This is a genomic window from Alcaligenes sp. EGD-AK7 (genome assembly GCF_000465875.3).
Lineage (GTDB): Bacteria > Pseudomonadota > Gammaproteobacteria > Burkholderiales > Burkholderiaceae_B > Alcaligenes > Alcaligenes phenolicus.
Map to the genome: position 1 here is coordinate 168,418 of NZ_AVOG02000023.1, position 230,686 is coordinate 399,103.

Below are 230,686 nucleotides of genomic sequence, written 5' to 3' on the forward strand. Positions count from 1 at the left end.
AATAAGTCTCGGCGACGAACTTCAGAGGGTTGGGTACGAGGTGTTTTGGCAGCGGTCATGGATGTCAAAGTATCAGAAAAACCCCGACAAAGTGCCTCGTCGGGTGTCACCGCGCTATTTTAGCCAGCCTATTTATTTCTAATTGACTGACAGTCAGTCAATATTTTATAGTCGTCGATAATAATTCTCATTTATCAAATATCATGACTCGCCGACTTGCTCTAACCGTCGCTATTTACCTGGGGACTTTCATGGTCACCCTGGACATCAGCATCGTGAATCTTGCCCTGCCACGCATGCAACAAGCCTTGCAAACCGATATGGCCGGGCTGCAATGGATTGTGGACTCCTACGCGCTGTGCCTGTCCGCATTCATGTTGTCTGCCGGGCTACTGGGGGATCGCTACGGACGCAAGAAGAGCTGGTTGCTGGGCGTTCTGGCCTTCACCGTCGGTTCCATGATGTGCGCCTTGGCCGGCTCACTGAGCGCCCTGCTCTGGGGGCGTGTCGTGCAAGGCATGGCCGGGGCTTTACTTATTCCTGGAGCCTTGTCGATCCTGACCCACGCCTTTCCGGACTCCGCCCAGCGTGCCCGCGTCATTGGCGGCTGGTCTTCCTTCAGCGCCCTGGCTCTGGTACTGGGCCCGATTCTGGGCGGCGTGCTGGTCGATGTAGCCGACTGGCCTTCGATCTTCAGCCTGAATTTACCGCTGGGCTTGCTGACCCTGGGCTTGGGCATGTGGGGCATTCAGGAGTCGGCCAACCCCGAACACGCAGCTTTCGACCCTATCGGCCAACTGCTTAGTGTTATCTGGCTTGGCTCCCTGACCTATGGCCTGATCTGCGCGGGTGAGCAAGGCTGGCACGCCACCGAGACGATTCGCTCTCTGGTCGTGGCAGCGTTCACCTTCGTGGCATTTATCTATGCCCAAACCCGCGTCGCCCGCCCTTTGCTGCCTTTAAGCCTGTTTCGGGACTACCGCTTCAGCACCGCCAATATCGCCTCCTTTGTGCTGGGCTTTGCCGCCTATAGCAATGTGTTTTTCCTGTCCCTGTTCTTCCAGAACGCCCTGGGCTGGAGTGCCACCCAAACCGGCTGGGGGCTGGCTCCCCAGTTCATTGGCATGGCCGTGCTGGCCTCCCGTTTTGGAGCCTTGAGCCAGCGCTTTGGATTGAAGTTGATCCTGACTACGGGCTTTGGCCTGATGGCTACCGGTTCCTGGTTGATGATGGTGCTGCAACCTGGAGCTTCCTACTGGATGGCCGGTTTCGCATTGGCCGTACTGGGCATTGGCATGGGCTTGTCGGTACCGGCGTGCAGTACCTTGGTCATGAATCTGGTGCCGCGTGAGCGTTCCGGCATGGCATCAGCCACCACCAATGCCATCCGCCAAACCGGAATGACCTTGGGCGTTGCCCTGCTGGCTTCCTTGATGAGCCAAGGTGCCGTCAGCTCCTTGGCCAGTCGTCTTGATCCGGTCAATCCCATGCTGGAACAGGCACAACAAATTATCATCTCCGGTCAGGTGAATCTGCCTGCCTCAGCAGATTCCTTGTTCTGGATGCAAGCCATCCAGCACGCCTGGGCAGACGGCTTTCACCGCGTTATGTTCTGGGCCGGATTGCTGGCCGTCTTCAGTCTGGTTCTGCTGCTGCGTCTGCGTTTGCCTCGTGTACAGGCTGTTCCTGCCGCTGCGGTGGAACTGCATTAAGCCCAGCTTTTGCAGACTGGATTTACAATAGCGCATGGACAAATTACGACTGGATAAATGGCTCTGGGCAGCTCGCTTTTACAAGACGCGCAGCCTGGCTTCCGAGGAGATCACCAAAGGGCGGGTTTTGCTGAATCAGCAAAGCACCAAGCCTGCCCGCGAAGTCTCAATCGGTGATGTGATTACCCTGCGCAAGGAAACTCCTGCCATGGAGGTTCACGTCACCGCGTTAAGCGGTGTACGTGGCCCCGCGCCGCTTGCTCGCCAGCTGTATCAAGAGACGGAAGAAAGCAGCACACGACGCTCGCAGGCCGCCGAACAACGCCGTCTGGCACCTGAACCTGCACTGGACTTTGATGCTGGACGTCCGACCAAGAAAGATCGTCGTCAGATGCAGTTGCTGCGGGGGAAATAGACCGCTCCCTGCTCGTACTTCGCGGTATAGAAAAAGCCCTGCCAAGCTGCCCTGCCTGGCAGGGCTTTTTTTATGATTCGTTCTTTCGATGAGTCTATCGCCAGCGTTTCACGGCGATCTGCACAGGGACTAACAACCCGCTCCTGCTTGCCTCTTCCCCGCCGGTCTACCTGCTTATGCTGCAAGCCCCTGCACTGCTTTTGAGCACCCCACAAAACGTCTGCACTCCCGTCCGCTAAAGCATCTGCCGATGCAGAAAACCTTCAACTAAAAACCTTAAAAACAACGCTGCAAACCCTTTTTGATATATCAGATTGCACTTTTATATATCAATAAAATCAAGGGTTTACACCATTGATCGCGCTTGCAACAAAACGCTATAAACCTAAAACAATTACATGCAAACGCATTCAAAAAAATGCAAGGAGACAGGAAAATGAAAATCACGGCAGTACGCGCGATTCCCTTGAACGTGCCTTTTCAATTCGATAGCGCGGGCATCCAAAAACCCACCAACCTGGCCATCTGCCATGTGGAAATCGAGACCGATGAAGGCATCACCGGCTATGGACTTAGCGCCATTACCGAAGAGCACCCTGTTGCCAGCACCATCAACGATATTCTGGCCAGCGACCTGATCGGGCAAGACCCCTTGAACACCGAGCGCCTGTGGGATCGCATGTACTGGAACGTGTGCCCTCGTGGTCAGACGGGCTATGCCATGCACGCCATCTCTGCGTTGGACATTGCCTTGTGGGACATCAAGGGTAAAGCCCTGGGTCTGCCCGTATGGAAACTGCTGGGTGGTGCCCGTGAAAAAGTACCGGCCTACGCGACCTTCGGCTTTGCTTTCCTGGGCGAAGAAGAGCTGGTTAAAGTCGCGCGCGACTGCGTGGATCAAGGCTTCAAGGGCCTGAAGATGGTGGTAGGCCATCACGGCTTGCAACGTCGCGACGAACCCCGTCCCCTGGCCGACCTGATCCGCCAGGACATGCGCCGCATGAGCCTGGTACGAGAGGCCATCCCCGCCGACATTCCGCTGTACATCGACGGCAATTGCAGCCTGGACTATGTGCACGCCAAAGCCATCGCCCGCCATGCCCGTGATCTGGACGTCGGCTTTTTTGAAGAACCCATTACCCAGAACGACACGGGCCGCTTGCGCGAATTGCGTCAAAGCACTGGGATCACCATTGCCGCTGGTCAAAACGAAGGCCAGTCCTACCGCTTTCGGGATCTGTTGATGCAGCAGGCTGTCGACATTCTGCAGCCCAACGTGCTGATTTCTGGAGGTTTCACCCAGTCCCGCAAGATCTTCGCTCTGGCGGAAAGCTTTAACGCGTCCGTCGCCAATGGCGGGGCGTTCCCCTCCCACAACGGTCACCTGCACTGCGGATTGCTCAATGGCGGCGATGTGGAATGGCACCTGGCCGCCAGCGCCATGATGGCCGAGATCTACACCGGCCTGCCTCAGCCCGAACAAGGCTGGCTGCGCATGCCCGACGCCCCCGGCCTGGGGCTGACACCACGACAAGATCAAATCGACAAGCTGCGCAGCAACCCCGGCAGCCTGGGCTCCGGCAAAGGCTGAAACCGACGACTACCGAGGAGGTAAAAAACATGAAACCCTGGTCCCGTGTTGTACTTGCCCTCAGTTTTATCTTTGCTGCCGCGCCCCAAAGCTGGGCAGCTCCCCCCGCCTGGGCCGAACGCCCGGTGCGACTGATCGTCCCTTCTGCCGCGGGTGGTTCGGGCGACACCCTGGCTCGTCCTCTGGCCGAAGCTCTGGGCAATGAAATAGGTCAAACCGTTGTTGTAGAAAATAAAGGAGGTGTAGGCGGCGTGCTGGGTGCCAGCATGGTGGCCAACTCCAGCCCCGCCGACAATCAGCTCTTGTTTGGTGCCGTGCATCACATGATTGCACCTGCCGTGTTGAAGAACTTCCCCTACGACACACGCAAGGACCTGAAAGCCGTCACCCTGATTGCCGCCATGCCCAATGTGCTGGTGGTGAACGCCAATTCGCCCTATCACAGCGTGGACGACCTGCTGGCCGCCGCCAAGCAAGGCGCTGGCGTGAACTATGGCACCAGTGGCGTAGCCACCATGCTGCATCTGATGGCCGGCAAGCTGGAAAAGAAATCCGGCACCACCATGACCGCCGTGCACTACAAAGGCAGCGGCCCGGCTGTCATGGCGCTGATCAGTGGCGATCAAGTGGACTTCATGTTCGAGACCATGCCGTCGGCCGTGGCGCAGATACGCAATGGTCGCCTGCGCGCCCTGGCCGTATCCAGCCCGGAACGCGCTCCTGCCTTGCCGGATGTTCCCACGCTGAAAGAACTGGGCATGGATGAGATCAGTGCCCAGACCTGGTACGGGATTTTCATGCAAGGCGATGTACCGGATGCCACCGTGCAAAGCGTGGCAGACAGCATTCACCGTGCCTTGAATACCGACAAGATCAAGGAAATCTGGGAAGGGAACGGCGCGACCCTGGTCACCAATAGCCCGGCCGAATTCACGGTCTATGTGGATCAGCAGTTGAACTATTGGGCCGACTCGGTCAGTGATCTGGGGCTGAGCAACTTCTAACTCTAAAAACTGCAACTCACCTTCAGGGCTGCCACTGGCAGCCCTTTTTCTTGAGCCTGTCCTGCCCCTGCTGCTTCGCGTTATGCTGTGGCACCATCTACAGCAAACCATAGCCATGTCCAGCCTGTTCCACCCCTTTGAAAAGCTTGCCGCCCAACTCCTGCCCCATAGCAGCACCAGTCACAACGACGGCTCCCACGACCAATCGCACTTGCAGCGCGTCTGGAAGAACGTCTGTGCGATTCAGGAAAAAGAAGGTGGGGATCTGCGGATTTTGCTGGCAGCAACGGTGCTGCACGACTGCGTGGCGGTAGAGAAGAATTCGCCATTGCGCTCTCGTGCTTCCACCCTGTCGGCGGAGCAGGCACGACACATTCTGACCAGGCTGGGATGGTCAGAGCAGGACTGTGAAGCCGTGGGCCAAGCAATTCAAAGCCACAGCTTTTCAGCAAACATCCCGCCCGTCAGTCTGGAGGCCCGCATCTTGCAGGATGCAGACCGGCTGGATGCCATTGGCGCTTTAGGGATAGCTCGCTGCTTCTATACAGCGGGGCGAATGGGCTCCAGCTTGTATGAGCCGGAAGACCCAAAAGCAGAGACTCGTCCTCTGGATGACAAGCGCTACGCGCTGGATCACTTCCCGGCCAAATTATTCAAATTGGCCGAGGGTTTTCAGACTGAACGGGGGCAAGCAATCGCACGTGAGCGACACGCGCGGATGGAACGGTTTATAGAGGAAATGCTGGGGGAGCTGTAATCCCTAGCCCCTTTTACAACTCCGTATATTTCTTGTTCGTCCCCCGCACTTTGTCAGCGGGGTATTTCCGGGCGTTTTTTACCAGCTTGTTGGTAACAGCCTCATTCATATCCACACCCAGAACGAAGGCCAGACGGCTCAGGTAGATTTGCACGTCAGCCAGTTCATCGCGCACGGCTTCAGCAGTTTTCGGGTCTTTGCCTGCTTCGCGGGACTGGTCTTCTGTCAGCCATTGGAAGATTTCGATCAGCTCGCCCACTTCGTTGGTCAGGGCCATGGCCAGATTTTTGGGGCTATGGAACTGGTCCCACTCACGCTCGCGGGCGAACTGGGCGACGGCCTCGTTCAGGCCAGTCAAATTCATCAAGGGGCGTTTTGAGTCTGTCATTACGTACTTCACTCTAAAAATTTCAATCCAGCGACAGACTCACACAAGGGCCGGGGGGATGGCAAGTCTGTTTACGATCTCGCAGCCGTTTGCAGGCTCATCATCAGGCGGTCCAATGCGTTGGCAAACTCACGCCGGTCGGCCTGGCTAAAGGGGGCCGGGCCTCCGATATCCACTCCAGTGCTACGCAGCTCTTCCATCATGTCGCGCATGGCCAGGCGCTCGCCTATGCTGTTGGCGTCCAGGCGTTCGCCCCTGGGTGTCAGGACCAGAGCTTTACGCTCCAGCACCTGGGCAGCCAGAGGGATATCGGCAGTAATCACCAGATCTCCCACGCTGGCGTGCTGGACGATGTAGTCGTCCGCCACGTCAAAGCCCCGTGCCACCTGCACCGCCCTCAACCAGGGCGATGGCGGGGTGCGCAGCATCTGATTCGCCACCAGGATCACATGGCGACTCCAGCGCTGCCCGGCGCGGTACAGAATCTCTTTGATGACTACGGGACAAGCGTCCGCATCGACCCAAATCTGCATGGGTTACAGGCCCAGAGTTTGAGCCAGCAGCCGATCAATGACCTCATTGGTCGAGACGCCTTGCTCGGTAGCACGAGCGCGCACGGCATCAATAACTGGCTGGGTCAGCTTGACGGGGAAGGACACCAGGCCAGCAGCCTGATCCAGACGACGTTGTTCGCGCCGATCGGCCACGGCGGAGTCACCTGCAAAGCGTTGTGGCGTACCCGCTTTTTTTACATTGCTCAGCAGTTTGACGGCGCTGAGTTTTTCCATATCGGTGCGTTTCATCGGATTTCTTTATAAGAATGGGCTGGTTCGCTCACGGTAAGCGAACAATACGGCGACAAGGCCGTTAGCCGGTATGGCTGGCATACTGCGCAGCTTGCAGGAAAATGTCCAGGCTTTTTATGTATAAGCCCTGATAATCAAAGCTTTAGTTTCTGTAAGCAGCCACCGCCCGGCCCTACACCTAACCACCAGTCACCAGTCACCAGTCACCAGATCAGCATGCGCAAAAAAACCCGCCGTAGCGGGTTTTTTATTGGCCTGATCGTATCAGTCCTGACGTGCAGTCACTTCTACCAGGTGGTAGCCGAACTGAGTCTTGACGGGGCCTTGCACAACGCCAACGGGGGCGCTGAACACAACCTGATCGAACTCGGGCACCATTTGGCCACGGCCAAATGTTCCCAGCTCACCGCCCATGCGGGCCGATGGGCAGCTGGAATTTTCCTTGGCCACCTGAGCAAAGTCAGAACCACCTTCGATAGCGGCTTTCAGTTCGTTCGCTTTCTCTTCGGTGCTGACCAGAATGTGGCGTGCGGAGGCTTGTGCCATGGTGTACTCCTTTTTTTAGAAAATCGTTTGAGCTTAACCCAGAACCATGCCGGAAGCGAAGCCCCCGGCACCGGTTCTACACCTGCTGTTTCAATTTCAGGCTTGGGCAGCTTTCTTGCGCTTGGCCGCGGCAATGCCATGACCCAGGGCAACGATCAGCAAGGCACCCACCACTTCAGCAATCAGCTTGGTGCTGGTGGAGGCTTCACCAAAGAACTCGATGAACTTCACGTCGGTCACGATCATGCCACCGGCAATCCAGCCCAGCAGCGCGGCGCCTAAGGTCACCACGATAGGGAAGCGATCGATCAGCTTCAGAACCAGGGTGCTGCCCCAGATAATGATAGGCACACTTACGACCAGACCAAAGACAACCAGACCGATCTGATGATCCGGATCGGCGGTTTGCGCCGCACCGGCAATGGCGATCACGTTGTCCAAGCTCATCACAAAGTCGGCAATGATGATGGTTTTAACAGCTTTCCACAGGGTGGCACTGCCTTCCACATTACCGTGGCCTTCATCTTCAGGGATCAGCAGTTTCACACCAATCCAGACCAGCAACAAGGCACCGACCACTTTCAGGTAAGGCACGGCCAGCAAGGTCAGGGCAAAGGCAATCAGGACGACGCGCAGGCCAATGGCACCGGCCGTACCCCACAAAATACCTTTGACACGTTGTTTGGCAGGCAAGTTACGGCAAGCCAAAGCGATAACCACGGCGTTATCGCCCCCCAGCAATATATCGATCAGGATGATCTGAAATACTGCCGCCCAACTCATTGTTTGCAAAAACTCCATCATGTGTAAGACCGCCTTTTCATATTGTTTGATTAAAAGCTGACGACCATCTTGCATGACTGTACAACGAGAAAATGACGACTCGTGTACAAAACAAAAATGGCCTGATCCATTAAGGGCACAGGCCATATCGTTTTTAGAGGATACACCTTGCCCTTTAATGGCAAGGTCTTGCTTGCAACCCTAAGGTTGCCCGGGCACCGGGAACGTGTGCAAAAAACACAGATTGCCGTGATGACGATGCGCCGGAAAGTAAGCTACTCCCCCTGATAGTTCGCAAGTATAACGATCTTGTATGAAACAACAAAGCTTTTCGCCGGACATGACGATTTTTCGGTGCAAGTTCCGGATCGACGTTGCAAGCTGGCCTCACGCCCCGATAGGCCCTGAATAAAGCGCCATTGAGTTAATGAGAACTATTTGCAATAATTTGCTTTTTGTCATTCAAGCTCCTTGCCCCCATGTCCAATTCGGACCTCTCCCGCAAAAGCTGGCTGGCCTATTATGGCGAGTTCATGCAGTCCTGCCTGCGCCGCTTTGGCGGTGCCGCGGACGCGGAAGACGTCGCCCATGATGCGGTAGAGGCCCTGCTTCGAAAAGATCAGAAAACACTGACAGCGGCCCATGCCCGCAATTTTCTGTACAAGTCCGCGCGCCATCGGGCCATTGATCTGTGGCGTCGCAACAGCCGCTTCCAGCACCTGGCCTGGGACGAGCTGCATGAAGACGCTCACCCCATCACCGACGGTGCCGATGCCCACGCCAGTGCGGAGCAAGTGCGCCACGCCCTGGTTGCGGCCCTGGAAGCGTTGCCTTTGAATCACCGACGGGTTTTTGTCTTGAATCGCATCGAAGGCTGGACCCAGCCTGAAATTGCCCGTCATCTGAAACTGTCCATTGCCAGCGTGGAGCGTTATATTGCGCTGGCCAGCCAGTTTATCCGCGAGCGCCTGCGCGATGAGTTCTGAATCCCCTTTCTCCCCCAGTGATGCCACCTCCCCCGCCGAAGCCGCCGCCCAATGGTCGGCCCGCCTGCATTCGGGCCGCTTCAGCCCGGCTGACGAGCAAGCGCTGGAGGAGTGGTTGCAGGCTGACCCGGAAAACGAGCGCGAATTTATGGCGGTGGAGCAGTTAAGCTCCCTGGCCAGCACGCTGGACAAGGATTTGGTCAAGCTGCTGTATGGCGGCAAAGTGCCCCAGCGGCCCGATCTGCGCCGCCGCAAACTGATCCGTAATACCGGCGCCCTGGTCGCTGTCGCGGGCTCTGCCGGTTTGGCAGGCCTACTACTCGGCCCCCAGGCTGTGTACGCCGCTAGCCTGCAAACACGTGTGGGCGAGCGCCGCTGGGTTCCTCTGCCGGACGGCTCCAGCCTGGAGCTGAATACCGCCACCCAAGCCGAGCTGCGATTTTATGAAGACAGCCGTCATCTGGACCTGATTCAGGGCGAAGTGATGTGCGCGATAGCCTCCAGCCCGCAGCGCCCTTTCATCGTCAAAGCAGGCAATACGGTGGTACGCGTTACCGGCACCAGCTTTACGGTTCGCCGCGATGCCGAGCAAGTCAAAGTGCTGGTCGAAAGCGGTAGTGTGGAAGTGTCCAGCGGCCGCTGGTGGAACCGCCAGACCCGGTATCTGGCCGCTGGCTCTGGCGCCACCGTTTCCGTTCAGGATGGGCTCAGTATTCAACCCGAGGTCGATGTGGCCGCTGCCACCGCCTGGCGGCAAGGACGCCTGATTGTGCGGGACCTGTCCTTGTTCGAAGTCGTTGCTGAAATCAACCGCTATCGCGAGCATCCCATCCGCATTGCTGACGGCAGAATCGGCCAGCAGCGTGTCACCGCGTCCTTCCTGCTGGATGAACAAAGTGCGGTGCTTCAAGCCCTGCAACAGATCCTGCCACTGCAGGCCAAGACACAAGACGATGGCAGTGTCCTGCTGAGCAGCGTCTCGTAATTACAATTAGTTTCAAATAAATCGATTCAGGCTGAGGGGTTTAGTAAGACTGACTCGTATTTAGATTCAGCGTTCCTCAACATCGCGTTTGACGAACATCTCTGAATCCGGGCGTCGCCCTGCTCGCCCCTACCCTGAATCTGCACCGTGAACCGAACCGCTTTCCTACCCCGCCTGCGCCCCGTCCTGCTCGCTTTGATGATGGCCAGTGCCAGCACCCCTGCCCTGGCCCAAGACAATCCTGTCCCTATCCACATTCCGGCCCAGCCCTTGTCCGAAGCGCTGCTGAAACTGGCCGAGCAAACTCAGCTTCAGGTGTTTTTCTCGCCCTCACTGGTGCAAGGTCTGAGCACAACACCGATTCAAGGCCGCATGCGCCCGGAAGAGGCCCTGCGCAGCCTGCTGCAAGGTTCCGGTCTGGAGTACCGGCGCGAGAACAACACCATCACCCTGTCGCGCCCCAATACGGACGCCACCATGCTGGACCCGGTGCGCGTCGTGGGCCGTCGCCTGCCCGTGACGGAAGGCAGCCAGACCTATGCCAGCCACGGCGCGACCACCACGGCCACCAGGCTGAACATGACGCTACGCGAAACACCACAAACTGTCAGTGTCATGACGCGCCAGCGTATTGAGGACCAGTCACTGGACAATATCGGCAGCGTGCTGCAACAAGCGCCCGGTATTTCCATCCAGCACATAGGCAGCGACCGCTACACCATCTACTCGCGTGGCTATGCTATCGACAACTATCAGCTGGACGGCCTGTCCACACTGTCCGATATCGTCAGCCAGAACATCCCACAGGGGCTGGCGGATATGGCGATTTATGACCGCGTGGAAGTGCTGCGTGGTGCCTCTGGTTTGCTGGCTGGTGCAGGCGAGCCATCTGGCGTCGTCAATATGGTCCGTAAACGTCCGACAGCCGATTTTCAGGGCCATGCTGAAGTGAGCTACGGGTCATGGGATCAGATGCGCGCTCAAGTAGACCTGGGCGGCCCGATTAACGAGAACGGCAGCCTGCGCGGCCGTCTGGTTGGAGCCCATCAGGAAGGCAACAGCTATATGGACTACTTCACAACTAAAAAAGATGTGGTCTACGGCATACTTGAGGCCGACATTACGGACACCACGCTTGTCACCTTGGGGATGGATTATCAAAAAAATGATCCGCGCGGCTCCTCTGGCTCCGGCTTTCCTTTGTTCTACGACACCGGCGAACAGACCGATTTTGATATTTCCACCAATGCAGGGGCTCGTTGGAACACCAATACACTGGAGTCTCACAACACCTTTGTGAAACTGGACCAGCAACTGGGGGCAGACTGGTCACTGGCCATGTCCCTGAATTACCTGAAGGCCCGTCGAAGCGGGAAAAGCGCGGATGCTTCCTGGGGCTATCCCAACCGTGAAACGGGCGACGGCGTGCAGCTTTACGGAGGTGTTTCAAATGCCACACAGTATCAAACCAGTTTTGATATTCACGCAAAAGGCCCTTTTTTTCAACTATTTGGACAGGACCACGAACTGATCGTCGGCTTTAATTCGTCACGCTACAAGAATCGCCATGACACCATGGACGACGATATCGAAGGCACCTCCATCAATCTCCACGACTGGAACAACAACCCGGCCTTACCCCATACAACTGGAGAAAAGCTGTTTGACTATGATCTGACCGTCAAACAGTACGGTGGGTATTCGGCGCTACGCCTTAAACCCAGCGACAAGCTGGCTGTCATTTTGGGGGGCCGCCTCAGCAATTACCGCTACAGTCTTTCCCAAAGCTATCCTGACCCTGGTATGCAGCGCTTTAACAGCCTGAAAACCATGCACGAAGACAATGTCTTCACCCCATATGCCGGCATTGTGTACGACCTGAATGAAGAGCATTCGATCTATGCCAGCTACACCAGCATCTTCAAGCCACAAAGCTATCGCGACCGTAGCGGCAACTTTCTGGACCCGCGCAAAGGCGATAACTACGAAATCGGCCTGAAAAGCGAAATGCTGGACGGCCGCGTGAACAGCAGCATTGCGCTGTACGAAATCCGCCAGGACAATCTGGCCGTGGCCGACAGTGGCTTTATCGTGCCGGGTACCGAGCGCGAAGCGGCCTACACGGCGGTCAAAGGCGCCAAGACCCAGGGCCTGGATATGGAAGTGACGGGCGAGCTGCTCGATGGCTGGAACATGGCCTTTAGCTACACCTACAGCCAGACCAAAGACGCCCAGGGCGAGCGCATCAAAACCCTGGTGCCACGCCATATGGCCAAGCTGTGGACCACCTACCGCCTGCCCGGCAGCTGGAATCGCCTGACGATTGGGGGTGGTGTGAACTGGCAAAGCCAGATCCATTTCACCGCCACACCGTGGGATTTGGGCAAGACTGTCACCGGAGAACAAAGCAGCTACGCCGTCGTCAACCTGATGGGCCGCTACGACTTCAGCAAGCAATTGACGGCCACCTTGAACGTCAACAATCTATTCAACCGCGAGTACCTGAGTGCGCTGGATCAGACCTTCTACACCGGCTATTACGGTGCGCCGCGTAATGCCATGCTGAACCTGCGTTATTCCTTCTAATCACGTGAAAGCGGCTACCAGGCAAACAGCCCCCGTAACCTGGAAAATAATCCAGGCCTCGGGGGCCACTGCGGGTTTGCTGATCACTTCAGCCTTGTGCCAGCGTTGCTGAACCCTGAAGGCTTACACGCACTTCAGGGCACTCAAATCCCCCGTATACGGAAAGCGCAATTCCTCGTAGCCAAAGGGCTGAAAATGCACCGTCAAACCATCTGCGTTGGGCAAGATAAGCGCGTAACTGGCAGGCTCGAAAGTCGATGTTGCGGCCCCCTCGCGCTCCAGATCCAGTTCGTGCTGATGGTTGGTGCCATTGACCGTCACAAAATGCAGGCCGTTCCACACACCGCTGGCGCAGCGATGCACGTGACCGGAGAACAAATGCACGGGCGCGGGATGAGCCTTGAGCAAAGGCAATAAATCCGACGCATTACTCATACGCAGCCAATCCATGGACGGATACTGCAAGGCAGGTAAAGGATGGTGCGAAAACAGCATGACCGGCCCGCTATGCGCGGCCAGCTCCTGCTGCAACCATTGCAGACGCCGCGTACACAAAAAGCCGTTGGTATAGCCGTCCTCCAAGGTATCCAGGTAGATCAGGCGCCAATCGCCCAGGGTCTCGGCATGCTGTACAAAGCCGGGTAAATCGGTCGTGGCCTGCGGAAATACACTGTGAAAAGCGCTGCGGCTGTCGTGGTTGCCCATCATCAAACGTACAGGCGGAATCAAATCCTGCAAGCCTTCACACAGCCGCTCGTATGCGCGTGGATGACCGGCGTGGGTCAGGTCGCCCGTCAACACGCACAAGTCTGCATCGGCATGATGACGATTGACGTGCTGCACACAACTACGCAAACGATCCAGAGGGTCCGAGCCAAACAACAGGCCATCGGGCGGGGTAATGTGCAGGTCCGAAAACTGGATGATCTTCATCAGAATTCCTTAACGAATGCCGGCGCGTAAAAAGGCCTGCATGAACTGCTTTTGAAACAGCAAAAAGCCCAACAAAAGCGGCAAGATAGTCATTAATGTGGCGGCACTGATCAGGGAGATACTGACCCCGCTTTCCGGTGCGCCAAACAGGGATAAACCTACGGTCAAAGGACGGGTATGGTCAGAGCTGCTGATCACCAAGGGCCATAGAAAATTGTTCCAGTGCGTAGACACCGACACCAGGGCATAAGCCAGGTACACAGGCTTGACCAACGGCACGTACACTCGCCAGAGCACACCCAGGCGGCTGCATCCTTCCAGTCGCGCCGCATCCTCCAGTTCACGCGGCACTTGCTTGAAAGCCTGGCGCAACAAGAACACGCCAAAGGCACTGGCCATATAGGGCACACCCATGCCCCAGACCGTGTCCGTCCAGCCCAGCAAGGCCACCATGCGGTAGTTCTCCACAATCAGCACTTCGGGCAGGATGAACAACTGCAAAAGCAGCAGCATGAACAGAAACTGGCTGCCAAAGAAACGAAAGCGGGCAAAGGCATAAGCGGCCAGGGTGCACAGCACAAACTGTCCGAGCAGAATGGTCAGCACCAGCACGGTGGTGTTGAAGATGTAGCGCAACCAGGGCGCACGGTCCCAGGCGGCTGCAAAATTACTAAAGGTCCAGCCTGCGCTCCAGTCAAAACTCAAGGCGGCGGACGGGTCGCGAAATGCAGCCCAGCAGGCGTATAGCAAAGGGGCAATCCACAGCAGGGCCAGCGCATGTGCCCCCACCGTATCCAGAGATGGCAAACGCAAGCTGCGGCCCGGAGCAGTCAAAACAGTGTCCATGTTCATCACTGGTAGTGCACGCGTCGTTCAGCGTAGCGAAATTGAAAGATGGCGACAGCACCCAGCCCCAACAAGAGCACAACTGTCAGCACGGCGGCACTAGGCGTATCCATATAGGCAAAGGCGGTTTCCCAGATCCAGTACAGCATCAGCTTGGAGGCATTATTGGGGCCGCCCTTGGTCAAGATAAACAAGTGATCAACCAGCTTGACCGAGTTGATCAGCGCGTTGATCAAAATGAACAGGGTCGTGGGTGCCAGCAAGGGCAAGAGCACACGGCGGCCATACTGCCAGCGGGTCGCGCCTTCCAGACGAGCGGCATCGCGCAGCTCCGGCGGAATGGTTTGCAAGGCCGCCAGATAAAAGATCATGAAAAAACCGGCTTCTTTCCAGATCGTCACCACCATGACCGCGCCCAGGGCGGTTTGCGGCTGGCCCAGCCAGTTGGTGGCCCCGGCGCCAAACAGCTTGGCAATCTGATCCAGTAAACCCAGATCCGGTGTGTAGAAAAACAGCCATAGATTGGCGGCGGCAATCATGGGCAGCATGGTGGGCGTGAAGTAAGCACAACGCACCCAGGCCCGCATACTCATGGCCCGGTTGGCCCACAAGGCCATCAACAAAGCCAGGGCCATGGACACCGGAATCACAATGGCGGCATACCAAAGATTGTTCTTCAGAACCAGCCAGAACGTCGGGTCAGCCAGCATGGCATCGTAGTTGTCCATGCCCACAAACTGGGCCGGACGACGCGCCGTGCCTTTACTCAACAAGCTGGACCAGAACGTGTGCAGCGCCGGGATAAAGGCAAACACGCTTAGCAGCACAAACAGCGGCGTTAACAAGAGGTAAGCAAATACCCACTCTTTACGCAGCACACGCAATGGTTCAGCCATTCCTGCACCTGCTTAGTTGAAAGGACGCAGCAGACGGTCTGCGGCAGCCTGGGCTTCGTCCAGAGCGGCCTTGGGCGTCTTGGCATTAGTCAGCACGGCTTGCACAGCGTTGGACAACAGTTCACGTACACGTGCTGTCTCGTAAGTGGCAAACTCGGGCGAAGCTACGGCCAACTGATCGCGGGCAACCACAGCCTGCGGGAACGTTTTGGCGTACTCGACCAGAGCAGGCGTTTCGTAGGCGGCAGGGCTGACACCGACATAGCCCGTAGCCATGGACCACTTGGCGGCACGCTCAGGGGCCGTCATCCAGCGCACAAAATCCAGAGCCGCTTTCTTCTGTTCCTCGTTCGCGCCCTTGAACAGGTAGAAGTTGCCACCGCCGGTAGGCGAAGCCGCTTTTTCCTTGGCGGGCAGCATGGCAACACCAAAGTCGAACTTGGCTTCATTCTTCACCGCAGTCAGGTTGCCCGTGGTGTGCCACATCATGGCGGTCTTGCCTTGGACAAAAGCCTGGCGCAGCGTGCCCCATTCAATGGTGCCAGTGGGGCTGACTTTGTTCTTGTAGGCCAGGTCGTGGAAGAACTGCAGCGCCTCCACCGACTTGGGGTCATTGAAGTAAACCTGCGTGCCTTCTTCATTCATCAGCTGACGGCCATTTTGCAAGGCCATGGCCTGGAACATCCAGTAGGGGTAGCCCGTCGACGGAATCATCAAGCCGTGATGCTGGTCATTAGTCAGTTTCTGGGCGGTTTGCACCAGCTCGTCCCAGGTCTTGGGAGCTTGATCCGGATTCAGGCCTGCAGCGCGAAACATGTCCTTGTTGTAGAACATGACGATGGTGGAGCGCTGGAACGGAATGCCCCAGACCTTGCCTTCCAAGGTGCCGTTAGCCATCAAGGCGGGATAAAAGCTTTTCAGCCAATCCTGGCTGGTGGCGTCCTGAGCCACATCGCTAAAGGCTTCAACCAGGCCTTGTTCCACCAGATCATGCGTATCCAGTGCGCCCAGTACAGAAAGCTGCACCGGCTCGCCCGCACGCAGGGCCGACAAGGCACGTACACGGGTTTCATCGTAGTTACCGGAGTAGACAGCTTTAACGGTGACTTCCGGGTTTTGGGCCTGATAGTCCTTGATCATTCCATCGACCACATCGGTCAGCGGCCCCCCTACGGCAATGGGGTAATACATGGTCAATTCCACCGCGCTATGGGCATTGGCGCCCAGGCCCATCAACAGGGCGCTGGAGGTGGCAAGCAGACAATTCTTCAACATGGGTAGACTCGCAGTACGTTTAGGGAAGAACAGCAGGAGGAACAGCGAAAGGAGCAGCAGTCAGAGCATCCGCAGACGGCAGGCGAGCCCCGCTGTCCTGGTTAAAGTAAAAAGCGTGAACAGGGTCCCAGCTCAAGCCACAGCGAGCACCCGCCTCGACGCTGCGGCTGTGCGGCGCGCGCACGATCAGGGTGTGGCCATCGTCAAGCTGCACATACACATAGGCATCGGCCCCCTGAAACTCCTGGTGCACCACGGTGGCAGCCACATACTGCTCGCCCGCTTCGTGCAAGTTCAGGTTCTCCGGGCGCACGCCCACCAGCACACGATGCGGCTGGTCGTACTGACGGCGCGAGGGCCACAACTCCAAGGGCACGTGGTCACTGTGAATCATCATCATGGGTGGGCTGCCGATAAAGCCGGCGGTAAAGACGCTATTGGGCTGCCCGTACAGGTCCTGGGCACTGCCCTGCTGCTCGATGTGTCCAGCGTTAAGCAGCACCACGTGATCGGCCATGCCCATGGCTTCGGTCTGATCGTGGGTGACGTACACCACGGTCAAACCCAAGCGTTGCTGTAGAGCACGGATTTCATGGCGCACGGTGTGACGCAGCTTGGCATCCAGGTTCGACAGCGGCTCGTCCATCAGGCAGATACGATGGCCCGACACAATGCTGCGCGCCAGGGCTACACGCTGCCGCTGCCCGCCCGACAACTGGCCGGGCTTGCGCTCTTCCAGACCTTCCAGATTGGTCAGCGCCAAGGCTTCACGCAAACGCTCTTTTTGCTGCTGACGATCGGCACGGCGTACTTGCAGGCCGAACAAGATGTTGTCAGCCACATTCAGATGCGGGAACAGGGCGTAGGATTGGAACACCATGCTCAAGCCACGCTTGGCGGGCTCCAGATAGGTGGCATCCTGCCCATTAATAAAAAGACGCCCCTGATCGGGGGTTTCCAGCCCGGCAATAATGCGCAGCAAGGTGGACTTACCGCAGCCCGAAGGCCCCAGCAAGGCCGTAAATTTACCTTCCTGAATGGACAGGTCCATTTGCTTGAGCACGGCCTGTTCGCCCCAGGCTTTGCCTATGCCTTGCAGCTCGATAGCGGCGCGATTCATGCCTGCACCTCGTCAGCGATCACGATCTGAACACGCGCAGGAATTTGCTCGCGGTAAGGTTCGGGAATAGGCTGGTCGCTGACCAGAATATCCACATCATCCAAAGAGCCACTGCGCACAGGAGCACGACGGCCAAATTTGGTGTGATCCAGCACCAGGATCCGCACCCGACAATTGCCGCGCAGGGCTTTGTGGCAATCGGACTCGGCCATATCAAAGTCCAGCAAAGCACCGTCCGAGTCAAAGCCCCCTACCCCGGACACGCCAAAGTCCGCCTTGAAGCTGTTGAACAGGCGTTCGGCGCCGGGGCCCAGAATTTCGGGGTTGGGCTGACGCAGTTCACCACCCGTCAGTACCACGCGGTGGCTCATATTGTGGGACAGGGCCAGAGCGGCACTGATGTTGTTGGTGACCACGGTCAGATCGCGATGGTCGGCCAGCGCCAGGGCCACTTGCTCGGGGGTGGTGCCAAAACCCAGCAGCAGGCTGGCACCGGGGGGAATCAAAGTGGCAACGGCTCGCCCGATACGGGCCTTGGCTTGCAAATGGGTAATGCGGCGCGTTTGGAAAGGCACATTACGCTCGACCACATTCAGCTCGGCACCACCATGGCGGCGGCGCACCAGATCGGCTTCATACAAGTGGTTCAGGTCGCGCCGGATAGTCTGCGGCGTCACCCCGAAATGCGCGGCCAAGCCATCCACTGACACCGCCCCTTGGGCGGCCAGCAGATCCACAATAATGCTTTGCCTGACAGATAGGTTCATAACACGGCGTATGGGTTTCGTTTGAATACCCGGCAGTGTAGGAACGCGAAGTTACGTGTCGGTGACGCTCAGATGAAAGTTTTATGACGCCCAAATGTTCATATGAACATACTCTGCCTACCATCAGCCATCAAACGCATGCGCCACTCGAGCAGGCCGACTCCATCGTCCATCCTGCACATAAGGTAGCTCTGCATTACGCATAGGGTAATATCAACGCCGAACAACTAAAAAAACCAGGCGTCTACAGGCGCACTTATTCAGGAGACATGACATGAAACTTCATCGCTTTCTGCGTCCCTTGCTGGCCGCTACCTTGCTGGGGGCTACAGTCACTGCGCAAGCCCAGCTCAGCATGATGCTGCCTGCCAACCCAGGCGGAGGCTGGGACTCCACAGGCCGCCAATCCATGCAGGCCATGAATGAGGCGGGCATCTACACCGGCACGGTCAGCTTTAGCAATAAAGGCGGTGCCGGCGGCACCATCGGTCTGGCCGACTTCCAGCGCTCGCAAAAGGGCAAACCCGATGCACTGGCTGTATTCGGTGCGATCACAGTCGGCTCGATTGCCATGAACAAATCCCCCATCGATTTAAGCAAGTTTCGACCTGTTGCGCGTTTGACAGCGGAATACGTTGTGCTGGCGGTCAAAGCCGACTCCCCCTACAAAAACCTGGACGATTTTGTACAAGCGATGAAAGCCAACCCTGGGGCCATGCCCGTGGGCGGTGGCTCTGCCGGTGGAACGGATCACATTGCTCTGGCCTTGCTGGCACAGCAAGGCCAGGTGCCCGTCAAAGCCCTGAACTACATCCCGCAAGCCGGCGGGGCCGATACAGTGACAGGGATCGTCAACGGGACCCTGAAGGCCGGAATCTCGGGGGCGTCCGAGTTTCAGCAATTTGCCGACAGCGGCCGCATCCGTATTCTGGCCATCTCCTCGGACAAACGGATGAAAGGCCTGGAGCAAGTGCCTACCTTCACAGAAGCTGGCTACAAGGTGGAGATTGCCAACTGGCGGGGCATTCTGGGCTCGGTGGACATGCCTGAAGAAAACTATCAGCTGTGGATTGACCACTTCACCAAACTCAGCGAAGCACCACAATGGAAAGCAACGCAGGAACGCTTGGGCTGGGAACCGTACTTTCTGGCCGGCGACAAATTCGGTGACTTCATCAAGGCAGAAACCGAGCGCACCACGACCATCCTGCAAGACGCAGGCTTGATCCAGTAAAGCAAGTCGGGGAACACACATGAGTGTAACTTCGCGTCAGCCCTGGTGGCTGGGGCTGGCGGTCATCCTGGCGGGTGCCGTCTGTCTCTACGCCTCCATGTCCCTGACTCTCAGCGCACAATATGCCGCGATCGGCCCAGGCCTGTTCGTTGCGCTGGTCGGCGTGGGACTGGTTGTTCTGGGCATTTTGTTCCTGCTGCAAATGCATCGTGGCACCGCCTTCGACAAGGAAGAGCTGGCCCAGGATCCAGGCATGGACAAGGGGCCCTTCCTGACCGTCCTGCTGGCTGCCGTGCTGCCCAGCCTGATGATGGAGCCGTTGGGCCTGCCACTCACGGCCTCAGTGTGTTTCATGCTGGTGGCACGTGCCCTAGGTTCACGTCGCGTGCTGCTGGATCTGCTCTCCGGCTTGGTACTGGGCAGCGCCTGCTGGTTTCTGTTTGGCCGCCTGGGTTTGCAACTGGGCGGCTTTCTTCCTGTGGCGGGGCTGTAATGAATACGCTTTCTTTGCTCTTGCACGGCTTTGAGGTGGCTCTGCAGCCCATGAACCTGATGTGGGCCTTGATCGGTTCGGTGCTGGGTACGGCCATCGGCATTCTGCCCGGCATTGGCCCGGCACTGACCATTGCCCTGCTGCTGCCAGTCACGGTTTCCGTGGGGCCGGTCTCAGCCTTCATCATGTTCGCCGGTGTGCTGTACGGCGCCATGTACGGAGGTTCGACCACCGCCATTTTGATCAATACCCCCGGTGAAGCGGGCTCCATGATGACCGCGCTGGAAGGCAACAAGATGGCACGCCGTGGGCGAGGCGCGGCCGCCTTGGCCACGGCCGCCATTGGCTCTTTTATTGCTGGCACCATCGCCACGCTGGCGTTGACCTTCGCCGCCCCGGCCGTGGCCGAACTGGCCTTTATTTTCACACCGGCGGACTACTTTGCCCTGACCATCATGGCATTTACCTCGGTCGCTGTGGTGATGGGAGCTTCCCGCGTCCGTGGTTTTATTTCCTTGTTTCTGGGCCTGGCTTTGGGCGTGATCGGCATCGATGCCATGACCGGGCAGGCTCGCATGACTTTCGGGCTGCCCGACCTGCTCGATGGTGTTGAGCTGACGGTGGTGCTGGTCTCGGTCTTTGCGGTGGGAGAAATTCTGTACGTGGCCAGCCGCTTTCGTCACAACGACGAGCAGATCATCCCCATCAGTGGCAAAGCTTTCATGACACGCAATGAATGGGCACGCTCATGGAAGCCCTGGTTGCGTGGCACGGTCATTGGTTTCCCGATGGGAGCGATTCCTGGCGGAGGCTCTGAGCTGCCCACCATGCTGTCCTATTCCCTGGAAAAAAACCTGTCCAAAAACAAGGACGAGTTTGGACACGGTGCAATCGAAGGCGTTGCCGGTCCCGAAGCGGCCAATAATGCCGCCGCAGCCGGAATTCTGGTGCCCTTGCTAACGCTGGGCTTGCCCACATCCGCCACCGCCGCCATTTTGCTGGTTGCCTTTCAAAACTACGGTCTGCAGCCCGGCCCTTTTCTGTTTTCCAGCAACCCCGAACTGGTCTGGGGCCTGATTGCCTCGCTGTATGTCGGCAATGCCATGCTGCTAGTGCTGAACCTGCCGCTAGTCGGCCTGTGGGTGCGTCTGCTTTATATTCCCAAACCGCAGCTTTACGCCGGAATTCTGGTCTTTGCCATGATCGGCATCTGGGGCGTGTCCGGCTCCACCTTTGAACTGGCCATGATGGCCGGCCTGGGCGTGGTCAGCTACATCATGCGGGTCTACGGCTTTCCCATTGCCCCTTTGCTGATCGGTCTGATTCTGGTGCCCTTGGCAGAAAATCAGTTGCGAACGGCCCTGGCGGCCGGACAGGGAAGTTTTCTGGTACTGCTGGAAAGTCCAGTTGCAGTGGGTTTTTATATTGCTGCCATTCTGTTTTTGAGCGTGCCATACATGCTCAAGAGCCTGCAAAAATAAGCCAAAAAAAAGCAAGCCCCGTATCCTGCGCGGCTTGCTTTCCCCCGACCAAGCCTCAAGCCAAGCGTTTATTTTGTCCCTTGCTGCGCCGCCAGATCGCGCACGGCCTGCAAGGTTTTGCTGACATGCTCATCGGGATCCATAGCCGTGTATTCGTACACAATCTTGCCTTCGGGCGAGATCACATAAGACATGCGGGCAGCCCGTTCGGTATGCGTTCCCAGTCCTGCGTCATAAGCCTTGATAACCTGGCCTGTGGTGTCCGCCCCCACCGCGAACTTGCTACCGCAAGGCCCCGTGGAGAAATCTTTCAGGGTATCGATATTGTCCGAGGACAGCCCGATAACCGTGGCGCCAAAATAAGCGTACTCATCAATCGCCTCGGCGAAAGTATGCGCTTCAATGGTGCAACCTTTGGTGAACGCAGCGGGATAAAAGTACAGCACCACCGGCCCATTTTTCAGGGCTTCTTTCAAGGAGAAATCAAAGGTTTTACCGGCCAGAGCGGCCTGCACGGTAAAGTCCGGCGCGGGTGTGCCCACGTCCAAAGCGGCCTGTGCGCCACCTGCCCCCGCCAGCAGGGACAAACCCAAAGAGAAAGCTGCTATTGCCTGCTTCATGCCATTACCTCCGTATGTGTGCGCTGCACCAGCAAGCAGCGTAATCCGCACAGGCATGAAAGCACAAGGCCTGGTTTTCCGGCCCGATCAGGGATGAACGATGCCGCTCCACAGCAGGACAAACACATTGTGGGGTGCGTCATGGCGGGCCAGACGGCCAGCTCGAATCAGCCTGGCGGCCTTGCCCAGCAAGGCAAACAAGGACTCGCATAACCAACTGGCCGCCAGATCGCGCCGCAAGTCCCCGCTTTCCTGCCACTGTTGGAACTGCTCAATCAACGCCTGTCGTACCGCTTCAGTGCGAGCCGTGGAATACTCCTCTACCTGCAACTGGCGCTCAACGTACATGTACAGATCCACAATAGGCAGCAGTTCCTGGATTAGTCGTTGAATGACTTCTTGTGGACTTCCCTCGCACAAGCGGGCGCGCTCAATAGCCTGCTCCGCACTATTTACCCCTTCCTGGAAGATCTCCATCATCATGGCTTCACGAGACGGGAAGTAGCGGCACAGGGTTGCGCGACTCAAGCCTACCAGACCGGCCAATTGCCCCATGGACGCCCGCGGCTGGTCGGCCAAAGCGCTTACAAGGCGCAATAGCAATTCCTCGCGAGGCCGAGGCTTTGCTGCAGTCATAATTCTTCCCCTAGGTAATACAGGACTGGATCGGGCACGGGCTATTGCCAGATCGCTGCGAATCGGTCTTCTTGTTTGGCACCACTGGAGAGCAGGAAAACGAACAGGCACGCTACCTGGGTGGAGCGTGCGCTAGTGTAACGTCATTCATTGAGAAACCGTATTTCACCCATGGAATAATGACTATGCGGGTGATTTTTTAAACGCTCAGACCGGCACGCGGAGCCGGCCAGAAAGCATCTGTCAGCAAGGTATCCGGATCCAGATCCAAAGGGCCGGGCCGGGTCTCCGGCACGCAGCGGCGCAAGGCTTGCTGCATCCGGTGCAAGGCCAGTTCGCCCGTGGCCCCGGCAGTGACCCGATCCCACCAGAAGCGATGCACATGGCGTACCTGCACGGGTACGCTAGGCAGGCCCAGCCTCTGGGCCATGGCCAATCGGTGCAGACCACGATTAATTTTCAGAATACGGCCATCACGGGAGATCACCACTCCCAAGGCATCTTTGCCGCGCCTGGGATCAAAGCCATCACGAGCCATCTCATCCAGAAAACCCAGGTAAATACGCAGGTACTCAATAATCTTCTCCGGCGTATCCAGAAATACACCTTGCTGATACGACTCCCAAGGATTGCCCTGTTCAATACGCTTCATCAGCTTTTTGAAACGCGCCGTTTGTTCCAGCTGATGCCGGTTTTCATCCAGATCGCTGATCAGGGAGTAACGCGTTCCGACGCGCAAATCTTCACGTCGCTGGTCCCAGCTTCCCTCCCAGATAAAGGCCAGGGAGGACGGCCGTTTTTCCTCTTTGCGAGGCGCCTGAATGGCCATGCGGATCAGCTCGCGCGGGTTCACATGCAGGGTTAAGGCCTGCTCCCCCAAGGTTTCATGGACGATGTGACGCGGCAGGCCAAACGCCTCGATCCGACGGCTGCCAGCTTTGCTGTGCATCCAGCGCTGCAGCATGATGCGGCCCAAGGGGAAACCCAAGTACTGCTGGGTCTTGTCCCGGCTATGGGCCACCCAATGGGCCAGCAGCACGCGCTGCCGAATCTCGGGCGCCGCCAAGCTGCTAAAAGCGGCATCCGCGCCGGGGCCCAGCAAGGCTTCGCGATTCGATTGACGCAACTCACGCGGATGAGTCATGCGCTTTCCATGACGGTTCACAGTTTTCCTCCCAAGCACTCGCAGCCCTGGCCGCCCCCAACAAAGCACAGCGGCCCAGAACGACTGACAGTGGCCTTATTGAGCAATCACAATACCAAATGATACATAATAGTCTCAAATAATACATATTTTTATCGAGCCGATTCTCCACAAACCGCAAGGCTGACAAAGATCAAACCGGCCCCACACCGCATCCTTACCTGTTCAGACACACACGCCTCAACATCACTACGCTCCCGCTGTTATCCGACAGGACGAGCTTCCTGAAACGCACGCTGCAAAAAAAAAGCCCCTGCCAAGGCAGGGGCTTGTTCAAACAGAGCCAGAAAGTCAGATCACTCAGGCAGCCTTACGAGCGCCTCGTACAAAGTAAATCACGACCAATGCAAGCAGGAACGGCACACCAAACAGCAAGGTGTAGTGAAAGATATTGATGAACCAGGTAGTCACCAAAATCGCCACAATGCCAATCAAGCCCAGCAAGGTGCCGATGGGATAGGCCGGCATACGGAAACGTAGCTGCACACCGTCCTGTGCCACGCGGCGGCGGAAGAACAAATGAGTCAGGAAGATCATGCCCCATGTGAACAAAGCGCCAAACATGGACAAGGCAATCATCACCGGAAAGGCGGTTTCCGGATTGTTGGCATACACCACTGCGGCCACGGCCACACCGCTGGCCGATAAAGCCAGGGCATTCAAGGGCACACCATTGCGCGCCACCTTGCCCAGCGCAGCGGGCGCATCATCGGCACGCGACAGGCTGAACATCATGCGGGTCGAGATATAGAGCATGCTGTTCATGGCCGACAAGGCCGCAATAATCACAATGAAGTTCAGGATACTGTCTGCATAGGGAATGCCGACGGACTGCATCACCGTAATGAAAGGACTGGTTGTGCCTTCCGCTACCAGCACCTGCCAAGGCACCAGCATCACGATAAGCGACAAGGACAGCAGGTAGAAAATGATCAAGCGCCAGATGGTGGCCTTGAAGGCCTGGCGCACGGCTTGCTCGGGGTTTTCTGCCTCGCCCGCCGCCACGGCAATCATCTCGATACTCAGATAGCTGAAGATGGAAATGATCACCCCTACCCACACCCCATACCAGCCATTGGGCATGAAGCCACCCTGGCCAAACAGGTTTTCCTGTACCTGTGCGGGCTTGTAATAGCCCGTCAACATGCCAATGGCCAGCACGATGAAAGCAATAATGGCAAACACCTTGATCAGGGCAAACCAATACTCCACCGAGCCAAAAGCCTTGACGCTGTAGGCATTGACGGCAATCAGCACGGCCGAGAAAAAGGCGATCCAGATCCAGGGTGAGACGTCCGGGAACCAGAACTTCATATAGTCCGCCACCGCCGTCACCTCGGTGCCCACGGCCAGAACAATGCAGGCCCAATAGCTGTAGCGCACCAGGAACCCGGCCAGCGGATGAATATAGAACTCCGCATAGGCTCCAAAAGAGCCCGATGTGGGGTGTTCCACCGTCATCTCGGCCAGGCAGCCCATCAGGACCAGAGCAATGAAGCCGCCAATCACATAACTCAGTACAACGCCGGGACCAGCAAAGCCAATGGCAAATTTGCTGCCCAGGAACAAGCCGGTACCGATGGCGCCCCCGATCGCAATCATGCTCATTTGGCGGGCACTCAGTTTTTTATGCAGCCCGGCTTCGCGCGATTGAATTTGCTCAAATCGGCTCATGTCTCCTCCTTTATGCTTATTTTTTATATCAGCCTGATCAGGTCACCTTGGAGCGTGTTTTATAGGCGGGCTTGTCCCATTCCTTATCGGTCAGTACCGCCTTGATATGCTGCACAGCCTGCCAAATATCCACAAAAGACAGATACAAGGGCGTAACACCAAAGCGCATCACTTCAGGCTCGCGGTAGTCCCCAATCACACCACGGGCGATCAGGGCCTGCACCACGGCATAGCCTTGCTCATGGGCAAAACTGACATGGCTGCCACGGTAGTGGTGATCGCGTGGAGTCACCAGACGCAGGCCAAATTCCGCACATTCCTGTTCCACCAACGCGATGAACAAGTCCGTCAGCGCCAGGGATTTACGGCGCACCGCCTGCAGGTCGGTTTGCAGGAACACGTCCACACCGCAAGCCACCAGGCTCAAGGAAACAATGGGCTGAGTACCGCACAAGAAACGCTCGATACCGTTGGCGGCTTCATATGACGGGCTCATGGCAAAAGGGTGCTTGTGGCCCCACCAGCCGGACAAGGGCTGGCTGATCTGGCCCATCAGCTTGGGGTTCACCCACAGCAGGGCCGGAGCACCCGGACCGGCGTTCAGGTACTTGTAGGTGCAGCCAATGGCAAAGTCGGACTCGCTGTCTTTCAGCTCGATAGGCAAGGCACCCACGGAGTGGCACAAATCCCAGATCAACAGGCCATTGTGTTCATGCACCAGGCGGTTGGTCGCCTGCATATCGTGCAAGTAACCCGTGCGGTAATTCACATGGGACAGCACCACCACAGCGGTTTCATCATTAACGGCTGTTTGCAGGTCTGCCGGGTCATCAATCAATTCAAGCCTATAGTCTTTGCCAAAGAAGGCGTTAAACCCTTCAATGATGTAAAGATCCGTAGGGAAGGAATCACGCTCGGCCAGGATCACTTTCTTTTCCGGATGGCGCTCTTTTTGCAAATTGACGGCGGCAGCCAGCACCTTGAACAGATTGACCGAGGTGCTGTCGCTGACGATGGTTTCACCTTGACCGGCACCGATCAGGGGCGACATCTGGTCGCCCAGACGCACGGGCAAGGTCCACCAGCCTGCCTTGTTCCAGCTATTGATCAGGTCGGTACGCCATTCCTGAGCAATAACTTCCTGGGCGCGCTCCATGGCGTGTCGGGGCATGGCGCCCAGCGAATTCCCGTCCAGATAAATCGTGTTGGGTGGCAGGTCGAACTTGGCTTTGAAGGCAGCCAGTTCATCGGCCTGATCCCACTGCTCGCATTGCTGCAAGGTAATCATATTCATGCTCCTCGATTCTGCTTTTTAAGCTATTTAGTCTAGCACCGAGCCTCTGGTAAATTATTCCAAAGCGATGAAGATTATGATTAATACTGGAAGAAAATTCGGTTTTTAAAAACCTTTTTCATAGAAAATTCTAAAACATGAGACTAGATGAGACAGACCTGAAAATCCTGCGTCTTTTACAGGACAACGGCAGGCTCAGCAACCAGGAACTAGCTGACCTGGTAGCCCTTTCGCCCTCCTCCTGCCACCGGCGCGTAAAGATTCTGGAGCAGGAAGGCTTCATCGAAAACTACAGCGCCAACTTGAGCGCAGGCAAACTGGGCTTTGCCATTGAAGCCTTTGTGGAAGTGAATATCGGTCAGCTCAACGAGAGCGAGCATCAGTACCTGAGCAAAGCACTGGCTACCATGGATGAAGTGCTCCATGCCTACATCGTGACCGGGCAGGCAAACTACATGCTGCACATACGCACGCGCAACTTCGAGACTTTTTCCAATTTTGTCATTCACAAGCTCAACACACTGCGCGGCGTCACCAAGATCCATTCGCAGATCGTGCTGTCTTGCATCAAGGCCAAGGGGCAACGCTTGCCTGTGTAAACCGGCTACCGGCAAGGTCTGGCCAGGTGCCAGACCCCGGACTTAGTCGTAGTTCAGTTTGAAGCGTCGCTTGAAATGCTCGCTGCGCCACCAGCCCTTGCCGCTTTGCACCGGTTTGTTATCGGTATTGAACAGATCAATACGCTGCACAATCACGGCCTGGTTCTCCTTGATCCAGAGCTGCTTGGCCATGTCTGCCGACGCATTGGCCATGCTGATCTCTTCTTGCGCATGCTTGATGGGCACATTCAGCACGCCAGTCAGCATCTCCACCATGGTGTGTGTTTCCAGAGCCTGTTGCTCGATACGTTCTCCTATCGAGCGTAGCAAGTAGTTCTCAGCAAAATAAAGGGGCACCGCTGACCTGTAGCGCACCGCTTGCAGCTTATAAACCGGCTCATCGGAAGCGAAAAACTCAGCAATATCTGCCGGAGGGGTGACCAGCCCCCAACTGGCAATCTGAGTGGTGGTGTCTTTGCCCAACTGCACCAGGTCATTGATGGAACTCAGCTCCCAGGAGCCGGTGTTCTTGCGTTCCAGCACAAAGGAGCCTCGGCTGGGAAAACGCTCGATCAAGCCATTGCGCGTCAAGATCGCCAGGCCCTGACGCACGGTGATGCGGCTGACGCCGAACATCCCCCCTAGCTCGGCCTCTGTAGGCAAGCGGTCGCCGGGCTTCAAGCGACCGTCCTGGATATAGCGGGTCAGCTTGTCAGCAAGCTGCTCATACAGTGGTTTTGTACTCACTTTTTTATCTCATCCCTGTTGATGACGCTCTGCTGCTGGCTCTCCCTACGTGTTGTGTTCCACCTGCGGTATCAACAGAAAATCGTTGGTTCCCCTGCCAGTAAGCCGTCTTCTTATTCGCGTTCCAGCAGGCCCTTGATCAGAAACATCTCGGCCTCATGGACACAGGAAATCTGCTCCCATGCCGCATCGCTTTGTGTAGCCAAACGCCAGGTCAGCAAGCTCACTACACATTTGTCTGCGCCCAGCTTGAGCACCTCGCCTGGAATAACGCGCGACATATTACGAAACTGCATCGCCTCCTTGCTGGCGCCCACCTCGTAATCCACCTGAAAGCGGTCTGCGTCCACATTCAGGCGCACATAGGTTTCCTGGCCGCTAAAGACCGAGGTCCCCCTGAACAGGCCCGGTTCCACTTCGCTGCGATTCGCACTGCCCCAGGCCCACTGACCTTGCAAGATGCCATCGGACATGATTTCAAAAGCGACCTTAGCCGGGCGCTCCACCAGGATGCTACTGGAATGACAATGTGGATCTTTCACGTACTTGCTCCTGTGACCACTGCTTATTGTTATGACAATGTTTTTATTGTCATGCCAAAGGAAAACCGATACTAGACGGGAAAACACGTACAGTTCAGCGAAAGATTGTCCATAACAAAGCCGCTGCCTCTCAACCCGGAGACGCAGCGGCTTTGAAACCTGAAGCAAAGCGCTATCAGGCGATGGACTACTGTCAGTTATGTCCTAACTTGCCGTCACCCACTGCTGGATGAAAGCGCGCAGCTCGTCGGGGCTGGAGGCCACACCCCCAGGTACCCGATAAACCTTTTCCAAAGGCCCCACCATCTCCTGCAGGGCAGGCAGATTGGCAGGGTCATCGCACATCATCACAATCCCGCGGCAATAACGACCGAAGCCTTCACGATGTGCCTTTAACCACAACACCGCTTTCTTGCGCCCTTCCGGGTCGCCGGGAGTGGAAGGATCGGGCAGGCTTTCGTAGACCAGAACGAACTCTTTTTCGGCCTTGATCAGGGTTTCCATATCGTCCAGCCATTGCGTGGCCAGCTCCAGGGTCAAGGGGAACTCGCGCACCCTTGCTATCGGCAAAGCGGATGTATCCAGAAACTGGGTGGAAAAGTCAGGAGAAATGTCTTGCTCACTCATTGCTAAAGCTCCTTGAATGAGGGCTGTCATGCCCAATTGCAGTATGCCCTCCATCTCGACCTCCTCCACGACCCGTTCCACGGCTGCACGTGGCTCCCGGCCAGCCACGGCATAGACCGTATCGGCAACCGCCAGGCAATGAAAGGCCACCGTTCCCATCAAGTAACGCGAGCGCTCGAAGGACACGCCATAAGCCTGGGCAATGTGCTCTTGATGCTCCCGGATCTTGTCCAGCATGGAAGGAGTCGCCACCAGCCTGCGTATCACATAGGGCGTGATGCCCGGATTGGCTTTCACAAAAGCCTGTGTCGCCGCACTGAACAGCTGCAGATAGTCCTCCAGGCTGTCTTGAACCGGAATCGTGGCCCGAGGCACTTGCCAGCGGCTGAAAATTTCTTCGGCCACCAGTTGTTTAAGCCCTTCCAGATTGCCCACATGCTTGTACAGCGCCATCTGGCTGACACCCAAAGCGGCCGCTACCCCCACAAAGGTGATGTTGGGCAGGCCAATCTGAATGCCAGCGTCGGCAATCCGTGCTCGGGTGATGGTGGGAGGACGTCCGCGTGGCGCGGGTGCCTGAGGGGTTGGCATATCTATGTTGACCCTTTTGATGGCAGCAGCGTGCTAGTACCTGCCACTGCCTCTTATTTAATTTATGAAACTCTACTAATTAGAAGCCTAGTTTACATCCACGATAATGATTCTCAATATCATTTTTTGCAAAGCGAGTGTTCCCGCTGATGAAGTCGCAAGACATCGACCTGAACGAGCAACAGCGTAACCCGATTCCTCCCGCCCCATCCTGGCAAAAATAGTCAGGAACAGAGACTTTTCACGCCTGAAAACCGTGTGACAGCCCCTGCCCGTTCCACCTCTTATTTCTGGTTTTTGACCAAAATTGGTCTGACCAATTAATTGGATAAAAAATTGTTTATTCTTGAATCGTTAGGGTAAACACTTAGATTCAATAAAATAATCCTTTCTATACAATGCGCTCTGTTCTTGACGATCTCAAGAAATGGTCAGACCAATTTAACGACCTTCAGGCTCGCTTGCGATACAAGCGCCTCCCATTTGCTCCTGCGGAGATAGAACAACATGCAACAAGCGTGGCTGCAGCAATACGATCCCACCGGCAATATCTGGCTGTCGGCACTGATCGCCCTTATTCCGATCATCTTTTTTTTCCTGGCCCTGACCAAGTTGCGCATGAAGGGGTATATGGCAGGGACGATTACCGTCTTGCTGGCCCTGGGCGTTGCCCTGTTTTTCTATCGCATGCCGGTTTCCACTGCGCTGGCCTCGGTGGTGTATGGCTTTTTCTATGGGCTGTGGCCGATCGCCTGGATCATTGTGGCCGCCGTTTTTCTGTACAAGATTTCGGTCAAGACCGGTCAGTTCGACATCATTCGCGCCTCCATCCTGTCCGTCACGCCTGACCAGCGCCTGCAACTGATCCTGGTGGGCTTTTGCTTTGGCGCCTTCCTGGAAGGGGCAGCCGGTTTTGGTGCGCCCGTTGCCATTACTGCCGCCTTGCTGGCTGGCCTGGGTTTCCGCCCCTTGTACGCGGCCGGTCTGTGTCTGATTGCCAATACCGCCCCGGTGGCATTCGGTGCCATGGGTATTCCTATCATCGTGGCCGGTCAGGTATCGGGTATTGATCCCTTTGAAATCGGCCAGATGGCTGGTCGCCAACTGCCTTTCATGACGGTGCTCGTGCTGTTCTGGCTGATGGCCATCATGGACGGCTGGCGCGGTATCAAGGAAACCTGGCCTGCCGTGCTGGTCGGTGGCGGCTCCTTCGCGCTGGTGCAGTTCCTGACCGCCAACTACATTGGCCCCGAGCTGCCGGACATTACCTCGGCTCTGGTTTCCCTGGTTGTGCTGACCCTGTTCCTGAAAGTGTGGCAACCCAAGCGTATCTTCCGTTTTGAAACACAAGAAGGCTCGCCTGCCCAGGACAATCTGGCCGATCAGGCCCCTACCGTGCTGAGCACTGGCCGCATCATCAAAGCATGGTCGCCCTTCATCATCCTGACCGCCATGGTCACGATCTGGAGTGTGCAGCCTTTCAAAGCCTTGTTTGCTGCCAATGGCCCGCTGGCGTCGACCATCGTGAATATTCCTGTGCCCTTCCTGCACAATCTGGTCGACAAGGCCCCACCCGTCGTGGCCTCGGCCACTCCGTATGGCGCGGTCTACTCCTTTAACTGGCTCTCTGCCACCGGCACCGCCATTCTGATTGCCGCCTTGCTGACTATCCTCTTTTTGCGCATGAAACCCGCAAAAGCGGTGGAAACCTTGGGCGAAACCTTCAAGGAACTGGCTGTACCGATCTACTCGATTGGCATGGTGCTGGCCTTTGCCTTTATCGCCAACTACTCCGGCCTGTCCGCAACTTTGGCGCTGGCCCTGGCTCACACCGGCAAAGCCTTCACCTTCTTCTCGCCCTTCCTGGGCTGGATCGGTGTGTTCCTGACTGGTTCCGACACCTCTGCCAACGCCTTGTTTGGTGCCTTGCAGGCAACCACGGCACAGCAGCTGGGTCTGCCTGAAGTGCTGATGGTGGCCGCCAACACCACAGGTGGTGTGACCGGCAAGATGATCTCGCCCCAGTCGATCGCCATTGCCTGCGCGGCAGTGGGTCTGGCCGGCAAAGAATCCGATCTGTTCCGCTTTACCGTGAAACACAGCTTGATCTTTGCGGTTCTGATTGGCCTGCTGACTACCCTGCAAGCCTATGTGTTACCTTGGATGATTCCCTAAGGGCCCGCCCTCATCCTTCATCTGCAAGGCGCGTATACGCGTGCCTTGCAGATTTATTTTTCCGGTATCTCAAGAACTATGCGCCTCTCTGATCACGTTGCCCAACAATTGCTGGCGCTGATTCAATCCAGCGATTTCAAGGCCGGGCAAAGACTGCCTGCCGAGCGTACGTTGGCAGCTCAATTGAATGTGTCGCGTGCATCGCTGCGCGAGGCTATTCAGCAACTGAACAGCCAGGGCATTTTGCGCAGTCAGGTAGGTTCAGGCACTTACCTGGCCTCCCAAACGCCCCAATGGACCCAGCGCTCGGTAGACCCGCTGGCCGCCCTGATGCTGTCTGATCCCCAGTACCGTTACGACGTGCTGGAAGCGCGCATTGCTCTGGAGAGCAGTACCACCTGGCACGCAGCCCTGCGTGCCTCGCCCGAAGACAAGGACAAGATCCTGCAATGCTTCGAGCAAATGATTCGCTACCAGCAAAGCGGCGATACCGTGCAGTCCGCCCGCGCCGATGCCCAGTTTCACCTGGCCGTGGCCGAAGCCTCGCACAATCTGGTGCTGGTTCAGGTCATGCGGGGCCTGTTTGATCTGGTGCTCAGCAGCGTGACGCAAAACCGGGACATCATCATGTTCGTGCATGACTCCCCCGAGACCATTGTCAATCTGACGGCGCAACACGAAGCCCTGGTCAAAGCCATTGTCGATGGCGATCCCGCTCAAGCACGCCACGTTGTGAACGAACACCTGGGCTACGTACGCAACACCCTTCTTCAGGCTGACGAAGACCTTGCACGCCGCGAACGTGCCGCGCGCCTGCAAACCCCTCCTTCCGTCTTATCCGACCCGACTCTGCCATGATTATTTCCTCCTCGACCGACTACCGGCGTGCCGCCCAAAAACGACTGCCTCCTTTCCTGTTCCACTACATTGACGGCGGTGCCTACGCCGAGCACACGCTGCGCCGCAATGTGGACGATCTGGCCAATGTCGCCCTGCGCCAGCGTGTCCTGAAGGACATGAGCCAGCTCGATACCAGCATTGAGCTGTTTGGTGAAAAACTGTCCATTCCGGTGGCCCTGTCCCCGGTAGGTCTGACAGGCATGTACGCGCGTCGAGGTGAAGTCCAGGCTGCCCAGGCAGCCGATGCACATGGCATTCCCTTCACCATGTCGAGCGTGTCAGTCTGCCCGATCGAGGAAGTTGCCCCGCGCCTGAAGCGGCCCATGTGGTTTCAGCTGTATGTGTTGAAGGACCGTGGCTTCATGCGCAATGCACTGGAACGCGCGCAAGCTGCTGGCTGCAGCACCCTGGTCTTTACCGTGGACATGCCCGTACCCGGCGCTCGTTACCGCGATGCGCATTCGGGCATGAGCGGCCCGAACGCCGCCCTGCGTCGCTATGCACAGGCTGTCATGCACCCGCGCTGGGCCTGGGATGTTGGTCTGCTGGGTCGCCCGCACGATCTGGGCAATATCTCGCGCTACCTGGGCAAGCCTACGGGTCTGGAAGACTATATGGGTTATCTGGGCGCGAACTTTGACCCCTCGATTTCCTGGAAGGATCTGGAGTGGATACGCGAATTCTGGAAAGGCCCCATGCTGATCAAAGGCATTCTGGACCCCGATGACGCCCGCGATGCCGTGCGCTTTGGTGCCGATGGCATCATCGTCTCGAATCACGGCGGCCGTCAGCTTGACGGCGTCTTGTCCTCGGCACGCGCGCTGCCTGCCATTGCCGATGCCGTCAAAGGCCAGATCAAGATTCTGGCAGATTCGGGTATCCGCAGTGGCCTGGACGTGGTGCGCATGATTGCGCTGGGTGCCGACGCTGCCATGCTGGGCCGCGCCTACATCTATGCCTTGGCCGCCGCCGGGCAATCCGGCGTGGACCACCTGCTGGGCCTGATTGAAAAAGAAATTCGGGTCGCCATGACACTGACCAGTGTCAGCAACATTTCCCAGATCACCTCTGACCTGCTTGTACAGGAGTCTTGACCATGTCAGTTTCCACCAGCGCTGCGGATTTGTTGCAGCAACTGCGCTCTATTGTCGGCAACCCTCACGTCCTGACGGACGACCGCAGTACGCGTCGTTACCGCAAGGGCCATCGCACGGGTGAAGGCAAGGTATTGGCCGTTGTGCGGCCCGGAACGCTGCTGGAACAATGGCGCAGCCTGCAAGCCGCTGTCGCTGCCGATTGCATCGTGATCATGCAGGCGGCCAACACCGGCCTGACGGGCGGCTCCACCCCCGACGGGGACGACTACGACCGCGACATCGTGCTGATGAACACCATGCGTCTGCAAGGCATACAAGTCATCAACGATGGCCAGCAAGTTGTCTGCCTGCCCGGTGCCACGCTGGACCGTCTGGAACAGACCCTGGCCCCGCTGGAGCGTGAACCCCACTCGGTGATTGGCTCCTCGTGTATCGGCGCCTCTGTGCTGGGCGGTGTTTGCAATAACTCAGGCGGTGCGCTGGTACGACGCGGCCCGGCCTACACGGAATTGACGCTGTACGCGCAAGTGCTGGACGATGGCACCCTGCAACTGGTCAATCACCTGGGCATCAATCTGGGAGATACCCCGGAAGAAATTCTGAGCCGCCTGGAGCAAGGCAAATACAGTGTTGCGGATATCATCAACGATCCGGAACGCAAGGCCAGCGACCCACGCTACGCCGACGATGTGCGCGATGTGGATGCCCAGACCCCGGCCCGTTTCAATGCCGACCCTTCACGCCTGTACGAAGCCTCCGGCTCGGCCGGCAAGCTGTGCATTTTTGCCGTGCGTCTGGATACCTTTCCCAAAGAAGCCAGTACTGTTTTCTACATTGGCACCAATGACCCGGACGAGCTCACGGCTGTGCGCCGCCATCTGCTGACGGAACTGCCCCGCCTGCCCATTGCGGGCGAGTACATCCATCGCACCGCCTACGATATTGGCGAGCAATACGGCAAAGACACCTTCTTGCTGATCGACCGTTTTGGTACCGCCAAAGTGCCATCCGCCTTTGCCATGAAAAGCCGTGTGGATGGCTTTTTTGAGCGCTTTGGCTGGCGCGGCGTCACTGATCGCGTGATCCAGGCCATCATGAACCGCCTGCCCAGCCACCTGCCGCCGCGCATGCGTGAATGGCGCGACCGCTTCGAGCATCACCTGTTGCTGCGTGTCTCCAACGACACCGCGCAGGCCACGCGCGATTTTCTGAGCCAGCAATTTGAAGGCAGCCAGCAAGGTGCCTATTTCGAGTGCGATGCCGAAGAAGGTCGCAAAGCCTTTCTGCACCGCTTTGCCATTGCCGGTGCCGCCATCCGCTACCGCGAGGCGCACCCCGACAGCGTGGAAGATATTGTGGCGCTGGACATTGCCTTGCGCCGTAATGACAAGGAATGGGTGGAGCAACTGCCGGACGATATGGAAAAAGATATCGTCCACAAGCTCTATTACGGTCACTTCCTGTGCCACGTATTCCACCAGGACTACATCGTCAAAAAAGGCGTGGTTCCTCTGGATATGGAACACCGCATGTGGAAGTTGCTGGATGAACGCCGTGCCGAATACCCGGCCGAGCACAATGTCGGCCACCTCTACATCGCCAAACCTGCCCTGGCCGGCTTCTACCGCGAACTGGACCCGACCAACACCTTCAACCCTGGCATCGGCCACACCTCGCGCCGCAAATGGTGGAGTGTGTGCTGCGGCGGCAAACACGACTAGCCCCCTTTTTCTTGAAGGCACTCACGGGCTGCAAGCCATTCCCTTGCTTGCAGCGCGGTCCGCCCCTTCAATAAACCGTCCGTCATGCAGACCAGCAGGCCCCCAAGCTCGACTTGGTGGGCCTGTTTTTTTGTGCATTGTGACAAACAGAACACAAAAATATTCTGCCGCCTTTCCTATTTAGTTTAATAGGTTCCACTAATTAAAAATTTAGATTACATTATCGATAATGATTCTCAATACCTTATATTGAAGAGCCGAATTCTCCGGCTTTTTAGATACTTACCACCGCTCATGACCACTCGTGAAACTGCTACGGACGTGCGTAGAGAGCCTGGCCCCATCAGCCAGATCCTCAGCTCTATACGCTCACGTCTGATTGTCGCCGCCGTTCTGGCGGCCTTGGGTTCAATGCTGACCCTGGTGCCTTTGGCCGGAATCGCCCACATCGCCAAGCTGACTTTGGGCAATACCCTGTCTGGCGAGCTGCAAGGCGATATAGGCTGGACGGTGCTATTGAGCATCATCAGCATGTTTGCAGGCCTGGCCCTGATCTCGGCAGGCGAGCTGCTGGCCCACCTGGCCGACAATCAGCTGACACGCGGTCTGCGTCTGAGCGCTGCCCAACGACTGGCCAAAGTGCCACTGGGCTGGTTTACCGGCCAGGCTTCAGGCGAAGTGAAACAAGCCATGCAGGATGACATCGCCACCCTGCACAGCCTGACCGCACACTTTTACACCTCGGTCGGCCGCGCCGTCGGTGCTATTGCAATCTCGGTGCTGTACCTGTTCGTCATGGACTGGCGTATGGCCATCGTGGCTCTACTGCCCTTCCCCGGTTTCTTCCTGTTCCTGCGCCACGCCATGAAGGCCAGCAGCGCGAACATGCAGGGCTTTGTCGAAAAGCTGGGCCGCTTGAACAGTGCCACCGTGGAATTTGTCAGCGGCATTCCCGTGGTCAAGGCCTTTGGTTCCAATGGGCAGGCACATGGCGGCTATAGCAAGGCCGTGGATGGCTTTGCCGACGCCTTTCTGAACTTTGCCCGCCCTTTGGTGGCCCGCATGGCTCACGCCCATGCCATGATCGCTCCGGTCACGGTTCTAGGTGTCGTGCTGATCTTCGGTGCCCTCTTCAGCTATTTGAACTGGATTGCCCCGGTAGACATTCTGCCCTTCGCCCTGGTGGCTCCCGGCATTTGCGCCCCCCTGCTCTTGTTGCATACCCTGTTGCACGATCTGGGTGGCGCAACGGGTGCGGCACAGCGCGTACAAGCATTGATGAAAACACCCGTACTGGAACCGCTGAGCACTGATCAGCAACAAGTCCCGGCAAATCAGGAAGTGCGAGTCGAAAACGTCAGCTATGCCTACGGCGAAGGCCATCAGGCACTCAGCAATATCAGCTTCACCCTGGAACCGGGCACAGTCACCGCGATTGTGGGCTCTTCCGGCTCTGGAAAATCCACCATCGCCCGCCTGCTACTGCGCTTTTTTGACCCCAGCGAGGGCCGCATCACCCTGGGCGGAGCCGATCTACGCCAGATTGAATCCACCGAACTTTACCGCCGCGTTGGCTTTGTGCTGCAAGAGGTGCGCCTTATCAATGCCAGCGTGCGCGAGAACATTGCGCTGGGCCGCCCCTCGGCCAGTCAGCAAGAGATTGAAGATGCCGCTCGCGCCGCCAATATTCACGACCGTATCTTGACCCTGCCTCGTGGCTACGACTCTGTCATGGGTGAAGACGCCCAACTCTCGGGCGGCGAGCGTCAGCGCGTCAGCATTGCGCGCGCTGTCCTGCTGGACCCACCCATTCTGGTGCTGGACGAAGCCACCGCCGCTGCCGATGCCAGCAATGAAGTGGCTATTCAAGATGCTCTGTCACGCTTTGCCCAAGGCCGCACCTTGCTGGTCATTGCTCACCGCCTGGACACCATCATGCACGCGGATCGCATTCTGGTGCTGGAAGACGGCGCGATTGTGGAGCAAGGCAGTCACACCAGCCTGCTGGCTGAACAAGGCCGTTACGCACGGCTCTGGACCCTGGGTGGCTACGACAACCGTTCCAAGGACACATCATGCTAAAGACCCTGATTCAGTTGCTGGGTACGGATGCCCCCATTTTCCGCCGCTATGGCTGGATGGCTGTTTTATACGGCCTGCTGTGCGGCCTGACCATGACTACCTTGGTCCCCGTTTTCACTCATCTGCTCAATGGCGAACCCAAACAAGCAGGCGGCTGGTTGCTGGTCCTGCTGCTAGGCGTGGCTGTCTGCTGGGCTTGGCGCCGCCATGTGGAGCAAGCGGGTGTAAATGTTGGGGCCGCCATCCTGCAAGGTGGCCGGCATCGTCTGGGCGAACATATCGCCCAACTGCCCGTAGGCTGGTTCTCCGCTCAAAACACCGCGCGGCTGGGGCACATCGTCACCCAAGGCATGATGTCGGTGGCCCAATTGCCTGCACACGTCTTCACCCCGCTGATCGCCGGAGTTGTGACGCCGCTTGTGCTGGTCGTGGCGCTGTTCATTCTGCATTGGCCGCTGGGTTTGATTGCCCTGATCGCGTTGCCTTTGCTGGCGGGTGTTCTGGCACTGACCGCCCATTTGGGACGCAAGGCTGATGATGCCTTCCAGGCCCACTTCGCCCATGCCAGCCAGCGCGTGGTGGAGTTTGCCCAAGCCCAATCCGTGCTGCGTGCCTTCAATGGCGAAGGCGGTGGCACCCGTCTGCTGGAAGAAGCGATTGAGCGCCAGCACCAGGCGGGCAAGAAACTGATCTGGCAATCCACGGCCTCGGCGGTACTCAATGCCTGGGCCGTACAAGCAGCCTTTGCGGCCTTGCTGATTGCCGCCACGCTTTGGCTAGACAGCCATACGGGTCTGGGCCTGAGCAGTGCAGAAGTCATCGCCGTCATCGTGTCCTTGCTGCTGAGCGCACGCTATATCGACTCCTTGCTGGAAGTGGCCAGCTACGGTGAAGTGCTGCGCGGTGCACGCGGCCAACTTGATGCGATTCAAGAACTGTTTGCCGTTCAGCCCCTGCCCGAGCCCGCTTCACCCCAAACTCCAAGCGACGGCTCGACTGTGCTGAACAATGTGCATTTCCGCTATGCCGCCGACAAGCCCGATGTACTGAATGGCGTCAGCCTGAACATTGCACCTGGCAGCATGGTGGCCTTGATCGGGGAATCCGGCTCAGGCAAAACCACACTGGCTCGTCTGATTGCCCGCTTCTTTGATGTCAGCCAGGGCAGTGTCTCCATAGGAGGCGTGGATGTACGCCAGATCGGCAGCCCCGTACTGACCACGCAAATCAGCCAGATTTTTCAGGACGACTATCTGTTCGCAGGCAGCATTGCCGAGAACATACGCCTGGGAAAACCGGATGCAACCGAGGCCGAACTGATGGAAGCGGTAGAACAAGCCGGTGTCAGCGAAATCATCGCGCGCTTGCCAGAAGGTCTGAACACAACGGTGGGCGAAGGCGGGGCCCGCCTGTCCGGGGGCGAGCGTCAACGCATCGCCATTGCGCGCGCTCTGATCAAGAACGCCCCCATTTTGCTGGTGGACGAAGCCACCGCCGCACTGGATGCCGAAAACCAGACAGCCATTGCCAAGGCTTTGGCCCGTCTGCGTGGCAAGCGTACCCTGATCGTGATTGCTCATCAGCTCTCTACCGTAGCCATGGCCGATCAAATCGTGGTGCTGGAAAACGGCCAGATTATCGAGCAAGGCCCGCCGGCCCAACTGCGCGAAACCCAAGGCCGTTATGCCCACTTCCTGAACCAGCGTCATGCCGCCAAAGGATGGCGTATTGCCACCGCAGCCCAGAATAACGGTGTGTGATGCGAGCTAGATCTTTTGTGCTGTTGTTTCTGATGCTCTGCAGCCTGTCTTTGCTGATAGGTGCACGGCAAATCAGCTGGGCACAATTATGGAGTTTTTCAGGCGATGCCTGGCTGACACTGAGCGCCAGCCGCCTGCCCCGTCTGGCGGCACTGGTCTTGAGTGGCATAGGCCTGTCTGTCTGCGGGGTGATCTTGCAGCACATTGTGCGCAATAAGTTTGTGGAACCGGCCACCTCGGGCGGGCTGGATGCCGCCAAGCTGGGCATTCTGATCGCCCTGACTCTGGCCCCCACCAGCGGCACTCTGGGCAAACTGCTGTTTGCCCTCTTGTTCTGCTTTGCCTCCAGCCTGATCTTCATCGCTGTGGTACGCCGCATCCGCTTCAAGAACACCGTGCTGGTGCCGGTGATTGGCTTGATGTATGGCGGTGTGCTTAGCGCCATTGCCGAGTTCTATGCCTACCAGCACCAGATTTTGCAAAGCATGCAGGGCTGGATGCTGGGCGACTTTTCCAAGATCGTGCAGGGCAACTACGAAATCATTTATTTGATCCTGCCCATTGTGTTGCTCACCTATCTGTATGCGCATCGCTTCACAGTGCTGGGCATGGGCGAAGGCATGGCCACCAGCCTGGGCCTGAACTATTCCGCCACCGTGGCCCTGGGTTTGATACTGGTCGCGGTTACCGTCTCGGCCACTGTTATTACCGTAGGGGCCATTCCCTTTATCGGCCTGGTCATCCCCAATCTGGTGGCGCTGCGCTATGGTGACAATCTCGCTCGCACCTTGCCCATTGTGGCGCTGGGTGGTGCCAGCCTGCTGCTGGCTTGCGACATCCTGGGCCGCCTCATTATCTACCCTTTTGAAGTCCCTATTGGCCTGACCGCAGGTGGCGTGGGTGGCCTGCTGTTTCTGTTCCTGATCTTCTGGAGGAACCGATGAAACGGCAACATCTGGTCTGGATCCTTTTGCTGGTACTGGCACTGAGCTTTGTGTTCTATCGCTCCGGCCTGGACTTCGACTACATCATCCCCAAACGACTGAACCGCTTGGCAGCCATGGTCATTGGCGGCATCTGCATTGCCTGGTCCTCGATTATTTTCCAGACCATGACCGGCAACCGGATTCTGACACCCGCCATCATGGGATACGAAGCGGTTTACCTGCTGTTCCAGTCCCTGCTGATTTTGCTGCTGGGCACACAAAGTCTGGTGATGCTGGCCGCCAATGGCAATGTAGTGCTGTCCATTGTGCTGATGCTGGCCTACTCGCTGGCAATCCATCACTGGCTGTTTCGCCAGGGCAAGAACAATGTGTATTTCCTGCTGCTGATGGGGCTGGTACTGACCATGATCATCAGCACCTTCACCCAGTTTGTGCAGCTAAAGATCAGCCCCGGCGAGTTCTCCATTTTGCTGGGTTTTAGCCAGGCGTCCTTTAACCGGGCCGAGCCTTTGCAACTGCTGGTTTCCGCCCTTCTGGTGGGGAGCATTTGCCTGGGCAGCCTGCGCAGCTTGCCCACGCTGGACGTGCTGTCTTTGGGCCGCGAACAAGCCATTTCTTTAGGTGTCGACTATCGCCGTACCGTGCGCATCCAGCTGGCACTGATTGCTGCCCTGGTGGCTATTTCCACCAGCCTGCTCGGGCCCACTGCCTTCATGGGGATTTTTGTAGCCAACACCAGCTATGCGCTGGCCCGCAGCTTCCGACACCGAATCACGCTGCCGCTAGGCTGCGCCATCGCCATCGTCATGTTTTTGCTGGCACAGATAGCGGTGGAACACATTTTCAATTACCGCACGACCGTCGGGATACTCGTCAACCTGGTGTGTGGCGCGTACTTTCTGGGACTGATGGTTCGTACCCGAGGCACTGCATGATTACGATCAATCAGCTCTCCAAACACTACAAGAACAAGACCGTGCTTTCCAAGGTCAGCACACAGTTCCCCGCCGGACAGCTCAGCTCCCTGATCGGCCCCAATGGTGCCGGCAAAACCACCTTGCTGATGAGTATCGCCCGCTTGCTGGAGACCGACGAAGGCCGGATCCAGCTGGACGGCCGCAACATTGCGGATATACGTATTGCCGACTATGCGCGCCGGGTAGCCACCTTGCGCCAATCTCCTGATTTCAATTTGCGCCTGACCGTGGAAGAACTGGTCGCCTTTGGCCGCTTTCCCTATAGCCGCGGCGTGCTGACGGATGACGATCAACAAGCCATCTCCGACGCTATTCAGTTTCTATCGCTGGAACCCTTGCGCCAGTCCTATCTGGACGAGTTGAGCGGCGGTCAGCGACAGATGGCTTTTCTGGCCATGACCATTGCCCAGCAAACCGATTATTTGCTGCTGGATGAGCCGCTGAACAATCTGGACATCAAGCACGCCGTCCAGATCATGCGCGCCTTGCGTCGGCTCTGTGACGAGTACGGCCGTACCGTGATTCTGGTGGTGCATGACATCAACTTTGCCGCCAACTATTCCGATCACATTGTGGCCATGAAAAACGGTGCGCTGTACTGCGCAGGACCGGTGTCAGAGGTCATCACGCAAGCACGGCTGACCGAACTTTATGGCCTGGATTTCGAGATTACGCACAGCGAGCGTGGCCGCCTGTGCAATTACTTCACCCCATCAGGAGAACTAGCATGATCGCCAAACACAGATACGGGCTGATAGCCCTGTTTGTGGCCGCCAGCTTTGCCTTGCAAGGCTGCGAGAAAAAGACCCAGGCAGCGGCGGAAACCCCGGCACCGCAAGCCGCCGTCAGCCCGCAGGCCAGTGCCCGCTATGAACCGATTGTGGTCGAACACAAGCTGGGCTCGACACGCATCGAAAAGCTGCCACAACGCGTCGTGGCGCTGGACATGAACGAAGTGGATTTTCTGGATGCCTTGGGTGTCCCGGTGGTGGGTATGCCCAAAGACTTCATCCCGGTATTCCTGGACAAGTATAAAAACGCCCCTGAAATTCAGGACACCGGCGCAATTGTGCAACCCAATGTGGAACAGGTGTACGCCGCCAAACCGGACCTGATTCTGATCACCTCCTTGCAAGCCAATCACTACAAGGAACTGAGCCAGATCGCCCCCACCATTCACTTTGACGTGGATTACCGCGATAGTCAGGTCAACCACATTGAAGTCCTCAAGAATCACCTGCTGACTCTGGGCTCGATTTTCAAGAAAGAAGCGCTGGCCCAAAAAAAAGTGGCCGAGCTGGATGCCAAAGTCGCCCAGGCCAAAGAAATCACCCAGGATCGTCCTGAAAAAGCCCTGATTGTTCTGCATAACAACGGCTCGTTCAGCTCCTTCGGGGTGCAGTCCCGCTACGGTTTTGTATTCAATGCGCTGGGCGTACAGCCTGCCAGCCCGACGGTAGAAACCGGCCTGCACGGACAGCCTGTTTCCAGCGAGTTCATCCAGCAAGCCAATCCGGACATCATTTACATCATCGACCGTACCGCCGTAATGGAACGTCGCCCTGCCCTGAACGCCGACAGCCTGAGCAACCCGCTGCTGCGTGAAACCAAAGCCTGGCAAAACGGCCGTGTGGTATTTGCCAATGCCGAAGCTTGGTACGTAACTGCCGCCAGTGTCACCTCGCTGAAATTGATTATTGATGACGTGATCAAAGCCTACCAACAACCATGATCTAACGGTTTTTACACAGGCAAATAGACAGTAACGCGACTCAATCCAATTTCTATTTGCCTTAATCAAAGCAAAGAAACACACCCCGCCACATAAAGGAAACTGGCATGTACACACCACGCCACAATGGGACGTTTGCGCCCTCGATACGTAAAATCGGCAGTTCCAGCCGCTCCGGCTTTGCCCTGGACCGCACTTTCAGCGCCGTGCAAATAGCATTAATACTGGGTTTGGGAGCCAGCGCGCTGGCCTTGATGGCCTCGCCTGCGCAGGCACAAAACAGTACGGCTGCCCAGGCTGATGAAGTCGTCACCCTGCCATCCGTTACCGTCAAAGGCCAGCGTGACAAGACTGTAGAAAGCTATGCAGGCGGACAAGTCGCCACCGGCGGACGTGTCGGTTTGCTGGGCACCAAAGACTTCATGGAAACACCCTTCAACACCATCAGCTATACCGAGCAATACATTGCCGACCAGCAGGCGCGTGACATCAGCGAAGTGATCGCCAAAACCGACCCCAGCGTGTTCATGAGCGGCATCGCAGGCGAGAGCAACGAAAGCTATTCCATCCGCGGCTTCCGCTCCGATGTGGGTGATGTCACCGTCAACGGTCTGGCCGGGATGGGCGGCTACTACCGCAACTCGCCCGAAGCCTACGAGCGCGTCGAGGTCCTGAAAGGCCCCTCGGCCCTGCTTAACGGCATGCCGCCCAAAGGCTCGGCAGGCGGCGCCGTCAACCTGGTCACCAAACGCGCCGGCGACGATCCCCTGTTTCGCGTAACAGGCAGCTATATGTCCGACTCGCACTTTGGTGGCCACGTGGATCTGGGCCGTCGATTTGGCGAGGACAAGCAGTTTGGTGTACGCCTGAACACAGCCTACCGCGATGGTGAAATTGCCGTCAAAGACCAGGACAAGAAAATTACCCAGACCTCTTTGGGCCTGGACTGGCGCGGTGAGCGTGTCCGCTTGTCTGCCGACCTGTTTCACAGTAAAGACCGCGCCTACGGCCTGACGCGCGGCCTGACCTTGAATCCCGGCGTAGAACTGCCCAAACCACCCAAACCCGATGTGTCGTGGAACCCGCCTTGGGCTTTTTACGACACCACCGATAAAGGCGCCATGATCCGTGGCGAGTTCGATCTGAACGATCAATTCACCGCTTACGCCGCCGCCGGTATCAGCCGTACCAAATTCAGATCCAATATGGGCGCTGGTCAGGTGATCAATAACGCAGGCGACTTCAGGATCAACTTCAGCGGCGTGGCCGACGAGATGCGGCGCAAAACCGCTGAAGTGGGTCTGATGGGTAAGCTGCAAACCGGCCCGGTCAGCCATCAATTCGCGATCAACGCCACGCAGTACAACGAAGACTACGACCTGAGCGGCTTCCGCAACCTGCTGCCCACCGCATGGGAAACCAATATCTACGATCCCGTCTGGGGTCCAGAGCCTTCCTTGCCGAACAATATCCCGCTGATCAGCACCACTAAGACTCGCTTGAAGAGCATCGGTTTTGCTGACACCCTGTCCTTTGCCGAGGACCGCGTACAAGTGACACTGGGCACACGCCGTCAGCAAGTGATCAACGAGAGCTTTAATGGCACCACCGGCCAGCGTACAGGCGAGCGCTACAAGGAAAGCGCAACCACTCCCGCCGTCGCTTTCCTGGTGAAAGCCACTGATCAAGTCTCGGTCTACGCCAACTACATCGAAGGCTTGTCCCAAGGCGCGATTGCTCCCAACACCGCCGCCAATGCAGGTCAGGTTTTTGCCCCCTTCAAAACCAAGCAGAAGGAAGTGGGCCTGAAGCTGGATCTGGGTGACTTTGCCCATACCCTGGCCCTGTACGAAATCAAGCGCCCCAGCAGCTATACCGACCCATTTACCAACGTGTTCTCCTTTGGTGGCGAGCAACGCAACCGGGGCATTGAATGGGGCTTTTTCGGCTCCCCCATGGAAGGTGTGCGCTTGATGGGTGGCGTGGCTTACTCCGATCCGGAAATCACCAAAGCCGCCAACCCGGCTGAAGAGGGCCGCCAGGCCACGGGCCTGCCCAAGTGGCAAGCCAAGCTGGGCGTGGAATGGGATGTACCCAACTTGCAAGGTCTGACCGTGATGGCCAACGCCACCACCTCATCCAAGCAATACCTGAGCGCGGACAACTCCCTGTCCATCCCCGGCCATACCGTGTTTGATCTGGGCGCACGCTATCGCACCAAGATCTCCGGCCGTCCGCTGACCTTGCGGGCGACGGTGAATAACGTAGCGAACAAAGCTTACTGGGCCAAGCCGCACTTCACCAGCCTGGGTGTGGGCGCACCACGGACTTTCATGTTGTCAGCAACGATGGATTTCTAAGCTGAAGAGCTGAATTTGATGACAGGGCCTTGTTACAGCTGAGTGGTGTGACAAGGCCCTTGTTTGATGACAAGCAGATGCTGCCATCGGTATTTTCAGGTGAGATCACCAGCGGTCGACTCACCAGTCAGCTAAGTGGCGTACAACTGAGCAATTTCTTAAGCCACGAAGCACAACAGGTGAATATCTTCCGGGTCCAGCTCAAATAAACGCGGGTCTGGCTCTGGCGCGATTTCAAAGCCGTGAGCCATATAAAAATCCACCGTATTCACCGAAGGCGTGGCCGAGGCATAGACCGCCTTCGCACCCCACTTAACAGCCTGCTTCTTGGCCTGATCCAGCAACCATACGCCCATCCCCTGCCCGCGCAAGGACTGGCTGACATGCAGAAAGAACAACTGACGCCACTCCCCCTGTGGTCCCAAGGGCAGGCTGTCCAGGCCGACGGCGGCCAGCAGGCTATCACCCTTGAATACGCCCATGAACCAGGAACCGCGATGAAAGGCGTCCTCATGTTCCGGGTGATATTTCTCCGGGTCACCTTCCGGCCAACCCCGCAAATCAATATCAGCCGCTTGCTTGTGCAAGACGCCATCGCGCAGCTCGTACAAACCGTCAATCCGTTCACTACGGTCTATAGACCACAACAGATTCAGTTCGGTTTCTTTCAAAGGGCGCAGCGTCAAGCCTGGAGGTAAAGAGGGCATGGTAATCAAGGTGATGTATTTCGGGTTTGTAGAGGATTGAATCCGCCTCAACGCTCAACCAGGGAACTCGCCTGGCCAAGTCCCGCATGAAACTTGCCCCCTGGGTGAACGCGCCCGATTATAGGCGTACATCGCTCTGAATGCCTCGGCGAACAGGACGGCGCAAGACCGTAGCAGCTCGCAAATCGGGCTGTGGATCACGATCCTCTGCCTGCGCCAGCGTACTTAAAATCGAGCAGTCAGGCTGTTCATCACCCGGACAACAACCAATGGATGCTTCCAGCGCCAAGGCCATGTCCTGCATGTTTTTAATGCGGCTGCTCAGCTCAGTCAGATGCTGTTGAGCGACCCGCTTTACATCTGCACTCTGACGCGACGGGTCGTGCCACAGGCTCAACAAATCACCAATGGCTACCATGGAAAATCCCAGATCGCGAGCACGTCTTATAAAGCGCAAGCGCTCCACATCTTTTCGGCTATACGTCCGGTAACCCGCAGCAGTGCGCTCGGTTTCCGGGATAAGGCCAATCTGCTCGTAATAACGAATCATTTTGGCCGACACTTTGGATACCTTGGAGGCTTCACCAATATTCATCTTGCTCCCCTTGCTCAATGAAAGGACTCGAAAGTCGGGTGTCAGTGATGGCAAAAGGTGGCAGGCCTTGTCCAAAGCCCCATCAGTCTTTTCTGCCTGCCCAGGCCTGTGTTGCCAGCACTGACAACACACAGTGTGAAGATTCCCACGGTAGGAAGGTCAAGCGCCCGCGTGGCCCAAGCCTCCGGCTCCAGAACGCTATGGCGTAAAAAATACATCCACATGCAAATCCTGCACTTTCAAACCGCGCTTGAGCACCATGCCCATCGTGGCATCCACCATGGATGGCGAGCCCGCCACATAAACCTTCCAACCGCTTAAATCAGGCTGATCGTGGCCAACGATATCGGTGACAAGCCCCCGGCGATAGTGAGTGGCCGGTATCCCGGAGATGACAGGAGTAAAAGCCAGATTGGGGTATTGGCGCTCCAGCGCCCGGAAGTCATCAATAGCATATAAATCCCGCAGTTCGCGCGCTCCAAAATACACATGAATGGGCTGATTCATGCCACAGGCCAACGCCGTTTCAACAATCGATTTGATAGGGGCCAGGCCCGTGCCTCCCGCAATGCACAAGATAGGGCCGCCATGCCCCTCGCGCAGATAGGAGGAGCCGCGAGGCACGTCCAGGCTGAGCTTCTCGCCCAGCTGAAGCACGGTGTGCACATACGAAGACGTCACCCCACGGGGAACACGGCGTATGTGAAACTCCAGCTCGGGTGCACCAGGGCGGTTGGCCATGGAGTAACTGCGCACGGGCGCCTGTCCGAATTTGATATCCGCGTACTGACCGGCAAAAAACATCAGAGGCTCAGGCTCATCCAGACGGATACGCACAAGGCGCACATCGTGCGTCAGTTCTCGCAACTCGGACACCGTGCCGGTCACGCTACGCGAGGGTGCCAGCCCCCGTACATCATCCGTGCCAATCCAGTCTACGGTCACATCACTTAAGGGGATCGCCCTGCAGGCCAGAATCAGACCGCGGGCTTGCTGCTCCTCGGTCAGGGCAAAGCGGGAGTGCTCCAGCCGGTCAATTTGCCCATCAACCAGCCGGGTTTTACAGCCCCCACAACGTCCCAGACGACAGCCATGCGGATAGGCCAGGCCGCTTTGCAAGGCGGCCTGCAAAATGTTTTGCCCCTCCTGAGCGGCGATCTGCTGACCGGTCTGACGGATAAGAATTGTTTTGCTGCTCATTGCTGCCCCCTTCACGTATAGCCCCACGGGCCACGCATTGCTCTCAGTTCCCGCCCGGTTCTGGTTGACCAATAGGGATCTGGCTGTCTCATTCTTGTATTTGACATGGCGACTCCACACAAAGTTGTTGTTTAACGACACAAAAGGCTTATTTCTCAATGCCTTGTGAACAAGCTAAAGCTTCCAACGATTGGAGAGTCAACACCTTCAACAAGGTGTGCAGACAAACCTTGACCTTCCAATCGTTGTAATGCCTAGCCTTGGCTAACAACTTTGCACAGACGCTTCGGAAGGGCCGAAGCCCTGCTGCAAGAAAGGGATACAGCCATGCGTCGAACATTCAAATTTGCTTTAGCGGCAAGCGCCATCGCCGCCATCGGAACCGCCTACGCTGCCCGCGATGGTTCCGATCATAAAGACAAGGCAGCAGAACCGCCACCAGAAGCCGCCAGTACGCCCGCAGGCCCCAGCGTGCCTGTTGCTCAAGTTCTGGAGCGCAGCATTCTTCCCTCTACGGATTTCACCGGATTTCTTGCCGCCCCTCAATCGGTAGAACTACGTTCGCGCGTAAGCGGCGCGGTCGAAGCGGTCAGCGTCCCGGAAGGCAGTCTGGTACGTAAAGGGGAGGCTTTATTTCATATAGACCCGCGCCCCTTTCAAGTGGCTCTGGCTACAGCCACAGCGCAATTACGTCAGTCCGAGGTTCTGGCCAAACAAGCGCAAGACGATCTGAACCGGGTACAGAAACTGGTCGAGACCGGCGCCGTTTCCCGCAAGCAATACGATGATGCACTGGCCATACGCAACGCCCAGCAAGCTCAGGTCCAGGTTGCCAAAGCAGCGGTCGCCGCCGCGCAGCTGGACCTGTCCTACACCCATATCCGCTCGCCCATCTCGGGTCGGGTAGACCGGGTCCTGGTCACGGCAGGCAATCTGGTCAATGGCGGCGCCACTGATCAGGCCAGCCTGTTGACCACCATCGTCTCCACAGACCCTTTGTATGCGTACTTCGACATAGACGAAGCCACCTACCTGAAAGCCATCCGCCAGACCCGCCCCGAAAAGGATGACAACACCTCCGGGCTACCCGTTTCCGTTGGACTGGCAACAGATCAGAGCTTCCCATATCAGGGGACACTGGACTTTGTGGGAAACCAGATTGATCGCAGCACCGGAACCGTACGGGCGCGCGCAGTCATTCCCAATCCCGACGGCATGCTGGCCCCCGGTTTGTTTGCACGCGTCAGACTGGCTACAGGGGCAGAACAGGCCGCTATCTTGATTGACGATCAGGCCTTGGGCACTGATCAAGGGAAAAGATATGTACTGGTTGTAGACCAGAACAATCAAGCCCAATACCGCGTGGTCGAACCTGGACCGATGGTCGATGGTTTACGTGTCATTAAAAGCGGTCTGCAAGCCGGTGAAAAAGTCATCATCAAAGGCTTGGTACGCCCCGGCATGAGCATCACTGCCCGCCTCGTTCCCATGCAGGCGAGCAGTGAAACAGCAAGCGCTGCGGTCCACCCCGCGGAGGCCCAGCCATGAAGTTCCCTCACTTTTTCATCGCCCGGCCCATCTTTGCCATCGTGCTGTCCTTGCTGATGCTGATCGCCGGTGCCATGGCCTTCTGGCAACTGCCGCTAAGCGAATATCCGGCAGTCACGCCCCCTACCGTGCAGGTAACGGCCAAGTATCCAGGTGCCAATCCAGAAGTCATTGCCGACACGGTGGCCGCGCCGCTGGAACAAGCTATCAACGGCGTGGAGAACATGCTGTACATGAACTCCCAAATGGCGACCGACGGCCAGATGGTCCTGACCATCGCCTTCAAGCAGGGAACGGATGCCGACATGGCACAGATCCAGGTGCAGAACCGGGTTTCTCGCGCCCTGCCTCGTCTGCCCGAGGAGGTTCAACGCATCGGCGTTGTCACCCAGAAAACCTCGCCAGATGTGCTGATGGTGGTTCATCTGGTCTCCCCGGAAAAACGCTACGACTCGCTGTATCTGTCCAACTTTGCCATCCGGCAGGTACGAGACGAACTGGCCCGCCTTCCTGGGGTGGGTGATGTGCTGGTTTGGGGAGCCGGTGAATACTCCATGCGCATCTGGCTGGACCCGTCCAGCGTGGCAACACGTGGGCTGACAGCCAGCGACATCGTGGCGGCCTTGCGCGAACAGAACGTGCAGGTCGCTGCCGGTTCGGTGGGGCAACAGCCCAATACGGACTCGGCCTTTCAAGTCACCGTCAATACCTTGGGGCGCCTGTCCACGGAAGAACAGTTTGGTGAGATTGTGGTCAAGACGGGCGAGGACGGACAAGTGACCCGTCTGCGCGATGTAGCCCGAGTCTCTTTGGGGGCCGATGGCTACACACTGCGCAGTTTGCTTAATGGCGAATCCGCCCCTGCCCTGCAAATTATTCAAAGCCCAGGTGCCAATGCCATTGATGTCTCCAATGCGGTACGCACCAAGATGCAGGAACTGCAAGGCGGTTTTCCGCAAGACATTGAATATCGCATCGCCTACGACCCGACAGTGTTCGTTCGGGCCTCCTTGCAATCCGTAGCCATCACCTTGCTGGAAGCCGTCTTGCTGGTGGTGATTGTGGTTGTCCTGTTTCTGCAAACCTGGCGTGCTTCCATCATCCCACTGGTCGCCGTGCCGGTGTCCCTGGTGGGCACCTTCGCCTTGATGCATATATTTGGTTTCTCCCTGAACACGCTCTCGCTGTTCGGGCTGGTCTTGTCCATCGGCATCGTGGTTGACGATGCCATTGTGGTGGTAGAGAACGTGGAACGGCACATGGCGCTGGGCGAGCCGCCCAAGCAAGCGGCCTTCAAAGCCATGGATGAAGTAACCGGCCCGATTATTGCCATCACATCCGTTTTGGCAGCGGTCTTTATCCCCTCCGCGTTTCTATCCGGACTGCAAGGCGAGTTTTATCGACAGTTCGCCCTGACGATCGTGATTTCCACCATTTTGTCGGCCATCAACTCCTTGACCCTGTCGCCCGCGCTGGCCGCCATCCTGCTCAAACCCCATCACAGCAAGACACATCCAGACTGGCTGACACGGCTGATCGATACCCTGTTTGGCGGATTCTTCCGCCTCTTTAACCGCTTCTTTGACCGCGCTGCCAGCTCTTACGTAGGGACAGTGCACCGTGCAGTCCGTGGCAGTGCGATTGTTCTGATGTTGTATGCCGGCTTTGTGGGTCTGACCTGGTTGGGTTTTCACCAAGTACCCAACGGCTTTGTGCCCGCTCAGGACAAGTACTTTCTGGTGGGCATCGCGCAGCTTCCTAGCGGAGCCTCGCTGGACCGCACCGAAGCGGTGGTCAAGCAGATGTCGAACATTGCCCTGGCCGAGCCGGGCGTGGAAAGTGTGGTCGCGTTTCCAGGCCTGTCCGTCAACGGGCCGGTCAATGTTCCCAATTCCGCTCTGATGTTTGCCATGCTCAAGCCTTTTGACGAACGTCAGGACCCCTCGCTTTCTGCCAATGCCATCGCCGGCAAGCTGATGGGCAAGTTCAGCCAGATCCCTGACGGATTTTTAGGGATTTTCCCACCGCCACCTGTCCCCGGACTAGGCGCCATGGGCGGCTTCAAACTGCAAATTGAAGACAGAGATGGTTTGGGCTTCGAAGCTCTGGTGCAGGCACAAGGGCAAATCATGGCCAAAGCCATGCAGGCCCCGGAGCTGGCCAATATGCTGGCCAGTTTCCAAACGAATGCGCCCCAACTGGATGTGGAGATTGATCGGGTCAAAGCCAAGACCCTGGGCGTCTCCATGACAGACGTATTCGAGACCTTGCAGATCAACCTGGGATCGCTGTATGTCAACGACTTCAACCGCTTCGGGCGCACTTACCGCGTCATGGCACAGGCTGACGCGCCATTTCGCGCCCAGGCTCAGGACATCGGTCTGCTGAAAGTACGCAGCAATAAAGGCGACATGATTCCCTTGAACGCCTTTGTCACCCTGACCGAAGGCTCCGGCCCCGACCGGGTAATACGTTACAACGGCTTTCCTTCCGCCGACATCAGTGGCGGCCCTGCCCCTGGCTACTCGTCGGGACAGGCCACAGACGCGATCGAAAAAATCCTTAGGGAAACCTTGCCCGAAGGCATGGTCTACGAATGGACAGACCTGGTCTATCAGGAAAAGCAGGCCGGCAACTCCGCCCTGTACATATTCCCTCTGGCCGTCCTGCTGGCCTTCCTGATTCTGGCCGCGCAATACAACAGCTGGTCCCTGCCCTTTGCCGTCTTGCTGATCGCCCCCATGGCCCTGCTCTCGGCCATAGGCGGTGTCTGGCTATCCGGTGGCGACAACAACATTTTCACGCAGATTGGTTTTGTAGTACTGGTCGGGCTGGCCGCCAAAAACGCCATTCTGATTGTGGAGTTTGCCCGCACGCAGGAAGAGGCGGGAGCTGACCCATTGACGGCCGTCCTGGAGGCCGCCCGGCTACGGCTGCGCCCCATCTTGATGACCTCTCTGGCCTTTATCGCTGGCGTGGTTCCCCTGATGCTGGCCAGTGGAGCAGGTGCAGAAATGCGCCACGCCATGGGGGTGGCCGTGTTCGCCGGCATGTTGGGCGTCACCCTGTTCGGCCTGCTACTGACCCCTGTGTTCTACGTGCTGGTGCGCAAACTGGCACTGCGCCGCCAACAGCGCCGGGCCCCTGACCGCAACGACCAGCAACACGCATGAAGCCAAGGACAAGCATGAACATGATTTTCCCCTCTCTACCCCGCGTTCGACGCCTCAGCCCCCTTGCCCTGGCATTGATACTGACAGGCTGTACGCTGGCTCCCAAGTACGAGCGGCCGGAAGCCCCTATCGAGGCCACGTATCCCGCTTCCCCCCTTATGACCGAAGAGGCTAGCTCTGCTGCAGTCATCGCTGCAGAAATAGGCTGGCGCGACTTCTTCCGCGACCCGCTACTACAGCAACTGATAGAAATTTCACTGGCAAACAACCGCGACTTTCGTACAGCGGCCTTAAATGTCGAAGCGGCACAGGCGCTGTATCGCATTCAACGCGCCAAACTGCTACCAGAGCTGGAGGCGGCCGCCAGCGGTGCCTCCGAGCGACTTCCCGCCGACCTAAATCCAACTGGCACCAGCCAGCTTAATCGTCGCTACGAGGTGGGCGGTGTCAGCACAGCCTGGGAGCTGGATCTATGGGGCCGCATCCGCAGTCTGAACGAACAGGCACTGGCCCACTATCTGGCCCTGGATGAAACTCGCGTAGCGGCCCAAACCAGCCTGATCACCGAGCTGGCCAATACCTATCTGACGTTGCGGGCCGACCAGGAGCTGCTACGCCTGAGCAGCGACACGCTGGCAACGCAACAGCGCTCCTACGAATTAAGTCGCCAGTTAAAGGAACTGGGCCATGCCACCCAACTGGACCTGCGCCGCGCGGAAGTCGCCCTGCGACAGGCAGAATCCAGCTATGCCGCCTATAGCCGCCAGGCAGCCCTGGATCGCAACGCTCTGGTCCTGCTGTTGGGACAAGCACTCAGCGCCGATCTATCCAGACAGCTGGATGAGGCGGTTACGCTGCCCGATCAGCTCCTTGTGGCGGATCTACCTGGCGGCCTGCCCTCCGACCTGCTGGTACGCCGACCCGACATTCGGGCTGCCGAGCAAACCCTTCGAGGCGCCAACGCCCATATTGGCGCGGCACGAGCTGCTTTTCTTCCTACCATCAGCCTGACTGGGTCCATCGGAACCGCCAGCGCTTCACTGGAAGGTCTGTTCGACTCGGGTACACGGGCCTGGAGCTTTTTTCCCAGCATTAATCTGCCCATTTTCAAGGGCGGTGCCCTGCTGGCAAATCTGGATGTCGCCCATGTGCGCAAACGGATAGAAATCGCCCAGTATGAAAAAACCATTCAGGTCGCTTTCCGGGAAGTTGCGGACGGGCTGGCAAGCAAAAGCCTGCTAGACCAGCAGATCCAATCCGAGAAGCTGGCGGTCACGGCCAGCCTTGAGGCTCAAACCCTGGCCGAGCAACGCTTTCAGGAAGGTATGGACGACTACTTGAGCGTTCTGGATGCATATCGCAGCCTGTACAGCAGCCAGCAAACACTGGTCAGAACGCGCCTGGCACGACTGAGCAATCTGATTGACCTGTACAAGGCTTTGGGGGGTGGGTGGAAGGAGTACACAAACTCGGCGGATCACAACACTTGAACCTCGCTTTTGTGCCCGAGGCAGGACGGCATGTTCATGGCGTGATGGATGGACCTCCCGCTCTGGCCCTGACACTGCTCTAGCAGTGCCAGGGCACCACGGTTGATCTTAACGATTCCGACGGGCCCGCTCCTGCACGACATTACTTTCCAGCATCAATGCCGCCCGGCTAGTAACCCGATCCAGCATGCTGCTCAGGGCCGACAGTTCTGCTGCACTCAAATCCTGAAAGATCTCCTCGTTCAAGGACGCAACAACCGGCATAACCTCCTCATAACGCTGCATCCCCAATTCCGTCACCGAGACATGCACAACACGCGAGTCTTTGGTATCGCGCGTACGCTTTAGCAAACCTTTCTCGCACAAAGTACTGACCGCTCGTGAGCAACGAGCGGTATCCAATGCTGCCGCCTCGGCCAAAGCCGTGCCTGTCAAAGCAGGATGCATGTTGGCAATCGCCAGAATGCGCCATTCACGGCGAGTGATATTGAAACGCCCCTCGCACAAGCGAATAAAAATCGGATTACTGGCAGACCAGGCTCGATACAGCTGGAACATCATCATGGCCGGTAGCGTAAGGGGCGCCGCACTGCCTGCAGTGCTTGCCAAGGCAGGGGAAGGCTTGGGGGAGCTGACCATGGGATGACCTTTAACCTTGAAGATACTTGATTAGAACAACTATCAGCCCCCTTGGTAAGCTGCGGTAAAAACTGATGGAAATCAAAAAAAAGGAGACAAATCATGGCCCTGAACCGCCTTCGCGCCACGGTAACAAGCTGTCTGCTGTCAGGACTGCTGTTCACTGGTTTATCCCACGCAGCAAGCCCCGTTGAAACCCTGACTGTCGTTGTGCCCTATGCGCCCGGAGGCGCGTCTGACCGGGCCGCACGCATTGTGTCGGACGGTCTGCACAAGAAACTGGGTATTCCCATTGTGGTCGAGAACAAGACCGGCGCCGGGGGCCGAATTGCCGCCCAGTATGTCAAAAGTACGGCGGCAGACAAAAATGTGCTGATCCTGGCCAACCCCGCCGTCATGGTCGTCGCTCCCCTGGTTTTCAATGACATCCCCTACAAACCCGACACCGACTTCCAGGCCGTTTCCATGGTGACTGAATACGGTTTTGGGGTAGCGGTGTCGGCAGACAGCGACATTCAAACCATGGGCCAACTGATTGCCTGGGCCAAAGAGCATCCCGGTGCCTTCAATATTGGCGTCCCGGCCACCGGCAGCCTGCCGCACTTTTTCGGCCTGATGCTATCCCAGCAAATTGGCTCCAGGGGCGAGATCATAGGCTATCGCGGTTCGGCCCCAGTCATTACAGACTTGATCGGCGGCGTACTGCCCTTGGCTATCGATACGCTGGATGTACTGACGTCTCAGCACCAGGGCAAGCGCATCCGCATTCTGGCCACCTCGGGCAGCGAACGAGAGACCACCCTGCCAGATGTACCTACCTTGAAACAGTCCGGTGTGGACCTGGAAGCCTCAGGCTGGAACGCCTTCTTTGCCCCGGCCTCCATGCCAGCCGACAAAGTCGCTTTCCTGGGCACGGCCATTAAAGAAGTCACCCGCGACCCGGCGCTGCAAGAAACACTGCTGAAAAATGAATTGATTCCCGTATCTGCCGATGCAGAAGAAACCCGCGTCCGCATTGAACAATTCCGCCAGCAATGGGCTCCGGTCATTCAGGCCTCCGGCTTCAAAGTCACGCAATAAACCAGCAACACAGACAACATGACACAACGCAAGAACGTCCTGTTCATCATGGCCGATCAGCTGCGGGCTGATCACCTGGCCTGCTACGGCCACCCTCATATTCGTACCCCCCATCTGGATGCTTTGGCCGCCAAGGGGGTGCGCTTTGATCGCGCTTTCGTCAATTCCGGCGTCTGCGGCCCGTCCCGCATGAGCTACTACACAGGCCGCTACCCATCGACGCACGGAGCCACCTGGAATCGCGTGCCCTTGTCGGTAGGCGAAGTCACCATGGGCGAGTATTTGCGCGCCGGTGGACACAAACTGGTGCTGGCGGGCAAAACCCACATCATGGTCGACCACAAGGGGCTGGAACGGCTGGCACTGGATGGTGGCAGCGAACTGGCCCGCCTGCTTAAAACAGGGGGGTTTGAAGAGATAGACCGTTACGACGGCCACCACGAACCGGGAGAAGAAAGCGGCTACCCGGCTTACCTGCGACGTCATGGTTATGAATCCGACGACCCATGGACAGACTTTGTCATCTCTGCGCACGGGCCCGATGGGCAGCCAGTCAGTGGCTGGCACATGCGCAATGCTTGCTACCCGTCCCTGGTAGAGGAAAAGCACTCGGAAACGGCCTATATGACGGACCAGGCCCTGTCCTTCATGGAGCGCATGGGGGATGAACCTTGGGTGATGCACCTGAGCTACGTCAAACCACACTGGCCCTATATCGCTCCTGCGCCCTACCACGATATGTATAGCGCCGAGCAATGCCTGCCCGTAGTGCGCAATGAGGCCGAATTAAGCAATGCGCATCCGATCGTAGAGGCCTACCGCCAGCAAGAGGAATGCGTCAGTTTCGCCAGCGAAACCTGCATCAACACGGTCAGACCCGCCTACCAGGGTCTTATTACCCAATTGGACGACCACCTGGGCCGCTTGTTCGACTTCATGTCCCGCAATGGCCTGATGGACAACACCCTGATCATCTTCACGGCCGACCATGGGGATTTCCTGGGCGATCATTGGCTGGGCGAGAAAGAGCTGTTCTACGACACCGTGCAGCGTGTACCTTTCATCGTCTACGACCCGTCACCGGAGGCGAATGCTACGCGGGGAACAGTCGATAACAGAATGGTCGAAGCCGTGGATGTGCTACCCACCATGCTCTCGTGGCTGGGCCTGCCGCTGGCTTCCCACCGCCTTGAGGGACGAGACTTGCTGCCCCTGCTACATGGCACCCAGCCACCTTGGCGCGACTGCGTGTTTTCCGAACTGGATTACAGCTATCGCCTGGCCCGCGTGATACGCGATAAATCACCATCCAATGCCAGAGCCTGGTCCCTGCGCAGTGACCGCTGGCGCTATGTGTATTGGCTGGACGAGCCTGAGCAGCTCTACGACCTGCATGCCGATCCTGAGCAGTTCAACGACCTGGGCCAATCTCCAGACCACGAAGACGTACGGGTTGAATGTCGGGAGCGCTTGCTGCAGTGGTTCACAAGCCTGAAACGCCGAACGACCGTGACGGATGAAGAAGTAGAGCGCGGTACCAATGCGTATAAAAAAGCAGGGGTATTTTTCGGGCAGTGGTAAGCCCAGGAGCAGAAAGGGCAAGCGTGTAGCATCAAGCGCTTGCCCCCTTCCTAGTCCGGGTTCTTCGGACCGCGGCGCTTGGGCAAGATGGTGGGCGTATCGTCATGTGGCTTGAACAAATACGGACTCTTATCGGGTTCCGGATTCGGAGAACCATCAAACTGCGTGGCTTTATGGTCTACCGGCCGCCTTCGCTCCTTGTCTTTGCCGCGTTCATTTACTTCCTTCAGGTCTTCCTGCACCCGCCCGGCAATATCCACTTGGGATTCACTGCTGGGCTCCGGTGCTTTGGCTTGATTCGAGCCTTCGGTGTTGCCTTTGCGTGTGGGACTCATGCTGACTCTCCAAAGATCAGGTTGCGCAGACAGGCTCCAGCAAACAGTGTGCCTGGTAGCCTTCATGACTGCCCCCAAGCTGAAAACCTGCCAAGCAAGGCCGTCAATCAACCGCCTTGGACGGATGTGGACTAAGGCTTGGCTTGACTGTGACCTTCATTGGCACGAGCCAGAAAGATCCGTATCAACTCCGGTGAGTGCTCTTCCAGCCAACGAGCCATCGCGCGCTCTTGCTCCAGGATTTGATGGCACACCATCGCCGTCTCCGTATCGCCCACAAAATCAGCGGCCTCCTTGAGCTGGCTGTAAGCCGCAATTTCCAGGTTTTCGAAGGCAAAGCTGAACATCGTGCCTTTCACCACCTCATCAGAGGCAAAGATCCCGGAAAAGCCCTGAAACGCTGCCATAACTTTCCCGCCCAGGTCTTTGAGCAAGGACGTATCCCCACCGCGCCGCTCTATGCATTCGCGCACCAGCCCCTGCTGTGTCTGAGTTTCCTTGATATGTTGCTGAATACGCTGATGCAACTCCGGGTAGTTCTCCACCCGCGAGAGCATGCTGTTCAGCATCGTCTCAGCCTGTTCTTCCATTGCATGTGCATCTCGAAGCCAGTCCATCAAGTGTTTGTCCGCGCGTGATTTATTGGTATCCATGACATTCTCCTGTCGGTTTGCCTTGCCGCAACTGCGACAAGCAACTGATACCCAGCATATGGCGTTCCCAAGGTGCCAGCGCCCCGCGCACACCTTGAAAAACACCAAACAGCTACCTGCTTTCTCTTGAATCAGCTCCCACACATTCCGGACCGAAAAAATGAAGCCAGGCAATCACGCACGGCAAGCAAAACACTTAAATAATCGACATTAGAAAGGCGCCCAGCCCCGCCAAAAATACAACCAACGCCGGCGGCACACGCCCCACCGTCAACAAGCCAAACAAGAGCAAGGCCAAGCCGAAATCCGCCTTGTCATGAATGGCACTGGTCCATACCGGGTCATACAGCGCGGCCCCCAGGATGCCGACCACCCCTGCATTAATCCCTGCCATCGCCGTGCGCACGCCAGCCCGATGTCGCAGCCCTTCCCAAAAAGGCAGGACGCCAATCAGAATCAAGAACGCCGGGATAAAAATCAGTGCCAACAGCGCCATGCCCCCCAGCCAGCCTTGCAAAGGCCATTGAGCCATCGCCCCGATATAAGCCGCGAAGGTAAACAGTGGGCCCGGCACTGCTTGCGCTGCTCCATAACCCACCATCAAGTCCGCATTGCTGACCATTCCTGTCGGTACGACAGAGGCCTGCAAGAGCGGCAACACAACATGCCCCCCTCCAAAGACCAGTGCCCCGGATCGGTACACCCCCTCCAGTAACTGAACAATCGATGAGCCTGTTGCCGCAGCCCACACGGGCAAAACAAGCAAGAGCCCGACAAAAGCCAGCAGGGCAGCCATCCCTAGCCTGCGAGACACCGGATACGAATGAGCCTGAGCCACCCCTGCTTGAGCAAAGTCCAATTTCCACCATGCGATCAAACCTGTCACCGCAATGGCCAGAACCTGCCCAAAGGCCGAGGGCAAGGCCAGACTTAACAAAGTAGCCACTATCGCCAATGCGGCACGGGATCGATCAGGGCATAAGGATCGAGCCATTCCAAACACCGCCTGGGCCACAATTGCTACCGCCACAACCTTGAGCCCATGTACCCACGCTGACTCTGCAATCCCCTGCTGTCCCGCCAATCCCAAGGCAAACAAAATCAATGCAATGGCCGATGGCAAGGTAAAGCCGGTCCAGGCTGCCAGCAAACCCATCCACCCGGCACGCCCCAGCCCCAGCGCCATCCCGACCTGGCTGCTGGCCGGGCCCGGCAAGAACTGACACAGGGCAAGCAGATCGGAGTAGCTGCGATCATCCAGCCAGCGACGGCGCTCTACGAACTCGGTACGGAAATAACCCAGGTGCGCGATCGGGCCGCCAAACGAAGTCAGCCCGAGTTTCAGGAAGGCCCAGAAGACCTCCAGCGGGCTGCCTGGCCTACCCGACGCCTGCCTCTGCACTTCTGCCGGTACTGATGTGGGTGTCTGTGTCTGTGTCTGTGTCTGCACAGGTTCGTTCGAATTATTCATTGCTGCCTGTTCCCCCCCTTGATCAACATCCGGCACACGTCATCTGCACCACCTGTTTTTACTGCTGATTAGTTTTCTGCTTACCGCCGATAGACAAGCTACAGACACCTTAGCCTGGCAACATATGATTATTGTGATGTAGAAAGTCAGGAATTTACCCACGGCGATTTAACTCGACCCACCCAACCCCGCCTCCCGGCACTCGCCCAGATAGCTTACAAACGTGGAAATCCGCGCCTACAAAGCCGTATTGCGGTAATACACCTCATTGATAGGCTGACTCATATCCAGCGCACGCTTGGGAAACAACTGCCCCAGCATCCACCACAGCAATAAATGCCCCTGCCTGAGTCAAGACAAACAGATACCAAGGCTTCTTCCACCCAATAGGCTATGATTTACAAGCCATGCCAAACGGACAATAACTGAGCAAAACCTACCAAAAAATAGAGATCATTACTCCAGAGCCATGAGTCAGCCACATCTTGTAGAAATAAACCAATATTCGTTTTCACCGGCGGCTTTGGCGGACATAAGAAATAACGCGTATGCGGTCGGTAACTGGCCTTTGGTTTATATCCTCAGTGACGGAGCCAAACGCCGAGCCTATGTAGGTGAAACAAGCAGTGCGCTGACCCGTTTGAATACGCATCTGCAGCATGAGCATAAGAAAATGCTCACTACCGCCCATTTGATCAGCAGCTCACGCTTTAACAAGTCCGCTACGCTAGACATTGAATCGGCGTTGATCAAATACATGGCAGCCGATGGTTGCTTCGAATTGCTCAATGGCAATTTGGGCCTGTCCGATCACAACTATTACCAAAGAGATGAGGTCTACACGCAGATCTTTCGTGAGACGTGGGACAAACTCCGTGGCCAAGGCATAGCCAGGCATTCGTTAGAGTCGATTGATAACTCCGACGTTTTTAAATATTCCCCATACAAAGCGCTATCTTTCGACCAGCGTCAAAGCCTGGTGGAAATGATGCGCGCTCTGCTCAATGACAATCTGCGTCATCTGGTCGTTCAAGGCGGAGCAGGCACCGGAAAGTCGGTCCTCGCTATTTTCCTGTTCAAGCTGATCCATACTGATGAAGCGGAACTGAATCTTCAGGAGTTTTCCGAAGAGGAAAACGAGCTACGTGAACTGCTCAGCCAGCTAAAACAACGTTTCCCTACCCCCCGAATGGCCTTGGTAGTGCCTATGGCTTCATTCCGCGCCACCTTGAAACGGGCATTCAAGAACGTGGCTGGCCTGCGCCCTGACATGGTGATCGGTCCGTCACAACTGGCTCGGGAGACTTACGATATCGTACTGGTGGACGAGTCCCATCGACTCCGCAAACGAGTCAACCTGGGTTCCTACTACGGAATATTCGACAAGGTCTGCAGCGACTTGGGTTTGGATAAAGATAGCTGCAGCGAAGTGGATTGGGTGACCCAACAGGCTAAAAAGGCCATTTTTTTCTACGACCCCGATCAGTCCATCAAACCATCGGACGCCAACGCGGCAGACTTTCAAAAGATCAAGCAATCACCTGACGCTAGAGTAATGACACTGACTTCTCAGTTTCGCGTCCAAGCAGGCCAGGACTATGTCGACTTCATAGACAAGCTTTTGAATGTCCACCTTGCAAAGCAAGAGCAATACCGCTCCAAAAAATATGACTTTCTACTCTTTGAAAACATCGCAGATCTGGTTCAAGTTATTGAGCAGAAAAACCAGACTTACGGCTTGGCCCGCCTGGTAGCCGGATATGCCTGGCCATGGCATTCGAAAAAAGACTCCACGCTTTATGACATTGAAATAGACAATGTAAAACTGCGTTGGAATCGAACCAATACGGACTGGATTAACACGACGGGGGCAGAAGATGAGGTTGGTTGTATTCACACCACCCAAGGATACGACCTGAACTACACCGGCATCATTTTCGGAACAGAGATTGGCTACGACGCCGACACGAATCAGATCACGATCAACGAAAAAAACTATCTGGATCGAAACGGCAAGCAAACCATAAAAAGCACAGAAGAACTGAAGCAGTACATCCTCAACATCTACAAAACCATCATGCTTCGGGGCATCAGGGGCACTTACGTCTATGCCTGCGACCCGGCGCTGCGGGCCTATCTCAAGCAACATATCCCCAGCTACCAGGCTCCCCCAGCCCAAGAGCTCTTGCCTGCACCAACGTTGGTGCCCTGGGTCAATGCCGTTCCCTTCTATGACCTCCAAGCCGCCGCTGGCAGCTTCAGTGAATTGCAACACGTAGAAAACAAAGAATGGGTTGGCCTGCCCAAAGAGATGGAGGCGAAGCAAGATATGTTCGCCTGCCGGGTCGTAGGCGAATCCATGAACAAGATCATCCCGAGTGGCTCGCTCTGCCTTTTCCGCCAGGATCCCGGTGGAAGCCGAAATGGCAAAATTGTTCTGGTAGAGTGCTTGTCTGCTCAGGATAGCGACGATGGCTCAAGATTCACCGTCAAAGAATATGAAAGCATCAAAACCCAGACGGCAGAGGGCTGGGAGCATAAGAAGATCTTATTAAAGCCCCGCTCTACCCAACTTACGTTTGAAGCGATTGAACTCAATGAAGACGCCGAATATCGCTATCGGGTAGTGGGCGAGTTTATAAGGGTTTTGAGCTGAACAATGCCTGTGTTTTGCCGAACACAGGCATTGCGCTACGCAAGCTCAGGAAGAGGAAAGATAACCGAAGGGAAGATTAAGCAAAAAAAAGCAGACGACACGTCTACGGGCATGTCGTCTGCTTGCCTTCTACTGCAGTGAACCGTTTAGAAGCGTGTGCGTATACCCACACCAAACGTATCGCCACGCGACAAACCAGTCAGTTTGTCGCTGTAATACGCAGCATAGACATCCGTGCGCTTGGAAAGCTCGTAGTCGTAACCCAAGGCCCAGCTGTTGCGCTTGACGTCACTGGCCCCACTACTACGCGTGTGACCATACGAAGCCAGCACCTTGCCGCCGCCCATGGGGACAGACACACCAAACTGCCCGCCCTTCATCGTGATGTCACCACTAGTGATGATGTTCTTCACGTACTGAAACTGAGCAAATACCTTGGCAAAATCAAAGTCATAAGCCATGCCTAACTGGCTCGCCCGCTGATGACGAAAGCCCACAATGATATTTTCCAGATCATCCGCCTGATTATCGAACTTGATCTGCTGATAGGCTAATGTCGCCGAGAAAGCACCATTGAAATACAGCGCATTGCCACCCCATTTATTGGACCCAGACTTGTTAGGCTCGTTACTGAACCCGTAAATCAAGTTTGCGGTCAGACCATTGAAGTCAGGCGTGGTGTACTTGACCGCATTGCTCCAGCCCGAATCGCCCAGCACGCCTTGGCCTTCCATCCCCAGATACGTGTGGAACACCGACGGGGAGAACGTGTAGGAATCGCCAAACGGGTTAAACAAGATGGTGGAGACGAAATAAGGCGTAGTCAGCCGCCCCAGCGTCAAAGTGCCTGCATCATCACTTTGCAAACCCACATAAGCACTACGAGAGAACATGGGATCGCCATTGAACCGCCCCGCCTGAGCTGTCTCTGGCCGGAAGAACCCTTCCATGGCAAACACGGCGCGAACACCGTTGGACAACTCCTCCTGGCCTTTCAAGCCCCAGTAAGAGGTTGTCATCCCTCCCCCGCCTACCGTCCCTTCCCGCTTATTGCCCCCTACAGGTTTATGTATCCCTGCCCAGGCATCAACCAGACCGTACAGCTGTACATTGGTTTGCGCGTGGGCAGTTGACCCTATTCCCAGCAAAGCGGCCAGCAGCCCGCCTGCCAATATCGGCATCTTTAGAACCATTGTGTCTCCGTTATCGTTTTCAGTATTGTGGTGATCCCCCTTCCCTTTTTCTAAGGGGGAGCCCTGACTGGGTGTCATCCACTTCGGCAGTACAAATAGGCAAAGCGAACAACCCCAATTTTTCTAGGGGCTTTTAATTTTTACTGTCACTTACAAGTGGTTTGGAAAGATGCGGGTGATAACAATTATTCAGGAAGGTACGTCGCGAAGCAGGCATGCTTTTTTGGGTACTACCGTTTTTCTTAATCTAGGCATGTGTTGCCGACGGGACTTGCCAGGTGGTTAAAAGCTCAATAAGCATCGGTTTAGAGACGTAAATATTGAGAATACTTGGCTCAACTTACCAGGTATCACAAGCATAAAAATCGACTAACGCAGATGAAGCCATCAAGGAGCCACTCCCAGGCTCCTTTTAAAGTACATACCATCTCGATCTTTCAGCATTAAAAAAATTAATCCGTCAAAAGGGCTCAATAGGTTTAAAAACCCCCGTCTTGCTCATATTGCGCCGAAGGTCAAACTGAGCCAGTGCCTCCACCACATCAATCATGGGCAACATCTCAAAATTGATCTCTGACCATGCCTCCCTACTCACCTTCACGGAGTACAAATAATCATCACGCAACTGCCCTGTTGCCGGATCATGACGTTGAGAAAACCCCGATAGAGTGATGCCCTGAACGACAGGGAGAGCGGCAAAGGTTTCCCCAATAATCCGGAAACCTACACCATGCACATGGGCCATATAGCGCTTACGTACCTGCACTGCTGGCAGATCCTTCACAGACAGCTTCAAGCCCCTTGCCGGAACCGCTGCAATCTTCGAGGGCATATCCTCAATCTCCGGCAAATCGATATCCAAGTGAACATGCGCTCCCTGCTCCGCAATGTCCAACGATATCAACGTCTCCCGAGGCCAAGCGATATCCTGGAGGTTAGCTTCCAGCCATTGCTCCATCGCTGCCGTATCTTGATAGATATCCTCTTCAAGCAGCTTACGCCGCTGCTCTTGCTCATAAGCATGTTGAGTCTGATCACTTTTCCATGCAGCCAATAACCGTTGATGCTCGCTGGCTATCTGCTGATTGAGCTGATTCAATTTTCCCAAACGTTTGGGAAAAAACTTTTCCCACCATTTTGCACTTAGCAAAGCAGGCTGCAAGGGCTCAGAACGAAGAAAACGCTCTGGAACATACCTGGGTGCAATATGAGGCGCAGGAGTGTCTAAATGGATATTAGCCACCGCTTCACATTCACTATTTATTTCATCGCATTTACGCTGGATTAAGCTTTGAATAGCCTGGCGGTTCTGCTTCTTGGCGAGCTCAACAACCGACTCGGAAACAGGCTCTCCGTCCTGATCATGGAAACTCAACATTCCTTGCTCTGTGACCCCACACACCAAAGAGAAAGTCTGTGTTTGCTGGGCAGATTGGCGCGGCTTAGGGGCAGGAGCAGCCTTATATAGGGTATGACGAGCGGAAAATCCCAAAAAACTGGTATTGAGATGTGCCCCACGCTTACCAACATTCACCGTTGAGCCCCGCGGCCCCAAGGTCCAGCTAGTGCCCGAGCCACTCAAGTTCATGCGTATGCCTGGAGCCAACTTAATCGATCGTCGAAAACGTACAGCCACAACTCCCTCCATGCTTTTTAATAGTTTTAAAAGCTTATGAACTTCCACAAAAGAGGTTTTGGAATGCAGAGAAACCTGATGGGGATGTATAACACTGTGCTGAGGCTAACTCAAAACCAGAGGCGGCTAACTACCAGGCATAGTCACTGAATAAGCGGAAGCAGAGATAAGGGCACGAGACGGAGACAATCGCAGACAAAGGTAAGCATCGCTGTACCGATTCTGTATCTATTGAAGTGCTGAGTTGATTCCCTGAACAGGGACTGACACTACGGTATCTTCCAACTGTTTGAACTTCAGGAAGATTTTAGATGGTGCCCGGGGCCGGAATCGAACCGGCACGCCTTGCGGCGGGGGATTTTGAGTCGCGAAGAAACAGTGCTTTGTGAGGTAAAACCGTCCACCTTAAGTGGATATAATAACACTATAAATAACTTAAGAATCAGTGGGTTAGTCAACTTAACGCAATTTAGTGAAAACTACTCACTGTACCGATACTGTACCGAAATCAAAGGAGTAGTTCGGTACATCTACGCAACTGCTTTTTAGTCAACCACCCCGGGGAAGAGATGGAGTTTCTGAGATCGCTGCATTATGGGTTGTGTACACGGAATCGCTAATGTCGAAATGCTCCTGGTAGGATGCCGATGTACTCCATTTTTTTGTTTTTAGCGGCACTAATCGTTTTCGTCTGTGGGCCTTTTTTTGGCGTGGCTTCTTAAATAAAGAGGGGGAGATATGGGAAAAGTTGAACGACAAGCAGCTTCTGATGCTGCTCAGGCGTCAGTAAAGCTAGAAGGTTTTGTTGTGCCAGAGGATACATTAACCGAAGCTCAGAACTATATTAACGGAGCCTTTGATTTAGACGAGCTTATCCGCCGGCTATATCGGCAAGCACAGGTTGTTTTTTGATTCTACGCTTTAACTGTGCACGCTGCGCGCGCTGTTGAACTATATCGCCCCAAATATTTTTAAATAGCTTCATGATTTCATTTTTTTTCGCAGTATAGGCAGGAACTATCTGCTCAGCTTCCGTCAGTCTACCCATCAAGCTATTTAATATTCTTTTCCTGTCAATATCGTTTTCTGCTTCCATTAGCTCTTTCTCCAGGCGCCTAATCTTCTGCGCCCTTACATGAGGCAATTCTAATTTCCCTTCATTAACAATCAATCCAGTAATAGTAGCAACCCCGTTACCATAGCAAGCCACTTTATGATATTTATATCCATGAGAGTTGATTGCGATGGCAATTTTATTTAAAAATTCTGGAGTTGCCTTTTCACCAGATATTGTTATATCGTCAACATAGAGAGTCATATGACAACCTTCTTGCGACGTAATATCATGAAGTTGATCAAAAAGATTTTGATTAATCCAGTAGGACAAGAGAGGGCTAATGCAGCTCCCCGTAGGCAAATGAGTACCGTGACTTTTAGTATCAGCGGTACATAAATTTGCCAGAATCGTTGCAATATCTGACGAGCATTGCATGTTCTTCAGAAAAAAACCATACACATGATGGAAGCGAATCGATGGAAAGAACTTCTTTAGATCTATTTTTAAAGTTCTACGATTCTGCAAATGTGCCTCTGCATTTGTCTTGTACGAACGCTTTTTGATTGCTGAATGAAGATAGGCTGGAGGCTGAATTCTTTTGAATAGTTTAAGTATTTTTTTATGAACTCGAAGCAACTCACCAACCGGCTCAGTAATTAACCTCCGAGTCTTTTTATCTTTAAAAATTCTATATTGTCGATGCAATCCTGACTGCCTAATATCAGTTATTGTATGTAGGCTTACACCGAGCAATTCCGAAAGCTTTTTCTTGCTTGAAAGTTTAAAAAAAGGAGAGTTACTGATCGCGTAACTTTTTCTGTAATGCGTCATCTTGATTCGTAAGCCACTCTAAAATCCCAAGCATTTTTTTTGACAAAAAACTTTTCACACTTTTTTCAGAATGCTCTCCATCTAAAGTTTCAGAGAAAACAATTAGAGAAGAAAGAGGGATTTTAAAAAAATCCGCATATTTCTGAAGAACATCTAAGGAAGGTTCTTTTTTTCCTTTTTCAATTTCTGAAATATACGATGGGGACAATGACAGATTAGACGCCAACTCAATTTGATTGAGCCTGTGATATTGTCGAACTGTTTTTAATGCTTTATTTAGCATGATCACTCCTTCAAAAAGTGAGAAGGGGGCGGTTAGAGAAAAAAATCAGCCAGCCATGTAAAAACACTCTTAACATGGGAAACAACTGAAGAAACCAAATCAGGTAAATAAACCATCAATAGTTTCCACAGCCATTTTCTTATCAGGAAACTAAGTGCCCACCGTATAGCTTTGATGGATAGTTTCTGGATAAAACTGGATGCACCGCGAAAGATAGACCTACGTCCCTCTTTTTTCTTCTTACCGCTCTTTGGTTGCTCTATGGCGTTATATTTCATAAAAGTCTCATATGAATGAATTGAATAGACATCTGCCGGATGGCGGATGTGGAAGCAAAGCTTCCCCCTCGCTCTAATCAATTCTCAGAGAGAACAACCAAAAACCCTTCTGCCTTAATGACTGATCGCTACCCTCAGCGATCAGCTATGCACTCAGATATGTCACAGATTCACGACGGGCGCGACTCCGGGACAGGACACCGGTGCAAATTTTGGTAAAGCGCTGTTTTCCAACAGGATGCTTACCGCGAGCTAGGCTCAAAACAACATTCGAGGTATCTCTGTACACACCATGAAGAGAATAGTAGCTCGCCCTATCGCTAAAAGCAAATAAAATTCGCTGCTAGCGATAATAATTTGTTGTCAGCGAACGACAACCCTCTGGCCATCATCCTTGACACCCCACCCTCGCACAGCCATAAGCACCGTCCCTAGATGGTTTAGTCGCGGGGCTGGACACTGAGACAAACACAGGCCAAGCCTACCGTATTACACGAAAAACCTAGTCAGTTATCAACTTTCTGACGGCTGCGGCAACAACGTAACATCGCGATCTTTGCCCATGGATACGCAGTATTCACCTCAAATTAGCTTGAAGTTGAGCAAGGCAAAGAGGCGCTTACGGACATCTTAGATACTGGCCCTAAACCTGATTTAGCATTGATAAACTTCCCGCCTTTAGGCAAGTATCGACGAGCAGTGCGATCTCCCTGAAGTACACCATCGACCTTGATACTTATCTGAGGCTCCACCTTTCAATGTTTGCTCGGATGCTATCACTTGCCTTTTGAACGTGTGCGTCGATAATTCTTCTAAGTTCTGCAATACGTTCAACTGTGACAGGCTCATATTTTCCTTCATTCAAGCGTCGGGCAATCTGGTTCAAGTTTCGACCCACTGCCAATAGTTGGAAATTTGACTCTCCCAAGATCTCAATCTCTTTCATTGAAAGCTGCGGTTCATGTGTAAGGGCTGCTCGTAACGCATCAATCACAAACTGACGTCCAGAGCAGTTTTCCTCATTAGCTCTAGTTGCAAGGGCATCTCTTTCAGAGTCCGTTAGCATAATTTCGAACCGTTTTTTGGCTTTGTGCTGAACCTCCTCCACTGGCTTAAAAACCGTTTTGGGCCTGTCCCCCTGCAACTCAGCAAGTTGTTTTTCAATCGCTTCACGTAAAGCAGCACCCGGTTTTTTACCCACGGATGAACAGTACTCGATCCAAGGTTTTTTCAGTTCACCCAAGTGGATGTTCATTGCACGACTCGGCTTCTCCATACCTACTCCGATTACATTTAACTCGATTACGAAAGGTGTTCCCAATTGCGCTGTGCGCACATTGCACCGGCGGTTAGCCTATCCTGCAATAGTCCTTACCCCAGTCCGTTTCTTGGTCATGACCAAGGCTTTTTCTGTTGATGTACTGCACCTCATCTGATGGCTCACAGACGACTAAGCAGTCCGAACTAACCCACCCAACCTTAAATTCCTTGGTCATGACCAAGGAATCCCAATCCGACAAGCAAAGAGGTTTTCGACCGTGATTGGCGTCTATGAGTGTCAAGGGCAACACCGGAAGCCGCAGCGCCCACCAGGGCGACCGGGTGAGGATGTTGGGCGTAGCCTTCACCCTTGATGCACATGGATGCCTTAAAGCCTGCTGGCAAGGGGCAGGAGCAAGGCAAAGCCGCTGAACCTGCCCCCGCAGCCTGTCCGGCAAGATCGGACGCGGTATGCAACCCGAAGGGGGTTGCTCCAGGCACTACACGACTCAAATCCTGTTAGCGTTCCTGCTCCTGGCTTGGTAACGGGTATGAGCGAGCAATGATCTCCATGAAGTTTTCGTATTCACGGCGACCGAGGGTAGAAGGTTTGGCTCCAGTGCGATTTGCAGCCAGAGTTACTTCCTCAACGTCTCTAGCGCGGCTAAAGACAAGATCAGCCTGCAACGCAGTTAAGGATGCTGGATCATTCATGCGATCCCATTGCTGTAGCCAGTGAGCAATGGGTTTGCTATCAGGAACGCCTCCCATCGACACCCGCATTAGACGCAGCAGGGCGTGGTGCTCATTGATCGTAAACATCGCTAATCTCCTTTGCTCGCAGTACCACCTTGGCGGCCCCATTGTGTTTTCTGTAGCCGTTCCATAACGTGCTGACGGTAGGCGGGATTAAGCATCGAGTTCCCCGCTGCAAGATGGTTCAGACGACCAGCCGTGACCATTTGCCCACTTTGCAGATCGCGTCTTGTGCTTTGCCTGTTCAGTCCATGAGTTACAGGCGACGCAGCAGCCTGGGCAACATCTCGCAGAGTGATGCCAGCCGAAGAAATGCCACCGGCCAAGGCTGCTCCAGCCGCATATGCTCTCTGCAACAAAAAGAGCGTCACACCCGTAACGATCAGGATTTCAAGCATGGTGGCAATCGGATGATCAGTGGTCACTGCCAACACCTTGGCGGTAAGCGAACTAAAGAACTTCGTACCCATGCCAAGGACGGTAGTCACCAAGGCTATCTGCATGATGGGAGTCATCACCTGCCCAACCCAACTATCAAACCACTTGGCCGTCACCGGAAACATTAGCATTGCGATGAAAAAGGGGCCGATACCCAGCATGACGGTTAGCATGATTTTGGAAGTAATGACCATGGCACCGGCTGGGATGGCGATAAGCAGCGTAGCGATATAGATAATGATGGCGTTCAACAAGTCCCAAACCACCATGCCGATTTCATACCAGCTTCTCTTGCCCATTTTGTCGAGCATGTCGCCACCAATCTGAAAGCCATCCGACACAACCTTATCCATGACCTGATAGACGGAGGTCGCTGCCACGCCGCTACCTGATGCCGAGAAGGCATCTGCCAAGCCTGCCTCCAAACCGCGCAGGGCTTCCACCACCCATGTAAGGTAAGTCGGAGCGCTCAACGCCAAGCCGCCTATAAGCAAGAACTTGCCGCAGGTTTTGAGAAAAACAGATGCCGGAATCTCTACGTATCCCAAGATGACAGCAAAACCCATCAGCACGAAGGTCAACGTTCCACCGAAGATCAAAGTATCGGAGAACATGGAAATGACATTGCTTGACGTGACTTGCACGAACATATCCAGCGTCATGTCGATGCTTTCGCCAATCCACCCAAAGATATTCGATTCAATAGCCATGTCATTGCCCCCCTTCCAGCGCATTTATGGGAGCATGTTTCGTATAACCTCGCTTCTCGACGGCCAGATGGTTTGCCGCTGTAATGGCATTGATGCAGTTGGAGGATGTGCCTAGTTCGCCTGGATTGGCCTGGCACTTGGCAATCATCGCCGTGCGCTCGACCTCATGGATCTTGTACCAATCGACGGTTTGAACGGGAGTGTTCTCGGCGCAGCCGGTCAGGAAGGCAGCGATGGCCAGGGCGATAGAAAGCTTTTTCATTTCCCTACCTCCTGGGCTTCGTATTGTTGCAACACGTCCAGGGCGTGGGCCAACTGAGCAGCGTCGATGATGCGCAACATCGCCACGGTACGCAAGGCACTTTCCCGGGTGCCAGCCCAATGACCGGCAAAGCGTTCGACGGAATTACCCAACACGAATACGCTAGCCCCCAGGCTTGCCAAAGAGAGAAAAACAGCAACAGGGGAGGCAATTACAGTCTGCCCCAGCATGGCAAAACCAAGCCAATCCAGAACGGCAATTACGAACGGACTCGCGGCGAAGGCCACAGCCAGAACGTCACCCCGTACAAGTGCAGGAGCACGGCGGCCAAGCTCACGAACAAAGCCCATACGGCTGATGCACAGCCACCACCTCTGCATAGACAAGAGCATAAAGAAGCAAGCAATCAGAATAGGAATGTGAATATAAGAAGTCATGGTGCATTCCCTCATTCGCTCAACAAGTTGAAAGGCTGATGCTTGGTGTACTCTCGGTTGGCAAGGACCTTGGCATTGATTTCACGCTGCCGTTGTTGCTGCAAGCGATCTTCAGCCGAAGCAACCATTGAGTACATCTGCAACTTGGTCTGCTCGTTTTGGATCAGTGCTTGCTCCGCCGCGATACGTCCTTGCAGCTCTGCGATCGACTTAGGGTCTTGTGTGCGATTGATCTCTTGCATCAAGGCGTCAATCTGTCCCAGGCGCTCTTTGGCTTTGTCGTAGGCATCCAAAGCAAACGCCTTATCTTGAGCACCCTTCACTGCTTGCGCTTCGCAACTGATCCGGCTTTGCTCATTCGTATGGTTTACGCAGGCATCGTAAATTTTGTTGTCGTTATAGACTTGACCAGCCCGGCCACTTAGCCCTGCATAGCCACCACTTTTAACGCTGTCATAGACGCCCTGCCAGTCGTCCGGAAGGTAGTCTCGCAACGCAGGGTTGTTCAGAACATCGCCCAAGCCGCGAACCCCGGTGATCGACTGATACTCCTGCTTCATCTGGTCGATCTGGCTGACCATTTGATCGTATTGCAGCTTCCATTTCGCCATGGTTTCCACTTGCTGCTGAACACTCGTTTTGATGGCCGCTCCATCAGTCACAGGTATCTGGGCCAGCGCCTGCGAGGAAATTAGGACGAGAGAAACCGCTACGCCCGTGGGCATAGAAAAGATTTTCATGTTATTTGCTCCGAAGTATGGAAAGACTTGCGGACACTGGGCGGTTCTGTTCCCGTCTGTCAGACCTTGTTTAAGGGTCGTACCCGGCTCGCTACGCGTTCTTAGGGTGTGGTCTAAGCGGTCGTTCTGTTCCCGACGGTCAGGGCGGTTTTAAGGCCCGCATCCAGCACGAATGATTTCGTTCTTGGGACGGTCAGTATCCTTACTGCTGAAACTGCTAGGTGTACAACTTACTGCTTCTAAGCCTGCTTTTTTTGCCTTGAGGTTGCCAGTAGCTCCTTCAGCCTCCTAGCTTCTTTTTGGCCTCTTTGCCTGTCTACCGGACGTGCTTCTACAGGCGGCACTAAGCCTTGCTCTGAAGCCTGCTTTCGTTGACTCGCAATTTTGCTAGCTCCCACCGGATTGAATTGCCCCGCCAGAAACTTCCTTTTCACAGAAAAAAGCCAGCTGACCCGCGACAATTTAATCTTGCCCGCCTGAATGGCGTAAGCAAGTTCGTCCAGCAGTTGCTGTGCATCTTGCACCGAGAGGCCCTTCAGTCCATTAGTGATGCTTTGGTGCTCCTCGCTTGTCAGCTGAGGAGGGAAAATCAAGTCGCGATGCGCCTTAGTAGTAGTATTTATTACAGATAGTATTTCTATACTACTTGTATTACTTTGCGTTGGATTTGCCATAGGTGGTTTATCCACAGACGGGTTTTCCGTACGTGGATAAACCGATCCTGGTGACTTGGCCTGGATAAAGCGTTTAGCCCTTTGAATTGGTGTATGGCTGTCACTGCTTGGCGAACGATCGGATATCAAGGTCCAATCACTATTGCAGTACCTTCCAGCAGCATCACGAATTCGATCGATGTTGAGATAGCCCAACTCCTGTAACTCCCGAACTTTGCCCCTGATGGAGTCGCGACCATTTTTGCGCCTAACCTTGGCTAAGAAGGCAATCGACAACGTCATATTTGCATGGTAGCTATTTAACAGAGTCCACAGACCCAGAGCACACAACGAAACCTCCCCATTACGAATGAGACAATTTGGGACGATCGTAAAGCTGTCATGATTAAATTGCTTGTGAAGGGTAAAGCTATCTGCACTCATAGCTGATCCTCTGATGCTTCAAGCTGCAACACATCATGCACCTGGGCAGTACGGAACCGAATGCGTCGCCCAATCCGGACAATTGTCGGTTTTAGGCGCTGCGATGTTTCATTGTTGTTGGAAATCGAATTTCTGACACTCACGGCCGACCGCCCTAAAACCTGAGCAAGATCCTCTACGGTCATTAAAGGCCCGAACCTGTCTAACATATATTTTTTTACCGTCATTACAACTCCTAGCGCACAAGCAAGAAAGTTAATAATTTGCCCACACAAAATAAGAGCAAGCACGGCTATTGTTGTTAGACAAAACCCCTTAGTCAACCAGAAAAATTAACGTAAGCTATTGAATTAAAACCAAAATACCCAATTTTGGTTTTCCTTTACGAATAAATAGTTGAACAGTATAGCTTTCACAAACCAATGAATATATTGGCATTAAGGAAGCCCAAAAACCAATATATACAATTTTGGTTTTTACATATAAATCTGTTTTTCCACGCTAAAAATAATTTTGTTGCGTTTTGTAAATTAAGAGTTTCACTCTACTTTCAAGCTCTACAAGGTGCAGCTATATCCTAAAACAGCTTATCTAGCTTGCCGACCAAGTCTTCTGCACGAAGGTGCGTGTAGCGCTTGAGCATTTGCATGGACTTATGCCCACTAATCGCTGAGACCTCCTGGTCACTAAGACCCGCCTCAACAAACCGGCTAACAGCCTCGTGTCGCAGGTCATGAAAGCGAAAATCCACCAAGCCCACTTCTCGCTTAGCATCATTCCACGCCTTATCGAACAGGTAAGGGCGGCGCATCCCGTCCCGCCCTGGCTCACCGAAGAAAATCAGGCTGGTCTCGCCCGGACGCATTGGGTTATCTAAGGCATCGCGAAACGTGGCCGTAGCTGAGACGGTAAGCGGGACAGTTCTAGGTGAAGAGTTTTTTGTGTGTTCCAGGCGTACTATTCGACGTTCCAAGTCCACCTGATCAACACGTAGCGTTGTGATCTCTGACAAGCGCATACCGGTCTCTACGGCGATTCTGACGATCCATCCGAACATTGGGTTGGAATGTCTGTCTGCGGTCGCTAGGAGGCGTTTCTGCTCGTCTGGGGTCAATCGACGATTACGACCAGCCCCAGGCGCGGGGCGTCGAATATTGGCAACTGGGTTGGTAGGTAGGCCGATGCTCCACTCTTTGATGGCAATCGTAAACAAGTGCCCCAACAGAGCTAGTTCAAGTCGTACCGTGTTATTGCTTCTCGGCTTGCGTATCCCCTTGGCATCTTCATCACCTGCGAGACGCATATCTCGGAAGTCAGCAATGATGTCAGGCGAGAGCGCAGCAAGAGAATACTTGCCAAGATGATTGATAATGGTTTGAGCTTTCTTGTGCTCGCCAACTTGCGTAGAAGGACGCTTGGTAGGAGTTACCTCCTTCAAGTAGCGCTTGAGTGCCGCGGCTACCGTCATGCGCTCAGCAGGGGCGCGTTGAATGTACACGCCACGCACCATTTCATCTTCAGTGCGGCGAGACCAATCTTCGGCATCGCGCTTGGTGCGAAATGTTTTGGCTACTGGGGGCCAACCCGTTTTACGAATGAGTGCTTTCCAAGTGCCAGAGGGTGTCTTAACAATCGTCGCCATACATGCTCCGTCGAACGCATTGCGCTGCGTCAGTGTACCGAAACTGTACCTAAGCGAACTTTTAAGAAAATCCCCCAGTACTGGGGCTATGACTTGAATCGCGCTAAGTGCTTGTGAACACTAGGGATTTTTGAGTGGTGCCCGGGGCCGGAATCGAACCGGCACGCCTTGCGGCGGGGGATTTTGAGTCCCCTGCGTCTACCAATTTCACCACCCGGGCTAGGTATGGCAACCTGGGAATCCAGGCTTGGAAGGAAAGATTGTTATTATACGCAGATTCCTCGGGGTTTTGGCAAGTGCTACAGCAATTTTTTTAAATTTAGCCTGGCACTGAAAACATTCCCGCCTAAAGTCCGTCTGAAGCTCCGTTTTCCGCCTGCTTTGTCACAACTGCTTAAGCATTAACGGACGGTTCTCGGCGGACAAGCACCTGCACCACTTCTGGCCATACTCAAACCTGGATTCCAAATAAAAAAACAGGCCAGGTACACCGTCCTGGCCTGCTCAATTTTTTGGTTCTGAGTATGGAGCCCCTAGTCCCCTGCCACAGCCTGCCCGTTACGAATCCACTCTCTCCAGATCGCGACCAACAAAGCCATCAGGACCGGGCCGATAAACAAGCCCACGATGCCCATTGTTTGCACACCGCCAACCAAACCAAAGAACGTAGGCAGGAACGGCAGTTTCACCGGGCCACCAACCAGGCGTGGTCGCAGTGTTTTATCAACGATGAACAGTTCGATAGCGCCCCACAGGAACAAGCTCACGCCAGCCACCAGGTGACCAGAGCCTATTAAATACAAGGACACCATTGTGAATGACAGGGGAGCACCGCCGGGGATCAGTGCCATGAAGCCGGTGATAACGCCCAAGAGTACGGGCGATGGAACACCTGCAATCCAATAGGCAATACCCAAAACCACACCCTCACCCAAGGCGATCAAGCCCATCCCGGTGACAGTGGAGTTAACAGTAGCAGGCACAACCCGAGAAAAGCGCTGCCAGCGGCCTGGCAGGATGCGCTCACCAACAATATCCAATTGCACCAGCAGCCTGTCACCATCTTTAAAGATGAAGAACAGCGTGATCAGCATGAACAGCACGGTCAACAGCAAGTGGAATACGTTGCCGGTAGCGGACAAGACCATGCGGTAGATATTGCCAAGATGCTGGCCGCTGACCATCTCGACCAGCTCGCCCAACGCGTGGGGTTCGCCTAAATAGACTTGCCAGTATTCGGTCAAGCGCTCGCCCATCAGGGGCATGGCTTTGATCCATTCCGGGGTCGGTGTGCCGTAGCGGTTGGCGGCCAGCGCCCAAGTGATGAAGCTGCTGGCTTCCTGGATCGCAAAGGACAAGGCCAGGGACAAAGGCACGACCAGGACCACGATGACGACCAGCAAGGCCAATGTAGCCGCCAATGCGGTGCGGCCATTACAGCGTACAACCAGCCGTTTATATAAGGGCCAACCGGCCAGGCCTATGATCAGCGCGGCCAGAACAGGGACCAAAAATCCCTTTAAAAAGTAGACGCCTGCAGCCAGCAATAGCAGCAATAGCCAGCGAGCGATTAGAAATGCGGGTAAGACGGGTTGCATAAACGGTGGAGACCCTCTTGTCTATTGGTCTGGGCATGGGTCGGTGCCGAAAGTTTTTTGACGATAGCATGATCACAGCCCGAGGAATACCCGTTTCTTACAACAAGCTGATAACACTTTTTAAGGTGGAAGCAGGCTCTAAGCGGCACCCGCGATCTGCATAGGGTCAAGACTCATCATTGCGGGCTGGATAGCAACATCAGGACTCGGTCGGTTCGATTGGACTGACTCGAATCTGACTCTTAATGAACTGCACCTCACACCGCGTCTTGCCAAGTCTACTCCTGCTGCTGTGAAGCAGCTTAAATGCTGCACACGAAAGCTTGAAATCTACAACAGGGGTTCAAGTCTTGTGATCCTCAGTCGCCTGAGAGCTGCAACAGGCATCACGTGCGAGTGCTGGTGCTGGTGCTGGTGCTGGTGCTGGTGCTGGTGCTGGTGCTGGTGCTGGTGCCTTCAGTTTGCTCTTGCAGAGATCCCGACTTCTTTTTTTTGTGGGCAATAAAAAACGCCCTTAGGCTGGATGCCTCAGGGCGTTTCTCTATATTCAGGGGCTTCTTTAGACAAGGCCGTGCCGGCTGTGGCTGTCTTTATCCCCTCAAGTCATGCTCAGGGCGCCACCGGCAATGCACGTTTATGCGCCGAAGCACGGAAGGTTTTGATGATGATCTGCGTGGCTTCATCATCAATCACCTTGCCTTCCAGAAAATCATCAATCTGGTCATAGCTGACACCAAAGGCGTCTTCATCCGGTTTCAAGGGGCTAAGACTTTCCAGATCGGCAGTGGGGACTTTGAACACCAAGGCGTCAGCAGCGCCCATCGCACTCGCCAAGGCACGCACACGGCGTTTGTTCAAGCCAGCCAAAGGCGTAATGTCAGCAGCGCCGTCACCAAACTTGGTGAAAAAACCCATCAGGGCTTCAGCGGCGTGGTCTGTACCAACCACCAAACCACCGTTCGCACCGGCAATCGCGTACTGCGCCACCATACGTTGACGGGCTTTAATGTTGCCCATCAGAAAATCCTGTTGTGCCGCGTCGCGGAACTTCAGGCCGGAGGCCAGCAATTGCTCCAGCATGGCATCCGATGCGGGCTTCACATTCACGACCAAGGTCTGATCGGGATTGATAACCTTCAAACCACCTTGGGCGTCTTTCTCGTCAGCCTGCTCACCGTAAGGCAAACGCACGGCGATGAATTGCGCTTGATGGCCTTGCTGACGTGCCTGCTCTACGGCTCGCTGAGACAGACACCCTGCTGCCAGGGAGTCCACGCCCCCGCTGATCCCCAGGACCAGGCTGCGGCAACCGGTACGCAGCAGATAGTCACTTAGAAAGCGGACGCGACGTTCGATTTCTTCCTGAGCATCGAAATGATCCGTGATCCCCAATTCCGCACGGATACTGGCTTGCAAAGCGCGTTGATCATCTGTCATGGCGCAGGCTCTCTACACAAAGTGAACAATAGTTCGATTGTAAAGGACTGGGAGAGCTGTGCCATACCGCCTTATCAGGGGCTTTTAAAAAATTGGGATCCTTATTCATTAAAAATGGATTCTGTATATAATCTTCAGTCAAGAAAAACAAATCGCCCTTACTGAGACAAGCCCCTTAGCTACTGCTCGGGCACCATAAAACCAGCCCATGCCATCCGGTGCCTTGCGCGACATTGAGCGTGCCTACGCGCTCGGCTGGCAGCAAGCTCACCAGACGTATCCCATGAGATCCTCAACTGAAATCGCAGACGAAATCCTGAGACGTATTCAGTCCGGCCACTACCGGCCCGGCGACTCGCTAAGTCAATACGAGCTTGCGGAGGAGTTTCAGACCAGCCGCACCCCTGTTCGGGAAGCCCTGCGTTTTCTGGAGGCACGCCGCGTGACCTCGTTGACCAAGACCGGGCGCACGATTGTGGCTATTCCTTCTGCCAAATCAATCCGCGAGGCATTTCAGATTCGGGCCGAACTGGAAGGCTTGGCAGCGCAACTGGCGGTGGACTGGATCAAGGACTCGGATCTGGAGATCTTGATGCAGCATCAGTCCGACTATGCCCGCACCTTGCGAACGCGTGTGCGCAGCGAGGAGGGGTCAGAATGGTTGCAACACAACCGCGCTTTCCACGACTTGATCACGATCACCAGTCACAACGAGCGCCTGCACGAGCTGATTCAGGAGCTGCAAAACGACAGCGTCTCCAGCGCTTTAAGTTTTGCCTCGAAAATGCCGCCGCGTTTGATGGAAGAAAATATTCTGGAGCATGAGGCTATCATCGCCGCGCTGGCTGATCGCAATGGCACCGCCGCTCGAGAAGCCATGACGGAACACGTTGCCAAGACCATGAATCTGGTCCTGGACTGGTTGCCAGAGCGCTAAGCAAAAAAACAGTGCCACCCGCAAGGAGAGGTGGCACCGCACAATCAAGGTGGTTTGCGATCCCCCGGACAAACCACCCGATTGTTAAAACCGCGGCCTGCGCACTTGCAGGCAATCCTCTACCAGCTGGGCAACGTCCACCAGCCACTCATCCTGATACAGCCCCCCCACCAGTTGCAGCCCCACGGGCAAGCCAGAGGCGCTGATTCCGGCAGGCAAGGAAATGGCAGGCTGCCGCGTCAAATTGAAGGGATAGGTATAGGGATTCCAATCCAGCCAATTCTGCGAAGCGGCGTCAGACGGCGCTTCCCGGCCCGCCTCAAACGGCAATATCGGAACGGTAGGCGTCAGGACCAGATCAAACTGCGCAAAGTGTCTAAGCATGGCTTCACCCAGCTTTTGTCGGCCAATCAGGGCTTGGTAATAGTCCGGCAAGCTGTTCTTCTCGCCCTTACTGGCAACCTGGCGTAGACCTTCGTCCACTAAAGGACGCTGTGCCGCAGAGACTTGATTCACCAACCAGGCCGTACCAGCTTCCCAATGCGCTGTAATCAGCTCTTTTGCACCGGCCAGGGGTAGCTCGGTAGGCACAATATGCGCCCCCTGCTCTTGCAGCTTGTCAGCCGCCGCCTGGATGATGCCCCTGACCTCGGGGCTGCACTGCTCATCCAGATGCAAACCAATACGCAGGCCCTGCAAGGTACGAACGGGAGCTCGCACATGACGCGGCAAAGGTACCGAGTTCCAGTCGCGTGGGTCGGCTTGCATCATGACGCTCAGCAAGCCTTTCAGGTCCGCCACGGATCGGGCCATGGGGCCTACATTGGATAAAGTCAGCATCGGGCCAGCAGGCCAGGCCGGTACGCCCCCAAAGCTAGCTTTCATGCCGGTGATGCCGCAAAAACTGGCGGGAATCCGGGTGGATCCGCCGCCATCCGTACCGATTTGCAGCGTCCCCATCCCCGCTGCCAGCGCCGTGGCCGCACCTCCGCTGCTGCCTCCGCTGGTCAGACTGAAGTCCCAGATATTACGGGTGACTCCCGTTAGGGGACTGTCCGCCGTTCCCTTCCAGCCAAACTCCGAGGTCGTCGTTTTGCCGATCAGTACCGCCCCGGCCTCACGCATCCGCGCCACCGAAGGCGCGTCATCCTGGGCAGCGTCCGCCATCTTTGCTGCACTTGAACCATAGCCAGTCGGCAAGCCACGCACCAGAAGCAAGTCTTTAACTCCGTACGGAATGCCATCCAAAGGACCACGTGCCGCACCTGCCATCCAGCGAGCCTCTGATTCGGCAGCCTCTTGCAAGGTCAAGGCACGGTCCAAATAACAGTAGGCATTCACAATGGGATTCCAGCGATCTACCGCATCCAGCGTAGCCCGCGCCACATCTACAGGAGACACCACTTTGCTTTGATACAAGCGCTGCAGTTCATCCGCACTGGCATAAATCAGATCCATAGAAGTGGGAGACTTCATGTCCACGGCGCTCTCAGATTTGGCGATTGGCTCATCCTTGTGGGAACTGCGCATCATGCTGACGCCTCCATCAAACGAACCAGCACCAGGGAGATCTCAGGCACATAAGCCAGGATGAACAGAACGATGATGGCTGCAATGACAAAGGGCATGACCCCTCTCACCACCACCTCGTAAGGCTGGCCAGACACGGAGACCGTCGTGAACAGATTCAGGCCAAAGGGAGGGGTAAAGAAACCCACCACCAGATTGACGCAGAACACCACACCCAAATGGATAGGATCCACACCCAAGGCAATGCCGATAGGAACCAGAATCGGTGCCAGGATCACGATGCTGGCTGCAGCATCCATCACGCAACCCACCAGCAGCAAAAACACCACCAACAAAGCCAGGTACAGGAACTGTGTATCAAGCAAAGGCGTCAGTTCCGCCACCATCAGCATGGGGATACGCGCCGAGGCCAGAATCCAGCCAAAAATACCGGCTGCACCCAGAATAATGCCCACCATGGAAGAGGTTTCCACCGAGCTTTTCATGACCTGCCACAGAGTACCTACGGTGAACTGGCGATAGCACACGCCCAACACCAAGCTGAATACCACACCCACGGCGGCGGCTTCGGTAGGCGTGAACACACCACCATAGATGCCGCCCAGAATCACAACAGGCATCAACAAGGACGGAATCGCCTTCAAAGCCACCATGACCATCTCTTGCGAGGTATAGGAACGCGTTGCGCTTTTAGGCACTTTCAGCTTTCTGGTCAGCAGCATGTGGGTCAGCATGAAAGCCAGAGCCATCAACAAGCCGGGCAGGATATTGGCTACAAACAGCTTGGGGATAGAAACGTTGACGGTTGCGCCATACAGAATCAAGGCAATGCTGGGCGGAATGATATTGCCCAAGGCACCGGACGAAGCCGTAATCCCTGTCGCCAAAGAAGCCGGGTATTTCTGCGCGATCATCGCGGGCATCATGATGGCACCAATAGCCGCCACCGTTGCCGGAGCCGAGCCAGTCAAGGCACCAAACATGGCACAAGCAATCACCGTCACATAGCCCAGTGCGCCATGGACGCGCCCGACCAGCATGTCGATCAGATCAATCAGGCGCCTGGACAGACCCGCCTTTTCCATCAGGTTTCCCATCAGGATAAACAGCGGCACCGCCAGCAAGGGGAAGGAGTCCAGCCCCGCCATCACACGCTGCGGCACAACAATCAGTGGCCGCATGCCGGTAAACAGCAAAAACAGCGCACTGCACAGCAATAAGGAAAAAGCGATAGGAATGCCCGCGATGAACAGCGTGAACATCAAGCTAAAAAGTAAGAGAGCTTCTTGCATTTACACCCCCTGCGCCGCTGGGCTGGGCTGATCCCGATACCCGTCCAGCAAGGCATTCACACACTGCACGGCAATGATGGCGCCACCTACCGGCAAGGCCGCGTACACATAGGCCATGGAGATGCGCATGGCAGGACTAAGCTGTTGGTAAACGATGGCAATCAATTGCAAACCCTGCACCAGCAGGACCAGTGCGCAGGTCAAAATCGCAATCTGAACCAAGCCGCTATGCACTTGGCGGGCTTTGCCTTTCAGTCGCATCACCAGCAGGTCAATCACGGCATGACCATTGCTTTTAACCAGCACAGCTGTGCCCAGCATGATCATCCAGATAAAGCTGTAGCGTGTGATTTCCTCAATCCACGGCGGGGAGTAACCCATAAAATAGCGCCCGGCCACCTGTATTGATGCGGCCAGCACAATCAGCCCCAGAAATGCCGCCCCCAAGGTTCTGCATAAGCTATCCAGGCGGGTACTGACTCTATCGGCCCAATCGAGCAAAGAGTGTTTCATGATGGTTATCCGCCAGGATTATTGAGCAAGCGCCGCAGCACGGGTGACCAGATCAGGATCAATCACCGTCTTGTATTTTTCGTAAATCGGCATGACGGCTTTGCGGAACTGCGCTTTATCCACATCGGCATTAATGGACACGCCTGCCTCCATCAGTTTCTTCTCGATCTGCGCTTCGCTCTGGATCAGGAACTGACGTTGCTCCTGCACCGACTCACTAGCCGCTTTCTGGAAGATGGCTTTTTCATCAGCCGATAAGGTGTCCCAGACCCGCCCGGAAATCACCAAAGGAATCGCCACATACACGTGCTCGGTTCGGGACAGATAAGGGGCCGCTTCGTAAAAGCGACTGGTATAGAACAAGGCCGTGGGGTTCTCTGCACCATCAATGGTTTTTTGCTGCAGGCCAGTAAACAGCTCCGGATACGCCATGGAGGTGACATTCACGCCCAGCGCCTGCCAGGTATCCACATAAATAGGACTTTCCGGCGTACGCACTTTCATGCCGCTCAGATCCGACAAACTGCGGATTGCGTGCTTGGAGTTATACAGATTCCGGAAACCGCCATGCCCCCAGCCCAAAATTTTCAGGCCGGACTTTTCCAGATCAGCCTCAATCGGATCCGTGAAACTGGAGTCCAGAGTTTTGAAGGCGGTCTGGTAGTCCTTGAACAGATAAGGCAGGTCAAACACCATCGCTTTTTTCTCGAAGGTGCCCAAGGTGAAGCTGGCCAGCAGGCTCATGTCCACCGTGCCCAACTGCATGCCTTCGGCCACATCGCGCTCGCCACCCAGTTGAGCTCCGCCCAACACTTGGACCTTGATGGCCCCCTTGGTTTGATCTTCCACTCGCTTGGCAAAATTCGTTGCCAGGTGGTGGTACATGTCTTCGCTCTGCTCTACCGAAACGTGGGCAAGCTGTAGCGTTCGCGGGCCTTTGCTCTCGTTGTTGGCGGTATCGCCAGAACCGCCTTTGTCACATGCGCTCAGCGCGCCCAGCATCGCCAGAACCGCGATTCCCACTCGTGTCATTCGTTTCATGATCGTCCCCCTGCATCCTGTGGTATTGAATTTCTGTTCAGTTTTATTTGTGTTTCAAGCCAGCCCTGATCGGGCTTTTTTTGCTTGTTGATGCTGCCCATACGCAAAGGCATGGGCAGCTTTCCTGTAGCTCGCTGTTAAAGCGGGACTGCTTACACCGCTCTGGACTCTTCCTCTAGGGAACGGCGGGTTTTCATATTGAAGCGGCCTTCATAAATCGCAGGCTGGCGGGTGGTCGGCCCCATGTACTGCACGTACAGAATCTCGCCATCTTCCAGGGTCGTCAGTGCGTGCTCGTAATGCGGGTCCGGGTGAAACACCATGGTGCCCTCGCCGTAGATCACGCCATTGATCTCGAACTTGCCCGCCAGGATGTACCAGATCTGGGCAAAGTAATGGCTGTGCAAAGGGTGCCCGGAACCCTTCAGATACTTCACGACCCCGGCGTTGGGAATGGTGGGGTCGTCTTGCGTGGGGTGGAACATCATCTTGGTGAACTGCCCTTCGTAGCGCAGGTTGTCCCACTCCAGATCATCCCGATGCTTGACCGCCATTTCCCGGTGAGCTGCCGTCAGCGGGCCACCAATGCCACCCGGATTCAGAATCGGAGCCAAGGTAATTGGATCTATTTCACTCATCACTTCCTCCTTAAAAACCAAATTAACAAAATGGGATCCCGTTTTGCATGAAATGGATTCTATCAGGACGATGGCACTGGAATATTCGTATTTACCCGGTACGTTTCTACCAGGCATAAAAAAACCCCACCTGCTTCAAGGCAGGTGGGGTTTTTACAAGCAGAACTAGTGCTTAGCGGTCCAGTTGCGACACATCACGCACGGCACCACGGTCAGCCGATGTTGCCAGCGCGGCATAGGCTTTCAGTGCTTGCGACACAACGCGCTCGCGGTTCACTGGCTTCCAGGCCTTGGAGCCACGCGATTCCATTTCGGCACGGCGTGCGGCCAGTTCTTCATCGCTGATGGCCAAGTGGATACGACGGTTGGGGATGTCAATCTCGATGGTGTCGCCATCTTGCACCAGGGCGATATTGCCACCTTCGGCAGCTTCAGGTGACGCATGACCAATCACCAGACCGGACGAACCGCCGGAGAAGCGACCATCGGTGAACAAGGCCGAGCTTTTACCCAGGCCCATGGATTTCAGATAGGAGGTGGGGTACAGCATTTCCTGCATACCTGGGCCGCCTTTGGGGCCTTCGTAGCGAATAATGACCACATCACCCGCCTTGACCACGCCGTCCAGAATGGCAGCCACAGAATCGTCCTGGCTTTCGTAAACGCGAGCAGTGCCGGTGAAGGTCAGGATGCTTTCATCCACGCCAGCGGTCTTGACGATACAACCGTTGATGGCCAGGTTACCGTACAACACGGCCAAGCCGCCGTCTTGCGAATAAGCATTAGCCTTGTCGCGGATACAGCCCTTGACGCGGTCTGTGTCCAGTTCCTGGTAGTAACGGTCCTGGCTGAAGGCCACTTGCGTTGGGATACCGCCGGGGGAAGCGCGGAAGAAATCGCTAATGGCTTTGACGTTGTCGCCCTTGACGTCCCAACGCTTGATGGCTTCACGCAAGGTGCCACTGTGTACGTTGCCCACATCCAGGTTCAGCAAGTCGGCCCGGGCCAGTTCGGCCAGAATAGCCATGATGCCGCCCGCGCGGTGCACGTCTTCCATGTGGAATTCGGGGGTGGCGGGAGCCACTTTACACAGGCAAGGGACGCGACGCGAGATCTTGTCGATATCGGCCATCGTAAATTCCACACCGGCTTCCTGGGCTGCGGCCAGCAAATGCAGCACGGTGTTGGTGGAACCGCCCATGGCCACGTCCAGGGTCATGGCGTTTTCAAAAGCCTGGTAGGTGGCGATGTTGCGTGGCAGGACGGATTCGTCGTCTTGCTCGTAGTAGCGTTTGGCCAGATCCACGATCAGGCTGCCAGCGCGCTCAAACAAGCCTTGGCGGCGAGCGTGGGTGGCAACAATGGTGCCGTTACCGGGCAAGGACAGGCCCAGCGCCTCGGTCAGACAGTTCATGGAGTTGGCGGTAAACATGCCCGAACAGGAACCACAGGTCGGGCAAGCGCTACGTTCAACAGCTTCAGCCTGTTCATCAGTGACATTAGGGTCAGCGGCTTGAATCATGGCGTCCACCAGATCCAGCTTTTGCACCACGGTCTTGCCGTCTGGCGAGTAGACCTTGCCCGCTTCCATCGGTCCGCCCGACACAAACACCACAGGAATGTTCAGGCGCATGGCGGCCATCAACATACCGGGGGTGATTTTGTCGCAGTTGGAGATACACACCATGGCGTCGGCACAGTGGGCGTTGACCATGTATTCCACCGAGTCGGCGATCAGTTCGCGCGAAGGCAGGGAATACAACATGCCGCCGTGGCCCATCGCAATACCGTCGTCCACCGCAATGGTGTTGAACTCTTTTGCCACACCGCCGACCGCTTCAATTTGACGGGCAACCAGTTGGCCCATGTCTTTCAGGTGTACGTGACCCGGTACGAATTGCGTAAAGGAGTTCACCACCGCAATGATCGGTTTAGAGAAATCCTCGTCTTTCATACCGGTGGCGCGCCACAGGGCACGCGCGCCGGCCATATTCCGACCGTGGGTCGAGGTACGGGAGCGATATTGGGGCATGACTACTCTCTGAACAGGAAAATTATGTAAAGATACCTATCATAAACGTCCCAAGGCGCTTTGTGCGCGTCAAGGTCGGGAAGGCGTCTTACCGTAGGGCGGCTACCGATCTGGCACCCAGAATCCTTTGCAGCAAAACCCCTTATTTAACAGGAGATATATTATGCCGCAGGCCGTGCCTGACCTTTCCAACCTGCTTCGACAGGACATCCGCTTTCTGGGCAAGGCCCTGGGAGAGGTGATTCGTGATAGCGAAGGAAAGGCGACCTTCACGCTGATTGAAGCCCTGCGCCGGGCGGCTGTCAGTTTCAGACGTGAACACGATCCGCAGCAAGCACGGATTCTGGAAAAAGACATTCCCAAGCTGAACGATGCGCAGGCCCGTTCCGTGGCCCGTGCCTTTGCCTACTTTTTGCACCTGTCCAATATTGCCGAGGACCGCGACCAGAACCGTCGCCGCGAAGAGCAAGATCCTGCGAAACTGCTGGGCAGCCTGCAACACGCCATTCAGACCTTGATGGACCAGGGTCTGAGCGCCAAGAAAATTCGCCGCTATCTGCAAGAAGCCTGTGTGATGCCGGTGCTGACGGCTCACCCTACCGAAGTTCAGCGCCAAAGTACGCTGGCTGTGCATATGGCCATTGCCGATGAATTGAACGGACTGGATCACAAAGCCAGCGCCACACAATCAGCCCGCACCCAGGAAAAGCTGACCGGTCTGGTGTCCCTGCTGTGGCAAACCCGCATGCTGCGCGATCACAAGCTGACGGTGATGGACGAGATCGATAACGCCCTGGCCTATTACGGCTCCACCTTCCTGCCCACCATTCCGCAGCTGTACCACGACCTGGACCGTTTGCTGGAACCGGGCAAAAAAAGCCTGCTGGATCAGAAAACACGTTCTCTGCCCGCCTTTTTGCGCATGGGTAGCTGGATTGGCGGTGACCGCGATGGCAACCCCAATGTGGGCCCTGAAACCGTTGAGCAAGCGGTGCTGCGCCAGTCGACACGCGCGCTGCAACACTATCTGGAGCAGATTCGCTTACTGGGTACGGAAATCTCCGTGTCCGACGCACTGAACCGTGTCAGCAAAGACCTGGCGGCCTTGTCGGCCAGCAGCCAGGACCCGTCGCCACACCGTGTAGACGAACCTTATCGCCGCAGCTTTATTCATCTGTACGCCCGTATGGCGGCCACAGCGCAGAACTTGCTGGGCCGCGACCTGGCCGATCGCCCCACTTACGCCGCCCCACCCTATGCAAACCCGCAAGAATTCAAGGCTGATCTGCAAATCATTGCCGACTCTCTGGCTGAAAACAAAGGCGGCGCCATTGCCGGCCTGCGCTTGAACGAATTGATTCAAGCTGTGGAGGTTTTTGGCTTCCATCTGGCCACTTTGGACCTGCGCCAAAGCTCGGACGTGCACGAGCGCGTACTGGACGAACTGTTCCGCGTGGCAGGCACGCTGTACAAGGACGAACCCGTCAATTACCGCCAACTGTCCGAAGAGGACCGCGTCACTTTGCTGCGCTCGGAGTTGCGCCACCATCGCCCCCTGGTTTCGCCCTGGTATCGCTACTCGGAAGAAACCGAGAAAGAACTGTCCATTCTGCGCAAAGCCGCCGAATGCCGACGTCGCTTTGGTGCGCGTGCGCTGGAACAAACCATTGTGTCGCACACCGAAACGCTCAGCGATTTGCTGGAAGTGCTGGTGCTGCAACAGGAAACCGGCCTGATCGTGCCCAACTCCAACGAGCCCGAGCATCAAGGTCTGATGGTTGTACCGCTGTTCGAGACCATTCCTGACTTGGAGCGTGGCCCGCAAATCATGCAGGAATGGCTGGATATGCCTGAAATCCGCCAGCGCGTGCGTCACGCTCAGGACAGCGTGCAGGAAGTGATGCTGGGTTATTCGGACAGTAATAAAGACGGTGGCTACCTGACCTCCAACTGGACGCTATACCGTGCCGAGCGTGAATTTGCGCAGGTATTCTCGCGCCGCAAAGTACGTCTGCGCCTGTTCCACGGCCGTGGCGGTTCGGTAGGCCGAGGCGGTGGTTCCAGTTTCGACGCTATTTTGGCGCAGCCTCCAGGCACCGTGAACGGTCAGATTCGTCTGACCGAGCAAGGCGAAATGATTCAAGGCCGCTACAAGGATGCGGACGTGGGTCGCTGGCATCTGGAGCTGTTTGTCGCTGCCACGCTGGAAGCCAGCCTGGGTTCACGCAAAGGCTCGTCCAATGACGACGAACATCTGGCTGCGTATGGTGACGCCATGGCCTGGATGTCCGAGCAGGCTCATCAAAGCTATCGCCAACTGGTCTACGGTACGCCGAACTTTGATCAGTACTTCTTCCAGTCCACGCCTATCAAGGAAATTGCTGGCCTGAATATCGGCTCGCGTCCTTCCTCGCGCAAGGCCACGCAAAGCATTGAAGACCTGCGCGCCATCCCCTGGAGTTTCTCCTGGGCACAATGCCGTCTGCCTATTCCTGGCTGGTACGGCGTGGGCACGGCCTTGAACCGCTATCTGGAATCGGGGCTGCCCAATGATGGCCTGAACCGCAGCAAGCGCTTGGCTCAGTTGCAAGCCATGGCGCGCGACTGGGCCTTCTTCCGCACGCTACTGTCCAATATGGAGCAGGTGCTGGCCAAGACTGACCTGGATATCGGCCTGAAATACGCCGGTCTGGTCGAGGACGAGGAACTGCGCGAGACCATCTTCACGCAAATCCGTGACGAGTTCGAACTGACACACCGGCTGTTCCGTGAAATTACGGGCCACGAACTGCTGGCGCACGATCAGGCTTTGCAAGATGCCCTGGCCGAACGCTTTGCCTATATTGACCCGCTGAACCACTTGCAGGTGGAACTGCTGCGCCGCCATCGCCGTCAAGGTGAAAAGGCCAACAAGCCCACACGCAGCGGTGTGAACAAGCAACACGTCATTCACCTGACGATCAACGGTATTGCGGCTGGCCTGCGTAACTCGGGCTAACTCCAAGCCATGGAAATTGACCTATTTAATTACTTTTATAAATAAGCTAATTTCCAAAAGAAGTTAAGAGCGTACAATAAGCCATTACTACGCTTTCTGAAAAAGGCGTGATCCCTACCGGGGTCACGCCATATGGCTTATGGCGCTTGCAATCATCCTGGGAATTCTGACTGGCCTGTCGCTGGGCCTGACTGGCGCGGGTGGCGGTATTTTGGCCGTGCCCGCTTTGGTATTGGGCATGGGTTACAGCATGACGGCGGCCACGCCAGTGGCCTTGCTGGCTGTAGGCGCCGCCGCTCTGGTCGGCGCGCTGGATGGTCTGTACAAGCATATCGTGCGCTATAGAGCTGCCATGTTCATGGCTATCACGGGCGCTTTGGTCACGTCTTTGGGCGTACGCATCAGCCACGCCTTGCCGGAAAAAGTGCTGGTAACGCTGTTTGTCGCCATCATGCTGTGGATCGCCACCAAAATGCTGCGTCGTCCGGCGGCAACGGCCAATGCTCATACACCCTGTTGTCTGAACCCGGAAACCGGCCGCCTGCGCTGGACACCAGCAGGCACGGCCACCTTGGCTTCAATTGGTGCGGTAGCGGGTTTGTTTTCAGGCATGTTGGGCGTGGGCGGCGGCTTTCTGATCGTGCCTGCCCTAAAACGTTTCAGCGACCTGTCCATGCATAGCATTGTGGCTACATCCTTGATGCTGATCGCCCTGATTTCCCTGAGCGCGTCGGCCATGAGTCTGGCACACGGGGCGGAGATTCCCCTTAGCGGCTGGGTTTTTGTGGCCTCGGCCATGGGTGGCATGGTGATAGGCCGACAACTAGCCCCTCATATTCCTTCTGTGCGCTTGCAACAGGGTTTCAGCATCCTGACCGCTGTTGTGGCCCTGTCCATGCTGGCACGTACCTATCTGTTTTAAGCCGCGATTCTGTACACGCGCTCAAGCAACACCGGATACATGGTTTTGAGCCAAGCGCCGCGCTTGGCTCAAAACTGCACATGCTTTACTCGCAAATACTGCCACCACCGTCTTGCGGATTCAGACGATAATCGCTGAAAGAGCCGCCCTCACGCGGACGCACGGCGACAATGCGCTGAACAATATGGTCCGGATCGGCCCGGAAACCATGCTCATACGCCACGATATCCAGGTCCGCACACCAGCGCAGCAGCTCCCCCGGCTGCAACAGGAAGTCCGGATTACGCGGCGTGTTGTATTGCTCGTTGCCCACCCCAAAGGTTTCGTAAACCAGCACCCCACCTGGCTCCAGACTCTCCAGCAAAGTCGGCATCAAGGGGCGCCACAAGTACTTGGTCACCACCAGAGCATTGAACTTGCGCCCGGCAAAAGGCCAGGGACCGTTTTCGATATCAGCCTGGATAATTTCCCCGTAAGGCGAAGTCGCTGCCACCGCTTCCGGGTCCCGGTCTACACCGATCACGGTATTGCCGCGCTCGGCCAACCAGCGGGCATTGCGCCCCCGACCACAGGCCACATCCAGGACCGTGCCCGGATTCGGAATCAAATGGGCCCATGCCTGTAACCAGGCGCTGGCCTGTCCCCTGTCGTTCATCCTTACCCCTTTGCTAAGCAAACAAAACGCCCATGGTAACGCAGCAGTGGGCAAGCTCAAGCACAGCACTGGCCTGGGCTACAATTGGCCCCGATTCCACGCTATTTTTTTGAGGGTGTATGAAAGTTCTGCTGCAAAAACCCATATTGCTGATGGCCGTTCTGTGCCTGCCTTTATGGTTTGTCTACGGCAACTTCATCCTGGCCGCTGCCACCTCCATCCTGATCGGGATGCTGGTGGGCATGATCCGCACCCTGCACCAAGTGACCCAGGCCAAGAAAGCCAGCGCCAAGAGCGCCGCCCCGGCTTCTTCCGAGACACCTAACGACAAGCCCAACTGACGCCATGAACGTATTGTCCGCCCCTGCCCTGCCACACGGTTTGCCTCCCCTGTCCGAGGAACTGAAGAAACACGTCGCACAGGTTAACGATTACTTGCTGGACCGCATTGCCGATGAAGGCGGTTTCCTGCCATTCGACCAATGGATGCACCATGCGCTGTACGCCCCCCATCTGGGCTACTACACCGGCGGCAGCACCAAGTTTGGCAGCAATCAGCCAACGGGCGACTTTACGACGGCCCCCGAACTCTCTCCCCTGTTTGCTCAGACCTTGAGCCGTCAGGTCATGGAAGTACTGGAAGGCAGCCAATCCCTGTCCGTTCTGGAGTTCGGCGCGGGTAGCGGCGCTTTGGCCCAAGCGCTGATTACGGAGCTGCGCAAGCAAGGTATCGAGCCGCAGTATTCAATTCTGGAAGTATCGCCTGATTTGCGTGCGCGTCAGCAAGAGCGTCTGGCCCCCCTGCAAGCACAAGTGCAGTGGCTGGACAGCACGCCACACAGCTTCAAGGGTTGCGTGGTGGCTAATGAGGTTCTGGATGCCATGCCTGCCAGCCTGTTCACGTTTGATGTGGCTGGCAAGGTGCTGGAAGTGGGCGTTATTGCAGCAGACGACAGCACAGCCCAGGGCCTGCCAGCGCCTTTCTACCTGGCTACCCGCCCGGCTCCCGACCATCTGGCTTCGCTGGTGGCCGAACGCGTGGAAGCGCAGCCCTTCTACCTATCCGAGATCAACCTGCAAGCTGAAGCCTGGGTGCGCAGCATGGGTACTTGGTTAAAGCAAGGCGCGGCCATTTTGATCGACTACGGTTTTCCGCAGCGCGAGTACTACCACCCACAACGTGACAAGGGCACCTTGATGTGCCACTTCCGTCACTTTGCTCATGCCGAGCCGCTGGTGCTGGCTGGCTTGCAGGACATTACCGCCCACGTGGACTTCACCGCCATGGCGGATGCCGCCCTGGAGGCCGGTTTGGATGTGCTGGGCTATACCAGCCAGGCGCGCTTCCTGATGAATTGCGGCATCACCAATTTCCTGGCTTCTCCGCCGGAAGACCCATCGCCCGCCGTGCAACAGCAATGGGCACAGACCATGAGTGCCGCCAACAAGCTGCTGTCTGAAGCGGAAATGGGGGAACTGTTCAAAGTGCTGATTATTGGGCGCGATATTTCAGCCCCAGTGCTGGGCACAATGAGCGGAGATCGACGCGAGCGTCTGTAAAGCGGCCCTTGGGGAACTTCCTGAGGGCATTTCCCTCAAGAGTCATAAGCAGAGATCAGCAAACGGCAGGGTATATACCTTGCCGTTTTTACGTGAAGCAACCGCGCCAGAACACTCCCCCGAGACATCGCCCCCTAGACGAACACGCACTCAGCAGAAAAAAATAAGCGGCCTATTAGCCGCTTATTTTCTGAGTGTGCACTCCAGGCTGCTCACACATAGACTAAACAGACTGCTCCAAAGCTGCCAATCGAGCTGCGCGCACCGCTTCACGGATTTTGCCTGGCTCGGCCTTGTATCGAGCAGCAACTGCACCGGCATCCACACTGGCCATCACCTTTCGCAAGAAGTCCCATTCCAGCTCTGGAACGTCCTGCTGACAGGCCGCCGCACTGATCAGCTGAGTAAAGCGCTCTGGTTTGCGCAAGGCATCCAACGACTCCATGACTTGCAAGGCAGACTCCACGTCTGCACGAGGCTGCAACAAGGCAGGGCTGGCTAACAGCACTGGCAAAAGACGGGCCTGGTCGCGCCATTCAGAGGGTGCACGAATCTGTTCGGCCACCTGTCCTGGGGTGTCCGAAATATGGCACAGAACGGCAAAGCAGCTTGCCAGATCCAGACGCCTGTCTTTGGCGATCTGCACCTGCTGACCCACCTGATCGTTGTAGTTCAAGCCGGGCATGACACGCTCTAACGCGCCGACCTCCCGCAGTACCTCGAACATGCGAGCGGGCTGCTGGGCAGATAAACCTTTCGCTATTTCCAGATAGATGCGCTCAGGCACCAGCTCGTCCACTTCGCCCTGCTCGACCAGATCACGTGCCAGAGCCCAGGTATCGTCGGCCACGGTGAACTCGGAAAAGCGGGCGGCAAAACGTGCCAGACGCAGCAAGCGTACCGGGTCTTCGCTAAATGCGGTGCCCACATGCCGGAATAGACGGGCCTGCAAATCCGCCAAACCATTCAAGGGATCATGCAGATTCCCCGCCGCATCCACGGCCATGGCATTGATGGTCAGATCACGGCGACGCAAATCGTCCGCCAGGCTCACGTCTGTGCCGGTGTAAAAGGTAAAGCCCTTGTAACCACGGCCCGACTTGCGCTCAGTTCGGGCCAGGGCAAACTCTTCTTTGCTATGGGGATTCAGAAAGACAGGAAAGTCGCCACCTACGGGAACAAAGCCGCGCGCGGCCAGGTCTTCGGGCCGGGCACCGACTACGACCCAATCCTTGTCACCCGCTGGCAGCCCCAGCAAGGCATCGCGAACCGCGCCACCCACCACATAGACCTGCAAACCGTCCAGAACAGGATCTGGCGGCCCCATCAGGGCCGCCAGAGCTGCTTGCTGTCTGTTATCAAGCATGGACGGACTCATCAAGGCGAGATCGTACCTAAACGCCCTTTGAGGGACTGCGGCTGACCGCTGAACATCATGGCGTAATAGGTCGCGTTGGAGAGCACGTTTTTCACGTACAAGCGCGTTTCAGTAAAAGGAATGGTTTCTGCAAAAATGGCCCCTTCTACCGGAGTGTTCAAGCGCGAGCGCCACTGGCGGGGACGACCTGGCCCTGCGTTATAGCCTGCCGATGCCAGAACCTGCGATCCATCCAGTTGACCCAGAACCATATTCAGGTAATTGGTACCCAGCACCGTATTCACCTCGAACTCGTTCACACGGGAGGGAGAGAAGTCGCGCATATCGATCTTGTTGGCCACCCATTTGGCGGTGGCAGGCATCAGTTGCATCAAACCCGATGCCCCGACACCCGAGCGCGCATCGGTAATAAAGCGCGATTCCTGACGGATCAGGCCATACACCCAGGCCGGGTCCAGATTGATGGACTTGGCCTGCTCGGTTACGCGGCCTTCAAAGGGCGCGATAAAGCGCTGGCTGAAGTCGATCTCGTTCTTGGTCAACAGGGAGGTATTCACCACGCGATCATAGATATGCTGCTCGCGCGCAAACTCGGCTGCTGCACGCAACTGTCTGTCGTTCATGCCACGCAAGGCAAAGTTCCACTCGGGTACCGCTTCCGGACGCCAGCCCAGCTTGAACAGCTCCACCGCACGCAGCAAGCCCGCATTGGTACGGGCATCCTGCATGTCCAACGGCGTCAAAGGTTGCGGCTGTGGGGGCAAGGAAGGTGTCAGGCCCAACTCTTCCGTGGCCAACTGACCGTAGAAGTTCAGATCACCCACAATGGACTGGAACTTGGCACGAGCTTGCTCCTTATGCCCCAGCGCCTCATGAGCACGACCCGACCAGTACACCCACACCGGCTCGGCCTTTTGCGCATCGTTCATCTTGTCGATGGCGGCAGAGACATGCTTCCACTCGATGGTGCTCTGACGCAACTCGGCGCGCACTTGCCAAGCGTTGTTGTAATCCGTCATGGGGGTACGACCGGAGCGGCGATACCATTTGGCCGCATCGTCTTCCACCCGCAAGGCACTGATCAGACCAAACTGGCCCCACACCCAATTCAGGTTCTCTTGAGGGATCTTGCCCGCCCAGGTACGGTCTATATAGGCCGCTGCGGCATCGCGCTGACCACGGCCCAAACGGGACAAGGCCAAGGACACCAGCTCCGGATTGACCGAACTGTTGTTCACATTACGATCCAGCCATTTCTGTGGCGAAGCCATCAAGGCGGTGTAATCCTTCATTTGCGGCGCAGTGAAGATAATCGCGGCCAGGCGGCGGGCCTGGGATGTACGATTATTTTCCAGAGCATCACGCATCAGATCACGGACCTGATTCTTGCTGATCACTTTACGGGCGTACAACTGGTCCAGTGCCGACCAGCAGGCCTGGCTTGGAGAGAACGACGCCAGCAAGTCCTGCACATCCACAGGCTGACCGGCCATGTTCTGTGCCGACGCTACTGCACACTTCACAGCCGAGGTAGGGGCGTGAACGGGGGCCAGCTCACGCACCAAAGCATAGTTGCCGGTACGCGCGGCCGCCACAATCCAGTCGGACTTCAGGCGATTTTCCAGGTATTCGTCTTGATTGCCGCTCAGGAACAAACGAATTTGCTCATCGGGCACGGGCGTGGTCGTATCCTGCAAAATCCGGCGCAAGCGCCAGTATTCGGCGTAAGAACCCAGAACAGGATCATTCGCGGCAACCGGAGCCAGAGCATCGAGCGCCGTCCAGCGCTTGGCCTGCATGGCATCACGGGCGTCAATCAAAGCCTGGCGGGCCGTTGGCGGCACAGGCGGGACTCGATCCCAGCGACGCACGGCTTCTTTGGCAGGCTGCAACGCGACAGCTTGCTTGGCAACGGCAGGATCCGGGGAATGAGTCTGGGCTTGCGGCGACTGCGACCCCGCACAGCCGACCAAACCCAGGGCAAACACCACCAAAGCGCTCAAGGGCGGGCGAGGAAGCATGGATGCCATGCCCCAAGCTGGTGTTTTCTGGTACTTTAGCTGGTTGATACCCATAGTGACGGCCTTTAGAAAATCACCCATGATTCAGAACGTAGAGCATAACGCAGCCGCGCTGCGCACGCGACTAAAAGACCTGCGAGCCGGGCAGCCCTCCATCGACACAAACCGGGGCGCTTTGCTGATACGGGGCCGTCTATTTACCTGGCTGGCCACCAACCGCAGCCGCCTGCGTGAACAGGGCCGTACCGAACCCACTACCATTGCCGCTTTCTGGCCTATGGCCCAGGAGCCGGACTTGCGCCCACTGCTGCTTCAATGGGTGGAAGAGGAAGGCATCAATGTCTGTCTGCCCGTTGTCAAAGAGGCCGATGCCCCTTTAAGCTTTGTCGAGTGGACACCCGAGACCGAAATGGAAAAGGGTCGCTACGGCATCGAAATCCCCATTTCCACTAAAACCATGCAACCGGATATTGTCCTGGTCCCAACCCTGGGCTACACCAGACAGGGTGATCGTCTAGGGTATGGCAAGGGTTACTACGACCGGACCTTGGCGGCGCTGAAAGAACAAAACCACGCTTTTACCAGCATTGGTATTGCCTGGGCAGTGGGCGATTTATCCGGCCAGGCCTACCAGCCCGCCCCGCACGACCAACGCCTGGACAGTATTCTGACTGATAAAGGCTGGGCTGTGCCCGCTCCGGAACTATAAGTAACCCGCTACCACAAACTGTTTAATCCACAACTCTGTTTGCCAAGCAGTTGATTAAACCGGGTCAGATGCTGGCTAGTCTGTTCCCCATGAAAAAACCCGCCAAATGAATGTGGCGGGTTTTTTTTCGCGACGCGAAGTGCTTAGCGCCAGGTCAGATTCGGCAAGATAGCCATGCTTGCATCTGCCCCGTTCAGGGTGTACATGTGAATGCCAGGAGCGCCGCCATCGAGCAGGTCCTGACACAAGCGTGCCACCACATCGATACCGAAAGCACGAATCGATGCACGATCATCACCAAAATCGGCCAGTCGCAGGCGAATCCAGCGCGGCACTTCTGCACCGCACATGGTCGAGAACCGCAGCAACTGGGACGAGTTGGTAATGGGCATGATGCCCGGTGTGATCGGAATCGTGACTCCTTGCGCCTGGGCTCGCTCAACAAAGCTGAAATACGAGTCCGGGTTGAAGAAGTACTGCGTGATCGCACCGTGCGCACCAGCCTTGACCTTGTTCACAAAGTGACCCAGGTCGTCGCTAAAGCCTGTGGCCTGAGGGTGCATCTCGGGATAAGCGGCCACTTCGATATGGAAGTGTTCGCCATAGTTTTCACGAATGAATGACACCAGATCGCTGGCATAGCGCAGTTCGCCCGCGTCACCACCCATACCCGAAGGCAAGTCACCGCGCAGGGCCACGATACGTCGTATGCCCTGATCGCGGTAATTGTCCAGCATCTCGCCAAGCTGCGCGGGCGCCGTACCAATGCACGACAAGTGCGGTGCGACATCAAAGCCCAGTTTTTGCAGCAGTGCTACCGCATCGACCGTGCCAGCACGGGTGGAGCCACCGGCTCCAAACGTCATGCTGACATAGGCGGGGTTCAGGCCCATCAAGGACTTGGCGGTGCGCACCAGTTTTTCCTGCGCCGCGATATCTCGCGGCGGGAAAAACTCCAGGCTCAAGGTTTGCTTGTTGCTCATTTCATTAACAATCCCGACAGCAGCCCGGAAACCAGACTGTAGACGATCGCCCCAATCACGGCCCACCAGAAGCCTTCAACCTGGAAGCCTTTGAGGATGGAGCCCGCAAACCAGAACACCAAGGCGTTGAGCACCAGAAGGAACAAGCCCAAAGTCACAATAGTGATGGGCAAGGTCAGCACAATCAGCAAAGGTTTGACCAAGGTATTGAGCAGGCCCAGTACCAGCGCAGCGATCAGTGCCGAGCCAAACGAGGCAACCGTAATACCAGGCAGGATGTAGGCGACAACCAGCAGGGCAACAGCATTCAGGATCCAGACAAGTAGCAAAGTCATGATAGGGCTCCAAGAATAGGCGTCCGAAGACGCCGGTGCGTTTTAGTAGCGGTAGTGCTCAGCCTTAAATGGCCCTTGCACAGGTACGTTGATGTAATCCGCCTGCGCCTGAGACAAGGTCGACAAGTTCACACCCAATTTCTTCAAGTGCAAACGAGCGACTTTTTCGTCCAGATGCTTGGGCAGTACATATACTTTACCCGTTTCGTAGCTCTCGCCACGAGTGAACAGTTCAATTTGTGCAATGGTCTGGTTCGTGAACGAAGCCGACATCACAAAAGAGGGGTGGCCAGTAGCACAACCCAGGTTCACCAGACGGCCCTTGGCCAGCAGAATGATGCGCTTGCCATCAGGGAAAATGATGTGATCAACCTGAGGCTTGATCTCTTCCCACTCCAGATCTTCCACCGAGGCCACGTCAATTTCATTGTCGAAGTGACCGATATTGCACACGATGGCCTGATCTTTCATGCGTTCCATGTGCGAGCGGTCGATCACGTGGTAGTTACCGGTGGCAGTCACGAAGATGTCAGCCTTGTCAGCGGCTTCTTCCATGGTCACAACGCGGTAGCCTTCCATCGAGGCTTGCAGGGCGCAGATAGGGTCAATTTCGGTAACCCAAACCTGGGCGCGCAAGGCGGCCAGTGCTTGAGCACAACCTTTACCCACGTCACCGAAGCCGCAAACCACGGCGATCTTGCCGGCAACCATCACGTCGGTAGCACGCTTGATACCGTCTACCAGGGACTCGCGGCAGCCGTACAGGTTGTCGAACTTGGACTTGGTCACCGAGTCGTTCACGTTGATGGCAGGGAAAGCCAGTTCGCCTTTCTTGGCCATCTGGTACAGACGGTGCACGCCTGTGGTGGTCTCTTCGGTCACACCCTTGATTTGGGCCAGACGGGTGGAGTACCAGGTTTTGTCGTTTTGCAGACGGGCACGAATGGAGGCGAACATGACGCGCTCTTCTTCGCTGCCGGGTTTGTCCAGAACGGACAGGTCTTTTTCTGCACGGGCACCCAGGTGCAGCAACAAGGTTGCGTCGCCACCGTCGTCCAGAATCATGTTGGCCTGTTCGCCGGGCCAGTCGAAAATGTCGTGGGCGTATTGCCAGTACTCTTCCAGGGTTTCGCCCTTGACGGCGAACACAGGCACGCCAGATGCGGCAATGGCAGCGGCTGCGTGGTCTTGAGTCGAGAAGATATTGCATGATGCCCAGCGCACTTCAGCGCCCAGGGCGGTCAGGGTTTCAATCAGAACCCCGGTTTGGATTGTCATGTGCAAACTGCCGGCAATGCGTGCGCCCTTCAGGGGCTGGGAGGCAGCAAATTCCTCGCGGGTGGCCATCAGGCCAGGCATTTCGGTCTCGGCAATGGTCAGCTCGCGGCGGCCCCATTCAGCCAAGGAAATATCGGCAATTTTGTAATCGGTAAAAGTCACAGTCGGGCTCCGTTATACGGCACGCAGACTGCAGGGAGAGCAAATGAATTCTCACCAGCAGCCCGCCATGCAGGTCGTGGTGAGCGTCGTTCTCCAAGGTGGATACCACCTATCCATGCCCCGAGCCTGGCAAGACCGTGAGTCTTGTCGCAACGCCCCTCGAGGATGGCAAATGAATGTGGGTGATTGTACCCGTTTGGATCATCTTGGGAAGACAGCCCCACGGGTAAAAATCATAATTTCTTCTCATGAGACTGGCACTTGCCCGTCCCACCCAGCGTTGCTTGCTGACTGGTTTCCCGGCCCCGACAACGCTGTCAAACTGCAGCAAAGCGCCGCCCGCAAGCGGCCTTTGCCTATCTGCACATCGCTTAGATAGCCTGACGCAAAGCCTGGGCCTTGTCCGTAGCTTCCCAGCTGAACTCGGGTTCGCTGCGGCCAAAGTGACCGTAGGCAGCAGTCTTGGAGTAGATGGGACGCTGCAGATCCAGCATTTCGATGATGCCGCGTGGGCGCAAATCGAAATGTTGGCGAACCAGCTTGGCGATCTCGGTGTCGGGGATCACGCCTGTGCCTTCGGTGTAGATGGTGATATTGATAGGCTCGGCCACACCAATGGCGTAGCTCAGTTGCACCTGACACTGACGAGCCAAACCGGCTGCCACAATGTTCTTGGCCACATAACGGGCGGCGTAGGCAGCGGAACGGTCCACTTTGGAGGGGTCCTTGCCGGAGAAAGCACCACCGCCGTGAGGGCATGCGCCACCGTAGGTATCCACAATGATCTTGCGACCAGTCAGACCGCAATCGCCTTGAGGGCCACCGATCACGAACTTGCCGGTGGGGTTCACCAGGAAGCGGGTTTTCTCGGTCAGCAAGTCCGAAGGGAAGCATGGACGAATGATGTGTTCGATCACGGCTTCGTGAATGTCTTTCTGGGACATTTCAGGCGCGTGCTGAGTGGACAGCACCACAGTATCCACTTCGGTAGGACGGCCATCCACGTAGCGGAAGGTCACCTGGGATTTGGCGTCAGGGCGCAACCAGGGCAAACGGCCATCTTTGCGCAGCTCGCTCTGGCGCTGCACCAGACGGTGTGCGTACCAGATAGGAGCAGGCATCAGATCAGGGGTTTCGTCGCACGCGTAGCCAAACATCAGACCCTGGTCGCCAGCGCCCTGGTTCAGCAACTCTTCTGGGCTGCGATCCACACCTTGGGCGATATCGGGCGACTGCTTGTCATAGGCCACCAGAACGGCGCAGGACTTGTAATCAATGCCGTAATCGCCATTGTCATAGCCAATGCGCTTGATGGTGTCACGGGCAACCTGGATGTAATCCACGTTGGCGTGCGTGGTGATCTCGCCAGCCAGCACCACCAGACCGGTATTGCACAAGGTCTCGGCAGCAACACGTGCCTGAGGATCTTGCTCGAAAATAGCGTCCAGGATGGCGTCGGAGATCTGGTCAGCTACCTTGTCGGGGTGGCCTTCAGAAACGGATTCGGATGTAAAGAGAAAGTCGTTGTTGTTCACAGCGTAGCTTCCTTGAATAAGGGCTGATAATCAGCACGAGGTTGAACAAACTGCGTTGCACCTCGAAGCCAGCGATGTGGATACGATAGACGGGGCGCGACGCTTTAGCGGTTTATAGTGGGCAGTTTGCTGCCCGATCGCTCCGCAAGTTGTCGTTTAACTCAGCGATACAATCCATTTTAAGCGAAAATACGTATTTATTTCAGCAAAACTTCACACTAAAGGATTGCCTGGCCCATGCTCGCGGCACTTTTACGTCTGATGGCTCGTCTGCCTTTACCCGTTCTTCATGGGCTGGGCAAAGGAATCGGACGCCTGATTTACGCTTTTCCCGGACGCTACCGCCGCCGTCTGCAAAGCCACTGCCGACAAGCGGGTTACGACTCCCCCGCATTTTTCCGGCAAGCGGCCGGACAAACCGGCGCCATGATCCTGGAGACACCGCGCGTCTGGCTGCATCCGCAAGCCTGTCTGGCCCGCTGCACCGTCGATGATGTGGCCTTGCTGGAAGCCACCCATGCCGAAGGACGCGGCGTGCTGTATCTGACCCCGCACTTGGGTTGCTTTGAGATTACGGCACGTTATCTGGTGGGTTTAGGCCCACTGACCGTGATGTTTCGCCCACCACGCCAGGCCGTACTGGAACCCCTGATGGTGGAGTCACGTGAACTGCCCGGCCTGCATGCCGTCCCCGCCAATATGAAAGGCGTGCGTGAATTTGTCCGCGCGTTTCGCAAAGGTGAATCGGTAGGCATGTTGCCCGACCAGGTTCCCAGCGGTGGCGATGGCGTATGGGCACCCTTTTTTGGCCGCCCTGCCCTGACCATGACACTGGCTGGCAAATTGGCCCGTCAGTCCAATGTGCCTGTGATTGTGACCGCTGCCGAGCGCCTGCCTAAAGGGCGCGGCTGGCATATTCACACCTTGCGCCTACCCGAGCCGTTGCCCAAAGACCCGACGGAACTGGCCACCCTGATCAACGAATCCATGGAAAGCTTGATACGCCGTTTCCCCACCCAGTATCTGTGGGGCTATAACCGCTACAAGATTCCCCACGATGCGCCCCCTTTGCCTGGCGATACCACCCCATGAGTTTTAATTCTTACCCGCTGCTCAAATCCGTTTTCACCTACTTTGGCCGTGCCTCGGTACGCACGCGCCAGCGTTGGGGTGCTGTGCTGGGCGGGCTGGTGCATCGCTTTGCCTCCCGCCGCCGTCACATTGTGCGTACCAATCTGGACCTGTGCTTTCCTGACACCCCCGAAAGCACTCGACGCGAATGGGAAAAGCAGCACTTTCGCCTGCTGGCCCAATCATATCTGGACCGGGGCCTGCTCTGGTTTGGTCTGCCCAGCACTATTCTGAACACTCTGCACCTGACGGGCGAAGAACACATCACCCAGGCTCTGGAACAGGGTCGCAAGGTCATGCTGCTGGTGCCTCACTTTCTGGGTATGGATGCGGCGGGTACACGCCTGTCCATGTCCATCTCGCCGTTGGTTGCCTTTTACACTCCCCAACGCGACCCCCATGTGGATCGCCTGATGTACGAAGGCCGTAGCCGCTTCTCCTCCGTCCCGCTGATTTCTCGCAAAGACGGCATTCGCGGTCTGATGCGTGCGCTGCAAAAGGGCCAGCCGATTTATTACCTGCCTGATATGGACTTCGGCACCAAGGGCTCGGCCTTTGTGCCCTTTTTCAATGTCCCGGCGGCCACGCTCTTGTCCACAGCCCAGATCGCACGCAACCAGGACGCACTGGTGATTCCGGTTATTTCCCGCGTGGACGCCGAGACTGGTCACTACCATATTCAGGTGCTGGAACCCATGTCCGACTTTCCGGGTGAAGGCAGCCTGGAAGAAGCCACGGAACGCATGAATGCCCTGATCGAAAAATATGTGCGCGAGGACCCTCCGCAGTATTATTGGGTACATCGACGCTTCAAAACCCGTCCTGAAGGCCAACCCGGCATTTACTAGGCCCCATCATGCACAGCTCCACCACACCCCAGCCCGCTTCCTCGCTTTGGCGTTTCACCAAAATGCACGGCGCGGGCAATGACTTTGTCATGCTGGATGGAGTCAGGCAAGGCATTGAAATGACTCCCGAACGCGCCCGCGCGCTGGCGGATCGTCACTTCGGCATTGGGGCAGACCAGATCTTGCTGGTGGAAGCCGCAACCGAACCCGGTGCAGATTTCCGATACCGCATATTCAACGCTGACGGTGGCGAGGTCGAACATTGCGGCAACGGCGCTCGCTGCTTTGTCCGCTTCGTACACGAACAAGGCCTGTCCTCGGCCAACCCTTTACGAGCACAAATTCGTACCGGCATCATCAGTTTGAATGACGATCCGGAGCTTGGCGTGGATGTCATGATGGGCACCACCCGATTTGCCCCGGCCGATGTCGCTTTTGACCCTAGCGGGCTGGAACAAAAAACTCAGGGCGAAGATACGCTGTGGCTTCTGCCCGTACCCGATCAAGCCGAACCTGTCGCCCTGTCGCTGGTGTCCATCTCCAATCCGCACGCCGTGCAGGTGGTAGACGATGTGCTGAAAGCTCCGGTTGCCAGCGTCGGCCCCTTCATCGAATCTCATCCGCGTTTTGCTCAGAAGGTCAACGCCGGTTTCATGCAGATTCTGGACGCCCATCACATCAAGCTGCGCGTCTACGAGCGCGGCGCCGGTGAGACCCTGGCCTGCGGTACAGGCGCTTGTGCGGCTGTGGTGGCAGGCATACGGCGGGGATTGCTCCAAAGCCCGGTTGTCGTTGATACTCGTGGAGGCAGTCTGCGCATTGAATGGGACGGACAGGCGCTACGCATGAGCGGCCCGGCCCAAACTGTCTTTACCGGACAAGTCGATATAGATGCACTGTGTGCGTCCCTAGCCAGAAAGGAAACCTTCTAGACATGGATACCCCCAACAGCCTTAGCGCCGTGGAAGTGGCCCAGTTTTTGAAAGCCAACCCTGATTTCTTCGACGCGCATGCCGATGTTTTTTCCAAACTGATGGTGCCGCACCCCCATCAAAGCCGCGCTATTTCACTGGGCGAGCGTCAGATCATGCTGCTGCGCGAGCGCGGCAAGAAAACCGAGCGCCAACTGGCCACGCTGGTCGCCAATGCCCGTGGCAATGAAAAAATTTCGCGCCAACTACACCAATGGAACTGCCAGATGCTGGCCGAGTCCGACCCGGCAGCCCTACCCGAACTGATCTGCAGCAGCCTGGAGCGCATCTTTGAAATGCCCGTGGTCCGTCTGCACTGCTGGAATCCGGACGAAGTGCTGGCTGACGACGCCCTGGTCAGCTGGGCCTACACCTTGATCAACCCCTATTGCGGCGCTCGACGCGAACAGGAGTTTCTGGCCGATTTGCAGCAAGACGCGCAATCGGTGGCCATTGTGCCCTTGACGTTTCCGGAGTCGAACACCCTGTTTGGTCTGCTGGTTCTGGGCTCGCCTGAAGCCACGCGTTTTACGGCCGATATGGGTACGGACTTTCTGGAAGGCATTGGCGAATTGTGCAGCGCCGCCCTGCAGCGTTTGTACAAGCCCAGCAGTGTTGATCAAAGCGAATGTCCGGCCTGAAAAAACAAGATCACTCCCCTTCTGGGGACACGCCTCAAAAGCAGCCAGCCGCCCCCCAGGCCCTCAGCCCGGCCATGCAAAGCTGGCTGCATCAACTAAGCCACGAAAAACGCTATTCGGAACACACCCTTAGTGCGTACCGCAATGATTTGCGCCACTTGCTGGCGCAGTACCCAGGTACAGACCCCGACACACTGACTCAAAGCCAGTTGCGACAGGCTGCCGCCCGCTTGCATGCGCAGGGCCTGGCACCACGCAGCCTGGCCCGCATTCTGGCAGCCTGGCGTGGCTACTATCAAGCGCGCACTAAAGAACTGGGTTGGCCCTTGAACCCTGCAGCCAGCCTGAAGGCACCCAAGATAGGCCGCCCTCTGCCCAAGGCCTTGTCCGTAGACCAGACCCAGCAGCTATTGGACCGCCCCACCGCCCCCATTCAGGACGACCCGGTCAGCTGGCGCAATCAGGCCATGTTTGAATTGTTTTATTCCAGCGGACTACGTTTGTCCGAGCTGGTCAGCCTGGACACGCACTATCACCAGGACGCGCACTATCAGTCCAAGAGCTGGTTACTGCTGGATGATCGTGAGCTGGTGGTCAGTGGCAAAGGCGGCAAGACGCGCCGCCTGCCTGTCGGGGAGAAAGCGCTGCATGCCTTGCAGCAGTGGCTGGAAAAGCGCCCGGCTTTGGCATCACTGGCGACCAGCGCAGATGCCAGCGCGGCCCTGTTTCTGGGTGCCCGTGGAGCCCGCATTCACCCACGCGTGGTGCAGCAAGAACTGGAAAACTATGCCCGCGCCAGCGGCCTGCCAGTGCATGTCCACCCGCACAGCTTGCGTCACAGCTTTGCCAGCCATTTGCTGCAATCAGCACAAGACTTGCGGGCGGTGCAGGAACTATTGGGTCATACCAATATTTCCACGACTCAGATTTATACCCGTCTGGACTTCCAGCATCTGGCCCAGGCTTACGATCAGGCCCATCCTCGGGCACAACGCAAGAACCGGGCCAGTGACAAGCCGGAGGAGTGAATCAGGGCTGCAAGGCCTTGACCAACTGGTCTGTGTTCGAGCGCATCATGCCCAGGTAGGTATCCACGCCCGAGCCTGGGGCTCCCAAAGCATCGGAATACAAGGTGCCGCCGACTTTGGCGCCGGTCTCCCGTGCCACTTGCTCGACCAGTTTTGCGCTGACCGTGTTTTCCACAAAAATGGCCTGAATCTGCTCGCTACGCGCTTGCTGGATGATCTGCGCAATATCACGGGCTGAAGGCTCCGCCTGGCTGGATACCCCCACCAAGGGAATGAAACGGATGTCGTAAGCCTTGCCCATATAAGAGAAAGCATCGTGCGAGGTAATAACCTTGCGCTTTTCTACCGGCACCGCCTGCAGGCGGGTTTTGATGGAATCGTCCATCTCCTGAATGCGCTGTGCGTAATCCTTGGCGCGACGCTGGTAGTACTCGGCATTGGCCGGATCAGCCTGCTCCAGACCTTTGCTGATATTACGAACATAGATCTGTGCCAGGCCCAGGCTTTGCCAGGCGTGGGGGTCCTGGCTGCCGTGCTGATGACTATGGTCATGCCCGCCGTGGGACTGTGTATCCTCTTTGGCGTGGGTCTGCTCATGGTCGTGGGCATGCTCAGGTTCGGAGTCGTGACCGTGGTCATGGTCATGGTCATGGTCATGGTCATGGCCATGACCAGCATGATCCTCGTGTCCGCCACCTTCAAATGCCAAAGGCGTAATACCTTCTGTCGCCACGACTTGCGGCCCTTTATAGCCTGCTGCCTGCTGCAAGCGTGGCAACCAGGTCTCGAACTCCAGACCATTGATCACCAGCAGTTGCGCGTTAGCCAAGGTCTTTGCATCACTGGGACGCGGCTCAAACGAATGGGCATCCCCATTGGCGGGCACAATCGTGCTGGCCATAACCTTGTCGCCGCCTATCTCCTTGACCATATCGTTCAAAATCGAGAAGCTGCTGACCACACGCAAAGGCTCCGCCTGCACCGACAGGCTGGCCGCCAGCAAGCCCAGGGCCAGCACCGTGCGGCCTGAGTAAATGTCTCGCATTTTCATCAATCGTGCTCCAAGAGAGAGGCCATGCGCCGACGCCGTGCACGCCATTGGGAATAAGCACGCAGCAAACCGCCTTGGGGGCCAAAGGTGATAGAAAGAAAATAGAAGGCGCCGGCTGCCAAAATAATCGCGGGCGAAGCAGGCACGTTGTAGTAGTACGAGAACAGCAGGCCCAGATAGGCGCTGATCATGCCCAGCAAGGCCGCCACCAGCATCTGACGACCAACGGAATACACCCAGAATCGGGCCGAGGCAGCGGGCAGCATCATGATCCCCACCACCATCAAGGTTCCCAGCACCTGGAAGCCAGCCACCAGCGTGATGACCAGCATGAACAAGAACAACATATGGACGACGGAACCGCGCCCGCCTTGCGTGCGCAAAAAGATCGGGTCCATGCACTCCAGCACCAGAGGCCGGAATACCAAAGCCAGAATAATCAGCGTAACCGTCGTGCTGCTGGTCACCAGCAGCAAGGAGGCATCATCCAGGCCCAGCACCGTGCCAAACAGCACATGGATCAAATCCATATTGGAGCCGCGCAAGGACACCAGCAGCACCCCCAGCCCCAGGGATACCAGGTAGAAGGCCGCAAAACTGGCGTCCTCCCGTTGTGGTGTCAGGCGGGCCACCAGTCCGGCCAGCAAGGCGACAACCAGGCCGGTAATCATGCCGCCTATGGCCATCGCGCTTAAAGACAGGCCCGCCGTCAGAAATCCAACCGCCACACCGGGCAGGATGGCATGTGCCATGGCATCGCCCATCAGGCTCATGCGGCGCAACACCAGGAATACCCCCAAAGGTCCGGCCGCTGCAGCCAGGGCGAAAGAACCAGCCAGTGCGCGCTTCATGAAACCAAAGTCCATGAAGGGGCCAAACAGCACATCAATCAGCGCCATCATAGGTAGTCCCCCGCGCACAAATGGCGAGCCAGATGCAGGTTCTCCGGCGTCAGCACCGCCTCGGTCTCACCCCAGCCCACCACCTGCCCGGCAAGCAGCACGGTTTGCGGAAAACAGCTACGCACCATATCCAGATCATGCAGCACGGCCATCACGGTACGGCCCTGTTTGTGCCAGTCCAGAATCAGGTTCATCAATTCGTCCGAGGTTGCACGGTCCACCGCAGCAAAAGGCTCGTCCAGCAACAATATCTGGGCGTCCTGCATGATCATGCGGGCAAACAGGGCTCGCTGTAATTGCCCACCCGACAAAGTGCCAATGGAGCGACGCGCAAAGTCGGCCAGCCCCACCTGCTCCAGCGCATGGCCAATACGTTCATGTTCTGCCTTGGGAAATCCGCCCCAGGCACCCACGCGCTTCCAGGCTCCCATGGCCACCAGGTCATGCACTGTCACAGGGAAGCTTTTATCCAGATCGCCCATTTGCGGCAACAAGGCCAACTGATCCAGAAAACCGCTATCGACGGCAATGCGCCCTTTCAGGGGATTGATCTGCCCTGTCAGCCCTTTCAACAAGGTGGATTTGCCCGCCCCATTTGGCCCCACAATGGCCGTCAGCGAACCGCGTTTGAAACAGCCGCTGATGTCGCGCAAGGCTATCTTGTCTTTCCAGCCCAGCGCCACATGGTCAAGCTCGATCAAGGTTTGGTGTGAACTCATGCCTCTACCACGCACCCAATGCCCAGGTGGTCAGCAACCACAGGACTGCTGACACGCACAAAGCGCCCAGTACGCGCTGCCCGGCCGAAGCCAGCAGGAGCGAACGGCGGGGTGCCGCACTACGGGGAGTCGAGGAAAATTGAGAACAGGACATGAAACAGGGATAATGCGGCTAGATTGGGAATTTAATTTTTCCAAAGATGTTATAACATAACAAACACCTCATCAAGCGCCATGCCTGTACATATTCTTACGCCCAACGCCATTGAAGATCAGCTTGCTACCGCTGAACAGCTTTGTCTGGAACGCGGTAAACGGCTGACTTCAATTCGCCGCCAGGTGCTGGAAATCCTGATTCAGGCCCAGCGCAGTTTGCGCGCCTACGAACTGCTGGATCTGGTTCGCGAGTTCCAGCCCGGCGCCAAACCCCCTACCGTTTACCGCGCCCTGGACTTTCTGACTGAAGAAGGCCTGATCCACCGCCTGGATGCCGTCAATGCCTGGACGGCCTGTGTGGATGCCGGCGGCCATCCCCACGACTTGCTGATTGTCTGCACCCAGTGCGGCACCGTGGTGGAGCTGTGCGCTCCGGACCTGAGCCAAAGGCTGGCCGACTGTGTGCGCGGAGCGGGCTTTGCCCTGTCCGGCCACGAAACTGAACTGCGCGGCCTGTGCCAACGTTGCGTTGCAGCTAAAAACGAGCGAAAACCCTTATCTGCCCCCTAAAACGTGGTATTTTGCCGCCAATCGGTATATATTCCCCGATCTATTGGCAAACCTCTGTGAATTTTTACAGATCACCGTTTGCCCAACAGGCAAGGCTGTGATGTAATCGCACGTTGTTTTCGTGCGGAGCAGATGGGTGCAGGAAGCCGCGGTTGGTGCCGTGCCTTGTACCTTTCGCCCGCCACTGCGAGGCATGTTTATGAACGCGGCATCAGATCTGAACAACATGGTTCCAGTCACTGTTCTGACTGGTTTTTTGGGCGCTGGTAAAACCACGCTGCTCAAGCGCATCCTGAGCGAATATCACGGTCGACGCATTGCCGTCATCGAAAACGAATTCGGGCCCGAAGGTATCGACAACGAACTGTTGGTGCAGGACTCCGAAGAAGAAATCGTTGAGCTGAGCAATGGTTGCGTATGTTGCACCGTGCGTGGTGACCTGATGCGCACCCTGAATGATTTGCGCGTTCGCCGCCAGGCAGGCGAACTGAAGTTCGAGCGCGTCATCATCGAGACCACCGGCATGGCTAACCCCGGCCCGGTCTGCCAGACCTTCTTCATGGACGATGATATTGCCGACTACTATCGGCTGGACGCGGTCATCACGGTCGTGGATGCCAAACACGGCATGGCCACACTGGACCAGCAAGAAGAAGCTCAAAAACAAGTTGGTTTTGCGGACCGCCTGCTGATCTCCAAAAAAGATCTGGTCAACGATGTGGATTACGAGGCCCTGCGTGCCCGTCTAATCCGCATCAACCCGCGAGCCACGATTACGCCGGTTCACTTCGGTGAAACCGACATCAAGGATTTGCTGGAAGTCAGCGGTTTCAACCTGAATTCCATTTTGGACATTGATCCTCAATTCCTGGCAGAGCAACACCCCGATGCGGCGGACGGCCATGATCACCACCACGATCATGCCCACGGCGACGAAGGCGAGTGCGGTCCGGGCTGCGGACACGATCACCATCATCACCACCACGAGCACGCAGCTCACAATGACGAAATCGGGGCTTTCGTGTTCCGTTCGGACCGTCCTTTCGACCCCGAGCGTCTGGAAGATTTCCTGTCGGGCATTGTCCAGGTATTTGGACCAGATCTGATGCGCTACAAGGGCATCCTGTATCTGAAGGGCATCAATCGCCGTATGCTGTTTCAGGGCGTACACATGATGATGAGCGCCGAGCCTGGCAATGCCTGGCTGGCCAAAGATAAAAAGGGCACCAAGCTGGTCTTTATTGGCCGCAAATTGCCACAAGACATATTCACCCAGGGCCTGGAGAATTGCCTGGTTTGAATTAATAATTATTCAGTAAATGCGGAGCGATTGCGCGTGACGACAGTTACAGGCTCCCAGACGTCAACAAGAGGTAAGCATCATGGCAACTAAGTCACATGACAGTACTACAACCCTGCTGACCGAGCAGGAGCTTTTGGCGATGCCTGAGTCAGACTACATGAACGCCGCCCAGCTGGAGTTTTTCAAGCATCGCTTGCGCCAGCTGGAGCAAGACATTCTGGCCAACGCGGGTGCTACAACGGAAAACCTGCGTGAAACCCAGTTCGTTCCTGACCCGGCTGACCGTGCCACGATCGAAGAAGAACACGCTCTGGAGCTGCGTACCCGCGACCGCGAACGCAAACTGCTCAAGAAAGTGCAACAGTCCATCGCCCTGATCGATTCGGGCGAATACGGCTGGTGTGAGGAAACCGGCGAGCCCATCGGCCTGCCACGTTTGCTGGCACGCCCAACGGCTAACCTGTCTCTGGAAGCCCAGGAGCGTCGCGAGAAGCGTCAAAAGATGTTTGGGGATTGATAGGCGGCAACGCCCATCACCCTGATAAAAAGCCCGCCCGATCATTCTGGCGGGCTTTTTTGTGGGTCACCCAACTCGATCCAACCCACTTGTGTACGCTGCTGAAAATAAGCAGGCTCAAAAAAGCCGGCTGCGTCTACCGCTAGCAGGCCAACAGGCTGCTTGCACGCCAAGAAGCCAGGCGACATACGAGAACCCCTGCAACAGCCCCTGCCAAGGGAAGCCACCCTGTTTCAGCCCGGTTACCAGGCACGACCCTCAGTCGGCAAAAACTTCCTGCTGTCATGCGCTTGAAATTTCTTGCCCGGCCCCCAGATGGGAACCTTAAAGGAAGGAAATCATGGAACAATTTCACGCCACTACTATTGTCTGTGTACGCCGCGGAGATCAGGTCGCCATTGGCGGCGATGGTCAGGTCACCCTGGGCAATATCGTCATCAAGGGCACGGCCCGCAAAATTCGCCGTTTGTACAATGACAGCATCCTGGCCGGTTTTGCCGGTGCGACGGCTGACGCCTTCACCTTGCAAGAGCGCTTTGAAGCGAAGCTGGAAAAGCACCAGGGCAACCTGCTGCGCGCCGCCGTCGAACTGACGCGCGACTGGCGCACCGACCGCGTTCTGCGCCGTCTGGAAGCTATGCTGTTGGTGGCGGACAAGGAGCACACGCTGGTGCTGACCGGCAATGGCGACGTGCTCGAACCCGAACATGGCCTGGCCGCCATCGGCTCGGGCGGCTCCTATGCCCAATCTGCCGCCATGGCCTTGCTGCAAAACACCGATATGGCTCCCGCCGACATCGTCAAGAAATCGTTGGAGATCGCAGGTGATCTGTGCATCTACACCAACCAGAACCATATCGTCGAAACACTCTGACAGCCGGATACACCACCATGTCTACACCTAATATGACTCCCGGAGAGATCGTCTCCGAACTGGACAAGCATATCGTTGGCCAGGGCAAGGCCAAGCGCTCCGTGGCCGTGGCCCTGCGCAATCGCTGGCGCCGCCAGCAGGTTGCCGAGCCCCTGCGTAGCGAGATCGTCCCCAAGAACATTCTGATGATCGGACCCACCGGCGTGGGTAAAACCGAAATCGCCCGTCGTCTGGCCAAGCTGGCCAATGCGCCTTTCATCAAGGTCGAAGCCACCAAGTTCACGGAAGTGGGCTATGTAGGCCGCGACGTTGAAACCATCATTCGCGATCTGGTGGATATTTCGGTCAAGCAAACCCGCGAAATCGAAATGCGCCGTGTGCGCACCCAGGCCGAGGAAGCCGCTGAAGACCGTATTCTGGACGTGCTGGTGCCCCCTTCGCGCGATGCCCACGGTCAACCCCAACGCGAGGACAACTCTGCCCGCCAGGTGTTCCGCAAGCGCCTGCGTGAAGGCAAGCTGGACGATACCGAGATTGAAATCGAGATGGCCCAGGCCATGCCTCGTATGGAAATCATGGCCCCTCCCGGCATGGAAGAGATGACCGAGCAGCTGCGCGGCATGTTCTCCGGTCTGGGTCAGGAAAAGACCAAAGCCCGCAAGCTGACAGTCAAGGAAGCCTTCAAGCAACTGACCGAAGAAGAAGCGGCCCGTCGCGTCAATGAAGACGATTTGCGCACTGCTGCAGTGGCCAACGCCGAGCAGAACGGCATCGTGTTCCTGGACGAGATCGACAAGATCACGGCGCGAGGCGAAAGCCAGGGTAGCGGCGGCGATGTGTCCCGCCAAGGCGTGCAGCGCGACCTGCTGCCTTTGGTAGAAGGCACCACCGTCACCACCAAATACGGGGTGGTACGTACCGACCACATCCTGTTTATTGCCTCGGGTGCGTTCCACCTGTCCCGCCCATCGGATCTGATTCCTGAACTGCAAGGCCGCTTCCCCATCCGTGTGGAACTGGAATCGCTAAGCGCCCAGGATTTTGTACAGATTCTGTCCACGACCGACGCTTCGTTGACCAAGCAATACGCAGCCTTGCTGGGCACCGAAGACGTACAACTGGACTTCCGTCCCGACGGTATCCAGCGTCTGGCCGAGCTGGCCTTTGAGGTCAACGAGCGTACCGAAAACATTGGTGCCCGTCGCCTGTACACCGTCATGGAAAAACTGCTGGAAGAGCTGTCCTACAGCGCTGGCAGCCACGGTGAGCAAAACGTGGTCATTGATGCGGACTACGTGAACAGACAGCTGCAGGAAACCGCAGCCAGCCAGGATCTGGCGCGCTACGTGCTGTAAGCCTGACTTCGATCGGACATGAAAAAGGGGCAGATTTCTCTGCCCCTTTTTTTACATTTCGCTTGCAGACCACATCCAACACGGCATCAGGCTCTACCCTGTCAACGTAAACGCGATGGTCATCACATCACCCTGTCATCTCGACCACGAACCCACACCAGTGTTTCTCCTGCGTCGGAGATGAAAAAACCGGGCGAACCCGGCTTTTATCAACCCACTCAAACAGGCTTATTTGCTGATCTTGGTGACCACGTAATCACCACCGTCACGTTTGGCAGTGAACTTTACCTTGTCACCCGGTTTGATGTTGGCCAGCAAGGCGGGATCAATTTTGTACACCAATGTCATGGCGGGCAGTTCCAGGTCGCTGATCTCACCATGCTTGATGGTAATTTTGCCGGCCTCGGCATCCAGTCGGCGCACTTCACCCGACGCACTGGCTTCCTGAGCCTGGGCGACCACGACATATGCCGAGCCAGCTACCACACCCAAAGTTCCCAACGCCAAGGCTGCGCTTCGTTTCGTCCACGTCATTTTTCACTCCTGCAAATTGGGCAGAGCCAGACAATTAGCTCATAATGCCTACTTTCGGACGCCTGAGGCGTCTGTTTCCGATCAAGCATAACGCTAAACCTTTGCAAAAGCATGAGCGAATTTATTAAAGGGTATGTGCTGCGTCCAGCCACCCCCGCAGACCTTCCGGCCATTTTGGGCCTGATGCGCGATATGGCCGCCTTTGAGAAACTGGAGCATATTTTCAAGGCCAGCGTTGAGTCTCTGCGCAACAGTTTCTTCTCCGACGAGCCCAGTGCCTACTGCCTGGTGATTACTCCTGAGGATCAGCCCGACGCACCAATTTCTTACATTATGTGGTTTTACAACTACTCCAGTTTCCTGGATCGCCGCGGCATCTATCTGGAGGATTTGTATATAGACCCGGCTCACCGCAAGCACGGTCTGGGCGCTGCTGCCCTGCGCCATCTGGCTCAAATGGCCGTGTCCCAAGGCTGTGGCCGCCTGGAGTGGGTAGTACTGGACTGGAACCAGAACGCAATCGACTTCTACAAGTATCAGGGGGCCCAAGTGCTGGAAGACTGGCGCGTGGTACGCGTCACTGGCGATGCCCTGGTCAATTTGGCTCAAGGCACCCCTACTCCTGCCGAAACATAAGGCTTCTTCATGTCCACACGACTTTCCATTATCAGCACCCGCACCGGCGACGATGGCACAACGGGCCTGGGCGATGGCAGCCGCCTGCCCAAGACTGCCCCCCTGATTCATGCCCTGGGCGACGTGGATGAACTGAACAGCCATATCGGCGTCTTGCGCAGCATGGCACTGCCCGAGGATGTTGATGTCCTGCTGTCCGACATTCAGCACGACTTGTTCGATATGGGGGCCGAGCTGTGCATCCCTGGCCATCAGGTCATAGGCAGCGTCCATGTAGAACGTCTGGACCAAGCGATTCGTCACTACAACGAGCCCTTGGGCATACTCAAAGAGTTCATTTTGCCCGGTGGCAGCCCCGCAGCCGCACAAGCACATGTACTGCGTTGTGTGGCGCGTCGTGCAGAACGTAGCGTCGTGGCGGTGCCCTCAGAATCCTTGCCGCAAGAAGGCCCGCGCTTGTATCTGAACCGCCTGTCGGATTTGTTGTTTGTGCTGGCGCGTACCTTGAACCGCCATGCAGGCCGCTCTGACGTGCTGTGGGAGCCCAAGCGCAACGAGCCTGGCAAGGGCTGATCGCCCCATCGCGACTGCGACTGCGACTATAAGAATAGGACCCTGCTTTAGCAGAGCCCTATTCCTTTTCAGGCCAGATCAATGCGAGTGGTATCCGCAAACCTCAGCACAGGCTCGTCCGTGGGGTCCTCATAGACCTGCCACTTCAAGGACTGGCTGCCCACCTGAATATCCACAGTAGCCAGGGTGTTTTCCGCATCACTGTCCGCTGGGTCACAGCGCCAGATCGGAAATTCCGCATGGTGCTGATCCGCCAGGACGGTCAAAGGATCAAGCGCAGCACCGGCTTGTGCCAACAATTGATCCCCACGCTCCTGCCGCAGTTCGGACGACCGGGTAATACGCTGTTCAAAGCCTTTCATGGACGGATGTACCGCATGGTTGGCGTGCAGATGGTTTTGCTCAATGGTCTGCACAGAAACGGCCTCGGCACTGAACTCCACGCTCAGCAAGCGTGGATCGCCACGCTGCGCCAGGCTCAAATGGAAAGCGCCGGAACGTGGGTGATCCTGCAAGATCCCTACTGCCTGATCCAGATCAGGCTGATCCAGCATGGCGCGGGTCAGGACCATGCGCGGCACCCCTGGGGCCACATGCCGAGCCCGCACATTATTCACCGTCATGGCCAAACCGGCCTGGGTCACTGCAAAGCTATGGCCCGGCAAGGAAGCAGGGTAAAGAAAAGAGACAAAGGACATGCCGCTGTCGGGGATGAATTTGGCCACCCCGCAGTAACCGGCAAAACCTGGATCACCATCTTCGTTATGCACCAGACGAGGCTCGCCCTGGGCGGGCATTTGCACGGTGGTGCAACCATCGGGAGCCATGGCCCACAAGTCGCCCCGGCAATTCCACAAGAAAACATCCTCAAAGGGGAGCTCCAGACCCAATGCCAGGCCCTGGAGCTCGGTCCATATTCGGGGGAAATAACGCTCGGTGTACTGAGCCAGCTGACCGGCTACAGCCGTCCCCTTCGATTGCATGATGCCTTGCCATGCTGCTGAGTTCAGCAAGTAGGCATGCACGGCGGGGGCTCCGAAACGTCCCAAAGAATGGCCAATTTCTTTGGGACCACCACTTAACTCCAGATAGGACAACTTAGCCATTGCGTCTATTTCCAGTAAGCACCGGACTGGTGCAATTGATTTTCAACCAACTCAATACCGCTGACAGCACGACTGCCCGCCTTGGCCAGAACCTGTTCCAGCAAGACCTCCACCAGTGCCTGCGCAGCAACCAGAGAAGGAAAAAAAGACGGACTGTCGGTTCCAAACAATAATGTGGCATCTGCCTGCTGCGCAATAGGGGCAAGCAAGCTGTCGCAAATCGCCAGGATTTGTGCATCTGCCTGTCGGGCCGCTGCATGGGCCAGCACGGCTTCCTGGGAATACGGTGCAAAACCGAACAAGACCAGCACATCCCCTTTTTGCAGCGCCCGCAGATCCATATCCAGAGTACCGGACTCGCCACGCAACAAGCCAATCGAGGGCCGGAACAGACGGTACTGATAATGAAAGGAAAAAGCGGGTGCAAAAGAGGCTCTGAACCCGGCCACAAAAACCCGCTTGGCCTTGTTCAGCAATTCCACAGCCTGTGGCAAGCGTGCTTCATTCACCTCGCGCAGCAGCGCCAGAGTATCCATTTGTGCTGTCAGCGTCTGCGCCAGGCGATCTTCTTTATTTCGATTGCGTACCACCGCCCGGGCCTGATCGGCATAACGCCGTGCACCCTGGCCATGCAGCGCCTGGGTAAACACAGCCTTGAACTCTGCCCAACCGCCAAAGCCCAAAGACTGGGCAAAGCGCAGCAAGGTGGCAGGCTGCACCTGTGCCTGCGCGGCCAACTGACGCATGGACATCAAGGGCACCTGATCGGCATGATCCAGCACATAGCGCGCGCTTTGCTGGAACTGCGGCGACATGGTGGCAAACACTGCCTGAATACGCTCGGTCAGATTGCTCAAGGAGTTCATGGGCCAACACGCTTCAAAAGGGGACATCAAGTATATATCGGGCGCAAATGCAGTCTGGGCGCAACAGTGAGGCCTTTATCCACCTGTCCCGACAAATCAATGATGATTTATTTGTTGAAAGTATTATTATATATTCAACATACGTTGAAAATCCTTCCGGGCCTACTTTCTGGATCTGCGCCATGACACATGTCTTTCATCGCAACCCCAAACAAACCTTGCCCTGCGCCGTCAAAGGTGATGGTATCCGCATCGTGGACAGCAATGGCAACGCTTATATAGACGCCAGCGGTGGCGCGGCCGTATCCTGCCTGGGCCATAGCCACCCTGTTGTGATCGCTGCCATCAAGCAACAGCTGGACCAGATTGCCTACGCCCACACCTCCTTTTTCAGCAGCCAGGCCGCCGAGGACCTGGCAGATTTTTTGACCAGCCGATCCCCCGGTGATCTGGACCATGTGTACTTTCTGTCCGGAGGCTCGGAGGCCGTAGAAGCCAGCCTGAAGCTGGCACGGCAATATTTCGTGGAGATTGGCCAGCCCGAGCGTCATATTTTCATCGCACGCCGTCAGAGCTATCACGGCAATACGCTGGGGGCTTTGGCCATTGGCGGCAATGAATGGCGTCGCAAGCCGTTCCTGCCTCTACTGGCTCCGGCCCAGCATGTCTCGCCCTGCTACCCCTACCGCGACCAAGGCAGTGATGAAAGTGCCGAGCAATATGCCGACCGTCTGGCTCAGGAACTGGACGACATGATTCAAAGCCTGGGTCCCCAGAACGTCGCGGCCTTTGTCGGCGAGACTGTAGTGGGCGCGACCGCTGGTGCCTTGGCGCCAGTAGGCGATTACTGGAAAAAGATCCGTCGGGTCTGCGACAAGCACGGCGTGCTGCTGATTCTGGATGAAGTCATGTCGGGCATGGGGCGTACCGGCTATCTGTTTGCCTGCGAAGAGGACGGAGTCGTGCCGGACATCATGGCCATTGCCAAGGGTCTGGGGGCGGGCTATCAGCCTATTGGTGCGATGTTGGCCAGTGACCGGATTTACCAGGCCATCCTGAATGGCTCGGGCTTTTTTCAGCACGGCCATACTTATATGGGTCACGCCACAGCCTGCGCTGGTGCTTTAGCCGTGCAACAAGTGATTGAGCAAGACCAGTTGCTGGAAAACGTCCGTCAGCGCGGCGAGCAATTGCGCCGGGAGCTGCATCAGGCGTTGGACAGCCACCCCAATGTGGGTGATATACGTGGTCGTGGCCTGTTTGTCGGAGTCGAACTGGTGCAAGACAAGGCCAGCAAGCAAGCGCTGGACCCTGGCTTGAAAACCCACGCCAAGATCAAGCAGCATGCGTTTTCCCAAGGTTTGATGCTCTACCCTATGGGTGGCACGATAGATGGAGTTCACGGCGACCATATCTTGCTGGCACCGCCCTTTATCTGCACCGAGGCCGACATTCACGAAATCGTGACACGTCTGACCCAAACCATCGAACACATCCTGCCCCGATAAACCCGTCGAGCAGAGCGTCGAACAAACAGTCAGAACGCTCTGCTGACTGCGCTGCGGCAAGCCAGCCGCAAGAGGCACCGCTAGTTATACATAAAGGAGAACCATGGCCCGCCTACCCTATGCTGACCTGAAAGCCCCCGACGCCGCCCCATTGGTAGAACAGATCATTGCAGAGCGCGGCAGCGTCTTGCACCTGTACCAGATGCTGCTGCACAGCCCACCCATTGCCAAAGGCTGGCTGAATCACCTGACCGGCATACGCCACAACAGCAGCCTGCCAGGCGATCTGCGCGAACTGGTCATCATGCGCGTAGCCCTATTGAACCGTGCCCCTTACGAGGCCGATCAACATGCCCCTATCGCGCTGGCAGAGGGGCTGAGTCAAGCCCAACTGGATGCCCTGCCCGACTGGCAAGACTCCGATGCCTTCACGCCCATTCAGCGTGCTGTGCTGGCTTACACCGATGCCATGACTCTGAATGTGCAAGTGGAGCCCGCTGTTTTTCAGGACGTACGCCAGTATTTTGATGAAAAACTGACGGTTGAGCTGACCACCACCATCGCTACCTACAATATGGTGTCGCGCTTCCTTGAAGCCTTGCACATTCATTCCGACGACTCGCGTTAAAACGGCACCTTGAGCGCCTCCGTCCGGCCACCTCCCAGGCGCCCCGCCAGAAACTCCACAAACAAACGCAATTTGGGAGGCAAATGGCGGGTGGGCGGATACAAGGCCCACAAGGCACCACAATACTGCGTGCGGAACTCCCAATCGGCCAGCACGCGCACAATACGCCCTTCCAGCTCCGGCTCCCTGGCCACAAAGCAGGGCAAACTGCCTATCCCCAAACCACGCTCTACCGCATCCAGACGCACACCCGTATGGTTCGCCGCATAGCGCCCGCTAACCGACACATTCAGTACCCGCCCGCCTTTATTGAAACGCCAACGTGAATCGCTGGGTGCCTCGCCCAGGTAGATGCAGCTATGTTCGCGCAACTGCTGGGGATGAACGGGCAGGCTGTGTTCGGCCAGATAATCCGGACTGGCGTACAAGCCATGCCGAATATCCGTCAGATGACGCCCCATCAAACCAGGCGGCGGCTGATCCGTGATGCGTATCGCCAGATCCAGCTGATCGTCGATCAGGTCTGCATAGCGATCATCCAGATTCATCAGCACATTCACTTTGGGGTGCGCCGCCAGGAAATCAGGCATATGCGGATGAATCAGAAAATGCCCCACGGCTTTGGGAACACTCAAGCGTATCTGCCCCTCCGGCTCGGTCTGGAACTGCCCTGAGATCTCCATCGCGGCCTGGGCGCAGGACAGCATGTCACGGGCATGCTCGTAAATCGCCTGGCCACTGTCGCTTAGCCGTAATTTACGCGTCGTGCGCTGCAATACCCGCGTTCCCAAACCTTTCTCCAGACGCGCAATGGAGCGGCTGACTGCCGACGGGGTATAGCCCAGGTGGCGAGAGGCTTCGGAAAAGCTGCCGGTCTCCACCACTTTGACAAAAACCACCATATCGCTCATCAGGGAAGTGAGATTACTTGTGCTCATAGGGAATAAATTATTTCAATGAATTGCAATTATCAGGACTGCTCACTATGCCTACAATGCCTTAAAACCAACCTACAGGTAATAAAATGCAAGATAAATTATATTTGACTAGCAATAGTCTTACCTGCATAGCGGAAATCCTGGAGTGTTATCACTCCGAAAATGAGCGTTATGCTGTCAGGCTGGATAAAACCTTATTTCATCCCCAAGGCGGAGGTCAGCCTTGCGACAAAGGCACGATAAATGGGCACGAGGTCCTGCATGTGGCTCAAAACCGCGACGGCCACGTGCTGCACTACCTGCATGTGCGCCTGCCCCTGGGGCTCGTAGAACTGCATATTGATCGCGCTCACCGACTGGAGCACGCCCGCCTGCATACGGCCGGCCACCTTATCGGCCATCTGGTTGAACGCATAGGCTGGCAGGCCGTAAAGGCGCATCACTGGCGGGGCGAGTCACGGGTGGTCTTTCGCAACCCCAAGGATGCTCTGCCCCCCTTTCTGGATGATTTGTCCAATCGTTGTGCTGAACAGATTCAATTGGCTCAGCCAATTTCCATCAGTTTTCAGGAAGGGCTCCGCGAGGTTGCGATTGGTAGCCTGGGGTGCTACCCCTGCGGCGGCACACATGTTGAAAACACATCCGAATTAAATGGACTGAAAATAATCCGTATAAAAAACAAAAAAGATGAATTGAGCATTCATTATGAAATGATGAATTAATAAATAACAAAAACCATGGCAGTGTATTAGCTTTGGCTATTATCGGAAAAGAAAAACAATTCTTTTAGAACCCCCAAGGGAAGTGAGATATGTATTTAGAGACCGAACGATTGCGGACTGAGCATATGCAGTCCCTGCTAAATGGCGAACTCCTGGCTATCCGCCTCTCCGGCTTCATTGATGCGCCCACCTCACAAAAGCTGGGCGAGCAAATCATAGACAAAGGCTTTGATCGCTATGTGAACGCTCCGAGCATTGGCCGCATTGGCATGGCTTTTTACGAAGCCGAAAACCAGCCCGAACGCATGGCCTCCTATTTCGAGGGGGTTTTTGACAATATCGACGAACTGCGCCGCCGCTGCGCCCCCTACCTGTCCCCGATTGACGTGCTGCGTTGCACGCTGGATGAAGTCTGGCCTGCCGGAGCCACACTGGAGACCTTGTACGGAAAGAAAATGTATGTGGGTTTGTCGCGCGTGGTGCAACCCGATGTGCGCTTTCTGGCGCATCACGACATTTTGGCCAAGGACGCCCCCGGTAATTACCAGGCCATCAGTCTACAAGGCCAGTTGGCCGCCAATGTCTATTTGAAAATGCCCGAACAAGGAGGTGAACTGCAAATCTGGCAAACCGAACTGAGCCCGGATGAATTTGATGAAATGCGTGGCGACAGCTATGGCATCCATCCTGATTTGTTGGGCACCCCCGAAGTACAGATACGCCCCGGTCCGGGCGATCTGATTATTTTCAATTCTCGCAAAATGCATGCCGTCACCCCCGGCAAGGGCGATTTGCGCCTGAGCCTGTCTTGCTTTGTGGGATATCGCGGTCCGGCCATGCCGCTGACCTTCTGGAGTTAACGTGTTGCAAACCTATTGGCCAGAGTTCGCTACTCTGGCTTTGATTCATTTTTTGGCCGTTATTGCCCCTGGACCAGATTTTGCTGTCACCATCCGCCAAAGTGTGCGGCTAGGCCGCCAGGCCGGTATTGCCACTGCCATTGGTATTGGCGCCGGAATCTCCGTGCATGTGATCTATACCTTGATGGGCGTGGGAGCCCTGCTGCACTCCACCCCCTGGCTGATGAGTGTGGCCGAGGTATTGGGAGGTGCCTACCTTCTCTATATAGGCTGGGGATTCCTGCGCCAGGCCAGCACACCGATGGAAGTGAGCCTGGCCGAGTCCGACAATGGCAAACCCGCTGCTGTCAGCGTGCGCCAGTCCTTGACGCTGGGCTTCATGACCAATGCCACCAACCCTAAGGCTACGCTGTTCTTTCTGGCCGTGTTTACTACCGTGGTCAGCGCCAGCACGCCTTTGACGACCCAGATGCTCTACGGCGTCTGGATGTGCCTGGTTAATGCGGGCTGGTTTATTGTGGTCAGCCTGATCTTTACCAATCCTCGCGTACGTCAGCGATTCCTGCGTATGGGGACCTGGTTTGAGCGCGTGACAGGGGTTCTACTGCTGGGGTTTTCGCTGCGCCTGCTGATCCATGCCGGTCAGCGCATCCTGCTTTAAGCCCGCCAACAAGCCATGGAGCCCAAGGCTACGAGTGATAAGGTCTGCGCAGCAGAACCATCAGACGCTAAACAGCACACAGGTTTGACTTCATGCCTGTACTCACCATCTTGGCCTGAGCACCGTCTGGCACCTATGCGGCGCTTTGGTCTTGGCTTGGGCTCTGCACACCATAAAAAATCCCCGCCCTGAACACAGGGCGGGGATTTTTACTCCTTAGACCATGGACTCACCCGTCTTGCGGGCGTTGCGCCAGTCACGTACCAGGTTACCGACCAGCAGAACCAGAATGATGGCCGACATGACCGGCCAGACCAGAAAGTAAATCGTCATAAGCATAGTGTTCTCCTTTTAACGTCTTGTCTCATACTCTCAAGCACGAGCCGAGGCCGGCTCACCTTGTTTCGACTCCCGAACTTTCTGCTTGCTCGGTGCAGGTGTGTCATCGTAGTGAAACGACTGCACACGCTCGGCAAGCACAGAGAAATCAAAGCGTTCCTGACTACGCAAGCTGATGGCCACACACACCACAGCGCTAACGCCATAGGCGGTCAGGGAACCCAGCAAAACAATGTACTCACGCAAGAAGCCAATGAAGTTGGGCAAAAGAATCGCAGTGGCAATCACCCCCACCGCAATCGCAATACGGCTGCGGAAGAAGGCAAAAGCCATCAGACCGGCAACCACACCGCCACCAATCGAAGCGGTAATCTCGTAGAACACGGCGACCGCACCTTCGATAGGAATCAGCTCGAAACGCACGATCGTAAACAGCACGACGGCACACAACACCGACCAGCTAAAGGCCTTGTTGGTAACACGATCCCAGTAAAAGCTGACAATGACCGGGAACACAATCGCGCCCCACAACGCACCCACAAACACCAGCATGACCAGAATATCCAGCTTCAGGCTGGCGAAGATCACACCCACCATCGTGGCAACCACCATGGTCATACGGCCCCACCACAACATGCGGGCTGGTTTTGGACGACCACGTGCAATGTTCTTGGCGTAGATGTCGGTCATCACAATGGCCGACAGTGCAGCCAGGTCCGAGTCCGCCGTGGAAGACAAGGAGCCCACCACCAGGATGAAGAACAAGGCAATGCCAAATGGCGGCAAGTAGGTGGACGCCATCTGCGGGATGATGTTGTTCATGTTTCCATCCACAGGCTGCAAGCCGGTGAACAGAGCCAGCAAACCCAACATGCCCAGACCAATCACCACGGCACCATAGCCAATGGTGGCCGTCAGGAAAGTGGGTTTGATCAGGTCCTCGCGTACGGCGAACAGGCGCTGGGCAATAGTTTGGTTACCAATCGCGTAAGCCAGCACCGCCACAAAATACGGCGCCCCCTGCTCCAGAATTGCCTTGGTGGAATAGAAGTTGGCTTGCTCGGAATCCAGACGCCACCAGTTGGCCTGCACCATCTCCGGGCCACCGGCGTTAAAGAAAATCAGCGGGATAATGACCACGGCCGACAAAATCATGGCAACCAGCTGGGCAAAGTCCGTCATCACCGAGGCGCGGAACCCCGACCACAGGGTATAGGACAAGACGCCCAGACCCGCAATCAGCACACCTTGAATAAATGTCAGAGGGCTAAGGATCGAGACCAACGCACCTGCCGCGGTGAAGTTCACCATCAGGCTGATACCACTGCCTACCACGTTGGAAATCGCCATAATCATCTGGCTGGACGAGCCGTGCCGTGCATGCAGCACCTCGGCCAGGGTGTGCGCCTGCGGGGCCAACTGGCGAAAACGTCGCCCGAAGGGGTAGATGAACAAGATCATCAAGGCTCCCCATAGCCCGTAATGCAGAGGGCCGGATAGCCCGTACTTGAAGCCCGAGGTCGCGCTTGCATAAAACGACGCCGCCCATACCCAGGTGGCAATCATGCTGGCCGCCGACAGGCCAAACCCCACCGCACTGTTGGATACCATGTATCCGTCCACGTTTTCTTTCTTTTGACCAATCATGAGCGACATCAGGAACGTCGCGCCATAAAAGCCGACCAATAACAATATGGCCGTCGTGGTTGAAAGCGTAAAAAACTCCGCCTCTTGCATGTCTTTCCTTTTCTCTTCTGCGCGAGAGCCACTTGCACCACCTGGCTCACTCGCATGCATGCCGATTCCGCATTAACGCGCTGGGCGACACCCATCCCAGGACCAGAACCGAAACACTTGAACCGAACGCGCGCGCACACGCCCCCGCCCTTGGCACAAGCCAAAGCGAGAAAAAAGCAAGACACAGCGCAAAGTGCCTCACATTGCGGCGAGTCTGCGGGCCTTACAGCAAATAAACATGGCCAGAGACAAGCCGCTCTGTTGCAGGCCGATGTCGTGTGAGACAGTCGGCTGGTTGTTCCGCGACCCAAGGGCCGGGCAAGGTGTTTCGGGCTAAAGCCGGGTTGTTGTGCAACAACCTGTTGAAGAACGGGCCGTCATTTTTTTATGCAATTTTGTCGCACCTGAACGGCCTGCTCGAGAAGCTGATTCAATGAACCAGAGCGACCAATTATACATATTTAAAATTTAAGGGTCTATATCATGCTGTTTCAGCATCGAGAACGGGCTATCAAGCCCTTTCCGAGTCATTCATAGACCTCATCATTATTAAGGCTCACGCGTGCCAGCTCCTGACATGCTACGGGCACTTTACCCACAAAGGCGTAGCCTTCCCCGCGCACCGAACGAATGGGCAGCTCCTCTCCCATGGCGGTTAATTTACGTTTCAAGCGACTGATCAAAACGTCCACAGAACGGGCAGTTGCCTCCCGCCCGTCCTCCAGCGGAAAAAGACGATCGCGCTCTACGGTTTGGGGGCTGACAGCAAAGAGAACCTGGACAATACGTCGCTCGCCGCGAGTCAACATGACCGAGTGCCCTCTGGGCGTGATCATGGTCCAGCCATTCTCCATCAAATCCCAAAGCTGGGAATCTGGCTCCTGCTCGGATCTATAAGCGATATTGCCTGCTTTGACCGGCTCTGCAGGAGAACCACGCAAGCTTCGCTGCAGAGCATAACCACGCCGGCGCAAGGCCTGCACGCAAGCGACCACCTCCACCGGCAAAACCTCCTGATCGAAGCAGGCGTCCGCCCCGGCAAGCAACAAATGTCCACGTTCCAGGCCGGCCATTTTGTCGCGCCGCACAACGATGACGCCGGCAGCAGGAAAATCCATACGCAAACGATTGATGTGTAAAAAAACGTTGTCTGCCTGACACACCAAAGCAAACACCGTCTCCGCCCCGCAAGCATGTGCCTGAGACAGACACTGCTCCATCGTCTCTACCGTCTGGATCCTGCCCCCCCACTGCTCCGACTCCAAAGCGATCTGCTGCAAACCAGCCTTGTCGTCATACAACAGAAAAATCTGTTCTACCGTCATAGTCCTCACCCTTGCTGGCCCTATCAGGCACTTTATGTTTTTTTACCCTTGGACCTGCCTTAACAAACGCTGTGCTGCTGCGTCGTCAGGCATGGATAGATAAATAGCCCCCTGCTTCAAGGGCTCGCCAATTCGGGCGACTTGTGCCACCTGATCTTCCATGACCAAAACCAGCAAGGCTCCCACATTACCAGAGCTGATCTCGGCCAACTTACGCGCGCCCAAAGAATTCAGTTGGAATCGAACAAGATGCTGTCCCTGTTCGGTCCGCAAGGACGCCACACGCGTCAAATCGCTGCGTTGCACAACAACTTGCGGATACAACCACAGAGGGCCTTGCGGTCCCTGCACTTGCACCAGACCGGGGGAGGCTTGGCGCATTCCCACGTAGAAATCTACTTGAGGAACCTGCACCGAGCGCTGTGTCTGAGAGGCCAAAAAACTGCGTGTTCCATCTGCCCCTTCCCGCTCATAGTTGCTTGCCAGTGCAGGCGGGCTCAAATCAGCCCCGCCTCCTGCTGCTGTGGTCTGGCACCCGGCCAGTAAAAACAGCATCATGCCTATCGCCGTGCCCAGTACTGCTTGCCCTGTTTGACTATGCGTTGTCGCCATATTCACTCTCCGCTTTGACCCGCCGCTGCGGCCCCGTTCAAGACACCGGGCATAGCCCAGAAAAAAGGGCCGCGTGCCCAGGCACGCGACCCTTATCCCTCACCCCTTTACCATTGATACCCCACACCCACCGAGCCACCGTAATCACCACGGGAGGATCCCGCAACGTTGCCCTTCAGGACCCAACTGCCGCTGTCTGTCACCGTGGACAAACCCATGGCGTAGCCACTTTCACCACGCCATACACCGCCAGAAACGGAGAACATGCTCTTGCCGGGAACATAGGCTTGCGGCAAACCGGCCATTGCCATGGCGGCTGCCACGCCAGCACTCGCCCGGTTCTCCACCTTGTCGATACGACGGTCCAGATGGTTGAACTGATTGGTGATATTGGAGGTCGCCTGGTTCAACTGCCGCACGTTGACGGCATCTTGCGGTGCCTGACCATCGGCCAGATTGCTGATGGTCTTGTCGTGCATGTCGATACCCTGCTGATTCATGGTTGGGCCATCGACAATCTTCACTTCATTGGTAGTGACGGACTTGGCCACCACACTGTTCACCTTGATGTCCTGCGCCAGGGCTACTGTCACGTCCGTACCGGAGCGCGAGATTTCGATGTTGTCGCCATTAAGGAACTGCACTGTAGACTTGGGGGCCACATTGCTGGCCGTATCGCCATTGGTCTGGATGTTCCAGCCCGCACTGGCCAGCTCGGTCACGTTCTCTACCTTGGTATTCAAGCCACCCAAAGCATCGTTCACGTTGTTGTAGGTTTTATCGCCTACGTTCAGCTCCGTAACCAGCTTGCCGTTCTCGAACTTCGAACCCCCACCCATGCCGCTGGCGATGCTTTCACCCATATCGTGAATCTGGCTGCCATTGACCGCATCGGTACTGTTCGCGGAGATATCACCACGCGCCACATTAGTGATGCCCGTGCCACCCGTACGACCGCCATCAGTAGACTCGGCTCCGGCCATGGTGACCTTGCCATAGTTCACTGACTGGTCCGGATTCAGGTCGTACTTGACAGCACGATCCCCCAGATTCTGGGTTTCGCCCCGCACCAGATCCAGTTGCTCTTCAGTGGCGGCACGACCGCTCTTGCCAAAGTTGGCCCCCGTCAGGGTACGGTTGCTCAAGCCGGTAATGTCATTATCCGTTGCCGACACCATCACGTTGCCAGCGCGCAGTCCGGCAGTGCTCAAGGCAATGTTCGTCCCGATGGCAAAGCCCAGATTATTCATGACTACATCAGGAGCGCCACCCGTGCCTTTCACGGTCACACTCTTGAGGTCCAGATCGTCATTCAAGGCAATGCTCAAGGTATCGCCGCCGTCGCCACTGGTGCTCAGATTGCTATTGCTGCCCACAATCTTCAGCGTCTCTCCCAGATCACGATGCACTGCCGTGCCGGTGCTGCCCGCAAAGTTCATGCCCTTGGCGGTCAAACCATCATCACGGCCTTCCAACTGACTGACGTTCACCGCATCAGTAGGCGCCACGCCTTTGGCCACGCCGGTAATCTTCTGATTACCAGCATTGATGCCCTGGTCATTGATCACCACATTGAAGGCGGTCAGACCGGCATTGGTCAGATTGACTTGCCCGATCGTCAAGCCGGTATTGCCCAGAATGACATCAGGTTTGCCCGTGGCACCCTTGACCTTCACTCCCGCGGTCGTCATCTCGGTATCACCTGTGGTGACGCTGGTCAGTGTCAGATCATCATTCAGAGCCACTTGCACTGTATCGCCCCCCACCGTGGAGGTACTCAGATTGGCATTGCTGCCCTTGATGGTCAGTGTCTGGCCCAGATCACGATGTACGGCTGTACCGCTTTGTGCAGCAAACTCCATGCCCTTGGCCGTCAAGCCACCTTCGGCGTCCGTCAACTGGCTCAGATTCACCGCGTCGGTACCTGTGGTTCCCTTGGCCACATTGGTGATCTTCTGGCTGCCCATATCAGCACCCTTGAAGAACGGGGTCTCGGCAATCTGTACCTGCAACTGACCATTCAGGACCTGGGTGCGCAGATTGGCACCGCTGTAATTACCCGCAGTCGTCGCCCCACCCAGAATCTCCAGGCGTTGCCCCAGATTCTTGTGAATCGTCGTATTGCTGTTGCCGCTACTGAAGTTATTGCCGCTGTAGTTGGTCCCCAGGGTCGTCAGATCCTGGTCCAGCTTGATCAACTGAGCAACGTTGACCGCATCAGTCAGATCCTGACCACCGGCCAGATTGGTGATACGGCGTTTTTCTGAACCATTACCGATCGATACCACACCCTGCCTGGCTTCCTGGGTAACCGTGCCTGTATAACGCGCAGTCGAGGACGTGTAAGCCGCATTCGTTGTGGCCCCCGCCCCCAGCGCCACTGCACCGGCTGCCGACACGGTTGCACCCGCACCCAGAGCCATACCCTGAATTGCCGTCTCATTGGCAATCGCGCCCTGCCCCATCGCCAGCGACTTCTCGGCAGAAGCGCGCGTATCCTTACCCCAGACCTGGGACCCGGCCGCCAAAGCCTGGGCATTAGTCCCCAGAGCCGAGGCATCCAGGCCTTCGGAAATGGCCTTGAAGCCCAGGGCCAAGCCACCATCTTCCTTGGCGTTGGAGCCTGCGCCCACGCTCATCGCCCCTTCACCGTGCAGGATGTATTCGATCAAGCCATTGGGACCTGTTTTTTCTTCAATCCAGCCGGCTTTGGCCTTGTCACCCACAGCAATGGAACGGCGACCATCAGCCTCGACATCCGAACCGGCCCCCACAGCATTGCTGGCACGGGTCTTGCTGCCTTGACCCAAGGCCAGGGAGCCACTGCCTGCCACAAAAGCCTGATGGCCCAGCGCCACGGACTGGCTGCCCGAGGCCGAGGAGCCACTGCCCAGCGCCACGCTCTGCGATGCTCCCCGAGCAACACTGGAACTGGTACCAATCGAGATGCCATCTATCGCTTGATCGTAGGCATTGCGTCCAAAAGCAATCCCCCCTTCCTGGGTAACTCGAGCCTGCTCCCCGATTGCCACAGCTCCTTTGGCATGCGCCAGCGCATCACCCATCACCTCTGCTTTGTAGCCAATGGCCACCGCGTAATTCGACGTATCCGATACCCGCGACTCCTGACCAAGGGCAATGGAGCTCTCGGACGCTGCCGTGGCAGAGGTGCCCAAGGCGGTAGCCCCCAAGCCCGAGGCCTCGGTATGTGAACCAATAGCGGTGGTCAGATTTGCCTGCGTCAACCCACCCGCTGATGAATTCAAGCCAATCGCCGTTGCCCCTGTTCCGGAACCACGAGCCACAGCCCCAATGGCTATCGCATCAGCACCAGTGGCACCGTTATTATTTTCATTGGGGTTATTGGAGGAGTTAACACTGACATAGCGCTGGCGGCTCGCAATCAGCGTTGACTCCAGTTCTTCCAACTGTCCTTTGTTGACAGCATCACCTGCAGCTATCCCTGCGGCCAAATTGGAAATTCGCACAGGTGCTCCTGTCGAACTGTCAAGATCAATCAAGCTGCGATCGGCATTGGAGTAGGTGACAGCAGACAGTCCCGAAATCGCTCCTGCTACCCCCGTGCGCATGGCCTCAAATGCGGACCCGATAGAGGTATAGGTATGATCATTCCCGTTTTCGTCTTTAATAATAAATGCCGGGCCAGTCATCTGCCCGTTTGCGTCCCATTTCAAGTTGCCACCCACAATGGCCGTTAAATCTCCATGGAGCAGCTTGAGCTGACTGACATTGACTGCATCCGTATCCAAACGGCCAGCAGCCAAATTGCTTAAGCGACGCTCCCCTCCTACCGTGCCAATTGACACACTGGATGAAGGTAACAATGCCCCAGATGCGGAACCGTAACCCGCTCCCACTGTCTGGACGGACCTCGAATTGGCACCAATTGCAACGCTATTGGCATGCGTGACATGAGCCTGATCGCCCAACGCAATTCCACCTGCAGCCGCATTGGTTGAAGTACCCGCATAAACCAATGCCTGATTACCAATCGCAATGCCGCCAATATCGTAATCAACGACGGTAGCCATGGAACCCAATGCAATAGAGCCATCTGCACCTGAACGAGACCGCTCACCAATGGAGACTGCATGTGCCGCTTTCACGGGTGGGGCAACCGGGCTGCCTGAACCCGTTTGACCGGGCAGATTATTGGCACCGTAGCCAATGCTGACCGTACGGTCGCCAGTAAGCTTGTTGCCCGCCTCCCGTCCAATAGAAACCGTATCGTCGCCCGTGATATCACTACCTGATTTGTAGCCAAGAGCGACGTTATAACCACCATATACTCCCTGCCCTGCCAGCCCCCCTACAGCCACTTGACCGAAGCGGTTGCCAATCACCGGTGTACCCGCATTCGAGCCGGCGCCTTCTCCAATAGACACACCTGAAGTGGTGTTACTCATCGCCCCTGCGCCTACTGCCACCGAATTACTACCGAATGCCTTGGAGCCACTCCCCCCGGCAAAAGCAGCACTACCGGATGCCTCGGCCACGTTACCAATCGCTGTGGATCCTGTCCCGGAACTACTTGCACCAGTGCCCATTGCGGTACCAGCGACGCCCCAAACCCTTGCTCCTGAACCCACCGCCGTTGCCCCGGCAGCATCCTGCGCAACGGTGGAGTTGTGCCCCAATGCAATTGCATTGGTCGCCAACAAACCTACATTCGCGCTATTGCCCACCGCAATAGCTCCAGTTGCCTTGGCCTGGGCTTGATTACCAACCGCAACCGTGTTGTCGACTTCCAGAGGATCGACCAAGCTGGCCGCCGCATTACCAATTGCTACATTATTGTTACCTTCCAGCCGCTGGCCCGCCTTGTTACCCAAAGCAACCAAGCCATTGCCTTTGCTCTGTATCCCGGCATCACTGCCAATCATCACCCCATTGACAACCGTGTTGTCGACTCCAGCACGAGCACCCAGGGAAACCGATTCCTTGCCCGCAGCCTGGGACTGCAGCCCCGCCGCCAGAGCTGCCTCACCGGAGGCTAAAGCCTGCGGACCGATAGCCAGCGCATCCGCTGCACTGGCCACTGAATCGGCCTTGGTTGACTTACTATGGAAATATTTCATTCCATCGCCCGAGTTCAACGCACCATACAAAACCTTGCCAGACACTGCCTCCGTGCTGGCAGCGCTGACTGTCGCATCCGCCAAGCCAGTGATTTTGTTGTTATTTACATTCACCCCGCGCAAGCTACTGTTGCCTGCAACTGTCAAACCACCGGTGTTCACATTACCAGCCGTCACAGTATTGGTAATAGCCGCAGAGCTTGCCTGTAATCCGCCTTGCAAGACGGCTGAGCCCGCGCTTAACTGCCCAGTGAATTCCCCACTCGCCCCTTTGATTGCGCCAGTGGCCGTGACAGAGTCCACATTAAGTTCAGAGCTCAATGCAACAGAGACGGCCTGACCTGTCTGGGTCAAGACCATATTACTGCCCGAACTCAGGACGAACGCCCCACCCGGAATAACATGGAAGGGAGTGGCCCCATCCACGCTAAGCTCCCAACCGTCTGTTATCTGGGCGGTAACAGGAGAGGAAAGTCCACCCAGGAGCAGTAAAGACAGAACAACTGAGCGCAACTGCAGGACCGGTCGCAAGCCTGCAAAAGCTGGCGATGCACTGCACCCTGCGCTGCTGCGCTTACCGCAGGTTTTGGTATTTTCCGCAACAGCCACAAAGGTTGCTGTCCGCTCGTTCCAAACCGACTTATAGATTCTGTTCATGATCTGTTCGCTTACAAAAGTAATTAGTCATGTCTGCCCCCCTGAGCTCATTCCTCGCGCTGGCGTAACAAAGTTTCAAGGCACAGCACAGCCCCTCACCTCGTTATGGCGATAAATTGAAATTTATTACTCAGAAAAGTCTTACCGAACCCTTACACCTATTCGGATATTTTTTATTCTCTTACCAACTTTTAATAATTACTTTTGAATTTTTACGTTAACCGTTTGAATTATTGCAAAACATGAGCTTTCATTGAATCATCAATTTAAATTTAGCTCTAAATACTAGTTCTGTTCTGCTGCCTGTAGACTGAGGGTGACAAGCCGCTGTACTGCCTGAAGGCAGTAGCAAAATTGGCAGGGTTCACATAACCGGCCTCAACCGCCACGTTCGTGACAGCTATATCCGTGCCCCTGAGCAAATGCATGGCATATCTCATCCGGCTGGAACGCACGTAATCATGCACAGTCAAGCCGCAGCTTGTCTTGAAAAGCTCATTCAGGCGTCTACCCGTCGTCCCGAACAAGTCGGCCAGACTCTCTGTGCTCAGGGGCTCAGACAGATTGTGAAGCACGTACTGCTGCACAGCCTGCACCAAATGATGGCGCACCTGCAGCCCATGACAAGCCTCCAGGCTAGAAGGGGAATCATGAGAACCACCCGCTTGAGGCATCTCCTTCAAACTCAGATGCAAACGAATCCGTTCCAGTACCAACTGCACATTCGTTCGATAGTCGATGAAGTCACGAGCACCACTGCGCAACGCCATCAACTGGCTGTCAGCACACGACAAGGCCGACAGAAATACGACAGGGATAGCCGCCGTCTGCGGGTTGGCGCGCAACAGACGCATGAAAGAATCCCCGCGCAAGCGAGGTAGATGATATTCACTCAAGATGAAATCAGGCCGCAGAGACTGGCATCGAGCCAGACCTTGTTGCGCATCCAGCGCAAAACTGATTCGACCAAAATTAGTGCGTAATAAAACCAGCAAGTCTGCAACACCGGCCGGTTCCGGAGCAATAAATAGAATATGAGCTTCAGACGAGACGTGCATAAGCTATCCACCCAAGATCAGACAGGCCGTATTACTCCAAATTAGAACAAATTCTAATAATCAAGAAGACTTGCTTATAAATGAGCTATTTTTCTTAAACCCCCTATTTACTTAATTTCCAAAAACAAAAGTTACACTATTTCAATTTCTTTCTTTAAACACCCATTAATTGCTTAGCAAACCGCAACGAATAGAAATTAAACCTGCATTAAACATCCATATTTTATTTTTGTTTCTAAAGAGTAAATATAGATTCATAAAGCTACGGAAAATCCAAATAAAAACCCCGCTGTAGCGGGGTTCATCGTGTCCAGCTGGGTCAAACCCAAGAATCAGGCGCGGCGAGCATAGCCTGCACGAGCCAGCACACCCAGTGGGCCAATTTGGCGGACCAGATCTATTTGCTCGGGGGTACGCACATAAATGCAGCCTGCATACGACAGTGCATTGACCGAAATACCGTCAACTAACTCCACGCTGCGAGGCACCACCAGCATCCACCCCTGGCCTGCCAACATATTATGTGGCGGCAGCAAGCCATCTTCTGCCGTTTCCAATCCCAACTCATTGCAGGCATTTCGGTACGAACTCAAAAGACTGGCTGTCAAGACATCCGGCTCCTGCGCATCCTGCAACCGCACAAAACAGTGTTCAAAAGCCAGCGCGGGATGTTGATGCGCACTGCCTGCCGCAGCCTGGGCAGGGAGCTTGTCCAGATACAGGGCCAGCGAGCCGTTGCTAGCCGCCTGCGGAATCCATTGTGTATGTTTATGACGCTGACTGGCCCCAGCCGGGCCACCGCCGTTATAAAAGCCCAGACCGCCTTGCACGGCCAGGAAATCCGCCAGAATTCGGAAATCAATCTCGCGCAACGGGCTGAGCTGTTCGGAAAACACCTTGTCGGCCAGCACCAGATGCAGATCACAGACGGCAAACTTGTTCAGCACGATATTGTGCGTACTACTGGCGTCATCCACTGTCAGTGCCGGAGCAGGTGGCAAAAAGGGATTGAAGTTGGGGTCACGTGGTCCACCTGGAATCGAGACGCTGGCGGCATCCTTGGCCGCCAGAGTGGATACCCAACGCACAAAAAATGTCAGTCCCTGATCGTGCAGCAGCTCTTCCTGAGCTTGCACGGGCAACAAATCACCGCTGGCCAGCGCGGCCTGGCTCAGTTGGTCCAGGCGTTGCAAAATTTCCTTGCTCACGTCGTCTCGCTCCTCATTTGAAGTTGTATAGTGACGCCTTATTGTAGGCAAGAGACGCGAATAAACGCGCATTGCTGCCTAGTCCGAATTTTCCACCATCCCTATCAGGAGTATTCCATGTCCGGTATCCGCCGTATTGCCAGCCCACTGCCACTACCCTTCTCGCGTGCCACCATGGCTGGCGGCTTTCTGTTCTTGTCCGGCCAGATTCCTTACGACGCCCAAGGTGAAGTGGTGCGCGGTTCCATCCAGGACCAGACCCACGCCGTCTTTGATCGCCTGATCGAAGGCCTGGCTCTGGCTGACGCCACCCTGGCCGATGTAGTCAAAGCAACTGTCTGGTTATCCGACATGGCCTTGTTTGCCGACTTCAACAAAGTCTACGCCGAGCGCTTTGGCGACACCCTGCCTACCCGCTCGCTGGTTGAAGCCAAGCTGGCCAAAAACGTAGACGTAGAAATCGAAGTGCAGGCCTGGCTGGGCGATCGCGCCTAAGCAGCCTTAAGGCCGACGGGCCGTCACACAAATTAACGCTGCCTGGCCCTGGCTATGGCACACTGAATTCCCCTAGTCCAAGGAGAATCCTGATGCGTTTTTTTGCTTCGGCCCGTCACATTTTGCTGGCTTGTTCTGCCTTAGGTCTTGGCGCCAGCAACCTCGCCTATGCCGCCAACACGGGCAAAACCGCAGAACCGACTGCGATCAAACGCTATCTGGGCGACTCGGACATGCCTTTTTCCCGCGCCGTGCAGGCCGGGGACTTTCTATTCCTGTCGGGACAAATCCCGCTGAATGAAAAAGGCGAAATCATACGCGGCAGCATTGAAGATCAAACCAATGCCACGCTGGACCGGATTGAAGAGACCCTGAAGCTGGCAGGTGCCGACTTCAGCCATGTCATCAAAGCCACGGTCTATTTATCTGATATTGCCTTGTACGAGCAATTCAACAAAATCTATAAAGAACGCCTGGGCAGCAACTTCCCGGCCCGCTCTCTGGTACAAGCCAAACTGGCGGGTGGTGTGGATGTGGAAATCGAGGTTCAGGCCTGGGTGGGTGCGCAAAACAGCCCCGCCAAGCATTGATGCAGGCCACTTACTATAGGCAATTCGATATAAGCAGCACGCTTACAGCCTGGCTATCTTGTATGGCACACTAACCCCTTAGCCAGACCCCTTACCTACGCCAGGCTTGCCGCCTGGCGTTTTCGTGCCTTTACGGAAACTCTCATGATCTACGCGATTACTGCCCTTTTCGCCTTTCAGCTATTAGGCGAGATCCTGGTGCAGACCTTGTCCTTGCCATTGCCAGGCCCTTTGGCCGGCATGCTGCTTCTGACTGCCGCCTTGCTGATTCGAGGCGGCGTGCCCAGCTCTTTGGAGAGCACGGCCAGTGTCATGTTGCAGAACTTGATGCTGCTGTTCATCCCCGCTGTCACTGGCGTGATGTTGTATTTTGATCGGGTAGCCGAGGAATGGCAGCCCTTTTTGATCGCCACCCTGGGCGGCACCGTCATCACCATGGTGGTCACAGCCCTGGTGCTCAATCGTCTGCTTAAGAATCGTCAGGAAGAAGAATAATGACGGACGGACTTTTTCAAATCTGGGTCTTTTTATCCAGCTCGCCCCTGCTGTGGCTGACCTTGACCTGCTCGGTCTACGCAGGCTCGGTCTGGATGTACCGCCAGTCCGGCAGTAGCCCCTTTTTGTTGCCGATTCTGGTCTCGGTCGTTGTGATTGTGGCCCTGCTCTTGCTGACCCGCACGCCTTACCCCGTTTACTTTGAAGGGGCCAAGTTCATTCACTTCCTGATTGGACCGGCAACCGTCGCCCTGGCTGTACCGCTCTACAGTCAACTGCGTCAGCTGCGCAAGATCTGGAAGCCGCTGACCATTGCCCTGATCATTGGTTCGGTTACCGCTATTTTCAGCACGGTCCTGATTGCCTGGGCTTTGGGCGGATCAATTGAAACCATCATGTCGGTTGCCCCACGCTCGGCCACCATGCCGATTGCCATGGCCTTGGCAGAACAATTTGACGGTCAGCCTTCCTTGGCTGCTGTGGCGGTTGCCATTACCGGGATTGCGGGCACGATCATGGCGCGCCCGCTGTTGAACTTGCTGCGTATTGATCGCCCCGAGGCTCGGGGCTTTGCGGTGGGTGTAACGGCACATGCCATTGGTACGGCACGTGCCTTGCAGGTTCACGAAACGATTGGGGCATTTTCCGCCATTGGCCTGAGCCTGAACGGGATCATGACTGCCGTGCTGGTTCCTTTTGTTCCTATAGTCCTGCGCTGGTTAGGCGTGGCCTGACCCGGCAAGACAGGCTGGCTCTAGCGCCACTCGTCTCGATAGACGAAGCGGGGCATCTGCCAATTGCGGTGCAAAGCCAGCATACGAAAACTCAAGCCGATGATCATGGGGCCCAGCAGGGTCACATACGGGTGCCAGTCCAGGTGCTGGGCACCCAAATACAAAGCACCTGTCAGCATGGAAACGCTGGCATACATCTCCTTGCGTAGCAGCAAGGGGATGTCATTACACAAGATGTCGCGCAAGACGCCACCGGCACAGCCGGTAATCATGCCGCTTAGCAGCACCACCGTAATGGGCAGCTTCATTTCCAGTGCGATCTGACAGCCAATCACGGTAAAGACCACCAGTCCCATGGCATCGAGCAGCAGGAACAGGCTGTGCAAACGCCGCATGATCGGAGCGATCAAAGCTGTAAGGATGGCCGCGCCTGCCGTGATCCAGAGGTACTCAGGATGCTGCACCCAGGTCAGCGGGTAATGCCCCAAAAGCACGTCCCGCACCGAGCCACCGCCCAGAGCGGTGACACAGGCGATGGTACAGACCCCCACCCAATCCATGTCACGACGGCCCGCGGCCAGCGCTGCGGTCATGGCCTCTGCGGTGATGGCGATAATGTAGAGAACAAGTAAGAGCATGATATTTTTTACGCATCAAGCTGTTGAATAAGACCCCGATAACAACGCAGCATCAGCAAGCCAGGCACAGCAATAAAGACGGTACAAATAAAAAAACCTGGCCAACCCAGGGATTCGACCAGCACAGGCGTCAGAGGCCCGGCCAGATAGGTACGCCCCACTGCCGACAGGGCCGACAGCAGCGCAAATTGAGTGGCGGAATAGGTCCGATTACACAAAGCCATCAGCAAAGCGACAAAAGCCGCTGTGCCCAGGCCACCACACAGGTTTTCCAGACCGACCACAATCCCCATCAGCCACATGGATGGCGCGGTTTCAATCGCGATCAGCCAATAGCCCAGGTTGGAGACGGCCTGCAAGATACCAAAAATCATCAAGGCCCGGTATAGCCCCAGGCGGGCCATGATCGCCCCCCCCATCAAGGCTCCGACCACGGTAGCAGCCAAGCCAAACACCTTGTTGATGGTGCCGACCTCGGACAAGGTAAAGCCGGCTGCACGAATCAGAAAAGTGGTGGACAAGGCGCCTGCAAAAGCATCACCCAGCTTGTAGAGCACAATCAGCGCCAGAACGCTCCAGGCACCTGGACGCGAAAAAAAATCGGCCAAAGGCGCGATCACAGCTTCTGACAAACTGCGCGGCGGACGGCTTTGTTCCTTTGGTTCGGGTGAAATCAGGGTCACCAGCGCGCACAGCGCCATGAAGGCACCCATCAGAAAATACGTGTTGGACCAGCCCAGCCAGCGGTCCGCCAGAATCAGGGCCAGGCCGCCGGACACAATCATGGCAATGCGATAGCCCATGACTTTGACCGCCGCCCCCGCCGCTCGCTCATGTGCTTGCAGCACATCCGTGCAATAAGCATCGAAGGCAATGTCCTGCGTGGCCGACAAGAAGGCCACCCACACGGCCAGCAAGGCCAGTACGGTCAAATTCACCGAGGGAGAAAACAGGCCCATGGCCGCAATGGAGGCGGCCAGCAGCAGTTGAGTGACAAGAATCCAGCCGCGCCTGCGCCCCATGAACGGCGGCGCGTAGCGATCAATCAGGGGAGCCCAGAGAAACTTCAGCGTGTAGGCCGAGCCGACCAGGGTCAGAAAACCAATCTCGGTCAGTGAAACATTTTCAACTGTTGCCCAGGCCTGCAAGGTGCCTGAAACCAGGGCCAGAGGCAGGCCGCTGGCGAACCCCAGAATCAGCAAAGGCAAGACTCGGGGACTGGTATAGACACGTGACACGTCAGGCCTTATTAGCGCTAAGCAGCAAGAAAATGGGGAGACTCGAAACGATACATGGCCAAGGTACTGCGCCAGCCCGGCAAAAAACGCACCGTGTCGCGACCATTGAAGGCAGCACGATCAAGAATACGTACGCCCACCGCCTGGGCCAGATCCTGAAAGTCTTTCATGGTGCACAAATGGATGTTGGGCGTGTTGTACCACTGGTAAGGCATTTCGCCCGTGACTGGCATGCGCCCGCGCAAAATGCTCCAGCCATGCGGCCAATAACCGAAGTTAGGAAACGAGACGATACCATACCGCGCCACCCGCGCCATCTCGCGCAGGATGTGCTCGGTATGGTGCATGGATTGCAGTGTCTTGGACAGGACAACGGTATCGAACTGCTGGTCGCTGAACAGCGCCAGGCCTTTTTCCAAGTCCTGCTGAATGACATTGACGCCACGGCGTACCGAGGCAATCACAAACTGGTCGTTCAGCTCCACCCCCGTTCCGACAACCTGGCGCGTGTCACGCAGATGCGCCAACAAGGTGCCATCGTTACAGCCCAGATCCAGCACACGCGAACCTGGCTCAATCCACTGCGCAATGCGCAGCAAGTCCGGTCTTAACATGGCGGCATCCACCTGAGTTTGCGGCTTAGTCATTCGGCCAACACCCCTGTAGTACGGGTGCGCGCAGGCAAGCCCAAATTAGCGGCAATCTGGTCATAGTATCCCTGCACAACGGCATGATAACGAGGGTCCTCAAGCAGGAAAGCATCGTGTCCGTGCGGAGCATCAATTTCGGCATAAGTGACCTCGCGCTGGTTGCGCAACAAAGCCTGCACGATTTCGCGCGAGCGCTCGGGCGAGAAACGCCAATCCGTGGTGAAAGACACCAGCAGGAATTTGGCCTGCACCTTTTCAAGCGCCTTGACCAGGTCCCCCTGGTGCTGGCGCGACGGATCAAAGTAATCCAGCGCACGGGTGATGATCAGATAGGTATTGGCGTCAAAGTAACGCGAGAACTTTTCGCCTTGATAACGCAGATAGGACTCGACCTCGAATTCCACGCCGTAGTTGTAGTGATACTCGCCGCCCTGGGCTGGGGCACGCTGGTTGCGGCCAAACTTCTCGGCCATGACGGTGTCGGACAGGTAGGTGATGTGGCCCACCATGCGAGCAACACCCAGGCCAGCCTTGGGCACCACACCGTGCTCGTAATAATTACCACCGTGAAACTGCGGGTCGGACAAAATGGCGCTGCGGGCCACTTCGTTAAAAGCGATGTTCTGGGCCGACAGGCGCGGGGTACTGGCAATGACCACGCAGTTTTCCACGCGCTCCGGGCAGCTGATGGCCCAGCTCAGGGCCTGCATGCCACCCAGGGAGCCACCCATAACGGCCGCAAACTTGCGAATGCCAAAGTAGTCGGCCAGACGGGCTTGGGCACGCACCCAGTCTTCTACCGTCAAAACGGGAAACTCGGAGCCCCAGGGTTTGCCAGTGGCCGGATTGATGCTGGACGGGCCGGTAGAGCCAAAGCAGGAGCCGATATTGTTGACCCCGATGACAAAAAAACGATCCGTATCAACGGCTTTGCCGGGGCCGACCATATTGTCCCACCAGCCAATGCTTTTAGGATCGTCGTCGTAATAACCGGCAACGTGATGCGAGGCATTGAGTGCATGACACACCAACACCGCATTGTTGCGTTCTTCGTTCAGGGTGCCGTAGGTTTCGACTGCCAGCTCGTAGCTGGGCAGCACTTGCCCACTGCGCAGATGCAGGGGTTCGTCAAAGGCGATCAGTTCGGCATGTACAGGGCCCACAGAACCTTCGGGGATCAAACCGCAGGATGGGCTAAGGGCGCCAGTGTCGGCGCTAGGGACGGAATCAGTGGCCATCAGGACCTCTTTAGCTGGATTTATGGAGCGCCCGCAAGCGGATCAGGCAAATCGGCGCAAAACGTATAAGACAAAATTCTAGCATCGCTGCGGCGCGGCGTCCAAATCGACCAGCCAGGATCGATTCAGAACTCTGGGCAACGGTAACGTCAGAGAAAAGACAATGCTTTGATTTACATCATTATTTTCATGCACATTTGTCTGCCAGCTAAGCTAAATTTGAGTACATTGGCCCGACGTCTACCACGAATGCATGAGGAATGGCTTTACCGTGACGCACTTAACTTCACGCGAGCAGTCCTGCCTGAACTGGGCTGCCCATGGCAAGACCAGCTGGGAAATCAGCATCATCCTGGGCATTACTGAACGCACGATCAACTTCCACTTCCAGAACGCCTACGCCAAGCTTGGAGTCTATAGCCGCCAAGCTGCCATTACCCTGGCCTTGCAACAGCACCTGATCAGCGGCGACCCGGCTAGCGAGCTAAGCCGTCAAAGAAAACCTTTGCCTGAGCCGCGTCCGGGGCCTTCCCGGAATCCGTCATAACAAAGCCCTGCACCAGCCAGCCCGGCTCCATGCGTATCATCGCTTCCAGGCGCAAGGCCACACCGCCCACATCGCGCGTCATGAAGAAAATCTGTCCGGGTGGTGGCAACTGTATCTGGTTTTTCTCGCTGACTTGCCCATCGGGTATGAATTTCTCGCGCAGGGAATCGTGCAGTGCCTCGTACAAGCGTTGGCGAGCAGCTTGGTCCTGCTGCAGTTCCTTGGGCAAAATCACATGGCCCACGGTGTAGCTTTGCCCGCCCGCCGTGGCGGTAGTCAGGTAAAAATCCAGTTGATGCTGCTCGAAATCCAACAATCGGTGACTGGTCGTGGGCTTGCCGGGCAGCATGGCCGACAGGCCCGTTTGTTCAAGCTGAACCTTGCGCCAGTTAAACTCTGGACTGCAAGCTGCCAACATCAAGAAAGCCGCCAGTACCGCGGTAATGCGCCTGATCATCATGGTGCTAATCCCATATCCCGTTTCATGCTTTTCATCGGCTGGCTAAACAGCCGTCTTATACTCGCCCTGCCCGATACGCCTTTTGGCGCAACTTAACAAAGCAAGTCTGGTCGGACTACTATTTATAGACGGGGCCAGGCCCCCTTGAACAGTCCCGTATCTTGCACCCGATTTCGAAAGTGGGAAACACCACCATGAACACCAGCCACGAACGCCGCCTTGCCCTGCAACAGAATCCCGAGATTTTGACGGGAATCTTGCGCGGCATCGAAAAAGAAGGACTGCGCGTCGATGCGCTGGGCCAATTGGCAAACACCCCCCACCCGCAAGCCATTGGGTCGGCCCTGACCAACGGCCATATCACGACCGACTACGCCGAGGCCCTGCTGGAGCTGATTACCGAGCCGCAAGCCCGGGTCGAGGACGTGCTGCAGGAGCTGACCGACATCCACACCTTTGTGGCTGGCAAGCTGGACCAGGAGATTATCTGGAACCAGTCCATGCCCGCATTGCTGCCCGCCGAAAAAGACATTGCCATTGCCTGGTACGGCAAGTCCAACACGGGCATGCTCAAGCATGTATACCGCCGTGGCCTGGCCGAACGTTATGGCAAGCCCATGCAATGTATTGCCGGCGTGCATTACAACTTTTCCCTGCCTGATGGCATCTGGCCCTTGTTGAATGTCTGTGGCGACAATCTGCAAGATCAGCGCTCCAATGGGTATTTGGCGTTGATCCGCAACTTCACGCGCTATTCCTGGCTACTGATGTACTTGTTGGGTGCCTCGCCCGTGCTGGATGCGAACTTCCTGCAAGGTCGCCGCAACAATCTGGACAAGATCGACGAGGACACCTTGACCATGCCCTGGGCAACCAGCTTGCGCATGAGCGATCTGGGCTATCACAACAAGGAAGCCCAGGCCGAGCTTCAGCTTTGCTACAACGACCTGGACACCTTTGTGATGCGCATGTATCACGCTGCCGTAACTCCTTGGCCGGATTACGAAAAACTGGGTACCCACCGCGATGGCGAGTGGATTCAACTCAACACCCATATCCTGCAGATTGAAAACGAGTACTACTCCAGCATTCGTCCCAAGCGCACCACCCAGCGCAGCGAGCGCCCGGCTACAGCCCTGGCCCAGCGCGGTGTGGAATACATCGAAGTTCGCTGTCTGGATATAGACCCTGAATCGCCTACTGGAATTTCCGAGCAAACCTGCCACTTCCTGGATACGTTCCTGCTGTTCTGTGCCGTGCAAGACAGCCCCTTCTTCCCGGACGGCGGCTACTGTCAGGACAGCAAGAACAATTTTGCAACCGTCGTGCGCGAAGGCCGTCGCCCCGGCTTGATGCTGACCAATCAGCAAAAAGAGAGCGTCAGCCTGCAAGACTGGGGCCACGAAATTCTGGAATCGCTGCTGCCTTACGCGCAAATGCTGGATCAGGCCCTGGATACCCAAGGTCACACAGAAGCTGTGCAAGCCCAAATCCGCAAACTGGAAAACCCGGAGCTGACACCGTCGGCTCAACTGCTGAGCCGTTTGCGCGAAACCGGCTTGAGCTTTCACGACTACGCCTTGCAACGCAGCCGCGAGCATCACCAGACCTTGCTGGCCCATCCATTACCTGCCGACAAGCAAGCCGCTTTCGAGCAACAGGCCAAAGAGTCTCTGCAAGCCCAGATTGATATCGAAGCACAGGATCAGGAGTCCTTTGAGGACTACGTCCATCGCTACGAACGCAATCTGATTCCGCCTGAAGTGGAAAACAGCTAAGCGTCACACAATTACAACAAGCCGCCGCCCCAGGGCGGCTTTTTTTTGACTGTTACCTGCAGGCTCATACAGCAGGAAGTTTCTCTTTCTCCCTTTTCTCAAAATGGCTTTTCCTCTATTTCGAATAATTATTGTTATGTTATAACATCTCGAAAATTAACAAACCGGAAGATGAGATGCGTTTCCAACCCCGTCCCCTGCCACTAGCCCTGGCTCTGCTTTTGTGCGCCTCGGCCCAAGCCAATGAAATTGAAGAAGCTGTCCCTGAACTGGCCCCTATCCGAATCTCTGCCAGCCCCCTGGCCTTGCGACAAACCGAGCTGGCCACCGCCAGCACGGTCCTGCAAGGCCCCAAACTGGATTTGCGCCGCAGCAGCACCTTGGGTGAATTGCTGGACGGTGAAGTCGGCATCCATGTAGACAGCTTTGGTAGCGGTGCCAGCCGCCCCGTCATTCGCGGCCAAACTGCACCCCGCGTTAAAGTCCTGAGCGATGGCGCAGAGGTCATGGACGCGTCGGCCATCTCGCCCGACCACACCATCACGGTCGATACCTGGCAAGCGGACCGCATCGAGGTGCTGCGCGGCCCATCGGCCCTGCTTTACGGAGGCGGTGCTATTGGTGGCGTGGTCAACGTGCTGGATCGCAAAATCCCCACAGCCATCCCCGAAAAAGGTTTTGAAGGCTCGGTACGTGCCCAGGGCTCCACGGCTGATCGTGGCAGAATCGGCGCAGTCGAGATGACAGCCGGCGAAGGCAATATCGCCTTGCACGTAGAAGGTGCCTCGCACCGTAGCCGCGACTATCGCGTCCCCAACTGGACCGATGGACGCGTCAAGGACTCCGACTCCAGCACGGACACAGGCAGCGTTGGCCTCTCCTTTATTGGGGACCGTGGCTATATAGGCGCGGCCTACTCCTACCGTGAAGGCAGCTACGGTCTGCCCGGTCACAGCCACGAATACGAGGACTGCCACCCGCACGGTGCCACTCTGCATTGCGGCGGACACAGTCACGATCACGGCCATGACCACGATCATGGCCACAGCCACGAACATGATCACGAACACTCGGCCACCGCTCACCTGCGTACTCAGCGTTTCGATATCCGTGGCGAACTGCGTGACCCTCTGCCCGGCTTCAAACGGGCTCGCCTGCGCGCTGGTGCGACCAACTACCAGCACGTTGAAAAAGATGGCGATATTGATGGCACCCGCTTCACCAATCGCGGTTACGACACGCGCCTGGAGCTGGAACACAACCCTTGGGGGCCGTTTGAAGGGGTCATCGGCCTGCAAACCAGCCAGTCTGATTTTGCGTCCCGCGACGGTACTGAAAACTTCATTCCGCCCACCCGTACTCGCAGCCAGGGCCTGTTCCTTCTGGAAAGCGTGAACTGGGACGACTGGCGTCTGGAACTGGGCGCTCGTCAGGAATGGCAAACCGTCACACCCGACTCGCAAACCCTGGAGCGCCGCAAAGGCACGGCCACCTCCTTCTCCTTGGGCACCGTCTGGGACTTTGCGCCTGAATACGCCGCCAGCCTGTCCGTGTCCCGCTCTCAACGTCTGCCCACGGCTCAGGAACTGTTTGCCAAAGGCGTGCACTTTGCCACGCTGAGCTATGAGCGTGGCGACCCAAACCTGGATCGTGAGACCAGCCATGCTGTCGACCTGGGGCTACAAAAACACCTGGGTGATCTGCGCTTTGATCTGCGTACCTTCTACACCCGTAGCTCGAACTACATTTATGGCCGCAGCCTGGACCGTCACGAAGACTTTCAGCTGATCCAATACAGCCAGGACAAGGCCCAATTCTGGGGCCTGGAAGCAGAAGCCTCTTACCCCGTCACATCCTGGGCCTCGGTCAGCGTGTATGGCGATCTGGTGCGCGGTAAACTGCAAGATCCTGGCCGCAACCTGCCCCGCATGCCCGCCGCCCGCCTGGGTATTCGCACGGATCTGAACTGGCAGAACTGGTCCGGCTTTGTCGGCTACACCCACACCTTTGCCCAGGACCGACTGGCTGAACATGAAGAGCGTTCGCCGTCTTACGGTTTGCTCAGCATGGGTTTAAGCTACCGCCTGCAGATGGATCAGAACACCTACACCCTGTACCTGAGAGGAAATAACTTGCTGAACAAGTTGGCTTACCGCCATACCTCCTTTATTGCCCGTCAGGCCCCGCTGATGGGACGCAACATCCTGGCCGGGATACAGGTGGAATTTTGAGCAAGACCGCCATACACACGGGTAGCCGCCTCTACCAGATCGTGGCCGACATGCAGGGCGAGCGCCCTTGGGGCAACTTTCTGGATGCCGGCACCGGCAAGGGTTCGCTGCGCTGGTTGCTGACGCTGGACACAGAATGCTGGACGGCCATTACCGCCTCTCCCAGCATGGCCGAACAAGTCACCCGTGAGCTGGGCGATCAAAAACGCCCCGAGGACCGTCTGCTGGTGGGCAACTGGAGTGACCCTGAATTTTTGCAGGGCGAACGCTTTGATACGGTTCTGGCCGATTATCTACTGGGTGCCATAGACGGCTTTGCCCCCTACACCCAGGACCAGTTGTTCAGCCGCCTGCGGCCGCTTACCGGCCAGCGTCTCTACATTATTGGTCTGGAGCCCTACGTGCCCTATAGCAGCACGGACCCGGCGGGCAAATTGATTGTGGAAATAGGCCGTTTGCGCGATGCCTGCCTGCTGCTGGCAGGCGAGCGCCCGTATCGCGAGTACCCGATGGACTGGGTTCTGCGCCATCTGCGGCAATCCGGCTATCGCTGTGTGGATGCGCAGCGCTTTGGCATTCGTTACGGCGATAGCTTTATCCACGGTCAACTGGATATGTGTGACGGGCGCTTGCGCCGTCTGAAGGACCGCAACCTGGCCATGGCCTTGTCCGAGCATGTCCAAGCCTTGCGCAAGCAAGCTCTAGCCTTGAACCAGACCTTGGGTGGTCTGCGTCATGGCCACGACTATGTGATTTGTGCCGAAGCTGTTTAAAAACCAGAAAGCTGCTCAGGAAAAAGCAAAAGGGGCCGAGGCCCCTTTTGTCTTGCATAGTCTACGATGGCAGCACATCTGGCTGTAGCGACGGCCGCAAGTTCAAGACTCCAGGCACTGCCTATACGCCTGATCGTTATCCCGGCCAAACTCCCAAGCGCAAGCTCGCCTGTCAACGCAGGCGAATACGCAATTTCGTCCCAGGCCAAATGATCAGGATCAATAATTAGCCCACTTCACCTGAACCGCGCATAAGGCCGTGTTTTGACAAACAACAGACACAAAAAAAGCAGCCTTTGGCTGCTTGCATCGCGACACTTTATAACTGGAAATTCAAGCCAGGTCTTGAAAAGCAGCCCTAAAGAGCCGTATAAACAAGAAGTTCTGGCGCGTCCGACAGGAATCGAACCTGTATCGAGGGCTTCGGAAACCCTAATTCTATCCATTGAACTACGGACGCCAAGCTCGCTATTGTAGCGCGAGTTTGGAGTTTTTTTCAGCATCTATCCGGCAATTATGAGTGCGCTAAATCAAGAGTCAGATACAAGAGCGACACACTCCGCTATAATCCATGGTTGCGCGATCTGGGTCGGTGGCTTGGTAGACACGTCCTTGCGCACACCCATTAGGTAGGCGCAAGCCTTTATTGGTGGCCTTTTAAGGCCCTCCCGTCATTTCTTGTACGAACTCGCAGGATCCGATAATGAGCAACACGGAACAAAAACCCGAAGAACACAACGAGGGTCACTCAGCCATGATCAAAACCCCTAAACAATTGCTTGTGACCGTGGCTCTGGCTTTCTTGGTGCCCATCGCGATTATTGTCATGCTGGTCAGCCTGGTTACCTCCACCATGGGTGCAGGTGCTGGCTCCGCCGCCCTTTCCCCTGAAGCCATTGCAGCCCGCATTCAGCCTGTTGCCGGTTTCAAACTGGTTGACGCCAATGCCGTCAAAGAACTGAAGACAGGTCAGCAAGTGTACGAAACCACCTGTACCGCCTGTCACGGCGCCGGTGTGGCCGGTGCGCCCAAATTTGGCGACAAGGGTGCCTGGGGCGAGCTGATCAATCTGGGTCAGGACGAACTGGTCAAGAACGCTATTCACGGTATCCGTGCCATGCCTGCCAAGGGTGGTAACCCTTCGCTGGACGATATCGAAGTAGCTCGTGCCGTTGCTTACATGGCTAACGCTGCTGGCGCTGACTTCAAGGAACCCGAAGCGCCTGCACCAGAAGGTGAAGAAGCCGACGCCAAGCCTGAAGCGACTGCTGCCGCCGACACCAAACCTGCTGAAGCGGCTGAGGCTCCTAAAGCCACGGAAACCGCTGCCGCTGCCGCTGACGACAGCAAGGTCGACCCAGCTGGTATCAAGCTGTACGACACCATCTGCTTTGCCTGTCACGCTGCCGGTGTAGCCGGTGCGCCCAAGTTTGGCGACCAAGCTGCCTGGAAGCCATATATCGAATCCGGTATGGACACTATGGTTCAAAAGGCCATCCACGGTGTAGGCGCCATGCCTCCACGCGGTGGCTCGCAAGCCTCTGACGACGAAATCCGTGCTGCCATTCAGCACATGGTCAACGCCGCCAAGTAAGGCTGCGACAAGGCTCTGGCACTGTACAGAGCCTGCGAATACAAAAAGCCCGATGAATATTTATCGGGCTTTTTCTTTGTCCAAGGCTGTTTGCAGATGACTGAGGCAGGAACTGCCCCCTACAATCGAACCCTCGGATCACTGCACTCCGCCGCCATCAAACAGTTGCGGGCACTTACCATGACACGCCTTCCTTCCCCTGCTCGCCTGGCCGTTACGGGCATCCTGTCAGCCCTGGCCGTTTTGATCTTGCCGTCGGCCCAGGCCTTCGCCAATGAGTCGGCAACGGCAGCCACTCGGAACACTGCACAGGCCACTAGCGTCCTGAATCGGAGTAGTCTGGACAAAGCCATGCACACGCTGCTGCAAGCCACCATGGACAGGGATCTGAAAACGATTCTGCAGTTTCAGTCACCACGAAAGATCCAGAAAATGTCACAAGCGATGGGCAAGGACTATACAGAGACCATTGCCGAACTGATCCGGCTGGGCCGCTCTATGGATGAGCATCAGCCCGTACAGATTCTGTCTGGCCACTACGACGTGAATACCGCACAGTTCGGTAAAACCAGCACTGGTCGCGACTACGCCGTACTGAACTACAGCCGTACCTTCAAGAAAGACGGCACAGCCTTTGAGCTTAGCTATCCCACATTGGCCAGCGTAGATGGCAAGACGATTTTCATCATCCCGCTCAGCGAGGATGCGCTGCTGCCAGAACTGATCGAGCTATATCCGGACCTGGCCTCGGTGAAAATACCTGCGGCGAAAACACAGAAGTGAATCCTGCTCTCCTTGGACCCTAAGCCCGGTCCCAGCATCCGTTTCTTTAGCACCTGATTTAGGCTGTCTTTTATATGTAGGCGGGATTCGCCATAGCCTTAGCACCAGGAGCTACCCGAACAACAACTCCTCCTGCAGCTCCCTTCTGACAATAAAAAAGCCTGAGTCCGGTGTCATCCCGGACTCAGGCCTACTCATAGCCTTGCTGGCTGATCCATCCCTAGAACACGCTTTAAAGCCTCATAAAGCGCCCAGGAGAGCAATCTGAGACGTCTTTTACTGCGCCTTGCACTGCGCCAAGGCCGTCAAGGACATGCCCAATTGCACACGGCGTTGCAACCAAGGGCTGGCGCGGTAACGCATATCGCCCGTGACCGCTTGCAGGGTGTTCAGCACATCCAGCAAATCCCGCGAGCCGACGGCATCACCCATGGACAGCGGGCCATTGTGCGGGTAACCCAGCCCCAGACGCACCGCAGCGTCGATGTCAGACGGTGTCGCAATCTGCTGCTGAGCGATATCGCTGGCGATGTTCACAATGGTAGCCACCAAACGCTGGGCCACAAAACCGGCAGAGTCTTCGATCACGCTAACCGCCGTACCATCGCTGGCCAGCATGGCCCAGGCTTGATCGCGCCATTCTGGTGTGGTCGCAGCCGAGCACATCAGCACGCGGCGGCGGCCTTTCTCCAAGCCGAACAAGGTATCCAGCGCCACAGTGCGAGCTGGGTCCAGGCCATGCAAAGACACCAAAGTCGCCACGTCTTCACCGTACGGCGTCAACAGAATCAGCGCATCGGCAGGTGGCTGGTCGCCTTCCACCACTTTCACGCCCAGTTCGCTCAGCAATTGCAGAGCGCGCGCCTGACCTTGTTCGTGGTAAGGCGAGACCCACACAGGAGCAAAGGAGGTGACAGCGGGAACAGCAGGCTCTTGAGGAACCTGTTTCTTGCCATCTTCATACTTGTAGAAGCCTTCGCCGTTCTTGCGACCAAACAATTTACCGGCGTGACGCACGGCGGTAATGGGCGAAGGACGGAAGCGCGGCTCGTCGTAGAACTGACGGTAAATGGATTCCATGACCGGATGGGACACATCCAGCGCGGTCAGATCCAGCAGTTCAAAGGGCCCCATGCGGAAACCGGCCTGCTCGCGCATGATGGCGTCGATCTGGTAGAAAGGCGCCACGCATTCCTGGGCGATTTTCAGGCCCTCGATGTTCATGCCACGACCGGCGTGGTTCACGATAAAGCCGGGCATATCCTTGGCGCGCACCGGCGTGTGGCCCATATCGCGCGACACTTGCATCAAGGCATCGCCCACTTCCGGAGAGGTGCGCAGACCGTCGATAACCTCGACCACTTTCATCAGCGGCACGGGGTTGAAGAAGTGATAGCCAGCCACACGCTCGGGGTGACGGCAGGCTTGGGCAATGGCAGTAATGGACAGCGAAGAGGTATTGGAGGCCAGCACGCAATCGGCCGACACAATCTCTTCCAGCTGTTGCAGCAAGCCTTGCTTGACGTCCAGACGCTCCACAATGGCTTCCACAACCAGATCGGCAGGGGCCAAGGCTTGCAGATCGCTGGCGGTTTGCAGACACGCTTTGGCCGCGTCCACCTGTTCCGCCGTCATGCGGCCTTTTTCTTGCAAACGACTCCAGACGGCGTGTACATCCGCCAAAGCAGCCTTGACCGAATCCGCATTCAGGTCATACAGCAAGACCTGCTTGCCAGCCTGGGCAGCAATCTGGGCAATGCCCCTTCCCATAGCACCTGCGCCAACAATAGCGATGGTTTGTATCTGTTTCATGATTCACAACCTGATCGAAAAGCAATAAAAATTAAGCCTGTGCAGCGGAGCCGGACATCAGGGCCTCGACCTTGTCGGGCGACAGCTCCAGCACTCGTGCCAGGACCTCGCGGGTGTGTTCTCCCAGACGCGGGGGCGCACTGCGATACTGCACCGGCGTGGCCGACAAACGTAAAGGACTGGCTACCGAAGGCACGCTCCCCCCCTGCCCGGTCGGCAAGTCCAGGCGCAAGCCGCGCGCCAGCACCTGCGGGTCCTGATAAACCTGTTCCATCGTATTGATGGGCCCGGCTGGAATACCCACGGCTTCCAGCGTCTGCAACCAGCTATCGCGCCTGCGGCTTCGCATGATCTGCGCCAGCATGGGCACCAACTCATCCCTGTGCATGACGCGTCCGGCATTGCGCGCAAAACGGGGATCATCCGCCCACTCGGGGTGACCCAGCTCCCGCGCAAAACTGCGAAACTGGGCATCGTTGCCCACCGCCACAATCAAATGCCCGTCACTGGCCTCAAAGACCTGATAGGGCACCAAATTCTGATGTGCATTACCGGGGCGCTGTGGCGCCTGTCCGGTACACAAGTAATTCATGTTCTGGTTGGCCATCATGGCCACCTGACAATCCAGCAGAGCAATATCCAGATGCTGACCCAGGCCACTACGGTGGCGCTCCACCACGGCTGCCAGCACAGCCACGGTGGCGTACATGCCTGTCATGACATCGGCCACAGCCACACCCGCTTTTTGCGGTTCACCACCTGGCTCACCTGTCAGGGACATCAAACCACCCAGCCCCTGGATCATGAAGTCATATCCTGGACGGCTTGCATAGGGGCCAGTCTGCCCAAATCCGGTAATCGAACAATAAATCAGGGCCGGGTTGATGGCTTGCAGGCTTTCATAGTCCAGTCCGTACTTTTTCAGGCCACCGACCTTGAAGTTTTCCACCAGAATATCGCAGCGACTGACCAGCTGACGCACCACCTCAGCACCTTGTGCAGTGCCTATATCCAGGATGATGGACTCTTTATTACGGTTGGCAGCCCCAAAATAGGCCGCATCTTCCGTGTCCGCCCTGTGACCATCCTGCAGATACGGCGGCCCCCAGCCTCGGGTGTCGTCCCCGGCACCGGGACGTTCGACCTTGATGACTTCTGCACCCAGATCAGCCAGGTTTTGAGTACACCAGGGCCCGGCCAGCACGCGCGTCAAGTCCAGAACACGCAATCCCGCCAAGGGCGCTTTTCGTTCAGTCGTGGTCATAGCAAACAAAAATCCTTCAAGTCGCTTATTGTGCACTACGTCTTCTTAGTCCGGTCTACGGACAGAAAAAAGTGCTCAAACCATGGTCATTTTCGAGGCCGGAGGAATTTGTGCAGCGCACCAAGCCGGGCGACGATAAACCGTCCTAGAATAGGTGACGATAGATTATCAGCGGCAGATCTTCCTTACAGGACCCCGCCCCTTCAAGAGGCAGGGCACTTCTTTCGATAACAGGAGACCGACCTTATGCCATCGGCATTAACGCAGCAGCTTTATCAATCTATGACCCTGCCTGTAATGGCAGCGCCCATGTTCATTGTTTCGAACCCCGCCCTGGTGATTGCACAATGCGCCAGCGGCATCATCGGTTCCGTCCCCGCCTTGAACGCCCGCCCCCAGGAAAAGCTCAAGGATTGGCTGGACGAAATCGACGACACCCTGGCCGAACTACGCGAGCGCCATCCCGAGCGCCGCATCGCCCCCTACGCCATCAACCACATCATCCACCAGTCCAACGACCGCCTGGAGCAGGATTTACGTGTGTGCGCCGACCACAAGGTGCCACTGGTGATTACCAGCCTGCGCGCCCCGCAAGACATCGTGCCGCATGTGCACGCCTGGGGTGGCAAAGTCTTCCACGACGTAACCACCTTGCGTCATGCTGAAAAAGCGCTGGAAGCGGGTGTGGATGGCCTGATCGTGGTGGCTGCAGGTGCTGGCGGCCACGCCGGTACCTTGAGCCCCTTTGTGCTGGTTAACGAAATCCGTCAGATTTTTGATGGCCCTATTGCCCTGTCCGGCGCCATGAGCCGGGGTCGCGACATTCTGGCGGCCCAAGCCATGGGGGCCGACATGGCCTACATCGGCACGCGCTTCATTGCCAGTACCGAAGCCAATGCCTCGGACGATTACAAAAATATGATCGTCAAGGGTCGTGCCGCCGATATCGTCTACACCCCGCTGTTTACCGGCATCCCCGGCAACTACCTGAAGGACAGCATCCGCGCTGCAGGCCTGGACCCGGACAAGCTGGACAGCGAAAAAAATGCCGACACCGCCTTCGGTTCGGGCATGAGCAAAGCCTGGCGCGACATCTGGGGCGCTGGTCAAGGCATTGGTGGCATTGACTCGGTGGAATCTACTGCCGACATCGTGGCCCGTTTGCATCGCGAATACCAGGAAGCCAAGGCAGCGCTGCTGGCCTCCCCCTTCGCCTGAACAGGAGCACGCCATGATACGGACTCATGACGCAGGCCATTGGCTGGAAGTCATTCTGGACCGCCCGGAACGACGCAATGCCTTGACAGGCCCCATGTACGAAGAGCTGGCCGACATCATCGACCAGGCCAATCAGAACCAGAAATATCGTGCCCTGATTCTGACCGGCGCGGGCGAGCATTTCTGTGCCGGCAACGACATCTCGGAGCTGTCCAATGTGCGCAATAGCGACATGCCGCCACCGATCAAATTCCTGCGCAGTCTGGTCCAGGCCGACATCCCACTGATCGTGGCCGTAGAAGGTCACGCGGTGGGTATTGGCGTAACCTTGCTGCTGCATGCGGACTTTGTGTACGCGGCCCGTGACGCGCGTTTGCGCATGCCCTTCACCGCACTGGGCCTGTGCCCGGAAGGCGCCTCCAGCCACCTGCTGGCGCAGTACGTGGGGCCACGCCGTGCCAACGAATGGCTGCTGCTGTCACAAGCCTTCAGTGCCGAGCAAGCCATGGAAGACGGCCTGCTCACTGAACTGACCGACCACGGCAATAGCCTGGAAGCCGCCCGTGCCTGCGCTCACGCGTTGTCCGAGCAGCCTCCCATTGCCTTACGCACCAGCAAGCGTCTGCTACGAGAACCCCAGCGCGAAGTTTTGCTGGAGGTTCTGGAACGCGAGCGCAAGCTGTTTTCCGAACTGCTGGAAGGCGAAGAAGCTCTGCAGATTCTGGGGCAAATGAGCCAGAACCGCAGCGGCAAATAGCGCTTGTGTGGACCTGATTTCTGCGCAAACCCGCATGTGCAGCGATCTTGCCACACTGCACCCGGTTCAGACGGGTGATAAGGGGCCTGTGAGAGCAGGTCCCTAATTTTTTTTACCGTATTCGCAAAAAAATCTTGCGTGCAAAAAAAAAATCGCTGTATTTTATTTTTTGCGCTGCAACAAATGCACCGCTTTAACACGTTCTTTGCGGATACGCCCATGACACACTCCTGTCCCCCCCAAGCCCAAGGCTTGTACCTTCCCGCTAACGAACACGACGCCTGCGGCGTCGGATTTATCGCACACATCAAAGGCCAGGCGAGCCACGCCATCATCACCCAAGGCCTTAAAATCCTGGAAAACCTTGATCACCGCGGCGCTGTAGGCGCAGATCCCTTGATGGGCGACGGTGCAGGCATTCTGATCCAGATCCCCGACCAGCTTTATCGCGAAGAAATGGCCGCTCAGGGCGTGACCCTGCCGCCCCCCGGCGAGTACGGCGTAGCCATGGTGTTCCTGCCCAAGGAAACCGCTTCCCGCCTGGCCTGTGAACAGGAGCTGGAACGTGCGGTACGTGCCGAAGGCCAGCACATGCTGGGCTGGCGCGATGTGCCGGTGGACAGCACCATGCCCATGTCGCCCACCGTCAAGGCCAACGAACCGGTGATTCGCCAGCTGTTCATTGGCCGCGGCCCGGATGTGATGGTGCCCGATGCGCTGGAGCGCAAGCTGTACGTGATCCGCAAGACCGCCAGCCACGCCATCTACCGCATGGCATTGGCCCACGGCCAGGAATACTTTGTGACCTCGGCCTCGGTGCGCACCATCGTCTACAAAGGCCTGCTGTTGGCTGACCAGGTTGGCCGCTACTACCGCGATCTGGCCGACCCTCGCGCCTGTTCCGCCCTGGCCCTGGTGCACCAGCGCTTTTCCACCAACACCTTCCCCGCCTGGCCGCTGGCCCACCCCTACCGCCTGATCGCTCACAACGGCGAGATCAACACGGTACAGGGCAACTTCAACTGGCTGCGTGCCCGTGAAGGCGCCATGGAATCGGCCGTGCTGGGTTCGGATCTGCAAAAGCTTTACCCCATCGTGTACGAAGGCCAGTCCGACACGGCCACTTTCGACAACTGTCTGGAACTGCTGGTGATGGCCGGCTACTCGCTGCCGCACGCCATGATGATCATGATGCCGGAGGCCTGGGAGCAACACGCCGAGATGGACGAAAGCCGTCGCGCTTTCTACGAGTACTACGCAGCTCAGATGGAACCATGGGATGGTCCTGCTGCCATCGCCTTTACTGATGGCCTGCAAATTGGTGCACTGCTGGACCGTAACGGCCTGCGTCCCGCCCGCTACGTCATTACCGACGACGACATGATTGTGCTGGCCTCTGAAGCCGGTACCCTGCCTATTCCTGAGCACCGCATCGTCAAGAAATGGCGTCTGCAACCGGGCAAGATGCTGCTGATCGATCTGGAACAGGGCCGCATCATTGACGATGCCGAGATCAAATCCCAACTGGCTAACACCCACCCCTACAAGCAATGGATTGAACGCCTGCGCTTGCGCCTGGACTCCCTGCCCAGCGTGCCCGGCGTGCGCCCCCAATTGGCCACACGCGACCTGCTGGATCAGCAACAAGCTTTTGGCTGGACTCAGGAAGACATCAAAGTCGTCCTGCAGCCTATGGCCAGCAAGGGCGAAGAGGCCACTGGATCCATGGGTAACGACGCACCGTTGGCCGTGCTGTCCGACAAGTCCAAGCCCTTCTACAACTACTTCCGCCAGCTGTTTGCTCAGGTTACCAACCCGCCTATCGACCCGATTCGGGAACAGATGGTGATGTCGCTGGTGTCCTTTATTGGCCCCAAGCCCAATCTGCTGGACATCAACAACGTCAACCCGCCGCTGCGCCTGGAAGTGTCCCAGCCCGTGCTGAGCCCGGCTGACATGAACCAGATCCGGCGCATTGAAGCGGCCAGCAATGGCAAGTTCCGCAGCCAGGAACTGGACATCATCTACCCCAGCGCCTGGGGCCCGGAAGGCATTGAGGCCAGCGTGGCCGCACTGTGCGCCCGTGCGGCAGATGCCGTGCGCGATGGCTACAACATCCTGATCCTGACAGATCGCCGATGTGACGCCGAGCATGTGGCCATCCCCGCCCTGCTGGCAACCTCGGCCATTCACCAGCACCTGATCCGCATCGGTCTGCGTACCCGCACGGGTCTGGTCGTGGAAACTGGCTCGGCCCGTGAAGTGCATCACTTCGCCCTGCTGGGTGCGTATGGTGCCGAAGCCATGCACCCCTGGCTGGCTTTTGAAAGCCTGCAACATCTGGCCCAGGACCCGATCAACCAGATCGACGCCTCCCAGGCCGAGGGCTACTACATCAAGGCCATCAACAAGGGCTTGTACAAGGTCATGTCCAAAATGGGCATCTCCACCTACATGTCCTACACCGGCGCGCAGATTTTCGAGACCATCGGCCTGTCGCGCTCGCTGGTGGACAAATATTTTGTGGGTACTTCCTGCCCGGTGGAAGGGATTGATATCTTCACCGTGGCCGAAGAAGCGCTGCGTCAGCATCGCGCCGCCTACAGCAAAGACCCCGTGCTGGAAAACCATCTGGAAGCCGGTGGCGAATACGCAGTACGCGTGCGCGGCGAAGCCCATATGTGGACCGCCGACTCCATCGCCAAACTGCAACACGCCACCCGCAGCCAGAACTACAGCACCTACAAGGAATACGCCCAGCTCATCAACGAGCAAAGCCGCCGTCACATGACACTGCGTGGTTTGTTCGAACTGCGTCTGGACCCGGCTCAAGCGATTCCTTTGGAAGAGGTGGAACCGGCTAGCGAGATCGTCAAACGCTTTGCAACCGGCGCCATGTCGCTTGGTTCGATTTCAACCGAAGCCCACGCCGTACTGGCCGTGGCCATGAACCGGATTGGCGGCAAGTCCAATACTGGTGAAGGTGGCGAGGACGAGTTGCGCTACCAGCACGAAATGCAGCACGGTAAAAGTGGCATCCGCCAGGGTGACACCTTGGCCAGCGTGTTAGGCCAGGATCGCGTATTTGCCGACATTGAGCTGCAAGAGAACGATTCGCTGCGCTCGCGCATCAAGCAGGTTGCGTCCGGTCGCTTTGGCGTATCCGCCCAATACCTGTGCAGTGCAGATCAAATTCAGATCAAGATGGCACAAGGGGCCAAACCCGGTGAAGGCGGCCAGTTGCCCGGCCATAAAGTGTCCGAGTACATCGCCAAGCTGCGTTACTCGGTGCCTGGTGTCGGCCTGATTTCGCCCCCACCGCACCACGACATTTACTCCATCGAAGATTTGGCCCAGCTGATTCACGATTTGAAGAACGTGAACCCACAAGCAGATATCTCCGTGAAGCTGGTGTCCAAAGTCGGTGTGGGCACCGTGGCTGCTGGTGTTGCCAAAGCCAAGGCCGATCACATTGTGATTGCCGGTCACGACGGTGGTACAGGCGCCTCGCCCCTGTCTTCCATCAAGCATGCCGGCACCCCCTGGGAACTGGGTCTGGCTGAAACCCAGCAGACCCTGTTGCTGAACCGCTTGCGCAGCCGTATCCGCGTGCAGGCCGACGGCCAGATGAAAACCGGCCGCGATGTGGTGATCGGTGCCTTGCTGGGTGCGGATGAGTTTGGCTTTGCCACCGCTCCGCTGGTCGTGGAAGGCTGCATCATGATGCGCAAATGCCATCTGAACACCTGTCCCGTTGGCGTTGCCACTCAGGACCCCGTGCTGCGCCGCAAGTTCAAGGGCAAGCCCGAACACGTAGTGAACTACTTCTTCTTCGTTGCAGAAGAAGTGCGTGAACTGATGGCCAAGCTGGGTGTACGCCACTTTGACGATCTGATCGGTCGCAGCGACTGGCTGGATATGCGCAGCGGTATCGAACACTGGAAAGCCCGGGGCCTGGACTTCTCCCGTCTGCTGCATAAAGTGGACAATGAAGAGTCCCCACGTCAGATCGCTACCCAGGATCATGACCTGGAACACACGCTGGATCGCCAACTGATCGAGCGCAGCGCCGTGACCCTGAATCAGGGCACGCCGTTGTCTTTCATCACTCCCGTACGTAACCGCAACCGCAGCGTCGGTGCCATGCTCTCGGGCGTGTTCACCAGGAAATACGGCCATCAAGGTCTGCCTGACGACAGCCTGCACATTCAGTGCAAAGGTACAGCGGGTCAAAGCTTTGGCGCTTTCCTGGCGCAGGGCATCACCCTGGATCTGGTGGGTGAAGCCAATGACTACGTAGGTAAAGGCTTGTCCGGCGGCCGCATTATCGTGCGCTCGCCCAACGACTTTCGTGGCTACGGCCCGGACCACATCATCGTGGGCAATACCGTGCTTTACGGCGCCCTGTCCGGTGCGGCTTACTTCAACGGCGTGGCCGGTGAACGCTTTGCTGTGCGTAACTCCGGTGCCAGCGCGGTTGTGGAAGGCGTAGGCGATCATGGTTGCGAATACATGACGGGCGGTACCGTGGTTGTCCTGGGCGAAGTGGGCCGCAACTTTGCAGCCGGCATGTCCGGTGGCGTGGCCTACGTGTGGGACCCGCAACGTCGCCTGCAACTGCGCTGCAACCCCGGCATGGTGGATCTGGAGCCTGTGCTGAGCAAGGCCGAGCAAGAGATGAACAGCAGCATGGCGCAATGGCACAGCCGTAGCGCCCAGGGCGAACGTCAGACCGACGATGCAATCTTGCAAACCCTGGTTCAGGAACATTTCAAGGCCACGGGCAGCTTCCAGGCCCGCGAGCTCTTGAAAGACTGGGACAGCGCCCGCGCACAATTCGTCAAAGTCATTCCACGCGAGTACCGACGTGCATTGAGCGAATTGTGGCAAGGCCCGCAAGCGAGCAAAGCCGCGCCCAAAAGCAGTAAAACCCGCCGTTCGGCTTCGGCCTGAACCCTTCCCATCACCATCAGGAAACGACACATCATGGGAAAGACGACTGGATTTCTTGAGTTTCAACGTCTGCAAGAAGCCGTAGAAGCTCCTTTAAAGCGGGTCAAGCACTGGAAAGAATTTGTCCAGGTATTGAACGACGAGCAGGCAGGCCAGCAGGCCGCCCGCTGCATGGATTGCGGCATCCCTTTCTGCCACAACGGCTGCCCGGTCAATAACATCATTCCCGACTGGAATGATCTGGTTTACCGCCAGCAGTGGAAAGAGGCGCTGGACGTGCTGCACTCCACCAATAACTTTCCGGAAATTACCGGCCGCATCTGCCCCGCTCCTTGCGAGGCAGCCTGTACCTTGAACATTGACCGTGCGCCCGTGGGTATCAAATCCATTGAGCACGCCATCATCGACAAAGGCTGGGCAGAAGGTTGGGTTGAACCACAAGTACCTACCCACAAAACTGGCAAACGCGTGGCCGTCATTGGCTCCGGCCCTGCCGGATTGGCCAGCGCCCAGCAATTGGCACGCGTCGGCCACGAGGTCACCGTGTACGAGAAAAGCGACCGCATTGGTGGCCTGATGCGCTACGGCATCCCCGACTTCAAGCTGGACAAACACTTGCTGGATCGCCGTATCGCCCAGATGCAGGCCGAGGGCGTGCAGTTTTTCCCCTCTACCTATATTGGCCAAGCACAAGACCAAGCCGCCCAGGAACCGGGGCTGACCGTGCTGTCCCCTACCGATCTTGAGCAACAGTTCGACGCCATCATCCTGGCAGGCGGCTCCGAAACACCACGCCTGCTGGACGCCCCCGGCAGCCAACTGCAAGGTGTACATCCCGCCATGGACTTTTTGCGCATCCAGAACCAGCAAGTTGCCGGTTCGCGAGGCGCTCCCGCCATCAGCGCTCAAGGCAAGCATGTCGTAGTGATTGGCGGCGGTGATACCGGCTCGGACTGCGTGGGCACCAGCACACGCCAAGGCGCAAAATCGGTCACCCAATTCGAACTGATGCCCCGCCCGCCCGAGCAGGAAAACACGGAGCTGACCTGGCCCTACTGGCCCATGAAGCTGCGCACCTCGTCCTCGCACGAAGAAGGCTGCGAGCGTGACTGGGCGATCAACACCGTAGAGCTGGAAGGCAAGAACGGCCAAGTCAAAGAACTGCGCGCCGTTCGGGTGGAATGGAAAACCGATCCCGCGACAGGCCGCATGAGCATGACGCCCATCGCCGGTTCCGAAATGACCTTCCCCGCCGACCTGGTCCTGCTGGCCATGGGCTTCACCGCTCCCGTACGCCAAGTGCTGGACGCCTTCGCCGTAGAAGCCGACCAGCGCGGCAACGTCGCCGCCAACACGGATGACTACCAAACCAGCCGAGCCAAAGTCTTCGCCGCCGGAGACATGCGACGCGGCCAGTCCCTGATAGTCTGGGCCATCCGCGAAGGCCGCCAATGTGCCCGTTCCGTAGACGAGTTCTTGATGGGGAGTTCAACACTTCCCCGCTAAGTCTTCTTGGCAGTACCAGTAAGCAAACAGCCAGCCGCGATAAACGGCTGGCTGTTTGTCTTCAAGCGAGCGAGATCACTTCCAGGCCCCCTGACTTCGCGGGTTCTTATTTGTTGTTTGCGGCTCGCTGCCTGCTGCCTGCTGCCTACGAGCCTGTCATCCATATCTGCCAGCTTTATTTGCCTGGCAACGGATTGCAGCAAGAAGCAGCCAGAGCGATTAGTTGTGGGTTGTCGGCTGTTGGCTGTTGGTTGCCACCATTCTGAAGCCCTTGCTGGCTTGAGGCTGGGTTGGAGCATTCAGGGGGCTTGCCGCCGTCTGGGGCTGTTGTAGGGATGCAAGCACCTTGCTGTTTGAGTTCAACGCTTGTGGTTTGTCCGGGGGACAAACCACTGAACGAGTTCAAGGTGCGCCCTACAACAGCCCCAGACAAGGGCACCGGTGCGCAGCACCGGCAAGCTTCCGCTCCGACCCAGCCTCAAGCCAGCAAGGGCTGCCGCAAGGACTCCACTCCCCACCTAAAACCCGCAAAACCCTGCAAGCCCCACCCCCATAAGCCTTTGATTTAATTTCCCTTTCCAAATAACCCTAGGGTTTTCCCTTAAAAACCACAGGCTAATCCAATCACTAGGGTTTACCCTTGCTTTTAGACTAGGGAAAACCCTATAATGAGGACTCGTAACTTAGACCTTCACCTTAAAGGGAAAGCAAATGTCTACCATGACCACTTACTCGCACTACATTCACTGGAGTGATGCTGTTGAGCGTGGGGTAATGCAGCATGCCCTGGAAAATGGTGAATCCGTGTCTTTAACTGCACTGACCAAAGCAGCGGCCAAACAAGTTTCCAAAGCCGCAAACGTGGTGTTCAAGTACATGGTCGAACTGACCCGTGCCTTGAACGAAGCCCGCATCCGCGATTCCCGCATGTCGGCCAGCTACTGGTAAGCCACGCATCACCGTCGTAACGCTCAAGCAAAACACCGCTTGATGTTGAAAAGCCTGCTGATTTAGCAGGCTTTTGTTTTTTCTGCGTTTGCTAATACGGCCTTTCCAGCGGCACACTTTCATCCACCGCCCGGGACCTTGGCTCATTGGGCGCCAGCACCTCACCACGCGTCTCCCCAGCCCCAAGATCAAGACAAGCCCAGGCACGGAGAGCGTTTCCTCCAGCGCCGCAGAAAATGAAAAAGGCCAGCAAAAGCTGGCCTGCAGAACGACGGTGCCTCACAAAACATAGGCCCAACACGAAATCGTCCTTGATCAAGAAGCACTGCTCAAGACTTGTTCAACAAGTTCTTCAGCATATCCAGCCGCTGCTTGGGACTTAAAGCCGCCTGCGCCGGATCTTCCTGGGCACCAGGGTCTTCAATCTTCATCTCATCAATAAAGCGCGATCGCTCACGCACCAGATTCTCACGTGCGCGTCTGCGCTTCTTGCACCAGCTCAAGCGCAAACTGCGCTGCGCACGCGTAATACCCACGTACATCAGACGCCGCTCTTCCTGAATGCGCTGGGCCAGAATATCGGCTTCTTTATCCGGGTCTATATCTTCGTCATCGCGCCCAATGTGCGGCAGCAGCCCCTCTTCCACCCCCACCAGGAACACATGCGGATACTCCAGCCCCTTGGAAGCATGAAGCGTGGACAATTTGACCGCATCCGGGTCTTCATCCTCACCGCGTTCCAGCATGGTGATCAGGGCAACTCGCTGCACCAAGTCATTCAAACTCAGTTGATCGTCTGCCGCTTTGGACTTCAGCCAGGTAATCAACTCCAATACGTTTTCCCAACGAGTCTGCGCGGGTCGCTCGTCGAACATATCGTAGAGATAGCGCTCGTAATCAATCGCCCGCAGCAGCTCGTCCAGCAATTCGCTGACGGCCGTCTCGTGTCCTTCCTGATCGCTCTCTACCCGGTCCGCTCTTTGCTGGATACGGCCAATAAACTGCGCAAAGACACTTAAAGGCTCCAACTGCCTTTCCGGTAAGCGATCCGTCAGAGCGATTTGCGAGACGGCGGAATACAAAGACAGCTTTTGTTCCGCCGCAAACTGACCCAGCACCTGCAAGGTAGCCTGCCCAATTCCGCGCCTGGGTGTCGTCGCTGCGCGGATGAAAGCCGGATCATCATCGTCGTTCGCAACGACTCGCAAGTAAGACAGGATGTCGCGAATCTCGGCCTTGTCAAAGAAACTCTGCCCACCCGAAATGGTGTAGGGAATGCGCAGATTGCGCAGCGCCTGCTCAAAGATACGGGCCTGATGGTTTCCACGGTACAGCACCGCAAAATCTCGCCACTCGGCCTGACGCTCGAAGCGCTCTGCCGAGATACGCATGGCCACTGAATCGGCCTCGTTCTGCTCGTCGTCCGTCACGTGGACCTGGATAGGCTCACCAAAACCCAGGTCAGACCAGAGCTTTTTACCGAACACGACGGGATTATTGCCAATAACATTATTGGCAGCCTGCAAGATGCGCTGCACCGAACGATAGTTCTGCTCCAGCTTCACGACTTTCAGGTCCGGATAATCCTTGGGAAGCTGCGCCAGATTCTCCACGGTAGCGCCACGCCAGGCGTAAATGGCCTGATCGTCGTCCCCCACTACGGTGAACATATTGCGCTGCCCCGTCAGAGAACGCACCAGCCGATACTGACAGAGGTTAGTGTCCTGATACTCGTCCACCAGCAGATACTGCACCCGACGCTGCCAGCGCTCGCGTACTTCCTGATTGTCTTCCATCAACTGCGCAGGCAGGCGGATCAGATCATCAAAGTCCACCGACTGATAGGCAATCAAGGTGGCGGCGTAGTCGCGGTAAATACGAGCCGCCTCGATCTGGCTGGGCGAGTTTGCAGCACGCTCCGCATCGTCCGGCCCCATCAAGGCGTTTTTCCATAAGGAGATTTCCTGCTGAACGGACTTCAGGCGGCCTTTATCCGTGGTAGCCAGCAGTTCCTGAATAATTGCCAGCGCATCGTTGGAATCCAGAATGGAAAAGCGCGGCTTCAAACCCACGTGCTGTGCTTCCTCACGCAACATGCGCAAGCCCAGAGAGTGAAAGGTGCTGACGGTCAGCCCTCGCAACAGCTTGGGATCTACCAGGGCGCGAATCCGCTCATTCATTTCACGCGCCGCTTTATTGGTAAAAGTCAGCGCGACCACTTGCCGGCCCGTGTACCCACACTCACGCAGCAGATAAGCGATTTTCTGTGTGATCACCCGTGTCTTGCCACTGCCCGCTCCGGCCAGCACCAGGCAAGGCCCATCCATATACAACACGGCCTGACGCTGCATGGCGTTCAGGTCGGTGGGGACAGTATGGCCTGGAGTAGTTACGGAGGTGGACATGGTGGAATCAGTGAATACTAGGCAAGAAAACGAGGTTCAACGCCAAACAACGTGCAGAACTAAAAGTGACATCCCAGCCAGGCCGAGTACGGTTTGATGACAAGCGAAAGGCTGACACAGAGACACAGCAGCAGCGAGGTACAGCGGCATGGCAACGGCAGAGCAATCATCACCCTACAGCCATCGCTCCACAGCTTCATGGCTATTGGCTCATAGCTGCATAGCTGCATAGCGCACAAGGATACACCCTGATGTACTGAAGATGCTCCTACCGTCCTGCATATACATGAGCCTGGAGAATCTTAAATCTCGAGGGGATCGACCTCAATCGTAATGCGCACTTTATGCTGCTTGGCCAACTGCGCGACCTGTGGCCCCCAATAGCGCACAAAGGCTTGCAAGGCCGGACGATGGGCGCTTTCCAACAGCAACTGGGCACGCTCCACTTTGGCAACGCGCAACACACGTAAGGGCACGGGATCGTACAGGAAAACCTGATCCGCGCCCGGAAATTCATTCGGATATTCTTCAGGCAAACGGCGCGCCTGGGTCAACAAGCGAATGGCATCTGCCAATTGCGGCGCTTCGGCAGACAGAAGCACCTGATAGGCAAAAGGCGGCAAGCCCACGGACTCGCGCTCGTTCAAGGCGCTTTGAGCAAAGCCTATGTAATCGTGCTTGATCAGGCTTTGATAAACGGCCTGCTCCGGGTAGCCCGTCTGGATGATGACATCCGCTCCTTCGGTATGGCGACCGGCCCGGCCTGCTACCTGCATCAGTTGAGCAAACAGACGCTCGGGCGCGCGGAAATCATGGGCGAACAAGGTAGCATCGGCATTGAGCACACCGACGACGCTCAAGCGGGTGAAGTCATGACCTTTGGCCACCATCTGGGTGCCCACCATGATGTCCACTTCGCCCGCATGCACCTGCTCGAACAATTGCTGCGCGCTGCCCTTCAAGCGGGTACTGTCCGCGTCGATACGCACCAGGCGGGCATTGGGAAAACGCTCGCCCAGAAACTCTTCAATACGTTGAGTGCCACGCCCCATAGGCTGCAAGTCCTGATCGCCGCAATCCGGGCAAGCACGCGGCACGGGGGCCTGATAACCGCAATGGTGGCACTGCAAATTGTGCTTGAAGCCATTTTGCCGGTGCAGCACGGTGTACACCGTGCAACGCGGACATTGAGACAGCCAGCCGCAAGAGGCGCAATGCAGCACAGGCGCGTAGCCACGCCGGTTGATAAACACCAGCGACTGCTCGCCACGGTCCAGACACGCTTCCAGCGCATCCAGCAACTGAGGAGAAAAACCCGACTCCAGGCGCAAATGGCGGGTATCGACCAGACGCACTCGCGGCAAGGAAACCTCTCGCGCACGCTTGGGCAGGCTCAACAGGCTATAGCGCCCTTGTCGAGCATGATTCCAGCTTTCCAGCGAAGGGGTGGCTGAACCCAGCACCACTGGCACTTTCAGATCGTAGCCACGCCACACAGCCAGATCCCGAGCGGAGTAACGCAAGCCATCTTGCTGCTTGTAAGAAGCGTCGTGCTCCTCGTCCACAATAATCAGGCCCAGCTCGGGCATGGGGGTAAAAATGGACAGCCGTGTTCCCAACAAAATGCGCGCCTGACCACTGTTGACGCGCAACCAGGAGCGCAACCGTTCACCTTCGGAAAGACCACTATGCAAGACAGCCAGCACATCGCCGGGCAAGACGCGCGCCAAACGAGCACGCAAGACCTGCTCGAACTGAGGTGTCAGATTGATTTCGGGCACCATGAACAAGACTTGCCGACCGGCGGCCAGCACCTGTTCCAGCACCCGCATATAGACTTCGGTTTTCCCGCTACCCGTTACGCCATGCAGCAACATGCAGCTACCGGGTTTGGCCGCCACAATGCCATCTACCGCAGCCTGCTGTTCGGCATTGAGCACGGGCAGGACGTCGCTGTCCACCGGCTCCACCTTCTTTTCCTTGCGCTTGGCCATGCGCAATACCGGACCACCAGCGGAACGCTTGCCCAGATAGGCAGAGGGTTTGCGCAAAGGCCCTGGCAAGGACGGCATCATGACCTCGCCCAGCGGACGGTGGTAATAGGTAGACGCAAAGCGCGCCATCCGCAACCAGTCCTGCGGGAAAGGCGGCAAGTCATCCAGCAGCTGATCAATCGCTTTGACCTGCTCGGGCGGGTAGGAAGGTTGCTCCGGCAAAGCCACCACCACGCCTATCATCTGCCGCCGCCCAAAATGCACAATGACCCGCTGTCCGATCAGGACGGGTTCGTGGTGCTGATAATCAAACACCCCATCCAGGGGAACGTCCAAAGCCACATGCAGCCAGAAAGGTCCGGTGCTTGCCGATGCAGAAATAGCGTCAGGAGTGGCGGTCATGGATGGTGGTTCAAAAAAGGGCTGGCCTGGCTGAAAGCCTGATAAGTCAAGAGCTTAGCGACCTGTGGATAACTTTGGGGAAAATGACATGAACAAAAAATACAAAGAAGCAAGCACAGATACAATTTAATTTTCAATATCTCTGAAATAAGGATAAAACGCAGAGAAATCAACTAATTAAAACTGGGTATTGAAATTAAACCTTAAATATAAAGACCTCAAACCCAGCTCTGTCTGTGTGCATAACTTTGCGCACAAGCTGCGACAGCCCGTACGCAAAGACTATCAAACGCTGTGGTGTCGACGGCTGTAGGAGTGCACTTCGTCGACCAGAATGCCCACGGCTTCCGGGTCTGTGAAACGCGAAATACCGTGACCGAAGTTGAACACGTGACCGCCCTGACCCACAGGGCCAAAGTCGTCAATAACGCGACGGGCTTCACGGCGGATGGCTTCTTCGCCACCGAACATGGTCATGGGGTCCAGATTGCCTTGCAAGGCTAGTTTGTCACCAATACGAGCGCGCGCACGGGACAGGTTCACCGTCCAGTCCACACCCATGGCATCAGCGCCACAGCCAGCAATATCTTCCAGCCACATGCCGCCGCCCTTGGTAAAGACGATGACAGGGACGCGCTTGCCGTCATGCTCGCGAATCAGGCCATCAACCACTTTACGGGTGTAGGCCAGGGAGAATTCCTGGAACAGGGAGTCGGACAACACACCACCCCAGCTGTCGAACAGCATCACAGCCTGTGCACCAGCACGGATCTGATTGTTCAGGTATTCGCAGGTGGTTTGGGCATTGATTTCCAGCATGCGGTGCATCAGGTCCGGACGCTGATACATCATGCTTTTCACCAGACGGTAGTCGTCCGAGCCCTGGCCTTCCACCATGTAGCAGGCAATGGTCCAGGGGCTGCCGGCAAAGCCGATCAGCGGTACTTTGCCGTCCAGTTCCTTGCGGATCAGCGAAACGGCATCAAACACGTATTGCAACTTGGACATGTCCGGCGCTTCCAGCGCCATGACGTCGGCTTCGTTGCGTACAGGACGGGCAAAACGCGGGCCTTCACCAGCGACGAAATCCAGACCCAGGCCCATGGCGTGTGGCACGGTCAGGATGTCCGAGAACAGAATGGCGGCATCCAGATCGAAACGACGCAAGGGCTGCAAGGTTACTTCGCACGCAAATTCGGGATTCTGAGCCAATTGCATGAAGGAGCCAGCCTGGGCACGGGTGGCATTGTATTCAGGCAAATAACGCCCGGCCTGACGCATCAGCCAGATGGGGGTGTAAGGCACAGGTTCGCGCAACAGCGAGCGCAGGAAAACATCGTTTTTTAATTGAGGTAAAGACACGGCAATCCCTATTGAAAAATGCCTGTTAATTTTAACCATCGTGTTCGTCGTCTGGGTTTGACGCGGATCGAAAGCGTGCTGCATCGATATGGTGTTTGCGCATCAGTGCCCAGAAAGCACGCCGGTGCTTTTGCGCGGAGCGGGCCGCCATGGCGATATTGCCGCTATGGCGATCAAGGGCGGCGTGGATATAAGCCTGCTCGAAGCGGGCCACTATCCGTCCCTTGGCAACTTTGAAAGATTCCTGGCTGCTGGCGTAGCGCGAGGCTACCGCAGCGGCATAGGCTTCCAGCGTTGTCCCCTCCTGTTGCAAGATCGTTTGCGACAGGCGCTGCTCCGTTGGGCCGGGGTGCAGGACCAGATCCTGGTTTTCCTGCACCCTATAGTGTATCCGACCCGACAGCCCCGGTTCATTCAAAGCGTGGGAAGAGGTCTGTAAACGCTGACGATTGATGCGGGCGCGCAAATCGTCCAGGCATAAAGGCTCGCGCACGTAGTCTGCCAGACCCAGTTCCAGCAGGTCTGTCAGGGCCGCGGCCTTGATGGCACCCCGCAGCAAACCAAAGACCGGCACTGGCAAATGACCTTGGGCCACCGACAAGGCTCGACGCACGTGAATCAGGGTGGCCGCTTCGATGGGAATCAGACAGGCATCAAAACGTAGCAGCAAGGCCGATGCGCTGCGCAAAAACAAATACTCCTGATCGGGATGGGGCGGTGGTGGCGCCTGCAGAACATGCAGCTGCAAGCGCTCGCAAGGCGGGACGATGGCCTGTAAATTCTGAGCCCACGATGGCTGGGTGTGCAGCAACGCACAATCGAGGTGTAGACGCATAAGACTGTCCTTGAGAAGCCGGGCGAACCACACCGGCCGCCCCATAATCATGAGCCTCTAGGATAGAAATCCGACCCGTCTGCGATAAGTCGGAGTTGCGTCTACGTAGCTGTACTTAATCGCCGCAAATACGGCTGCGACGCCATTCGCTGGGCGATACGCCATAGCGTCGCCGGAAGGCGTGGCTGAACACGGCCGCGTCGGAAAAGCCCATTTGCCAGGCCAGCTCACTGATCTGCCGACCGGGTTTGCCGTCCACCAACAATTGACAGGCGCGCTCCAGGCGGGCGGCCATGATGTAATCGGCAGGCGCTTGCCCGCACAGCTCGAACAGCTTGTAGAGATAACGGCGTGAAATGCGAAACTGCAGCGCCAGGGACTGGGCATTCAAACCGGTATCACCCAGATGATCCTGCACGTATTGCTGAATTTGCAGCAGCTGCCCGCGCCGCACTTCGTCCAGGGCGGACTCGGTCGTCACCGGGCGACCATCGGCCAGGCTCAGAGCCATCATGCGAATCACGGTCTGGGACAGTTCGCTCAAGGCCGAGGGCGACAAGTGCCCGCGCTCCTGCAAACCCAAACGCAGCATATCCATGGCAATTCGGGCCGGACCTGTCGTGGCGGAGAACGAGCGGGCCACCGCATCGCTTAGCCAGGGCAACCAAGGCAGCAAACGCTCTTCCTCGAACTGCAAGACCAGAAAATGGGATTGATCCTGCACGGCCACTTCGTAAGGGCGGGTGGTGTCATAAATGCCCCACTCCCCGGCGTGCAAGATGCCACTGCGATTATCCTGCTGAATCTGACTACTGCCACTGATCTGCAAGGTGACCTTGTACAGCGCCTGCTCGGATCGGCTGGCCAAGGCCTGGGTACGACGCACGCGCTGCGCGCTGGTACACAGTTCCATGACATCGACCGAACCCATGCGATCGGTTGCCGCCCGGTTGGAGAAACCACGGCGAGAATCCGGCTGAACTTCCAAGGGCACAAAGTACGCGCACACCACTTCCTGCCAAGCAGCCAGGCTCTTGAAAGAAGCAGAGGGAGTGCGCAATAACATAGACATTGCCTGAGTGCCCTTTCGGCCAACGCAATTGATCGGGGTAAGGGGCAGAATATGCCCCCTTTCTTATAGCCCTAAAAAATTCAAGCGTCTACGGTCGTTAACCCGCTGTATCAGCGATCCATGGAGCCGTACAGGTAGGGCGCAGGCTCCAGACCCATACTGTTCATCTTGACGGTTAGCTCCGTACGCGCCTTGAGTACATCATCAAAACGATGCCGGCGCGATGCCCCTACCTCGGCCGAGGTAAAGGGTCGGTAATCGGGTGTCATTTCTTCCGGGCTGAACTTGGCCACAATCCAGTTCAGCACACGAGCCAGATCGGCATTATCCAGTTGCGACTGCGAGGCACCGGGCACTCGAATCATATAGTCCCGTCCAGCTGGCAGGCGTGTAAACAAGCCAATGGACTGGTTGAAATTGGGGATGCCCCGATGCGTCAGGCCCTGGCCATCGTAGCGATGGCAACCTGCGCATTGCAGCATATAGTCTTTGAAAGCCTGCGAACTTTGCAGGTAATCGCCCGTTCCGGCCATCTCTTCTTGGGCATGGGCCCAAGGCGTAAACGCCAGGAGTACGGCGCCCAAACAGGCCAGGCGCAAAGATGTCCACACAGTGATGCCTCCTTAAGTGACCGAACGCCATCCTGGCCGCCCGGCACCTTGTTCAAACCCTGGGGCTGCCTATGCAGGAAAGAACTGGCGTCCCAAGGACCGTTCTTCCCGCATGACTGGCAGCCCGACGGGCCCTTTTTTAGTTTTTAGCCAAGCCAACCAGTACCGATGTCGTGCAATGGAAGGTGCTGTTCTCGTTCGCCATGCACCAGTTCACGTCATTGTGCAGGAAGAACTCGTAACCAGGACGCTCACGGGTCTGCGTGTTGCACTGGCAGCGGCCGCAAGCGGTCTTGCCGCAGCAGTCGTGGTAGCTGATCAGGTAGTCCTTGCCATCATGCGGGTTGTGGCAAGTGCCAATCCACGAGATGGGCGAAGGCGTCGAGCCCGGAGGGCAGGTGGTGGTCGTGCCACCGCAGCAAGAGCACAGGAACCCGTCCACCGCACAATGACGCCAGTAGTCGCAGGAGTTCACTTCGTCTTCATTCGCCAGATCGGGATTCAGACTGATGTGATCGGCACCACTGCTGCTGCCACCACCACCGGCGGCGCGAGCCACCGGCAATACAGGCAACACAAAGGCCGAACCGACCATTAATTTTCCCACCGAGCGCAGCACGCTGCGACGCGAAGTCTTGTGGGCCACAGAACGGGAGAGGCTCTCCCCAAATTTATCCAGCCAACGCATTGACGTTCTCCTTTCGTGATACCTGCACTTGCTTCATGCCCGAGTCACCGGCCAAGTATTCTTGCGCCGAGGCCACGCCCAGGTCTTTGGCGGTAAACAGGCTTTCCAGCTGTTCACGCGAATTGACCAGACCCTTGCCGCGCACCACACCGTTCTCGTCGATCAGGACGGCGTAAGGCAGTTTGCTGATCTGAAAGCCCATGCCCAGCTGTGTGGACAGGACGTAAGGGAAAGCGTCCAGTTGTGCTTTCTGGTAGAAAGCCAGATGCTCAGGCATCTCGCCATCACTGGCCAGCACAATATCTACCCACTGACCTTCCGAGCCCTGAATGGACTTCAGAATGGGCAAGAGCTTCTTGCACACCGGGCAGGTAGGCGACATGAAGAAAATCAACTGGCTACGCGGACCAGCCACGCCCACGGTAACGGCACGACCGCGCAGGTCCTGCAATTCCATGACGGGAGCGGCATCACCCACCTGCGGGCCTTTATCCATAGTCAGGGCGCCCATGGGGGCTACCCGTTCGTACAACACGCCAATCTGGCGCGACAGGGCAAGTACAACCAGCACCAGGGCCAGTACGATTACCCATAAAATGACGTTGGAAATCATTAAAGCGGTCATTTAGGTCTCCTAAGAATTCTGCATTTTCTGGAATTTCAGATGGGATTCGATCAGCTGGTTGGCCGCATAGTACAGGCCCAGCAAGGCCAAGGTGGCACCAAAGAAGGTCAAACCGTCCACCCAGACCAGTTCACGGGCGCTGCTGATGGCCCAGTCACCGCTGGCCACGGCCAGCGCAGCCAGCAAGGCATTGCGAGCCACCAGCCACCAGGACAGACCACCGGAGGATTCCCCCAGCCCGGAGCAGCCGCAATCCACATCGCGGCGGCCACGCAGCAGGTTCATCACAATGCCACTGGTGGCGACCAGCAGGACGCACAGGGCCAGAACCGCCCCCAGCGAACGGCTGGCTGGCCACAGCAGCAAAGGCGCACTCAAGGCCTCGGCAGCGACAAACAGCACACTGAACGGTCGTAACAACACTTCCGGCAACAATCGATAACCGCCAACGGCTGCCTCGAACAGGCTGAAGTGACGCAGTTTATCCAGCGCCCCCAGTCCCATCAGCACGGCCAAGCAAGCCAGGCTGGCGTAGGTCAGGACCGGGTCCATATCAGACACCCCCAACTGGGTGGAACTGAACTTGCAAGGATGCTTCTGCGGCGCCTTCAATGGTGCGCAGCAACTTGGGTTCAGGCTGGCTGATGTCATAGACGTTCACATTGCCACCGTCCAGGGTCAGCATCAGATTGCGTTGCTGATCAATGGTCATGGACAAGGCATCACGCCCTGGAATGCGGGCTACACGCTGCTTGGTCTTGGTGTCCATGACCCAGATCTCGGCTGCGGGGAACTTGTGAGTGCCCTCTTTGCCATCGGGATGCATGAACACATACATGCGACCGCTGGCACGATGCAGACCCACCAGGTTGTAGCCACCGGGCACCCAGTTCTTGGCCTTGTCCTCGTCGTTCAGCAGGGACCAGGGGCCATCTACCTTGACCTCGTCACCGCTGAAATCCGCACTGTAGACATTGCCGTAGTAGGACACGAAGTGAGCCTTGTCCTTATCCAGAGCCGGAGCGATAAAGATCGGATCGTCCTTCACGGAGAACATCTGCTTGCTGCGCGACTGGCTGGCGACCTTGCCGTCTTCGCCCAGATTGATGGTCAACAGGCCACCATCACCACAAATGGTCATGAAGCTGCGGGGGCGATTGGGCTGGGGGATTACGCTCCAGCAACCGGCGGCAGCTGTGACGTCTTCCACATAATCACCCTTGGCCACGTCCACGATCCCGATCGAGGTCGCTGGCGAGGCGTTTTGCAGCACGATGAACTTGCCGTCCGTCGTCTGACGGAACAGACCGTCATAGTTCAGACCTTGCACACGCTTGGGTGGCAGGGAAATCTCCTTCTCGAAGGTCAGCTTGTCGGCATCCCACACTTCCACTACATCCGAGCGCTTTCCACGCGTAATGCGCTCGTGATAGGTGGTCATGGTGTAGATTTTCTTGCCGTCGTTGGACACCTGCACGTGGCCGTTGAAGGCGGTGGGTACCATGCCCAGGAACTTGCCGTTGGTGTAGTCATAAACGTGCACACGGCTTTCGGTCAGGTGCATGAACACCGAGTCCATGACATAGATACGGTTTTCCTGCGGGGCAGACACACTGTGACCACCTGTCAGGACTTCGCGCGGCTTGTCCTGGGCCTGCGCGCCACCGGCCAGTACCATCAGCCCCAACATGGCGGCGGCGGTCGTTAATTTAAATTTAGACTTCATTGGATGTCTCTCCTCATGGGCGTCCACGCTGTCAGAACGCATAGGCATAACGGAATTGCAGGCCGCGCATGCGCGGGCCATTCTCGACTTTCAAATCATGGATGTACTGCAATTGCACCTGGTGAGCGTCGGTCAACTGGTGGGTGATCTCGGCGGCCAACTGGTGGTTACGTGCACGCGTCGCCGTGGTCTGGCCATTGACCCGCTCACGGCCACCTGTCTCGTAGCGGTAGCGCATACCCACATAAGTCTTTTCAGTCAGGTTGGTTGAAACCAGGGCCATCAGGCGGATTGCCGTGTCTTTTTTCAGGGTCTGGCCGTAGTAGTTCTTGTTGTTGCCAAAGAACTCGAACTCCGCCACGCCTTCCACAAAGGAGGACTCCCCAAAGCCTTTCACAATCGCAAAGTCCTGGATCGTGCTCCAGCGATTCTTGCCGGAAGACACATCGGCCTGCGAGCCGTGGTAACGACCAGTGGGCAAGGTAATGAAGGGCTCCCACGCAAACCAAAAACGGTTTTCCGGATCGTTGTGCAGCCACACGGCCGCACCGGCAGTCACATCACCAATCCCGGTCATGCGATCCCGGTCTTGCCCTGGAACATCCAGCGTGTTACGAAAACCGGGCACGATCAGCTCGTACTGCACCGTCTTGCCGGCCAGTTCGCGAAAGTGCATCTGACGATAAATCATGCCTTGCACATTCAACTTGGGGCTGTCGCCAATTCGTGAACCCTGATCATAAAAACCGTGAGACTTCAGCCCCATCATGTAGACCGCCAGGATGTCGGTCCCTACCGGAGCAGGAATCCAGTCCCGCGCACTGGGGTCGCCCGCAAGGGCGGCACCGGCACTGACGCCGCTCAAGGCCAAGGCCAGAGCGGTCCGCTGCAAAATTGCATACATTATTGTTGTCTCCTCAAAGAGGCGCGAACGGTATCGTTATTGTGTTCGCGCCTTTATCCCTAGCTAGGCTGCCGGGTAGGCCATGCAGACCGATTTGGTCTCCAGGTAAGCCTCTACCGCAGCGCGCCCGTGCTCCCGACCCAGGCCGGACTGCTTGTAGCCACCAAAGGGCATGCTGGGGTCCAGCATGTTGTGGGTGTTGACCCACACGGTTCCGGCCTTGATGCCAGCAGTCAAACGCTGGACGCGGGCCAGATCCTGACTCCAGACGCTGGCACCCAGGCCAAAGTCTGTATCGTTGGCCAACTGCAGTGCCTGCGCCTCGGTATCAAACGGGGTCGCGACCACCACGGGACCAAAGATTTCTTCACGCATGATGCGAGCATCGGGAGCGACGTCGGCAAACACGGTAGGACGTACAAAGTAGCCCTGCTCGGGGCGAGCACCCTCGCCTGCCAACATGCGACCGCCTTGCTGGCGGCCCACATCAATGTAGTTCTGCACGCGCTGCTGATGACGGGCGGAAATCAGCGGAGCAATCTGGGTGGACTGCTCAAAGCCCGAGCCCAGAGTCATGGAAGAAGCCAGATCGGCTACGCCCTGCACCACGCGCTCGTAAATGCCTTTTTGCACGAACAGACGCGAGCCGGCAGTACATACCTGGCCCTGGTTAAAGAAGATGGCGTTGGCCGCACCTTGAATGGCCATGTCCACATCGCAATCGTCCATGATGACCACGGGGGATTTGCCGCCCAGCTCCAGAGACATGCGCTTCATGTCATTGACGGCCTGATGACCGATCAACTTGCCCACTTCCGTGGAGCCGGTAAAGGAGATCTTGTTCACGCCAGGGTGAGCCGTCAAAGCCGCACCAGTGCTTTCGCCACGACCCGTGATCACGTTGATCACACCGGCGGGGAAACCGGCTTCCAGAGCCAGTTCGGCCAGACGAATGGCGGTCAGCGGTGTCTCTTCAGCAGGCTTCAGAACCACGGTGCAACCGGCGGCCATGGCAGGCGCAATCTTCCACACCGCCATCAGCAACGGGAAGTTCCAGGGCACGATAGCGCCCACGACACCCACCGGTTCCTGGCGGGTGTAAGCGTGGTATTTCACGCCGGGAGGAAAGCCGATGGAAGGCGAGAGCAATTCGCCATTCATCTTGGTGGCCCAGCCAGCCATGTAGCGCAGCCATTGTGCGCTGGCCGCCACTTCCAGACCGTAGGAGAAGAACAGCAGCTTGCCGTTGTTCAGGGTTTCCAGACGAGCCAGCTCATCCGCGTGGGATTCAATCAAATCAGCCAAACGCAACAAGAGGCGCTCGCGCTGAGCGGGCAACATCTGAGCCCATTCGCCCTGCTCCAGAGCCTGGCGCGCAGCACGCACGGCCAGATCCACGCCTTGAGCACCGGCCTCGGGCTGGTGCGCAATCACTTGTCCCGTTGCGGGATCGTAGACGGGAATCGTGGGCCCTTGAGATTCAGTGACGGGTTTGCCGTCAATAATCATGTGTTCGCGAATCGCCTTGCGCTCGGCTTGTACGTCCTGCCCCATAGTCTGTCTCCACACGGAATAGTTGATTCTTAACGAATCCAGTATAGGGACGAGGACAAGCCCGGACTTGTGATTCTGTGCACGGAGGCTTGTTGATTTGGGTACGGAGTGAGCCCTGTCCTGCTTTAGAACAAATCCAGCTGGGCGGGCATGCTGGCCTGGATGTCGCCCGTGCCCGTCAAATGCACACGGCGTTCAAAGTCCAGCAGGCTGGCTTTGCGATGCAAGCCGGAGCTAAAGCCGGTCAACATGCCATTGGCGCCTTGCACGCGGTGACACGGCACGATAATGCTGATGGGATTGAGGCCGCAGGCCTGGCCCACAGCACGGACCGCCTTGGGACGGCCCAGATGTTCGGCCATCTGGCCATAGGTCCAGGTCTGACCATAGGGAATAGTCAGCAAGGCCTGCCAGACCTGTTGCTGAAACTCTGTCCCTTGCAGGCTGAAAGGCAGATCAAACTGCTGCAGCTTGCCGGCAAAATACGCGTCCAGTTGAGTCTGCACGGGCTCGGCCAAAGCAGGTTCCGGGATCAGCCCGGCCAGTTGCTCGGGTGTCAGACCATGTACGGTCTCTTCCTCGAAGTCCAGACGCAGCAAGGCTCCTTGAGCGTCCACCAGCAGACGCATCGCCCCTAAAGGCGTATCAAAGCAGGCAGTACGCAGCCCGACATAGGCAAACATGGCAATCCCGATCCAAGGGCAGAATGTCTGATCATACTGCGCGACTCCAGCCACTTCAAAAACTCTGGCAGCACCCAGGCAGGCTAGAGGCCAGCTCCTGGTCAAAGGCTTTTCAACCCAAAGCCGCCTGGCCGCAGCACCTCTCGTCCTTGTACCAACTCCTTATGCGCCTATAAAAGCGCCTGAGTGAGCAAGAAAACCTAAAAGAACAAGAGACTGAGACAACAACAATCACCTTGGCAAGCGCATTGGCTTTGGCGTCAAAGACGCACGACAAGCTCCCGATTACGCACAACATTTTGTTGAGCGGGATATCCTGCGCAAGGTTCATGCTCCCATGAAGTGCCTGGCTCTCAATAGTTAGTGCTTGGCTCCTATTTTTGCGTCCCCCCACACCCACCGCTAACTATTGAGAGCGACGACCAACACGCAAACCTCGCTCCCTCAAGTTCCTCACGCCGCTACAGCAGCCCAAAGGGCTACATACCGCCAGGCCCAAAAAGGACGAAAGTCTCATATTGATAGTCATTGTGAGCCGATCTGGGCCGGGGGCCGTCCTCTGGGCGATTCAGGCTTCTTGCCGCAGGCAGGCTTGCTATTCGGGGTCCAAGCGTCCTGCTGTTTGAGCGAAATGCTTGTGCCTTGTCCGGGGGACAAGGCACTTTCGCGAGTTCAGGGCGCGCCCGAATAGCAAGCCTGACCAGGGCACCGGTGCGCAGCACCGGCAAGGAGCCAAGCCCGGAGGACGGCCCCCGGCCCAGACCGGCGTTTTCACGAAGCACTATCTAAACATACAGGCTCTCTGCGCTCCTTGTCTCACAAACCTTCTGCTCTGCACACAAACAGCGCCACTCCCCAACGCTCAGGAAACCGAAGAAGAAGAAGAAGAAGAAGAAGAAGAAAGAAGCGCAAGCAAAAAAACCGGCTAAATAACGCCGGGGCCCCCCAGACGTTATTTACCCGGCAAATCCAACAAATGCAGCAGTTACTCAAGAACAGCAAGGTTTAAACGGTTTGCACACCCGTTGCAGACAAGTCCAGACCCACACGGCGCACCACAGCCTCAAACTCGTCCCGGCTGATATGGTCCAGAGCCGTCGCCGGATCACGCGTCGCATCGCAGGCGATGATGCCACGGCGCATATAGGAATACTTGCGCAAGGCCAGCGCCACCAAAGGCTGAAACTCGTAACGAATCAGCGAACAATAACGGTCAAACACACGGGCGGCTTCCTCCTGTTCGCCCTGACGGTGCAAGGCATAGACCTTGAGCAGAATCTCCGGGAAGGAGAAGCCGGTGACCACGCCATCGGCCCCCCGTTGCAGCTCTTCCAGAAAATGCATGCCACCCAGGCCACTCAAGATCGGCAAGGCATCGCCAGACAGACCCCGCACAGCGGTAATCTTCTGTCCCACGGGAGGGTCTTCGGAATTCAGAATGGACACACCCGCCTCTGCCTTCAAACGCACAGCCAAGGCCGGACTGATGCGGGCGGCGAACAGTTCCGGGAAGTCGTGAATGACCACCGGCAAACGAATAGCCTGCACAATCTGGCGGTAAAAGGACACCTGCATATCGTCATCCGCCCCCGCCAAGGGAGCGACAAAAATCGCATCGGCCCCCAGATCTTCAGCGCTGCGAGCCTGCTCCACCGCCGCCGCCGTTCCCATGGCCCGCACCCCCACCCAGACCGGCACCGCACCGCGCACTGCCGCCACGACGGTTTCAATGACACGCCGACGCTCAAAGGTACTGAGCTTGTGCAGTTCACCCATCACCCCCAAAATCGCCAAGCCGTGAATACCGGCTTCCAGCTGGAAATTCACCAGACTGACCAGGCTTTGCAAATCCAGCTCGCCACCCGGTTTGAAGGGAGTGGGGCAAATGGAAAAGACACCTTTATTTTTCATAATTACGCTTAGGCTCAACGTGGAATAACAAATGGCTTTTGCATACGCGAAATCATGCGTACCAAGGGCCAGAGAAGAATGAAGTAAATCAGCGCAGCGGCCACCAGAGGCGTCTGGCTATAGGTCTCGCCCTGCACGATCTGGGCCGAACGCAGCAGTTCAGGCAAGGCCACGGCCGAAGCAATCGAGGTCTGCTTGATGGCTTCCAGCGTGTTACTGGCCAGATCCGGAATTACATTGCGCACACCTTGGGGCACAACCACATAGGCCATGGCCTGACGGGCGTTCAAACCCGTGGAGCGCGCCGCCTCGTTCTGTCCGGGGGACACCGACTCCAACCCGGCACGGAAAATCTCCGCGAAGTAACCACTGCTGTTCAAAACCAGCGCCAGCACCGTGGCGGAAAACTCATTCAAGGGCAGGCCCAAAAAAGGCAGGCCGTAGTAAATGAAGATCAGCAGCACCAAAGGCGGGAAGGCACGGAAAAAATCCACGTACAGCAGAATCAGGCGGTTCAGCCAGCGATGTTGCTGATAATGCAGGCAAGCGATCACCAGACCCAGCAAGGCAGCCAGCGGCACGATGATCACCGAGAGCTTGACGGTCAGCCACAAGCCCTGAAGCAGCAAGGGCCAACTGGCGGCAAGAATCTTCGGGTTCAGAAAAGTATCGATCAGTTCCATAGCGCGTCACTCCTACGACTTGATCGCATAGCGCCGTTCCAGCACCCTCGTCAGATGAACGAAGGGGAAGAAAATCAGGCAGAACAAAATGGCCCCGGCCGTAAAGGCGGTGGGGTTGGCGATGTTGGACTGGATATTGCTGGAAACATTGAGCAGTTCAGGCACGGCAATGACCGAGCCCAAGGTGGTGCCTTTGGTAATCCCGATGGCGCGATTGGTCAGTGGTGGAATCGCCAGGCGCACGGCTTGCGGCAGGATGATGGCAAACAGCGTCTGACTGAAACCCATGCCGGTGGAGCGGCCCGCTTCCCACTGCCCCGTAGGCACTGAAGCAATGCCAGACCAGAAGATTTCTTCTGCAAAGGCAGACAACACCAGGCTCAAGGCCAGCACCGTGGCGGGTACGGGCTCAATCACAATCCCCAGGGACGGCAAAGCGAAGAACACCAGCACAATAATGACCAGCTGCGGAATCGCACGGAACACGTCCACATACAAGGTCATCAAGATATTGACGGGACGCCAGCCGTAGCAACGCAACACGGCCAGACCCAGACCCAGGACGGTGCCCAGAATCACGGTCATCACAGCCATTTGCAGCGTGACCCAAAAGCCCTGCATGATCTCGGGCAGATGGGGGCTGATCAGCGTCCAGTTAAAGAAGTAATAAACAATCTGATCCATGGCCGACCTCAGTTCATGCGGCTCAGAAAATCCTGAATACGCTTGTGACGCGGCTTACACAGAATTTCATCAGGGCTGCCCTGGTCCAGAATCACGCCCTGGTCCATGAACACAATGCGGTCCCCTACTTCGCGGGCAAACTGCATTTCGTGCGTAACAATCACCATGGTCATGCCCGCATCGCGGGTGCGTTTCATCACGTTCAGCACTTCACCGACCAGCTCCGGGTCCAGACCCGAGGTAGGCTCGTCAAACAGCATGACTTTGGGCTCCAGCGCCAGCGCGCGGGCAATGCCCACCCGCTGCTGCTGGCCGCCGGACAACTGGCTGGGATAGTGTTCGATACGCTGGGCCAGACCCACCTGTTCCAGATGATGGCGGGCCTGCTCTTCGGCCTGCGCCTTGGGCACTTTTTTCACCTTGCGCAGCGCCAGCATCACATTGCCTAGCGCCGTCATATGCGGGTACAGGTGTATGCCCTGAAACACCATGCCTATGTTCTGGCGCACCTGGTTCAGGTCGGTGCGCGGACAGGTCACATCACTGCCAGCCACCACAATCGTGCCGCTGGTCGGGGTTTCCAGACGGTTGATGCAGCGCAGACAGGTACTTTTGCCCGAGCCCGAGCCGCCAATCATCACGACAACTTCGCCGGTGTTGACGCTCAGGTCTATGCCTTTAAGAATTTCGGCCTGCCCAAACGATTTGCGCAAGCCCTGGATGCGGACAATTTCACTCATGGTCGCTCCTTGACCGCCTGCCAGTCGGGCAGGCGGGGACCGGCCCCTGCAGGGCCATATAGCTAGAGAAACAGCGCGAAGGCGCTTTTAAGGACGGGAGCAGTCGGGGGTGTGCTCGGTGGGCTCGTAGCCAGGGAAGTCGGGCACGCCATAGCCGGGGAAAATCACCGTCATGGCCGTACCAGCATTGGGTTCCGTACCGAACCACTTCACATGCAGCTTGGACAGGGAGCCGTCCTGCTTCATGCATTCCAGCACTTCATCCACGCGATTACGCAGGGCCATGTCGTCCTTGCGGAAGGCAAAGGCGTAGTTAGCCTCGGTGGTCATGTCGTAGACCGGGGCCAGTGCGGGGGTCTGGGTGGCGATATAGCGTGCCAAAGGAGTCTCGGACATATTGGCAAAGGCGCGACCAATAGCCACGGCCTGCACGGCATCCGTGTTCTTGTTGAAGCGCTGGATCTTGTAGCCGTATTTTTCCTGATTGTCCTGCAACCAACGGTCCGAGAAGCTGCCGTTATTGACGGCAATGGTCTTGCCTTTCAGGTCTTCCAGTGCATTGACGGTCGCGCCCTTTTTAGCCAGAAAGCTCAGGCCGCCCGCCATATACGGCTCGGCAAACAGCATTTGCTCCGCACGTTCACGTGTGGTGTTGGTGGGAGCCGCCACCATGTCGTAACGACTGGAAAACAAGCCCGCAAAAATAGCGGAAAACGGGGTGTCGATGACCTCCGCCCCCTCGTAACCCATGCGTCGGGCCACTTCCTGGGTCAGATCATTGGAAAAGCCATCCAGCTTGCCATCGGTGCCGCGCATGAAAAACGGAACCAGGCCCACGTCTGCAGCCACCTTGAACATCTTGCCCTGATTGGGGTTGACCGCATGAGCGGGCAGGCTCAAGGCCACGCCGGCAGCCAATGTGGCCAGCATCAAGCCAGCTTTGCTGCTGACACGTCCCCAGCGGGACAGGGTGTTTTTGCGGGATACAGCCGCAGCCAACGGGGCGATTGTGTATACGCCTTGCATAAGGTCTCCTTGCCATCCATTTTCTGTTTGTAGTGCTTTAATTCTAGGATTGGCAAAACCTTGATGTCATATGCTTTTTTATTAACTCTTCATAACACAGGGTTAAGAAAATACCCCTACCCCTTATACGCGGCGCAATACGCGAACACGCACATTTCCCGACAGCTTCCCGTGATAAGGGTAAGTCCCCCCCTGGAGAGGCCGCCAAGCAAAAGCGCAGCGTGGGGGGACGATGTATTTATGGATGAATCACTCAGGCCCAGCCTGCCCGCATGCCTCGGGAGGCTGTGGAAATCACCACTTCCATGAAGTCGTGCGCCAATTGCGACACCGGTACCACATTGGAATGCAGCATGTGCAAAGGCATGGTGGTGCGCGGATTAATGGGGCGTACCACCACATCCGGCCAGACCCGGCCTGCCACGGCCAGCTCGTCCACAATTGCAATCCCGGCTCCAGCCTGCACCATGGCACAGGCAATATGCGTCAAACGCACCTCCACCGCCAGTTGCGGCACACCAGGACGGTTACCAAATAACTGCTGCACCATCTGGCCATAAGGAGTGTCATTGCCATAACCAATCAGGTCCAGTCCTTCCAGATCGCTGGCATCCAGCTCCTGCTTGTCGGCCAGAGGATGGCTGGCTGGCAACACCGCCACCAGATGGTTTTCGTAAATGGATTGGGCATGCAAGCTGGGATGTGTCAGCGGCACGATAGCCACACCGACCTCGGCCTGCTGGGTGACCAAAGCCTGTACCAGATCACTGGAAATCAGCGTGCGCACATACACCTTCACGTCCGGGAATGCCTGGCGAAAACGCGTCACCGCCATGGGGATCAAGGTCTGGCCCAGACTGGGGCTGACGGCAATGTGCAAGCTGCCGTGGCGCTTTTCGATCAGGTCGGTGGCCACCTCGTTTACCCGCTGCACGCTGTTATGAACCTGCTCCACCTCCTGATAGAGCCGACGCGCCTCGGGCGTGGGGTACAGACGCCCCTTGATGCGCTCGAACAGCACCAGACCAATACGCGATTCGGTATAGGACAGCAGGCGGCTGATGGCCGGTTGCGACACGTTCAGCAATTGCGCCGCCTTGCTGATGGAACCGGTCAGCATGATCGCGCGAAAAACCTCGATTTGACGAAGATTGAGCAGCATCCCTTAACGTAGCCTTATGTTTCGAGCACAAATAAGCATAAGACATTTTGATTTGCCTATGTTTCAATTTTTTCAAGCTGCCATCCCGGCGCGCCTTGATCGCAACGGGCTTACAGAGCGGCTTCATAACTACGACACGGAGACAAAATCATGCAAACCCTGCTTGCTCGCACCCTGGCGGTGCTGGGCTTGGGACTGGCCGCCGCTGCGCCCGCCGCCCACGCCGCTGACAACGTTCATCTCATGCTGGACTTCATCCCCACCGGCGACTATGCCCCGTATTACTCCGGCATTGCCAACGGGATTTACGAGAAACACGGCATCAACCTGAAGATTACCCGTGGCACCGGTTCGGGTGACACAGTTCTGAAAGTGGCTGGCGGCGCGGCCGATATTGGCTTGGCCGATATTTCCGCCATTCTGACCTCGCGTCAGAACAGCCAGACTCCCATCAAGGCCATTGCTTCCACCTTCTCGCACTCGGCCCATTCCCTGTTTGTGCGCAAAGACTCGGGTATTACCGATTTCTCCGGCCTGGAAGGCAAGAAAATTGCCGTCTCGCCCGGTAACAGCCACAAGCTTTACTTCCCCATGGTGGCGCGCAAGGCCAACACCGATCCCGACAAGATTCAGTGGGTGACCGTTGACGGCTCCTCCATGGCACCGCTGCTGATCAACGGCAAAGTGGACGCCGCTCCTTTCCTGGCCACCAACTACTACTACCAGAACAAGCAGGCCAAGCGTTTTGGCAAGGAAATCGTGGTGCTGCCCTTTAGCGACCAGGGCTTCAACATCTACGCCCTGTCCGTATTCGCCACCGACAAGACACTGACCGAGCGCCCACAAATGGTGCAGAACTTCCTGGACGCCACCATCGAAGCCTGGGAAGCCGCCCGCAAGGACCCGGACACGGCTTGTCAGGCCCACGTAAAGGCCAATCCGGAAATCGACCTTGATGACTGCATGGGCAACCTGAACGCGGTGCTGGGCTACATCTACACCGATTTCAGTGCCGAGCACGGAGTAGGCAGCCTGGAAGAAGGCCGCATGAAAAACACCTACGAGGCCGTTGCAGAAGCCCAAAGCCTGGATCCCGCCTGGGACTATCACCAAGCCTACGACACCCAGTTCATCGTCAAGGCCAACGGCACGGCCAAGCCCTGAGCTGAACTGATTTTCGCGCGTGCTCCGGCTTGGCCCAGGCGGGCCGGCGCGCGCCTAGGAGCGCATTGTGATACGCATTCAAGACGTCAACCTGATCTACGGTCGTAATACCGAGCGAGAGACTCAGGCACTGAAACAAATCAATCTGGACATCCAGGACAACGAAATCATTGCCATTGTCGGCGCTTCGGGCTGTGGGAAATCCACGCTGCTACGCCTGATCGCCGGCTTGCTGATGCCCACCACCGGCACCGTCAGCATTGATGATGAAATCGTTGCCCACCCCCGCCAGGACACCGGCATCGTGTTCCAGGCCCCGACGCTGGTGCCGTGGGCCAATATTCTGGACAACACCCTCTTGCCATCGAGCATCATGGGTCGTCTGGACGATCAGGCCCGCAGCCGCGCCACGCGTCTGCTCACTACCGCCGGGCTGGGCAATTTTCTGCACCACCACCCCAAGCAATTGTCGGGCGGCATGCAGCAACGCGTAGCCATTTGCCGCGCACTGGTTCACAACCCCAAAGTGGTGCTGATGGATGAGCCGTTCGGCGCCCTGGACGCGCTGACCCGCGAAACCATGACGCTGGAACTGCTGCGGCTTTGGTACGAAGACCCCAAAACCATTGTGTTTGTGACGCACTCGATTTCCGAAGCCGTCATGCTGGGTCACCGCATTGTGGTGATGTCGCCGCGCCCCGGCCAGATTACCGAAATTCTGGATGTAAACCTGCCCCGCGAACGCGACTTTTCTCTGGTGGGCACGCCCGAATTTACGCGCTGTGCCGCTGCCGTCCGTGAACTCATTTTCCAACACGAGGTGGCTTGATGAGCGAGCAAACTCAAACCCTGGGCGCCGCGCCCGTGCGCAAGCGACGACTGCGCCTGCGCGATTTCAATGAAATTACCGTCCCGGCCATCACCCTGATTGCCGTGGTCATCCTGTGGGAGCTGGCCAGCCGCCTGTTTGATATCCCTGAATACCTGGTGCCTGCCCCCTCGCGCATCTGGGCCGATTCCATGCAAATGAAAGAGGCCATGCTGATGCACACGCTGGTGTCCACGCGCACCATCATGCTGGGCTTTTTGCTGTCGATTGTGATCAGCTTTCCGCTGGCCGTGCTGATTACCTACTCGCGCTTTTTCGAGCAGGCCATCTACCCGCTGCTGATCCTGACCCAGTCCATCCCCAAGGTGGCCCTGGCTCCGATTCTGGTCATTATCTTTGGACCCACTGAGCTGCCACGCGTCGTGGTGACTTTTCTGGTGGCCTTCTTCCCGCTGGTGATCTCCATGACCTCCGGCCTGCTGGCGGCCCCGCCCGAGCTGATCGAGCTGGTCCGTGCCTGCCGCGCCACCCGCTTGCAAGAGTTTTTCCGCATTCGCCTGCCCTTTGCCGTGCCCTTTATTTTCTCGGGCCTGAAAGTGGCCATCACCTTGTCCGTGGTGGGTGCTGTAGTCGGTGAATTTGTAGCCGCTGACCAAGGTCTGGGCTACTTGATCACCACCTCTACAGCCTTCTTCAAGACACCGGTTGCCTTCGGCGCCATGGCGATCTTGTCCGTGCTGGGCATTGTGTTCTTCCAGGTGATTTCTGCCGCCGAACGCATCCTGTTCCCTTGGGCAATCAAGGACAATCGGAGCTGATCATGACATCAAGTTATACCGTCATCCGTGGGGGCCTGGTGCTGGCCCACGCCCAAGCCAAGGCCGAACCTCTGGACATTCTGATCAAGAATGGCGAGATCGAAGCCATGGGCCCGCCCGGCCTGCCCGCGCCGTCTGAAGCCACGGTGGTGCAAGCGGATGACCAACTGCTGCACCCCGGCCTGATCAACGCCCACACCCACGGCCACGGCACCTATGCCAAGGCCATGGGGGATCGCTGGTCGCTGGAACTGCTATTGACAGCCGGCCCCTGGATCAATGGCGACCGCCATCTGGAAGACAAATACCTGAGCACTCAGTTGAACGCGGCAGAAATGCTGCTCAAAGGCTGTACCGCCAGCTACGACCTGTACTCCGAAGTCCCGGTACCCACAGCGGAAGGCATGAATGCGGTCGCCCAAGCCTATGTGGATGCCGGTATGCGAGCCACGGTAGCGCCCATGATGGCGGACCTGTCCTTTTACCAGTCCGTCCCCGGCCTGATCGAAGCCCTACCGGAAGAGCTGCAAAAGTTTGTGGCCCAACTGGCACCGCAGTCGTTCCGGGCCACGCTATCAGGCCTGACGGACTTCCTGGATCAGCAGCACAACCCCGACCGCATTCGCGTGGCCTTGGCCCCGACCATTCCCATGCTGTGCTCGGACGAGTTCCTGCAAAGCTGCGGTGAAATCAGCGCGGAGCGCAATATCGGCCTGCACAGCCACGTTGGCGAGTCCTATGTGCAAGCCCTGACCGGCATGAAACGCTATGGCACCACCATTGTTCAGCATCTGGACAAGCTGGGCCTGATCTCGCCCCGTTTCACCCTGGCACACGCCATCTGGCTGGACGAGCGCGACCTGGACATTCTGGCCGAACGCGGTGCCATGGTAGCCCACAACCCCGGCAGCAATATGCGTTTAGGTAATGGGATTGCCGATGTGAACTCCATGCTGGAACGCGGCATTACCGTGGGCCTGGGCACGGACGGCTCCAATAGTGGCGATAACCAGAATATGTACGAGGCCATGCGTCTAGCCTCCTTCTCGTCCAAGGTGCGCGGCCCGGATACAGAACGCTGGGTCACAACCGAACAAGCGCTGTACGCCGCCACCGAAGGCAGCGCCCGCTGCCTGGGCATGGGCGAGCAGTTGGGACGTCTGGAACCAGGTCGAAAGGCCGACATCGTGTTTCTGGATCTGGCCCATATCAACTGGATTCCGCATAACAACACGGTCAATCAGCTGGTGCATCTGGAAGACGGGCTGGCGCTGCGCCATGTGATGGTCGACGGCCAGTTTGCCGTGCGCGACCGACAGTTAACACAAGTGAATATGCCTCGCCTGCGCCAACAAGTGGAGCAGGCCCAGGAACGCATCACACGCAATACCTACGACAAGCGCCACATCACGGAAAAACTGGCCAAAGCCGTAGGTTCGTTCTGCCTGTGCCTGGGCCACGACCGCTATCACGTGCAGCGCTGGGCGCACTCCAAGCAAGACTTAACATGACGTTATGTTTTACCGATAAATAGGCATACGACATTCATGACTGGATTTGCTTCAATCATGGAAACGAACACGATTGCGGGCACGCGAGATGCGCGGGTCCGAGCCATCCAAGGAGGAAGATAATGAGCGACTTTGATCTGGTAGTACGAGGAAATATTGTTGAACGCGACCGCATCATCACTGACGGCTGGGTGGCCGTCCGCGAAGGCCGAGTAGCAGCCCGCGGTGTTGGCGCGGCTCCTTCGGCCCGTGAACATGTGGATGCGCGTGGCATGTGGGTCATGCCCGGCGTGCTGGACGGTCAGGTGCACTCTGGTAGCCAGGCCAATCAGGAAGGTCTGGGTTGGGCCTCGCGTGCGGCGGCCGCCGGTGGCGTGACCACCATGGTGGAAATGCCGTACGACGATCCCGAACCCGTTGCCTCCCGCCCGCAGTTGGAAGACAAGATTGCCCGCATTGAAAGCGATTGCCACGTGGACGTGGCCTGCTACGGCACATTGAACGACCAGCACGGTCTGGAAGCAGCCGCTGGCCTGATTGAAGGCGGCGTTTGCGGTTTCAAGTTCTCTACCTTTGAAGCCAGCCCCAACCGCTTTCCGCGCGTGGAAGAAGACATCCTGATGGAAGCCTTCCGCCTGATTGCCCCCTCCGGCCTGGCCTGCGGTGTCCACAACCAGGACCAGGAACTGACACGCAAGAACATCAAGCGCATGGTCGAAGCCGGTGATACGGGTTGGGACGCCTTCTTGCGCGCTCACACCCCTTTGATCGAAAACCTGGCCACCAGTGCCATTTATGAAATCGGTGCCCAGACCGGTGCCCGCGCCCACGCCGTGCACGTATCTCTGTCGCGCGGGTTTGAAATCTGCAATATGTACCGTCAGGCAGGTCACAAAGCGTCGATTGAAACCTGCGTGCAGTACCTGATGCTGAACCACGAAGAACACACCCGCCGCTTCGGTGCCAAGACCAAGCACTACCCTCCCATTCGCCCCAAGGCGGAAATGGATCTGCTCTGGACCCACATTGCCAACGACGAATGTACCTTCGTGTCCTCCGACCACGTCAGCTGGGGCCTGGAGCGCAAGCAGTTTGACAATGTGTTCCAGAACTCCTCTGGTGGTCCTGGTCTGGAAACCCTGCTGCCCGCCTTCTGGACAGGCTGCGCCGAACACGGCATTTCCCCCACTATGGTCGTCAAGCAATTGTGCTGGGGCCCTGCCCAACACTTCCTGCTGGAACACCGCAAGGGTTCGCTGAATGTGGGCGCAGACGCCGATATCGTGATCGTCAAACCCGAAACCTACCGTTTTGACCCGTCCACCAGCCTGTCCGCCGTCACCTGGAGCTCCTTCGAGGACCGCGAGTTCCAAGTGCGTGTGGAAGCCACCTATGTGCGCGGCCAACTGGCCTGGGACGGCAAAACCGTGCGTAACGCAGCGGGCGACGGTCAGTTCATCCGTCCGCACAAGGCAGGCGAATTGTCATGAGTCTGGCCATGCCCTTGTTGAATCAGGAGCGCCTGTGGCGCAGCACCCAGGAGCTGGCCGCGTTCACGCTACCCGACCAGCCCTGGACACGCCGTGCATTCTCCGATCTGTTTCTGCAATCGCGTCAGTGGCTGCTGAAACAGTTCGAAGAAGCGGGCCTGACCGTACGCATGGATGCCGCGGGCAATCTGATCGGTCGCCGCGAAGGGCGCAAGCCCGGCCTGGCACCGATTACCACCGGCTCCCACTGCGACACCGTGATGTATGGCGGACGCTACGACGGCATCATCGGCGTGCTGGCCGGGCTGGAAGTGGCCCGCTGCCTGAACGAGCAGAACATCCAGCTGGACCACCCTTTTGAAGTGGTGGATTTTCTTTCTGAGGAGCCTAGCGACTATGGCGTGTCCTGCGTAGGCAGCCGCGCCATGGGCGGGGTCTTGTCCGACGCCATGCTGGCCGAACGCAATCCGCAGGGCGAAACGCTGGCGCAAGGCATTGCCCGCGTCGGTGGCCGCCCCGAGGAACTGGCCCAGGCCCGTCGTGCGCCCGGTGATACCGCCGCCTTTGTCGAGTTGCATATCGAACAAGGCCCGGTACTGGAATCGCGCAATCTGCCTATCGGCGTGGTCAGCAATATCGTGGGTATTTGCCGCCACCGCATCATCATCACAGGTCGCCCGGACCATGCAGGCACCACACCCATGGACATACGTCGTGATGCCCTGGTCGGTGCCAGCCTGATCATCAGTGAAGTGGACCGCAAGGCCCGCCGGGCTCTGGGGGGACCAGACTATCTGGTCGCCACCATTGGCAACCTGAACCTGACACCCAACGCCTCCAATGCCGTTCCCGGACGCGTAGAAATGATGGTGGAAGTACGCAGCGACCGTCAGGAGCTGATGCAGAACTTCACTGAGGAACTGCTGGCCCAGTTGCGCCCGGAAATCGAGGCCATGGGCCTGGGTCTGGACGCGGCGCAAGTCAGCCTGGCCAAACCCACGGACTGCACGCCCGAGGTGATGAGCATCATCGAGCAGGCTGCCAGCGCTTTGGGATACCCGAGCATGGTCATGCCTAGCGGCGCCGGTCATGATGCGGTTTACATGGCACCCAGCGGCCCCATGGGCATGATCTTCATTCCCTGCCTGAATGGTCGCAGCCATTGCCCTGAAGAATCCATTACGTCCGAGCAGCTTCTGGACGGTACGCGGGTTCTGTATCAGACCGTTGTCATGTTGGACCAGAGCCTGGAGAGCTGACATGGACTGGTCCTGTGATCAGCTTGGCGAACGCGAACGCTACCGCTTGTTGGTCAACACCGTGTTGCCGCGCCCCATTGCCCTGGTCACGACCTGTGACCAGCAGGGGCGCGTGAACACGGCCCCGTTCAGTTTTTTCAATGTGATGGGCTCGGAGCCTGCCGTACTGGCACTGGGCCTGGAAAACGATGCGCACTCTGCCGATGGTCTGAAAGACACCACCCGCAATCTCCTGGCCACCGGCCAGTTTGTGGTGAACCTGATCAGCGCCAAGATGGCACGCGCCATGAACATCTGCGGCATTGCTTACCCGACCGGTCAGGCCGAGCACCTGCAGGCGGGCCTGGATCTGGCCCCCAGCGTGCAAGTGCAGCCGCCCCGTATCGCCCAATGCCCAGTGCAGTTTGAATGCCGCTTGCACACCGCGCTGGACCTGGGCCCGCTACGCCATATCGTCATTGGCGAAATCCTGCATTTGCACTGCGACGACGCCATCCTGACACCTGAAGGGCGCATTGATATCGATGCTTACGACCCAATCGGACGCATGCATGGTTCTGACTGGTATGTCGGACTGCAAGGCCGCTTTCAGTCAGAAAAACTAAGCCACCAAAACGGGCTACCGCCCACCCAAACATAAAAACATCATGAACCGTCGCCCTCATATCTACGTTCTGAACCCCAATTCCAGCCAGATCGTAACGGATGGCCTGGACCGTGCTGTCCAGCCTCTGCGTCTGGCCGATGGCCCGGCCATCTCCTGCCTGCGCCTGCCCCAAGGCCCGGCGGGTGTACAAAGCCAGACCGATATTGACACCCTGATCCCTCACTTGCGCGCCCAGGCCCTGAGCGTCAAGGAAGACGCCGCTGCTTATGTGGTGGCCTGCTTTAGCGACCCCGGCCTGTACACCTTGCGCGAAGCGGTGGATGTGCCTGTATTGGGCATTGCCGAAACCGGCGTGCTGACCGCCTTGTCACTGGGTCAGCGTTTTGGGGTGCTGTCCATTTTGCAGGCCTCTATCCCGCGTCACCTGCGCTACTTTGGTGCAATGGGGGTGACTGATCGCCTGGCCGCCGACCTGGCTATCAATATGGGCGTGTCGGAGCTGGCTGACGAGAAAAAAGCCCTGCAACGTCTGACAGAAGTCGGCCAGCGCCTGCGCGATGAGCACGGTGCTGATGTGGTGGTGCTGGGTTGTGCTGGCATGGCCAATCAGCGCGAGGCGCTGGAACAGGCTTTGGGCATTGCCGTCGTGGAGCCCACGCAGGCCACCGTTGCGGTGGCCTTGGGCCGTTGCTTATTAGGCTGGTAAGCCTTGATGAGTACCACACTGCAAACCGACTGCCTGGCGACGGCACAACGTCTGCTCCAGGCCCGCCAAGAACACCGTCCCATCGAAGACTGGCCCGACGCGCTGCGACCTGTGTCTTTTGATCAGGCCTATCGCGTCCAGGCCGTGCAAATGGAAACCCTGGGCCCCATAGGAGGCTGGAAAGTCGGCGCGGCCAATAGCGTGGCCCCGCCCACCTGCGCCCCCCTGCCCCGGCGTTCTCGTTACGCCAGCCCGGATGTGCCATCCAGCAAGGAGCTGTCCTTGCGCGGCATAGAAGTGGAAATCGGCCTGATTCTGGGACAAGACTTGCCGCCCGGCCAGGCACCGTATTCCATGGAACAAATCTGGCAGGCGGTCAGCCAGATCTGTGTAGCCGTCGAAATTGTGGAATCCCGCTTTGCGCAGCGTGACTCCGTAGGCCGTCTATCCACCTTGGCCGATCTGGCTAGCCACGGTGCGCTGGTCTATCAGCCGCAAGGTGTCGCCGCGCAGGATATGGCACTGCTACAACCTGCATGGGCACGCCTGCAAGTGGGGCAGCAACCCTTGCTGCAAGGCCCGAACCAGAACCCGGCGGGTGAGCTGACGCGACTGCTCATCTGGCTGGCTAATCAAGGCAGTCACCACCTTGGCGGGCTGCAAAAAGGGCAGGTCATCATTACGGGCACCTGTTTACCCATGCTGTATGCCGCCCCCGGCGACCGGATTCAGGCGGCCATTCAGGGGATCGGCGAGCTGAACTTTATCTGCGCCTAAGATCACATCGCCAGCGTCCGAAACGGCGCTGGTTTTGCCCGACAGAGCCTCTCATCAGACAGCACAAGCTCTGCACTGCTGGTCTAGGGAATGCCGCGTGCAAAGCCGATTTGCCAATAGTGGCTGACCTTGGGAGACAACGACCTGTCGGGTTTAAAAAAACTCATCTAACAGGCAGAAGAAAGCGATGCGCTCGGCATCCATTTCCACGCCGTACAAAGCAAAGAAAGGCGCTAGCCACTCCTTGCCCAAATTGCGCTCTATGCTGCGCGCCGTCAGCGCCAGATCCTGATAACGATCTGCCACGCCCAAACGTCCGCAGTCGATAAAACCGCTGAACTGCCCTTGATGCACCATGAAGTTGGGCAAGCAGGCATCGCCATGGGTGACCACCAGATCTTCTTGTCCTGGGCGGCTGGCATACAGTTCGTCCAATAGGTTTTGAACCGGCATGCCCTGACGCTCATCGTCAAAATCTTCTTCATCAATCAGGCCCGCTTCCGCCCTGGCACTTGCATCGGCCAACCGATGCTCCAGGCGATGATCGAAGGGGCAGGCTTCAAGTGGCAAGCGGTGCAGGCCTTGCAAGGACGAAGCCAGTAACTCCACGGTTTGCTGGGGAGACAGGCCTTCAGTGCAGGCCAGATCGCGCCCAGGAACAGCACTCATCAGCAGCCAATGGCGGCCCTGCGCCAACAAGGTATCCAGCACCTCTGGGCAAGGCAGACCTTGCGTATGCATCCAGCGCAAGCGCTCAATTTCATCGGGCAGCTCGGCCAAAGGCAGATCGTCTTCTGCCTTCACAAACTGGCAGGAGCCATCCGGCCAGTCCAGACGCCAGACATCAGCCCCGGACTCCCCAATGGTTTGACGTTGTACCTTGGCGGCAGCCAGTCGGGTTTGCCAGGCAAGAGGAAAACTCATACTTAAAAACCTTGCTGAAAACAGTCGATAAAAACGGAGGGAGGGATCAAGCCAAACGAATCAAACCGTGATGCCCATCAGACCTGATACTGCAGGTGAATCAGCGGGTATGGCTTGCCCTGATCATCCACGGGCGAGCGTCCAATACGCTTGAAGCCCATTTTTTCGTAAAAGCCTACAGCCTGCTCATTCTGTTCATTCACATCAGTGGTCATGCTGGGATGCAGGCTCAAGCCATGCAGCACCAAAGCCTTGCCTACGCCCGTTCCACGGCTGTCCGGGTCCACAAACAAGGCCTGCATATGGCCCTGCTCAAGCAACATGAAAGCCAGCGGGTAATCCGTCTCATCCACCGCCAACCATAAACTGGCCTGGGGCAGAAAACCGCAGACCATGACATCAATTTCCTGACGATCCTGCACGGATAAAAAATCGTGCGTGGCATCCACGGCCTTGCGCCAGATTTCAACCGCACGTTGCCCGTCCTCCGGGCGCGAATGACGAATCCTCATGGGGCGCATCCTGTGTGTAAAGTGTTAGCTGGCAAGCAGGACACTGATGTCAGCGGTAGGTACGTCAAGGCTGCAGCCGGGACAAGAACACCGGCCAGGCTCAAGACAACAGTCCCTGCGATGCAAAAATCTTTTGATAAATATTCCGCACTACTGCCTGCTTTCGCTGGTTGTAATCCCGCACACTGCCAGCCCCTTCTTTAGCCTGCATTTTGGCCTGAGCATAGCGCTGCAAATCCTCGGGATGCGTACCCAGCCAGTCCCGAAACAGGATATGGCGAATATGTTCAGGGCAATCCGGGCCGAACACATGCAGATTCACACGCGGCTCTTCCTGACGCAGCATGCGGTGCTGATACCAGGAGCGCTCACGTATGCTCAACTCATAACCCAAGGCGTTCAACGCAGGAACATAGTCCTCTTCCTGCTCCGGGTCGGCCACCAGCACATCAATATCAATCACAGGCTTGGCAGGCAGACCGAGCACCGCGGTCGAGCCCACATGCGCAATAGTCAGGGCCTTATTGCCCAGGGCCGCCTGAATTTCCTGACTCAAGCGCTGATACAGCACCGGCCAGTTCGCGTCGTAGTCCTGAACCTCGATCAGCTCTGCTTTAGGCTGGCCTGCCACCCAGGGATTCTCATTGGGGTCGCCATCCTCGAAGGTGGTGATTCTATCCAGTGCCCGTACAGGCACATTTTTGTTCTGATTATTCAAACAACTTCTCCTTGATACGACGGACCTTGCACCCTCAGCCTTGTGAGCCGGACAGAATCGGCCGGGTTTCCAGAAAAAATAAATGACGCAAATGCTGCTCGGCCTGGGCAGGGCTCAGATCCGTAAAATCGGTCAACAGCATATTGGCCAAGCCGTCATACATCGCAGATAAACGCAGTGCCGTGCCCTGGGCATCGGGTACCTGCCAAAAACCTTGCTCCGTGCCCCGACTCAGGTAAGAGGCCAGTTGTTCCAGCATTCTTTTATGCACGCGGGTGGTCACTACGGCCAGGGCTGCATCGGTTTTGGCCAGATCAGTGGCATCAATCCACAAAAACCAATAAATGCGATTGCGTTCTTCAAAAGCCGTCTTCAGGTAGTCCTCCATCAGAACTCGAGGGTCTGCAGATTGCGCAGCCTCCCATTCCATGAGCTGATCGAAGATCTCGCCCCAAGCCTCGGCCCGCAGTTCGGACCAGCGAAAGTAATGGTTCAACAGTCCACGGCCCACACCAGCCCGTTCGGTCACCATGCGAGTGGTGGCGGCACGAACACCAACTTCCATCAGGACCTCAACCGCGGCCTGTCGAATTCGTGTGGCACTGTCTTCTTTTTCACTCATCACCTTCCCTCCCTATTGACATATTGAGCAAGCGCTCAATATTATGGCATTGAACAAGCGCTCAATCAATAAACATCCATGTCTACGGCTTCTCGAAACTCCTCCATCGACCTGATTCGCACCGCCGCTCTGATCGGTATTTGTGTGGTGAACCTGCCCTATCTGGCGCTGAGCGACAGTGGCCCGACAGCCACATCCTCCTCCTATGACCACATGGCTGCCTTCCTGATCGAATTTCTGTTTCAGGGCAAATTCTTCCTGCTGTTCTCGCTGATTTTTGGCTGGGGTATAGAAATCCAGGCACGCTCTGCCGAACGTGCTGGCGTCCCCCTCAGCAGCCGCTACTTCCGCCGCATGTTCGGCCTGGCCGTGCTGGGTTGCTTGCACGCGACGCTGGTTTTCACCGGCGACATCCTGCTGCTTTACTCGGTGCTGGGTGTGCTGATCTGGCCGCTACGCAAGCTCTCCCCGCGCGGCTTGATCAAGGTGGCGTTGTTGATGGTGCTGGTAGAAATTGTCAGCCTGGCACTGATCGCTTATCTGCTGGCCGGTAGCGAAGACATGGCCCCGGTGTACTCCTTGGGCGGTGCCTTCTCCGAGGCAACGCTGGCACGCATCAGCGAATGGCCGGAGTCCTTTGTTTTCCTGTTTCTGTACCAGGGTCCACTGGCCTTTGGAGCCATGCTGATGGGTTTGGCCGCGGCTAAAAGCAACTTTTTTGAAGCTCATAGCGCCGGACAACAAAAGCTGGGGCGCGCCCTGCCCTGGCTCCTGCCATTGGCTTTGGCGATCAACTTCTTTAGCGCCTCCGTGACCAACGAAGAGAACCTGATGGGGCTGACGGGTCTGTTCAGCATCGCCATCGGCGCGCCCTTGCTAGCAACGGTGTATCTGTACCTGCTGCTGCGTTGCGGACAATGGCTCAGCTTGCCCAATGTACTGATTGAGGCGGGCCGCAATTCACTGAGCGCCTATGTCAGCCAAGGCATTCTGGCTGGTCTGATTTTCAGCAGCTATGGCCTGGATCTGTTTGACTCCTTTGGCAATGCAGCACTGCTATTGATCTCCATTGGCCTGGCTTTGCTGGCCATGAGCCTGACAGGCCTGATCGCCCAGCGCTGGGGACGTGGCCCACTGGAGGCGGTTCTACGACGCATCACCTACGGGTCCAAACACGCCTGAACCGAGCGCCTTTTAGCTGAACATGAAACCTTGAATTCATATGAGTGAACAAACCGTTTCCAAAGACGCCACCGTCTCTTTTCGTCGCATCAACTCGCAAACCGTCTACGAGGTATGTGAGCTAAGCGAGACCCTGTCTCCCGCACAGCGCAGCATGATTGCCGACAATGGCACCTCCATTGCAGAGGCGCACTTTTCCGAGAATGCCTGGTTCCGTGCCATCTACGCCGATGACACCCTGGTGGGCTTTATCATGCTGCATATCGGTGCCGACCACGACGAAGGCATTCTGTATCCTGGTGCCTTTTTATGGCGTTTCATGATTGCAGCCCCCTTCCAAAACCTGGGTTTCGGGTGCAAAGCAATTGCACTGCTGATCCATGATCTGAAGTACCAGGGCTACAAGGAAATTAGGCTAGGCTATAGCCGAGGTGAAGGCAGCCCGGAAGCGTTCTACTCGAAACTGGGCTTTGAGCTGACAGGCGGCACCTATGGGGAGCACGAGCTGGAAGCCGTGCTGAAATTTGCTTGATAGCCAAATGGGCAAGGTGCTGAACGACGGCCTTCGCAAACCGTGTGCAGCCCTTGTGCAAACCGCATCCTAATCACCAAATAGGCTTAGCGCTGCCCGAACAAATCCGAAATGGCCGTGCGCAACCAGCGCACGCCTTCGTCCTGTCGACTGCGCTCATGCCAATGTACGCGCACATCAAAGCTGGGCAGAGCCAGCGGCGTAGGCACAATGCACAAGGCGGCAGGGTCCTGGAAAGACAGGACGGCCACATTGGGCACGGTCAGCAAATAATTACTGTTGACCAGAATCTGCTCCGCAGCCAGATAGTGGGGAATCGTCAGGCTGATATTGCGCCGCATATCCAGGGAGCGCAGGGCGTTTTCCACCAGAGAATGCCCGCTGCTGGTGGCATCAATGGCCAGATGATCAGCCGCCACAAAGGCTTCCAGATCCAGCTCATTTCTGGCCAGGGGATGGCCTTTGCGCATGGCTGTCACATAACGCTCGTGGCGGAACACGCGCGAATGCACTCGCCCTTTAATCATGGGCAAAGAGCCAATCGCCAGATCAATCTCGCCCGAACTCAAACCACTTTCCAGCGCTTCCCAGCCCAGATTCTTGATGACCAGACGAATACCCGGCGCGTGTTTGGCGACAAAATTGTTCAGCCCCGGCAAAAAAACCAGTTGGCCGATATCCGTCATATGGACCTTGAAAACACGCGTAGACTGAGCAGGATTGAAGCCTTGGGTTTGCGTCAAGGCAATGCCCACTTCTTCCAGCAACGGTTGCAGTTTTTCGCGCAGTGCAATGGCGATCTGCGTGGGTGCCACACCATAGCGCGCCCGTACAAACAAAGGATCACCCAGCGCCTGTCGCCAACGTTGCACCATCAGGGAAATAGCCGACTGGCTGATCCCGATACGCAGCGCGGCCTGACTCAGGTTCTGACATTCGCAGATCAGGCAGAAAGCATGCAGCTCGGCCAGCGTCCAGTTATATGTTTTGTAAATATCAGATAGCACGCTGACACCACCTCAAGTCGTTTTTTGCTCTCTATTATGTGTGTTGGAAATAGTACAACGACAAGATAAATTGCCACTACGCCCCAACAAAACCAGGAGGAAAGCCCCATGAGTAAAAATGAAATCACGTGGTCCAACGGTCAATGGAATAGCACCAGCGCACCCTTGATTGGCGCGACCGACCATGCGTTCTGGATGGCCACCACGGTCTTTGACGGTGCCCGTTCTATTCAAGGCCATACTCCGGATCTGGACCTGCACTGCGAGCGCTTGAACCGTTCTGCCCTCACCCTGGGCATGGAGCCGGTGATGACGCCGCAGCAAACCGTGGACCTGGTGCGCGAGGGCCTGAAAAAGCTGCCTCACACTACGGACTACTACATCAAGCTACTGTATTTCGCACCCGGCGGCTTCTTGTTGCCCGACCCGGCCACCACCCAACTGGCCATTCATATTTTTGAATCCCCACTGCCTGCTGACAGCGGCTTTAGCGCGACCTTCAGCGAATTCCTGCGCCCTGATCCGTCCATGGCTCCTACCGATGCCAAAGCCTCCTGCCTGTATCCCAACACCCAGCGTATTTTGCGTGATGCCAGCGCACGCGGTTTTGACAACGCCATCGTGCTGGACTCCAAGGGCAAAGTGGCCGAGTTTGCTGTTGCCAACCTGTGGATTGTGCGTGACGGCGTTGCCCTGACCCCGGCGCTGAACGGCACCTTCCTGAACGGCATTACCCGCCAGCGTGTCATGCAGCTGCTGCGCGACGACGGAATTGAAGTACGTGAAGCCAGCCTGACACCACAAGACGTACTGGATGCCGATGAAGTATTTAGCACCGGCAATAACGGCAAGGTCCTGCACTGCAATCGCATTGACGATCGCCACTACGCCCACGGCCCGATTGAAACCCGTGCTCACGAGCTGTACATGGCCTATACCAAGCGCAACTAAGTCTCAGAAAGTAGCCAACAGCATGGTTGGAAATGGGCCATGTGCCCAATAGAAGAACGGCTCATTATTGAGCCGTTTTTGTTTTTACATCTCGGCAGAAACCGAACTATCGCCCTGCCCCAAATCCGGTGTTTGAGCCCCCTCTGCCTGCGCTTGCGCCTGCTTCATCTGATTGAGCAAACTATGCAGCATCTCTGTAGACAGACCGTGCAGCACCAAGCGGTAACCTGCTCGCAAGGTCGACATGGGCACCAAGGGGTGACCATTGTTCACCAGAATCAAATGCTCGGGTGCCTGCAAAATCTTGGCCGCGTAAATCCCGATGGTCTCGTCCAGCTGCAGGGAATTGGCCGCACGCCAGAAGTCATTATCAGTCAGCAGCAACTGGTACAGGGGCGTGAACAGTTCGATGGCGCTTTGCAGATCCATCTTGTTCAGCGAGCCTTGCGGCATATCGTCCAGCGCCAAAGGCACGGGCTGGATCATGGAGAAATCCACGCGCTGCGGCGGGCCGATTTCCTGATTATTGTCCCGCAAGGTCTGATTGAGCCGGATCACGAAATTGAACAGATTCAAATCGTGCTTCACAAAGGTGTGATCACGCAATTCGTCGATGTTCATGGGCGTGAGCGGCGTGGTCGGCACCTTGGTGGGCGAATTGGCCGCGATAAAGGCCAGCACCTGTGATCCCAAATGGAAGTGACGCAGAATCAGCCAGTTGGCCTGTGGCGAGACAAAGCGCTTCAGCCCCCACACCAGAATGCGATGCAACAGCCCCGAATGTGACCATTTGCGCGGCAAAAAGGTTTTAACGACCTGAATCACAATAATCATCAGGCGCGCCAATGGCCGCAGGAATGGCAGCAGGTACTGGCGTGACGACGAGCTGGAGTCAGCTAGCCAGGCCTGCTTCACTTCATCCGGCAGGGGCGTGCTGCGATCCAGATACAAGGCCCGCCAAGGATTGGGGTCCTGCGGGTCGTGCGGCTTGCTTAAAAAATCCGGGATTTGATCCATGACTTAAAACTCTTTCGCGTATTGGAACTGCATCAGGTACAGGGCGGCGGTACGACGCGCGGTTTCAATAATAATCTGCTCGGCGCGGCCTGTTTCATCACAATCCAGAGCCAGTTCAACGGCCACCAGCCAGCGGGCCAGGTGATGCTCGTCGTTCATGCCATGGTAGTGCAGGAAACGGTACATATTCGGTTCGAGCGACAGCGAGGATTTCAGTAGCGGTAACAAGGCAGGAACAATGCGCTGGCCGGTGCCCTCAATAATGTAAATCGCACCCAGCAAACCAATCGGGTCCTGGCTGGCCGCCAGGGCATGCAAGTAAGCGTTCAGCGCCTGACCGCCGGGATTACGGCTCAGCTGCTCGATCTCGGTCGCGGTGCCACCGGCATGCTGATAGTCCTCGAACAGAATCTTGAAGTCGTCCTGTTCTTCGCCGGCGTGCAAGCGAATCAGCTCGGCTAACGGAGCATAGGTGGGCGACAGGGAATCGCACGCTTCGCGCATCCACTTGGCGCCTTCACGTACCTGGGGAATCCAGTCTGCCATCCACTTTTGATAATCCTGCATGCGGATCGAACCGTCGTGCAGGCTGCGCAGCAAGGGCGTACGCCACACTTGGGAGCGATAGTCGTGCCAGATGGGCGCCAATTGCGTCAGCAGATCGCGCAAACCTTGCGGGGCGGTGGCCGGGTCATGCGGAGGGGCAATATCCACCTGATCCACCGAGGCCGGAGCCGACTGTTTGGCAGACGGGTAAGACACAGCCGGGGCTGGTGCATCGCAGGCTTCTACTTCCAGCAGCATGTAGGCCGTCATGAAGCGGCCTGACTCGGGCACGTAGCACAGGATTTGCTCGCCGGGCGTCAAGGTCCGGTCGCGCATGAACTCGGCCAGCATGATCAGAATGGACGCTGCGCCCGTATTGCCGCGCCAGCGCAGATTGCTGTACCAGCGCTCGGCAGGAATGCCCAGGCCAGCCTGTTCCAGCAAATCTGCCACCACGGGGATGAATTTTTCGGAGGAGTAATGGCACAGAAAGTGGCTGATGCGCTCGGGGTCTACCCAGCCATCACGCACCAGTTTTACGTATTCGTGAATACCGATGTCGAACAAGTGCGGCAGCAGGCGAATGTCCTGGCGCAAGGACAAGGCACCGGCCTGCTCGGCGTCGGCCCAGGAGTCGTAATCCAGGTGGCTGCGGGTGGAATCGCGTGCCGCACCTAGCTGCATGCAAACGGGATAGTCACCGGAGAAGGATTTCTGATGAATCCAGCGCAGGCGCAAACGCACACCGGGCTGCGTGGTGGGCAGCACCTGATCCTGATGGCTGAGCAAGGCCGCACCCGCGCCATCGGACAGCATCCAGCGCAAGAAATGCGCATCAAAGTCTGCCTGATAATCTTGCGATGCAAAACGCGAACGGCGGAACAGGCGCGAAGGCATTTCACTGGCTACGGCCATGCCATGACGATGCGCCCCCAGCTCAATACCTTGGGCAACCGTCTGCAAAGCCGTGACACCCGCGGCACAAATGCCGTGTACGGAATGCACTTCCAGCGGAGGAGCCGCCAGTTCACCCTGAATCGCGTTGGCAAAACCGGGCATCAACAAATCACCACCCGACGAGCCGCTGGCCAGCAGACCGATATCGCCCATGTCCAAACCCGCCTGCTCCAGGCAACTGCGGATGGCATTGGCGGCCATGGCCTTATTGCTCCAGCGCGTGCTGCCATCTTCACCAATGGCGTAGTAGCGCTGCTGAATACCGTTCTCGGCCAGAATGCGCTGCTTGATGCGCCCCGAAATACGATTCAAGGGGGCAATAAAGTTATCCATTGCGGTGTTATCGACCGGCTCTCCGGGCATAAACCACTGGGCCTGATGGATAACAACGTGCTCAAAGGCCACGGGCATAGAAATACTCCTGATTACACGGAATCACGCCGACGCTCCGTCTGGCCCACGGCGTTCAAGGATTGACTGCGGTAGCGGGGCATGAACAGGCCCAGCACAAAAACACGCAGCATATAAGGCACCAGTCCCCCTTCGTTCAAGGCGTCCGGGGTGCGGGCTCGGTATTCGGTGTCGTGCAGCCGGGTCAGCTCGGACCAGTGCGTACGCGAATGCTCATGGTGGGCCACATGCAGGCCGATATTAAAAAGCAAGGGATTGACCAGGCCCTCGAAATTGCGGGCATAGGCTAGCTGCTCGCCATGACGGCCCTCATGACTGCCATCAGCATGGGCATGTTGCAGATAATTCGTGGTCAGCAGCCAGTGCAAACCGTGCAGCTGCGGCAGGATCACGTACAAAAAGCCTTTTACCGGGTCCAGCGCCAGGGCCAGCGCCCAGCTTCCCAGCCACACGCCGTACTGCGCCATGCAATAGGCCCAGACGCCCGGCCAATGACGGCGCAGGCTACCCAGCCAGCCAAAAATCATGGGGTACAGCGCAGGTACGGCCTCAAAAGGGTGCATCAACCAGCCCAGCGTGTCGTTGGTATCGCCCCGCCAGAAACGGTAGGTGCGGGCCACATCTTTTTCACCATGTTTATAGCGATGGTGATTGCGCCCATGCGCAGGCCAGAACACGCAAGCGGGGTGGCCCTGTACCAAGGTCAGCCAGAAATCCGTCAAGCGATTGGGGATACGCCCCCGCCACATGCGCAGATGATGATGGTTGTGGTTGATGACGCCAACGCCCAGCGTCAGGAACAGCAGCAAGCCGTACAGAATCCAGGAGAAGCCGCCCCGCCAAAGCGCGACCACCAGCACAGGATAGGCAATCAGGTACAGCAGGCTTTGCCAATCGCGCGGCTGACGCAAACGCCACGCAGCGCTCATCCCCGCGCCTCCTCGGGGCGATCGGGCAAGCGGGTGCCAAACAGGCGATCCATAAAGCTGAATTGAAAACCGTAATTGCCGTTGTACTGCGCGTGATGGCGTTGGTGACGACGGCTGGCCGCCAGCCAATGGCGGCTGGAGACATGGGGGAAAAAGTCGTAATTGGAGTGGCCGATACTGTTGAAAAACAGGCTGAACAAGGGCACGGACAAAAGCGACCAGAAACTGAAGTCATGCACGACCATGGGCAGCAAAATCACATTGCCCAGCATGATCGACTCCAGCGGGTGGAAACTGTAGGTGGAGAACGGCGTCACCACAACGGAAGAATGGTGCGGGCCGTGATAACGGCGCAACCAGCGGGTATGCAAGAGACGGTGATTGATCCAGAAATGCACGTCGTTCCAGATCACCAAAGCCAGAATTTCCAGAACAATACGGGTCGCGCTGGCACCAGGCGTCAAATGCGCCCAGCCTAGCTGCAAAAAACCCCAGGGAAAAATCATGCCGGTGCCAAAAATCAGAATGGCCGTGCCGGATTGCTTCAGTTCCCGGCGCAGTTGGCCTGGGCGCAAGGGGCGCGTGTCCAGGGGGCGTCCCCAACCCAAGGCAGGTAAAAGCCAATGTGTCAGCGCCAAGGTGCCCAGTGCAAACAGCACGTAAATGCCGCCGAAGAACAATAAGCCCACGCCCATTACCTGCCAGACGCTCAAGGCCTGAAAAGCCTGCCCCATTCCACTCTCTACGTAACAAAGTGCGCTAATGCTAGCGCGGTCAGGAAGATTACGTTTGTTAATTTGGTTACTAATTGCTCACATTCGTCCAGCCCGCCCAAGCAATACAGTTTTGCAATAGCGGGGGCTAATCATAGCGGGGTTTCGCCCCTATCCTTGAGGGTATGCGCTTTCAATCGGAACCCATGCCATGAAAAAGGTCGTCAGCATCCTCAGTCCATGCCCCTCTTTGGCGGGTGACGATGGCCTGGCGGCGCGTACCTTGTTCAGCCATCAGGACCACGCGGACCGGCACAGCCCCTTTCTGCGCTTGAATTATGCCGCCCCCACCCCCTACCCGGCCCGTAGCCGTCGGCACAAGGTACATGGCTCCCCGCAGCGCGGCTTTGAAACCGTCACGCTGGTGTATCAGGGCGAGCTGGAGCATCGCGACTCCAGCGGTCATAGCGGCATTCTGGGTCCGGGCGATGTGCAATGGCTAAGTGCGGCCTCCGGCCTGCTGTATCAGGCCAGCCACTCCGAGCCGTTCGCCCGTCAGGGTGGTACTTGGGAAATGGTGCAGCTATGGATCAACCTGCCTGCTTGTGCGAAAACTCTGCCACCCAGCCAACAGTCTCTGCCCAGCACAGACATTCCCGTTCTGGCCCTGCCCGATCAGGCCGGACAGATACGAGTGATTGCCGGGCAATACCTGGACCAGCCCGGCGCGGCCCGGCATCACAGCCCGCTCCTGTTGTGGGACATACAGATCAAGGCCGGGCATCAAGCCTGTTTTCAGGTGCCCGAGGGCTGGAACACCAGCTTGCTGGTGCGACGCGGCGAAGTACAAGTGAACCAGCAAACGCGAGTGCGCCCCGCTCAGGTCGTGTTGCTAAGCCTGGAAGGCCAGACTATCCGGCTGAACGCCCAAAGCGACACCCAGCTACTGTTGCTGGGCGGCGAGCCCATTGATGAGCCCGTTTTGACCTACGGCTCTTTTGTGATGAATACACAACAGGAAATTACCCAGGCAATTGCCGACTTTGATCAGGGCCGGTTTGGCTGCCTGGGCTGAGCTTTCCCTCTCCTATTTCCAAGCTGCCACGCACCCCGATGGCGGCCCCTGCCACCCCGACCTGACCATCCATCATCACAGCACACTTGCATTGAGCCAGCCCGCATACGATATACTGAACCGTCATCGACTTCCCTTAGACACTATGAGACGCTGGTTCGTCGTCGTCTTGCTTCTTATTCTTCCCCTGCAGGCTTACAGCTCCCACTACCACGCAACCGTGCAAGGTGGTCAATCGGCTTTATTCGCTCAACACGAATCCGATGCAGCCGAGTCTGCGGAACGCCGTGTCTCATCCGCCGATCATCCTCTGCATCAGCTCAGCGCCATTTTGGCGCACACGCCCATGCAACAGTACGCCGATCACGCGGATACCCCCTTGCCCTGCCCGGTTCAGTCTTTCTGGCTGCATGCCTGGCCATCGGCTTGTCCGACCTATTGCCTGCCAGCAATTTGCTGCGAATTTGCCCCGGAGCACCGCCCGCCCCGCGTCTGACGCCTGACGCGCCGCGGCGCCCTGCTTCTTTGCTTTTTTGCACTTATTTATCTGTCTAACAGGACAACATCATGGAATGGCTACTCGATCCCAGCATCTGGGTCGGCTTATTAACTCTGGTGGTGCTGGAGATTGTTCTCGGCATCGACAACCTGATCTTTATCGCGATTCTGGCCGATAAACTTCCCCCGCATCAGCGCGACCGTGCTCGCCTGATCGGCCTGTCGCTGGCGCTGATCATGCGCCTGGGTCTGCTTACTATCGTCTCCTGGCTGGTCACCCTGACCACGCCACTGTTCTCCATTGGCCCGCTCAGCTTCTCCGGGCGCGACCTGATCCTGCTGCTGGGCGGTCTGTTCCTGCTGTTCAAGGCCACCAGCGAACTGCATGAGCGTCTGGAAGGTGGCGATCATCACTCCAGCACCAACAAGGCCTATGCCAGCTTTGGTGTCGTGGTAGCCCAAATTGTGGTGCTGGATGCCGTGTTCTCGCTGGACGCGGTGATTACTGCCGTGGGGATGGTGGATCAACTGCCCGTCATGATGGCAGCCGTCATTATCTCGATTGCGCTGATGATCTGGGCCTCCAAGCCACTGACCACCTTCGTGAACAACCACCCCACCGTGGTGGTGCTGTGCTTGAGCTTCTTGCTGATGATTGGTCTGACGCTGACCGCCGAAGGCCTGGGTTTCAAGATCCCCAAGGGCTATCTGTACGCGGCCATTGGTTTCTCCATCCTGATCGAGTTCTTCAACCAGATTGCCCGCCGCAGCCTGCAGCGCTCGCAGTCACGCCGTCCTTTGCGTGACCGTACCGCGGAAGCCGTACTGCGCATGCTGAGCAACCGCAAGAATGAAGACAAGGACGACAACGGCAACGAGGGTCAGCTGGAACTGGACGAGCAGGCTTTCCGCACCGAAGAGCGCAATATGGTCAGCGGTGTGCTCAGCCTGGCCGAACGCCCGATTCGCTCCTTGATGACGCCTCGTCAGGAAATTACCTGGCTCAATATCGAGGACTCCGCCGATACCTTGCGCCAGCAACTGCGCTCTACCCCGCACAGCTTCTTGCCGGTGTGCCAGGGCGATCTGGACCAGGTGGTGGGTGTGGCTCGCGCCAAGGATTTGCTGGCCGATCTGGACGACTACCCGCAGGTCAAACTGTGGCCGGATCTGCGTGAGCCCATCATCGTGCACGAACACACCGATGTACTCAGTGCGATTGCCATGTTGAAGCAGTCCAATGGCCAGTTCGTGCTGGTAACGGACGAGTACGGCGCGATTGAAGGCCTGCTGACCCCCATCGACATTCTGGAGGCCATTGCCGGCGAGTTCCCCGACGAGGACGAACAACCCGCCATTCAGCAGATTGGCCCCAATCTGTGGCAAGTGGATGGCAGCATAGACCTGCTCTTGCTGGCCCAAGCCGTGGAAGCGGACGACCTGCTTTTGAAAGACAGCAGCTTCAATTCCGTGGCCGGCTTTTTGCTGGAGCGTCTGGACTCCCTGCCCACGGTAGGGACGGTCGTTGAGGCAGACGGCCTGCGCTTCGAGATTACCGAAGTCAGCCAACGTCGTATTGCAACGGTACACGTCAGCCGCTTGCAGGAACCCGAGCAGACACAAGAGTAAAAGAAAAGGCCCGCTTCACAGCGGGCCTTTTTCAATCAGGCTCGGTTTAAAAAAGCGATTCCGCCAGGCAAGCGCGTCACCGCCACGCCATATAACTGCTGCAAAATGTCCAGCGCCTCAGGCAGATTATCCAGACTGACGGCAAAGCTGACCAAGACAGGGCCTAACGTGGCGTCTCGCAAAATCAGATGTCCTGACCAATAGCGGTTCAGCTCGGCCAGCACCTGCGACAAAGGCTGCTCATGAAAAGTCAGACGGCCCTGACGCCAGGACGGGAAGTCCTCCGCCGCAACTGTCTGCACCGAGCTGATCGCATGGCGTCCATACACCAACTGCTCACCAGCCGCCAGCCGATATCCCTGTCCACCAAAATCCACCTGCGCACTGCCGGACAAACAGGTGACTTCGGTTTTGCCATCCAGATAGCGGATATTGGTACGGCCATTAAAGGTCTGAATGGAGCCAGCACCCGCAAACACCGTACACACCGAGGCCGAGCGCTCGGACTGTCGCACTTCCACTTCCCCATCCAGCAAAGCCACAATTCGACCCAGATGCGGGTCGTCACCGACGTTCAGGCGACTGCGCGTATTCATATCCAGCCAGACATGGTCCAGCAACTGCACGCGCCGCTGCTCGCCCGCACCCGTGCGATAGTCAGCACGCAAATCAGCCAAGGAAGGCCACAACTGCATAGGAGGCTTGGCGACCAGATACAGGCCACCACCCAGCAGCAAACCGCCCAGCAGGGCGCGGCGAAAAGGCTGGTGGCCACGTTTTTTCATCAACTTGGCTTCGCGCAGCCAATCTTCACGATCTTGGGGCATGGCATCCCACATTTCGCGCGCGTGCGCAAAAGCGGATGCATGAGAAGGACTGCGCCCACACCAGCGGCGCAGCTCCCGAGCCTGACGAGAGGTCAGCGAGGACGTTTTCAGGCGGCTGACCCAGGCTCGTGCCTCCTTGTGCAAGGTGTCTTCATCCAGATTCAAGGCATTAGCAGGGTTCATCAACAATCAATTCAAAAAGCACTACACAGGGACTGACAAACGCAATCCAAAACGTTTTATCCAGCCGTTTAAACGGATAAAAACGAGAATTCAAAAGTAAACATAAATTGTCGGAAACTGCAGGCCCTATCGTCAAGCCATAGCCCGTCATAAAGAGTAAAGACGGGCTTTAACAGCACTGCATCAACTGCTGGCGCAGCCAGACATGAGCCGGGTCCGCGTGGCGACGGCTATGCCAGACTTGCTGAAACAAGACCGAGGGAATGGGCAGAGGAGGCTGGAAAAACACCAGTTCAGCCTGTTCGCGCAAGTGCTCGGCACTGCGGCTGGACACCGTCAAAATCAGGTCCGTGCCCGCCAGGACTTGGGCAGCCGCACTCCAATGCGGCAAGGACAAGGCAATCTGCCGTTTAAGACCGAGCCGATTCAGGACGTTGTCGACCTCACTTTCCCCTCCCGGACGCATGGCCAGCAACACATGCGGGCGCTGCAACCACTCTTCCAAAGCAGGGGCTTGCCCGCCGCTCAGACTGGCCCGATCCGCAATGCAGATCAGGTGTTCCTCAAACAAGGTCTGCGCCTGCAAGCCGGCCGGAATTTCCGAGAACACGCTCAAGGCCAGATCAATCTCGCCATCCCGCAGCTGACCCTGCATGGCTTCCCGGCTGGCCTGGCTGACCGCCAGCCGAATACCCGGTGCGTCACGACGCAGGCGGCGCATCAACGGTGGCAAGACAATTTGCGCGCCGTAATCCGACATGGCCAAGCGAAATTCACGTTGTTCACTGGCTGGATCAAAGCCACCCGCATCCAGCAGGCCATTGAGCTGCTGCAAAGCCTGCTCCAGAGGTCGCTGCAACTGCAAGGCCAACGCGGTCAGCTCCAAGCGGGAACCGCGTCGTATCAACAAAGGATCGTTGAACACCTGGCGCAAATGAGCCAAGGCATGACTGACGGCAGGCTGGCTTTTATGCAGACGCTGGGCAGCCCGCGTCACATGCTGCTCGGTCAACAAGGCATGCAGGCTCAGCATCAAATTCAGGTCTATACGGCGCAGTTCATCCATAGAACGAATAATGACTGTGCACACTATTAATTTCAATAAGAATTGCGAATAGTGCAAGATAGAGCTTTGATTCTTATGGAGATACGCTCATGCCCGGTCCCGCTTTGTTCAGTATGTTGGTGGCTGTCTTTGCCGGTTCGGCCGTGCCGTTTCAAGCTGCCAGCAATGCCGTTCTGGGTAAGGTCCTGGGGCATCCGCTCTGGGCCACACTGGTGTCGCTCTGTATCAGTGCGGCTCTGGTGCTGCCCACAATCTGGCTGATGCGCGCCCCCGCTCCCCTGACCGCGCAACTGGCGCATGCCCCCTGGTGGGTATGGACGGGTGGCGTTGGCGGGGTCATTTACATCAGCGCCGCCCTGATTCTGACGCCACGCATGGGCGCCGCCAGCTTTATTGTCTGTGTGGTGGCCGGGCAAATGCTCAGCTCCATGCTGATCGACCACTACGGTTTGATGGGTCTGACACCACGCCCGGTACATATGGGACGCATTCTAGGCGTGCTGCTGATTTTGGCTGGTATGGGCCTGGTGCAATGGTTTACGCCTTCCGTAGCTGCGGCGGCTGAAAGCAAAAGCGCCACTGCAGATCACAGTGGCGCTCAGGAAAACAATCCAAGTCTGACTCAACGCGCTGGCGCTGACAACAGCACCCGATCTTCATAGGGCTTAGGCGGAGGCCTCGGCCGATTTGGAACGGAACTGGCTGCACCACCAGAACCCGGCCGACAAGGCAGCCGCCGACAACATGCCCAAGGCCAACAACAAGCCGCTATCGAACAGCAGCGGAGCCACCACACCGGAAACGGTGGCGAACAAAAGCATTTGCCAGGCACTTTGTACCGAGGAAGCCAGGCCGCGCATGGTGGGGAAGGTGCCCAAGGTCACCACCGTCATGCCCGGCAAGGCCATGGACATGCCAAAGGCGTACACAAAAATAGGCATCACGGCCCACGGCACTTCTGCCTGGAACAGGAGGTTGTACACGGTATTGAAGGTCGCGCCAGCCAGCATGATGGACAGGCCCAGACGAATCATGCGTGCCGGGGCCAGCTTTTCAGCAAAGCGGGCATTCAGGATGGAGCCACCCAACATACCGCCAATGAAGGGCAGGAACAGCCAGGCAAAGGCGGTTTCTGTCAGACCCAGCACATCAATCACAAAGCTGGCCGCCGACGAAATGTACAAGGCAAAGCCGCCAAACGCACAGGCAATGGCGGAGATCGCCAGCACGAAGCGGCCATTGCTCAAGGCCCGTGCGTAATTAGCCAGAATCACCCACAGCTTCAAGGGCTGGCGCGAGGCCAGGGGCAAGGTTTCAGGCAGTTGCCGCCAGCACAGCGCAATCAGGGCAATACTGAGCACCGTCAGCATCCAGAACACCGAGCGCCAGCCCGAATAACTACTTAAATAGCCGCCCATGACCGGTGCAAGCGCCGGGGCCAGACTGAAGACCATCGTGATGTGGGCAAACAAGCGCTGAGCTTGCACCCCTTGTACACAGTCGCGCGCCAGGGCCTGACCGACGACACGCCCGGCACCTGCCGAACAGCCCTGGATCAAACGGAAGAACAACAGCCAGGAAAAGCTGGGGGCCAGCGCCGAGCCCACGGACCCGATCAGGAACAGAATCAGGGAGGCCAGAATCACGGGACGCCGCCCGAAGCTGTCGGACAACATGCCCCAGAACAGGCTCATGAAGGCAAAACCAAACAGATACAGACTTAAGGTCTGCTGAACCATTGACTGGTCAACGGAAAATTCAACACCGATACGGTGAAATGACGGCAGATAGGCATCGGTAGCAAAAGGCCCCAGCATCGCCAACGCCGCCAACACCAAGGTCAGCTTGCGGTAATTCATAGATAGCTTTGGAAAACAGGGAGGGCGCCAGAATCAGCGCAGGGATAGGGGCATGGTACCCCTTAACCGGACCGTACGGACACATCCGCACGGTGCACAGTGTATCAAACGATATAAAGCGGATCGAGCCAAGCCGCTTTCATGCTAGCTGGCCCGGTAGCCACTTGTCTGAAAAAAAGATCAGCGTCTGCCCGGCGACGGCGTACCAAAAGCCTCGCGGCTGGTCTGTCCGAAACCGCTTTGATGCAGCAGGCTGCGCTCAATAAAGCGGCTGACCAGGGAGCGCACTTCCGGCAACCACGGGCCTTGGTCAAACACTTGCGGGAACTTCATGCTGAACCAGGCATAGAGGCTGATCTGCTTGCTGAGCAATTCGGCGTCTTCCAGGCGGGAGGGGCTGGCGGATTTCAGCCAGGACGGCGCCGGTGGCAAGGCCATGGGGCGTTGTGCCACATAGGCAGACAGGCAACGCTTGAAGTAATCCAGCTCCGTATCCTTATCCACGGACACCGGCGCGCAGGCAAAGGTGAACTTCTCGCGCAAATCCAGCTTGGGAGCCAGGCGGTCTACACAAAAGCCCAGCTCGATGGCGTCTTTCAAACCCGCTGTCTGAAACAAGGGGCTATCGGAAGCCACTTTCTGCGCAAAGTACTGCAGCACAGCGCCGATATTGTTGTTATCCAGTAAAGAGGCCAGCGCCTGCACGTGCTCGGGGCTGGGTGCAATGGGCAAGCGCAAATCCACGCTGGGGGCGTCGCTTTGCAATTGGGTACGAATATGGTTCAGATCCTGCTTGTCCATCGCCCCCACATAGCCTTTGGGGTACAAGCCATAGCGGCCTGCCCGTCCGGCAATCTGGCGCACTTCGGTTGCGTTCAAGGCTCGCATGGAGCGGCCGTCAAACTTGTGAACCGTAGAGAACAGGACGCGGCGAATCGGCAGGTTCAAGCCCATGCCAATCGCATCGGTGGCTACCAGCACATCGGCCTCGCCTTGGGAAAAGCGCTCGGACTCGGTGCGGCGCACTTCCGGAGCCAGCGCGCCATAAATGGTGGCAACTTTCCAGCCTTGGGCGCGGTAACGCGCACTTAGCGTTAGGACATCCTTACGGGTGAAGGCCACCACCGCATCACCTTTGGACACGCCCTGAGCTTCACGTTGACGATCTTTGCGCCCCCGCCACGGCGCTTCCTGACGCCCTTGCTTGCCTGTGGCTCGCGGCGGGTCTACCGGATAAGGCATGACCTCCAGCGGGGTTTTGCGTTCGGTAAATTCCAGCTCCATGGTCTCTTCCATGGAACGCACCAGACGCTCGCACGGACGCAGGACGGAAGCATCACCACAGACAAACAGGGTACGGGCCGGAACACCGACCAGAGCTGCAGTCCAGGCCCAGCCGCGCTGCTCGTCTTGCAACATTTGAATCTCGTCCAGGACGGCCACGCGCACTTCCATCGTGGGGTCCATCATCTCGACCGTGCAGGCAGTGTGCTGGGCACCGGGCACCATCACGCGCTCTTCGCCCGTAACCAGATTGCAGGGGATGCCCGCGTTCATCAGACGATCACGCACCTCCATGGCCAGCAGTCGCAGCGGAGCCAGATATACGCCGGATCGGGCTTCCATCAGGGCTTCCAGGGCCTCGTGCGTCTTGCCCGAATTGGTCGGCCCCAAGCGGAACACCAGATGGCGGCGGATGCCACGGGCCAGGCTGAACATTTCCGGGAAGTCGCCCAGGCGCATCAAATCTTGAGCGCGCTGCTGCTCCACACTTTCCAGAATGCGGCGCACCGGGCCATTGAGCAGACGCTTTTCAAAATCCCCGGCCTCGATTTCTTTTTGCTCGATGCCCTCTTCCAGAGCCATGCGCAAGGCTTTGGCCAGTTCCAGAAAGGACGAGCCATCAATCAGGGGGCGCTGGGTTTGCAAAAACGCATCCAGCGAATCTTCCAGACGCTGGGACAGACGGTTTTGAGCTGCCGTGTTGAACAAGACTGAAACACGAGCGGGCAATCGATCCAGCTCCGAGCCGGTACGTGGCAAAGGCACGGCGGCCTGCATACGAACATTGGCGCGCCAGTGCTGACGCTCGCCCGCTACGGGCACATTCACCGCCAGCCACAAGTCCTTATGCCACCACAGGCGCAAGGGATCTTCCGGGTCAATTTCGTAATCGCACGCTTCTTGCTTCTTGATCTGGTTCAGCACTTGTTGCTGACGCCATTGCGTGCGGGCGCGGTCAGCCGCTCGCTGGTACTGCGCACGCTCACGATTGCTCAAGGTGCTGGCGTATTGCTCGCGCCATTGCTCAATCTGGCTTTGATCAATCGCTGCCAATAAATCCGGGTGATGGGCAACACGGTCACGGCCGCCAGCGGCTCCGCCACGCACTTCCAGTTTGGTACTGGGCAAACGGCGATCAGCCAGCCATAGCTCGTATTCCTGACGAGTAATGCCCAGCAAGGCCATCGTTTCTTCCGACCCTATGCACTCCTGCTCCCAAGCCCAACGCTGCTGTCGTTGCTCTCTCTGACGCTCCTGGCGTTGGGCTTGAGCCTGCAGCAAAAACTCCTGCTGCTCGGCATCCAGCTTGAACTCCTGGGTCAAGACAGCGGCACTGGCATTGCGGCCATACACGGTCATGAACCAATGGGCAGGTTCCCCGGCTTGCAGGCCCTCGAAGGCCTCCAGGGTGATGCGTTGCGGCTCGCAACCTTGCTCTTTCAGCCAGGCTGTCAAACGCTCCTGGGCCTGATTGAACTTGCGCTGTTTGTCGTTTTGTTCTTTTTGACGCGCTTGTTCACGTTCTTTTTGGGCCTGCTCCCAGCGCTGACTGCGTTGCTCGCGATCGCGCTGTTCGGCCTGTAACTGCCACAAATAGGTCTGCGCCAAAGGCATGGACTGCCAGGCCTGCACTAAAGCCTGCAAGCGCGGGCCGCGCTCGGCTTCGGGCCAGTTCTCGCTTAAAGGCAAGGACTGGGAGGCTATCGCTCCGGCCAATTGAGCGCGCTGTTCAAGCAGTTGCTCACGCAAGGCTTCATAAATATCCGCTTCCAGCTTGTCCACGCTCATTTGATACAGCAGGCGCAGGGTACGAATCACGACCTCGGGCACACCTTGGGACTGTAAACGCTGGTCCGCATCCTTCAAACCCAGTTCGGCAGCGATGATCTGATTGAAAAAGGCGGCGTCCTGCGGCAAGCGCCAGGCTTTCAGCCACACGCGCCGTATGCCTGCCCGGTCCTGAAAACGCGCTTTCTTGGCGACCTGACGAGCCACACCTTCCAGACGAGGGTAATCCAGCCATTGAGGATGGAGCAGCAAGCCCGCTTGAGTGGGAACGGGAGAATCGGAAACAGACGAAGCGCGACGCGCAGCCATAGGGCGGGGACCTGAAAATACGGGAAGAAGAGAACGAGAAAGGCAGACAAGCCGGTTCAAGCAAGCATGAGCAGCATTATACGGGTCTGCTCGGGGACGTTCAGAGGATACAGGCAATCACCGTGCTGCACGTCTTTGTGGGCAAGAAGACACAGGACTACTCAGCCAACCATTCCAGACAAGCTTGCGGCAAAGCAGCCAAACCGGACTGGCTGTGATTACAACCCGGCACGATGCGAAAACGCGGCTCACCACCTTGTTGCTGCGCCAAAGCCTGCGCCAGTTCGCGGGTGCCATCCACCATGCGGCGCTCTTGCAAACGTAAACGACGCAGCTCGCGCTTGTCCTCAGGCATGGCTTCTTCTGCCGGGCCCAGGCTTTGCTCGAACTCGCCAACGGAGAACTGTACGGGCATCGTCATAGCGGCTTTGGGCAAGGGTTGGGCCAGCAGTCGAGCCAGATAGCCCTCCCCCCACCAGACCGAGGGGCTGGACACCACCAGTGCATCGAACAATTCTGGCTGTTGATACAGCAGATGCAAGGCAAACAGGCCACCCAGGGAATGGCCGCAGAGCAAACGCCGCTGCGCATTCAAAGGCGCCTGTGCGTAGGCCCAGGGCAAGAAAACGTCCTGCATCATGGCCAGAAAATCTGGCGCGTGGCCCGCTTCTCCATTGAGCGCGGGGGTGAAGTCCTGATCGCGCCAGACCTCCGCGCCATAACCTATCCCCAGCACGGCACAGGCTTGTGGAGCCTGCTTTTCAAAGGTGGCCAACACCGCTTCAAATTGCGGTAGATCAAGCACACACAGCAATGGCCAGCCCTGCGCAGGCGCTGGCACGTCCGGCCAGGCCAAAGTCAGACGATACTGTCGGCCCAATGGGGAAAGAAAATCCAAATGTTCAAGCTGCATAAAAGAATCGCGGTAAGGACGCCAAAGCCCGGCTGATGAACTATACTTTCTTTCTATGTAAACGGTTATCATTCAGACACTTAATGTCCACATCTGCTGTTCCGGCTCCTGCGCTGGCCGACTATCAACACATCCTCAGACGTCGCTGGCTCCTGGTTGGGGCCCTGGTTCTTGTGATTCTGGCCTCGATTGTGGCCGACTTCATGTTGGGGCCCTCGGGTCTTAGCCTGGGAGAACTGAGCCATGCGCTGTTCAACCCGGAACAGTCCGACCCGACCACCCGCGTGATCGTCTGGGAAATCCGCCTGCCTTATGCCTTGATGGCCATGGCCATTGGTTTGGCACTCGGCCTGTCCGGTGCGGAAATGCAAACCATTCTGAATAACCCACTGGCCAGCCCCTTTACCTTGGGGATTTCCTCGGCAGCGGCGTTTGGCGCGTCCCTGGCCATTGTGCTGGACCTGTCGATTCCCGGCATTCCGCAAGCCTGGACCATTGCCGCCAATGCCTTTATTTTCGCCCTGCTGTCCGCCATGCTGCTGGACGCGGTCGCCCGCTGGGGCGCCATGAGCACCGCCAATCTGGTGCTGTTTGGCATTGCGCTGGTGTTCTCCTTCAATGCACTGGTTTCGCTGGTGCAGTTTGTGGCCAGCGCCGAAGCCCTGCAAGGGCTGGTGTTCTGGACCATGGGCAGCCTGTCGCGCTCCTCCTGGGGCAAGGTCGGCATCATGCTGGCGGTGTTTGCGCTGATTCTGCCGCTGTCGCTGCGTGATACCTGGAAACTGACCGCCCTGCGTCTGGGTGAAGACCGCGCCACCAGCTTTGGTATCAATGTCTCACGCCTGCGCCTGGTGTCCTTGCTGCGTATCAGCTTGCTGGCCGCACTGGCCGTATCCTTTGTGGGCACCATCGGCTTTGTGGGCCTGATTGCGCCGCATATTGCCCGCCGCCTATTTGGTGAAGACCACCGTTTCTACCTGCCCGGCAGTGCCTTGGTGGGTGGGGTGATTCTGTCTCTGGCCTCGATTGCCTCGAAAAACATTGTGCCCGGCATCATTATTCCGGTCGGCATTGTCACCTCGCTGGTGGGTGTGCCCTTCTTCCTGGGCGTTGTGCTGCGACGCCAAATAAAGTGAACCATGCTTGAAGTCCACGATCTGAGCCTGTCTTACGGCAAACGCGAAATTCTGTCCAAGCTGACCATCGAGCCTTTGCAGCCCGGTCAACTGGTGGCTTTGCTGGGCCCCAACGGTAGCGGCAAATCCACCCTGCTCAAGTCCCTGGCGGGACTGCTCAAGCCCACCACCGGCGAGATCCTGCTGGACGGTCAGGAGCTGAGCGGCGTCAGCTTCGAGCAGCGCGCCCAAAAAGTGGTGTACCTGCCCCAATCCCTGCCCGCCTCGGTCCACCTGCGTGTGTTTGAATCCGTACTGGTGGCGGCCAATGCCTCGGCCCCTGGTGGCCACGCCCGCGATGTGGATCATGAGCACATCATGCACATCCTGCAACGCCTGGGCATTGCGCACTTGTCCATGCACTATCTGGACCAGCTTTCGGGCGGTCAGAAACAGCTGGTGGGCCTGGCGCAAGCCCTGATACGCAAGCCTACCCTGCTGCTGCTGGACGAACCCTTGTCGGCTCTGGACCTGAACTATCAATTCCACGTGATGGACTTGCTGGCCCAGGAAACCCACGACAACAATCTAATCACCCTGATCGTGCTGCATGACCTGAACGTGGCTCTGCGCCATAGTGACTATGCCCTGATGATTGAAGGCGGTGGTCTGCTAGCGCAAGGCGAGCCAGCCAAGGTGATTACCCCCAACTCGCTGGCCCAGGCTTATGGCGTCCGTGCCCGCGTGGAAAGCTGCTCGCAGGGCACCTTGCAAATCATTATCGACGGGCTGCAAGAGCCTGTGCTGTGACCTTCGGAGAACCCATGAACATCCTGCGCCACCTGCTGCTGTCGCTGACCTTGCTCTTGCCTTTGGGCGTGCAGGCCCAGCCCATCGAAGTTACTGATGCCATGGGTCGTACCGTTACCCTGCCTGGCCCCGCCAAACGCATTGTGCTGACTCAGGCACGTCACTTCCCGGTACTGGCTTTGGTCCACCCCGAGCCAGCAAACCTGATTGCAGGCTGGTCGGACGAGTTCAAAACCTCCTTCTCCAACGAGTACGAGACCTATCTGAAGCGCTACCCGCAACTGGCCAGTATCCCTATTGTGGGTCGCCATACGGCAGATACCTTCTCGATCGAACAGGCCCTGGCCCTGCGTCCGGATCTGGTCGTGCTGACGGCTGCCTTTGCGGGCCTGACTCCCGGTCAGGACACACGCGACTCGGCCCTGATCCAGCGCCTGACTGCCGCCAAAGTGCCCGTCATTGTGATCGACTTCTTTGTGAACCCGCTGGAGAACACCGTACCCAGCCTGCGCGCATTGGGCTACGCCGTGGGTGAGAAAGAACGCACCGACGAGTTCATCCAGTTCTACGAAGAACACATGCAGGGTGTTGCCCAGCGACTGGCCGATCTGCCCAAGGAAGATCACCCACCCGTTTTTGTGCATGCCCATGCAGGCAGTACGGACTGCTGCAACTCGCCCGGCGCAGGCACCTTTAACGACATGATCAGCTATGCAGGCGGCCACAATATTGGCGCGGATGTCCTGAAAAGCTCCACCGGCAAGCTGAATTTTGAATACATCAATTCCCGCGCGCCTGTGGTCTATGTGGCTACGGGCACCGGCGCAGGCAAGCGCACCACCTCCGGCGGATTGGCTATTGGCACAGGCGTCAACGAAGACCAGGCTCGTAAAAGCCTGCAAGCCATTATTGACGGCAATCGTCTGCAAGCCCTGCCAGCCGTGCGCAGCGGCAATAGCCACGGCATCTGGCATGCCTTCAACGATTCACCTTTGCACATGATCTTTATCGAAGCTCTGGCGGCCTGGATTCACCCCGACCGTTTCCAGGGCGTATCGGCCTTGAAGACATTGGAAGAAGTGAACCAGCGCTTCCTGACCGTGCCGATGGAAGGCACCTACATGATTGATTTGAAGCCCGCCCCCTAAGCCTTCATGTCACGCCTGATTCCACTGGAACTGCCGCCTGCGGGCGGCCATCCCCATCACGTCTTGCTACGCCTGCCAGACAGCAAGCCAGAACACGGCCCCCTGCCTTTGCTGTGCCTGCTCGATGGTCAGTGGACCTTGCCCTTGCTGGAAGAAAGCGGCCACCCCGCCTTGCAGCACTGCGCGATTCTGTCGCTGGGTTACCAAGGCGAGCGCGATCAGATCACACGTTATCGCGCTCTGGATTACACCCCGCCCAGCCCGGACGGCACTCTATGGGAAGACCCACGCGTCCCCCAATGGCAGGCGGGTGGCGCTCCTGCCATGATCGAACAAGTGCGTATGGCGCTAGCCTTGGCCCAAAGCATGGAGCCTGCGCTGACCCGTTCGCGCATCAGCCTGTACGGCCACTCCTACGCTGGCCTGTTCGTGCTGTATGCCCTTAGCCGGCAAAGCCTGCCCATTCAGCACTACCTGTGCGCCAGCCCTTCCTTGTGGTGGCGTGATCCCCTGATCTGGACCTTGCTGGAGCGGGTAGACAAGCCGGTACTGGTAGATATTCTGGCCGGTGCCTCCGAGGCCTGGTATCCGCTTAGCGCTCAGGCAGCGGGCCCGGAAGGACGCAAAAATGGTGTGCCTACCCTGCCCACCATGCAAAAACTCCAAGCGCACTTGCAAGCCCAAGGCATGCAGGCGAATCTGCATGTTCTGCCCGGAGCCGGCCACGGCCACGTTCTGGCACAAGCCACCTTGCGTGCCCTGGAACTGGCTTGTGGCGCGGCTTAGCCGTGTTCTCCCGGCGCGCATGACACGCCTTTTCACTTCATATCCAAGTTTTCCCGCCCTAGGGTAACTCCCCCCATTCATCCTCTTGTTTTAGGCCTCAACTTCTTTTAGTCTGTATTTATATGCAAGTGCATAGAAATCAAAAAAAGAGATTGGAGACAAACATGAAGGTAGCGGTATTAGGTGGCGGGCACGGTTGTTACGCAGCAGCGGCAGACTTGAGCGAACAGGGCCACGAGGTCCGTTTATGGCGTCGTGATACGGCCCAGTTGCAGCCCTTGCTGGACCGTCCAGTCATGACCTTGAAAGACGAAGCAGGCGAGCGCGAAATCCCCATTGCCAAAGTCTGCGCCGATATTGGCGAGGCCATCGCCGGTGCCGACCTGGTACTGATTCCTTCGCCCGCCATTGCACAAACCGATATTGCCCGCGTCATGGCTCCGCACCTGACAGACGGCCAGGTCGTATTTCTCCCCCCAGGCACCTTTGGCTCCTTCATCATGAGCGAGATCGTGCGCGACACCGGCAACAAGGCCGATGTCAGCTGGGCCGAAACCGGCACCCTGCCCTGGCTGGCCCGCAAACATGGGGATACCGTGATCAACATCACCACCCGCGCCACCCGCCTGCCTACCGGCGTGTACCCCGCGCGCAATACCGACCACGCCCTGGAGGTGATTGGCAAAGTGTTCCCCAGCGTGGAGCGCTGCGAAGATGCCCTGTCCGGCGCCCTGATGAATGCCGGCCCCATTATCCACCCACCGCTGATCATGATGAACGCCGGCCCGCTGGAGCACTTTCCGGCCTGGGATATTCATAACGAAGGCACTCAGCCCTCGGTCCGTGCCGTGACCACGCAACTGGACAATGAGCGCATGCGCATTCGTGAAGCGCTGGGCTACGGTGCCCCGCACTTCCCGCTGTCCGACCATTATGAAAACGATCAGTGGATGTATGGCGACCGTTCCTCGCACTCCAAGCTGGTGAAAAGCGGCGACTGGCGCGAGAAGATCGACCTGCACGAACATCGTTACATGCGTGAAGACACCATGCTGGGTCTGGCCTTCTTTGCATCGGTAGCCGACTGGGCCGGTGTAGATGCTCCCGTCACCAAAGGCTTGCTGGCGATTGCCGGTGCCATCGTGGGTGAAGATTTGCGCCAAGGCCAACGCACACTGGCCAGCCTGGGTCTGGACACGATGAGCCGCGAGCAACTGCAAGAGATGCTGCAAGCCGGGAGAGCCTGATGAACGCGCCCGCCCCGATCAAACGTATCGTTGCGGTGGGCGCAGGTCGCATGGGGCGGGGCATCGCCCTGGCCTATGCGCTGCGCGGCCAAGCCGTGACCTTACTGGATTTCAAACCCCGTCAGCCTGCTGATAGTGTCCGTCTGGAAGCCGAAATACGCCAGGAGTTGCGTGCCACGCTGGAACAACTGGCCGACCTGGGCATGTTCGCCACCGAACAGATCGACGACCATCTGGCCTGCATCAGCGTCGCCCCCTTGAGCGCAGCGGCGCAAGTGCTGGGCCAGGCCGATCTGATTTATGAAGGCGTGCCCGAAACACAAGAAGCCAAGACCGACGCCCTGGGACGTATCGGCGAACTGGCCCGGCCCGATGCGCTGATCGCCTCCACCACTTCCACCATGCTGGCCTCGGATCTGGCCCCCATGTTGAGCCATCCGGAGCGTTTCCTGAACGCACATTGGCTTAACCCGGCATTCCTGATTCCACTGGTCGAAATCAGTGCCCACCCCGGCACCAGCGAGCAGACCTTGAGCCGTCTGCAAAGCAATCTGGAATCCATCGGCAAAGTGCCTGTGGTCTGTGGTTGCCACCCCGGTTTCATCGTTCCACGCCTGCAAACCCTGATCATGAATGAGGCCGCTCGCATGGTTGAGGAAGGCGTAGCCAGCGCAGCCGATATTGATAAGGCCACCCGCTACGGCCTGGGTTTCCGCTTTGCCAGCATCGGCGTGCTGGAGTTCATCGACTACGGCGGCAACGACATTCTGTATCACGCCGGGCAATACCTGTCGCAGAACCTGGACCCGGAACGCTACGCCGTACCCGACATCATCACCCGTTATATGGAAAGTGGACGCAACGGTCTGCGCAGCGGACAAGGCTTTCACGAATACCCGGTGGACCAGCAACAAGCGTATCGACGCGACGTGCTGGCCCGCGTACTGGGAATGCTGGATCACATCGGCCTGGCCCCTGCCCGCGCCGAACACCTTGCCAAGGAGACACAGGAATGAAAAAAGACTCCCACGCTGCGCCTTCGTCTTGCTGCCCTCCAAGAGGGCGCTCTTCATCTTGGGACGGCCCTGCGATGAAGAAAACCGCTGCGTTGCTGTTTGCCCTGATGAGCTGTCACGGTCTGAGCCAGGCTCAGGAAGTCCCCACCTTGCGGGTAGGCTGGACCATTCCGGGCGAGGAAGCCAAATACCTGATGGCCAAGCGCCCCGAGCTGTTCCCGCAACTGGGCAAGAAATATCAAATCCAGTGGACTCAGTTCCAGGGCACTTCGCCCATGGTGCAAGCCATGCGTGCTGGCGTTCTGGAATGCTCCACCATGGCCCCCATGTCGCTGGCCAATGGCGCTATTGAAAGCGGTCTGGAAGCCTATATCGTGGCCCAGCACGTGCACTCGGACGATGACCACTTCTCCGTCTACTGGGCCGTGAAGGAAGACAGCCCGATCAAGACCGCGGCGGACCTGAAAGGCAAGGTCATTGGCACCAATGCTTATGGAGCCGGTGTGTACTTCGACATGCTGCTGTGGCTGCGCCAGAACGGTATTGACCCGGACAAGGATGTAAAAATCGTTGAAACCGGCTTTCCACCTGCAGCTGACGCGATTCGCAGTGGCCGTATTGATGCCGGTCCCATGGCCCAGCCCTTTGCCCTGCTGAACGAGAAGAAAGGCGGTTTGCGCAAACTGTTCTCCCTGTCCGAAGTGGCCAGCCCATCCGTACAGATTTTCGAAGCCTGCAGCAAATCCTATAGCGACGCCAATCCCGAAGTGGTGCGCGCCTATGTGCAGGACTTGAAAACGGCCATGGGCATGCTCAGCAAAGACCCTGCACTGGCCGTAGAAGTCACGGCACAAATTACCCGTGCGCCCAAGGACTTGCTGGCCCAGTACCTGTTCACCGACAAGGACTTTGCCCGCGTCCCGGATATGCAGCCCAATCTGGAATCCATCCAGGGCACCTACGACCGCTATCACAAGGCTGGTTTCCTGAAGAAAGCCTTGAACGTGCAGGACTTTTATCGGGCTGATTTACGCGAGGCAACACCATGATTGAACTGGATGGTGTCGGTAAAACCTTTAACACCCGGCAGGGCCGCAGCCATACGGCCCTGCAAGACATCGCCCTGAGCATTCCGGCAGGGCGATTCGTGTCTATTCTGGGACCCAGCGGTTGCGGCAAAAGCACCCTGCTCTATATGTTAGGGGGCTTTGAGTCCTGCTCCAGCGGCCAGATCCGCGTCAAGGGCAAGCCCATTACCGGCCCAGGCCCGGACCGGGGCCCGGTGTTTCAGGAGTACGCCCTGTTCCCCTGGAAAACCGTGCTGGGAAACGTGGCCTACGGCATGCGCGAACAAGGCATGCCCAAGGACCAGGCCGAACAGCGCGCCAGCGAATGGCTGGACAAGGTCAAGCTGGGGCCTTACGCCTCCTTCTATCCACGTGAACTGTCCGGCGGTATGCGTCAGCGTGCGGCCATCGCCCGCACCCTGGCCTATGAGCCGGACATCCTGCTGATGGACGAGCCCTTCGGGGCGCTGGATGCCCACACGCGCGTCACCCTGCAAACGGAACTGCTCAGCTTGTGGGAGCAGTTACGCAACACCGTGGTCTTTGTGACGCACGGCGTGGACGAGGCCGTCTTCCTGTCCGATACCGTGATTGTCATGACTGGCTCGCCCGGCCGCATCAAGGAGGTAGTGGAGATTGATCTGCCCCGCCCCCGCGTCCGTAGCGAGCTGCTGCGCAATCCGGTCTATCAGGAAACCATTATTCGTCTGGAGCAATCCTTGATGGCGGAGGCCCACCCATGACGCCACAGCACTGGTATGAACATCGCTGGGCCTCCTTGGTCATGGCGGCCATTCTGGTGCTGCTGGCCTGGGCAGGGCTGGCCCGTTGGGTAGGGCTGGATTCCTTCCCCAGCCCTTGGGCGGCCTTGGGCGAACTGCCTGCCCTGATCAGCGACCCGATGGCCTGGTCGGCAATCCTGCAGTCGGTTGGCCGCATGTTTGCCGGTTATGCCCTGGTACTGGTCGTGGCCGTCCCCCTGGGTCTGGCCATGGGCCGCAGCCGCCTGGTCTATACCGCTTTCTATCCTCTGGTGGCCCTGGCCTATCCCATGCCCAAAGCGGCCTTGATGCCGATCTTGATGCTGTGGTTCGGTCTGGGGGATTTCTCCAAGATCCTGGTTATTGCGCTGGGCGTGTCCCTGCCTTTGCTCTATCACAGCTATCACGGCGCAACCCGCATCGAGCCCAAGCTGATCTGGGTCGCCCAGTCCATGGGCATGGGACCCATTGCCCGTCTGGGCAAGATTGTTCTGCCCGCCTCCTTGCCGGAAGTCATGATTGGCTGCCGTGTCGGGGTGGTCATGGCCCTGATCGTGATGGTGTCCTCCGAGATGATTGCGCGTCAGGAAGGTATAGGCAATCTGCTGTTCACCTCCATGGATATGGCGCAGTACTCCACGGTGTATGCCGTCATCATGCTGCTGGCCGTGCTGGGCATTGCCTGCGATGCGCTGTTCGAGTTTGTCCGCAAACGCTGCACACACTGGCATGACTCGACCCAGAGCCTGATGGACAAAGGATGACGCTATGACCACCAAAACCTTAGCCTCACCGGGACAAGCTATGCGTTCTACTCCAACCCGCCCGGCCAAACGCCGGGACTTGTCGGGACTGTCTTTGTGCATCAGTCCAGCCTTGATGCTGATTGTCTGGGAGCTGTGCACGCGCTCGGGCTGGGTCAGCCCGCAATTATTGCCTGCCCCCTCTTCCATTCTGATGCGTGTATTGGAACTGGCCGGTCAGGCGGACTTCTGGCAGAACCTGGGCATCACCGTCTACCGCCTGATCAGTGGTTTGCTGATTGCCTGTGTGGCCGGTGTGGCCCTGGCGCTGATTGCACAGTTGACGCGCTGGAGCTCGTTTCTGCTGGATGCCCTGATCCGTCTGCTGGCCCCTATCCCCAAGATCGCCCTTTACCCGGCACTGATCCTGATCATGGGGTTTGAAAGCTCATCGAAAATCGCTCTGGTGGTCTCGGATGCGATTTTCCCTGTGCTGATGGCCAGTTGGGTGGCTGCGCAAACGGTGGACCGCAAGCTGATCTGGTCGGCGCGTGCCGCCGGGACATCTCGCAGCGCCTGCCTGTGGAAAATCATTTTGCCCGCCATCAGCCCGACCGTGCTGGCCGGTGTACGGGTGGCAGGCGTCATTGCCTGCGTGGTGGTCTTTCTGGCCGAGATGATTGCCTCCACCGACGGTCTGGGCCATATGCTGACCGCCGCCGCACGCAGCTACCGCACGATTGATATGTTTGTACCCTTGGTCTGGATCTGTGTGCTGGGCTTCGCACTGAACCTGACGATTGCCGCTTTGCAGCGCAAAGTGGATCATACGAACTGACACTGAACCAACCACTTGCCCGGCCAATGGCAGCGCTGGCCGGGCTTTCGCAGGCTCACTCAATCACTCTGAACGAGTAGCCTGCTTTTTTTGCATCAAGGAAGCCGCTTCACTATGGCCAGCCGTACTCTGACTGACGCCTATACCGGGCACGATACGTTTATCCCCTATCTGCTCAATCGCAGCACCTCGGCCTTAAATGCTGACTTTCAAACCTTGCTGCGCAGCCATGAACTGACCCTGCTGCACTGGCGTGTGCTGGCTTTTCTGAACGAAACCGATGGCCTGGGCGTCAGTACCCTGGCGCAATATACCGACGTGGATCAAACCACCTTGTCGCGCGCCCTGGTGGTAATGGAAAACGCGGGCCACCTGTCCCGCCAGCCCGACCCGCTGGACCAGCGCCGTGTACTGATCCATCTGCATGAGCAAGGTCGCCAGCACTTTCTGCGTGTTCTGCCCGCGGCTCTGGACATTCATCACCGCGCCATCCAGGGCTTTTCGGCGGAAGAACTGACCCAGTTGCGCCAGTTCCTGAACCGCATTCGCGCCAATATCAATGGAGATGCGCGCTAAATAGCCCGCCCCTGTGCTTTTTTATAAAGCGTCCGCGTGGCCGTTTTCATACCGTTGTCACCCTGAATCCGCCCCCAATCGGGGCGCGTTGCCTTTAAAGACCCACGCACGAAATGGACATTCAAGGGTATGAGCCTTTATTTACGTCAGGAAAGACCATAAAATGATAATGATTAACATTTAGTAGCGCAGCCTCCTGCCTGAGATGTCCTGCCAGGCAAGCTTGGCTTTCTTACGGAAAATAAGATCTCGTGACTCTCTCCCCTACCCGTGCTGGACGTCGCCAGCTTTTGCTGGCTGCCGCAGCCAGCCCTTTGCTGTTTGGCGTTCCCCGCCTGCTTCGCGCCCAAGACGGTCCCCTGAAAATTGCCCTGCTGACATCCTTGTCCGGCCCCTTCGCCTCCTTGGGCGAAAGCATGCGCGCCGGTCTGGAGTTGATGCTGCAACAGTGCAATTACGAGATGGGCGGGCGCAAGGTGCAGTTGCTGGTAGAAGACGACCACGGCAAACCGGACGAAGCCATCCGTAAAGTGCGCAAGCTGATCGAGCGCGACAAGATCGACGTTCTGGGCGGTGTCATCAGCGCCAATATCGCACTGGCCATTCGTGACATCGTGCACGATGCGCAACTGCCTACCTTCATTTCCAATGCCGCTGCCAATGGCCTGGCTCGTGAAGCAGCCAGCCCCTACGTATTCCGCCCCACCAAAACCAGCTGGATGCTGGGCCACACCGGCGCCTTGTGGGCCTTCGAGCACATTGAAAAATCCGGCGGCATCACGCTGGGTTCGGACTACACCGCTGGCCGCGAATACATTGAAGACTTCGCCAATACTTATCAGGAACAAGGCGGCACGCTGGGTGAGCGCATCTGGACGCCCTTGGGCACACCCGACTTCGCACCTATCCTGATGAATCTGGCCGCCAGCAATCCCAAGTTTGTCTACACGTTTCTGGCCGGTGCCGACGCTGTGCGTTTCCACCAGCAAATGCAGGACTACCAACTGCACGGCAAGATTCAGATCGTGGGCCCCGGTGCCCTGTTCGATCAGGAAGACGTGATTACCGCTGTGGGCGAAGCTGCTTTGGGTGGCGTCAGTACCTTCCACCAATCGCCCGGCGCTCCGGCTGCCCAGGACTTTGTGGCTGCTTACCAGGCCAGCCGTGGCCGTTTGCCCGGCGAAGCCAGCACCTCCGGTTACGTGACCGGCCAGGTCATCAAGGCCGGTCTGGATGCGGTCAAGGGTGATCTGTCCAACAAGGCGGCCTTCAAACAGGCCCTGCTGGACAAGCCTATCAACACGGCCTTTGGCCCCATGGCTTTTGACCCGCGCAATAACCAGTCCATTCTGGATATTTACGTCAACCGGGTGGAAAAAGACGCGCAAGGTCGCCCCTTTAACACGGTGGTCCACACTTACCAGCGTATCCAGGACCCCGGCCCGCGTTCTTGAGCTCCACCTTGTCTTATTTTCTGCTTCAAATCCTCAATGCCCTGTCCTTCTCAGCCCTGCTGATGTTGGCGGGGCTGGGGCTGTCTTTAGTGCTCAGCCTGATGAACTTCATCAACCTGACACACGGCTCTTTTTTCCTGCTGGGCGGCTATATCAGCGTCCAGTGGCTGGCATCCGGCGCGCCCTGGTGGCTGGCCTTTCCCGCCGCTTTTGCACTGTGCGGGCTGATGGGCCTGTTGCTGGACCGCTTCCCCTTTCGCCAGTTCTACCAGCGCACCCACTTGATGCAGGTGCTGCTGACCTACGGCCTGTCCGTCATTCTGGCGGACCTGATGCGCTGGGGCTTCAGTGCCGACACGCTCTCGCCCATGCTGCCGCAAGTGCTGCGGGGCGGCGTGTGGATCATGGGCCTGCCCTTCCCCACCTATCGTCTGTTCCTGATCGTCACCGGCCTGACACTGGCCTTGCTGTTCTGGTTCCTGCTGGATCGCACCCTGTGGGGTGCCGCCATTCGCGCTTGCGTGCAGGACGCCCAGATTGTCGAGACCCTGGGCTTGAACTCGCGTCGCCTGTTTGCCATCGGCATGGCGCTGGCCGCTGGTCTGGCCGGTTTGGGCGGCGCCCTGGGCGCTGGCATGCTGTCGGTTTACCCCGGTCTGGATGAAGAAATCCTCTTGCTGGCCTTGCTGGTGGTGGTCATTGGCGGCTTGAACTCGGTACGCGGCACCTTGCTGTGCGCGCTGATTCTGGGTTTCGTCACCACCTTTGCCCGCGTCTGGGTTCCAGCCTTTGCCAATGCCGCCACCCTGGCCGTCATGCTGGGCCTTCTGCTTTGCTGGCCCAATGGCTTGAGCAAATCCGCTACGCGTCAGGTTTAAATGAACAAGCTCAACACCTGCCTGCTGCGCACTGGACTTTGGCCTGCTCTGGCTTGCCTGGTCTTGCTTAGCAGCTATTTCTGGGGCGACGCCTTCTTGTGGCGCTTTGGCACCGAAGCCCTGCTGATTGCTTGCGCAGTCCTTAGCGTCAATCTCCTGATAGGTTACGGCGGTCTGGTATCCCTGGGCCACGGTGCCGTCTTTGGCTTTGCCGCCTATGCCACCGCTGTCAGCAGCCAGTATTGGGGCGCGTCCCTGCCGCTGATGCTGCTGGTGGGCATTGGGGCGGGCACTCTGTTGTCCATATTGATGGCGCTGATCAGCCTGCGCAGTTCCGAGCTGTTTTTCATGGTGGCTACGCTGGTCGCCGGGCAATTGATCTGGGAAGTTGCATTTCGCTGGCGTGATGTCACGGGCGGTGCCGATGGCCTGCGCGGTTTCCCGCGTCTGAGCCTGGGCGATCTGCCCTTGAGCGCCCCTTACACCCTGATGATTCTGGCCCTGGCGCTGGCGGTCATCTGCTGGTTGCTGCTGCGTTCTTTCAGCCGCGCCCCAATCGGGCTGGCCTTGACCGGTCTGCGCGATCAGCCCTTGCGCATGGCCGCCCTGGGTTATCAGGCATGGCGTATCCGCCTTTACACCTTCATGATTGCAGGTGCGGTAGCAGGTGCTGCTGGCGGCCTGTATCCCTTTGCGAATCAGTACGTCAGCCCGCAACAAGTGCATTGGAGCTTCTCGGCCACGCTCATCATCATGGGTGTGATCGGTGGCATACGCACCTGGCGCGGCGCATTTATTGGGGCCACCTTCTATCTGTTTGCCCAGACCTACCTGAGCTCCTACACGGATCGTTGGCAGTTACTGGTAGGTTTGATCTTTGTGCTGACAGTTCTGTTCATGCCCAATGGTCTGGCAGAACGACGCAAGAGGTCTGCATGAGCGTTTTATTAAGCACTCGCGAACTGGCCTTGCAGGTAGGCGGTCTGGATATCCTGACGGACGTCAGCCTGGAGCTGCGTGCGGGCGAAACCCTGGGGCTGATTGGCCCCAACGGCGCAGGTAAAACCACGCTGTTCAACATCATCAGTGGTCTGGCCACTCCTTCCAGCGGTCAGGTCTTCCTGGAAGGCAAGGACCTGCGCAGTCTGGGCCCGATTGAACGCGCCAAACAAGGCATGGTGCGCAGCTTTCAGACCAGCCGTATTTTTCCTGAACTGACCCTGCTGCAAAACCTGGCTCTGGCCGTGCGCATCAAAAAAGATTGCGCCTACCACTGGTGGGGCCGCAAGGCCGCCCGCGCCGCCAGCCAAGAAGCAGCCGAAGCATTGCTGGAACATAGCGCCCTGGCCGGCCGCGGCCATGTGCTGGGTCGATCCCTGTCCTATGGAGAGCAGCGCATTCTGGATTTGCTGATCGCCCTGGCGCAGCAACCCCGCGTGCTCTTGCTGGACGAGCCTACCGCTGGTCTGTCCGAGTCCGAATCGCGTGAAGTCATGGCATTGGTCCACGCCATGCGCGGCCAATGTGCCGTGCTGCTGATCAGCCATGACATTGATATTGTTTTCCAGGAATGTGACCGGATTGCCGTGCTGTCATCGGGCAGCTTGTTGACCTGCGACACCCCGGACGCCGTGCGCCAGCACGAAGGCGCGCGTCAGGCCTATCTGGGCGAACTGGCTTTGGAGGCGGCATGAGCACAGCGCTGAACATCTCCGGCCTGCATGCACGCTACGACCGTGCCGACATTCTGCAAGAAATTTCGCTGGATATCCCCGCCGGGCAAAGTGTGGCCCTGCTGGGCCGCAACGGCGCCGGAAAAACCAGCCTGCTGCACTGCCTGTTCAATATGGGCCCGCAGTGGAGCGGACAAATCAATGTGCACGGGAAAAACATTGCAGGTTGGCCCACGCACAAAATCGCCCTGCTGGGCATGGCTTTAGTGCCCCAAGGCCGAGGCCGTTTCCCAACGCTGACCGTGCAGGAAAGCCTGCGTTTGGCCGGGCTGGCACGACGTCCGCGCTCGGATGATCGTTGGACGCTGAACAGCATCTACGAAGCCATGCCGCGCCTGTACGAACGCCGCCAGTCCTCCTGCTCCGCCTTGAGCGGTGGCGAACGACAGTTGCTGGCACTGGCCCGTGCGCTGCTGACGCAGTCCTCCATTATTGTTCTGGACGAACCCAGCGAAGGCCTGGCTCCCATGACGATTCAGGACACCTTGTTGCCGCAGCTGCAAACGCTGAACGAGCAAGGTATTACCGTACTGATCGCCGAACAGAATTTAAGTCTGGCTCTGCAGTTGGCCGAACGCGCTTTGTTATTGGGTAATGGTCAGCTGGTGTATGACGGCCCTGCCGAGCAACTGCGCCAGGACGCCGCCCTTTTGCAACGCCATCTGGGACTTTGACATGCTGTCCGTATACAGTTTGTCGCTTCCCTTGCCCGACGGTATGGAATCCTGGTTACGAAACCAGGTTCCCGACCACACCTTGGCGGTGATTGCCCGTCGCAGACAGCAGTCGGACCAGCATTTAAGCCTGCTGGCCCACGGTGCGCTGCGCCATTTTCTGGCGCCCTTGCTGGGCTGCACGCCACGCGCTGTTCCTATCGCCCATCTGGAACATGGCAAGCCCGTGCTGGATCTGGACGATGCCGATCTGCACTTTAGCCTGTCGCACAGCGGCGAGCGTGTGCTGATTGGAATTGCCAACCGAACTATAGGCGTAGACATCGAGGCCATGCGCCTACCCGTCAAACCAGGGCTGGTCGAACATTGCAGTGTGCCGTCCGAGCGTTCCTGGCTAAAGAGCGATCTGGACTTCTACGCGCTTTGGTGTGGCAAAGAGGCCGCCCTGAAACATGCAGGCACGGGTTTTCATATTCAGCCTCAAGAATTATCCTTGGACGGTCACCCAGATCATGGATGCACCGTACAATCCCCCCATCCCATCTTGCAAGGTTTGGTGGTGCACAGTCACCGGCCGGTGGAAAACTATGCCGCCGCCATCTGCCTGAACACCCCCTTTGCTCCGTGGTCGGTCAGCTTTTTGGACAGCGCTCAACTGCCTGACACCAAGCTGACTGAGCACGAGTAAATCTGACAAGCCTACTTATTTATGTAATAGTTCTCATTACCATGATGAAATCTATTCCTGTTGAACAAATTTGGCCTGACGCTTTTGCCCAGCGATACCGCGATGCTGGACACTGGCAAGGGGAAACGTTTGGCGCTTTGCTGCGCACGCGCGCGCAAAACCACCCGGAACGCGAAGCCATTGTTGGCGGCACCCAGCGCTGGACCTATGGCGCGCTGGACCAGTACGCCAGTCAGATCGCGGCGGGCCTGCTGCAAGCCGGTCTGCGCAAGGGCGACCGCGTCCTGGTGCACCTGCCCAACATCCCTGAGTTTGTCAGTGTGATCTTTGGTCTGTTCCGTGCCGGTCTTTTGCCCGTGTACGTCCTGCCTGCGCACCGCATCACCGAAGTCGAACACTTTGCCAATACTGCTCAAGCGCGCGCCTATATTGGTGTGGACGCTCATGCCGGTTTTGACTACCTGCCTTTGGTGCGCGAACTGCGCGAACGCTGCCCACAGGTCGAGCAGGTTTACATCGTGGGCGACGCACAAGAATTTACGTCCCTGGCCCAGTTGCAAAGCAGCGCTGCCAATGTAGACGTACCCGTATCGGCGGCCCAGCCTTCCGAAGTGGCGTTCCTGCAAATCTCGGGGGGCAGCACCGGCTTGTCCAAGCTGATCCCCCGCACGCACGACGACTACATCTACACCTTGCGCGAGAGCGCCAAGATTGCCGGACTGGACGAGAACAGTGTGTTTCTGGGCGCTTTGCCCATTGCCCACAACTTCCCCATGAGTTCACCCGGTTTTCTGGGTGCACTGTACGCCGGAGCCAAAGTGGTGCTGAGCCCCGCCCCCAGCCCGGACGTTTGCTTTGAGCTGATCGAGCGCGAAGGCGTAACCGACACCAGTCTGGTCCCCCCGCTGCTGATGCTGTGGATGGATGCAGCCACCAAGACCGATGCCAAGCTGGATTCATTGAAAGTAATCCAGGTGGGCGGAGCCAAGTTGAACGCCGAAGCGGCCAAGCGTGTACGTCCTACTCTGGGCGTGACCTTGCAGCAGGTGTTCGGCATGGCCGAAGGTCTGGTGAACTACACCCGCCTGGACGATCCCGAGGACACCATCATCAACACACAGGGCCGTCCCATCAGCCCGGACGATGAAATCCTGATCGTGGACGACAACGGCAATCCGGTCGCCCCTGGGGAAACCGGCTATCTGCTGACACGGGGTCCTTACACGATCCGTGCCTACCACAACAACCCCGCGGCCAATGCCCGCTCCTTTACCGAGGACGGCTTCTATCGCACAGGCGACGTGGTACGCATGACGCCCGAAGGCTACTTGATGGTTCAGGGTCGTGCCACTGACCACATCAACCGCGCTGGCGAAAAAATCTCCGCCGAGGAAATTGAAGATCATCTGCTGGCTCACCCGCAGGTCTTTGATGCTGCCGTGGTAT

General features: G+C 57.1%; 211 protein-coding genes, 2 tRNA genes, 2 pseudogenes and 2 riboswitches (2 of these 217 running past the window's edge). Of the genes and pseudogenes, 102 read left to right on the forward strand and 113 right to left on the reverse strand.

All coding sequences use genetic code 11. From position 1 onward, the window contains the following. Positions 1–59, reverse strand: partial view of a TetR/AcrR family transcriptional regulator gene (locus tag N879_RS11740; RefSeq protein WP_009463214.1) — the beginning only. 550 nt of this gene lie to the left of the window's left edge; 59 of the gene's 609 nt are visible here — the first part of the coding sequence; its start codon is at positions 57–59; the stop codon falls past the left edge of the window. A 144-nt stretch (positions 60–203) separates the two neighbouring features. Between N879_RS11740 and N879_RS11745 the strand changes: the two genes are divergently transcribed. The 5 genes from N879_RS11745 to N879_RS11765 all read left to right on the forward strand — a co-directional run bounded on the left by N879_RS11745 (position 204) and on the right by N879_RS11765 (position 5,479). Continuing rightward, positions 204–1,712: a DHA2 family efflux MFS transporter permease subunit gene (locus N879_RS11745; protein WP_031232747.1), complete on the forward strand. Its 1,509-nt coding sequence runs from the start codon at positions 204–206 to the stop codon at positions 1,710–1,712. A 34-nt stretch (positions 1,713–1,746) separates the two neighbouring features. Continuing rightward, positions 1,747–2,127, forward strand: a complete 381-nt coding sequence (locus N879_RS11750; protein WP_009463210.1) for an RNA-binding S4 domain-containing protein — start codon at positions 1,747–1,749, stop codon at positions 2,125–2,127. Positions 2,128–2,563: 436 nt separating this feature from the next. Further along, positions 2,564–3,718 carry a mandelate racemase/muconate lactonizing enzyme family protein gene (locus N879_RS11755; protein WP_021447018.1) on the forward strand — a complete coding sequence of 385 codons (1,155 nt, stop codon included), beginning with the start codon at positions 2,564–2,566 and terminating at the stop codon, positions 3,716–3,718. Between the two features lie 29 nt (positions 3,719–3,747). Next, entirely contained in the window at positions 3,748–4,722 is a 975-nt protein-coding gene (locus tag N879_RS11760) for a Bug family tripartite tricarboxylate transporter substrate binding protein (protein ID WP_009463206.1), read from the forward strand. Between the two features lie 115 nt (positions 4,723–4,837). Then, positions 4,838–5,479 (forward strand): HD domain-containing protein, encoded by a 642-nt coding sequence (locus tag N879_RS11765; protein ID WP_009463204.1) that lies wholly within the window; start codon positions 4,838–4,840, stop codon positions 5,477–5,479. A 13-nt stretch (positions 5,480–5,492) separates the two neighbouring features. Here the strand turns inward: N879_RS11765 and N879_RS11770 are convergent, their stop codons facing one another. The 5 genes from N879_RS11770 to N879_RS11790 all read right to left on the reverse strand — a co-directional run bounded on the left by N879_RS11770 (position 5,493) and on the right by N879_RS11790 (position 8,023). Further along, the gene (locus N879_RS11770; RefSeq protein WP_009463202.1) at positions 5,493–5,867 is read right to left on the reverse strand and encodes a nucleotide pyrophosphohydrolase; all 375 of its coding nucleotides are present in this window, start codon (positions 5,865–5,867) and stop codon (positions 5,493–5,495) included. A 71-nt stretch (positions 5,868–5,938) separates the two neighbouring features. After that, positions 5,939–6,400 (reverse strand): YaiI/YqxD family protein, encoded by a 462-nt coding sequence (locus N879_RS11775; protein ID WP_009463200.1) that lies wholly within the window; start codon positions 6,398–6,400, stop codon positions 5,939–5,941. Between the two features lie 3 nt (positions 6,401–6,403). Then, on the reverse strand, positions 6,404–6,670 hold the full coding sequence (locus tag N879_RS11780) for a hypothetical protein (protein ID WP_009463198.1): 267 nt from the start codon (positions 6,668–6,670) through the stop codon (positions 6,404–6,406). A 267-nt stretch (positions 6,671–6,937) separates the two neighbouring features. Continuing rightward, positions 6,938–7,219, reverse strand: coding sequence for a peptidylprolyl isomerase (locus N879_RS11785; protein ID WP_009463196.1), 282 nt, complete (start codon positions 7,217–7,219; stop codon positions 6,938–6,940). Positions 7,220–7,315: 96 nt separating this feature from the next. After that, positions 7,316–8,023, reverse strand: a complete 708-nt coding sequence (locus tag N879_RS11790; protein ID WP_009463194.1) for a TerC family protein — start codon at positions 8,021–8,023, stop codon at positions 7,316–7,318. Between the two features lie 458 nt (positions 8,024–8,481). Between N879_RS11790 and N879_RS11795 the strand changes: the two genes are divergently transcribed. The 3 genes from N879_RS11795 to N879_RS11805 all read left to right on the forward strand — a co-directional run bounded on the left by N879_RS11795 (position 8,482) and on the right by N879_RS11805 (position 12,559). After that, complete coding sequence (locus N879_RS11795) at positions 8,482–8,988, forward strand: RNA polymerase sigma factor (RefSeq protein WP_009463192.1); 507 nt, start codon at positions 8,482–8,484, stop codon at positions 8,986–8,988. Beyond that, positions 8,978–9,973: a FecR family protein gene (locus N879_RS11800; RefSeq protein WP_009463190.1), complete on the forward strand. Its 996-nt coding sequence runs from the start codon at positions 8,978–8,980 to the stop codon at positions 9,971–9,973. Before N879_RS11795 ends, N879_RS11800 begins: the two co-directional genes overlap by 11 nt. A 147-nt stretch (positions 9,974–10,120) precedes the next feature. Continuing rightward, positions 10,121–12,559 carry a TonB-dependent siderophore receptor gene (locus N879_RS11805; RefSeq protein WP_009463188.1) on the forward strand — a complete coding sequence of 813 codons (2,439 nt, stop codon included), beginning with the start codon at positions 10,121–10,123 and terminating at the stop codon, positions 12,557–12,559. Between the two features lie 123 nt (positions 12,560–12,682). Here the strand turns inward: N879_RS11805 and N879_RS11810 are convergent, their stop codons facing one another. From N879_RS11810 to N879_RS11835, 6 genes are read right to left on the reverse strand one after another with little or no spacing between them, the layout of a single operon-like run. Continuing rightward, the gene (locus N879_RS11810; RefSeq protein WP_009463186.1) at positions 12,683–13,492 is read right to left on the reverse strand and encodes a phosphodiesterase; all 810 of its coding nucleotides are present in this window, start codon (positions 13,490–13,492) and stop codon (positions 12,683–12,685) included. Between the two features lie 9 nt (positions 13,493–13,501). After that, positions 13,502–14,344, reverse strand: a complete 843-nt coding sequence (locus N879_RS11815) for a carbohydrate ABC transporter permease (protein ID WP_009463184.1) — start codon at positions 14,342–14,344, stop codon at positions 13,502–13,504. Next, entirely contained in the window at positions 14,344–15,234 is an 891-nt protein-coding gene (locus N879_RS11820; protein ID WP_009463182.1) for a carbohydrate ABC transporter permease, read from the reverse strand. The genes N879_RS11815 and N879_RS11820 overlap by 1 nt, the downstream gene beginning before the upstream one ends. A gap of 12 nt (positions 15,235–15,246) precedes the next feature. Beyond that, positions 15,247–16,509 (reverse strand): ABC transporter substrate-binding protein, encoded by a 1,263-nt coding sequence (locus N879_RS11825; RefSeq protein WP_009463180.1) that lies wholly within the window; start codon positions 16,507–16,509, stop codon positions 15,247–15,249. A gap of 19 nt (positions 16,510–16,528) precedes the next feature. Next, positions 16,529–17,629: an ABC transporter ATP-binding protein gene (locus N879_RS11830; protein ID WP_009463178.1), complete on the reverse strand. Its 1,101-nt coding sequence runs from the start codon at positions 17,627–17,629 to the stop codon at positions 16,529–16,531. Continuing rightward, complete coding sequence (locus N879_RS11835) at positions 17,626–18,396, reverse strand: DeoR/GlpR family DNA-binding transcription regulator (protein WP_009463176.1); 771 nt, start codon at positions 18,394–18,396, stop codon at positions 17,626–17,628. Before N879_RS11835 ends, N879_RS11830 begins: the two co-directional genes overlap by 4 nt. Positions 18,397–18,670: 274 nt before the next feature. On the opposite strand from N879_RS11835, the gene N879_RS11840 reads away from it, so the two are divergent. Genes N879_RS11840 through N879_RS11850 form a run of 3 tightly spaced genes read left to right on the forward strand, consistent with a single transcriptional unit; the run spans position 18,671 to position 21,604 of the window. Then, entirely contained in the window at positions 18,671–19,630 is a 960-nt protein-coding gene (locus tag N879_RS11840) for a Bug family tripartite tricarboxylate transporter substrate binding protein (RefSeq protein WP_009463174.1), read from the forward strand. Positions 19,631–19,649: 19 nt separating this feature from the next. Next, positions 19,650–20,123: a tripartite tricarboxylate transporter TctB family protein gene (locus N879_RS11845; protein WP_009463172.1), complete on the forward strand. Its 474-nt coding sequence runs from the start codon at positions 19,650–19,652 to the stop codon at positions 20,121–20,123. After that, on the forward strand, positions 20,123–21,604 hold the full coding sequence (locus N879_RS11850) for a tripartite tricarboxylate transporter permease (protein ID WP_009463170.1): 1,482 nt from the start codon (positions 20,123–20,125) through the stop codon (positions 21,602–21,604). The genes N879_RS11845 and N879_RS11850 overlap by 1 nt, the downstream gene beginning before the upstream one ends. Before the next feature lie 68 nt (positions 21,605–21,672). Here N879_RS11850 and N879_RS11855 read toward each other — a convergent pair whose 3' ends face one another. The 5 genes from N879_RS11855 to kynU all read right to left on the reverse strand — a co-directional run bounded on the left by N879_RS11855 (position 21,673) and on the right by kynU (position 27,026). After that, a complete protein-coding gene (locus N879_RS11855) occupies positions 21,673–22,224 on the reverse strand; it encodes a peroxiredoxin (RefSeq protein ID WP_009463168.1) in 552 nt (183 codons plus the stop codon). Positions 22,225–22,311: 87 nt separating this feature from the next. Continuing rightward, positions 22,312–22,821, reverse strand: coding sequence for a TetR/AcrR family transcriptional regulator (locus N879_RS11860; protein WP_152978317.1), 510 nt, complete (start codon positions 22,819–22,821; stop codon positions 22,312–22,314). A 238-nt stretch (positions 22,822–23,059) separates the two neighbouring features. Next, positions 23,060–24,004 carry a hypothetical protein gene (locus N879_RS11865; protein WP_009463164.1) on the reverse strand — a complete coding sequence of 315 codons (945 nt, stop codon included), beginning with the start codon at positions 24,002–24,004 and terminating at the stop codon, positions 23,060–23,062. Positions 24,005–24,364: 360 nt separating this feature from the next. Further along, a complete protein-coding gene (locus N879_RS11870; RefSeq protein ID WP_021447020.1) occupies positions 24,365–25,738 on the reverse strand; it encodes an amino acid permease in 1,374 nt (457 codons plus the stop codon). 37 nt (positions 25,739–25,775) lie between these two features. Next, the gene (gene kynU, locus N879_RS11875; RefSeq protein WP_009463162.1) at positions 25,776–27,026 is read right to left on the reverse strand and encodes a kynureninase; all 1,251 of its coding nucleotides are present in this window, start codon (positions 27,024–27,026) and stop codon (positions 25,776–25,778) included. Positions 27,027–27,169: 143 nt separating this feature from the next. On the opposite strand from kynU, the gene N879_RS11880 reads away from it, so the two are divergent. Then, the gene (locus tag N879_RS11880) at positions 27,170–27,631 is read left to right on the forward strand and encodes an Lrp/AsnC family transcriptional regulator (protein ID WP_021447021.1); all 462 of its coding nucleotides are present in this window, start codon (positions 27,170–27,172) and stop codon (positions 27,629–27,631) included. A gap of 42 nt (positions 27,632–27,673) precedes the next feature. On the opposite strand, the gene N879_RS11885 is transcribed toward N879_RS11880, so the two are convergent. The 3 genes from N879_RS11885 to N879_RS20780 form a co-directional block, all read right to left on the reverse strand. Further along, positions 27,674–28,378: a GntR family transcriptional regulator gene (locus N879_RS11885; RefSeq protein WP_009462553.1), complete on the reverse strand. Its 705-nt coding sequence runs from the start codon at positions 28,376–28,378 to the stop codon at positions 27,674–27,676. Between the two features lie 113 nt (positions 28,379–28,491). Next, a complete protein-coding gene (locus N879_RS11890; RefSeq protein ID WP_009462554.1) occupies positions 28,492–28,920 on the reverse strand; it encodes a hypothetical protein in 429 nt (142 codons plus the stop codon). 204 nt (positions 28,921–29,124) lie between these two features. After that, a complete protein-coding gene (locus N879_RS20780) occupies positions 29,125–30,138 on the reverse strand; it encodes a TetR/AcrR family transcriptional regulator (RefSeq protein ID WP_021447022.1) in 1,014 nt (337 codons plus the stop codon). Between the two features lie 507 nt (positions 30,139–30,645). Between N879_RS20780 and lldP the strand changes: the two genes are divergently transcribed. From lldP to N879_RS11950, 11 genes are all read left to right on the forward strand, one after another. Beyond that, positions 30,646–32,313: an L-lactate permease gene (gene lldP, locus N879_RS11900; RefSeq protein WP_021447023.1), complete on the forward strand. Its 1,668-nt coding sequence runs from the start codon at positions 30,646–30,648 to the stop codon at positions 32,311–32,313. Positions 32,314–32,391: 78 nt separating this feature from the next. After that, positions 32,392–33,171, forward strand: a complete 780-nt coding sequence (lldR, locus tag N879_RS11905; protein ID WP_009462556.1) for a transcriptional regulator LldR — start codon at positions 32,392–32,394, stop codon at positions 33,169–33,171. After that, on the forward strand, positions 33,168–34,307 hold the full coding sequence (lldD, locus tag N879_RS11910) for an FMN-dependent L-lactate dehydrogenase LldD (RefSeq protein WP_009462557.1): 1,140 nt from the start codon (positions 33,168–33,170) through the stop codon (positions 34,305–34,307). Before lldR ends, lldD begins: the two co-directional genes overlap by 4 nt. A gap of 2 nt (positions 34,308–34,309) precedes the next feature. Continuing rightward, on the forward strand, positions 34,310–36,031 hold the full coding sequence (dld, locus tag N879_RS11915; RefSeq protein WP_009462558.1) for a D-lactate dehydrogenase: 1,722 nt from the start codon (positions 34,310–34,312) through the stop codon (positions 36,029–36,031). Positions 36,032–36,325: 294 nt separating this feature from the next. Further along, positions 36,326–38,113, forward strand: a complete 1,788-nt coding sequence (locus N879_RS11920) for an ABC transporter ATP-binding protein (protein ID WP_021447024.1) — start codon at positions 36,326–36,328, stop codon at positions 38,111–38,113. Continuing rightward, complete coding sequence (locus N879_RS11925) at positions 38,107–39,873, forward strand: ABC transporter ATP-binding protein (protein ID WP_009462560.1); 1,767 nt, start codon at positions 38,107–38,109, stop codon at positions 39,871–39,873. The genes N879_RS11920 and N879_RS11925 overlap by 7 nt, the downstream gene beginning before the upstream one ends. Next, entirely contained in the window at positions 39,873–40,817 is a 945-nt protein-coding gene (locus N879_RS11930) for an ABC transporter permease (RefSeq protein WP_009462561.1), read from the forward strand. The genes N879_RS11925 and N879_RS11930 overlap by 1 nt, the downstream gene beginning before the upstream one ends. Then, on the forward strand, positions 40,814–41,755 hold the full coding sequence (locus tag N879_RS11935) for an iron chelate uptake ABC transporter family permease subunit (RefSeq protein ID WP_009462563.1): 942 nt from the start codon (positions 40,814–40,816) through the stop codon (positions 41,753–41,755). Before N879_RS11930 ends, N879_RS11935 begins: the two co-directional genes overlap by 4 nt. Then, on the forward strand, positions 41,752–42,528 hold the full coding sequence (locus N879_RS11940; RefSeq protein ID WP_009462565.1) for an iron ABC transporter ATP-binding protein: 777 nt from the start codon (positions 41,752–41,754) through the stop codon (positions 42,526–42,528). The genes N879_RS11935 and N879_RS11940 overlap by 4 nt, the downstream gene beginning before the upstream one ends. Continuing rightward, a complete protein-coding gene (locus tag N879_RS11945) occupies positions 42,525–43,529 on the forward strand; it encodes a siderophore ABC transporter substrate-binding protein (RefSeq protein WP_009462566.1) in 1,005 nt (334 codons plus the stop codon). The genes N879_RS11940 and N879_RS11945 overlap by 4 nt, the downstream gene beginning before the upstream one ends. A 107-nt stretch (positions 43,530–43,636) precedes the next feature. Next, complete coding sequence (locus tag N879_RS11950; protein WP_009462567.1) at positions 43,637–45,889, forward strand: TonB-dependent receptor; 2,253 nt, start codon at positions 43,637–43,639, stop codon at positions 45,887–45,889. Positions 45,890–46,047: 158 nt separating this feature from the next. Here the strand turns inward: N879_RS11950 and N879_RS11955 are convergent, their stop codons facing one another. The 3 genes from N879_RS11955 to N879_RS11965 all read right to left on the reverse strand — a co-directional run bounded on the left by N879_RS11955 (position 46,048) and on the right by N879_RS11965 (position 48,391). Further along, positions 46,048–46,596, reverse strand: a complete 549-nt coding sequence (locus tag N879_RS11955) for a GNAT family N-acetyltransferase (RefSeq protein ID WP_021447025.1) — start codon at positions 46,594–46,596, stop codon at positions 46,048–46,050. Between the two features lie 118 nt (positions 46,597–46,714). Further along, complete coding sequence (cueR, locus tag N879_RS11960) at positions 46,715–47,191, reverse strand: Cu(I)-responsive transcriptional regulator (RefSeq protein ID WP_009463760.1); 477 nt, start codon at positions 47,189–47,191, stop codon at positions 46,715–46,717. A 198-nt stretch (positions 47,192–47,389) separates the two neighbouring features. Then, positions 47,390–48,391, reverse strand: a complete 1,002-nt coding sequence (locus N879_RS11965; RefSeq protein WP_021447026.1) for a 2Fe-2S iron-sulfur cluster-binding protein — start codon at positions 48,389–48,391, stop codon at positions 47,390–47,392. 327 nt (positions 48,392–48,718) lie between these two features. Here N879_RS11965 and N879_RS11970 point away from each other — a divergent pair, with 327 nt between their 5' ends. From N879_RS11970 to N879_RS11980, 3 genes are read left to right on the forward strand one after another with little or no spacing between them, the layout of a single operon-like run. After that, a complete protein-coding gene (locus tag N879_RS11970) occupies positions 48,719–49,939 on the forward strand; it encodes an efflux RND transporter periplasmic adaptor subunit (RefSeq protein WP_009463753.1) in 1,221 nt (406 codons plus the stop codon). Then, positions 49,936–53,112: an efflux RND transporter permease subunit gene (locus N879_RS11975; protein ID WP_009463751.1), complete on the forward strand. Its 3,177-nt coding sequence runs from the start codon at positions 49,936–49,938 to the stop codon at positions 53,110–53,112. The genes N879_RS11970 and N879_RS11975 overlap by 4 nt, the downstream gene beginning before the upstream one ends. 14 nt (positions 53,113–53,126) lie before the next feature. Beyond that, on the forward strand, positions 53,127–54,602 hold the full coding sequence (locus N879_RS11980) for an efflux transporter outer membrane subunit (protein WP_009463749.1): 1,476 nt from the start codon (positions 53,127–53,129) through the stop codon (positions 54,600–54,602). A 108-nt stretch (positions 54,603–54,710) separates the two neighbouring features. Here the strand turns inward: N879_RS11980 and N879_RS11985 are convergent, their stop codons facing one another. Continuing rightward, positions 54,711–55,241 (reverse strand): MarR family winged helix-turn-helix transcriptional regulator, encoded by a 531-nt coding sequence (locus N879_RS11985; RefSeq protein ID WP_009463746.1) that lies wholly within the window; start codon positions 55,239–55,241, stop codon positions 54,711–54,713. A 102-nt stretch (positions 55,242–55,343) separates the two neighbouring features. Here N879_RS11985 and N879_RS11990 point away from each other — a divergent pair, with 102 nt between their 5' ends. Both N879_RS11990 and N879_RS11995 read left to right on the forward strand, forming a co-directional pair. After that, a complete protein-coding gene (locus N879_RS11990; RefSeq protein ID WP_021447028.1) occupies positions 55,344–56,321 on the forward strand; it encodes a tripartite tricarboxylate transporter substrate-binding protein in 978 nt (325 codons plus the stop codon). A gap of 18 nt (positions 56,322–56,339) precedes the next feature. After that, complete coding sequence (locus N879_RS11995; RefSeq protein WP_009463742.1) at positions 56,340–57,902, forward strand: sulfatase-like hydrolase/transferase; 1,563 nt, start codon at positions 56,340–56,342, stop codon at positions 57,900–57,902. A 50-nt stretch (positions 57,903–57,952) separates the two neighbouring features. Here the strand turns inward: N879_RS11995 and N879_RS12000 are convergent, their stop codons facing one another. The 3 genes from N879_RS12000 to chrA form a co-directional block, all read right to left on the reverse strand. Further along, a complete protein-coding gene (locus tag N879_RS12000; RefSeq protein WP_009463740.1) occupies positions 57,953–58,237 on the reverse strand; it encodes a hypothetical protein in 285 nt (94 codons plus the stop codon). A gap of 131 nt (positions 58,238–58,368) precedes the next feature. Further along, the gene (locus N879_RS12005) at positions 58,369–58,890 is read right to left on the reverse strand and encodes a ferritin-like domain-containing protein (protein WP_009463738.1); all 522 of its coding nucleotides are present in this window, start codon (positions 58,888–58,890) and stop codon (positions 58,369–58,371) included. 196 nt (positions 58,891–59,086) lie between these two features. After that, positions 59,087–60,361: a chromate efflux transporter gene (gene chrA / locus N879_RS12010; RefSeq protein WP_009463736.1), complete on the reverse strand. Its 1,275-nt coding sequence runs from the start codon at positions 60,359–60,361 to the stop codon at positions 59,087–59,089. Positions 60,362–60,830: 469 nt separating this feature from the next. Between chrA and N879_RS12015 the strand changes: the two genes are divergently transcribed. Then, positions 60,831–63,017 carry a DNA/RNA helicase domain-containing protein gene (locus N879_RS12015; protein WP_021447029.1) on the forward strand — a complete coding sequence of 729 codons (2,187 nt, stop codon included), beginning with the start codon at positions 60,831–60,833 and terminating at the stop codon, positions 63,015–63,017. 146 nt (positions 63,018–63,163) lie between these two features. On the opposite strand, the gene N879_RS12020 is transcribed toward N879_RS12015, so the two are convergent. The 3 genes and pseudogenes from N879_RS12020 to N879_RS20865 all read right to left on the reverse strand — a co-directional run. After that, positions 63,164–64,210 (reverse strand): porin, encoded by a 1,047-nt coding sequence (locus N879_RS12020; RefSeq protein WP_031232752.1) that lies wholly within the window; start codon positions 64,208–64,210, stop codon positions 63,164–63,166. A 460-nt stretch (positions 64,211–64,670) separates the two neighbouring features. Continuing rightward, positions 64,671–65,588, reverse strand: a complete 918-nt coding sequence (locus N879_RS12025) for a hypothetical protein (RefSeq protein ID WP_009463724.1) — start codon at positions 65,586–65,588, stop codon at positions 64,671–64,673. A gap of 156 nt (positions 65,589–65,744) precedes the next feature. Beyond that, positions 65,745–65,858, reverse strand: a pseudogene (locus N879_RS20865) (DUF4236 domain-containing protein); the annotation flags it as partial. 726 nt (positions 65,859–66,584) lie between these two features. On the opposite strand from N879_RS20865, the gene N879_RS20575 reads away from it, so the two are divergent. Next, positions 66,585–66,758, forward strand: coding sequence for a hypothetical protein (locus tag N879_RS20575; RefSeq protein ID WP_161808938.1), 174 nt, complete (start codon positions 66,585–66,587; stop codon positions 66,756–66,758). Here the strand turns inward: N879_RS20575 and N879_RS20075 are convergent. The 14 genes from N879_RS20075 to nadE form a co-directional block, all read right to left on the reverse strand. Further along, positions 66,718–67,734, reverse strand: a complete 1,017-nt coding sequence (locus tag N879_RS20075; protein WP_031232754.1) for a reverse transcriptase family protein — start codon at positions 67,732–67,734, stop codon at positions 66,718–66,720. The two genes, N879_RS20575 and N879_RS20075, sit on opposite strands and share 41 nt — an antisense overlap. Continuing rightward, positions 67,700–68,017, reverse strand: a complete 318-nt coding sequence (locus N879_RS12035) for a helix-turn-helix domain-containing protein (protein ID WP_009463722.1) — start codon at positions 68,015–68,017, stop codon at positions 67,700–67,702. Before N879_RS12035 ends, N879_RS20075 begins: the two co-directional genes overlap by 35 nt. 32 nt (positions 68,018–68,049) lie before the next feature. Next, positions 68,050–68,295 (reverse strand): hypothetical protein, encoded by a 246-nt coding sequence (locus N879_RS12040; protein ID WP_009463721.1) that lies wholly within the window; start codon positions 68,293–68,295, stop codon positions 68,050–68,052. Positions 68,296–69,031: 736 nt separating this feature from the next. Beyond that, positions 69,032–69,571, reverse strand: coding sequence for a plasmid mobilization relaxosome protein MobC (mobC, locus tag N879_RS12045; RefSeq protein ID WP_022983375.1), 540 nt, complete (start codon positions 69,569–69,571; stop codon positions 69,032–69,034). Between the two features lie 503 nt (positions 69,572–70,074). Further along, complete coding sequence (locus tag N879_RS12050) at positions 70,075–70,377, reverse strand: hypothetical protein (protein WP_009463719.1); 303 nt, start codon at positions 70,375–70,377, stop codon at positions 70,075–70,077. 2 nt (positions 70,378–70,379) lie between these two features. Beyond that, positions 70,380–71,459 carry a type IV secretion system protein gene (locus N879_RS12055; RefSeq protein ID WP_021447030.1) on the reverse strand — a complete coding sequence of 360 codons (1,080 nt, stop codon included), beginning with the start codon at positions 71,457–71,459 and terminating at the stop codon, positions 70,380–70,382. 1 nt (position 71,460) lies between these two features. Then, the gene (locus N879_RS12060) at positions 71,461–71,721 is read right to left on the reverse strand and encodes an EexN family lipoprotein (RefSeq protein WP_009463717.1); all 261 of its coding nucleotides are present in this window, start codon (positions 71,719–71,721) and stop codon (positions 71,461–71,463) included. Continuing rightward, positions 71,718–72,158, reverse strand: coding sequence for a hypothetical protein (locus N879_RS12065; protein ID WP_009463716.1), 441 nt, complete (start codon positions 72,156–72,158; stop codon positions 71,718–71,720). Before N879_RS12065 ends, N879_RS12060 begins: the two co-directional genes overlap by 4 nt. Before the next feature lie 11 nt (positions 72,159–72,169). Beyond that, complete coding sequence (virB5, locus tag N879_RS12070; protein WP_009463715.1) at positions 72,170–72,898, reverse strand: P-type DNA transfer protein VirB5; 729 nt, start codon at positions 72,896–72,898, stop codon at positions 72,170–72,172. Positions 72,899–73,137: 239 nt separating this feature from the next. Further along, positions 73,138–73,995 carry a hypothetical protein gene (locus N879_RS12075; protein WP_009463714.1) on the reverse strand — a complete coding sequence of 286 codons (858 nt, stop codon included), beginning with the start codon at positions 73,993–73,995 and terminating at the stop codon, positions 73,138–73,140. Between the two features lie 577 nt (positions 73,996–74,572). Then, positions 74,573–75,637 (reverse strand): site-specific integrase, encoded by a 1,065-nt coding sequence (locus tag N879_RS12085; RefSeq protein ID WP_021447031.1) that lies wholly within the window; start codon positions 75,635–75,637, stop codon positions 74,573–74,575. Positions 75,638–75,772: 135 nt separating this feature from the next. Continuing rightward, positions 75,773–75,857 (reverse strand) — tRNA-Leu (locus tag N879_RS12090). Between the two features lie 313 nt (positions 75,858–76,170). After that, positions 76,171–77,235 carry an AI-2E family transporter gene (locus N879_RS12095; protein WP_021447032.1) on the reverse strand — a complete coding sequence of 355 codons (1,065 nt, stop codon included), beginning with the start codon at positions 77,233–77,235 and terminating at the stop codon, positions 76,171–76,173. 609 nt (positions 77,236–77,844) lie between these two features. Beyond that, complete coding sequence (gene nadE, locus N879_RS12100; protein ID WP_021447033.1) at positions 77,845–78,672, reverse strand: ammonia-dependent NAD(+) synthetase; 828 nt, start codon at positions 78,670–78,672, stop codon at positions 77,845–77,847. A 283-nt stretch (positions 78,673–78,955) separates the two neighbouring features. Here nadE and N879_RS12105 point away from each other — a divergent pair, with 283 nt between their 5' ends. Next, complete coding sequence (locus N879_RS12105; RefSeq protein WP_031232756.1) at positions 78,956–79,609, forward strand: GntR family transcriptional regulator; 654 nt, start codon at positions 78,956–78,958, stop codon at positions 79,607–79,609. Positions 79,610–79,693: 84 nt separating this feature from the next. Here N879_RS12105 and N879_RS12110 read toward each other — a convergent pair whose 3' ends face one another. The 6 genes from N879_RS12110 to ilvD form a co-directional block, all read right to left on the reverse strand. Next, positions 79,694–81,142 carry an amidase gene (locus N879_RS12110; RefSeq protein ID WP_021447034.1) on the reverse strand — a complete coding sequence of 483 codons (1,449 nt, stop codon included), beginning with the start codon at positions 81,140–81,142 and terminating at the stop codon, positions 79,694–79,696. Further along, positions 81,139–82,431, reverse strand: coding sequence for a TRAP transporter large permease (locus N879_RS12115; protein WP_009462580.1), 1,293 nt, complete (start codon positions 82,429–82,431; stop codon positions 81,139–81,141). Before N879_RS12115 ends, N879_RS12110 begins: the two co-directional genes overlap by 4 nt. Continuing rightward, positions 82,432–82,944, reverse strand: a complete 513-nt coding sequence (locus N879_RS12120; RefSeq protein ID WP_021447035.1) for a TRAP transporter small permease — start codon at positions 82,942–82,944, stop codon at positions 82,432–82,434. An 18-nt stretch (positions 82,945–82,962) separates the two neighbouring features. After that, positions 82,963–83,985: a TRAP transporter substrate-binding protein gene (locus N879_RS12125; protein WP_031232758.1), complete on the reverse strand. Its 1,023-nt coding sequence runs from the start codon at positions 83,983–83,985 to the stop codon at positions 82,963–82,965. Positions 83,986–84,137: 152 nt separating this feature from the next. Beyond that, positions 84,138–84,623 carry a cupin domain-containing protein gene (locus N879_RS12130; protein ID WP_009462584.1) on the reverse strand — a complete coding sequence of 162 codons (486 nt, stop codon included), beginning with the start codon at positions 84,621–84,623 and terminating at the stop codon, positions 84,138–84,140. 172 nt (positions 84,624–84,795) lie between these two features. Then, positions 84,796–86,655, reverse strand: coding sequence for a dihydroxy-acid dehydratase (ilvD, locus tag N879_RS12135; RefSeq protein ID WP_009462585.1), 1,860 nt, complete (start codon positions 86,653–86,655; stop codon positions 84,796–84,798). Between the two features lie 163 nt (positions 86,656–86,818). On the opposite strand from ilvD, the gene ppc reads away from it, so the two are divergent. Both ppc and N879_RS12145 read left to right on the forward strand, forming a co-directional pair. Then, positions 86,819–89,653, forward strand: a complete 2,835-nt coding sequence (ppc, locus tag N879_RS12140) for a phosphoenolpyruvate carboxylase (RefSeq protein WP_021447038.1) — start codon at positions 86,819–86,821, stop codon at positions 89,651–89,653. 139 nt (positions 89,654–89,792) lie between these two features. Next, positions 89,793–90,575 (forward strand): sulfite exporter TauE/SafE family protein, encoded by a 783-nt coding sequence (locus N879_RS12145; RefSeq protein WP_009462586.1) that lies wholly within the window; start codon positions 89,793–89,795, stop codon positions 90,573–90,575. Positions 90,576–90,660: 85 nt separating this feature from the next. Here N879_RS12145 and N879_RS12150 read toward each other — a convergent pair whose 3' ends face one another. After that, entirely contained in the window at positions 90,661–91,230 is a 570-nt protein-coding gene (locus N879_RS12150; RefSeq protein WP_009462587.1) for a class I SAM-dependent methyltransferase, read from the reverse strand. Positions 91,231–91,349: 119 nt separating this feature from the next. Between N879_RS12150 and N879_RS12155 the strand changes: the two genes are divergently transcribed. Together N879_RS12155 and N879_RS12160 are read left to right on the forward strand one after the other, a co-directional pair. Then, positions 91,350–91,571 carry a hypothetical protein gene (locus tag N879_RS12155; protein ID WP_009462588.1) on the forward strand — a complete coding sequence of 74 codons (222 nt, stop codon included), beginning with the start codon at positions 91,350–91,352 and terminating at the stop codon, positions 91,569–91,571. 4 nt (positions 91,572–91,575) lie between these two features. After that, positions 91,576–92,790, forward strand: coding sequence for a class I SAM-dependent methyltransferase (locus tag N879_RS12160; protein ID WP_021447039.1), 1,215 nt, complete (start codon positions 91,576–91,578; stop codon positions 92,788–92,790). 223 nt (positions 92,791–93,013) lie between these two features. Here N879_RS12160 and N879_RS12165 read toward each other — a convergent pair whose 3' ends face one another. Together N879_RS12165 and N879_RS12170 are read right to left on the reverse strand one after the other, a co-directional pair. Next, a complete protein-coding gene (locus N879_RS12165) occupies positions 93,014–94,156 on the reverse strand; it encodes a CCA tRNA nucleotidyltransferase (RefSeq protein WP_021447040.1) in 1,143 nt (380 codons plus the stop codon). 11 nt (positions 94,157–94,167) lie between these two features. Next, on the reverse strand, positions 94,168–96,270 hold the full coding sequence (locus tag N879_RS12170; protein WP_021447041.1) for a transglycosylase SLT domain-containing protein: 2,103 nt from the start codon (positions 96,268–96,270) through the stop codon (positions 94,168–94,170). Between N879_RS12170 and N879_RS12175 the strand changes: the two genes are divergently transcribed. Beyond that, positions 96,269–96,898, forward strand: coding sequence for a 5-formyltetrahydrofolate cyclo-ligase (locus tag N879_RS12175; RefSeq protein ID WP_009462592.1), 630 nt, complete (start codon positions 96,269–96,271; stop codon positions 96,896–96,898). The two genes, N879_RS12170 and N879_RS12175, sit on opposite strands and share 2 nt — an antisense overlap. Positions 96,899–97,041: 143 nt before the next feature. Here the strand turns inward: N879_RS12175 and metF are convergent, their stop codons facing one another. The 4 genes from metF to metK form a co-directional block, all read right to left on the reverse strand. Continuing rightward, positions 97,042–97,881, reverse strand: coding sequence for a methylenetetrahydrofolate reductase [NAD(P)H] (gene metF, locus N879_RS12180; RefSeq protein ID WP_021447042.1), 840 nt, complete (start codon positions 97,879–97,881; stop codon positions 97,042–97,044). Then, positions 97,878–98,216, reverse strand: a complete 339-nt coding sequence (locus N879_RS12185; RefSeq protein WP_009462594.1) for a phage holin family protein — start codon at positions 98,214–98,216, stop codon at positions 97,878–97,880. The genes metF and N879_RS12185 overlap by 4 nt, the downstream gene beginning before the upstream one ends. 42 nt (positions 98,217–98,258) lie before the next feature. Beyond that, a complete protein-coding gene (gene ahcY, locus N879_RS12190) occupies positions 98,259–99,656 on the reverse strand; it encodes an adenosylhomocysteinase (protein WP_009462595.1) in 1,398 nt (465 codons plus the stop codon). 74 nt (positions 99,657–99,730) lie between these two features. Beyond that, a riboswitch (S-adenosyl-L-homocysteine riboswitch) is annotated at positions 99,731–99,823 on the reverse strand. A 204-nt stretch (positions 99,824–100,027) separates the two neighbouring features. Beyond that, positions 100,028–101,191 (reverse strand): methionine adenosyltransferase, encoded by a 1,164-nt coding sequence (gene metK / locus N879_RS12195; protein ID WP_009462596.1) that lies wholly within the window; start codon positions 101,189–101,191, stop codon positions 100,028–100,030. Positions 101,192–101,428: 237 nt separating this feature from the next. On the opposite strand from metK, the gene N879_RS12200 reads away from it, so the two are divergent. The 5 genes from N879_RS12200 to N879_RS12220 are packed head-to-tail and all read left to right on the forward strand — an operon-like array spanning position 101,429 to position 105,810. Next, positions 101,429–102,283, forward strand: a complete 855-nt coding sequence (locus N879_RS12200) for a lysophospholipid acyltransferase family protein (protein WP_009462597.1) — start codon at positions 101,429–101,431, stop codon at positions 102,281–102,283. Continuing rightward, positions 102,280–103,170 carry a lysophospholipid acyltransferase family protein gene (locus N879_RS12205; RefSeq protein WP_009462598.1) on the forward strand — a complete coding sequence of 297 codons (891 nt, stop codon included), beginning with the start codon at positions 102,280–102,282 and terminating at the stop codon, positions 103,168–103,170. The genes N879_RS12200 and N879_RS12205 overlap by 4 nt, the downstream gene beginning before the upstream one ends. An 8-nt stretch (positions 103,171–103,178) precedes the next feature. Next, positions 103,179–104,102, forward strand: coding sequence for a diaminopimelate epimerase (gene dapF, locus N879_RS12210; RefSeq protein WP_009462599.1), 924 nt, complete (start codon positions 103,179–103,181; stop codon positions 104,100–104,102). 2 nt (positions 104,103–104,104) lie between these two features. After that, a complete protein-coding gene (locus tag N879_RS12215) occupies positions 104,105–104,782 on the forward strand; it encodes a DUF484 family protein (protein ID WP_021447044.1) in 678 nt (225 codons plus the stop codon). After that, the gene (locus N879_RS12220) at positions 104,770–105,810 is read left to right on the forward strand and encodes a tyrosine recombinase XerC (RefSeq protein WP_009462602.1); all 1,041 of its coding nucleotides are present in this window, start codon (positions 104,770–104,772) and stop codon (positions 105,808–105,810) included. Before N879_RS12215 ends, N879_RS12220 begins: the two co-directional genes overlap by 13 nt. Position 105,811: 1 nt before the next feature. On the opposite strand, the gene N879_RS12225 is transcribed toward N879_RS12220, so the two are convergent. From N879_RS12225 to N879_RS12235, 3 genes are read right to left on the reverse strand one after another with little or no spacing between them, the layout of a single operon-like run. Further along, positions 105,812–106,861 (reverse strand): metal ABC transporter substrate-binding protein, encoded by a 1,050-nt coding sequence (locus tag N879_RS12225; RefSeq protein WP_009462603.1) that lies wholly within the window; start codon positions 106,859–106,861, stop codon positions 105,812–105,814. Next, on the reverse strand, positions 106,861–107,760 hold the full coding sequence (locus N879_RS12230) for a metal ABC transporter permease (protein ID WP_031232761.1): 900 nt from the start codon (positions 107,758–107,760) through the stop codon (positions 106,861–106,863). The genes N879_RS12225 and N879_RS12230 overlap by 1 nt, the downstream gene beginning before the upstream one ends. Beyond that, a complete protein-coding gene (locus tag N879_RS12235; protein ID WP_009462606.1) occupies positions 107,760–108,482 on the reverse strand; it encodes a metal ABC transporter ATP-binding protein in 723 nt (240 codons plus the stop codon). The genes N879_RS12230 and N879_RS12235 overlap by 1 nt, the downstream gene beginning before the upstream one ends. A gap of 234 nt (positions 108,483–108,716) precedes the next feature. Between N879_RS12235 and N879_RS12240 the strand changes: the two genes are divergently transcribed. The 5 genes from N879_RS12240 to hslU all read left to right on the forward strand — a co-directional run bounded on the left by N879_RS12240 (position 108,717) and on the right by hslU (position 113,257). Beyond that, complete coding sequence (locus tag N879_RS12240) at positions 108,717–109,208, forward strand: Fur family transcriptional regulator (protein WP_009462608.1); 492 nt, start codon at positions 108,717–108,719, stop codon at positions 109,206–109,208. Between the two features lie 199 nt (positions 109,209–109,407). Further along, positions 109,408–110,508 (forward strand): CobW family GTP-binding protein, encoded by a 1,101-nt coding sequence (locus tag N879_RS12245; RefSeq protein ID WP_009462610.1) that lies wholly within the window; start codon positions 109,408–109,410, stop codon positions 110,506–110,508. Between the two features lie 82 nt (positions 110,509–110,590). Then, the gene (dksA, locus tag N879_RS12250) at positions 110,591–111,028 is read left to right on the forward strand and encodes an RNA polymerase-binding protein DksA (RefSeq protein ID WP_026484112.1); all 438 of its coding nucleotides are present in this window, start codon (positions 110,591–110,593) and stop codon (positions 111,026–111,028) included. 340 nt (positions 111,029–111,368) lie between these two features. Continuing rightward, the gene (gene hslV / locus N879_RS12255) at positions 111,369–111,902 is read left to right on the forward strand and encodes an ATP-dependent protease subunit HslV (RefSeq protein WP_009462614.1); all 534 of its coding nucleotides are present in this window, start codon (positions 111,369–111,371) and stop codon (positions 111,900–111,902) included. Between the two features lie 17 nt (positions 111,903–111,919). Next, positions 111,920–113,257 carry an ATP-dependent protease ATPase subunit HslU gene (gene hslU, locus N879_RS12260; protein WP_009462616.1) on the forward strand — a complete coding sequence of 446 codons (1,338 nt, stop codon included), beginning with the start codon at positions 111,920–111,922 and terminating at the stop codon, positions 113,255–113,257. 228 nt (positions 113,258–113,485) lie between these two features. Here hslU and N879_RS12265 read toward each other — a convergent pair whose 3' ends face one another. Then, positions 113,486–113,791 (reverse strand): copper-binding protein, encoded by a 306-nt coding sequence (locus N879_RS12265; protein ID WP_009462618.1) that lies wholly within the window; start codon positions 113,789–113,791, stop codon positions 113,486–113,488. A gap of 111 nt (positions 113,792–113,902) precedes the next feature. Here N879_RS12265 and N879_RS12270 point away from each other — a divergent pair, with 111 nt between their 5' ends. After that, a complete protein-coding gene (locus N879_RS12270; RefSeq protein WP_009462620.1) occupies positions 113,903–114,427 on the forward strand; it encodes a GNAT family N-acetyltransferase in 525 nt (174 codons plus the stop codon). A 9-nt stretch (positions 114,428–114,436) separates the two neighbouring features. Beyond that, positions 114,437–115,000, forward strand: a complete 564-nt coding sequence (locus N879_RS12275; RefSeq protein WP_021447048.1) for a cob(I)yrinic acid a,c-diamide adenosyltransferase — start codon at positions 114,437–114,439, stop codon at positions 114,998–115,000. Positions 115,001–115,068: 68 nt separating this feature from the next. On the opposite strand, the gene N879_RS12280 is transcribed toward N879_RS12275, so the two are convergent. Further along, the gene (locus N879_RS12280) at positions 115,069–116,106 is read right to left on the reverse strand and encodes a C45 family autoproteolytic acyltransferase/hydolase (RefSeq protein WP_009462624.1); all 1,038 of its coding nucleotides are present in this window, start codon (positions 116,104–116,106) and stop codon (positions 115,069–115,071) included. A gap of 5 nt (positions 116,107–116,111) precedes the next feature. Next, complete coding sequence (locus N879_RS12285; protein ID WP_235484291.1) at positions 116,112–116,999, reverse strand: MurR/RpiR family transcriptional regulator; 888 nt, start codon at positions 116,997–116,999, stop codon at positions 116,112–116,114. A 155-nt stretch (positions 117,000–117,154) separates the two neighbouring features. Here N879_RS12285 and N879_RS12290 point away from each other — a divergent pair, with 155 nt between their 5' ends. Further along, positions 117,155–118,480, forward strand: coding sequence for an aspartate aminotransferase family protein (locus N879_RS12290; RefSeq protein ID WP_022983376.1), 1,326 nt, complete (start codon positions 117,155–117,157; stop codon positions 118,478–118,480). Positions 118,481–118,583: 103 nt separating this feature from the next. Further along, positions 118,584–119,108, forward strand: coding sequence for a carboxymuconolactone decarboxylase family protein (locus N879_RS12295; protein ID WP_009462628.1), 525 nt, complete (start codon positions 118,584–118,586; stop codon positions 119,106–119,108). Here the strand turns inward: N879_RS12295 and N879_RS12300 are convergent. Then, a complete protein-coding gene (locus N879_RS12300; RefSeq protein WP_051359130.1) occupies positions 119,105–120,046 on the reverse strand; it encodes a LysR family transcriptional regulator in 942 nt (313 codons plus the stop codon). The genes N879_RS12295 and N879_RS12300 overlap by 4 nt on opposite strands. A gap of 86 nt (positions 120,047–120,132) precedes the next feature. Here N879_RS12300 and N879_RS12305 point away from each other — a divergent pair, with 86 nt between their 5' ends. The 3 genes from N879_RS12305 to N879_RS12315 all read left to right on the forward strand — a co-directional run bounded on the left by N879_RS12305 (position 120,133) and on the right by N879_RS12315 (position 122,289). Beyond that, complete coding sequence (locus N879_RS12305; protein WP_009462632.1) at positions 120,133–120,768, forward strand: threonyl and alanyl tRNA synthetase; 636 nt, start codon at positions 120,133–120,135, stop codon at positions 120,766–120,768. Between the two features lie 89 nt (positions 120,769–120,857). After that, the gene (locus tag N879_RS12310) at positions 120,858–121,628 is read left to right on the forward strand and encodes a 2OG-Fe(II)-dependent halogenase WelO5 family protein (protein WP_031232762.1); all 771 of its coding nucleotides are present in this window, start codon (positions 120,858–120,860) and stop codon (positions 121,626–121,628) included. Position 121,629: 1 nt separating this feature from the next. Next, positions 121,630–122,289 (forward strand): LysE family translocator, encoded by a 660-nt coding sequence (locus N879_RS12315; RefSeq protein ID WP_021447051.1) that lies wholly within the window; start codon positions 121,630–121,632, stop codon positions 122,287–122,289. A 216-nt stretch (positions 122,290–122,505) separates the two neighbouring features. Here the strand turns inward: N879_RS12315 and N879_RS20790 are convergent, their stop codons facing one another. From N879_RS20790 to N879_RS12345, 8 genes and pseudogenes are all read right to left on the reverse strand, one after another. After that, positions 122,506–122,628, reverse strand: coding sequence for a putative transporter small subunit (locus N879_RS20790; protein ID WP_009462638.1), 123 nt, complete (start codon positions 122,626–122,628; stop codon positions 122,506–122,508). A gap of 33 nt (positions 122,629–122,661) precedes the next feature. Beyond that, complete coding sequence (locus tag N879_RS12320) at positions 122,662–124,365, reverse strand: sodium:solute symporter family protein (RefSeq protein WP_021447052.1); 1,704 nt, start codon at positions 124,363–124,365, stop codon at positions 122,662–122,664. Positions 124,366–124,892: 527 nt separating this feature from the next. After that, entirely contained in the window at positions 124,893–125,690 is a 798-nt protein-coding gene (locus tag N879_RS12325; protein WP_009462640.1) for a winged helix-turn-helix domain-containing protein, read from the reverse strand. A gap of 42 nt (positions 125,691–125,732) precedes the next feature. Further along, positions 125,733–126,302, reverse strand: a complete 570-nt coding sequence (locus N879_RS12330) for a SecDF P1 head subdomain-containing protein (RefSeq protein ID WP_152978318.1) — start codon at positions 126,300–126,302, stop codon at positions 125,733–125,735. 107 nt (positions 126,303–126,409) lie between these two features. Further along, positions 126,410–131,827 (reverse strand): YadA-like family protein, encoded by a 5,418-nt coding sequence (locus N879_RS12335; RefSeq protein WP_235484293.1) that lies wholly within the window; start codon positions 131,825–131,827, stop codon positions 126,410–126,412. A gap of 111 nt (positions 131,828–131,938) precedes the next feature. Then, a pseudogene (locus N879_RS20975) lies at positions 131,939–132,058 on the reverse strand (ESPR domain-containing protein); the annotation flags it as partial. Positions 132,059–132,336: 278 nt separating this feature from the next. Next, complete coding sequence (locus N879_RS12340; protein ID WP_009462646.1) at positions 132,337–133,116, reverse strand: response regulator transcription factor; 780 nt, start codon at positions 133,114–133,116, stop codon at positions 132,337–132,339. A gap of 332 nt (positions 133,117–133,448) precedes the next feature. Continuing rightward, entirely contained in the window at positions 133,449–134,324 is an 876-nt protein-coding gene (locus N879_RS12345; RefSeq protein WP_009462648.1) for an ATP adenylyltransferase family protein, read from the reverse strand. A 117-nt stretch (positions 134,325–134,441) separates the two neighbouring features. Between N879_RS12345 and N879_RS12350 the strand changes: the two genes are divergently transcribed. The 4 genes from N879_RS12350 to N879_RS12365 all read left to right on the forward strand — a co-directional run bounded on the left by N879_RS12350 (position 134,442) and on the right by N879_RS12365 (position 136,638). Further along, positions 134,442–134,819: a RidA family protein gene (locus N879_RS12350; protein WP_009462650.1), complete on the forward strand. Its 378-nt coding sequence runs from the start codon at positions 134,442–134,444 to the stop codon at positions 134,817–134,819. A gap of 92 nt (positions 134,820–134,911) precedes the next feature. Then, positions 134,912–135,409 carry a RidA family protein gene (locus tag N879_RS12355; RefSeq protein ID WP_009462652.1) on the forward strand — a complete coding sequence of 166 codons (498 nt, stop codon included), beginning with the start codon at positions 134,912–134,914 and terminating at the stop codon, positions 135,407–135,409. A gap of 144 nt (positions 135,410–135,553) precedes the next feature. Beyond that, positions 135,554–135,904, forward strand: a complete 351-nt coding sequence (locus tag N879_RS12360) for a CidA/LrgA family protein (protein WP_009462654.1) — start codon at positions 135,554–135,556, stop codon at positions 135,902–135,904. After that, positions 135,904–136,638, forward strand: a complete 735-nt coding sequence (locus N879_RS12365) for an LrgB family protein (protein WP_021447054.1) — start codon at positions 135,904–135,906, stop codon at positions 136,636–136,638. Before N879_RS12360 ends, N879_RS12365 begins: the two co-directional genes overlap by 1 nt. 20 nt (positions 136,639–136,658) lie before the next feature. Here N879_RS12365 and N879_RS12370 read toward each other — a convergent pair whose 3' ends face one another. The 4 genes from N879_RS12370 to metX all read right to left on the reverse strand — a co-directional run bounded on the left by N879_RS12370 (position 136,659) and on the right by metX (position 140,402). Next, on the reverse strand, positions 136,659–137,276 hold the full coding sequence (locus N879_RS12370; RefSeq protein ID WP_009462658.1) for a trimeric intracellular cation channel family protein: 618 nt from the start codon (positions 137,274–137,276) through the stop codon (positions 136,659–136,661). A gap of 8 nt (positions 137,277–137,284) precedes the next feature. Continuing rightward, positions 137,285–138,514 (reverse strand): muropeptide transporter, encoded by a 1,230-nt coding sequence (locus N879_RS12375; protein ID WP_082453659.1) that lies wholly within the window; start codon positions 138,512–138,514, stop codon positions 137,285–137,287. 17 nt (positions 138,515–138,531) lie between these two features. Further along, positions 138,532–139,161 carry a methionine biosynthesis protein MetW gene (metW, locus tag N879_RS12380; protein WP_009462662.1) on the reverse strand — a complete coding sequence of 210 codons (630 nt, stop codon included), beginning with the start codon at positions 139,159–139,161 and terminating at the stop codon, positions 138,532–138,534. Beyond that, positions 139,158–140,402, reverse strand: coding sequence for a homoserine O-succinyltransferase MetX (gene metX, locus N879_RS12385; protein WP_009462664.1), 1,245 nt, complete (start codon positions 140,400–140,402; stop codon positions 139,158–139,160). Before metX ends, metW begins: the two co-directional genes overlap by 4 nt. Then, a riboswitch (SAM riboswitch) is annotated at positions 140,392–140,470 on the reverse strand. (Overlaps the previous gene by 11 nt.) 203 nt (positions 140,471–140,673) lie before the next feature. Here metX and N879_RS20870 point away from each other — a divergent pair. Continuing rightward, positions 140,674–140,949 carry a response regulator transcription factor gene (locus tag N879_RS20870; protein ID WP_009462666.1) on the forward strand — a complete coding sequence of 92 codons (276 nt, stop codon included), beginning with the start codon at positions 140,674–140,676 and terminating at the stop codon, positions 140,947–140,949. Here the strand turns inward: N879_RS20870 and N879_RS12390 are convergent. After that, on the reverse strand, positions 140,879–141,409 hold the full coding sequence (locus tag N879_RS12390) for a hypothetical protein (RefSeq protein ID WP_009462668.1): 531 nt from the start codon (positions 141,407–141,409) through the stop codon (positions 140,879–140,881). The two genes, N879_RS20870 and N879_RS12390, sit on opposite strands and share 71 nt — an antisense overlap. 194 nt (positions 141,410–141,603) lie before the next feature. Between N879_RS12390 and gshA the strand changes: the two genes are divergently transcribed. From gshA to N879_RS12405, 3 genes are all read left to right on the forward strand, one after another. Then, on the forward strand, positions 141,604–143,187 hold the full coding sequence (gene gshA, locus N879_RS12395; protein ID WP_009462670.1) for a glutamate--cysteine ligase: 1,584 nt from the start codon (positions 141,604–141,606) through the stop codon (positions 143,185–143,187). 176 nt (positions 143,188–143,363) lie between these two features. Then, positions 143,364–145,418 carry a TonB-dependent receptor domain-containing protein gene (locus N879_RS12400; RefSeq protein WP_009462672.1) on the forward strand — a complete coding sequence of 685 codons (2,055 nt, stop codon included), beginning with the start codon at positions 143,364–143,366 and terminating at the stop codon, positions 145,416–145,418. Continuing rightward, positions 145,415–146,191, forward strand: coding sequence for a class I SAM-dependent methyltransferase (locus N879_RS12405; RefSeq protein ID WP_009462674.1), 777 nt, complete (start codon positions 145,415–145,417; stop codon positions 146,189–146,191). The genes N879_RS12400 and N879_RS12405 overlap by 4 nt, the downstream gene beginning before the upstream one ends. A 385-nt stretch (positions 146,192–146,576) precedes the next feature. On the opposite strand, the gene N879_RS12410 is transcribed toward N879_RS12405, so the two are convergent. Beyond that, positions 146,577–146,651, reverse strand: a tRNA-Arg gene (locus N879_RS12410). 243 nt (positions 146,652–146,894) lie between these two features. Between N879_RS12410 and N879_RS12415 the strand changes: the two genes are divergently transcribed. Together N879_RS12415 and N879_RS12420 are read left to right on the forward strand one after the other, a co-directional pair. Next, entirely contained in the window at positions 146,895–147,785 is an 891-nt protein-coding gene (locus tag N879_RS12415) for a c-type cytochrome (RefSeq protein WP_009462676.1), read from the forward strand. Positions 147,786–147,965: 180 nt separating this feature from the next. Then, positions 147,966–148,568, forward strand: coding sequence for a hypothetical protein (locus N879_RS12420; RefSeq protein WP_009462678.1), 603 nt, complete (start codon positions 147,966–147,968; stop codon positions 148,566–148,568). A gap of 276 nt (positions 148,569–148,844) precedes the next feature. Here N879_RS12420 and N879_RS12425 read toward each other — a convergent pair whose 3' ends face one another. Continuing rightward, complete coding sequence (locus N879_RS12425) at positions 148,845–150,380, reverse strand: 3-hydroxyacyl-CoA dehydrogenase (protein ID WP_009462680.1); 1,536 nt, start codon at positions 150,378–150,380, stop codon at positions 148,845–148,847. A gap of 31 nt (positions 150,381–150,411) precedes the next feature. Continuing rightward, positions 150,412–151,644, reverse strand: a complete 1,233-nt coding sequence (locus N879_RS12430) for a CaiB/BaiF CoA transferase family protein (RefSeq protein ID WP_009462682.1) — start codon at positions 151,642–151,644, stop codon at positions 150,412–150,414. Positions 151,645–151,890: 246 nt separating this feature from the next. On the opposite strand from N879_RS12430, the gene N879_RS12435 reads away from it, so the two are divergent. The 5 genes from N879_RS12435 to N879_RS12455 all read left to right on the forward strand — a co-directional run bounded on the left by N879_RS12435 (position 151,891) and on the right by N879_RS12455 (position 161,026). Beyond that, positions 151,891–152,862 (forward strand): NAD(P)H-dependent flavin oxidoreductase, encoded by a 972-nt coding sequence (locus N879_RS12435; protein ID WP_009462684.1) that lies wholly within the window; start codon positions 151,891–151,893, stop codon positions 152,860–152,862. 13 nt (positions 152,863–152,875) lie between these two features. After that, the gene (locus N879_RS12440; protein WP_021447056.1) at positions 152,876–153,619 is read left to right on the forward strand and encodes an enoyl-CoA hydratase/isomerase family protein; all 744 of its coding nucleotides are present in this window, start codon (positions 152,876–152,878) and stop codon (positions 153,617–153,619) included. Positions 153,620–153,838: 219 nt separating this feature from the next. Further along, the gene (locus N879_RS12445) at positions 153,839–158,572 is read left to right on the forward strand and encodes a glutamate synthase-related protein (protein ID WP_031232768.1); all 4,734 of its coding nucleotides are present in this window, start codon (positions 153,839–153,841) and stop codon (positions 158,570–158,572) included. A 33-nt stretch (positions 158,573–158,605) separates the two neighbouring features. Further along, on the forward strand, positions 158,606–160,078 hold the full coding sequence (locus tag N879_RS12450; protein WP_009462691.1) for a glutamate synthase subunit beta: 1,473 nt from the start codon (positions 158,606–158,608) through the stop codon (positions 160,076–160,078). Positions 160,079–160,789: 711 nt separating this feature from the next. Beyond that, positions 160,790–161,026 (forward strand): hypothetical protein, encoded by a 237-nt coding sequence (locus N879_RS12455; RefSeq protein WP_022983381.1) that lies wholly within the window; start codon positions 160,790–160,792, stop codon positions 161,024–161,026. Between the two features lie 329 nt (positions 161,027–161,355). Here the strand turns inward: N879_RS12455 and N879_RS12460 are convergent, their stop codons facing one another. From N879_RS12460 to N879_RS12550, 19 genes are all read right to left on the reverse strand, one after another. Further along, complete coding sequence (locus N879_RS12460) at positions 161,356–163,431, reverse strand: UvrD-helicase domain-containing protein (RefSeq protein ID WP_009462695.1); 2,076 nt, start codon at positions 163,429–163,431, stop codon at positions 161,356–161,358. A 302-nt stretch (positions 163,432–163,733) separates the two neighbouring features. Beyond that, the gene (locus N879_RS12465) at positions 163,734–165,827 is read right to left on the reverse strand and encodes a primosomal protein N' (RefSeq protein ID WP_009462697.1); all 2,094 of its coding nucleotides are present in this window, start codon (positions 165,825–165,827) and stop codon (positions 163,734–163,736) included. Between the two features lie 285 nt (positions 165,828–166,112). After that, positions 166,113–167,189 (reverse strand): uroporphyrinogen decarboxylase, encoded by a 1,077-nt coding sequence (hemE, locus tag N879_RS12470; RefSeq protein ID WP_009462699.1) that lies wholly within the window; start codon positions 167,187–167,189, stop codon positions 166,113–166,115. Positions 167,190–167,220: 31 nt separating this feature from the next. Next, entirely contained in the window at positions 167,221–168,024 is an 804-nt protein-coding gene (locus N879_RS12475) for a hypothetical protein (RefSeq protein ID WP_009462701.1), read from the reverse strand. 115 nt (positions 168,025–168,139) lie between these two features. Next, a complete protein-coding gene (locus N879_RS12480) occupies positions 168,140–169,096 on the reverse strand; it encodes a helix-turn-helix domain-containing protein (protein WP_230940616.1) in 957 nt (318 codons plus the stop codon). 110 nt (positions 169,097–169,206) lie between these two features. After that, a complete protein-coding gene (locus N879_RS12485) occupies positions 169,207–169,707 on the reverse strand; it encodes a hypothetical protein (protein ID WP_021447058.1) in 501 nt (166 codons plus the stop codon). Positions 169,708–169,846: 139 nt separating this feature from the next. Then, the gene (locus N879_RS12490; protein WP_021447059.1) at positions 169,847–170,395 is read right to left on the reverse strand and encodes an aralkylamine dehydrogenase light chain; all 549 of its coding nucleotides are present in this window, start codon (positions 170,393–170,395) and stop codon (positions 169,847–169,849) included. Next, on the reverse strand, positions 170,379–171,020 hold the full coding sequence (mauD, locus tag N879_RS12495) for a methylamine dehydrogenase accessory protein MauD (RefSeq protein ID WP_009462707.1): 642 nt from the start codon (positions 171,018–171,020) through the stop codon (positions 170,379–170,381). The genes N879_RS12490 and mauD overlap by 17 nt, the downstream gene beginning before the upstream one ends. A gap of 9 nt (positions 171,021–171,029) precedes the next feature. Continuing rightward, positions 171,030–171,572 (reverse strand): MauE/DoxX family redox-associated membrane protein, encoded by a 543-nt coding sequence (locus tag N879_RS12500; protein WP_009462709.1) that lies wholly within the window; start codon positions 171,570–171,572, stop codon positions 171,030–171,032. A 1-nt stretch (position 171,573) separates the two neighbouring features. Next, positions 171,574–172,746, reverse strand: coding sequence for an aralkylamine dehydrogenase heavy chain (locus N879_RS12505; protein ID WP_009462712.1), 1,173 nt, complete (start codon positions 172,744–172,746; stop codon positions 171,574–171,576). Positions 172,747–172,777: 31 nt separating this feature from the next. Then, positions 172,778–173,650 (reverse strand): transporter, encoded by an 873-nt coding sequence (locus tag N879_RS12510; protein ID WP_021447060.1) that lies wholly within the window; start codon positions 173,648–173,650, stop codon positions 172,778–172,780. A gap of 63 nt (positions 173,651–173,713) precedes the next feature. After that, positions 173,714–175,204 carry an aldehyde dehydrogenase family protein gene (locus N879_RS12515; RefSeq protein WP_021447061.1) on the reverse strand — a complete coding sequence of 497 codons (1,491 nt, stop codon included), beginning with the start codon at positions 175,202–175,204 and terminating at the stop codon, positions 173,714–173,716. A gap of 125 nt (positions 175,205–175,329) precedes the next feature. Further along, a complete protein-coding gene (locus N879_RS12520) occupies positions 175,330–175,887 on the reverse strand; it encodes a methylated-DNA--[protein]-cysteine S-methyltransferase (RefSeq protein ID WP_009462720.1) in 558 nt (185 codons plus the stop codon). A gap of 1,005 nt (positions 175,888–176,892) precedes the next feature. Next, the gene (locus N879_RS12525; protein ID WP_021447062.1) at positions 176,893–177,798 is read right to left on the reverse strand and encodes a dihydrodipicolinate synthase family protein; all 906 of its coding nucleotides are present in this window, start codon (positions 177,796–177,798) and stop codon (positions 176,893–176,895) included. A 14-nt stretch (positions 177,799–177,812) separates the two neighbouring features. Further along, positions 177,813–178,481 (reverse strand): amino acid ABC transporter permease, encoded by a 669-nt coding sequence (locus N879_RS12530; RefSeq protein ID WP_009462726.1) that lies wholly within the window; start codon positions 178,479–178,481, stop codon positions 177,813–177,815. A gap of 12 nt (positions 178,482–178,493) precedes the next feature. Beyond that, positions 178,494–179,165, reverse strand: a complete 672-nt coding sequence (locus N879_RS12535; protein WP_021447063.1) for an amino acid ABC transporter permease — start codon at positions 179,163–179,165, stop codon at positions 178,494–178,496. Between the two features lie 8 nt (positions 179,166–179,173). Further along, positions 179,174–179,905, reverse strand: coding sequence for an amino acid ABC transporter ATP-binding protein (locus tag N879_RS12540; RefSeq protein WP_009462730.1), 732 nt, complete (start codon positions 179,903–179,905; stop codon positions 179,174–179,176). An 87-nt stretch (positions 179,906–179,992) separates the two neighbouring features. Next, positions 179,993–180,931, reverse strand: coding sequence for a substrate-binding periplasmic protein (locus N879_RS12545; RefSeq protein ID WP_009462732.1), 939 nt, complete (start codon positions 180,929–180,931; stop codon positions 179,993–179,995). 253 nt (positions 180,932–181,184) lie between these two features. Beyond that, positions 181,185–182,093, reverse strand: a complete 909-nt coding sequence (locus N879_RS12550; protein ID WP_009462734.1) for a LysR substrate-binding domain-containing protein — start codon at positions 182,091–182,093, stop codon at positions 181,185–181,187. Positions 182,094–182,243: 150 nt separating this feature from the next. On the opposite strand from N879_RS12550, the gene N879_RS12555 reads away from it, so the two are divergent. The 9 genes from N879_RS12555 (at position 182,244) to N879_RS12595 (ending at position 191,254) form a co-directional block, all read left to right on the forward strand. After that, positions 182,244–183,257, forward strand: coding sequence for an ABC transporter substrate-binding protein (locus tag N879_RS12555; RefSeq protein WP_009462736.1), 1,014 nt, complete (start codon positions 182,244–182,246; stop codon positions 183,255–183,257). A gap of 67 nt (positions 183,258–183,324) precedes the next feature. Next, positions 183,325–184,086: an ABC transporter ATP-binding protein gene (locus tag N879_RS12560; protein WP_009462739.1), complete on the forward strand. Its 762-nt coding sequence runs from the start codon at positions 183,325–183,327 to the stop codon at positions 184,084–184,086. Continuing rightward, positions 184,086–184,904 carry an ABC transporter permease gene (locus tag N879_RS12565; protein ID WP_021447064.1) on the forward strand — a complete coding sequence of 273 codons (819 nt, stop codon included), beginning with the start codon at positions 184,086–184,088 and terminating at the stop codon, positions 184,902–184,904. Before N879_RS12560 ends, N879_RS12565 begins: the two co-directional genes overlap by 1 nt. A gap of 2 nt (positions 184,905–184,906) precedes the next feature. Next, positions 184,907–186,415 (forward strand): amidohydrolase family protein, encoded by a 1,509-nt coding sequence (locus N879_RS12570; protein ID WP_009462745.1) that lies wholly within the window; start codon positions 184,907–184,909, stop codon positions 186,413–186,415. 122 nt (positions 186,416–186,537) lie between these two features. After that, complete coding sequence (locus N879_RS12575) at positions 186,538–187,905, forward strand: dihydroorotase (protein WP_009462747.1); 1,368 nt, start codon at positions 186,538–186,540, stop codon at positions 187,903–187,905. Continuing rightward, positions 187,902–189,164, forward strand: a complete 1,263-nt coding sequence (locus N879_RS12580) for a Zn-dependent hydrolase (RefSeq protein WP_009462749.1) — start codon at positions 187,902–187,904, stop codon at positions 189,162–189,164. The genes N879_RS12575 and N879_RS12580 overlap by 4 nt, the downstream gene beginning before the upstream one ends. Position 189,165: 1 nt before the next feature. Beyond that, positions 189,166–189,804 carry a flavin reductase family protein gene (locus N879_RS12585; protein WP_009462751.1) on the forward strand — a complete coding sequence of 213 codons (639 nt, stop codon included), beginning with the start codon at positions 189,166–189,168 and terminating at the stop codon, positions 189,802–189,804. Between the two features lie 7 nt (positions 189,805–189,811). Continuing rightward, positions 189,812–190,477, forward strand: coding sequence for an aspartate/glutamate racemase family protein (locus tag N879_RS12590; protein WP_009462753.1), 666 nt, complete (start codon positions 189,812–189,814; stop codon positions 190,475–190,477). A gap of 6 nt (positions 190,478–190,483) precedes the next feature. Next, positions 190,484–191,254 carry a 2-keto-4-pentenoate hydratase gene (locus tag N879_RS12595; RefSeq protein ID WP_009462755.1) on the forward strand — a complete coding sequence of 257 codons (771 nt, stop codon included), beginning with the start codon at positions 190,484–190,486 and terminating at the stop codon, positions 191,252–191,254. Positions 191,255–191,407: 153 nt separating this feature from the next. Here the strand turns inward: N879_RS12595 and N879_RS12600 are convergent, their stop codons facing one another. The 4 genes from N879_RS12600 to N879_RS12615 form a co-directional block, all read right to left on the reverse strand. After that, positions 191,408–192,178, reverse strand: coding sequence for an APH(3')-II family aminoglycoside O-phosphotransferase (locus tag N879_RS12600; protein WP_021447065.1), 771 nt, complete (start codon positions 192,176–192,178; stop codon positions 191,408–191,410). A 77-nt stretch (positions 192,179–192,255) separates the two neighbouring features. Further along, on the reverse strand, positions 192,256–192,690 hold the full coding sequence (locus N879_RS12605; protein WP_009462757.1) for an acetyltransferase: 435 nt from the start codon (positions 192,688–192,690) through the stop codon (positions 192,256–192,258). Positions 192,691–192,790: 100 nt separating this feature from the next. Continuing rightward, positions 192,791–193,408, reverse strand: coding sequence for a GrpB family protein (locus N879_RS12610; protein WP_009462759.1), 618 nt, complete (start codon positions 193,406–193,408; stop codon positions 192,791–192,793). Positions 193,409–193,442: 34 nt separating this feature from the next. Continuing rightward, entirely contained in the window at positions 193,443–194,030 is a 588-nt protein-coding gene (locus N879_RS12615) for a TetR/AcrR family transcriptional regulator (RefSeq protein WP_009462761.1), read from the reverse strand. A gap of 78 nt (positions 194,031–194,108) precedes the next feature. Here N879_RS12615 and N879_RS12620 point away from each other — a divergent pair, with 78 nt between their 5' ends. Continuing rightward, positions 194,109–195,212 carry a DUF418 domain-containing protein gene (locus tag N879_RS12620; RefSeq protein WP_009462763.1) on the forward strand — a complete coding sequence of 368 codons (1,104 nt, stop codon included), beginning with the start codon at positions 194,109–194,111 and terminating at the stop codon, positions 195,210–195,212. 40 nt (positions 195,213–195,252) lie between these two features. After that, positions 195,253–195,744: a GNAT family N-acetyltransferase gene (locus N879_RS12625; RefSeq protein ID WP_009462765.1), complete on the forward strand. Its 492-nt coding sequence runs from the start codon at positions 195,253–195,255 to the stop codon at positions 195,742–195,744. A gap of 86 nt (positions 195,745–195,830) precedes the next feature. Here N879_RS12625 and N879_RS12630 read toward each other — a convergent pair whose 3' ends face one another. After that, entirely contained in the window at positions 195,831–196,751 is a 921-nt protein-coding gene (locus tag N879_RS12630) for a LysR family transcriptional regulator (protein WP_009462767.1), read from the reverse strand. 108 nt (positions 196,752–196,859) lie between these two features. Here N879_RS12630 and N879_RS12635 point away from each other — a divergent pair, with 108 nt between their 5' ends. Then, positions 196,860–197,702 carry a branched-chain amino acid aminotransferase gene (locus N879_RS12635; protein ID WP_009462769.1) on the forward strand — a complete coding sequence of 281 codons (843 nt, stop codon included), beginning with the start codon at positions 196,860–196,862 and terminating at the stop codon, positions 197,700–197,702. Positions 197,703–197,786: 84 nt separating this feature from the next. On the opposite strand, the gene N879_RS12640 is transcribed toward N879_RS12635, so the two are convergent. From N879_RS12640 to N879_RS12655, 4 genes are read right to left on the reverse strand one after another with little or no spacing between them, the layout of a single operon-like run. After that, a complete protein-coding gene (locus N879_RS12640) occupies positions 197,787–198,719 on the reverse strand; it encodes a DUF6999 family protein (protein WP_009462771.1) in 933 nt (310 codons plus the stop codon). 3 nt (positions 198,720–198,722) lie between these two features. Beyond that, entirely contained in the window at positions 198,723–200,633 is a 1,911-nt protein-coding gene (locus N879_RS12645; RefSeq protein ID WP_009462773.1) for a beta-ketoacyl-ACP synthase III, read from the reverse strand. 14 nt (positions 200,634–200,647) lie between these two features. Next, positions 200,648–201,562 carry a fatty acid desaturase gene (locus N879_RS12650; protein WP_009462775.1) on the reverse strand — a complete coding sequence of 305 codons (915 nt, stop codon included), beginning with the start codon at positions 201,560–201,562 and terminating at the stop codon, positions 200,648–200,650. Next, a complete protein-coding gene (locus tag N879_RS12655; protein ID WP_009462777.1) occupies positions 201,559–202,296 on the reverse strand; it encodes a sterol desaturase family protein in 738 nt (245 codons plus the stop codon). The genes N879_RS12650 and N879_RS12655 overlap by 4 nt, the downstream gene beginning before the upstream one ends. 190 nt (positions 202,297–202,486) lie before the next feature. Between N879_RS12655 and N879_RS12660 the strand changes: the two genes are divergently transcribed. The 3 genes from N879_RS12660 to N879_RS12670 all read left to right on the forward strand — a co-directional run bounded on the left by N879_RS12660 (position 202,487) and on the right by N879_RS12670 (position 205,477). Next, the gene (locus tag N879_RS12660; protein ID WP_021447066.1) at positions 202,487–203,350 is read left to right on the forward strand and encodes a pirin family protein; all 864 of its coding nucleotides are present in this window, start codon (positions 202,487–202,489) and stop codon (positions 203,348–203,350) included. 145 nt (positions 203,351–203,495) lie between these two features. Next, entirely contained in the window at positions 203,496–203,846 is a 351-nt protein-coding gene (locus N879_RS12665; protein WP_022983384.1) for a hypothetical protein, read from the forward strand. 71 nt (positions 203,847–203,917) lie between these two features. Then, on the forward strand, positions 203,918–205,477 hold the full coding sequence (locus N879_RS12670; RefSeq protein ID WP_021447067.1) for a TerC family protein: 1,560 nt from the start codon (positions 203,918–203,920) through the stop codon (positions 205,475–205,477). A 35-nt stretch (positions 205,478–205,512) separates the two neighbouring features. Here N879_RS12670 and N879_RS12675 read toward each other — a convergent pair whose 3' ends face one another. Together N879_RS12675 and N879_RS12680 are read right to left on the reverse strand one after the other, a co-directional pair. Then, the gene (locus N879_RS12675) at positions 205,513–206,487 is read right to left on the reverse strand and encodes a FecR family protein (RefSeq protein ID WP_009462787.1); all 975 of its coding nucleotides are present in this window, start codon (positions 206,485–206,487) and stop codon (positions 205,513–205,515) included. Positions 206,488–206,656: 169 nt separating this feature from the next. Next, entirely contained in the window at positions 206,657–207,553 is an 897-nt protein-coding gene (locus tag N879_RS12680) for a LysR family transcriptional regulator (protein WP_009462789.1), read from the reverse strand. An 89-nt stretch (positions 207,554–207,642) separates the two neighbouring features. On the opposite strand from N879_RS12680, the gene N879_RS12685 reads away from it, so the two are divergent. Then, positions 207,643–208,215, forward strand: a complete 573-nt coding sequence (locus N879_RS12685) for a DMT family transporter (protein WP_009462791.1) — start codon at positions 207,643–207,645, stop codon at positions 208,213–208,215. A gap of 3 nt (positions 208,216–208,218) precedes the next feature. On the opposite strand, the gene N879_RS12690 is transcribed toward N879_RS12685, so the two are convergent. The 3 genes from N879_RS12690 to N879_RS12700 all read right to left on the reverse strand — a co-directional run bounded on the left by N879_RS12690 (position 208,219) and on the right by N879_RS12700 (position 213,706). Further along, positions 208,219–209,412, reverse strand: coding sequence for a multidrug effflux MFS transporter (locus N879_RS12690; RefSeq protein ID WP_021447068.1), 1,194 nt, complete (start codon positions 209,410–209,412; stop codon positions 208,219–208,221). A gap of 180 nt (positions 209,413–209,592) precedes the next feature. After that, positions 209,593–212,793, reverse strand: a complete 3,201-nt coding sequence (locus N879_RS20670) for an SUV3 family DEAD/DEAH box RNA helicase (protein WP_021447069.1) — start codon at positions 212,791–212,793, stop codon at positions 209,593–209,595. 157 nt (positions 212,794–212,950) lie between these two features. Continuing rightward, positions 212,951–213,706, reverse strand: a complete 756-nt coding sequence (locus N879_RS12700) for an alpha/beta hydrolase (protein ID WP_009462809.1) — start codon at positions 213,704–213,706, stop codon at positions 212,951–212,953. Between the two features lie 83 nt (positions 213,707–213,789). On the opposite strand from N879_RS12700, the gene N879_RS12705 reads away from it, so the two are divergent. The 18 genes from N879_RS12705 to N879_RS12790 all read left to right on the forward strand — a co-directional run. Continuing rightward, complete coding sequence (locus tag N879_RS12705; protein WP_021447070.1) at positions 213,790–214,842, forward strand: FecCD family ABC transporter permease; 1,053 nt, start codon at positions 213,790–213,792, stop codon at positions 214,840–214,842. 3 nt (positions 214,843–214,845) lie between these two features. Next, positions 214,846–215,631: an ABC transporter ATP-binding protein gene (locus N879_RS12710; protein WP_021447071.1), complete on the forward strand. Its 786-nt coding sequence runs from the start codon at positions 214,846–214,848 to the stop codon at positions 215,629–215,631. 14 nt (positions 215,632–215,645) lie between these two features. After that, positions 215,646–216,779 (forward strand): ABC transporter substrate-binding protein, encoded by a 1,134-nt coding sequence (locus N879_RS12715; RefSeq protein ID WP_009462821.1) that lies wholly within the window; start codon positions 215,646–215,648, stop codon positions 216,777–216,779. Positions 216,780–216,785: 6 nt separating this feature from the next. Then, positions 216,786–217,565 (forward strand): alpha/beta hydrolase, encoded by a 780-nt coding sequence (locus N879_RS12720; protein WP_009462823.1) that lies wholly within the window; start codon positions 216,786–216,788, stop codon positions 217,563–217,565. Positions 217,566–217,729: 164 nt separating this feature from the next. Next, the gene (locus N879_RS12725) at positions 217,730–218,812 is read left to right on the forward strand and encodes an NAD/NADP-dependent octopine/nopaline dehydrogenase family protein (RefSeq protein ID WP_009462830.1); all 1,083 of its coding nucleotides are present in this window, start codon (positions 217,730–217,732) and stop codon (positions 218,810–218,812) included. Further along, positions 218,812–219,828, forward strand: a complete 1,017-nt coding sequence (locus tag N879_RS12730; RefSeq protein ID WP_009462832.1) for a 3-hydroxybutyryl-CoA dehydrogenase — start codon at positions 218,812–218,814, stop codon at positions 219,826–219,828. The genes N879_RS12725 and N879_RS12730 overlap by 1 nt, the downstream gene beginning before the upstream one ends. A 74-nt stretch (positions 219,829–219,902) precedes the next feature. Then, a complete protein-coding gene (locus N879_RS12735; protein ID WP_009462834.1) occupies positions 219,903–220,877 on the forward strand; it encodes an ABC transporter substrate-binding protein in 975 nt (324 codons plus the stop codon). Next, complete coding sequence (locus tag N879_RS12740; RefSeq protein ID WP_009462836.1) at positions 220,874–221,638, forward strand: ABC transporter ATP-binding protein; 765 nt, start codon at positions 220,874–220,876, stop codon at positions 221,636–221,638. Before N879_RS12735 ends, N879_RS12740 begins: the two co-directional genes overlap by 4 nt. Beyond that, complete coding sequence (locus tag N879_RS12745) at positions 221,635–222,420, forward strand: ABC transporter permease (RefSeq protein WP_021447072.1); 786 nt, start codon at positions 221,635–221,637, stop codon at positions 222,418–222,420. Before N879_RS12740 ends, N879_RS12745 begins: the two co-directional genes overlap by 4 nt. A 40-nt stretch (positions 222,421–222,460) precedes the next feature. Beyond that, positions 222,461–223,237, forward strand: a complete 777-nt coding sequence (locus N879_RS12750; RefSeq protein ID WP_235484294.1) for an ABC transporter permease — start codon at positions 222,461–222,463, stop codon at positions 223,235–223,237. 114 nt (positions 223,238–223,351) lie between these two features. Further along, on the forward strand, positions 223,352–223,813 hold the full coding sequence (locus N879_RS12755) for a MarR family winged helix-turn-helix transcriptional regulator (RefSeq protein WP_009462841.1): 462 nt from the start codon (positions 223,352–223,354) through the stop codon (positions 223,811–223,813). 251 nt (positions 223,814–224,064) lie between these two features. Further along, positions 224,065–225,267: an ABC transporter substrate-binding protein gene (locus tag N879_RS12760; protein ID WP_230940611.1), complete on the forward strand. Its 1,203-nt coding sequence runs from the start codon at positions 224,065–224,067 to the stop codon at positions 225,265–225,267. Between the two features lie 8 nt (positions 225,268–225,275). Next, positions 225,276–226,145, forward strand: coding sequence for a branched-chain amino acid ABC transporter permease (locus tag N879_RS12765; RefSeq protein ID WP_035268872.1), 870 nt, complete (start codon positions 225,276–225,278; stop codon positions 226,143–226,145). After that, entirely contained in the window at positions 226,146–227,084 is a 939-nt protein-coding gene (locus N879_RS12770) for a branched-chain amino acid ABC transporter permease (protein ID WP_009462849.1), read from the forward strand. It begins immediately after the preceding gene. After that, positions 227,081–227,839, forward strand: a complete 759-nt coding sequence (locus tag N879_RS12775) for an ABC transporter ATP-binding protein (RefSeq protein WP_009462851.1) — start codon at positions 227,081–227,083, stop codon at positions 227,837–227,839. Before N879_RS12770 ends, N879_RS12775 begins: the two co-directional genes overlap by 4 nt. Further along, positions 227,836–228,552 carry an ABC transporter ATP-binding protein gene (locus N879_RS12780; RefSeq protein WP_009462853.1) on the forward strand — a complete coding sequence of 239 codons (717 nt, stop codon included), beginning with the start codon at positions 227,836–227,838 and terminating at the stop codon, positions 228,550–228,552. The genes N879_RS12775 and N879_RS12780 overlap by 4 nt, the downstream gene beginning before the upstream one ends. Position 228,553: 1 nt before the next feature. Next, entirely contained in the window at positions 228,554–229,240 is a 687-nt protein-coding gene (locus tag N879_RS12785; protein ID WP_009462861.1) for a 4'-phosphopantetheinyl transferase family protein, read from the forward strand. A gap of 41 nt (positions 229,241–229,281) precedes the next feature. Next, positions 229,282–230,686, forward strand: partial view of a (2,3-dihydroxybenzoyl)adenylate synthase gene (locus tag N879_RS12790; protein WP_009462862.1) — the 5' portion only. It continues 236 nt past the right edge of the window; 1,405 of the gene's 1,641 nt are visible here — the first part of the coding sequence; it begins with the start codon at positions 229,282–229,284; its stop codon lies off the right edge, out of view.

Excerpts from the sequence above, each read along its gene's own strand:
- N879_RS11745 (WP_031232747.1), top strand. The coding sequence starts at position 204 with ATGACTCGCCGACTTGCTCTAACCGTCGCTATTTACCTGGGGACTTTC.
- N879_RS11750 (WP_009463210.1), top strand. The coding sequence starts at position 1,747 with ATGGACAAATTACGACTGGATAAATGGCTCTGGGCAGCTCGCTTTTAC.
- N879_RS11755 (WP_021447018.1), top strand. The coding sequence starts at position 2,564 with ATGAAAATCACGGCAGTACGCGCGATTCCCTTGAACGTGCCTTTTCAA.
- N879_RS11760 (WP_009463206.1), top strand. The coding sequence starts at position 3,748 with ATGAAACCCTGGTCCCGTGTTGTACTTGCCCTCAGTTTTATCTTTGCT.
- N879_RS11765 (WP_009463204.1), top strand. The coding sequence starts at position 4,838 with ATGTCCAGCCTGTTCCACCCCTTTGAAAAGCTTGCCGCCCAACTCCTG.
- N879_RS11770 (WP_009463202.1), bottom strand. The coding sequence starts at position 5,867 with ATGACAGACTCAAAACGCCCCTTGATGAATTTGACTGGCCTGAACGAG.
- N879_RS11775 (WP_009463200.1), bottom strand. The coding sequence starts at position 6,400 with ATGCAGATTTGGGTCGATGCGGACGCTTGTCCCGTAGTCATCAAAGAG.
- N879_RS11780 (WP_009463198.1), bottom strand. The coding sequence starts at position 6,670 with ATGAAACGCACCGATATGGAAAAACTCAGCGCCGTCAAACTGCTGAGC.
- N879_RS11785 (WP_009463196.1), bottom strand. The coding sequence starts at position 7,219 with ATGGCACAAGCCTCCGCACGCCACATTCTGGTCAGCACCGAAGAGAAA.
- N879_RS11790 (WP_009463194.1), bottom strand. The coding sequence starts at position 8,023 with ATGATGGAGTTTTTGCAAACAATGAGTTGGGCGGCAGTATTTCAGATC.
- N879_RS11795 (WP_009463192.1), top strand. The coding sequence starts at position 8,482 with ATGTCCAATTCGGACCTCTCCCGCAAAAGCTGGCTGGCCTATTATGGC.
- N879_RS11800 (WP_009463190.1), top strand. The coding sequence starts at position 8,978 with ATGAGTTCTGAATCCCCTTTCTCCCCCAGTGATGCCACCTCCCCCGCC.
- N879_RS11810 (WP_009463186.1), bottom strand. The coding sequence starts at position 13,492 with ATGAAGATCATCCAGTTTTCGGACCTGCACATTACCCCGCCCGATGGC.
- N879_RS11815 (WP_009463184.1), bottom strand. The coding sequence starts at position 14,344 with ATGAACATGGACACTGTTTTGACTGCTCCGGGCCGCAGCTTGCGTTTG.
- N879_RS11820 (WP_009463182.1), bottom strand. The coding sequence starts at position 15,234 with ATGGCTGAACCATTGCGTGTGCTGCGTAAAGAGTGGGTATTTGCTTAC.
- N879_RS11825 (WP_009463180.1), bottom strand. The coding sequence starts at position 16,509 with ATGTTGAAGAATTGTCTGCTTGCCACCTCCAGCGCCCTGTTGATGGGC.
- N879_RS11830 (WP_009463178.1), bottom strand. The coding sequence starts at position 17,629 with ATGAATCGCGCCGCTATCGAGCTGCAAGGCATAGGCAAAGCCTGGGGC.
- N879_RS11835 (WP_009463176.1), bottom strand. The coding sequence starts at position 18,396 with ATGAACCTATCTGTCAGGCAAAGCATTATTGTGGATCTGCTGGCCGCC.
- N879_RS11840 (WP_009463174.1), top strand. The coding sequence starts at position 18,671 with ATGAAACTTCATCGCTTTCTGCGTCCCTTGCTGGCCGCTACCTTGCTG.
- N879_RS11845 (WP_009463172.1), top strand. The coding sequence starts at position 19,650 with ATGAGTGTAACTTCGCGTCAGCCCTGGTGGCTGGGGCTGGCGGTCATC.
- N879_RS11850 (WP_009463170.1), top strand. The coding sequence starts at position 20,123 with ATGAATACGCTTTCTTTGCTCTTGCACGGCTTTGAGGTGGCTCTGCAG.
- N879_RS11855 (WP_009463168.1), bottom strand. The coding sequence starts at position 22,224 with ATGAAGCAGGCAATAGCAGCTTTCTCTTTGGGTTTGTCCCTGCTGGCG.
- N879_RS11865 (WP_009463164.1), bottom strand. The coding sequence starts at position 24,004 with ATGACTCATCCGCGTGAGTTGCGTCAATCGAATCGCGAAGCCTTGCTG.
- N879_RS11870 (WP_021447020.1), bottom strand. The coding sequence starts at position 25,738 with ATGAGCCGATTTGAGCAAATTCAATCGCGCGAAGCCGGGCTGCATAAA.
- kynU (WP_009463162.1), bottom strand. The coding sequence starts at position 27,026 with ATGATTACCTTGCAGCAATGCGAGCAGTGGGATCAGGCCGATGAACTG.
- N879_RS11880 (WP_021447021.1), top strand. The coding sequence starts at position 27,170 with ATGAGACTAGATGAGACAGACCTGAAAATCCTGCGTCTTTTACAGGAC.
- N879_RS20780 (WP_021447022.1), bottom strand. The coding sequence starts at position 30,138 with ATGCCAACCCCTCAGGCACCCGCGCCACGCGGACGTCCTCCCACCATC.
- lldP (WP_021447023.1), top strand. The coding sequence starts at position 30,646 with ATGCAACAAGCGTGGCTGCAGCAATACGATCCCACCGGCAATATCTGG.
- lldR (WP_009462556.1), top strand. The coding sequence starts at position 32,392 with ATGCGCCTCTCTGATCACGTTGCCCAACAATTGCTGGCGCTGATTCAA.
- lldD (WP_009462557.1), top strand. The coding sequence starts at position 33,168 with ATGATTATTTCCTCCTCGACCGACTACCGGCGTGCCGCCCAAAAACGA.
- dld (WP_009462558.1), top strand. The coding sequence starts at position 34,310 with ATGTCAGTTTCCACCAGCGCTGCGGATTTGTTGCAGCAACTGCGCTCT.
- N879_RS11920 (WP_021447024.1), top strand. The coding sequence starts at position 36,326 with ATGACCACTCGTGAAACTGCTACGGACGTGCGTAGAGAGCCTGGCCCC.
- N879_RS11925 (WP_009462560.1), top strand. The coding sequence starts at position 38,107 with ATGCTAAAGACCCTGATTCAGTTGCTGGGTACGGATGCCCCCATTTTC.
- N879_RS11930 (WP_009462561.1), top strand. The coding sequence starts at position 39,873 with ATGCGAGCTAGATCTTTTGTGCTGTTGTTTCTGATGCTCTGCAGCCTG.
- N879_RS11935 (WP_009462563.1), top strand. The coding sequence starts at position 40,814 with ATGAAACGGCAACATCTGGTCTGGATCCTTTTGCTGGTACTGGCACTG.
- N879_RS11940 (WP_009462565.1), top strand. The coding sequence starts at position 41,752 with ATGATTACGATCAATCAGCTCTCCAAACACTACAAGAACAAGACCGTG.
- N879_RS11945 (WP_009462566.1), top strand. The coding sequence starts at position 42,525 with ATGATCGCCAAACACAGATACGGGCTGATAGCCCTGTTTGTGGCCGCC.
- N879_RS11950 (WP_009462567.1), top strand. The coding sequence starts at position 43,637 with ATGTACACACCACGCCACAATGGGACGTTTGCGCCCTCGATACGTAAA.
- N879_RS11955 (WP_021447025.1), bottom strand. The coding sequence starts at position 46,596 with ATGCCCTCTTTACCTCCAGGCTTGACGCTGCGCCCTTTGAAAGAAACC.
- cueR (WP_009463760.1), bottom strand. The coding sequence starts at position 47,191 with ATGAATATTGGTGAAGCCTCCAAGGTATCCAAAGTGTCGGCCAAAATG.
- N879_RS11965 (WP_021447026.1), bottom strand. The coding sequence starts at position 48,391 with ATGAGCAGCAAAACAATTCTTATCCGTCAGACCGGTCAGCAGATCGCC.
- N879_RS11970 (WP_009463753.1), top strand. The coding sequence starts at position 48,719 with ATGCGTCGAACATTCAAATTTGCTTTAGCGGCAAGCGCCATCGCCGCC.
- N879_RS11975 (WP_009463751.1), top strand. The coding sequence starts at position 49,936 with ATGAAGTTCCCTCACTTTTTCATCGCCCGGCCCATCTTTGCCATCGTG.
- N879_RS11980 (WP_009463749.1), top strand. The coding sequence starts at position 53,127 with ATGAACATGATTTTCCCCTCTCTACCCCGCGTTCGACGCCTCAGCCCC.
- N879_RS11985 (WP_009463746.1), bottom strand. The coding sequence starts at position 55,241 with ATGGTCAGCTCCCCCAAGCCTTCCCCTGCCTTGGCAAGCACTGCAGGC.
- N879_RS11990 (WP_021447028.1), top strand. The coding sequence starts at position 55,344 with ATGGCCCTGAACCGCCTTCGCGCCACGGTAACAAGCTGTCTGCTGTCA.
- N879_RS11995 (WP_009463742.1), top strand. The coding sequence starts at position 56,340 with ATGACACAACGCAAGAACGTCCTGTTCATCATGGCCGATCAGCTGCGG.
- N879_RS12000 (WP_009463740.1), bottom strand. The coding sequence starts at position 58,237 with ATGAGTCCCACACGCAAAGGCAACACCGAAGGCTCGAATCAAGCCAAA.
- N879_RS12005 (WP_009463738.1), bottom strand. The coding sequence starts at position 58,890 with ATGGATACCAATAAATCACGCGCGGACAAACACTTGATGGACTGGCTT.
- chrA (WP_009463736.1), bottom strand. The coding sequence starts at position 60,361 with ATGAATAATTCGAACGAACCTGTGCAGACACAGACACAGACACAGACA.
- N879_RS12015 (WP_021447029.1), top strand. The coding sequence starts at position 60,831 with ATGAGTCAGCCACATCTTGTAGAAATAAACCAATATTCGTTTTCACCG.
- N879_RS12020 (WP_031232752.1), bottom strand. The coding sequence starts at position 64,210 with ATGGTTCTAAAGATGCCGATATTGGCAGGCGGGCTGCTGGCCGCTTTG.
- N879_RS12025 (WP_009463724.1), bottom strand. The coding sequence starts at position 65,588 with ATGTTGAGTTTCCATGATCAGGACGGAGAGCCTGTTTCCGAGTCGGTT.
- N879_RS20575 (WP_161808938.1), top strand. The coding sequence starts at position 66,585 with ATGGGAAAAGTTGAACGACAAGCAGCTTCTGATGCTGCTCAGGCGTCA.
- N879_RS20075 (WP_031232754.1), bottom strand. The coding sequence starts at position 67,734 with ATGACGCATTACAGAAAAAGTTACGCGATCAGTAACTCTCCTTTTTTT.
- N879_RS12035 (WP_009463722.1), bottom strand. The coding sequence starts at position 68,017 with ATGCTAAATAAAGCATTAAAAACAGTTCGACAATATCACAGGCTCAAT.
- N879_RS12040 (WP_009463721.1), bottom strand. The coding sequence starts at position 68,295 with ATGAAATATAACGCCATAGAGCAACCAAAGAGCGGTAAGAAGAAAAAA.
- mobC (WP_022983375.1), bottom strand. The coding sequence starts at position 69,571 with ATGGAGAAGCCGAGTCGTGCAATGAACATCCACTTGGGTGAACTGAAA.
- N879_RS12050 (WP_009463719.1), bottom strand. The coding sequence starts at position 70,377 with ATGTTTACGATCAATGAGCACCACGCCCTGCTGCGTCTAATGCGGGTG.
- N879_RS12055 (WP_021447030.1), bottom strand. The coding sequence starts at position 71,459 with ATGGCTATTGAATCGAATATCTTTGGGTGGATTGGCGAAAGCATCGAC.
- N879_RS12060 (WP_009463717.1), bottom strand. The coding sequence starts at position 71,721 with ATGAAAAAGCTTTCTATCGCCCTGGCCATCGCTGCCTTCCTGACCGGC.
- N879_RS12065 (WP_009463716.1), bottom strand. The coding sequence starts at position 72,158 with ATGACTTCTTATATTCACATTCCTATTCTGATTGCTTGCTTCTTTATG.
- virB5 (WP_009463715.1), bottom strand. The coding sequence starts at position 72,898 with ATGAAAATCTTTTCTATGCCCACGGGCGTAGCGGTTTCTCTCGTCCTA.
- N879_RS12075 (WP_009463714.1), bottom strand. The coding sequence starts at position 73,995 with ATGAGTGCAGATAGCTTTACCCTTCACAAGCAATTTAATCATGACAGC.
- N879_RS12085 (WP_021447031.1), bottom strand. The coding sequence starts at position 75,637 with ATGGCGACGATTGTTAAGACACCCTCTGGCACTTGGAAAGCACTCATT.
- N879_RS12095 (WP_021447032.1), bottom strand. The coding sequence starts at position 77,235 with ATGCAACCCGTCTTACCCGCATTTCTAATCGCTCGCTGGCTATTGCTG.
- nadE (WP_021447033.1), bottom strand. The coding sequence starts at position 78,672 with ATGACAGATGATCAACGCGCTTTGCAAGCCAGTATCCGTGCGGAATTG.
- N879_RS12105 (WP_031232756.1), top strand. The coding sequence starts at position 78,956 with ATGAGATCCTCAACTGAAATCGCAGACGAAATCCTGAGACGTATTCAG.
- N879_RS12110 (WP_021447034.1), bottom strand. The coding sequence starts at position 81,142 with ATGATGCGCAGTTCCCACAAGGATGAGCCAATCGCCAAATCTGAGAGC.
- N879_RS12115 (WP_009462580.1), bottom strand. The coding sequence starts at position 82,431 with ATGCAAGAAGCTCTCTTACTTTTTAGCTTGATGTTCACGCTGTTCATC.
- N879_RS12120 (WP_021447035.1), bottom strand. The coding sequence starts at position 82,944 with ATGAAACACTCTTTGCTCGATTGGGCCGATAGAGTCAGTACCCGCCTG.
- N879_RS12125 (WP_031232758.1), bottom strand. The coding sequence starts at position 83,985 with ATGAAACGAATGACACGAGTGGGAATCGCGGTTCTGGCGATGCTGGGC.
- N879_RS12130 (WP_009462584.1), bottom strand. The coding sequence starts at position 84,623 with ATGAGTGAAATAGATCCAATTACCTTGGCTCCGATTCTGAATCCGGGT.
- ilvD (WP_009462585.1), bottom strand. The coding sequence starts at position 86,655 with ATGCCCCAATATCGCTCCCGTACCTCGACCCACGGTCGGAATATGGCC.
- ppc (WP_021447038.1), top strand. The coding sequence starts at position 86,819 with ATGCCGCAGGCCGTGCCTGACCTTTCCAACCTGCTTCGACAGGACATC.
- N879_RS12145 (WP_009462586.1), top strand. The coding sequence starts at position 89,793 with ATGGCGCTTGCAATCATCCTGGGAATTCTGACTGGCCTGTCGCTGGGC.
- N879_RS12150 (WP_009462587.1), bottom strand. The coding sequence starts at position 91,230 with ATGAACGACAGGGGACAGGCCAGCGCCTGGTTACAGGCATGGGCCCAT.
- N879_RS12155 (WP_009462588.1), top strand. The coding sequence starts at position 91,350 with ATGAAAGTTCTGCTGCAAAAACCCATATTGCTGATGGCCGTTCTGTGC.
- N879_RS12160 (WP_021447039.1), top strand. The coding sequence starts at position 91,576 with ATGAACGTATTGTCCGCCCCTGCCCTGCCACACGGTTTGCCTCCCCTG.
- N879_RS12165 (WP_021447040.1), bottom strand. The coding sequence starts at position 94,156 with ATGCTTGATAACAGACAGCAAGCAGCTCTGGCGGCCCTGATGGGGCCG.
- N879_RS12175 (WP_009462592.1), top strand. The coding sequence starts at position 96,269 with ATGATTCAGAACGTAGAGCATAACGCAGCCGCGCTGCGCACGCGACTA.
- N879_RS12170 (WP_021447041.1), bottom strand. The coding sequence starts at position 96,270 with ATGGGTGATTTTCTAAAGGCCGTCACTATGGGTATCAACCAGCTAAAG.
- metF (WP_021447042.1), bottom strand. The coding sequence starts at position 97,881 with ATGAGCAACAAGCAAACCTTGAGCCTGGAGTTTTTCCCGCCGCGAGAT.
- N879_RS12185 (WP_009462594.1), bottom strand. The coding sequence starts at position 98,216 with ATGACTTTGCTACTTGTCTGGATCCTGAATGCTGTTGCCCTGCTGGTT.
- N879_RS12200 (WP_009462597.1), top strand. The coding sequence starts at position 101,429 with ATGCTCGCGGCACTTTTACGTCTGATGGCTCGTCTGCCTTTACCCGTT.
- N879_RS12205 (WP_009462598.1), top strand. The coding sequence starts at position 102,280 with ATGAGTTTTAATTCTTACCCGCTGCTCAAATCCGTTTTCACCTACTTT.
- dapF (WP_009462599.1), top strand. The coding sequence starts at position 103,179 with ATGCACAGCTCCACCACACCCCAGCCCGCTTCCTCGCTTTGGCGTTTC.
- N879_RS12215 (WP_021447044.1), top strand. The coding sequence starts at position 104,105 with ATGGATACCCCCAACAGCCTTAGCGCCGTGGAAGTGGCCCAGTTTTTG.
- N879_RS12220 (WP_009462602.1), top strand. The coding sequence starts at position 104,770 with ATGTCCGGCCTGAAAAAACAAGATCACTCCCCTTCTGGGGACACGCCT.
- N879_RS12225 (WP_009462603.1), bottom strand. The coding sequence starts at position 106,861 with ATGAAAATGCGAGACATTTACTCAGGCCGCACGGTGCTGGCCCTGGGC.
- N879_RS12230 (WP_031232761.1), bottom strand. The coding sequence starts at position 107,760 with ATGGCGCTGATTGATGTGCTGTTTGGCCCCTTCATGGACTTTGGTTTC.
- N879_RS12235 (WP_009462606.1), bottom strand. The coding sequence starts at position 108,482 with ATGAGTTCACACCAAACCTTGATCGAGCTTGACCATGTGGCGCTGGGC.
- N879_RS12240 (WP_009462608.1), top strand. The coding sequence starts at position 108,717 with ATGCCTGTACATATTCTTACGCCCAACGCCATTGAAGATCAGCTTGCT.
- N879_RS12245 (WP_009462610.1), top strand. The coding sequence starts at position 109,408 with ATGAACGCGGCATCAGATCTGAACAACATGGTTCCAGTCACTGTTCTG.
- dksA (WP_026484112.1), top strand. The coding sequence starts at position 110,591 with ATGGCAACTAAGTCACATGACAGTACTACAACCCTGCTGACCGAGCAG.
- hslV (WP_009462614.1), top strand. The coding sequence starts at position 111,369 with ATGGAACAATTTCACGCCACTACTATTGTCTGTGTACGCCGCGGAGAT.
- hslU (WP_009462616.1), top strand. The coding sequence starts at position 111,920 with ATGTCTACACCTAATATGACTCCCGGAGAGATCGTCTCCGAACTGGAC.
- N879_RS12265 (WP_009462618.1), bottom strand. The coding sequence starts at position 113,791 with ATGACGTGGACGAAACGAAGCGCAGCCTTGGCGTTGGGAACTTTGGGT.
- N879_RS12270 (WP_009462620.1), top strand. The coding sequence starts at position 113,903 with ATGAGCGAATTTATTAAAGGGTATGTGCTGCGTCCAGCCACCCCCGCA.
- N879_RS12275 (WP_021447048.1), top strand. The coding sequence starts at position 114,437 with ATGTCCACACGACTTTCCATTATCAGCACCCGCACCGGCGACGATGGC.
- N879_RS12280 (WP_009462624.1), bottom strand. The coding sequence starts at position 116,106 with ATGGCTAAGTTGTCCTATCTGGAGTTAAGTGGTGGTCCCAAAGAAATT.
- N879_RS12285 (WP_235484291.1), bottom strand. The coding sequence starts at position 116,999 with ATGTCCCCTTTTGAAGCGTGTTGGCCCATGAACTCCTTGAGCAATCTG.
- N879_RS12290 (WP_022983376.1), top strand. The coding sequence starts at position 117,155 with ATGACACATGTCTTTCATCGCAACCCCAAACAAACCTTGCCCTGCGCC.
- N879_RS12295 (WP_009462628.1), top strand. The coding sequence starts at position 118,584 with ATGGCCCGCCTACCCTATGCTGACCTGAAAGCCCCCGACGCCGCCCCA.
- N879_RS12300 (WP_051359130.1), bottom strand. The coding sequence starts at position 120,046 with ATGAGCACAAGTAATCTCACTTCCCTGATGAGCGATATGGTGGTTTTT.
- N879_RS12305 (WP_009462632.1), top strand. The coding sequence starts at position 120,133 with ATGCAAGATAAATTATATTTGACTAGCAATAGTCTTACCTGCATAGCG.
- N879_RS12310 (WP_031232762.1), top strand. The coding sequence starts at position 120,858 with ATGTATTTAGAGACCGAACGATTGCGGACTGAGCATATGCAGTCCCTG.
- N879_RS20790 (WP_009462638.1), bottom strand. The coding sequence starts at position 122,628 with ATGCTTATGACGATTTACTTTCTGGTCTGGCCGGTCATGTCGGCCATC.
- N879_RS12320 (WP_021447052.1), bottom strand. The coding sequence starts at position 124,365 with ATGCAAGAGGCGGAGTTTTTTACGCTTTCAACCACGACGGCCATATTG.
- N879_RS12325 (WP_009462640.1), bottom strand. The coding sequence starts at position 125,690 with ATGACGGTAGAACAGATTTTTCTGTTGTATGACGACAAGGCTGGTTTG.
- N879_RS12330 (WP_152978318.1), bottom strand. The coding sequence starts at position 126,302 with ATGGCGACAACGCATAGTCAAACAGGGCAAGCAGTACTGGGCACGGCG.
- N879_RS12340 (WP_009462646.1), bottom strand. The coding sequence starts at position 133,116 with ATGCACGTCTCGTCTGAAGCTCATATTCTATTTATTGCTCCGGAACCG.
- N879_RS12350 (WP_009462650.1), top strand. The coding sequence starts at position 134,442 with ATGTCCGGTATCCGCCGTATTGCCAGCCCACTGCCACTACCCTTCTCG.
- N879_RS12355 (WP_009462652.1), top strand. The coding sequence starts at position 134,912 with ATGCGTTTTTTTGCTTCGGCCCGTCACATTTTGCTGGCTTGTTCTGCC.
- N879_RS12360 (WP_009462654.1), top strand. The coding sequence starts at position 135,554 with ATGATCTACGCGATTACTGCCCTTTTCGCCTTTCAGCTATTAGGCGAG.
- N879_RS12365 (WP_021447054.1), top strand. The coding sequence starts at position 135,904 with ATGACGGACGGACTTTTTCAAATCTGGGTCTTTTTATCCAGCTCGCCC.
- N879_RS12370 (WP_009462658.1), bottom strand. The coding sequence starts at position 137,276 with ATGCTCTTACTTGTTCTCTACATTATCGCCATCACCGCAGAGGCCATG.
- metW (WP_009462662.1), bottom strand. The coding sequence starts at position 139,161 with ATGACTAAGCCGCAAACTCAGGTGGATGCCGCCATGTTAAGACCGGAC.
- metX (WP_009462664.1), bottom strand. The coding sequence starts at position 140,402 with ATGGCCACTGATTCCGTCCCTAGCGCCGACACTGGCGCCCTTAGCCCA.
- N879_RS12390 (WP_009462668.1), bottom strand. The coding sequence starts at position 141,409 with ATGATGATCAGGCGCATTACCGCGGTACTGGCGGCTTTCTTGATGTTG.
- gshA (WP_009462670.1), top strand. The coding sequence starts at position 141,604 with ATGAACACCAGCCACGAACGCCGCCTTGCCCTGCAACAGAATCCCGAG.
- N879_RS12400 (WP_009462672.1), top strand. The coding sequence starts at position 143,364 with ATGCGTTTCCAACCCCGTCCCCTGCCACTAGCCCTGGCTCTGCTTTTG.
- N879_RS12415 (WP_009462676.1), top strand. The coding sequence starts at position 146,895 with ATGAGCAACACGGAACAAAAACCCGAAGAACACAACGAGGGTCACTCA.
- N879_RS12420 (WP_009462678.1), top strand. The coding sequence starts at position 147,966 with ATGACACGCCTTCCTTCCCCTGCTCGCCTGGCCGTTACGGGCATCCTG.
- N879_RS12425 (WP_009462680.1), bottom strand. The coding sequence starts at position 150,380 with ATGAAACAGATACAAACCATCGCTATTGTTGGCGCAGGTGCTATGGGA.
- N879_RS12430 (WP_009462682.1), bottom strand. The coding sequence starts at position 151,644 with ATGACCACGACTGAACGAAAAGCGCCCTTGGCGGGATTGCGTGTTCTG.
- N879_RS12435 (WP_009462684.1), top strand. The coding sequence starts at position 151,891 with ATGCCATCGGCATTAACGCAGCAGCTTTATCAATCTATGACCCTGCCT.
- N879_RS12440 (WP_021447056.1), top strand. The coding sequence starts at position 152,876 with ATGATACGGACTCATGACGCAGGCCATTGGCTGGAAGTCATTCTGGAC.
- N879_RS12445 (WP_031232768.1), top strand. The coding sequence starts at position 153,839 with ATGACACACTCCTGTCCCCCCCAAGCCCAAGGCTTGTACCTTCCCGCT.
- N879_RS12450 (WP_009462691.1), top strand. The coding sequence starts at position 158,606 with ATGGGAAAGACGACTGGATTTCTTGAGTTTCAACGTCTGCAAGAAGCC.
- N879_RS12455 (WP_022983381.1), top strand. The coding sequence starts at position 160,790 with ATGTCTACCATGACCACTTACTCGCACTACATTCACTGGAGTGATGCT.
- N879_RS12460 (WP_009462695.1), bottom strand. The coding sequence starts at position 163,431 with ATGTCCACCTCCGTAACTACTCCAGGCCATACTGTCCCCACCGACCTG.
- N879_RS12465 (WP_009462697.1), bottom strand. The coding sequence starts at position 165,827 with ATGACCGCCACTCCTGACGCTATTTCTGCATCGGCAAGCACCGGACCT.
- N879_RS12475 (WP_009462701.1), bottom strand. The coding sequence starts at position 168,024 with ATGCGTCTACACCTCGATTGTGCGTTGCTGCACACCCAGCCATCGTGG.
- N879_RS12480 (WP_230940616.1), bottom strand. The coding sequence starts at position 169,096 with ATGTCTATGTTATTGCGCACTCCCTCTGCTTCTTTCAAGAGCCTGGCT.
- N879_RS12490 (WP_021447059.1), bottom strand. The coding sequence starts at position 170,395 with ATGCGTTGGCTGGATAAATTTGGGGAGAGCCTCTCCCGTTCTGTGGCC.
- mauD (WP_009462707.1), bottom strand. The coding sequence starts at position 171,020 with ATGACCGCTTTAATGATTTCCAACGTCATTTTATGGGTAATCGTACTG.
- N879_RS12500 (WP_009462709.1), bottom strand. The coding sequence starts at position 171,572 with ATGGACCCGGTCCTGACCTACGCCAGCCTGGCTTGCTTGGCCGTGCTG.
- N879_RS12505 (WP_009462712.1), bottom strand. The coding sequence starts at position 172,746 with ATGAAGTCTAAATTTAAATTAACGACCGCCGCCGCCATGTTGGGGCTG.
- N879_RS12510 (WP_021447060.1), bottom strand. The coding sequence starts at position 173,650 with ATGTATGCAATTTTGCAGCGGACCGCTCTGGCCTTGGCCTTGAGCGGC.
- N879_RS12515 (WP_021447061.1), bottom strand. The coding sequence starts at position 175,204 with ATGGGGCAGGACGTACAAGCCGAGCGCAAGGCGATTCGCGAACACATG.
- N879_RS12520 (WP_009462720.1), bottom strand. The coding sequence starts at position 175,887 with ATGTTTGCCTATGTCGGGCTGCGTACTGCCTGCTTTGATACGCCTTTA.
- N879_RS12525 (WP_021447062.1), bottom strand. The coding sequence starts at position 177,798 with ATGAAAAATAAAGGTGTCTTTTCCATTTGCCCCACTCCCTTCAAACCG.
- N879_RS12530 (WP_009462726.1), bottom strand. The coding sequence starts at position 178,481 with ATGGAACTGATCGATACTTTTCTGAACCCGAAGATTCTTGCCGCCAGT.
- N879_RS12535 (WP_021447063.1), bottom strand. The coding sequence starts at position 179,165 with ATGGATCAGATTGTTTATTACTTCTTTAACTGGACGCTGATCAGCCCC.
- N879_RS12540 (WP_009462730.1), bottom strand. The coding sequence starts at position 179,905 with ATGAGTGAAATTGTCCGCATCCAGGGCTTGCGCAAATCGTTTGGGCAG.
- N879_RS12545 (WP_009462732.1), bottom strand. The coding sequence starts at position 180,931 with ATGCAAGGCGTATACACAATCGCCCCGTTGGCTGCGGCTGTATCCCGC.
- N879_RS12550 (WP_009462734.1), bottom strand. The coding sequence starts at position 182,093 with ATGCTGCTCAATCTTCGTCAAATCGAGGTTTTTCGCGCGATCATGCTG.
- N879_RS12555 (WP_009462736.1), top strand. The coding sequence starts at position 182,244 with ATGCAAACCCTGCTTGCTCGCACCCTGGCGGTGCTGGGCTTGGGACTG.
- N879_RS12565 (WP_021447064.1), top strand. The coding sequence starts at position 184,086 with ATGAGCGAGCAAACTCAAACCCTGGGCGCCGCGCCCGTGCGCAAGCGA.
- N879_RS12570 (WP_009462745.1), top strand. The coding sequence starts at position 184,907 with ATGACATCAAGTTATACCGTCATCCGTGGGGGCCTGGTGCTGGCCCAC.
- N879_RS12575 (WP_009462747.1), top strand. The coding sequence starts at position 186,538 with ATGAGCGACTTTGATCTGGTAGTACGAGGAAATATTGTTGAACGCGAC.
- N879_RS12580 (WP_009462749.1), top strand. The coding sequence starts at position 187,902 with ATGAGTCTGGCCATGCCCTTGTTGAATCAGGAGCGCCTGTGGCGCAGC.
- N879_RS12585 (WP_009462751.1), top strand. The coding sequence starts at position 189,166 with ATGGACTGGTCCTGTGATCAGCTTGGCGAACGCGAACGCTACCGCTTG.
- N879_RS12590 (WP_009462753.1), top strand. The coding sequence starts at position 189,812 with ATGAACCGTCGCCCTCATATCTACGTTCTGAACCCCAATTCCAGCCAG.
- N879_RS12595 (WP_009462755.1), top strand. The coding sequence starts at position 190,484 with ATGAGTACCACACTGCAAACCGACTGCCTGGCGACGGCACAACGTCTG.
- N879_RS12600 (WP_021447065.1), bottom strand. The coding sequence starts at position 192,178 with ATGAGTTTTCCTCTTGCCTGGCAAACCCGACTGGCTGCCGCCAAGGTA.
- N879_RS12605 (WP_009462757.1), bottom strand. The coding sequence starts at position 192,690 with ATGAGGATTCGTCATTCGCGCCCGGAGGACGGGCAACGTGCGGTTGAA.
- N879_RS12615 (WP_009462761.1), bottom strand. The coding sequence starts at position 194,030 with ATGAGTGAAAAAGAAGACAGTGCCACACGAATTCGACAGGCCGCGGTT.
- N879_RS12620 (WP_009462763.1), top strand. The coding sequence starts at position 194,109 with ATGTCTACGGCTTCTCGAAACTCCTCCATCGACCTGATTCGCACCGCC.
- N879_RS12625 (WP_009462765.1), top strand. The coding sequence starts at position 195,253 with ATGAGTGAACAAACCGTTTCCAAAGACGCCACCGTCTCTTTTCGTCGC.
- N879_RS12635 (WP_009462769.1), top strand. The coding sequence starts at position 196,860 with ATGAGTAAAAATGAAATCACGTGGTCCAACGGTCAATGGAATAGCACC.
- N879_RS12640 (WP_009462771.1), bottom strand. The coding sequence starts at position 198,719 with ATGGATCAAATCCCGGATTTTTTAAGCAAGCCGCACGACCCGCAGGAC.
- N879_RS12645 (WP_009462773.1), bottom strand. The coding sequence starts at position 200,633 with ATGCCCGTGGCCTTTGAGCACGTTGTTATCCATCAGGCCCAGTGGTTT.
- N879_RS12650 (WP_009462775.1), bottom strand. The coding sequence starts at position 201,562 with ATGAGCGCTGCGTGGCGTTTGCGTCAGCCGCGCGATTGGCAAAGCCTG.
- N879_RS12655 (WP_009462777.1), bottom strand. The coding sequence starts at position 202,296 with ATGGGGCAGGCTTTTCAGGCCTTGAGCGTCTGGCAGGTAATGGGCGTG.
- N879_RS12660 (WP_021447066.1), top strand. The coding sequence starts at position 202,487 with ATGAAAAAGGTCGTCAGCATCCTCAGTCCATGCCCCTCTTTGGCGGGT.
- N879_RS12665 (WP_022983384.1), top strand. The coding sequence starts at position 203,496 with ATGAGACGCTGGTTCGTCGTCGTCTTGCTTCTTATTCTTCCCCTGCAG.
- N879_RS12670 (WP_021447067.1), top strand. The coding sequence starts at position 203,918 with ATGGAATGGCTACTCGATCCCAGCATCTGGGTCGGCTTATTAACTCTG.
- N879_RS12675 (WP_009462787.1), bottom strand. The coding sequence starts at position 206,487 with ATGAACCCTGCTAATGCCTTGAATCTGGATGAAGACACCTTGCACAAG.
- N879_RS12680 (WP_009462789.1), bottom strand. The coding sequence starts at position 207,553 with ATGGATGAACTGCGCCGTATAGACCTGAATTTGATGCTGAGCCTGCAT.
- N879_RS12685 (WP_009462791.1), top strand. The coding sequence starts at position 207,643 with ATGCCCGGTCCCGCTTTGTTCAGTATGTTGGTGGCTGTCTTTGCCGGT.
- N879_RS12690 (WP_021447068.1), bottom strand. The coding sequence starts at position 209,412 with ATGAATTACCGCAAGCTGACCTTGGTGTTGGCGGCGTTGGCGATGCTG.
- N879_RS20670 (WP_021447069.1), bottom strand. The coding sequence starts at position 212,793 with ATGGCTGCGCGTCGCGCTTCGTCTGTTTCCGATTCTCCCGTTCCCACT.
- N879_RS12700 (WP_009462809.1), bottom strand. The coding sequence starts at position 213,706 with ATGCAGCTTGAACATTTGGATTTTCTTTCCCCATTGGGCCGACAGTAT.
- N879_RS12705 (WP_021447070.1), top strand. The coding sequence starts at position 213,790 with ATGTCCACATCTGCTGTTCCGGCTCCTGCGCTGGCCGACTATCAACAC.
- N879_RS12710 (WP_021447071.1), top strand. The coding sequence starts at position 214,846 with ATGCTTGAAGTCCACGATCTGAGCCTGTCTTACGGCAAACGCGAAATT.
- N879_RS12715 (WP_009462821.1), top strand. The coding sequence starts at position 215,646 with ATGAACATCCTGCGCCACCTGCTGCTGTCGCTGACCTTGCTCTTGCCT.
- N879_RS12720 (WP_009462823.1), top strand. The coding sequence starts at position 216,786 with ATGTCACGCCTGATTCCACTGGAACTGCCGCCTGCGGGCGGCCATCCC.
- N879_RS12725 (WP_009462830.1), top strand. The coding sequence starts at position 217,730 with ATGAAGGTAGCGGTATTAGGTGGCGGGCACGGTTGTTACGCAGCAGCG.
- N879_RS12730 (WP_009462832.1), top strand. The coding sequence starts at position 218,812 with ATGAACGCGCCCGCCCCGATCAAACGTATCGTTGCGGTGGGCGCAGGT.
- N879_RS12735 (WP_009462834.1), top strand. The coding sequence starts at position 219,903 with ATGAAGAAAACCGCTGCGTTGCTGTTTGCCCTGATGAGCTGTCACGGT.
- N879_RS12740 (WP_009462836.1), top strand. The coding sequence starts at position 220,874 with ATGATTGAACTGGATGGTGTCGGTAAAACCTTTAACACCCGGCAGGGC.
- N879_RS12745 (WP_021447072.1), top strand. The coding sequence starts at position 221,635 with ATGACGCCACAGCACTGGTATGAACATCGCTGGGCCTCCTTGGTCATG.
- N879_RS12750 (WP_235484294.1), top strand. The coding sequence starts at position 222,461 with ATGCGTTCTACTCCAACCCGCCCGGCCAAACGCCGGGACTTGTCGGGA.
- N879_RS12755 (WP_009462841.1), top strand. The coding sequence starts at position 223,352 with ATGGCCAGCCGTACTCTGACTGACGCCTATACCGGGCACGATACGTTT.
- N879_RS12770 (WP_009462849.1), top strand. The coding sequence starts at position 226,146 with ATGAACAAGCTCAACACCTGCCTGCTGCGCACTGGACTTTGGCCTGCT.
- N879_RS12775 (WP_009462851.1), top strand. The coding sequence starts at position 227,081 with ATGAGCGTTTTATTAAGCACTCGCGAACTGGCCTTGCAGGTAGGCGGT.
- N879_RS12780 (WP_009462853.1), top strand. The coding sequence starts at position 227,836 with ATGAGCACAGCGCTGAACATCTCCGGCCTGCATGCACGCTACGACCGT.
- N879_RS12785 (WP_009462861.1), top strand. The coding sequence starts at position 228,554 with ATGCTGTCCGTATACAGTTTGTCGCTTCCCTTGCCCGACGGTATGGAA.